Raw genomic sequence first — 224,926 nt, 5'->3', positions numbered from 1 at the left:
CCCTGTCAGTCTCTGAGGTAGCGCTCTTATTACTCTTCACGCCCGGCATGGCGACTTCGCGCTGGCGTGCGCCGCCATCGTCACGGACGAGTCCATTGCGCTGGCCGTGGGCGGCGTCGCCGACCGGCCGGTGCTGGAGACCTGGCCACGCCTGCAGGGCAAGGCGCTGGCCGAGGCAATCAACGATTTCAGCTGGAAGCTGGGCGCGCAGGACGACGCCCATGTCAGCGCGCAGTACCGCCGCCACCTCGTGCGGCAACTGAGCATGCGCGCAATCGAGGAGGCAAGATGAGCAAGCCCTCCCACGGCGCACCTTCGGGTACGCCCCCGGTGATGCGGCGTGACGAGCGCCACCGTGTCACCGTGACCCTGAATGGCACCGAACTCAGCGCCTCGTGCGCGCCTCGCGAGCTGCTGTCCGACTTCCTGCGCCATGAACTCGGCGCCACCGGCACCCACGTCGGCTGCGAGCACGGCGTCTGCGGCGCGTGCACGGTGCGGGTGGACGGCGTGGCCGCGCGTTCCTGCCTGATGCTGGCGGTGCAGGCCGATGGGACCGAGCCCGATGGGAAGTGGAGATGTTCTTCCATATCCTGAAGACCGGCTGCAAGGTCGAAGCGCTACAGCTATCGCACATGGATCGTGTGGAGAGGGCCTTGGCGTTGTATATGGTGGTGGCGTGGCGCATTGCCCGCCTGATGCGGTTGGGCAGAACCTGCCCCGATCTGGATGCGTCCCTGTTCTTCGATGCCGACGAAATTCGGGGGGCATACGTGCTCGCCAAGAAGGCCCGCCCGAAGACACCTGTCACACTCAATCAGATGATTCGGTTGGTGGCTTCCCTGGGTGGGTTCCTTGGGCGCAAGAGCGATGGTGAGCCCGGCGCCAAAACGATCTGGATCGGCATGCAGCGAACCATGGACGCCGCGCTCACCATTCAGGCACTGCGCGAAGAGTCATGACTTCTGTATAAGGAAATGCACTAAGGGACCAGCGCAAACCAATGCCGGCAAGCCTGCGGGAACATGACTGGTTCGCCTGATGCAAGAGGAGATGGAATTGATGTGAGGAAACGACGGGCCCTGTACCTGGCCGCTTTGGCCGCATCGACCGCCGCATGTGTTGCATTTCGCTATTTCCGCCAATTGGAGATCTCAACGCTTTTACTACCATTGCGCTGTCGCTTGCTGATCGCACGGAGCACCGCAGTGAGGTTTGCGGCAGATGCGTAGCGTGCATGGCAGGAGCGTATTCAGCCTATGGCCAAGGACTTGGCAGACAGCCTTGTGCGGATCCAGCCAATCCCGCTTCCAGCGCGGCGAGAAAACGTCGACGGGATTCAGAAGGAGCTGATCTCGGTCTGACACCCACGCCATAGGTGTTTCAAGTGCCTCGAGCCTTTGGAAACCAATATGAGTCAGCAGCGCAAGGCGGCACTGTGCCTGCTCGTCCATCGGGGGAATAGAAGCCAGCCACAATTGGTCAACGCCGGAAACGCACCAAGGTCCGCGTCAAGCCGACGGTCCACATGCCCGCATCTCGACCCTCCTTGATACCAGGCACTGTGTCGTCCACTTTGATGCACGAGCGAACATCCGCCTACGTTTCCCCAGCCGGAGTGGGCAGTATGCCTCCTTGCTTACCAGAAGCAGCTCAACACCGAGCTTGCTTTCCAGTTTCCGGATGTGTTGAGACACGCCAGACTGTGTGGCATGCTCCCGCGTTGCCGCGGCCGTGATCGAGCGCTCCTCGTAGACCGCGACAAAGAGCGACATTTCAGTGAGAGATATGCTGAATCGCATGGGATGGCTTGGAAGTGGTTTGACGAATTCTTCCACATCTTTGAGTTGCGGGACGCATGGCGGGCGACCTTCCGGGGCTTACCTCCGCGGCTCTTCATATCTCGCCTTCGCTTCGCTACTCGCCAGGTCGCGCCGCGAGAGCCAGGCCATCAGTTCAGAAGCGACTTCGGCACTGTTTTTCTCCATCATGGGCGCATGACCGTTCCCGTGCAAACCAGCATCCGCCAGCGAGAGATGGTCAACATCTGCACCAAACCGCCTCAGAAACTGAGCCGCCTCTCCGCCGTTGTGCGCTTGCCAGGATGCCTCGGCGGTCACGACCAGGATCGGCATGGTGAGCTTGGCCAGAGATCTTGATTCCGACTCGTGCGGCGACAAGTGGGTATCGCGCTTGTAGTCGGCCTGAAGCTGCTCAGGAATGTCAACCGGTGGACTGAACTGAAGGGGGGTCGCTGTCAGTCCCCACGTGAGCGCTCCTGTAGCATGACTCGCATAAGGTGGACCGAATGGCTCGACCGCAACCACGGCCTTTATGTGGGTCGGACTGGCATCAGCGAAGATCCAGCCCCAGGGACCGCCAAGAGAGTGCGTCAGCACGATCGCGGGGCCAATCTCGGAAAGCAGCGATCGCGCGATGCGCGCGGCATGCTCATGGCTGGATTCCATGGATCCGCTGGAAGATCCCAGGCGAGCCGCGAACTGAGTCACGGCTGGATCGCTGAGATCACCCGTGCCAGGCCATTGAGAGTGCAAGACAGCTGCCGGCCAGGCAGGATCAGCTGAGACGTTGGAGAACAACCTTGTAATGCGCTCGACCGACGTGGGAAATGCGAAGCCCCCATCGAACTCAGGATGCTGGCTTGCACGGCCACAGCCAGGACGATCGAGGACGTACACGGCAAAGCCGCGCCGGGCGAAGGCATGCGCCCAGCCTTCCCGCCCGTCCGGGGTGCTCAGAAAGTCAAGGCCTTGGCTGCCACCGCCGTGGATCATCAGTACTGGCCAAGGTTGAGTGAGTTCCGTCGGGATGAGGTACTCGACGTACGTCTGCCCTGTTGCGTAGGTGTTCCCGTCGACTCGTCGCAACTCCGTCCCAGCAAAGAAGCCACCGTGTGCTGCCAAGGAAAGCGGCCCATTGCTTCGCTCAACAAGGGCTTGCGGGGAGTAGCGCATGTCAGGCGATGGCCAACTGGGGATTGAGACGCTGCCCTGTCACCAGCGACGGCGTTTCAAGCTTGCCGACAAAGAGAGTTCGTACGAGCACGGCCTGGCGATCGGACCCGAGACGCCGAACATTCACCATTTCCTGTTCAAGTTGATCCTCACCCGTATAGAAGAGCAGCTTGTTGTTGAGCGTCGCTTGCGGCGACGTGTAGGTCTCAAAGTTGGCCTTCCGTACACTGGCATACTGGTCCAGGATGTGCTCGGGCGCCTGGTCTTGAACGACAGCTGCCAAGGCCTCGTGCAAGACAAATGCGTCGAAAAGTCCCGCGGTCAAACCCAGGCCGCCGACCGGATTAGTGATATGCGCGGCGTCACCAGCGAACAGCACCCTGTTGACTCGAAATTTCTCGGCGACGCGCTGATGCATCCGATAAGGCGAGTACTGAAGCAGCTCATAGCGGCCGCTGAGCCCGGGCAGGATCTTTGCAAACATTTCGGGCATCCGATCGACGATGCCAGCGGGGTCCAGCCCCGACTGCTCGCAATAGGTAACACGCCAACGGCTTCCCGAGTCAATCTTCACGATGATCGCACCGTAGGATTCATCGATCACGAATGTCGCACGGTCCATCCCGAGCGAATCAAGATCGGCGACGACATTGGTAGCGACCATTTCCTTCGGCCAGGTCATCCCATCGAAAGACAGGCCCAATGCATTGCGAATCGGGCTACGGGCCCCGTCTGCCGCGACCATCCAGTTCGCGGTAATGACTTCCCTTCCCTGCGGGCCGGCCACAGCGATGACGATGTCGTCGGCGTTGCGCTCGATCTTCTCGACTCGGGTGCCCCAGCGGATCTGCACGTTCGGAAGTCGACGGATATGGTCTAGCACGATGCGGGTCAACACATCCTGACCCAGGTGCACGTTGAACGGAAACTCAACCAAGCCTTCCAGCGCACGCACCGACCAGCGTACTGTCTCTCCAGTCTTGTGGACGCGCATGCTGTAGTCGTGCTTGACGAGGCCCGCCGAGATGACACTCCCCAGGATGCCCAACTCGTTCAAGCCTTTCATCACAGCCCAGTGGTAGACAAGTGCCCGGGGTGCGGTTGATGGCTCGGCTTCTGCTTCTACCATCGTGACCTGCACGCCCGCACGCCCCAGCCCGAGTGCCACGATCAGGCCGACGGGGCCGCACCCGGCAACGATGACTTCTGATTTGCTCATTTCTCTCTCTGTACGAATGGAAGTAGACGAATGGGACGTCTCAGTCCAGGCTCACCTTTGCGGCATGCGCGATGGACGCCCATTCCCGGGACTCCGTCTTGACGAGGGCTGCAAGGTCCTCGGGGCTGGCGCCAGTGGGGACGAGGCCTTGGGCGTTCAACGAATTGCGGAGATCCTGCTCGCGCAGGGCTGCCTGGATCTCAGTATTCAACTTGTGCGTGATGGCTTCAGGCGTGCCCGCGGGTGCGAAAGCGCCGATCCATGCGCTCCTCGCAAACCCAACGCCCTGGTTCTTTAGCAGCGGCACACTGGTGAAGCTGGGCGATTCCTTGTCGCCCAACACGGCAATCGCCCTGACCTTGCCCAGCTTGATGTGCTGTCCAACCAGGCCATACGACAGGAGCGACACCTGAATCTGGTCGGAGATCAATGCCGTCACCGTGGCGCCGCCACCCTGATAGGGGACGTCCACGAAGCGGGTGCCGAGCTTTTCGTTGACCTGCGTCATGAACAGATGCGAAGAGCTGCCCGTGCCGAAGTGTCCCCAGTTGAGCTTGCCCGGGTTCTTCTTCTCGTAGTTCACGAGGTCTTGCATCGACTTCACCGGGATCGAGGAGGAAACCACGACAGCGGAGTCAACCTTGACGAGCTCGCCGATCGGAGCGAAATCCTTGGCGCTGTACGAGATCTTCTTGTAGATCGATGGATTGATGACGAGCGTGTCGCTGAGGAACACACAAAGGGTGTAGCCGTCCGGGGCCGCCGACTTGCACGCCGACGCGCCAACGATCCCGCTCGCGCCAGGCCGATTGTCAACAACAACGGGCTGGCCCAGGCGCTTGCTCAGCGTGTCGCCAATGCGGCGGGCCACCAGGTCGACGGGCCCGCCCGCAGGGAACGGCACAATAACCTTGATCGGCTTGGTTGGATAAGTTTGCGCAAACGTATTGCTCAAGCAAAGAGAAAGGCACAAGAGCGCCAAGGCTGCGGCGCAGCGATTGGAAGAAGAGGTGGTCATTGCAGGTCCTTGTTGTGCTCGCGCGGTGCAGGGTCGCGCGAAGCCGATCGAGAAAATCGCAAGAATGCGCTTCTCGCTTGTCTCAGTTGTCTAAGCGATTGGAGTTTATGCTGGCAAAATGAAGTGAAAAACCCGCCTTGGATTGAATCTTTTTTCCACCTAATGGTAAAATCAACAAATGGATAGGTGGACGCAAACGCGACTGTTTCTGGGTATCGCGCGCCTTGGCAGCATCAGCAAGGCGGCCGATGACCTCGGGCTTTCGAACGCGGCGGCAAGTCGCTATCTAAGCGATATGGAGCGGCGCGCCGGTATTCGCCTGATCGAGCGAACGACCCGCAGGCTCTGGCTCACCGAGGCGGGCAACACATACTTGCGCTACTGCGAAGCGGCTGTTGCCGCCCTTGAAGAAGGGGATGCGGCCATCAGCGAGGCGTCGGCTGAGCCGATGGGCGAACTGCGCGTCACGACGTCCGTCTCCTTCGCGATTAACCACATAGCCCCAGCGCTTGCTGAATTTGCAGGCACCTATCCGCGGCTGAAGGTCAAGCTTCTGGTCGAGAACAAATACCCTGGCTTCATCGAAGCAGGAATCGACGTCGCCATCCGTACCAGGCAGTTTGAGCCGGACTCCGGAATCACCGTCCGACGCCTGACGGAAACCCGGCTGGTGATAGCTGCTTCGCCGACGTATCTTGCGAATCACGGCACACCGTCTTCCGTTGATGACCTATCGCGCCATCAGTTGCTTCTGTACACGTTGGCCACGACAGCATCAGAGCTGCACTTGACGCGCGGTCCCGAGCAGCAGCGTCTGTCGATTCGAGGAGCCTTCGAGTGCAATGACGGACAGGTGATCCGAACAGCGGCAGTCAACGGCGCGGGCATCCTGATCCAACCGCAATACATCGTCGATCGCGACATCCGGGACGGCCGACTGGTCCCCTTGTTCGAGGACTGGGAGTTGCCCATGCTCACGATCAACCTGGCGTACCAAAGCAAGTCGCTTCAGCCCGCAAAGATCCGAGCCTTCACACAGTTCATGATCGAGCGGATGGCCAGATGCGATTTCACCTCGAAGTATGGTCCGGCGCCGAAGGAACTGCGCGCAGAGAGATCCGCGGAGCCACGGTCATAACGGCTGCGGGAAGGTCGATACGTGCACGGCGACACATGGCCGATGATCCCGCAGTGGGCACGGGCTCGAGGAGATGCTGCGGCGTAACAGCACCCCGTGGCTAGCGACGCAGCGGTACCGCAGTGCTGTACATTACCTGCTTGAGCGCGAAACTGGTACGGATGCTAGCGGCGCCCGGGATGCGCGTGATCTCGTCGACAATCAACCGCTCCACAGCCTGTACATCAGCCACCAGCGCGCGGATTAGGTAGTCGGCGTCGCCTGACATCAGATAGCACTCCATCGCGGCGGGCAAGGCGCGCACTGCGCGCTCGAAGGCGTCCAGGCCTTCCCGGGCCCTGTCGCTCCAGCGAGACGTGGATGAAGACGTTCACCTTCAGGCCAAGCTTCGCGGGACTGAGCAGCGTCACGCGCTGCTTGATCAGCCCGCGCTGCTCCAGCGACCTGACGCGCGCCAGGCAGGGCGACGGGGAAAGGTTCACGCGGCTCGCCAGTTCGACATTGGTCAAGCACGCATCGCGCTGCAGTTCTTCGAGAATCCGGACGTTGATTTCATCCAGCGAAGCGTCATTCATTGCGGACCATGTGTCACGATTGGGCGGCTCAGCATGTTGGGTTCTGTATAGCACGACGGCCCAGCGCTACCGTCAGCAGAAATTGCTCCTGCGATGAATTAAGCCCCAGCGCGTCGTTGAGAATCGCGTCGAAGACGCCGCCGAACGGTCGCGCGCTGAGTCCCAGCGCGGTAGCCGCCAGAATCAAGTTCTGCGAAAGATGACCAGCCTCCGCGACCAGCATGCGATAGCCGCCCTCGCCGTACTTGCGTTCGTGCCGGGCAAAATAACCAGTAAGGCAAATCAGCGCGGCACAGCCCACAATCATTTCCCGCTCCGCCGGCAACATCGCAGCGATCAATTGCTCGCGGATAAGCGGGCGCACGCACTCCAACGTCGAGGGCTACGCTTAGCCATGGCCGGCCAATTGGGCGTCGGCTCGCATCATCAACCAGGATCAGATCGGCCAGCGTGTGATCAATCTGCACAATGTCCATCGGACACCGCGCCACAAGATGACCTGGGGGAATCTCCGAGCCCGGCTGCGTTGCGAGCCGAAGGGCCTCCTCTTTACTGAACGGCGACCTACGCTGGCGGAATTAGTGGATGCGGCGCCTCAAAACGCGTTGTCTGCAAGCAACGGTGGTCCACGTCACAGCAGATGAGAAATCCGTTACGGATCAATCAGTTAGTTTGATGTGATTGCTAGCGGATAAACCGGTTACCGCTGGCGGAAATAGCGATCGGCAACAGTAAGCCCAGCGCTTCGTTCAGCCGAACGATATCGACGAATCCCCTCTTCGGCGGAAGGCTCTCGTAGGGATCGATGTCCAACCTCATCAACCGCATCACAGCGACACCTGACAAGGCATTCGCTACTTTGAGCTTCCACAAGATCGAGACGAGCGATTCCGGCGTAGAACGGAGCAAGTCTGTCACTCCGGAATCCAGCTGGAACCCGCGCCGAAGCCCACCATGGCCCAGGCGTAGCGCAAGGTCTGGGGATCGGGCGCGGCAAACGCCCAGTAGATGCCGACCGCCGTGCCAAGCGCGAACAGCGTGATTACCGGCACCCAGCCGAAGCGGTCCAGCAGAGCGCGCCGCCGACGAGCGTGCCCGCCAGGAGCGCGAGCGTCATCCACAATTGTGCGTGATGGACCACCTCGCGCGAGAAGCCTAGTTCCACCTGCAGGTACGTCACAGGAAAGAGCAGCGCCGCGGACAAAACGCCGGCCGTCATGGCGCTGGCGGCCAGGCAGATCAGGACTTCGCGCGGCTGGCGGCGGAACAGCGTGCGCAGGGGCATGACCTCGGAAGCGTCCTTGCGCCGGCGCATCTCCTCGAAGACCGGCGTCTCCTTGACGTGGCGGCGCAGCCAGGCCGACATCAGCCCGAACACGCCGCCCGCGATGAACGGCAGCCGCCAGCCCACGCTGGCCATCTGCGACTTGTCGAACAAGGCGCCCGTTCCCATGACTGCGAAGATGCCAAGGATGGTGCCCAGCGTGAACGCCGCACCGAGCGTGCCGATCGAAAAGCCGAGCCGGCGTTCCGGCACGTGTTCGGCGATGAAGGTGATGGCGGTCGGGAACTCACCGCCCATGGCCATGCCCTGGCACAGCCGGCACAACAGCAGCAACAGCGGCACCACGGCGCCGGCCTGAGCATAGGTTGGCAGCAGGCCGATGCAGAGTGTGGGCGCGGCCATCAGGATCAGCGTCACGCCGAACATGCGCTTGCGGCCCAGCTTGTCGCCTAGGACGGACAGCACCAGCCCGCCAAGCGGCCGCACCAGGTAGCAGGCGGCGAAAATGCCCAGCGTCTGGAGCTGGCTGAGCCACGCCGGCACCTCGGGCGGGAACATCACCGCGCTCAGCATCGGCGCAAGGAAGATGAAAATGATGAACTCGTAGAACGCGAGCGCGCCGCCCAGCGTGGAAAGGCCGAGCACGCGGTAGTGTTCGGCGTTGAGACGACTGTGAGCCAGCTCGCCGCCGGAATGGACGCCGGCGAGCGTGGTGGGTTGATTCATGGTGTGCTCCGGACTGGGCCGCAGTGAGGGCCGCGGGAATGGAAGGGCCGGCACGGGAACGCCGGCAAAAGCGCTTACTCCAGTCTGATGCCCAGCGAGGTCACCATCTTCTTCAGGCGTGCCGTCTCACTGTTCACCTGCTGGCGGAATTGCTCCGGGCTAGTCGGTTGCAATTGCAGGCCGTTGGCCAGGAAGGTGGCTTGCACCTGCGGATCGCGCATGGCTTCATGAAATGCCGCGACGAGCCTGTCGCGTATCGCATCGGGGATTCCCGCCGGCGCACCGAAGCCAAGCCACGACACGGCGCTGAATGGCACGCCCTGCTCACGCACGGTAGGCACGTCGGGGAACTGCGGTGCGCGCGTATCGCCTGTAGTGGCGAGCGCCACCAGCTTGCCCGACTCCACCAGGTTGCGCACGGTCGGCGAAGAGAAGGCCATGTCGACCTGCCCGCCGACCAGGTCCTGCAGCAGCGGAGACTCGCCCTTGTAGGGCACATGCAGCAGCTTGATCCCTGCCGTGCTGTTGAACGCCTCGCCCCAGATATGGAAGGCCGTGCCGGCGCCGGTCGATCCGAACTTGTAAGCACCGGGCTTTGCCTTGGCCTGGTCCACCAGCTGGCGCAGGGTCCGAATGCCGCTGGACGCCGGCGTCGTGACAATGAACGGCGACTCGTAGCCCATCGTCAGATAGGTGAAATCCTTGCGGACGTCGTACTGGGCGGTCGCGTCCAGCACGGGGGCAACCACTGCGCCGGCCTGCGTGATGACGCCGATGGTGTAGCCGTCGCGCGGCGCGCGTGCGAGCGCCGCGCCACCGATTCGCTGACCCGCGCCCGGACGGTTCTCCAGCACCAGCGGCTGACCCAGGATGGCCGACACCTTCGTGGTCAGGATGCGCACATTGGCATCCACGGGTCCGGGCGGGAACGGCACGATCACGGTGATCGGGCGACTTGGCCACGGCGGCGCGGCGTGCGAGTACGCCGGTACGGCGGCGGCAGCAAAGGCAGCCAGGCCCAGCGCGGCAACGCGCAAGGCGGCATAGAGGCGCTTCATAGTTGTCTCCTGCGAGTACGCTTATTTTGTCAGTCGCCAGCGCGTCACCCATTGCTTGCGACCTTTATTGCTTCAATAGATGAACCTTATAGGCGGCGTAACAGGACTCCGCCTTCTGCTCAGGTACGCTCGATCACCATCGCCACGGCAACGCCGGCAGCGCCGGGAATGGCCACCACCGCGTACCGCCTGTCGATGCGCTCGAGTTCGTCCAGTGCCGTGCTAACGAGCATGGCGCCGGTGGCGCCCATCGGATGGCCAAGCGCAATCGAACTGCCGTTGACGTTGAACCGCTCGATATCGATGCCGAGCGTATCGATGAAATGCAGCGTGACGCCGGCAAACGAGTCACGGACCTCGAACAGGTCGATATCCGCCAGGTTCAGCCCGGCGCGCTGCAGCGCCTTCTGCGTGGCCTCCACCGCGCCGGTCTGCACGAATGGCACGCAGGCGTCCGCTACCGCCGCGATACGTGCGCGCGGCCGCAAACCGTGGCGTTGCAGTGCATTGCCGGATGCCACGAGCACGAGCGCCGCGCCATCGGCCATGCACGGCGAGTTGCCGGCGTGATGAACGTGGCGGATTACGTCGAGTTCCGGGAAGTGGCGCAGTAGCCGGGCATCGCCGCCCGCTTCGCCCTCGGCGGCGAAGGCCGGTTCCATGGATGCGAGCTTCGCGACAGTGGTGCCGGCCCGGATGGTCTCGTCATGCTTCAGCAGGATTTCACCGGCCATGTCGCGCACCGGCACAATGGAGGCGGTGAAACGCCCTGCCTCCCGGGCGGCCGCCGCGCGCTGCTGCGACAACACGGCGTAGTCGTCACAAGCCTCGCGGCTGAAGCCGTACCGCGTCGCCACGAGGTCCGCCCCGATGCCGGGCGACATGAAATGCGTGGCTTCGGCAATTTCGGGGTCGTTGCGCCACGCGCCGTTGTCGCTGAACATCGGCACGCGCGACATCATCTCCACGCCACCACCGACGGCAAGCCCCTCAGCCGCACCAGCCTGCAAGGCCGCAAGGCTGACGGCCGACAGGCCGGAACTGCAGAAGCGGTTGATGGTCGCCGCGGACATCGACGGGTTCCACCCCGCGTACAGCGCAGCGATCTTGCCGATATTCGACCCTTGCTCGCCGGACTGCGACACGCATCCGATCACCGCATCCTCCACCGCGCCGGTGTCAATGCCAGTGCGCGCGGCCAGCGCCTCGTACATCTGCGCGAGCAGGTGTACGGGCTTGACGCCAGCCAGCGCACCGGTTGCGCGTGCCTGTCCGCGCGGGGAACGCACGGCGTCCACGATAAAGGCATCCAATTCCTTGCTCCTTTGCTGTCGGTCATATTAACTTCAATATACGAACCATGTAATGACGATGTAAAGAAGATTGGCCTTGGTGTTTTCCCTAGAACGCCCCTGGAACCCTAGAAGAGCTTGACGCGCTCGCGCTCCAGCAGCTCGCCGCAGTGGCTGCAGCGCAGGTCGGCATGGAAGGCATGGCCACACATCTTGTGGACCATGATCTGCGGCGGGCCCTTGTCGCCGGCGAGCCAACGGTCGCCCCAGCGCATGAGCTGCAGGGTGTAGTGGTGCTGCGCTAGCCCCTTGGCAGTAAGCAGGTATTCGTCGCGCGGCGGGGAGTCCTGGTAGCGGCGGCGTTCGATGAGCTCCAGCCCCACCAGTTCGTCCAGACGCTGGCCGAGGATATAGGGCGGAATGTACAGCTCGGCCTCGATCTCGTTGAACCGGCGGCTGCCGCGAAAGATGCACCCCATCACCATCGGCGTCCAGCGATCGCCCACCGACTGGATAATCTGTGAGCGCAATGCGTGCTCGCCAGGGCTCTTAACGCTGCTGGCGTTCATGCGCCGCCGCGAACGCGGCGGCAGCATCGGCTCGGTGCCTTGCCCGGGCCCTGGACCGCGCGAGATGTCGGCAAGCTGCAAGGGTTGCGCGCAATGGCTGCATGACGACACCGGGCGGATCACATGGCCACAGTCGAGGTGCTCGAGCCTAAAACGCATGTCGTTGGGGTCCGGATCCCAGCTCACTTCCCAGTCCCACATGGTCAGCAGCACGCGCCAGAAATCCAGGCCCATCTCGGTCAGCCGGTACTCGTAACGCTGGGGCACGCTCTGGTACTCCTCCAGCACGAACATCCCCGACTCCACCAGATAGTTGAGCCGCTTGGTGAGCACCGCCTTGGGAATCCCAAGCCGCTCATGGAAGTCGGAAAAACGCCGGACGCCGCGAAAGGCTTCGCGCAACAGGCGCAGGACCCATCCATCACCGACGATGGCTAGGGCTCGGACCACGGAGCTGTTGGCGATGTGCCGCTGAGTCACTGGCATGAAAATGATTCGTTGAAAAATTGCGTATTGTACCCGCGGCATCACTCCGCGCCCGGATCGGCAACTGAGCCAGGGAAGACCCTGAGCCGCGAAACTTGACCACTACCGGCCCATCAAATATATTGGTTCATATGTTGAAGTCTATGCCACGTACCTGAATCCGGACGAGCGTGCCATGCTCATCCGGCGGAGTTCTTTCGTCAGGGATGTGGCAATGCTTTGCCCATATGGTTCATATATTGAAGTAATAGGACAAGTACAACGCCCCATCATGAAGCCATCCGCCCCCACAGCTTCCCTGTTCGAGCACCTGCGTCTGCCGCTGATCGTCGCGCCGATGTTTCTGGTGTCTTCGGTCGAACTGGTCAACGCCGCATGCGCCAATGGCGCCATCGGCGTCTTGCCCTCCCTGAATGCCCGGACACCGGAAATCCTCGACGAATGGATCAGCCGAATCGCCGCGGCTCGCGACGCGCGCCTGTCGGCCGGCCAGCCGTGCGCACCCTGGGCCGTCAACCTGGTCGCGCATACCTCCAACCAGCGACTGCAGCCTGATCTGGAGATCTGCGTGCGGCATAAGGCGCCGCTGGTCATTACGGCGCTCGGCGGTCCGCGTGCCGTGGTGGAGGCGGTGCACGGCTATGGCGGCCTGGTGTTCGCGGACGTCAATACGCCCGAATACGCACGCAAGGCAGCGGCCAGCGGTGTGGACGGCCTGGTGCTGGTCTGCTCGGGGGCCGGTGGCCACACCGGCCCGATGGCGGCGCCACCCTTTGTCAGCGCGGTACGCGAATTCTTCGACGGGTACATCGTCGTCGGCGGCGGCCTGTGCGACGGCACGTCGCTGCGCGCCGTGCAGGCCATGGGCGCGGATTTCGGCTACATGGGCACGCGGTTCATCGCTACCGAGGAGAGCCACGCAGTCCCAGCCTACAAGCAGATGGTGGTGGACAGCGGCTTCGCCGACATCGTCTGCACCAACGCCATCACCGGCGCCTGGGCCAACAAGCTGCGGCCCAGCCTGGTGGCGGCCGGCCTCGATCCGGACAACCTGAAGCCACGCGACCGCTTCGATCTGAGCAACCGCGAGCAGGACGCCAAGGCGTGGAAGGACCTGTGGTCTGCCGGGCACGGCGTGGGCCAGGTCCATGCCGTGGAATCGACAGCCAGCGTGATCGACCGCCTGCGCGCGGAGTACCGGCAGGCCGTAGCGCGACTGAGCGACGACCGCTGGAGCAACGGCGCGCGCGCCGGCCAACTGTGAACAGGACCGGGGACGCACCATGATCATCACTCCGGAACAGGACATCGAGCAGTACACGGGCGCCGGCTGGTGGGGCCACGAGACACTGTACGACGTCTTCTGCGCCGCCGCTTCCACCGCACCAGATGCAATTGCGCTGGTGGACCCGCCCAATCGCCTCGATTTCACCGACGGCGCCCCCTTGCGCCTCACCTGGCGCGACGTGTCGGACCGCGTCGACCGCCTTTGCTGCGTGCTGCTTGACGCCGGCCTGCGCCCCGATGACATCGTCGTTGCACAGTTGCCGACGACCAGCGAGTTCCCGCTGGTCTACCTCGCCTGCTGGCGGCTCGGCATCATCATCTCGCCAGTGCCCATGCAGTATCGCGAACATGAACTGCGCCAGATCGCTGACCACCTTGGCGCCCGCGCCTACATCGGCGTACGGCGCCTCGGCAAGACCTGCCACGCCTCCGTGGCCGCCGCGCTTGCAGAAGGACATGCCACGTTGACGCAAATCCTGTTGTTCGGCGACAACGTCCCGCCCGGCATGACGAGCCTGGACAACGGCCTGCGCCAGCCTGCCGACAGGGCACATGTGGCACGCCACGAGACCCGGCATCCGGTGGACGCCAACGCCATCGCCACGATCATCTGGACCTCCGGCACAGAATCGCGGCCGAAGGCCGTACCACGCACACACAACCAGTGGCTGGTGTCGCGCCGGCTGATGACGGATGCCGCCGGCCTCCGGCCTGGCTGCCACATTCTCTCGCCGCGCCTGCTCAGCACCATGGGCGGCATTTCGGGCAGTGTGGTGACGTGGCTGGACCGCGCCGCGCGGCTGGTGTTGCATCAGCCGATGACGCTCGATGTGTTCCTGCGGCAGATTCGGGACGAGCAGATCGAGTTCACCAGTGCGCCACCCGCCATGCTGCATGAACTGCTCAAACACGAGACGCTGCTGCAGGGCATCGATTTCTCGCGCCTGCGCCATATCAGCTCCGGATCGGCCGCGCTGTCGGAAGACGTGGTACGCACATTCCGCGAACGGCATGGCGTGGAGATCCTGAACTTCTTCGGCTCCAGCGAAGGCGCGTCGCTGGCCGCCACGGCGCTCGACCTGCCTGACCCTAGCCTGCGCGGCCGCTATTTCCCGCGCTATGGCTCGCCACAGTGCGTGTCGACCCAGAGCTCGGCAAGGTATGTCGAAACGCGGCTGATCGACCCCGGCACCGGCGAGACCATCGAGACGGCGGGCCAGACCGGTGAGCTGTGTTTCCGTGGCCCCAATGTGTTTTCCGGCTACTTCAAGATGCCCGAGGTCACGGCCTGCACCTTCACTCCTGATGGCTTCTATCGCACCGGCGACCTGTTCCGCATCGCGGGCGAGCACGGCGAGTACTTGGAGTTCGTCGGCCGCGCCAAGGACATCATCGTGCGCGGCGGGATCAACATTTCGGCGGAGGAGTTGGAATCGCTGCTGACCAGCCACCCTGCAGTCGAGAGCGCAGCCGTGGTCGGGTATCCGGACGACAAGCTCGGCGAGAAGGTGTGCGCCGTGATCGTGCCGGCGCCATCCGCTGCAAAGGCCCCCCCCACGTTGCAGGCGCTGTGCGAATACCTGCTGCAGGTGCGCCAGGTCGCCATCTTCAAGCTGCCGCAGCGCCTGCTGATCGTTGCCGAACTGCCCCGGAATCCCGCCGGGAAGATCCTCAAGGCTCCGTTGCGCGAACTGGCGCAGCAGGCCATCGACGCCACCCCCTGACCGCCTTCCACATCCATCACAAACCATGACCGAGACACGACTCCCCGACTACAGCGTCACCGGCGACGGTGACACCACGGTCTTCCTGCTCCACGGCGCCTTTGGCGCGAAAGACTACTGGCGCGACCAGATCGCCGCGCTGGTCGCCAGCGGCTACCGCGTGGTGGCCTGGGACGCCCCCGGCTACGGCATGAGCCCGCTGCCCGATCCGTTCAATGTGGACGTTGCCGCCGCCGCGCTCGCGTGCCTGATCGACGCCGTCGGCGGCCGACGCAACGTGCTGCTCGGGCACAGCATGGGCGGCATGATCGCGCAGGCCGCGTTCGACCTGCGCCGCGAGCGCATCCACGGTCTCGTCCTGTCGGCGACCAGCGCCGCGTTCGGCAAGTCCGAAGGCGAATGGCAGCAGAAGTTCGTGCGCGACCGCGTTGCGCCGCTCGATGCCGGCAAGGCCATCGCCGAGTTCGGCCCCGACATGCTGCGCAGGATGATGGCTCCGGGCGCCGCCGGCCCTGGCGTCGCACGCGTCATCGATGTGGTCTCCGCCATGCGGCCTGAAACCTTCCGCGCCGCGATTCACGCCATCGTCGGCTTCGACGGCCGTCACATCCTCCCGCGCATGCAGGTGCCGGTGCTGTGCATTGCCGGCGAACACGACCTTTCCGCCGCGCCGCCCGCCGTGATGGAAAAGCTCGCCGCGCGGCTGCCCGGCGGCCAGTTCGTCTGCATGTCCGATGTCGGCCATTTCGCCTGGGCGGAACAACCCGAGGCCTTCAACCGGCACCTGCTCGATTTTCTCCAACGTCGCATCGGCGACTGACTCCTGTTCCCACCATGAAAACCACCAGCTTCCAGGCCAGTCCCACCATCGTCTGGCCGAACGAGAATCCCTACCTGAACGATGCCTGGCGTCCGGTCGACACCGAGTGGACCGCCACCTCGCCCGACCTGGAGGTCATCGGCGAGATCCCGCGCGACCTCAGCGGCCTGTACGTCCGCAACGGCCACAACCCGGTGCACGAGTCCATCGGACGCTATCACCCGTACGACGGCGACGGCATGGTGCACGCCATGGCCTTCCACGGCGGCAAGGTCCAGTACCGCAACCGCTGGGTTCGCACGGTGGGCTTCCTGGCCGAACAGGCGGCAGGCAAGTCGCTGTGGCCGGGCATCATCGAACCGCGCAAGGCCGCGCTGCGCGGCTGGGGCTCGATCGGCGCCATGAAAGACAACGCGGGGACGGACATCATCGTCCACGGCGGCAAGATCCTGGCGGCCATGTCGCAGTGTTCGGAGCCGTACCGCATGTCGCCGTTCAGCCTGGAAACCACCGGCGTGGAGCCGAACTGGGCGCGTGCGCTGTTCCCGCGCGGCATCTGCTCGCACTTCAAGGTCGACGAGCACACCGGCCACATGATGTTCTTCAACTTCGGCGAGACCCCGCCCTACATGAACTACGGCGTGGTGGACCGCGACAACCAGCTCATCCACTTCGAGCCCATCGAACTGCCCGGCCCGCGCTGGCCGCATGACCTCGGCATGACCGAGAACTACTGCGTGCTGCATGACCTGCCGCTGTTCTTCGATCCGGAACGCCTGCGCCAGGGCTCGCACCGGCTCAGGTTCTGGCGCGACATTCCGTCACGCTTCGGCGTCATTCCGCGGTTCGGCACGAATGCCGACGTGCGCTGGTTCGAAGCCGAGCCCTGCTACGTGCTGCATCTGTCCAATACCTTCGAGGATGGAGACGAAGTGGTGATGGACGGCTGCATCCAGACCAACCCGCTGCCCGACCTTTCCGGCCTGCCGACCGAAGGCTACGAGCGGCTGAAGGCCATGTTGGACCTGCATCTGCAGAAGGCCCGCATGCATCGCTGGCGCTTCAACCTGCGCACCGGGCAGACACGCGAGGAAGATCTCGACGACCAGGTGACGGAGTTCCCGATGGTCAACGGCCTGCACAACGGACGCTCCTACCGCTACAGCTATAACGCCATCCCGAACAAGGGGTTCTGGCTGCTCGAAGGCCTGAAGAAGTATGACCTGCTCACCGGCCAGACGCAGACCTACATGCTGCCGCAAGGCTGCTATCTCAGCGAGGCGCCCTTCGCGCAACGGCGCGGCGCCACTGCGGAAGACGACGGCTACCTCCTCACCTTCCTGACCAACCTCAATACCGGCAAGGGCGAGTGCGCCATCTTCGATGCACGTGACATCACGCGGGGACCCGTCGCACGGATCGTGCTGCCGCAACAGGTGCCCACCGGCGCGCACGCGTTCTGGGCCACGCCGCACATGCTGCCCGGCTTCGAAGCCGGCTTCGAGGCCGCCCTGCAGGGCAACTACTGAGCCAGTCGTGGGCGCCCCGGGGCGCGCCGGCACCGCGGCAGGACCCGCAGAGGTCCAGCCAATCCATTGAAAGGACGGAGACAACCCATGCAATCCCTCACCCGCGCCGCTGCGCTAGCCTTGCTCTGCACACCGGCACTCGCCAGCGCGCAGACCACCATGCTGGTCGGCGGCCAGCTCAAGCTCGGCCTCGACATGACGTCCATCAGCGGAGCCGACCGCGCAGGAGGCACGTCCGCCCGCGCCTACCGCGAATCGAACAACACGAGCTTCTGGTTCATCGACGGCAAGGAACAACTGGCGCCGGGCCTGAAGGCCCTGTATCATCTGGAATGGGACTTTGCGCTTGACACCGGCGTCCAGGGTGCCGGCCGTACGTTCTACGTCGGCTTTGACGAAGAGCGCTTTGGGCGCCTGAAACTCGGCCGCCAGTCGGTTTATTTCAGCCACCATTGGTTCATCAACGACACGCACGGCTCATTTGACGCAGCGCCCAATGCCGCCAACTCGCTCAATGTCCTCGGCACCATCAACGGCGCCAATTTCGCCGGCAACTTCCTGAACAACACGGTCCGCTACGAGTTTCCGGTCATCGCCGGCTTCTCGGGAATGGTATCCTACTCCTTTGACGCCGAACAGCCGGGCGCTGGCCGCAACCATACCTGGTACGTCAGTCCGACGTACACCAACGGCGGCTTCAAGGCCGGCTACTTCCACATGCAGCGTGACAGCCAGGGTACCTTGCCTCTGCAGACCGTCGGCTCGCTGGACCAGACGGCCGACAAGCTGGCCATTGGCTACACGTGGAACGGCTTCCGCGTGGGCGTCGTGGTTGACCGTAACCGCGTGACCAACCGTGCAACCAATCTGCGGCAGGACCGGATCGCCTATGCCGTCCCGCTTGGGTACAGCTTTGGCCCGCACCTGGTCGCCCTGACTTGGGGGCAGGCGTTCTCGATGCACGAAAACGGCCATACGGTGGATGACACCGGCGCAAAGATGCTTTCCGTAAGCTATCAGTACAGCCTGAGCAAGCGCACCACACTCGATATCTCTTATGTGGAGCTGCGGAACGAGCGCAACGGGCGATATAACTTCTGGGTTGGCGGACTGAAGTCGGGTTCCCAGCTGTCGACGGCGGACGCGGGGGCTCGTGCTCGAATGGCCTATGCGGGCATCAAGCATCTGTTCTGAAGACGTTTGACATGGGCAATCAGGCTCGTCCCGCTCGACCGGGCACAACGAACCTGGCGCCCTCCGCGCTGACTGATGGTGGCGGTCATATTGTTGCCAAACTGGGGCACCAACACCGCGCCACCGAGTCCGGTCTGGCTGACATATGCCTGGTTGTCCTGCCCATACTGCCCGACGAGCGCCCGGTTGTAGGCACCGTTCTTCGTGACATCGACACGATTGCCGTCTCCCTGCTGCGCGGTGCTCGACTCCACCGCCTGGTCGGCACGGCAAGCGCCAAGAACAAGCTGTACTTTGCATTCCGCGAACTCGGTCGCGTCGTCCGCACGCTGTTCCTGCTGAAGTATCTGAACGAGCCGGAGCTGCGTCGCACAATTCACGCGGCGACGAACAAGAGCGAGCAGTTCAATGACTTCGCCCAGTGGCTGATGTTCGGCGGGGACGGCACCATTGCTGAAAACGTGCGGCACGAGCAGCGCAAGGTCATCAAGTACAACCATCTCGTCGCCAACATGGTCATCCTCTACAACGTCCAGTGGATGTCGCGCAAGCTCAAGGAACTGCAGGAGAAGGGGCATCCCGTTGATGCCGAGGTACTGAAGGTACTTTCCCCATACCGGCGCGAGCATATCAATCGGCTCGGGGACTACCTGCTGGACCTCCAGAGACGGGCTCCGCCACTCGATCCAACGATAGAATTTCTTTTCAAATCAGCCACTTAGCGGAGATGTGGCGGATTTTTTACGATTACCCACACCGGCAGATTAGGCGAAGCACCATGTAGACGACGGCGACACCCCCGTGTTCACGCTGGATCGCGCGAGCTGAGTTGTGTGGCAATGGTTCGCATAATGTCCTGAACTTTTCCTACCGACCATGGTGGCCGGCAAGGAGAAGATAATGGCGCAGTCTGAACTGGCGCGCGGCAAGGAGGACCCCGCGACGCTTGCGCTGTCAATTACGAGCGCAGCCGAATTCCTCTGCAAGTTTGACGCGTATCTGCTCCTGAAGAAGGCGATCGCCGGCGCAGTGCATACCTGTCCGAGTCTGTCGAAAAAGCACATCTCGCCGCACGTCATAAGGCACGCGACGGCGACGCATCTTTTGCAGGCTGGCGTCGACATCAGTGTCATCGCATTGTGGCTGGGCCATGAAAGCATCGATACGACGCACATCTACATGGATGTCTAATCTTGCGCACAAGGAAGAAGCGCTAGGTCGCCTGCAGCCTGCCGGGCAGCGTACGCCGCGTTTTCACGCAACCGACAAGGTCATGGCGTTCCTCGAAACCCTCTGATTATGCGCACCGCAACGGCCGGGGTTTCCGTGCTCCAGACAGCTCCCTGGCCGTTGCTTCGCCTAATCTGCCGGTGTGGGTAATCGTGAATATCTGAAGCTTCAGATATTCACGAATAGCGGCCAACCCTCATCCCCTGAAACTCCGGCTTACCTGTCCGTTGAAACTCACATCCCCGCCGCGTTCACTCCGCAGGCTTCAAGCAATCGCTCTGAACCCGCGTGCAATGGCCACGCGCCGGGCATCCCGAATCACTGTGGCCACCATTCAATGCCCATAGATGCCATTGCCCGTGGAGCGGTTTAGCACAAACGATTTTTTATTTACCGCTCGCGGACCAACCCCGTCGGTTCGGCTCATACGTTCGAAGCCGCGACCGCTAAACAAGAAATCCTCTGCCAAATGTGTTGCAGCACATTTGCGCTACCTGCATAGCGAAGAGGATGCCCGCCATGAAGCCACGCAGGAGCGGCATCGAATTGGTTGGGGCACCCCGAAGAAGGAAGAACCGTGATTCAACGCAGATCTCGTTCGCTCTATTCCGGGCAGCGCCGGCCATGACAGCATCCACAGACTCAGCTCGGATGAACCACGAATACAACGTATCATTTAATGCCGTCGTCGGGTGGGGGCGTCCATGCCATTGCTTACCGAACACCGGCGCCTGCAGAATCTGCCGCAGGCGCGGCGAGCCCATTGCCCGCGTTGAGGAGTAACTGTGCTGCCCCCTCCCCTCAAACCCGCCGAGCCTGCCCGGCCCAATACCGCTCCCGCAAATGGCGCTTCAGCACCTTGCCGTTGGGACTGCGCGGCAGGCTGTCGATGATGTCGATCGATTTGGGCGACTTCAGGCTGCCGAATGTCCTCTTGCACAGCGAGATGAGCTCGTCGGCCGCCACAGTGGCGCCCGGCTTGAGCTCGACCACGGCCTTGACCGCCTCGCCCCAGTCGTCGTCGGGCACGCCGATCACCGCACAATCCTCCACCGCGGGATGGGACCAAATTAGTTGCTCAACTTCCTGCGGATAGATGTTGAAGCCGCCGGAGATGATCATGTCTTTTTTCCGGTCACAGATATGCAGGCGGCCGGCCGCGTCCTTGTAGCCGATGTCGCCGGTATGTAGCCAGCCGTCAACTATGGTGGCGGCTGTGACCTCGGGCTGCTTGTAGTATCCGGGCGTGACGAGGTCGCCGCGCACGCAGATCTCGCCATGCGCGCCGTCCGGCACCTCCATGCCCGACTCGTCCAGGATGCGCAAATCGACCATCGGCGTGGCATGGCCGCAGCTCGACAGAACTTCGTCGGGAGCAAGCTTGCCGTCGACTAGATGCTCTTGCGGCGACAGGTAGGTGCACATCATTGGCGCTTCGGATTGCCCGAATACCTGAGTCATGCAAGGGCCGAACACCTGGATGGCCTCCTTGAGCTTTTCGATGGACATGGGCGCTGCCGCATAGATGAAGTAGCGCAGCGATCTGAAGTCGTGCCGGCGGATGCCCGTATAACTCAGCAGCCGGTAGATTGCCGTGGGCGGCAGGAACAGCTCGGTCACACGGTGCTGCTCGATGGCCTCGGCCACGTCCGCCGGGTCGGGACCGTCCAGGATCACGATCTTTCCGCCGCGCGTCAGCGTGGCAAAGCTAGCGAAGCCCGCCGCGTGCGTCAGCGGCGCCGCCGCCAAGTCGACCGGGCGCTCGCCCTGTCCGTAGGCAAGGCTCAGCATATGCAGCGCCACCATGGTGCGGACATTCCGGTGGGTGAGCTGCACGCCCTTCGAACGCCCCGTGGTTCCGCCGGTGGGCGCGATCACCGCCAGGTCATCCGGCTGCACGGTCACATCCAGCCGCGTATCATCCGTGCCCTCCAGCCAGCTCTCCAGCGACGGCATGTCATCCACCGCGCGGTCCAGGCAGATCCAATGGCAGAGCTTGGGCAGGCGCGCCCTGAGTTGGCGCACCATGTCGATGAAGTCGCTGTGGAAGACAAGTGCGCGGCAATCGAAAAAGTCGAGCAAGTACTGATTGTCGTCGACATTGAGACGGGGGTTGGCCGGCACCCAGGTTACGCCGGCCCGCGCGAAGCCGAACACGCATTGGAACGCCCGCGCATCGTTGGCCGACAGCACGGCGGCCTTGTCGCCAACGCCAAGGCCAAGCGCGTGCAGCCGGTTGCCCAGGCGATGGGAGAACGCCGTCACCTCCTGATAGCTCCATCGCCGCTCGCCCTGGATCAGGCAATCGCCGTCGGGGTTGAACACGGCGCCTCGATCCAGGCATTGCACAATGGACATGGTTTTTCCTCCTCCTGTTCTTCAGTTTTTTGAGTCTTCGCTTCGAAGATTCCCGCCGTCAGTCCGCCCGGCCGTAGAGTGTCACCACCGCAACGCCGCCCAGGCCAACGTTGTGCTGCAGCCCCAGGCGCGCGCCCGGCACCTGCCGCGCCTGCGCTGTGCCGCGCAGCTGATGGGTCAGTTCGTAGCATTGCGCCAACCCCGTGGCGCCCAGCGGATGCCCCTTGGAAAGCAGGCCGCCGGAGGGATTGACAACCACTGCGCCGCCATAGGTGTTGTCTCCATCTTCCACGAACTTCTGCGCATCGCCCGGCGCACAGAAGCCGAGCGCTTCGTACGACAGCACTTCGTTCTGCGCGAAGCAGTCATGCAGTTCGCAAACGTCGATATCGGCCGGCGCCACGCCAGCGGCCTCATAGACCTGCAGGGCGGCCTCGCGTGCCATCTCCACACCCACGAGAGAGAGCATGGAACCTTCCATGGTCGACGGCCTGTCCGACGTCATCGCTTGGGCCAACAGTCGGACCTTCGTGTCCAGATTGTGGCGACGGGCAAACGCTTCACTCACCAGCACCGCAGCCGCCGCCCCCGACGTGGGTGGGCACGCCATTAGCCGTGTCATGAATCCGGGCAGGATGGTCTGGCTGCCCAGCACTTCCTCCGGCGTCACGACCTTCCGAAACAACGCCAGCGGATTGTTGGCCGCATGCCGGCTGGCCTTGGCACGCACCTTGGCAAAGGTCTCCAGCGGCGTGCCATAGCGGCGCATATGCTCAGCGCCGGCGCCGGCAAAGTAGCGAAGGGTCTCGGGCAGGTCGTCGTGTCCAAACAGCGAGCGGGAAACGTCGTTGAACTTGCCTAGCGGCGAGGGTCGATCCGGCCAGTGGCTGCTCAGCGCACCGGGCCGCATCTGCTCGAAACCTACCGCCAGCACGCAATCAAGCGCACCGCTCTCGACGGCTTTGCGGGCCAGGAAGAGGGCGCTGGAGCCGGTCGCGCAATTGTTGTTGACGTTTATGATGGGAATGCCGTGCATCCCCACCTGATAGAGCGCGCGCTGGCCGCAGGCCGAGTCTCCATACACATAGCCGGCATAGGCTTCCTGCACCTGCTCGTAGCCGATGCCCGCGTCGGCCAGCGCATCGCGCACGGCCTGCGCGGCCATCTCGTCGTACGAAGGATGATCACCGGGCTTCTTGAAAGGTGTCATGCCAACGCCGGCGACGAAGGTCTTGCTTTCCATGGTCATTTTCTCCTGTTTTTTGACACCCAAGTATTCAGGCAGTGGCGGACTGCTTCACGGCGGCGACAAGCTTGTCCACCAGAGTCGGGTTGGTGGCGTTCTTCCAGCGCGCGAACACCGGCGCGGCCGCGGCCTGCCATTGCGCCAGTTCGGCTTTGCTCGGGTCATATACCTCGATGCCAAGGCCCTTGAGCGCCGCCACATTGGCGGCCTGCGCCTTTCGCACGCCGTCGGTCAGTTCGCGGGCGGCGTCCTTGGCTGCCTGACGCACGATGGCCTGATCCTCCGCCGTCCACGCCTTGAACGCCGGACTGGCTACGGAGAGATGGATCAGCTCGTTGTAGAGGTTCCAGCGGGTGAGGTGCTTCTGGCCAAGCGTGTGCAGCTTGTAGGCCAGGAACTGCTCGGTGGTCAGCGCCAGCCCGTCGACGGCGCCAGATGCCAGTGCAGCCTGCGCATCGGCCCAGCTCATGGTGGTCGGATTCGCGCCCATTGCGACCATCAGTTCCTGCTGCATCGGGGTTGCCACCACCCGCATCTTCAGGCCCTTTACGTCCTCTGGCCGGGCAAGGCGATGCTTCGAGTTGATCAACTGGACATTCCCGTATTCGCCGCTGGCCAGGGGCTCCATGCCGATGCGGCGCAGGACGTCGTAGAAGTCCTTGTTCAGCGCATCGGAAGCCAGCACAGCGTCGACAGCCTTGCTATCGGGCATCAGGTAGGGCAGCGAGAACACGCCCAGGTCCTTCACCGTGCCGGACCAGTTGACCGAGGTACCCACCAGCACATCGATCACGCCCTGCCGCAGCGCGACCAACTCTCGGTCCTGCTGCCCCTGCACCAGGCTGGACCCCGGGTAGAGCTTCATATTGATGCGCCCGCCGGTGCGCTCGCGCGTCAGGTTGGCAAAGCGATCCGCTACTTGATACCAGGCCGTGCCGGGACCGACTACGAGCGAGAGGCGGTATTCCGGCTTGTACCGTGTCTGTGCGAATGACAAGAAAGGCCCCCCCAGCGCCATGGCGGAAGCGGACTTGATCAGAGTGCGGCGAGTCAGCATGCGATGTCTCCGTGAAAAATTCTTGACTGATGCGTTCTTTGTTGCGTACGTGTCCGGGGATTACGGATCAGTACCCAATGGCCTTGGGAAGCCAGAGCGCCAGCGAAGGAAAGGCGAGCACCGCCGCCACCGCCAGCGCGAAGCTGAGGAAGAACCAGCCCACCCAGGGCACCGTCTTCTCGACCGGCACCTCGGCCAGCCGGCACGCCACCAGCAGGTTCACGGCCAGCGGCGGCGTGAACTGCCCGAGTGCCATCACCATGGTCACCAGCACGCCGAACCAGACCGGGTCCCAGCCGAAGGTACGCAGCAGCGGCGCGAGCAGTGGAACAAACACCATGAACATGGACACCCCGTCCAGGAAGATTCCGATCAGCTTGAGTGCAACCAGCACGACGACCAGCGTGCCGATCCGTCCCAGGCCAAGTGAGCCAAACCAATGTACGATTGGATCGGCCATACCCAGGGTGTTGATGCAGTAGGCAAAGATGCCGGCAAAGCCGAGGATGACCATGATGACCGCCGAGGTCTTGGCGGCCGTGGCAAATATGCCATAGAGGTCGCCCCAGCGAATCGTGCGGTGGACGAACATGCCGATGCCAAGCACGTACACCGCGGCAACGACGGCGGCCTCGGTCGGCGTGAAGATGCCGGCGCGCATGCCGCCCAGGATCAGCACCGGCGTCACCAGACCCCAACTCGCCTCGCGCAGGCTCTGCCAGAACGGCGGCCGCGGCAGCTGACGCTCGGCCGCGCCGAACTGATGGCGGCGGGACAAAGCCCATGCCGGCACGATCAGCGCCACGCCCGCCAGCACGCCGGGCACCATGCCGGCGGCAAACAGTTCGGTCAGCGAGACGTTGGGCATCATGATGCTGTAGATCACGAAGGCCAGCGACGGCGGGATCAGGATGTCCGTGGCGGTTGCCGAGCCGATGACCGTGGCCGAGAATGCATTCGGATAGCCGGCCCGACTCATGGCCGCGATCATCACGCTGCCAATGGCCGCCGCCAGCGCCGCGCCAGAGCCTGAGATGCCCCCCAGCAGCATGGCGACGACGATCACCACGACCGGCAACATGCCCGGGCCGCGTCCCACTACCGCAACGGCAAAATTCACCATGCGCGTGGCCACGCCGGAACGATCGAAGATGCATCCCACCAGTACGAACATGGGTAGTGCTAGCAAGGGATACTTGCCGATGCCGGCGTCGAAGTTTTGGTGCGCAGTGAACAGGCCGAACCACGGCACGTCGGCGCCCGTCAGCACGATGGCTAGCACGCCGCCCACGCCCAGCGCGACCCCGATCGGCACGCCCGCGATCATCAGTGCCAGGAAGGCTAGAAACAGGATGGCGCCGGTCACGATGCATCCCCCGATACATCCCCCGCCTGCGCATCCAGCGCATGAGCGCGGCGCACGCCACCCGCCACGGCGCGGATGCCGACTAGCAGCGCCAGTCCGGGCAGCCAAACCGTGTACCACCAGCGCGGTACGCCAATGCCCATGGTGGTCTCGCCCAGGTCGAACTCGTCGAGCGCCGCATGCGCCATAAGCACGGCCAGCAGCACGAAGATCGCCGCAGTCGCCAATGCGGAAAGCAGCAGCAGCGCGCGCCGGCGCCCGATAGAACCGCGGCTGTAGAAGAATTCGATTCGGATATGGCTATCCGCCGTTGCCGCGCAGGCCGACCCCGCCAGAGTCATGACCAGCAGCAGGAAGACCGAGATCTCCTCAGTCCAGGCGAACGACTGGCTGGTCAGATAGCGCACCACGACGTTCGCCAAGGTGATTAGCAACAGCACAGCCAGCGTCACTGCCCCCAGCCGCTCTTCCAAAGGCCGCGCCGATACGGCAGCCTTGCTTTCCGGCCGAGCCGCTGCCATGCCGGCGCCATGGTCGGCGCTATTGCCGACGCTATGGCCGGAATCACGGCCTCCGAGCCTGGCATCCGCTTCCAGCAGTTGCTTGTTCATGTCTTCTTCCGGTGGTACCCAATTATTTGGTTTGGTACCATTAAAACCAGTCGTCGGTACCATGTCAAATATTTTGGTACCATCCAAGGGTTTTCACCGAAGATGCCCACCACTGACCATCATGAACACCGACCGCACCGACGAAGAGTTCAGTCGCGAGCTTTGTGACCTGATCAAGGCCGAAGGCATCTCATCGCTGACCGTGGGCGACATCGCCAAGCGCCTGCGTTGCTCGCGGCGGCGTCTCTACGACATTGCGCAGACCAAGGGCGATTTGTTCCTCTACGTTGCCAGCCGGATCTTCGATACGGCACTACGGCAAGGCCACGAAGCCGCGGCGGCGCAGCCCGACGAGGCCAGGGCCATCGCCGCCTATCTCGATGTCGGCGTAGCAACCGCTGCGGAATTGAGCGTTGCTTTCCTAAACGATGTGGAAGCGATGCGGGAAGCTCGCAAACTGTTCGATGACTACCAGACTGCGCGCACGAGCGGCCTCACACTCATGATCGAGACCGGCGTCGAGCGCGGCATCTTCGTGCCCTGCAACGCGCAAGTCGTTGCGGAGGTCATCTTCGGCGCCGCATTGCGGCTGCGCCGCCCGAAATTCCTGACGCAGGCCGGGCTGTCATTGGAAGAAGCCTTCCGCGAGCTGTATGACCTGCTGCTCAACGGATTGCTGAAGATGCCACTACGCAACGCGGCGGCGCGAAGGCCAGCGAAAAGCCTTGTCAAGCGAGCGAAGCGCGAGGGGAACAAAGGAAAGCGCAAGGACGCCGGCGCCGATGAGGAAATCGATGCGGCGGATCGCTTGCTGGCTTCGTGGATGAAGTAAGGAGGAGCACCGGCTGGTGGAGTATGGTTTGCTCCCCGCATTGCGATACCAATCAGCGTATTCCGCACGAAGCCGGCGCGGCGCCCAGATGCTCGAGCATCCTCCCTGGGAGCCTCCCCAACGAATGGAATGGTCCACCCCGCCCGGCCCCGCCGGATTGTTTTCCGACTGCTGAAGTTTGATGACGTGAACGGCACACCGGCCTGACGAACCTGAGTGCAAGAGAGGACTTTCCGAAGCCGACCAACTGTTAAGGATCGTCAGGCGCGAATCTCATCGTGGCGCGGAGGAGTAGTCCCCACAACGACGCCGAATAGATTTAGGCAAGCCAACTCGCCATCGAAGATCAGGGTTGCAAAAAGGATGGACCATAGGGTGAGCGCCGGCACCGAGGTGCCGCCGCATTACGACCTGATGCTCGTCAAGCTGATCGTCACCGGCTGGGATCGCGCCGATGCCATGGGCAAGCTGCGCGCTGCCCTGCGCAACATGCGGCTGGCGTCGGAACCAACCTGCGCTACCTGCGCGCCGTGGCGGCGCCGGCGGGGACTTGTTCGAGGCACTTGCTATGTCCAGGCACCCAGTAGCAGCGCCGCCGTGGGGCTTTTCCGCCTCAGCCCAGCCAGCGCTTGCGGCGCCGGTAGTGCTTCATGTCACGGTAGCTCTTGCGCTCGCCGTCCATGGTCAGGCCCAGGTAGAACTCGCGTACGTCTTCGTTGGACTTCAGGCTGGCCGAGGAGCCTTCCAGCACGATGCGCCCGTTCTCCATCACATAGCCATAGTCGGCCAAGTCCAGCGCCACCCGCGTGTTCTGCTCGACGATCAGCAAGGTCAAGCCATCCGCCTTGAGTTGGCCCAGCACGGCATAGACCTCGTCCACCATCATCGGCGCCAGGCCCAGCGAAGGCTCATCGATCATCACCAGCTGCGGGTTGGCCATCAGCGCCCGCCCGATCACCAGCAGTTGCTGCTCACCGCCGGAGAGATAGCCGGCGGTGCGGTGGCGCAGCGCGCCAAGCCGCCCGATCAGGCCATAGACTTCATCCAGCCGGCGGCGCAGCGCCGTGCCGGACGGCAACATATGGCCGCCGACGACCAGGTTCTGGTCCACGGTCAGGTGGCGAAGGACCTGCCGCCCTTCGGCCACATGCATCACGCCCCGCCTGACGATCTGGCCCGGCTCCGCATCCGTGGTCTCTTGCCCAGCCACTTGGATGCTGCCGGCGCTGACACGGCCGTCGTCGGCGCCAAGCAGGCCGGAGATTGCTTTCAGCGTCGTGCTCTTGCCTGCCCCGTTCGCGCCGAGCAGCGCCACGCAGTTGCCCTTGGCGACGTTCAGGGAGATGCCCTTGACCGCCAGGATGACGTCGCTGTACAGCACTTCGACATTGTTGAGTTCAAGCATGGATCCTCTGCATGGATGGACATGCCGTCGCGCTGGCGCCTGACGGCATGCACGGTCTCTCCGTGTGCTACCACTTGTTCAGCACCGGCACTGACACGTTCTGGTCTGCCAGTACATATTTCCCGCCGCGCACGGTGCCGATGCTTACCGTCATGCCGCGGGCCGGGAATGGCCCCTCCCGGTCGTATTTCAGCGTCGGCAGCTGGCCGAAGGTCTGGTCGGCCGTGATCGGCGTGCTCAGCATGGCCTCGCGCACGGCCGCGCCGGTGACCCTGCCCGGTCCCGCGGTGCGCGCCGCGGCCTCGATAGCCCGCACGCTCACCAGCGAGGCGTCCAGCCCCATCAGGCAAGACACGTTGTAGCTGGCGGTGAGCTTGTACTTGTCGCGCAGCTTCTCGTAGAACTGGCGCGGCTTGCTGGCTTCCTCTGTGGGAATGGCCATGCCGTAGACCTCATAGCTGCCCTCCATCTGCGCCAGCGCACCCAACACCTTGCCGGATACCGGCAGGCTGTTGTGCGCGCTCATCAGCACCGGCAGCTGCGGCTTGCCCAATGCCTGCAAGGCGCGCTTGGTCGCCACCACGCCGGCCGTATTGGTCGGCACGTAGATCACCTCCACGCCCTTGCGCACCAGGCGCGCGACCTGCGTGGTCAGGTCGGCCGGCTGCACCTCGGCATAGACCACCTCGACCAGCGCGATGGCCTTGGGGTTGTCCTTGGCGTACCGCTCCAGGCCCTTGGCAATGTCCACGTATGCCGGCGACGCCTCGGAAGAGATCATGCCGACCTTGAGCGGCGCCTCGCCACCACGCTTCTGGCGGAACCAGTCGAAGAACGCCGCCGCCTCATGCGGATAGGTGGCGCGCGGGTTGAAGATCCAGGGTTCGGCTTTCCAGCCGTAGCCGTACGCCGCCGTACCCATGATCAGCGGGATCTTGTCGCTGGGTAACCGTTCCCGTAGCGCCGCGGCGTCGGGTCCGCCCACGCCCATCGCCAGCACCGGCGCAAGCTCGGACTTGATGCCCGGCCACAGGCTGGCCGTCTGCGCCGTGTCGTAACGAGTGTCATAGTCCTTGATGCGCAAGCTCACGCCCATCGGCTTGCCCACCTCCTCGCTCCACCATTCGATCACCGCGCGGCGGCACGCCGTGACATCTTTCATGATGTCGGCGTAGGGCCCGGTAAAGTCGGAAAGCCCGGCAATGTTGTAGACCGTCTGGGCAGAGGCGGGCTGCGCGATGCCGGCCGCGGTGCCCGCCAGTGCCAGCACCGCCGCGGCGGCCGCCAGACGGCGCGGCCTGAAGCTGTTGGATTGCATGTTGTCTCCTCTGTTTTGGTGGCGCGTCTTGGCTGGATCGTCGCGGTCGTGCGCGCCAACGCCGCGAACGGCGCTAGTCAATGGGTGAACGGCCAGAGCCGGTACGCCTGCCTGACGTTGTTCCAGCGATGCATCAGCCCGCGCGGCTCGAAGATCAAAAAGGCCGCGATGATGCCGCCCAGGAAGATGTTCATGGCGGCGAACACCACATCGCCGCTGAGGAACGGCAGGCGCTCGACCAGCGCCGGCCCCAGCGTGGTGATGCTCTCCTGCACCAGCTTGATGGCAAACACGCCGACCAGCGCGCCGGTGATCGAGCCCATGCCGCCAACGATGATCATCGCGATCAGCCAGATCGAATGGAACAGCGTGAACTGGTCCACCGCCACGAAGCGCACGTAATACGCCCACAGGCCGCCGCCGACGCCCGCATAGAAGGCCCCGACGAGAAAGGCGCTGGCCTTGGTGCGGACCACGTTGATGCCCATCATGCCGGCAGCCACGTCGTCGTCGCGCACCGCGGCAAACGCGCGGCCATGCCGGCTGCGGGCGATGCCGAAGGCACCGCAGACCATGATCGCGGCCACCGCGAGGCACAGCCAGTACACGGCGCGATCCGATTCCAGCGACACGCCGAACAGCCGCGCCGGCGTGACCGTGACCCCGTTGGAGCCGCCCAGCCACGACTGCGGCAGGTTGAGCACGAGGAAGTGGAACAGGAACTGTGCCGCAATGGTCGTCAAGGCCAGGTAGAAGCCCTTGATGCGCACCGCAGACAAGCCGAACACCACGCCGAACAGCGCCGCCGCGATGCCGCCAGCCGGCAAGGAGAGCCAGAACGGCAGGCCGGTCTTCGACACCAGCAGGCCGGTGCTGTAGGCGCCGACCCCCATGAAGGCGGCCTGCCCCAGGTTGATCTGCCCGGCCAGCCCGGTATTGATCTGCAAGCCGATCGCCACCACGCCGGTGATCAGCATGACCGTGGCGCCCGCGACCACGCGCGGCCCGGCCAGCCAGGGCAGCATTGCCAGCGCCACGATCGCCAGCACCAGCGCCAGGCGCTGCCAGGACGTGCGCACCAGTGCCTGGTCTTGTTCATAGCGGATTGCGAAAACTCCGGACGGATCCATGGCTTACACCCTTTCAATGGTTTTCCAGCCGAACAGGCCGGTCGGCCGCACGAACAGCACGGCCAGCATGATCACGAACGGCAGCACCGAGCCCACCGCACCGCCCACGATGGGGTCCAGGTAGGCCGTGGCCAGCGCCTGCACGATGCCGACCAGCAGTCCGGCCAGCAACAGCCCGGCAATCGACTCCAGGCCCGCCAGCAGCGCCACCGGCAATGCCGCCATGCCGATCTCGGCGGTCAGCAGGTTGATGGACTTGCCGCTCAGGTAGATGACCGCGCCCGCGGTCGACAACAATGCGCCCAGCATCCAGGCGAACGCCACCGAGCGCCGCACGGAGATCCCCATCGACAGCGCCACCTGGTGGTCTTCCGCCACTGCGGTCATGCGCAGGCCGATGCGGGTGCGATTGAAGAACCACGACAGCGCAAAGCCCATCGCCACCGTCAGCGCGCCGCCATAGCACAGGGAACGCGGGATCATGACCTCGCCGATGAAGATCGGCTCGAGCGGAAACACCACCGGAAACGGACGCACTTCCGCCCCGAACAGCACCAGGATCAGCCCTCGCAGCAGGATCAGCAGCCCCAGCGTCACCATCACCATGGAGAACACCGACTCGCCCACAAGCCGCGAGAAGAACACGCTCTCGATCAGCAGGCCGAACAACGCCGCGGCGGCGAACGCGAGCGGCAGCCCGAGATACAGCGGCAGGTTCATCTGCAGCACCATCCACCACACCAGGAAGCCGCCGAACACCACCAGTTCGCCCTGCGCGAAGTTGAACACTTTGGATGCGCGGTAGATGACCACGAAACCCATGGCGATCAGCGCGTACAGCAGGCCAATCAGGGCGCCATTGATCAGGTAGTTGAGGAAGTCGATCATCACGCTGCCCTCGCTTGCGGGACGCCGCCCGCTTCGGTGGTTTCGGATACCTGCACCGGCTGCATGTCATGCAGCGCGACGCAGGCGCGCAATTCGCCGCGGCGGCCATCCTGGTAGGTGACCGGCACGCTCACATCGCACTGGCGGCTGCCGCGGTGGTAGAGGCTGTCGATCAGGCCCGCGTAGCGCTGCTCCAGGAATTCCCGGCGCAGCTTGCGCGTGCGGGTCAGTTCGCCCTCATCCGGGTCCAGCTCTTTCGGGAAGCAGGCAAAGCGCCGCACCTGCGCATGCGCCGGCAGGAAGCGGTTCACGCGCGCGATCTCTTCGCGCAGGCGTGCCGCCACCTCGGGCTTCTGCGACAGGTCGGTGTAGGTGGAAAAGCCGATCTTGTGCTCCTCCGCCCAGCGCGACACCACCCCCATATCGATATTGACCAGCGCGGTGACAAAATCGCGGCGCTCATCGCCCACGGTCATCACGTCCTTGATGAAGGGGCTGAAGCGCAGCCGCGTTTCCACGAACTGCGGCGGAAAGGATTCCCCGGAGCGCAGGCGGCGCATGTCGGCCATGCGGTCCAGGAATACCAGCTCCCCCTGCTGCGTGACCGTCACGGCATCGCCGGTGCGGTACCAGCCCTCCTCGATCTTCTCCGCGAACTTTTCCTGCTTGCCGTGGTAGCCGAGCGCGAAAGTGCCGCCGCGCACGAGCAGCTCGCCTTGCCCGGACACTTTCCATTCCAGCGCGCTCTCCGCCGCCGGATGCGCCTGCACCCAATGGCCGGCGGTCTCCAGGTTGTAGGCGGCGCCACGGTGCGTGGTGAGGATGCCGGTTTCGGTGGAGCCATAGGAATTGCGCAGCGGCACGCCGATGGCATGAAACAGGCGGAACACGTCGGGCGACATCATCGAGCCCCCGCACAGCGCCACGCGGGCGCGCGTGAGGCCGAGCTGGTCGCGTAGCGGGCGCAGGACCAGCGCGTTGGCGAGCGGATAGGCCAGCCGCGCCAGCAGTCTTGGTTTGCGGCCCTCCAGCCGCGCCACATTGACGGCGTGGCCGATGCGCACGCCCCAGTGGTAGAGCACGCGCCGCAGCCGTCCGCCATCGGCCGTGCGGATTTCCATCGATGCGGCCAGGCTTTCCCACTGGCGTGGCGCGAACATCGCCACTTCGACGGCAAGCTCGCGGATATTGGCCTGCACCTGCTCGGGACCTTCCGGGAAATTGACCACCAGCGGCAACGCCAGCCCCATGGTCAGGCCGAAGAACTGCTCCGTCGCCCATGCCGGTGCGATGTAGGTGAGATATTCCATGCCCGGCCGCGCGCCGCAGGCGTCGACCAGGCGGTGGGCGTTGTCGACCAGGTAGCGATGGCTCAGCATCACGCCCTTCGGCCGCCCGGTGGTGCCCGAGGTGTAGGACAACACCGCGACGTCATCGAGCTGCCCGGCATCGACCTGGGCCTGGTAGTGGCCCGGCGCCTGCGCATGGCGCTGGCGGCCCGTTGCCTGCACCGACGCGAACGTGCGTAGCACCGGCTGGCGGTACGACCACATGCCGGTGTCGTCCCAGTAGACGATGTGCCGCAGGCTGGGCACCGCGCCAAGGATGGCCAGGCCCTTGTCCACCTGCTCCTGGTCCTGCGCAACCAGCGTCACCGCCGCGCTGTCGTTGAGCAGGTACTCGATTTCATCGACGGTCAGGTCTGGATAGAGCGATACCACGCGGCAGCCCAGCGCCTGCGCGGCGTATTCGGTCCAGAAGTGTTCGGGCTCGTTCTCACCGAGCACGGCCACGGTATCGCCGCGCGCCAGGCCCAGCGCCTCCAGGCCGAGCGCGAACGCCCGCACTTCGTCCAGCACCTGGGCAAAGCTGTACTGGCGCCAGATGCCGCGCTGCTTGTGGCGCTGTGCCAGCCGGCCGGGCTCCTGGCCCGCGCGCCACGACAGCAATTGCGGGAGGGTCGACATCTTCAACATCAGTGCCCCTCCCCGCCCAGGTAAGCCCGGATCACCGCCGGATGATTCTGGATCTCATGCGGCGTGCCGTCGGCGATCTTGCGGCCGAAATCCAGCACCGCAATGCGGTCGGCCAGGTCCATCACCACCCCCATGTCGTGTTCGACCAGCACCACGGGAATGCGCCGCGCCTCGCGTACATCGAGGATGAAGCGCGCCAGGTCTTCCTTCTCTTCGGTATTCATGCCGGCCATGGGCTCGTCCATCAGCAGGATGTCCGGCTCCTGCGCCAGCGCCCGCCCCAGGTCAACGCGCTTGCGCAAGCCGTAGCCAAGGCCGCCCACGGGCTGGTGGCGGATCGACTCGATTTCGAGCAGCTCGATGATTTCCTCCACCGCCTCGCGGTGCCGCACCTCTTCGCGCTGCGCCGCGCCGAACCAGGCGAACGATTGCGCCAGCCCGGCCTTCATGTGCAGGTGGCGGCCAACCATGATGTTTTCGACCACGGTCATGCCGGAAAAGATGTGCGTGCCCTGGAAGGTGCGCGCCAGGCCCGCGGCGGCGATCTCGTGCACGCCCCGGCCGCGCAGGTCCTTGCCCTTGAAGCGGATGTGGCCTTGCTGCGGCTTGTAGAAGCCGCTCAGGCAGTTCATCAGCGACGTCTTGCCGGCGCCGTTCGGGCCAATGACCGCGAGCAGCTCGTCGGGCCTCACCTCGACCGAGACATCGTTCAGCGCCACGATGCCGCCAAATGCCATGCGCAGGCATTGTGCCTGCAGCACCGGCGCCGACGCGGCAGGCCCCGGTGTCGGCGCGAGCGCGCCCCCGCCGCTGGCGGCGGCGTATTCAGACAGTAGTGCCACGGGATGTCTCCTCCTCGTTGACGATGGCCCGTCATGTGCGGGCCGTTGCCGCGCGCCGGTCAGCCGGCGTCGCGGTCAGGGCATCACGCCCCTGCGCTTCAGCGCGTTCCGTAACGTCGCGTCGACATGGCAATCCCCCGGAAGTTGATAACCAAAACATACAATCTATTTACTCATGAGTCAATGACGGAACCAGCGAGACGGCGGGAGCGTTTACCCTGAACATGCCGATATAAAATTGATTGACGGCCGTTACACGCCGCGGAACCATCAAAGCTCGTGCGAGGATCCACGACAGAGTCTGCTTAGATGTTTTTCTACTTATGGGTTAGTATCTGATCGAGGCGTTCATCCGAAGCCCGGCATTGCCGCCTGCCTTATACCCGCCGGGCATCTGCGACGGACCCGCCCCACCCTTTACAGCCATCGCCCCAACAGGGAGTTCAGCAATGGACAGATTCGAACAGCTTCGCCAGATGCAGCGCGGCGCATACGAGCGCGCCCCGGCGCTGCGCGAGCTTTATGCCAGCGCCGGCATGCGTCCCGACGACCTCCGCGACATTGCAGCCTTGAGCCGCCTGCCGGTCACGAGCAAGGAAGCCCTTCTGGCGCGGCAACGCGCCGATCCGCCGTTTGGCGGCTACCTCGGCGCCGATGCCAACAAGATTGGCCGCATCTTCGTCTCGCCGGGGCCGATCTACGAACCCCAACTGCACGACGACCAGCGCGGGCACGGCCTGGCCAGTGTCCTGGAACAGGCCGGCATCGGGCCGGGAGACCGGGTGCTGAATACCTGGGCGTATCACCTGGTGCCGGCCGGGCTGCTGCTGGACGATGCACTGCGCTCGGTCGGCGCCACCGTGATTCCCGGCGGGACCGGCGGTACGGAACTGCAGGCGCAAATCGTGATGGAGCTTGGCGTCACCAGTATCTGCGCTTCCACCGCGTTCTTCATCACGCTGGCCCAGACGCTGGAGGCGCAGGGACACCAGCTGCCGCGTGACTGGTGCGTGCGCAGCGCCCTGCTGGGAGGGGAAATGGGCGACTGGATGGGCAAGCGGCGCAGGCTCGAGGCGCGCTACGGCATCCGCACCTTTGCGGCCTATGCCACCGGGGACCTTGGCCTGATCGGCTATGAGTGTGACGACATGGAGGGCTATCGCATCGACGACGGACGCATCGTGCAGATCTGCGATCCGGTCAGCGGCGCACCGTTGCCGGCCGACGAGCCGGGCGAGATCGTGGTGTCCACGCTGAACCCGGCATGGCCGCTGATCCGCTTTGGCACGGGCGACGTGGCCTGCGCCACCGCGCTGCATGCCGACGGCGCGGTCCGACAAATCGGCATGCTGCAGGGACGGGTAGGCCAGGCGGTGAAGGTGCGCGAGATATTCGTCTATCCGCGCCAGATCGAAGACCTTGTGCTTGGCACTCCCGGGATCGGCCACGCGCAGGTCGTGGTGCAGCGCCCCGCGCACCGTGACGAAGTCACCCTGCGGGTGATGCTGGCCAACGGCGCGGCGCTTTCCGCGATCGATGCCGAGATCCGTGCGCGCTTCCAGCGGCTGACCCGCCTCAGACTGGACCAGATTGAGTGCATGGAATCTGCCTGCGCAGCGGATGCGCCGCTTCTGGTCGACGCGCGCGCGGTCTAGCCTCCAGGCAGGCCACCATGCACATTTCTACCTTTGAGTCAATTCATGATGCCGTGGCAAGATCCGTGTACCCACTACTAGGTCATGCGGCTTCTCCAGTGGGTCAAGCTCACCTTGCAACTCGGAGAATCTCTTTTTTACGCCGTGGTAAAATTCAGATACTCTAAATCTGGATCGAGCCATCCAACATGACCGTTACTGAAAAAAAGGCCAGGAAGCCCGCAGCGAAGACCAAGGCATCCGCCACCCGCTGGCGCGATGCCCTGCCCTCGCGGGAAGACCTGCAGAAGCTCAAGAAGGCCGCGCTGATCCGTGAGGCAGGGCGTGCATTCAAGGCCAAGGGCTTTCACCAGACTTCGCTGGACGAAGTCGCCGAAGCGCTCAATGTCACCAAGGCTGCGCTCTACTACTACGTAAAGGGCAAGCGCGAGCTGCTGTATGAGACGCAGGCCCTCGCGCTCGACATGGGCGACGAGGCGCTCGAGTATGGCAGGCAAGGCAAGACGGGCCGCGAGAAGCTGGAGCGCACCCTGTCCCGGTACATTGAGTACTCGTCCGAAGACTATGGCTCCCACATGATCTGGGGCCATCTGGAAGACATGTTGCCGGAGCACGGCCAGGTCATTCGCCAGCGGCTGCGCGATTTCGACCAGGCGGTGCGCGGCTTCGTCGAGGAAGGCATCAAGGACGGCAGCATCTCACCCTGCGACCCGAAGCTGGTCATCGCCTGGATCATGGGTGCCATCAACTGGATTCCGCACTGGTACAAGGAAGGCAGTCCCTACCACCCGGATGGGATCGCGCAGACGTTCCTGCAGCTCATGTTCAGCGGACTGGCGCCGGCCAGCGCCCCGGCGGGCAAGCCAGCCGCCAGCCCGCGCAAAGGGTAGCCCGCCTTTAGCCGCGCCGGGCCCCAAATTGCAGCCGGGCGCAATGGCCTCAGCGCGTACCGCAGTCGATATCGAACGTGGTCGCGTTCAGGTAGGCGTTCTCGACGATATGGCGTACCAGGCCGGCGAACTCCTCCGGCTTGCCCATGCGGCGCGGGAACAGCAGCTTCTCGACGATGCCTTCCGACACCTTCGGCGGCATGCCAGCGGACATCCCCGACTCGAACAGCCCCGGCGCGATCGCGACCACGCGGATGCCATGCTCGGCCAGGTCGCGTGCGACCGGCAGCGTCATGCCGATCACGCCGGCCTTGCTGGCGCTGTAGGCGGCCTGCCCCATCTGGCCAACCTTCGCCGCACCGGAAGCCGTATTGATGATGACGCCGCGCTCGCCGGTCTCCTCGGCGGGGTTGGCGGACATCGCCAGCGCGGCGTGGCGCACCACGTTGAAGGTGCCGGTCAGGTTGACCGCCAGCACGCGATTCCAGAGATCCGACGGGAATAGTTGGCCCTTCGAGAGCGTCTTGCAGGGACCGAGGATGCCGGCGCAGTTGACGGCGATATGCAGCGCGCCATGCTTCTGCACCACCGTGTCGATGGCCCCCTTGACGCTGCCCTCGTCGGCCACGTCCACGCCCAGGCCCGGCATGTCCGGGCCGAGTGCGTCCTGGACCTTGCCCGCATCGAGATCGAATCCGACCACCTTTGCACCGGCCGCAGCCAGCGCCTTGCAGGTTGCGAGGCCGAGCCCCGAGGCGGCGCCCGTGACAACAGCTACCTTGTTTTGCAGATTCATGTTGCTACCCTTTGGATTGAAGTCAGAGTTGGCAGAAATGGCCCTGTTGGCAATTCCGGCGTGTCAGACCGAACGCCACTGCCCTTTCCAGAATTTGTCGCGGATATCGCGCTTGAGGATCTTGCCGACCGCGCTGCGCGGCAGTTCCGGCCAGAATTCGACCGATTTCGGCGCCTTCATGCTGCCCAGTTCCCGCTTGCACAGGTCAATGACCGCATCGGCGTCGAGCGCCTGGCCGGGCTTGAGCTGCACCACAGCCTTGACCGCCTCGCCCCATTTTTCGTCGGGCACGCCAATCACCGCGCAGTCAAGCACGGCAGGCAGGGCATTGATCACCGACTCGATCTCGTTCGGGAACAGGTTGAAGCCGCCGCTGACGATCATGTCTTTCTTGCGATCGACGATGGTGATAAAACCCCGCTCGTCGCGAATGCCGATATCCGTGGTGTGATGCCAGCCGAATGCGGACACGGCGGCGGTGTCCTCGGGCCGCTTGTAGTAGCCCGTCATGACCATGGCGGACCGCACCACGATCTCGCCGCGCTGGCCCGGGCCGACAATGTTCCCGTCATCGTCCATGATCTCCACCTCGGCAAACGCCACGCGCTTGCCCGCGGAGCGCAGCGCATCTTCGTCAAAGCTGCCGTCTGGCCGCAGGTAATCCTGCGGACGCTTGGCAATGACTGGGAAGCTGCATTCGCTCTGGCCGTACACCTCATAGATGACTGGGCCGAGGCACCGCACCGCCTGCTTCATCTTCTCCGGGGCAATCGGTGCCCCACCCACGGCCAGGCATTGCAGCGAACCGAGGTCGGCTTGCCCGATCCGCGGGTCGCTCAGCAGCGCGTAGACAATGGTCGGCGGCAGGAACAGGTGGGTAATGCGCTCGCGCGCAATCGTGTCCAGCACCGCTGCGACATCGAAACCGGGCAATACCACCGTGCATCCACCGCGTACCGCGGCCGCCAGCGTCAGCATGGAGGCGGCATGCGTCAGCGGCGCCACCGCCAGCACGCGCGAGGTGTGGTCGATGCGCAGCGTCTCGAACACCGAGCGCAGCGCCATCTCCATCGACCGGTTGCTGTGGTAAGCGCCTTTGGAAGGCCCCGTGGTGCCACCCGTGGGCTGCAGCTGCGAAGGCGCGTCCATGTCCGCTGCCTCCGTGCGATGCAGCCCCCGGTGTGGCGCCAGCCAGTCTTCCAGGAACTCACCTTCCGGCGACGGCCTGTCGATACAGATGAACTTGCGTACCTTCGGCAGCCCGGCCCTGAGCGCCGGGACCACAGCCTCGAAGACACTATGGAAGAACACCAGCTCGCAATCGGCGTAGTCGAGCACGGCGACGTTGGTATCCACGGCGTTGCGGGTGTGCACCGCCACCCACGGCAGGCCGGCGCGGTTCATGCCGATCTGCAGCAGCGGGACGCGATAGTCGTTCGGCGCGTAGATCGCCGCGTGCGCGCCGGCGCGGATGTGGGGATCGGTCGCGAGCGCATTCGCCGTGCCGTGAACGAAGCGGTTGGCTTCAGTAAAATCCACCCTGACATCGCCGTCGATCAATGCCGGGGCGTGCGAATAGCGCGACACCGCGGCATCAAAGTAGTCGGCAAGGCGCATTGTCTTCTCCTTGTGGGCAGGGCTTGTGCCTGGGCGGCACCTGCTCGATTCTTTATTGCTTGCGGCGGGGACCGGTTGCCCCCCCATCACCCCCCCTGTCCTTCACCGACCGAGAATGGTCACGCAGGCCACTGCCTCTTCCACGCCGTAGGAGCCGCCGCCGTTCTCGGCCACGGCAATGCGGGCCTTGTCCACCTGGCGCGCGCCGGCCTCGCCACGTAACTGGGTCACCAGTTCGTGTACCTGCGCGATACCGGTGGCGCCGACCGGATGCCCCTTGGACTGCAGGCCGCCGGACGGGTTGACCGGGATGCGGCCGCCGATGGTGGTATCGCCGCGCTCGGAAGTCGGGCCGCCCTCGCCGAACTCGCAGAAGCCAAGGTTCTCGATCTGGATGATTTCGCCCATAGCGGTGGCATCGTGCACCTCCGCCACCGAGACGTCGCGCGGCCCCACCCCGGCCAGCTCGTAGGCGCGCCTGGCCGCGAGCACCGTCACGTGGTTGGCGATATCGTCGAAAGGGCGGTCAGTCCCGGTCTGGATCACCGACGCCAGCACACGCACGGCGCGCCGCTCGTCGATGCCCAGGCGCTTGAGCGCGTCGCGCGTGCAGACAATGGCGGCAGCGGCACCGTCGGACACCGGCGAGCACATCGGCAAGGTCAACGGGTAGGTGATCGGCGGCGCCGCCAGCACTTCCTCGATGGTGTAGGCGTTGCGGTACTGCGACAGCGGGTTGTGCACCGAATGCTGGTGGTTCTTGGCGGAGACGGCCGCGATCTGGCGCTGCGTGGTGCCGAATCGCTTCATATGCGCGCGGGCAAAGGCCGCGTAGACGTCCATGAAGACGCTGTAGGGCTTGGGCGAGGTGGTACCCGGCGGCACCTCGACGCCCTCGCCCATGCGGATCAGCGTGGCCTGGTTCGCTTCGGCCGTGGAGACATCCATGGCGCTGTCGAAGACCGAGAACATGCGTTCACGGTCGGTGGAGAACATCTTTTCGGCGCCGACCGCCAGCGCCACGTCGCCGGCGCCGGCGTGCACATGGTTCACTGCCAGCGTGAATGCGCTGCTGCCGCTGGCGCAGGCGTTCTCCACGTTGACCACCGGAATGCTGCCAATACCCATGTCGCGCAGCGCAATCTGGCCGCGAATCATGTGCTGGCCGTCCATATGGCCTTGGGAGGCATTGCCATAGAAGGCCGCGTCGATGGACTCCTTCTGGATGCCAGCGTCCTTCAGGGCCGCTTCGACGGCCTGGCGCACCATTGCTTTGATCGTGAGGTCTGTAAGGCGCCCAAAGGGGGTCATGCCGACTCCGACCACGAAAATTTCGCTCATATCTTTTCCTACTCCCACGTGATATCAGTGAACCACTATACGATTCACTAACTTCAACGTCAATGAAGTACTGCGCCTCGCAATGCCAACGTTTACCCGCAACCGTGGCACAAAGCCGCTGCATCAAGGGAGTGCCCGCAACGCTCAGGGAAATTGACCTGAACAGCTTTGCATTGGATAAATTCTACCCATGGGTTAGTATTAATGCCTGACATTCCGAAAACTGTCCGGCGCAGCAGCTCGTTGCGGCCCCGCCCATTGGAGAAACAACCGTGCAAGATGCAGCAGTCCTTACCGAGGTCCGTGACGAGGCCATCTGGGTCACCCTGAACCGCCCCGCCGCCATGAACTCCATTTCGCCCGGGGTGATTCAGGGCGTGATGCAGGCGCTTGATGAGGCGCAGGCGCGCGACGACGTGCGCGCGGTCGTCCTGACTGGCGCCGGGCGAGCCTTTTGCGCCGGCGCCGACCTCAAGTTCGTCCGCGGCGAGCAGGAAAGCGGCAATGACAGCTCCAGCCGTTTTCTGGACGACCTGCTGGTCCTGCTGAACCGGCTGGAAGCCTTCCCGCAGCCCGTCATTGCCGCAGTCAACGGCATGGCGCTGGCGGGCGGGCTGGAACTGGTGCTGTGTTGTGATCTGGTAATTGCCGCGCGCTCGGCGCGCTTTGGCGATGCCCATGCCAACTATGGCCTGCTGCCGGGCGGCGGGGGCTCGGTCCGCCTGCCCCGGAAAATCGGCCCCACCCGCGCCAAGTACCTGATGTACACGGGCGAGTTCGCCCCGGCCGAAGATATGGCGGCGGCAGGCCTGGTAAATCAGGTGGTGGATGATGCAGAACTGGGCGATGCCGTGGCGGCCGTGGTCAGGCGCATCGCGGCGAAGAGCCCGATCGGGCTGGCGCGCATGAAGGCGCTGGTCAATGACGGCCTGGAGCAGCCCGTCGAAGTGGCGCTTCGCCAGGAACTGCTGATGACCGCACTGCACAAGCACAGCCACGACATCCGCGAGGGGCTGGCGGCCTTCCAGGAGAAGCGCGAGCCACGCTTCCTCGGGCGCTAACGCCCGGGAGGCGCGCTGCAGGCAAGGCCAGCCGCGGCCGGCTGGCCTTGCGCCGGGAGTTCTCGCGGACTGCCTGTACCCGAGCTACGAAAACCATGCATAACCTCATAAAATCCGCGGACGACATCGCCCATATGCGCGAGTCCTGCCGCCTTGCCTCCGAAGTGGTCGACTACATTCCCCCCACGTCAGAGCAGGCGTCACCACCGGCAAGCTTGCCGAGCTTTGCCACGCTTACATGCGCGACGTCCAGGGGACAGAGTCGGCCGACGCTCGGCTACAAGCCACCGGATTCGCCGCCGTTCCCCGGGGCGACCTGCACCTCTCTTAATGACGTCGTTTGCCATGGCATTCCAGGCAGCCGCGTGCTCAGGAATGGCGACGCACTGAACCTGGACGTCACCGTCATTACACGCCAGGGATACTACGGTGACACAAGCCGGATGTTCCTGGTTGGGGAGGGTTCAATCCTGGCTAAGCGGCTCAGCCAGGTGGCTTTCGAATGCGTGTGGAAGGGGGTTGCGCAAGTGCGGCCCGGGGCGAGGCTGGGCGACATCGGCCATGCCATCCAGTCGCATGCCGAGGCGGCCGACTACAGCGTCGTGCGCGAATACTGCGGGCACGGCGTTGGGAAGGCCTTTCATGAAGATCCGCAAATCCTCCACTATGGCCGCCCTGGAACCGGCTTGGAGATCGCGCCGGGAATGACGTTCACCGTGGAGCCGATGCTCAATGCCGGCAAGCGGGACGTTCGGCTGATGGCAGATGGCTGGACGGTCAACACACGTGATCGCACGTCTGTCGGCCCAATGGGAACACACGGTCCTGGTGACAGAGACAGGCCATGAAATACTAACAATGTCCGCTGGCACGCAAGCAGGCCCGTCCTTCGTGGAAGCCTGCCTGAGCGCGTGATGGCGCCGCGACGCCGATTCCGGTGGCACCCGGCCCCGAATCGCTTCTGCTGCGCCATGGTTGCCGGGCACACGCCCGTCAGCCATGGCGCAAAACACCGGCTCATGCCAGGCTGCGCGCAATGATCAGCTTCTGGATGTGGCTGGTGCCTTCATAGATTTTGGTCACCCGCACATCACGGTAGTAGCGCTCGACCGGAAAGTCGGTCAGATAGCCGTAGCCGCCGTGGATCTGCAGTGCATCCGAGCAGACCTTCTCGGCAATCTCGCTGGCGTAGAGCTTGGCAATCGACGCCTCCTTGGCGCATTCGATGCCCGCCTCGCACAGGCGGGCTGCGTGCAGGGAATACTGGTAGGCCAGGTCTACCTGCATCGCCATATCGGCCAGGTCGAAATTCACCGCCTGCAGCTTGAAGATGGGCTCGCCGTAGGCTGTGCGCTCCTTCGCATACTGCACCGCGGCTTCCAGTGCGGCACGCGCCGCCCCCGCTGCAATGAAGGCGATGCCGATGCGGCCGTCGGACAGGTTGTTCAGAATGGCGCCGTAGCCGTTGCCCTCTGCGCCCAGCAGGCTGTCGGCAGGCGCGCGATAGCCTTCCAGCACGATCTGCGCGGTATGCGCCGTGTGCTGGCCAAGTTTGCTTTCGATGCGGGCCACGTGATAGCCGCGCTGCTTCGGATCGATGACGAACGTGCTCCAGCCGCGCTTGCCTGCCGCCTTGTCGGTCTGCGCCAGCACCACCGCCACGCCGGCTTCGTCGCCATTCGAAATGAATTGCTTGGTGCCGTTGAGGATGAAATCGCCGCCCTCACGCTGTGCGCTGGCGCGCAACGCGCTAGTATCGGAGCCCGCTTGCGGCTCGGTGATCAGTGATGCGCCGACCAACTCGCCGCGCGCCATGCCCGGCAGGTAGCGCTGCCTCTGCGCTTCCGTTCCATTGGTGGCAATGCTCAAGGCCGTGAAATTGTGGACATGCAGGATCGTGGCAAGCCCGGCATCGGCCGCCGCGAACTCCATTTGCGCCAGGCAGAACTCGACGATGCCTGCGCCAACGCCGCCATATTCCTCGGGAATCAGCATGCCGAGGAAGCCGGATTCAGCCAGCGTCCGCAGCTCCGCGTGCGGCCAGGCTGACAGGCGGTCGCGTTCGGCGGCCGTAGGGGCAATGACCTCTTTCGCGAGCCGGCGGGCCGAGTCGCGGATCATGATCTGCTGCTCTGTGAGGAAGGCGGTGGATGAATCTGCCATGGTGTGTCTCCTTACAACCATTCGTATCGATGAGCCTGCCGGGGTGACAGGGCAATGCAATGTATTTTTCTACTCGAAAGTCAATTTTGTTCCCAGTTCAACAGGATGTCAACGGCTCGAAGCTTTGGCGCATTTCACCCTCGACCGGGTGCGATACGGATCTCTTTCGTTCTGACGTCAGAGTTCTTTGGTTATTATTAGTTCTACTTACGGGTAGAATGAATGCACAGACGCTATCCAGCGCCCCAACCATTCACGGAGACACCCTTGAATGCAAACAGGCAAGGCCCACTGGCCGGACTCAAAATCCTCGAAATCGCCGGCATCGGCCCCGCCCCTTTTTGCGGCATGCTGCTGGCAGACCTCGGCGCCGACGTTGTAGTTGTCGACCGCGTCGAGAAGAACGCTGAGAATGTCGACCTTGGCAAGCATGCGCTGACCAACCGCGGCAAGCGCTCGGTGGCGGCGGACCTGAAGACGCCAGCCGGCACGGAGACCGTATTGGCGCTGGCCACGCATTGCGATGCGCTGATCGAAGGCATGCGTCCGGGCGTGATGGAGCGGCTCGGACTGGGCCCGGATGTTTGCCTGCAGCGCAATCCGCGCCTGGTCTATGGGCGCATGACCGGATGGGGCCAGCATGGCCCGATTGCACATGCCGCCGGGCACGACCTGAACTACGTGGCACTGTCCGGCGCGCTCTGGTATGCCGGGCAGCCAGGCCAGCCACCGCTGGTGCCGCCCAGCCTCGTCGGCGATATCGGCGGCGGCGCGATGTACCTGGCCGTGGGCCTGCTCGCGGGAATCATGCACGCGCGCGCGACCGGCAAGGGCCAGGTCGTGGATGCTGCCATTGTCGATGGCAGCGCCCATATGACCGCCCTGCTGCTGGCCCTGCAGGCCGCTGGCCAGATGCATCCAACGCGCGGGCAGAGCCTGCTGGACGGTCCGCACTGGTACAACACCTATCGCTGCGCCGATGGCGCCTATGTCTCGGTGGGCTCGGTCGAACCCAAGTTCTACCGGGAATTGCGCCAACGCCTTGGGCTGGATGCCGACCCGGCCTTCGACAATGGCTATGAGGCCCGCACCTGGCCACAGCTGCGCGAGCGCTTTGCCGCCCTGTTCGCCACGCGCACCCGGGCGGAATGGAATGCCCTGCTGGAAGGCACCGACGCCTGCTTTGCCCCGGTGCTGACGCCAGACGAAGCCGCTGAGCATCCGCACCTGCGGGCGCGCGGCGTGTACAGCCGCAACGATGGTGTATTGCAGCCTAATCCGGCACCGCGCTTCTCGGCCACACCACCTGCTGCGCCAGGGCCCGTGCCGCAGCGTGGCGAGCATACAGATGCGGTGCTGCGGGAGTGGGCGGGCCGCTAGGCGAACGCGTACCGGGGATGCCCGCAGGGCATCCCCGGTACGCGTTTCCGTCTTGCCACTTGACCAGTGCCGGTGGGAAATACTCGCCGGCAAACGTCTGGCGGATGGCATCGTTGTCGCCGCGAAGCACCGCTCCGGGCCAGATGCTGCAGCCCGGGCCTACCGTCACGTTGCCGATGATGGTGGCTTCCGGCGCCACGTAGGCGCCCCTGGTCGATCACAGGAACAAGTTTCCCGAGCTGGTAGACTGGCATGGCACCGCGGACCGGTTCAGCGGCCCCGGAAGACGGGCTGGCGACGTTCCGCGAAAGCCCGGACGGCCTCCTTGTGGTCTTCGGTGAAGAAATTCTCCTTCTCGAGCGCCAGCGAAGTGTCCAGCACCAGGTTCGCCGTGTCGCGCAGGATCTTGTTCACGGACGCCTTGGTGCCCGCGATGGCCAGCCGCGGCCCCTTGGCCAGCCGCTGGGCCATGGCGGTGGCCGCCTGCACCAACTCGTCTTGCGGCAACACCTGGTTGAGCAGGCCAATGCGCTCGGCTTCCGCGGCCGTGAGGCTGTCCCCGGTCATCAGGTACTGCTTCGCACGCACCGGGCCAACCAGCAACGGCCAGATGACCGCGCCGCCATCGCCCGCGCCAACGCCGATGCGAACGTGAGGATCGGAAATACGAGCGGAATCCGCGGCATAGACCATGTCGCAGAACAGCGCCAGCGTGGCGCCGAGGCCCGCCGCCGCGCCGTTGACCGCTGCAATGATCGGCTGCGGCAGTTCCAGCAGGTCGATGATGATCTTGCGCGCCTCGCGGAACAGCGCATCGACTTCATCCCGCGTGATATCGCTGATCCAGTTGATGTCGCCCCCGCCGCAGAAGCCGCGCCCGTTGCCGGTCAGCACCACGACGTGGATGCTGCGGTCGGCGGCGATATCCGCGAACACGCGGGACAGTTCTTCATGCAGGGCCTTGTCGACGGCATTCATCGCCTGCGGACGGTTCAGGCGCATAACGAGCACGCTGCCCTCCATCGAGAACTCGATATTCTTGTAAGCACTGTATTGCATACGGTTTCCAGAAATTATTCGGAATTGACGCCGGAGAAGTGCCCCGACCATGCTCTCCCTCCGGGCGAGATACGGGGAATCCCGGTCCTTCGCGCGGTCAGGATGCACGCCACCCGCGTCGCGGCCGGGGCCACCCAGGCAGTTGCGGCTATTGGGCGGTGTAGGCCCCGTCGACGGTGTACTGTGCCCCGGTCACAAAAGAGGCAGCATCGGAAAGTAGGAAAGCGACAACCTCCGCGATGTCTTCCGGGGTTCCCAGGCGCCCGACCGGGTGACGTGCCGCCAGCGCCCGCTTCCATTCAGGAGGTGCCACGTCCAGCATCGGCGTCTCGATATATCCCGGATGCACCGAGTTGACCCGCACCCCTTGCTGCGCATAAGCAATTGCCGTCGCCTTGGTAAGGCCAGTCACCCCGTGCTTGGCCGCGACATACCCAGATCCCAGGGCCTGCCCAACCAGGCCGAGTACCGACGAGACATTGACGATGGCTCCCCCGCCGGCGGCAAGAATGGCGGGGATTTCATAGTGCAAGCCAAAGAACACGCCATTGTGGTTGACGTCAATGACCGTCTGCCAATCGGCGATGGCCAGCTCCCCGGCAGGAAGCGGGGCACCGGAGATGCCCGCATTGTTGACGGCAAGGTGCAGTGCGCCGAATTCCCTGACAGCCTGCTCCACGGCGCATTTCACTTAGCCATGATCGGCAACGTTGCAGACATCGCAGGATGCCTTACCCCCACCGGCGACAATCTGCTCAGCAACCGTCTTGGCGTGCTCCGCATTGATATCGGACACCAGCACTGCGGCCCTGCTGCGCGCCAGCAGGCGGGAAACCGCGGCACCGATGCCGAAGCCTCCACCCGGTTACCAGTGCAACCCTGTCTTTGAATGTCTCGCTCATCGGTCTCTCGTACTCTCGCTCACGGGGCCTGCTCCGCGCAGGCCATGCTCAAGCCTGCGCGCCAAGCGCCTGCTGCACGAAGCGCTGGATCTCCTGGTCGGCGCTGGCATGGGCCTTGGCACTGCGCAGGTCGGCAATCTGCGCGTATCGTTCGGCGATCGCCTCGGGCGTCAAAGTGCCGTCGGCAAAGTGAACCGGTGCCGCCTCAACCATGGCCGCCACGGCAAACGAGCCGCCACCGGCGGACATCACCGTCCTGGACGGCGCATCCTCGCTGCACAGGAACAGCACGGCCGGCGTGACCCGCTCAGGCTGCAGCGCGGCCTGCACGGCCTCGGGAAGCAGCTCGGCCGTCATGCGCGTGGTAGCCAGCGGCGCAACGGTGTTGACCCGAATATTGTTCTTGAAGCCTTCCTGATGGATCACGTTCATCAGTCCCACCAGCCCCATCTTGGCGGCGCCGTAGTTGGCCTGCCCGAAGTTGCCGTACAGGCCGGCGGCCGATGTGGTCATCACGATGCGGCCATAGCCCTGTTCGCGCATGATCGGCCAGACCGCCTTGGAGCAGTGCACCGAGCCCATCAGGTGTACATCCAGCACGGCGCGGAAGTCTGCCATTTCCATCTTTGAGAAGGTCTTGTCGCGCAGGATGCCCGCATTGTTCACGAGAATGTCCACGCGGCCGAACTCGTCCATGGCCAGCTTGACCATGGCCTGAACCTGCTCGTAGTCGGAGACGTCGGCGCCGTTAGCCAACGCCACGCCGCCCGCCTGCCGGATCTCCTCCACGACTGCCAGCGCCGCAGCCGACGAACCGCCGGTACCGTCCCGGTTGCCGCCGAAATCATTGACAACCACCTTGGCGCCGCGCGTCGCGAAAGCCAGCGCGTGCTGCCGACCCAAGCCGGCTCCCGCGCCGGTAATGATGGCAACCTTGCCGTCGAAGCGAATGCTCATGTCTTGTCTCCTTTGGTATCTTGTCAGGGTCGTGGGATTCAGGGAAAGCGCCGGGAGATCGACTCCGCCACGCAAGCCGGCTTGCTGGCGCCTTCGCACTCCACGGTCATCTCGATCTTCATCTGCGCGCCGCCCCCTTCCAGCGCATCCCAGCTCCGCAGCTTGAAATGCGCGCGCAGGCGCTTGCCAACCGGTACCGGCGTCATGAAGCGGACCTTGTCCAGCCCGAGCGCGGCCAGGTGAGCGCGACACTTCCGGCAATTACATCCAAACCAATCTTGTTAAAAAGGGAGGATCTTTATAGGGCGGATTGGTCAGCCAGCACCCATTCGCTGGCACCGATTTCCTGGCCCACCAAGGATCGAAGACTGCCAATTGTTTCGTAAACTTTCATGGTCATGCCCGTTCGTAGAGTGTTACTAGGCACGCGCCACCAATGCCAATGTTGTGCTGGAGCGCCAGTCTGGCGTTTTGTACCTGCCGGGGGCCGGCGTGACCGCGCAACTGGGTGACCAGCTCGAAGCATTGGGCCAGTCCGGTCGCACCGATGGGGTGGCCCTTGGAGAGCAGTCCGCCCGATGGATTGGTAACGATCTTTCCGCCATAGGTGTTGTCGCCATCGTTCACGAACTTCTCGGCCCCGCCTTCCGGGCAAAGGCCCAGGGCTTCGTAGGTCAGAAGCTCGTTCTGTGCAAAGCAGTCGTGCAATTCGATCACGTCAATGTCCTCGGGCCCGACTCCTGAGTTGGAATAGACCTGGTGTGCGGCTTCTTTCACCATGCTGAAACCCGCCACTTCGCGCAGGTCACGACCGTCGAATGACACGGCGCGATCAGTGGTCATAGCCTGCGCGCGAATTTTGGCCGAACGGTTTATTCCATGCCGCTGGGCAAATTCATTGGAACATATGATGGCTGCGGCGGCGCCGCAGGTCGGGGGGCAGGCCATCAGCCGCGTCATCACGCCCGGCCACATCACGGGCGATGCCATGACTTCCTCTGCAGTAACATGCGCCTTGAAAACGGCCAGGGGATTGTTGGCCGCATGGCGGCTAGCCTTGGCCCTGATCTTGGCAAAAGTCTCCAGTTTCGTGCCAAAGCGCTTCATGTGCTCCATGCCTGCGGCACCGAAAATGCGCAAGGCGATGGGAACGTTGGTGACATCGGCATTGGTTTCGATGCAGGTATTGAAGTGCTCGAACACCGATGGCCGATCATTGAAAATAGCACCCAGCGCACCGGGATTCATTTGGTCAAAGCCAAAGGCCAGGACGCAGTCGGCCATACCACTGGCCACCGCCTGTCGCGCAAGATACAGCGCGGTCGAGCCTGAGGCGCAGTTGTTGTTGACATTGATGATGGGAATCCCCGTCATTCCGACCTCGTACAGGGCACGCTGGGCCGAGCAGGAATCACCGTAAATGAAACTGCCGTAAGCCTGTTCCACCTGGGAATAATCAATGCCCGCATCCGCGAGGGCCAGCTTGATGGCGTTGGAGCCCATGACTAGGTAAGGATCGCTGGCTCCAGGCTTGGTAAAGGGAATCATCCCGACGCCTGCAACATACACTTCTGTGTTCATAGAGTTCTCCAAGAACGAGGTTACCAGTTGATTGATTGGCGCGCTGTGGCGTGCCAATCAACACCAGGAAAGTGGGTGATTTACTTGATATCGGTAACCAGCTTCCAGCGACCATCCTGAATTTGGGACAGCCGGGATTTATCGTTCCCGAGCCGCTTGGTTGCGGTCCAGTTCAGCGGCGGGCTGCCGAAAATATCGGTCTGGCGCTCCGTCGACTCCATGGCCTTGATGAAGCTGTCGGTCGTCAGGGCAGGACCAGCCTTGGTAGCTGCCTGGGCGAAAACGTCCATGATGATGTAGCCATACAAAGAGTAGAGGCCAGGTTCCTCGCTGAACTTGGTCTGGTACTTGTTGGCCCAGAAACGCACCGGCTGCGACGACGAGTCTAAGGACGGCACTTCGACGCTCATGGCCGCATAAAGGCCATTGACCACCGAGCCACCCAGCTTGGGAATCAATTCGCCATAGGAGGCAGCGGAGCCGAAGAAGGTCGGATTGAAGCCGAGGCGATTGGCTGCGGTCATGCCGCCAATAGTTTCCCGGGTAACGGCGGCAAGAACCACCAGATCGCATTTGGATGCCGCCAGGCGCTGCATCTGCGTGGAAAAATCGGTCGCGCCGCGCTTGTAGGAGGCGGTTTCTTCCAGCTTCATGCCAATGGTTTTCAGCCCTTCCTCGGCGCCCTTGAGCACCTCGTGGCCTAGTTCATCGTCCTGGTACATCGAGCAGACGCGCTTGGCCCCCTTCTTTTGAACCAGCTTGGGCAGCATCTCAAGCGTTTGCTGGTAATAGGTCGAGAAATAGGCAAATTTGAGCCTGTTGAGGGGTTCATACATTTCCCGGGCGGCCGTCACAGGCAGGAAGCTGATGACGTTCTTGGGAAACATCACCGGAAATGTCGCAGTGACGGGGGCGGTGCCTGGCGACCCAAGCATCGCGAAGATCCTGTCGCCATTGACCAGCTTTTGCGCCGCCAGGACGGCGCGGCGCGGGTCATAGGCCACGTCCTCGACCTTCATGACGATCTTTCGGCCGTTGATGCCGCCCTGCTCGTTGACTTCGTCGATGCGCAGCAGCATGCCGTTTCTAATCTGCTTGCCTGGGCCGGAAAGGGGGCCGGACAGGTCGGCGATCGTGCCAAGAATGATCTCATCCTTGGTCACCCCTTGCGTCTGGGCATGGGCTGCCGGGAAAGAAAGTGCCATCGCGATGGCCGCGGCGACGGTGAATTTTGTCTTCATACTCCGGTCTCCTTTGGTTGAAAAGTCAGGTCGCGCCGTACATCGAATCGATTTGTGCGGAGTATTTGTTCTGCACCAGCTTGCGCTTGAGCTTCATCGTGGGTGTCAGCTCCTCGTCTTCCGCGCTCAATTGGGTGTCCAGCAGCCAGAATTTCTTGATCTGTTCGACCCGGGCAAACTTCTTGTTCACCCTTTCGATTTCTTCCTGAATCAGCGCCTGCACTTCGGGGGAACGGGTCAGCGACGCGTAATCGCTGAAGGGCACGTTATTGTCTTGCGCATACTTCTCGACGTTTTCCTGCTCGATCATGATGATGACCGTAAGGTAAGGCCGCTCGTCCCCGATCACCACAGCATCGGTGATGTGGGGCGAGAACTTCAATTCGTTCTCGATTTCGCTGGGCGTGATGTTCTTACCGCCGGCAGTGATGATGATGTCCTTCATCCGGTCGATGATTCGATAGAAGCCCTCGTCATCGACCGCGCCAACGTCTCCCGTGTGGAGCCAGCCATCTGCATCCAGCGCCTCGGCGGTTTTCTCCGGCTTGTTGAGATAGCCCATGAAAATGGAGGGGCCGCGAACCAGCAACTCGCCCGTTTCCGGATCCAGGCGAACCTCGTTGTAATCGGCGGCCCGCCCGATGGAGCCGGCCTTGATGCGATCCGCTGGCATGGCGGTCGCGGCCGCGCCGGTTTCGGTCATGCCCCAGACTTCGAGCATGGGAATGCCCAGCGCGAGATACCAGCGCACCAGGTCGGGCGAAATCGGCGCGGCACCGGTGTTGATAAATTTGGCGTGGTGAATGCCGATGAAGCGCCTGACGTTGTCGAGAACGAGCAGCCGTGCCAGCCGGAACTTGAATTTCAAAGACGCGGGAACGGCCTTCCTGTCGAGGACCAGGCCGGCAACGCGGTTGCCGGTATCTATGGCCCATGCGTACGCTGCCTGCTGCAGCTTGGTGGCATCCTTCAGCGCGATCGTCACCGATGAATAGAACTTCTCCCAAATGCGGGGAACTGCGGTCATCACTGTGGGGGATATCTCGCGTATGTTCTCAGGCACGGTGTCCGGGTTTTCGACGAAATTGAGCGTCGCACCGGTGTACATGGAAAAATACTCCCCCCACAGGCGCTCAGCCACGTGGCACAGCGGCAGGAAACACATCCGCTGGTCGCTCTCGTCTTGTGGGTAGAGGGTGTTGAGGCCATACAATGCATGCAGCAACCCTTTGTGGTTGTGCATGGCCCCCTTGGGCCTGCCTGTCGTGCCCGAGGTGTAGATCAGGATGGCCAGGTCGCCGGGCTGGATCGCCGAAAGGCGGGCGTCCAGCGCGTCCGGATGCTGCTGGCCGTAGGCGCGCCCCAGCTCCCGAAGATGGGCCAGGCTGATGACTTGAGCGTCGCAGAAGTCGCGCAGGCCCTCCATGTCTTCGACGATGATTTTTCGCAGCAAGGGCAGTTGGCCTCTGACCTCCAGTGCCTTGTCCAGCTGCTCTTCGTCTTCGACGAACAGAACCGTCGTGCTGGAGTCCACGCACAGGTACTGGACTTGCTCGGACGAATCGGTCGGGTAAATCCCGTTGGAAACGCCGCCCGCGCTCAGGATCGCGAGATCCACCAGTACCCATTCGATTTTGGTATTGGAAAGCACCGAGGCGGTTTCCCTCGGCGCAAAGCCCAGGGAAATCATGCCATTGGCGATTTCCCGCACGATGTCGGCTGCCTGTTTCCAGGTCCAGGTGTTCCATATCCCCAGATCCTTTTGCCGCAGCCACACCTTCTCGCCTCGCATTCGTGCGGCATTCCAAAAGACACCGGGTATCGTGTCGCCTGGAACAACGATGTCATGCTGCGGAGGTATATGGGTCAAATCCCACAGATTGCTCATATTGCTGATCTCTCTGGTTGCAGGGCAATCGACGTTCTAGCGCCAGGTCTTTTTCTTCTTCCAACGGCGCTCGGCGCGCACGCCCTGCTCTTTCATGCCGAGGTAGAACTCCTTGATGTCGTCCTTCTCGCGCAAACGGGCACAGGTGTCCTCCATGACGATGCGGCCGTTCTCCAGCACGTAGCCGTAGTCCGATGCATTGAGCGCCATGTTGGCGTTTTGCTCGACCAGCAAGATGGTGGTGCCGCGCTCGCGGTTGATTCGCACCACGATCTCGAAGATCTCCTTGGTCAGCTTGGGCGACAGCCCCAGGCTGGGCTCGTCCAGCAAGATCAGGTCGGGGTTGGCCATGAGGGCGCGGCTGATGGCCAGCATCTGCTGCTGACCGCCCGAGAGCAGGCCGGCGTCCTGCGCGGCGCGCTCCTGGAGGATGGGAAAGTAGCCGAACACCATCTCGATGTCGCGCGCCACGCCGTCACGGTCCGATCGGGTGTAGGCCCCCATGAGCAGGTTGTCTCGCACCGACAGCAGTGGGAAGACCTCGCGCCCCTCTGGCACGTGCATCAGGCCCTGCTGCACGATATAGGCCGGATCCTGGGCGGTGATGTTCTCGCCCTTGAACCCCACCGAGCCCTTGCGCGGGTCGATGATGCCGCTGATAGTCTTGAGGATGGTGGTCTTGCCGGCGCCGTTGGAGCCCAGCACGGTCGCGATCTCGCCACGGCGCACCTGCAGGCTGACGCCGCGTATCGCCTTGATGGGGCCGTAGGCGCTCTCGACGTTGAGCAGCTTGAGGACGGCGTTGTCGGTGACGGGCACGGTCATGCCTGGGCTCCCCGGGAGTGGTGTTCTACGCCGTGCTCGCGGCGCAGGCTGGAGACCTCGTCGATGGTGCCGAGGTAGGCTTCGATGACGCGCGGGTCGGACTGCACGTAGGCGGGCGAGCCGGTGGCCAGTTCCTCGCCCTGGGTCATGGCCAGCACGCGGTCGGAGACCTTGGAGACCAGGCCCATGTCGTGCTCGACCATGAGCACGGTCACGCCCAGCTCGTCGCGTATGTCGGTGATCCAGAAGGCCATGTCGTCGGTTTCCTCCACGTTCAGGCCCGAGGAGGGTTCGTCGAGCAGCAGCAACTGGGGTTCGGTACACAGGGCGCGCGCGAGTTCGACCACCTTGCGTACCCCGTAGGGCAGACCAGCGACGGTGGCGTCGCGGTGGTGCTGCAGATCCAGCAGATCGATGATCTGCTCGACGCGCTCGCGCGCCTGCAGCTCGGCGGTACGGGTCTTGCGGGTGAAGAAGATTTCGCTCCACAGGCCGGCGCGTTGGTGGATGTGGCGGCCAATGAGCAGGTTTTGCAGCACGCTGGCGTGCTCGAACAGCTCGATGTTCTGGAAGGTACGCGCGATGCCCAGGCCGGCGACCTCGTGCGGCGCCTTGTCGCTCAAGCGCATCATGCCCTGAGGGCTGGCGTACTCGATGCTGCCGCTGGTGGGGATGTAGATGCGGCTGATGAGGTTGAAGACGGTGGTCTTGCCGGCGCCGTTGGGGCCGATGAGGGTGAAGACTTCGCCGCGCTTGACGTCGAAGCTCACGTTGTTAACCGCCAGCACGCCGCCAAAGCGCACGCTCAGATTCTTGGCCGAAAGCAGGGTATCGTCGTTCATGGAGATGTCACTTCAAGCGATCGGACTTCTGATAGGACTTCTGCCGTTTGAACATGCCGCGACGGTAGAAGGGGAACAGCTCAAGATAGGTTCTGATCTTGAGCCAGCGTCCATACAGGCCCATGGGCTCGAACAGGACGAACAGAACCAGTATGGCGCCGTAAACCGATGCCTGCAGGCCGGCGACATTGCCAATGGCCAGTGGCAGCAAATCCTTCGCCTCGGAAATCAGCTGCGGCAGCATCACAAGAAAGATCGCACCGAAGAAAGCCCCGTGCATGGAGCCTAGGCCGCCGATCACCACCAGCAGCAAAAGATCAATGGATTGCATGACGCTGAATTGCTCGGGCGACAGGAACTGGATCTTGTGCGCATACAAGGCGCCGCCAATGCCTGTCAATGCGGCCGAAATGGCGAACGACAGGGTCTTGTAGCGCGCCAGATGAATGCCCATGCCTTGCGCCGAAATTTCAGAATCGCGGATGGCCACGAAGGCGCGGCCGGTTGAGGAGCGCATCAGATTGAGAATGCCCAGCGTGATGGCCACACACACAACCAAGCACAGCCCATAAAACTGCCCGGAACCTTCAAAGCTCCAACCGAGCAGGATGGGCTTTTGCAGCGAAAGTCCGCCGTTGCCGCCGGTGACGCTTTCCCAGCGCACCATGATCTCCTCCGCCACGAAGCCCAGGGCCAGCGTTGCCATGGCCAGATAGATGCCCTTGACGCGCAGCGCCGGCAGGCCGATGATGATCCCGACCGCCGCGGTCAGCAGGCCCGCGCAGGTCAGCGCCAGAGGAAATGGAAACCCGGCATTGACAAGCACGGCCTGGGTGTAGGCGCCCACGCCCAAGAACGCGGCGTGGCCCAGCGAGAACAACCCGGTAAAGCCGGTCAGCAGCATCATCCCGAGCCCGATGATCGAATAGATCAGCACGAAGGTCAGCTGGTCGATCAGGTATTCCCCCAGCAGCCAAGGTGCGGTGACCAGAAAAAGCCCCAGGCAGGCGTACCAGAAAACGTCCAGCCCTTTCTTGAAAAGGCGGATGTCCTGGTTGTAGTTGGTCTTGAATATGAATCGCATGCGAGGCCCCTTAGACTTTCTTTCGCAGTTTTTCGCCGAACAGCCCGCTGGGCCGGATCGCGAGCATGATCAGCACGACGATGTAGGGCGCGATGTCTTTGAACCCTTCCGACAAATAGAAGCCGGCCAATGCCTCCAGCAAGCCAATGATCAAGCCACCCACGATGGCGCCAGGCAGGCTGCCAAAGCCCCCAACCACCGCCGCCGGAAAGGCCTTCAGGCCAATGAAGCCCATGTTGACGTACACGAAAGTGATCGGGGCGAGCAATATGCCGGCAATAGCCGCCAATGCGCCGGCGAGACCCCAAACCAGGCTATTGAGGCGCTTGACCGGAATGCCCATGTAATAGGCAGCTAGTTGGTTTTGTGAAGTGGCCTGCATAGCGATGCCCACCTTGCTGTACTTGAACATCACGAACAGCAACGCGCACAGCACGGCGGTGACGGCAATCACAGCAACGTGTTCGGCGGCCAGCATGAGGCCGCCCAGCCGGATAATCTGGTCTTTATAAGGCACCGGAAATGCCTGCGTATTGGTGCCGATGTCCGGGATCATGGTGACAATCCCCCTGATGAAGTAGCCCAGGCCCAGCGTCAGCATGACGATGGCAAAAACGGGCTGCCCCAGCATGGGGCGTATCACCACCCGTTCGATGACGACGCCCAGAAGGCTGGTGCCGACGATCACGATCGGGATCGTTAGCCAGAACGGCAGGCCGGCGACGGTCGTTGACACGAAGCCCAGGAAGGCGCCGACCATCATGATGTCGCCCTGGGCAAAGCTGACGGTTTCCGTGGCTTTGTATATGAGAACAAAGCTCAGCGCGATCAGTCCGTAGACACAACCCTGGGCGATCCCGCCCATGAGTAGTTGTAGCAGTTGCACTTCCATCTCCTCGCTTTGATGACTACCCCAAATCACTCACATCGGTGACAGAGTCGGGATCTACATACAACAAGCACTCGGCAGACCTCATCTGAGGAATCGGAGCCAGCATTCGTTTCGGATACCTTTAAATTTACCCGTTAAATTATTGCCTTACTGTAGAGTCCAATTAGTGTCGTGGAATGCGGGTTTCGGTAAGTGTGGCCGGCCACCGGCGCTATGCGCACACCACCGTACTGCGCGGGTGACGCCGTGGCCGCGCAGGCGCTGGGCATAAAAAATAATCAGCGAGGATGCGCTGCGCCGAGCAATGAAGCGCATTGACAAGGCTGCCAGCGCGGAGTTTCTGCGCCCGAGCCTTGCTACTTAGGGCGGCAGGCGCCGGAGTTGGCGCGATCGCGCCCCCGCCGCTCGCAACGGCGTATTTAGACAGTAGTGCCACGGGATGTCCCCTCCTCGTTGACGATGGCCCGTCATGAGCGGGGCCGTTGCTGCGCGCCGGTATGCCAGCGTCGCAGTCAGTGCATGGCGCCCCAGCGCTTCATCACGTTCAGCGCGTTCAGCGCGTTCAGCAATCGCGCATCGACATGGCTACCCTCCAGAAGTCGGTAACCAAAATATACAGTCAACTTACCATTGAGTCAATGCAAGAACCGATAAGAAGGCAGCAACGTTTACCCTGAAATTCACAGGATTTCTGCATGGCAAGCATGGCATCTACGGAAGGGATGGGAGTTCTAGACGCTAATCGGCCAATATTTTTTACCGATGAGTTAAGACGTGAAGAGACGTTCATTCAAGTAAGACCGCGGCATCGCCGTTTGCGTCGTACCCGTCCGGCACGAGGGGACGGGCTGCCCCATCCCTTTGCAACCACCGGGAGTTCAGCATGGACAGATTCGAACGGCTTCGCCAGATGAAGCGCGGCGCATACGGGCGCTCCCCGCCGTGAACTGTAGTAAATCGCAGTACGTATTCGTAGATGGAATGGTCGCCTCCCGCCTCGGCGAATCGCCGACCGTGCCGGAGCAGTTCGTAAGGCTGAGCTCCCATCTGTGTCACAGTGGTGATTCTGTCGTCGCAGCCTGCCAAGGAGAGTCCACATGGAACGACCACAGTAGCCATCGACCTGGCCAAGCACGTTTTCCAAATTCATTTCGTTGAGCCAGACACTGGCACGATTCACAGCAAAGCCATGAGGCGCGCTCAGCTGTTGCCGTTCTTCACGAACCGACCGCCATCCCGCATCGTCATGGAGGCCTGTGGCAGTGCCTATTACTGGGCACGGAAGTTGTCCGCACTCGGGCACGATGTCCGGCTGATTGCTGCCCAGTTCGTGCGGCCGTTTGTCAAATCCAACAAGAACGACACCGCAGACGCCGCGGCAATCTGGGAGGCAGCGCAACGCCCCGGAATGCGGTTTGTGGCCGTCAAGACGGAGGAGCAGCAAGCCATGCTGGCGCTCCACCGCATGCGCCAGCAACTTGTACGCTTTCGCGTGATGCAGGTGAACCAGTTGCGCGGACTGTTATATGAGTTCTGGGTAGTGCTGCCACAGGGGCGCCGCACGGGAATCACCGCTGCGAAGATCGCCCTAGCTGATCTGGCAGACCAGTTGCCTGCGATGCTAACAGATGGCTTGCAAGACCAACTATCCGGGCTGCTATCGCTCGACGAGCAGATCCAACGGATTGAGCAACGCATTATGGAATGGCGTCGCAGTGACGAAGCGTGCCGCCGTATCTCCGACATCCCGGGGGTTGGCTTGACAGCCACTGCCGCAGTCGCCGTCATTGGGAATGCCCGCACCTTCAAGTCCGGACGAGAGTTTGCAGCCTATCTTGGACTTGTGCCTCGACAGAATGGCTCTGGCGGCAAAGTCAAACTCGGCGGCATCAGCAAGCGGGGTGACGTGTACCTCCGCACCTTATTGATCCACGGGGCGCGAGCTGTAATATCAAAATCTCGACACGTGCCCGACCACCTGAAGTCCATGCTACAGCGACGACCAACCAACGTCGTCGCTGTAGCGCTGGCCAACAAAATGGCGAGAATCATTTGGGCGCTGCTGGCATATGGACGCGCGTACCAGACACCCTTCGCTCCACCATTGCCGGCGTGACTTCGATGAAATGACCATCCACACCACCTTTCACGGTTGCATAGGTCGATATTGAATTGATGGCAAGACAGGTCGGACCGCGCAGAGCCAAACCTGAAACATTACTCGGACCTTGAGTCCGTTTCGTAGATGAGGACCTCTGCGGCGAAATCCATCGGGGCCGGCGGGTACGCCCGCAATCGAGTCCGGATATAAGTCCGCAACCACCTACTCGCCACCAACGATATCCCTTGCAAAAGGGAGGCGATCATATAAGTAATGTTGTTCCGCGCGCTTAGAAGCCCTAAAAAAATGAATTTACAGGGCTGTTAACTTCGAGTGATCTTTGTTAACCTTTGCGTTGTTTCGTCAGCGCAAAGGACATGGCCAAACTCATACTCGACGACGAACTGTGGGCACTCATCGAGCCACTACTGCCGCCACCGAAAGCTCGGCGCACCCGCTATCCCGGGCGCAAGCCGCTAGACGATCGGGCCGTGCTCACCGGCATCCTTTTCGTCCTGCAGTCCGGCATTCCTTGGGAGATGCTTCCCAAGGAAATGGGCTGTGGCTCCGGAAAGAGTTGCTGGCGACGACTGCACGCCTGGCAGGAGGCCGGTGTTTGGGACCGCCTGCACGAGGTGCTGTTGGCCAAGCTGCGTGCGGCTGACCGCATCGATTGGTCACGTGTCATCGTCGATTCCTCTTCCATTCGTGCTGTGGGGTCGGGTCAAAAACAGGACCCAACCCTACCGATCGCGCGCGACCCGGTTCAAAGCATCACCTCCTGACAGAGGCCCAAGGCATACCGTTGGCGCTGATACTGACCGGCGCCAATCGCAATGACGTCACTCAACTGCTGCCGCTGGTCGAAGCGATTCCGCCTATCCGCGGCAAACGCGGCCGTCCATTGTCCAAGCCCGCATCGTCCAGGGTGATCGTGGGTACGACCACGACAAATATCGCAAGCCGCTTCACGCCGCCGGCATCGCCACCGAGATCGCCCGTCGTGGTGAACCGCATGGCAGTGGTCTTGGCAAAACCCGTTGGGTCGTCGAACGAACGATTGCCTGGCTGGACAACTTCAAGAGATTGCGCGTGCGCTTCGAGCGCCTCGCCACCATCCACGAAGCCTTCCTGAAAATCGCCTGTTGCATCATCTGCTGGCGTCATCTCAGGAAGTCATTTTGTTAGGCCTTCTAAGAGTAAAAGCGCGGACTTCGCAGCCTCGCCTTGCCAAACGCGGTGCGATAGACCAAGGATTTTGTGTCCTTGATGCCAAGCCTGCCTCCGCACAGTTGACAGCGACCGGTAATCCGGATGAACTGGTCCACCTGCTCGGTCAAGACCACAGTCTGAAGCTGTCGCAGGATCTCTTGCGACTCGCGAATGAACAGGCCCAGCCCCGAGGCCGAAGCGACATCGGCATTGCGCTCAATCACCGCAACTTCAATCACCTTAGAGGGCTGTTCGCCCGCCCGCTCAATACAGGCTTGGATCGAGATGCGCATGGCGGTCTCCGGTAGTCTCAGTACACAATAGACCCCTTACCTGACGGATTTGCCCCCGTTTTTGGCCACTCCCTAGCCCGCATCGCGCGCGGCGGATTCATCGGTGTAGACGGCGTCGGTCTCGCCAATGGCTTTGGCGAAAAAGCGCAGGCGCGCCCGTCTCCACGTCGACCGAGCCCTTCGACAGGACCAGGCGGATCATGCGCTTGTCTGCCATTCGGATCTCCCTCGCCTTAGGCCCGCCCATACAGCGTCACCACGCAGGCGCCGCCGAGTCCGAGGTTGTGCTGCAGGGCCAGGTTCACGCCATCCACCTGCGTCTTCTCCGCCGTGCCGCGGAGCTGGCGGGTCAGCTCGTAGCACTGCGCCAGGCCGGTCGCACCCAGCGGGTGGCCCTTGGAGAGCAGGCCGCCCGACGGGTTGATGACGACCTTGCCGCCGTAAGTGTTGTCGCCGTCCTCGACCATCTTCTCGGCCTCGCCGACCTTGGCGAAGCCCAGCGACTCATAGGTCAACAGTTCGTTCTGGGCGAAGCAATCGTGAAGCTCGCACACATCGATATCGGATGGGCTCACGCCAGCCTTCTCGTAAACCTCGTTGGCAGCCTTGCGTGCCATGTCGAAGCCGACCAGGCTGATCATCGACGGCGGATCGAAGCTGGCGGGCACGTCGGTGGTCATCGACTGGGCGAGGATGCGCACGTCGGTGCGCAGGTTGTGCTTCTTCGCAAACGCCTCGGTGCAGATGATGGCAGCGGCTGCGCCGCAGGTCGGCGGGCAAGCCATCGAGCGGGTCATCACGCCGGGCCACATGACCTTTTCGTTCATCACGTCTTCCGCCGTGACGATGTCGCGGAACACCGACAGCGGGTTATTGGCGCCATGGCGGCTGGCCTTGGCGCGGATCTTGGCAAAGGTTTCCAGCCGGGTGCCGTACTTCTGCATGTGCTCGCGGCCGGCGCCGCCGAACAGCGTCAGCGCACGCGGCACGCCGGCGTCGATGGCATCCTGGATCAGGGGCGCGCCGACCGTGGTGAAGCCGTCCATCGGGCTTTCCCGGTCGTCCCACTTGCCCTTCAGCGCACCCGGCTGCATAAACTCGAAGCCCAGCGCCAGTGCGCACTCCACAGCGCCGCTCTCCACCGCCTGGCGGGCGAGGAACAAGACGGTGGAGCCGGTCGAGCAGTTGTTGTTGACGTTGACGACCGGAATGCCGGTCAGGCCAACCTTGTAGAGCGCGGCCTGGCCGCAGGTCGAGTCGCCATAGACATAGCCGACATAGGCCTGCTGCACCTTTTCATAGGGGATGCCCGCATCCTCGATCGCAAGACGGGCCGCCGTGGCGCCCATCACGCTGTACGAGTCGCTCTGGCCCGGCTTCTTGAACGGGATCATGCCAACCCCGGCTACTACTGCTTTCGAGGGCATTGCTAGCCTCCTTGCTTCAATACATGGAAAGGGAATCACCGGAACGGCCGGTGTTACATCTTGCGGGTGATGACCTCGCGCATCACCTCGTTGCTGCCGCCGTAGATGCGTGCGATGCGCATGTCGACGAAGGCGCGCGCAATCGGGTACTCAAGCATGTAGCCGTAGCCGCCGTGCAACTGCACTCTGTCGTCGATGCACTTCCGCATGGTCTCGGTGGCATGCAGCTTGGCGATGGCCACTTTCTCGCTTGTCAGGTGGCGGCGCATGTGCTCGCCAAGGTAGCAGTCCACCATGGTGCACAGCGCCACGGCGTTGGCCTTGACGTCGGCCAGCTTGAACCTGGTGTTCTGGAAGTTCCACACGTCAGGCTGACACCCTTGGCGCCGACGGCCGGATCGGTCTTGCAGACCACCATCACGAGGTCGGAGCAGAAGCCGTTGGAGATGAAGGTCTTGGAGCCGTTGATGACCCATTCGTCGCCGTCGCGCACGGCGGTGGTGAGGCAGGCCTGGACATCGGAGCAGCCGCCGGGCTCGGTGATGGCCAACGCCAGGATGGTCTCGCCCGCGCAGATCCCGGCCAGCCACCGATGCTTGCGGTATGCGCCTCCCCTGCTACTGTCTCCATTGCGCTTCTCGTACCCATCGTCGCTGCCCTCTCTTGATCGGGTGTCATCCTCGCGCGAGGATTGCAACCTCGCCATCATCCTTGCGCCGCCGGCACGCCCGACCAGCTCAGGATGCAATGCCAGCGCATCGCCGCCAGCCGGTCGGCACACATGCCGAAGCGGTCATAGAAGGCGGAATGCAGGCGCTCCAGGGAGGCAGACCCCGCGCACGACGCCGGCTCTCCCTGCGCTAGCCCCAGCAGCGCCCGCATCAGGCGCTGCTCGAGCACGATGTCGGTCAGCGCGCCACCTTCGCGCAGCAGGCGCGCACTCAGCTCGCACACGGACAGGCCCAGCACCGCCGCCGCATGCGCGCGTGACCACGGCGCCTCAGGCGTGGCGAATGCCGCCCGGGCGATGCGCAGGGTCAGCAGGCCCGGCTCTCGGTGCGACCAACTTGCAGGCGGCGACGGCCGGTCTGCGGCTGACAGCTCCAGGTGCAGCGCATTCCCCGCCGACAAGGCACCGGGTTCCACCTCGACATGGAACAGCTGGTAGGCGGGCAGCCTGAATGAACCACCCCGCTCCAGTCGCCGGCTGCGCCGGGCGTGGTTCAGCAGACAGGCCCCGCGCCGGCCGATGATCTTGGTGGCAAAGGGCAGGCGCAGGTTGGTCAGGCGCATGGCTGCCGGTGCGCGTCCTGGAGCGCCTTCCACTGGATCTTTCCGGTGCCGGACTTGGGCAAGTGATCGAGGAACTCCACCAGCCGCGGCACCTTGTAGGCCGCCATGCGTTCGCGCGACCAGTCGATGATGTCCTGCGCCGACACCTTGCCCCGCTGCTCTGGCTTGAGCACCACCATAGCCTTAACGGATTCGCCGCGCTTGTCGTCGGGCACGCCGATGATGCAGACCTCGTGGATGGCCGGATGCGAGTACATCGCCGCCTCCAGCTCGGCGGGCCACACCTTGAATCCGGACACATTGATCATGCGCTTGAGACGGTCACGCATGAAAAAGTAGCCGTCCTCGTCGACGGTGGCGAGATCGCCGGTGCGCAAGAAGCGCTTGCCGTCACGCTCGAAGAACGCTTCGCAGTCGGCCGCCTCGTTGCGCCAGTAGCCGAGCATGACCTGGCCGCCGCTGGTGACGATCTCGCCGGTCTCGCCCGGTAGCAATTCCTCCAGCGTGGCCGGGTCGACGATGCGCGAGTCCACGCCAGGCCCGGGGATGCCCAGGCACTGCCGCTTGCTACGCCAGACGGGGTTGCCGTGCAGGAAGGCGGCCGTCTCGCTCATGCCGTAGCTCTCGTTGATGACCAGTCCGAAACGCTCCTGCAGCGTGCGCGCGACCGCCTCGGGCACTGCCGCGCCGCCGCCGATCAGCAGCGACAGGCTCGACAGGTCGCGCGCCGACGCCTCGGGATCGGCGAAGAAGTCCACCAGCATCGCCGGCGGCGCGACCCAGACCGAGACACGATAGCGTTCCATGAGCCGGCCGGCGGCCGCGACGCTCCAGCGCGGCATCATCACGACGGTGGCGCCAAGCACGATCGGCAGGATCATGCCATTCTGCATGCCCAGGCCGTGGAACAGCGGAGCCGCGCCCAGGAACACGCATTCAGCGTGCATGCCGCGCCAGAGCATGGAAGATGTGGTGGCCGTCAGAATGGTGTGATGGCTGTGCATGCAGCCCTTGGTCCGCCCCGTGGTGCCGGACGTGTACCACAGGGCGCACAGGTCGTGCGCCTGCGGTGCACGGCCGGTCGGGCCCAGGCCAAGCCCGATGGCCGCCTCCATGTCCGTGACGCGGGCGTCCGCAAGCGGCTGCCGCGGCTCATACACCGTCGCCGGCATCGCGGGGTCGGGCTGCCGTTTCTCCTGCCCCGACAGCAGATCGCTGTAGGCGTGGGTGACCACCGCCTCGAGGCCACCGGCCATTTCCGGGGCCGCGCACGGCATTATGTTGGGCAACAGCTCCTGCGCGACCAGGGCCAGGCGGGCGCCGCTGTCGCTGACGTAATGCGACATCTCGGCTGTCGTGCACATCGCATTTACCGGCACCACCACCGCGCCCGCACGCAGGATGGCGTAAAAGGCCGTGGTGTACTGCGGGCAATTCTGGCTGAGCAGCAGCACGCGGTCGCCGGGCTGGACATTCAGGCGTTGCTGCAGGTAGCCCGCCAACGCCATGACACGCGCCTGCAGCGCGGCGTACGTGATTTCCGTGCCGCACCAGGCGATAGCGAGCTTGTCGGGATAGCGCTGCGCTGCGACTTCAAGGAAGTGCGTCAGCGGCACTTCCGGCGTGCGGATCGAATGAGGCAGGCCCTTGGGCCAGAAGCGCAGGTGTGAGGCTGACATCTGTGTCTCCAGTCTGATTGTCATTGTTCGGGCGCGCGTTATGAAGTCTCTTTCTCGATCCTGCGGGCAATGAAACAGCGAGTGTTCTGCTAGTCCAGCAGCGCGTTGCCGAACACCTTGCTTTGCCGTGCATAGTCCACGGTCACGTCGATCGCGCGCATCATGGTGGCCTGCGCGCCCAGGGCAACGATCATGCGCTCCTTGGGCAACTGCGGCATCTGCTGGGAGATGCCTTTCCCCTCGTCCCCGCCGAGCAGGTTCTCGCATGGATCCACGGGGCAGAATAGGTACTCATGGCGCTCTCTTCGAACTCGGTTGCAAGGGCTTCAGCCGGAGCGGCGCATCGTCGTCCGCCCCGGCGCGGCGGCATTACGGTCGGCCGCCACCACAGATCAGGACCTGGCCGCTGACAAAGTTGGTCTCCGGGATGCACAACGCGTAGACCGCGCCGGCGGCTTCCTCCGGGGTGCCGCCGCGGCCCATCGGAATCATGGCTTCCACGTTCTTGGCCAGTTGCTCGTTGATCCCTACCTTGATCTCCCGGCCGCCGATGTCCACGGTTGCGCTCTCGTCGCCGGCATACGGGACCGTCATGCGCGTGTGGATCAGGCCGAAAGCGACGCTGTTCACGCACACCTTGTAGCGGCCCCACTCCTTGGCCAGCGCCTTCGTCAGGCCGTTGATGCCGGCCTTGGCAGTCGAATAGTTGGCCTGACCGGCATTGCCGAGGATGCCGGAGACGGACGAGATGTTGACCACCTTGCGGAACACCTCGCGACCCTCCGCCGCCTCCTTCTTGGCGCAGCCGCGGAAGTAGTCGGCGGCGGCGCGCAGGATGCGGAACGGCGCGGAGATGTGCACGGCGATGATGTCGTCCCACTGCTGGTCGGTCATCTTCTGGATCACGTTATCCCAGGTGTAGCCGGCGTTATTGACGATGATGTCCAGTTGGCCGAAGGTGTTCAGCGCGGTCTTGACGAACCGCTCGCCGAAGTCGGAATCGGTCACACTACCGATACAGGCGACAGCCTTGCCGCCCTCGGCGGCGATCTGGGCGACCACTTCTTCGGCCGGGGCCTGGTCGAGGTCGTTGACCACCACGGCGGCACCCTCGCGATGAAGCTTCAGGGCGATCTCACGGCCGATTCCACGGCCCGATCCCGAGACAATGGCGACCTTACCTTCTAGTTTCCTGCTCATGCTTGCTACTCCTCCGATGTATAGATCATGCGCCCAGCGCCACAATGGCTTCGCCGGACAGTTTGATTTCGCCCGCCGCGTTGCGGGTGTTGATTTCCAGCCGCACGGTCCGGTTGGCCGCATCTTTCTCCACCACCTTGCCGCTGCAGGTGATCTGCTCGTGCAGGTGTGTAATCGCGCTGAAGCGTACGCGGTACTCCTGGATCGTTTCCTGGTCGGTCCAGTTGGTCAGGAGTTGCGCCAGGTAGGCCATCGACAGCATGCCGTGAGCGAACACGTCTGGCATGCCCGCCGCTTTGGCGAAGTCCGAATCGATATGGATCTGGTTGTGGTCACCGGATGCGCCGGCGTAAAGCGCCAGCGTGGCGCGGCTGACCGGGTCGGTAGTAAACGAGGGCAGCTCGTCGCCAACACTGATTTCGGAAAACTTCATGTTTTGCATGCCTGTCTCCTCAGTGCCGCACCACCAATGTGTTGCGCAGTTCCGCCACGAGGGCGCCGTGGTCGTCGGTCACGTCGATCTGGCGCACAACGAACTCCAGCATGCCCCCCTTCTTGTCATAGATGTCGGCGATGCGCGTTTCAAAGGTCAGCCGCTCGCCGGCAAACACCATCCGGTGGTACTTGAACGCCTGCTCGGCATGCAGGATCTTGCGCACATCGATGTCCAGCAAGTCGAGCGTGGCGCGCGGATTGGGGGAATCCATCATGTCCAGGCAGAACAGGAAGGTGGGCGGCACGGGTAGGCTCTTGCAGCCGGCGTCCCGCGCGGCGGCAAAGTCGCTATAGCGCGGGTCGCGCTGGCCGGTGGCCTTGGCGAACAGGCGCAAGCGACCGGACTCAACCTCCGTGGTGTGGCGCGAGATGACCGCGCCGATATGGGATCTGTCAATCATTCTTGTTTCTCCAGCATTTAGCCGCTTGCGGCAGTGTGCAAAAAAACATTGGCAGGATTGCGGATCGCTCCGCGTCAGAAAACGCCGTACGCGCCAATCGGCTGCGCGCCCTCGCCTGTCCTGCCCTCTGGCCCCAGACTCAGTCCAGCTTGATACTGGCGGCGCGGGCAATGCCGGCCCACACTGGCGTATCGTCGCGCAGCACTGCCGCCAGTTCGGCCGCTCCCGATCCCACCGGCTGCATGCCGGTGGCCTGCAACCGCTTCGACACTTCCGGCAGCCGCGTCACCTGGCCCACTTCCGTGGACAGCCTGGTGAGGATAGCCGCCGGCGTGCCCGCCGGCGCGAACACGGCGATCCAGCCGTACGGTTCGAAGCCGAGATAGCCGAGTTGCCCGAAAGTCGGGACGGCGGGCAAGCCCTTTGCCCGTGCCGAGCCGGTAATGCCTATCACCCGGAGTTTCGGCGAGCCGAGATGGCCGGATGCCGAACTGATATCGACGAAACCGCAATCGATCTGGCCTGCCAGGATGTCGCTCAGCAATGGCGCGGCACCCTTGTAGGGAACGTGCACCATATCGATACCGGCGCGCATCTTGAACAGTTCGCCGTGCATGTGCGAGGACGTGCCGATGCCATACGAGCCAAAATTCAGCTTGCCTGGGCGCGCCTTCGCCAGCGCCACGAATTCCGCGACCGTGTTTGCCGGGACGCTGGCCGAAACGATGAACACGTCCGCCGAAGTCGCCACCAGTGAGACGGGCGTGAGGTCACGCGCAAAGTCGTACGGGATGTTGGCGTAGAGGCTGGGGATCTGGATCAGCGCGGTAAATCCAAGCAGCAGTGTGTAGCCGTCCGGCGCCGCCTTGGCCACGGCGTTATTGGCAATCATGGTGCTGGCGCCCGGCCGGTTATCGACCACCACCGGCTGCCCCAGCGACTGAGCCATGTGCTGGCTCAGCAGCCGTGCGACGGTGTCGGCCCCGCCACCCGGCGGCGTCGGTACCACCAGCCGGATTGGTCGCGCGGGGTAGGACTGCGCCCGCGCCAGGCAACTCCAGCTACCCAGCGTCGAGGCACCAAGCGCCCCCACTGTGGCCACCCATTTCCGTCTTGCTGTATTGATCATTTGTCTCCCCCTTCGCTATCAGGTTGAATTTGACAGGGATGTCTTGCCGGAGCCGCTGACGGCGCTATCGCCTCAACCCGCCATAGCTGGCCCAGGAACCCGCCACAAGGTAGCCGGCATCCACCGGCAGATTGACGCCCGTGATCGCCGCCGCGCTGTCCGAGGCCAGGAAGACCACCGCGCGGGCCACATCCTCCGCGTTGACCAGCCGTCCTAGCGCCGCGCTTTGCGTAAGCTCGCAAGCATCCAGCGTATGTGTCTCCATGCCCCGTTCGAGCGCGGGTGTGAGAGTGAAGCCGGGCGAGATGCAGTTGACGCGCACGCCCTTGGGCCCCCATTCCCCTGCCAGGCACTCGGTCAGGCTGATGACGCCGGCCTTGGCGGGGGCATAGGAGTGCAGCGGCCCGGAGCGCATCCCCGCCACCGAGGCGATGTTGACAATGCTTCCCTTGCCACGCCTGGCCATCTCGGCGCCGAACTGCCTGCAACACAGGTAGGTGCCGCGCAGGTCGATCCGCGCGACCCAATCCCACTCCCGCAGCGTCAGGTCCTCCGGTGGCAACGTGCGCTGCAGCACGCCGGCGCAGTTCACCAGCACGTCGATCTCGCCAACCTGGGCCTGCGCCAGGCTTGCGGCCGCCTGGACCGAGGATTCCTCGCCGACATCCATTTCGACCGCAATGCCGCCAGTCTCGCGGGCCGCGCGTTGCGCCGCCAGCGCGTCCTTGTCGGCCACGACCACGCTGGCGCCTGCACTCGCCAGCAGCCTTGCGCAGGCCAGGCCAATGCCGCGCGCGCCGCCGGTCACCAGCGCCCGCTGCCCCGAGAGGTCTATCGATACGCCCGTCATTGTCCTTCTCCTGATACAAGCTCCTCGCGCAAGACCCGCTTGAGCACCTTGCCCGACGGGTTGCGCGGCAGCGCCTCGCGAATGACCAACTGCTTGGGTGTCTTGAATCCCGCCAGCCGCCCATCGCAATGCATGCGCACGTCTTCCAGCGTCAGGCGCTCGCCTTTGCGCAGCACCACCACCGCAGTCACGCGCTCGCCCCAGCGTTCGTCCGGCAGCCCTACCGCGGCGGCTTCGGCCACCTGCGGCAACTCGTACAACACCCGCTCGACCTCGGACGACGCGATGTTCTCGCCGCCGCTGAGGATCATGTCCTTCTTGCGGTCAGTAAGGAAAAGAAAACCTTCGGCGTCGAGATAGCCGATGTCGCCGGTGCGGAACCAGTCATCGAAAAAGCTGGCGCGGGTCTTCTGCTTGTCGCGCCAGTAGCCGCGCGTCACCTTGGAGCCGCGCAGGCAGATCTCGCCGGCCTCGCCGGCCGGCAGCGGACGGCCGTCGTCGCCGCGGATCTCGATCTGCACGTTCGCCAGCGCCCGTCCGGTCGAGCCGATTTTCTCGATCTCGCGGCCCGCTTCCATCATGGTGTCGCCGGAGCAGCTCTCGGTCAGGCCGTAGGCATCGATGTAGCGGGCGGACCTGAACAAGGTCGCGAACTCTCGGATGCGCTGCTCGGGCGTGCGCTCGCCGCCGCCCACCAGCCAGCGCAAGCTCGACAGGTCGAAGCGCTCGCGCCCTTCCAGCGCCAGCGTCCGGTTGAGCATCACAGGTGCCATCCAGCCGCCGGTCAGGCGCTCGCGCTCGATCAGCGCCAGGACTTCGCGCGGGTCGAAATCGCGCAGGATCGCCAGCAGCCCGCCCACCTGCAAGACGGCCAGCCCCGGCAGGTCGAATGCACCCACGTGATACAGCGGCCCCACCACCAGCAGGCGGTCGTCGCGGCCCAGGCCCAGCGCGGCAATGTGGTCGTAGCACTTCCACGCGTAGTTCTCGTAGCTGTGCGTCACGCCCTTGGGCCGGTCGGTGGTGCCGGACGTATACATTAGGCGGAACAGGTCGTCGGGCTTGCTCGCATGGCCCCGCACGCGCGGCGCCATGCCGGCGGCCAGATGGCTGCTGTCGGCCTGCGCGGCGGTGTCGAGCGTGATAATCCGGTCGCAGCCCCCGGCACTGGCCCGCAGTTCCTCGTCGACGAACAGCAGGCTAGCGCCGGCATGCTGCGCGATATAGCCGACCTCATCGGCGCCAAGCCGGTAGTTGACCGGCAACAGTACCGCGCCGACGTGGCTGACCGCCAGCGCCAGCTCGACAAAGGCGGCGCTGTTCTTCATCAGCAGCGCGACCACGTCGCCGGGCCGTACACCGTGCGCATCCAGCAGACCTGCCACGGCCGCGACACGCCCGTGGAGCTCGGTATAGGACAGGTGCCGGCCTTCATAGATCAGCGCGGTGCGCTGCGGTTCGGTGCGCGCCCACCAGGCAACGCTCGTGCTCAGGGATACCATGGCCGCGCTCCCTCAATACGACTTGGGCATGCCCAGGTCGTGCATCGCCACGTAGTTCAGCACCATCTCCTCCGACACCGGCGCAAAGCGGAACAGCCGGCAGTCGCGCCACAGCCGCTCGACGTGGTACTCCTTGGCATAGCCCATGCCGCCCATGGTCTGCATGGCGCGCTCCGTGGCACGCGCCACGGCCTGCGCGGCGATCAGCTTGGCGGCATTGGCTTCGCTGCCGTACGGCAGGCCCATGTCGAAATTGGTGGCGGCCTTGTGGTTCAGCAGGCGGGCGGACTCCACCTCCACATGGCATTGCGCCAGCGGGAACTGAAGCCCCTGGTAGGCGCTGATAGGACGATCGCCGAACACCTTGCGGTCGTTGGCGTAGTTCACCGCCAGCCTGATGGCAAGCTCGCCGGTGCCGACCAGCCCGGCCGTGGTGACGATGCGTTCGGTGTTGAGTACGTCCAGCAGCTCGCGCCAGCCCTTGTGCAGCGTGCCGACCAGCTCGTCCGGTTCGATCCGTACGTTGTCGAAGAACACGCTGCTCGAATCGAGCGTGCAGGTGCCGAGCTTGTCGATCGGGGTGTGCGTGAGGCCTTCGCGCTGCACGTCGATCATGAACATCGACAGGCCGTCGGTGCGCGACTCGCCCTCGCCGACCTTCTTGGTGCGGGCGATAACCAGCATCTTCTGCGCCGACTCCACGCCGGTGATCCAGACCTTGCGCCCGTTCAGGCGCCAGCCACCGGCGGCCTCCGCCGCCGCAAATGCCTTGAGTTCGAGCGTGTTGGTGCCGGCATCCGGCTCGGTCAGCGCCATGCAGCAGTTGATCTCGCCGCTGATGATTTTCGGCAGCAGTTCGGCGCGCATCTTCTCGTTGCCGAAGCGGGAGATCGACACGCCGCCGAAGATCGGGTTGATCATGAACAGCTGGCCGACCGTCGAGCCGCCGCCGGTGGCGGCCAGGCTTTCCACGATCAGCGACATCTCGAACATGCCCAGCCCGCTGCCGCCATGCTCGGTCGGCAACGCCACCCCGCACAGCCCGGCTTCACACACCGCTCGCCAATACTCGGCCGGAAACGCCTTGTCGGCGTCCTGCTTGCGCCAGTACTCCAGGCCGAAGCGCTCACCGAGCTGGCGAGCGGTGTCGATGATCATCTTCTGCTCGTCATTGAGTCGGAAGTCCATGGCTTGTCTCCTCTGCTTCTTCGATTCAGATATGCAGCGCCCGGCCGAAGGCGGCCAGCACCGATTCATGCATTGCTTCCGACAGCGTCGGGTGCGGGAACACGGTTGCGATCAGTTCGGCCTCGGTGGCCTCCAGCGATGCAGCCAGCGCGAAGCCCTGGATCAGCTCGGTGGCATCCGGGCCGACGATGTGGGCCCCCAGCAACTCGCCGGTGACGTCATCGAACACGGTCTTGACAAAGCCCTCCGGCGCGCCAATGGCGATCGCCTTGCCGTTGCCTTCCAGCGGGAAGCGGCCCACGCGCACCGCACGACCACCTGTCCGGGCCTCCGCTTCGGTCAGGCCGACGCTCGCGGTCTGGGGATGGCAGTACGTGCAGGCCGGCACCCGCGGGTGCTGCGCGGTGACGTCGTCGTGCAGGCCGGCGATGCGCTCCACCGCGGCCAGCCCCTGGTGGCTGGCCTTGTGCGCGAGCATCGGCGCACCCACCAGATCGCCGATGGCCCAGATGCCGGGCTCGCCGGTCTGCCCCCACTCATCCGTGACCACCTGGCCACGCTCGACGCGCACCCCGGTGTGCTCCAGGCCGAGCCCGTCGGTATTGCCGGCGAGGCCGATCGCCACCAGCACGCGTTCGGCCTCCAGCGCCTCACTGCGATCCGCGCCCTGCAGCTGCACGCGCACGCCGTCGTTGCCGACGCTGGCCCCTTCGACCATGACGCCGGTGCGCACGGCGATGCCGTCGCGCTCGAAGGCGCGCTGCACGAAGGCGGACACCTCGGCGTCACCGCCGGGGAGCACGCGCGGCTGCGCCTCGACCACTGTGACCCGGGTGCCCAACGTGGCATAGAAGCTCGCGAACTCCATGCCGATGGCACCGGCGCCGATCACGACCAGCGAGCGCGGCAGCGCCGTGGCGGCCAGCGCGTCGCGGTAGCTCCATACGCGCCCGCCGTCGAACGGCAGCGCGGGCAACGCGCGCGCATGGGCGCCGGTGGCGAGGATAGTATTGCCGGCCGTGAGCCGCTGCGCGCTGCCTTCAGCCGTGCGCACCTCAATGGCACGGTCAGGCGTGAAGGCGGCAGCGCCCATGAAAACCGTCACACCGGCCTTCCTGAGCAAGTGAGCGACACCACGGTTCAGGCGCTGGGCCACACCGCGTGAGCGCGCCATGACTTTCAGGAAGTCGATGACGGGCTCGCCCACCTGCAGCCCGAGTTCTCCCGCGTGGCGGATGTGCCGCAGCGTGTCTGCCGTATGCAGCAATGACTTGGTCGGGATGCAGCCCCAGTTCAGGCAGATGCCGCCCAGGTGCTCGCGCTCCACCAGCGCCGTGCGCAGGCCGAGCTGCGCGGCACGCAGTGCCGCGACATAGCCGCCCGGGCCGCCGCCGATCACGGCAAGGTCAAAGGTGCGCGCCGCCGTCATGGCACCAGCAGCGCCAGCGGCTGCTCCAGGTAGTTGACGATGCGCTTGAGCAGGCCGAGCGCGTTGACGCCGTCCAGCACGCGGTGATCGGCCGACAGCACCAGCCCGATCTCGCGCCGCAACGCAGGCTGGCCCGCGGCGTCGGGGCGGAACAGCTCGCGCACGCTGCCGACACCGAGGATCATGGCCTGTCCCGGGTTGATGATCGAGGTCATGTAGGTCACATCGTGCATGCCGGCGTTCGATACGGTGATCGCCCCGCCCGCCATCTCGGCCGCGGCCAGGCGGCCCGCTTGGGCCCGTTCGATCGCGCTGCCCGCGGCCCGCGCCAGCGCCCGCAACGGCTGACGGCCGACGTCGCGCAGCACCGGCACGGTCAGGCCGCGCTCGCTGTGGACCGCCATGCCGACGTCGCTGGTGTCGAGGCTGAGGATGCCCTCGTCGGTCCACACGCGATTCAGGTGCGGCAGGTCCGCCAGCGCCCGGCCCACTGCGGCGAGGATGAAGTGGTTGAGCGTGAAGCGGGTGCCGTCCTGCGCCGCATTGAGCTCGGCGCGCAGCACCATCAGCTTGGAAAGCTCGGCTTCCACCGACAGATAAAAGTGCGGAATATCGCGCTTGGCGGCCAGCAGCCTCCGGGCGATGGTCTGCTCCACCGCGCTGGGCTGGCTCAGGTTGGCACCGGACGGCGCGAAGACGGCGGCCGCGGATGCGGCGTCAGGCAGGTCGCGCAGGCGGATGCGTCCGCGCGGGCCGGAACCGCGCACGTTGGCCAGGTCTATGCCGCGCTGGACGGCGACGCGGCGCGCCAGCGGCGTGACCGGCACGCGTTGGCCTGCCTCGCCAACGGGGGGGGCAGGCACGGCAACCGGTGCGGCAGCCGGCAGCGCCTGCGGGGCAGCCGTGCCGTTGGCGTGCGGCGATGCCTTGCCATTGACCGGCGCTTCGCCCTCGATGCCGTCGTCCCAGTAGCCGATCACCTCGCCTACCGGCAGCGTGGCACCGGCGTCGATGCGGACCTCAAGCAGCCGGCCATCAGCCTCTGCCTGGATCTCCGTCGCCGCCTTCTCAGATTCAATGACGAAGATGCCCTGGTCCGCCTTGAAGGACTCCCCGGGGGCCACCATCCATTCGACCAGCGCGCCCTCGGTCATGGTCAGGCCGAGTTTAGGAACCAGTAGTTCGCGTCGCATGGCGTCAGCGTCCGGTGAAGGTCGGCTTGCGCTTGTCGAGAAAGGCGCGGCAGCCTTCGTGCGCGTCGGCGCTGTCGAGCACCAGGCCGATCATGGCCTGTTCGTGCGCCAGTGCGGACGGCAGCGGCATGTCGGCTCCGTCACGCAGCGCGCGCTTCAGGATGCGCAGCGTCAGCGGCGACTTCTCCGCGACGCGTCCGGCCAGCGCCAGCGCCTCGTCGAGCAGTTGCGCGCGCGGCACGGTGCGGTTGCACAGACCCAGCGCCACAGCCTCGGCAGCGGTGATCTGGTCGCCGGTGAACATCAGTTCCTTGGCACGACACAACGGGATCTGGCGGATGATGCGCTGCGAGCCGCCGGCGCCGGGAAACAGGCCCAGCGTGATTTCCGGGAGTCCCAGCTTCGCTTCCTCGGCCACCAGCCGGATATCCAGCGTCAGCAGGATCTCGGTACCGCCACCCAGTGCCCAGCCGTTGATGGCGCCGATGGTCGGCTTGTCGCACACCTCGAAGCGGCGGAACACGCGGTGGATGACCTCGGCGAATTCCTGGTAGTGGGCCAGGCCGTCGCGGCTGTCGAGGTCGGCGATATCGCCGCCGGCCACAAAGGCACGGTCGCCAGCGCCGGTCAGCACGATGGCGCGCACCGTGTCGTCGCGCTCCAGCCGCGTCAGCGCGAACTCGAGCGCCAGCAGCGTGTCGATGTTGAGCGCGTTCAGCGTCTTGGGCCGGTTGATGGTCAGCAGGCCGATGGGGCCGCGCGTCTCGCACAGCACCAGGTCGTTGGTGTCGGACATGGGAACTTCCTTCAGGAAAGGGTTTTGCGGACGGCGGCCGCGACGGCCTCCGCGCTGATGTTGTAGCCCTGCTCCAGCGAGGTGGCGAACGGCACCGGCATGAACGGCGCGGCCACGCGCAGCACCGGTGCGTCGAGCTCGTCGAAGCCTTCGTCGGCCAGCGTGGCGACGATCTCCGCGCCCACGCCGAACTGCTGCACGGCCTCATGCACCACCACGGCCCGGTGCGTGCGTGCCAGCGACGCCAGCACGGTGGCGCGGTCCCACGGCTGGATGGAACGCAGGTCGATCACTTCGGCTTCGACCCCCTCTTTCTCCAGCGCGGCCGCCGCCTCCAGGCAAGTGAACACGGTGGCGCCGTAGGTCACCAGCGTGACGTCACGGCCCGGCCTCGCGATCCGTGCCTTGCCGATCTCCGCGCGCACGCCGGTATCGACGTTGCCCTTGCGGGCGTACAGGCCCTTGTGCTCGACAAACACGACCGGGTCCGGGTCTTCGATGGCGGCGCGCAGCAGGCCATATACGTCCTGAGGCTCGGCCGGGCACACCACCTTGAGGCCAGGGATGTGGGCCAGCCACGCCTCCAGGCACTGCGAGTGCTGCGGACCGGCACTGAGGCCGCCGCCGTGCGGGGCGCGCAGCACCATCGGGACGCTGCCCTGCCCGCCGAACATGAAGCGCGCCTTGGCGGCCTGGTTGACCAGCGCGTCCATGGCCAGCGTGATGAAGTCCATGAACATGATCTCCACCACCGGCTTCAGCCCGGTCAGCGCGGCACCCACGGCAGCCGAGGCTATGGACGATTCCGAGATCGGCGTGTCGCGCACCCGCTCCGGGCCGAAGGCCTCCAGCAGGCCACGCGTGGCCTTGAACGATCCGCCCGCCGCGCCGATGTCCTCGCCGAGCAGCATCACGCGGGCATCGGCCTCCATGCTGTCGCGCAGCGCTTGCACGACAGCATGGACATATCGCATTTCAGTGCCGCTCATGCGTGGGCTCCCTGGGTGTAGACGTCGGCCAGCGCGGCCTCGAACGATGGCAGCGCGTCAGCACGCGCCGCCGCGATGGCAGCCTCCACGGTTGCACCGGCCTGCGCGTCGAGTGCATCGACCTGCGCGCCGGTGGCACCGCCTTCGATCAGCGCGAGGCGGCCGCGCGCCAGCGGACAGTGGTCGGCAAGCGACTTCAGTTCATCGGCATCGCGGTACTTCTGCGCATCGCCCTCGAAATGGCCGCGCACGCGATGGGTGATGCACTCCAGCACGAACGGGCCCTTCCCTTCGCGCAGCGCCGCGACGGCCGTGCGCGCGGCGTCAGACACAGCCAGTGCGTCGTTGCCGTCCACGCGCACATGGGCGATGCCGAAGGCCCTGGCCAGTCCTTCCAGGGGCGCGGCGAACTGGCTCGAGGTGGGCGAAAACTCCGACCAGCCGTTGTTTTCGCATACCAGCAGCAGCGGTAGCTGCCACAGCGCGGCCATGTTCATTGACTCGTGCAGCACGCCTTCGGCCATCGCGCCGTCCCCGAAGAAGGCCACGGCCACGCCGCGCGACTTGCGCACCTGGTGCGCCACGGCGCTGCCCAGCGCGATGGGGATACCCGCGCCGACGATGCCATTCGCGCCCAGGATCCCCAGCGACAGGTCAGCCACGTGCATCGAGCCTCCGCGGCCCTGGCACAGGCCGCCGGCACGGCCCATGATTTCCTTGCAGAAGCCCTCCACCGACATGCCCCGGGCCAGCACGTGGCCGTGCCCGCGGTGGGTAGTGGCAAGGGTGTCCTGCCGGTCGAGCGCGCTGGCAATACCGGCGGCCACGGCTTCCTGCCCCACGCTGAGGTGGATGAAGCCGGGCACTTCGCTGTCGGCGAACAGCCGTGTCAACGCCTGCTCGACCTGGCGGACCAGGGTCATGGTGCGGTACAGGTCCAGCCGGCGCTGCTGCAACTCGCCGGTAGCCTGTGCTGTCTCGCGCTGACTCATGCTGACTCCTCGCTGGCCTGCAGGCAGACGGTGCCGGCCACGCGGTCGGTGCCGTCGTCGCCACGCACCCAGACATCCAGCACGTCGGGCTGCTGCACATTCGGCGCGCCGCCGGCGGTCAGCATCTCGCCGACGCGTACTGGTTTCACAAAGCGGATGTCGAGGTCCAACGCGCCCAGGGCATCGGCCCCAAAGCTGCGGAACAGCGCCTGGTACAGCAGGCTGATCGACATGGTGCCGTGGGCGATTACGCCGCCCATCGGCGTCTTCGCGGCGAATGCCGGATCAAGGTGGATCGGGTTGTAATCGTCGCTCAGTTCGGCGTAGGCGCGGATCACGTCCGCATCCACGCGCAGCGTTGCAGTCTTCAGGGGTTCCATGGTCATGCCGCCCAGATCAGTGTGAGACGCCCGTCGTAGATCGGTCGACCGCCGTCGCCGGTGCCGATGGCACGCAGTTCGACGTAGCGGCGCTCGCGTTTCAGCTCCTTGCTCTCGCAGCGCATCACAGTGCGGATGGCCTCGCCCTTGCGCGGCACGCCGCGCATCGACAGGCGCTGGCGGCTATGCACGTTGCCTGGCGGGCGCGGCGTGACAACGCCGAGATAGGCGCGCATCATCATCACCACAGCGACGCCGGCGCCCTCGGCCGCGCCGTTGGCGCCATCTTCGGCGCCGGCGCCGAAGATGCGCTGCCAGCCCTGTGCCAGCGCGGCGTCGAAGGTGACGGTGGCCTCGCCCAGCACTGCGCCGGGCTCGAAACGCTCGAAGGTGAAGGTTTCATTCATGCGATCACCTCCGCCTGGGGCAGCTGCACGCCTTCCACGCTGCCGAAGGTGATCCGCACCGGATGGTCGATACCGAGCGGCACCGTGGTGCCGTCCTTCACGTTGACCATCAGGCGGAAGCCTTCGTCCATCTCGATGATGGCGATCACATAGGGCACCTCGTCGCGGAAGGCGGCGGTTGGCGCGCGGTAGACCGTGGTGTGGCTGAGGATTCGGCCGCGGCCGGTGGAGGTCTTCCATTCCAGCGTGCCCTGGTGGCAGCCGGCGCAGCAGGTGCGCGGGATAAGCTGGATCTGGCCGCAGCGGGCACAGCCCTGGAAGCGCAGCACGCCATCGTTGCAGCCGTCCCAGAACGGCCGGGTTTCCGCCGTCGGGCGGGGCAGGGGTCGGCTCATGTCAGTGGACTCCGAAGACGAGAGAGCAATGTGCGGAGAGGATGCCGCCGTCGCCATGCACGAACGCGAGCTTCGCGTTGTCGACCTGGCGTGCGTCGGCACGCCCGCGCAGCTGGTGCACTGCCTCGACGGCGTGGAACATGCCGCCGGCGGCGCCGGAGTGGCCGTAGGAGAGCAACCCGCCGTGCGTGTTGCACGGCAGCCGGCCGCCCAGGCCCAGCTCGCCGCGCAGGGCGGCGGGCCCGGCCTCGCCGCGCTCGAAGAAGCCGATGGATTCCAGCTCGACCAGCAGCGTGATCGTGAACGAATCGTAGATCTGCGCGACGTCGATGTCGGACACCTTGACCCCCGCCCGCGCGAACGCGGCCGCGGAGGACGCCTTGCAGCCGAAGTCGGTCAGGCTCGGTGCCGCGACGATGTGCTCGTGCGTGTGGCCCTGCCCGGCGCCGAGGATCTCCACAGGCTTGCCGCGCGTGCCGGCCGCGCCGGCCTTGCTGCTGACCACCACGGCTGCACCGCCGTCGGAAACCAGGCAGCAGTCGAACAGCCGCAGCGGCGAGGCAATCTCGCGGGAGGCCATCACCTGCTCGATGCTCAGGGGTTCGCGCTTGTGCGCCTTGGGATGGCGCGCGGCATGGCGGCGGTGCTCGACGGCGATGGCAGCCAGGTGCTCGCCGGTCACGCCATACTCATGCATATAGCGGCGCGCCACCAGCGCGTAGGAGGCCGGCACGCTGATGCCGAACGGACGCTCGAACTGCTGGTGCCCCACTTCGGCCAGCGCGGCCACGGCGCCGTCGCGCGACATGCCGGTCAGGCGGTTGTCGCCGGTGACAACCAGCACGTGGTTGCACTGCCCGCTGGCCACCAGCGCCGCAGCCTGCATGATCATGATGCAGGCGCTCGCGCCTCCGGCCTGGATCGCCGCGCAGTAGCCCGGATGGATGCCGAGGTATTCGCAGAAAACCGAGGCCAGCATCAGGTGCGGCTCGGTGAACGAGTAGGCGCACAGCACGCCGTCGATGTCGGACAGCTGCAGGCCGGCGTCCGCCACCGCGCCAAGCGCGGCCTCGGCGTGCAGGCCCATGCAACTGCTGCCCGGCAGTTCGCCGACAGCGGTGTCGTGGGCGCCGGTGATGTAGGCGTTCATCGTCATCAGCGGCCCTCCCCCTTGAAGGCCAGCGGCCGCTTGTTGAGGAAGTTGGCGACGGCCTGGTCGTGGTAGTCGGAATGGATTGCGACCGCCTGCGCGTTGGCTTCCAACTCGGCCAGCGTGTCCTGGTCGAGGTTGAACGCGCGGTTCAGGACGTTTTTGGCCATGCCCAGGGCGTCAGTGGAGGCATGGTGATAGCGCTCCGCCATCGCCAGCGCCTGCACCATCAGCTGCTCGGGCGGCACGATGTCGTACAGGATGCCGAGGCGTTGCGCTTCCTCCGCGCCGACCTCGCGTGCCGAGAACACGATGTCTTTGGCGCGCTGCAGGCCGACGATGCGCGGCAGCAGGAAGAAACCGCCGAGGTCCGGCACCAGTCCGATGCGGCCAAAGACAGCGCAGAAGCGCGTGCGTGGCGTGCCGAGGATGAAATCGCAGGCCAGTGCCAGGTTGAAGCCGGCGCCGAAGGCGGGACCGTCCACGGCGGCGATCACCGGCTTCTCCAGGTTGACCAGTTCCCGGAACCAGATATGCAGGCGGCGGATGCGCTCCCGGTCGCGGAAGATCGGCCGCTTGCCCTCGGACAGCGACTTCAGGTCGCCGCCGGCGCAGAAGATGCCCTCGGCACCGGTTATGACAACGGCACGGATGCTGTCATCATCGCGCGCCTCGTAGACGGCTTCGGCAAGGCCTTGCCGCACTTCGAGGTCGAAGGCATTGCGGCGCTCCGGCCGGTTCAAGCGGATGACAAAGGTGGCGCCGTGGCGCTCGCGCAAGACAAAGTCGTTCATGGTTTGAATCCCAGGCTGCGTGCAATGATGTTTTTCTGGATTTCGCTGGTGCCCTCGCCGATCACGTACACCAGCGCGTCGCGGTGGATGCGGCCCACCGGGTATTCGCGCATGATCCCGGCGCCGCCGTGGATGCGGATGGCCTGTTCGCTGACCGAGAGCGCGGTTTCGCTGGCAATGAGCTTGACGCGCGCGGCGGTGGCAGCGTCCAGCGTCTCCTGGTCCACGCGCCAGGCGCCGTAATAGACTAGCCAGCGCGCCGCTTCGATGCTTGCTGACATCTCGGCCAACTTGTGGGCGATCGCCTGATAGTTGCCGATGGGCCGGTTGGCAACGATGCGGTCGTTGGCGTACGCGGTGGCGGCGTCGAAGGCGGCGCGCGCCATGCCGAGAGCATTCGCGGCCACGCCGACACGGTTTTCCGACAGCGATTCGAGGATTACCGGATAGGTGCCCTCGCGAGCGCCGAGCAGGCAGTCGTCCGGAACGAAGGCGTCCTCGATGTGGATCAGCCCGGTCTCGGAGGCGCGGATGCCCTCCTTGCGCAGCTTGTGAATGTCGAAGCCCTTGTTTGGCAATTCGACAATGAACAGGCTGATGGCTTCCGGCGTCAGCTCCGGGCTGGTGCGGGCGGCCACCAGCAGGAAGTCCGCGATCGGCGCATTGGTGATATAGAGCTTGCTGCCGTTGAGCTTCCAGCCGCCCGGCACTTTTTCGGCGCGGGTCTTCATGGCACGGATGTTGGAACCGCCGTCCGGCTCGGACAGGCCGAAGCCGGCGATCTTGTCCCCCGCCACCGCCGGCTTGAAGAAACGCTCACGCTGCTCAGCGGTGCCGGCCTTCCAGATCGGCCAGATGCCCAGGTGCGAGTGCGACGACCAGGCCGAGGCAAAGCCCTGGCTCATGTAGCTCAGTTCTTCGCGCACGATGCAGTCGCTGACCTTGTCCAGGCCGCTGCCGCCGTCGGCTTCGGGGTAGCGCACACCGAGCAGGCCCAGTTCCCCCCAACGCTTGAACACATGACCCGGGAAAACCTCGGTTTCGTCGGCCTCGGCCACCAGGGGCGCCAGCTCGTCGCAGCACAGGCGACGCACCGTGTCGCGCACGGATTCGTGTTCCTGGGAGAAAGTGAAATCAAGACTCATGGGAAGGGATCTCCTTTGGCGGGATGGCTGCGGTCATCCCGTTAATTCTTGATGGCGAATAATATTCTGTTAAAAGAATAGTAACGGCACATTAGGACGGCGTCAACCATGCTGCGGCGAGCGGGCGCGAGCACCCAGAGCGTCCAGGTAGCCCAGGATCCGGTCGCGCACCCCGGGCCGCTCATAGTTCTCAGCCATCAGCGGCGCCACGGCCCGCACCCGGGCCAGCACGGCCTGGGGCGGCTGAGTGCGCTGGCGCGCCTGACGCGCGGTGTGCAGGCCGCTGGAGCGTTCCAGATACCAGTCGACGCGGGCCTGCGCCGCCAGCCCGAAGCCATCCGCCGGCAGCACCTCGGTGACAAGGCCGGCACGGCAGGCATCCTCGGCGCTCAGCGATGCGCCACCGAGGCACAGGCGCTGTGACAGCGCCGGCGCGACGCGCGACTGCAGCACGGCTTCGACGATCACCGGATACATGCCGAAACGGATCTCCGGCGCGGCAATCTGCAGATCATCGGCAGCGATCACCAGGTCGGCAAGGCCAAGCAGGATCGCGCCGGCGCCGGCCGCGCGGCCGCGCGCCACCGCAACCAGCGGCGCCGGACAGCGGGCAAAGGCAGTGATCATGTTGAGCAGCGCGTGCTCCTGCGCTGCCAGCGCCCCGGCACCGGCAGCGAATTCGGCGATGTCGGCGCCGGCGCAGAACAACGCCGGGGAGGCGCTGTCCAGCACCAGGACGTCACCCTCGCGCGCGCCGGCGGCAGCGCCGGCCAGCGCCTGCATCATCTGCGCGGTCATGGCGTTGGCCTTTTCCGGGCGATTCAGGGTCACGGCCAGGCGGTCGGCGTGGCGGGTAATATGGACAAGGTCTTGATTCATGGCGGGAAGCTCCTGCAGGTAGGTCGAGCGTGGCGCACTTGTGCGCTCCAACGCTTGCGTTATTCGTTTTGGAGAATTATGCTCTCCATACAGAATACTTCACAGGAGACATGATGAGCAAGAACCTGCCCCGGCCAACGCCCCGCAATTCCGTCGACCGCGAGGCCTTCCGGGACATGTGCCGCGCCTTCGCCCAGAAGGAGATCGGCCCGCGCTGGCAGAAGGCCGACGACGAGAAGCAGTTCCCGCGCGAGTTCTACGTGGCCTGCGCCAAGGCCGGCCTGATCGGCATCACGGCCTCGGAGGACGTTGGCGGCGCCGGGCTTGGCGCCTATGAGGAAGCCATCGCCATGGAGGAACTGGCCAAGGTCAACCCGAACCTGGCCGTATCGGTACTGGTGCAGAACGTGGCCGGGTCGATCCTCTATGAATATGGCGACGAGGAGCACAAGGAACTGGCGCGCCGCAACATCGCCGGCGAGTGCATGGTGGCCATCACCATCACCGAGCCGGAAGCCGGCAACGACGTGCAGAACGTGCGCACACGCGCCACCCGCGACGGCGACGACTGGCGCCTGGACGGCATCAAGTCCTTCATCACGCTTGGCGGCGACGCCGACGTGCTGGTGACGCTGGCCCAGACCGACCCGTCCGCCGGCCGCCACGGCATGCGCTTTTTCGCCGTGGATCGCCGCACCGAGGGCATCCAGACCAGCCAGATCGACACCTACGTCAATCGCCCGGCGCCGACCTTCCGCGTGATGTTCAACGAGGCGAAGGTGCCGGAGCGCCGGCGCCTGAATGCAGGCTTTGCCGAGATCATGGCCGGCTTCAACCGCGAGCGGATCATGGTAGCGGCACGCTGGCTCGGCCACATGCAGACCGCGCTGGACTGGGCGGTGGACTATGCCAGTACGCGCAAACAGTTCGGCAAGGCGATCGGCGCCAACCAGTCGATCGCCTTCTCGCTGGCGCAGGCCCACCTCGACGTGGAGGCCGCGCGCCGCCTGACCTACTACGCAGCGGAACGCTGGGACAGCGGCGCGCCGCTGGAACAGGTCATCCTGGATGTCTCCACGGCCAAGCTGCATTCGACCCAGGCGGTGGTGCGCGTCACCCAGACCGCGCTGCACGTGGCGGGCGGCTGGGGCCTGACCTCCGAGCTGCCGGCCATGCGCTGGGCCATGGATGCGCTGGTTGCGCCGGTCACGGTCGGCAGCGTCGAGATCCAGCAGCGCGCCATCGCGCGCCAGCTCGGCCTGCCGGTGGACTGACCACCTGCCCGCGTAGGCTCGGTTCGCGCCCGCGCCTGCCAGGCGCGACTCATCACCTCCCCGACTAAGGAATCGACATGAATCTGCAAGGATTGCGTCGCCCCCTGACTACCCTGCTCGCCGCAGCGAGCGTCTTCCTGGTGCCCGGCACCCCTCGCGCCGAGACCTGGCCGGCCAAACCTGTCACGCTGGTGGTAGCCTCGCTGCCCGGCGGCATCCTCGACACAGTCGGCCGCATCGTGGCCCACGGCATGGAGAAGATGGGCCAGCCGGTGGTCGTGCAGAACCTGCCCGGCGCCGGCAGTTCGCTTGGCACCGCCGCCGTCGCGCGCGCCGCCCCGGATGGCTACACGCTCGGCATGGTCGCCACAAGCCATGCCATCAACCCCAGCATCTACAAGCGCCTACCGTATGACACGCAGCGCGACCTGGTGCCGATCTCGCACGCCGTCAACCTGATCAATGTGCTGGTCGTCAGCCCCAACACGCCGGTGTCTACCCTGAAGGAGTTCATCGCCCTGGCCAAACGCAAGCCTGGCGACCTGACCTACGGCTCGGCCGGCAACGGGCAATCCAACCACCTGTCGGCCGAGATGCTCAAGAGCGGAGCCGGCATCAAGCTCACCCACGTGCCCTACAAAGGCAGTGCGGCCGCCATCGCCGACGTGCAGGCCGGCATGATCAACTGCATGTTCGTCGACGTGCTGTCGGCCATGCCGCTGATCAAGGCGGGCAAGCTCAAGGCCATCGCCGTGACCAGCACCGCGCGTGTGCCGACGGCCCCGGATATCCCGACCTTCGCCGAATCCGGCATGCCGGAGTTCCAGGGCGCCTCGTGGCTAGGCGTGATCGGCAAAGCCGGTATGCCGCGCGCGCTGGTTGACAAGATCAGCGCCAACGTGGCGCAAACCATGCGGGATCCGGCGGTACGCCAGCGCCTGGTCAGCATGGGCGTTGAACCCGTCGGCTCCACGCCGGAGCAGTTCGCCAAATTTCTCGACAGCGAGACGGCCCGCTACGCCGCAGCCGTCAAGACCGCAGGAGTCGCCCTTGACTAATGAGATCGCAGACAACGCTGCCGGTGTTTCCCGGCTCGCTTCCATTCTCCGTGCGCGCAGCGTTGCCATCGTCGGCGCATCGTCGGATCCCGGCAAGATCACCGGGCGCCCGCTGGCGTACATGCTGTCGCGCGGCTACCAGGGCAAGCTGTATCCGGTGAACCCGGGGCGCAGCGAGGTGCAAGGGTTGCGGTCCTACCCGTCGCTCAAGGCAATCGGCGAGCCGGTGGATCTGGCCATCGTCGGCACCGAGGCCAGCAAGGTGGAAGGCGTGATCGCCGAGGGCATCGAAGCGGGCGTCAAGGCGTTCGTGGTGTTCTCGTCGGGCTTCGCCGAATTCGGTGACGAAGGCCGCGCGCTGCAGCAGCGGCTGCGTGCGCTGGCGCGCGTGCACTCCGTGGCAATCCTGGGACCCAACTGCCTGGGGGCGGTGAACAGCGCCACCGGCCTGATCGCATCCTTCACCACTGCGCTGGAGGAAACCCCGCTCAAGGCCGGCCGCTTCGCCTTCGTCAGCCAGAGCGGCGCGCTCGGCGCCTACTGGCTGGACATCGTGCTGCGCGCCGGGCTGGGCTTCAGCCACTGGATCACCACCGGCAATGAGTGCGACGTCGACGCCGCGGAGGCGGTCGATTTCCTCGTTGACGACCCGGACACCGATGTGATCGGCCTGTACCTCGAGGACATCCGCGACACCGTCGCCTTCCGCCGCGCGCTGCAGCGCGCAGCCGCGGCGCGCAAGCCAGTGATTGCGCTGAAATCCGGCCGCTCGCAGGCTGGCGCCCAGGCCGCCGCCTCCCACACCGGCGCCCTGGCCGGCGACGACGCCCTCTACGACGCCTGCCTGCGCCAGTGTGGCGCACTGCGCGTGGATTCGTTGTCGGCACTGGTCGACGCTGCGCGGCTGTTCCTGTTCGACAGCGTGCCACAGGGCACGCGGCTGGGCGTCATGTCGGTCTCGGGCGGCGCCGGCGTGCTAATCGCCGACGAGGCCGAGGCGCTGGGCATGACACTGCCGCCATTTGCCGCCCCTGCCCGGGACGGCCTGCGCGCGGTGCTGCCCGCCTTCGTCAAGCCGGCCAATCCGGTCGACCTGACCGGCAACGTGGTGCAGAACACCGCCAGCGTCGGCCAGGCGCTGGCGGCAGTCGGGCTTGACCCGGAGATCGACGCCATCGTGCTCTTCGTCGGCATGATGCACAGCATCGCCAGCGCCTTTACCGAGGCGCTGTCCCAGGTTCGGGAGCAACTGGGCAAGCCGGTGATAGTGGTATGGATGAGCGCGATGCCGCAGACCCTGGACACGCTGGAGGCCGCACGCATCCCCGTCTTCCCGGACATCCCCCAAGCCATGCGCGCCATCGCGGCGACCGCGGCCATCGGCCGGCTGCAGGCCAACGCCCGCGACGCATTAGCGCCGCCTGCGCACGCGGCCGCGCCGGCGCTGGGCACCTCCCGCACGCTCAGCGAATGGGATGGCAAAGCGCTGTTGCGCGGCCAGCAAGCCATCGCGCTGCCACAGGGCGTGCTCGTGGGTGCAGCCGACGCGTGCGATGCGCTGCCCTTCCCGGCTCCCCTTGTGGCCAAGCTTCAGTCGGCCCAGCTACTGCACAAGAGCGATGCCGGCGGCGTGGTCCTGAACCTCCGCGATACGGGCCGCCTGGCCGACGCGGTGGCCACACTGCGCGACATCGGCGCGCGGCTGGACATCGACATGCAGGGCGTGCTGGTCGAGCAGATGGTGCCCTTCGACCATGAGCTGCTGCTGGGCCTGCGTCGCGACCCGCGTTTCGGCGCGATGCTGACCGTGGCGCGCGGCGGCGTGGAAGTGGAGCTCGATGCGGACGCGGTGACACGGCTGCTGCCACTCAGTCCCGCGCAAGTCGAAGCCATGCTGCGCGGGCTGCGCTGCGCCAGGCTGCTGGAGGGTTTCCGCGGCAGGCCCCCAGCGGATATCCCGGCAGTGGCGGCCCGCATCGCCAGTCTATGCGACTGGTTCCTGGCACAGTCGAACCTGGCGGAGGTGGAGATCAACCCCCTGGCCTTGCGCTGCGATGAAGTGTGGGCACTGGACGCACTGGTCACGCGCGTCGGCTGACCCACGCCTGCAGGGCAGGCCGTCTCAGTCCGCCCTGCAGGTAGAATTCCGCGAACATTCATTACATCGCATCAAGCATGGCAACTACCCCTGCCCCGGAGAAACTGGTTGGCGCCCTGGCCAGTGGCCTGAGCATCCTGCGCTACCTGTCAGCCGCGCCGACGCCAGTTGGCGTCAGCCGCATCGCGCGCGACCTCTCCCTGAACTCCAGCACCTGCTTCAACCTGCTCAAGACGCTGGTGCACGAACGCCTGGTGATCTTCGATGACTCCGCCAAGACCTACTCCATCGGACTGGGTCTGGTCGAGTTGGCGAAAGGTGCGCTGGAGCAGGCCTCCTATGTCCGCATGGTCCATCCTCACCTGGAGGAAGTCGCCATGCGCCACCGCACCACCGTCACGCTGTGGCAGCGCAGCACCAACGACCGCGTGGTGCTGGTAGACCGGGCCGAAAACGCGGCGGCAATGCGTGTCCACATGAGCATCGGCCAGCGGCTGCCCATGTATATCGCGGCACTGGGCCGCAGCATGGCGGCTCACGCGCGACTGAGCCCGGCCGAACTGCGCACTCGCTTCAGCAATTTGCGCTGGGAAGACCCGCCCAGCTTTGATGCATACCTGGCAGAAGTCGAAGAGGCGCGCCGCACAGGCTATGCCGTCGACATCGACTGCTACGTGAAAGGCGTGACCACGGTGTCGGCAGCTATCCTGGATGCCGAAAATCAGCCGGTCATGGCAATCAGCGCGGTAGGATTCAGCCTGCAATTCGACAAAACCGCGATTCAGGCCTTGGGGGAAGACCTTCGCGAGCGCGCGCAGGAGGTATCGCGTGCAGTTTCCGGTCAATTCGGGCAAGCCAAACTGCGGGTTGAAAAGTAGCTCAGGCATTGAGCGTGATCCTGGATCCGAAGCAGAGGCTGTGCGGTGCTGTCAACTTGCCGATAGCGAGGCAAGGCAGTGGCACGCGGGATCAATGATCAGAAGGCAGTTGACGGATTTCGTGAACTGTAGTAATCGCAGTACGTTTACGTAGTAATGTCGCTCCGCACCATGGGCTGTGCAGGTTTCGTCTCTCACGACTCAAGTTTTCTCACTGCAGCAGCTCAGGCAGCAACGCGACAACTTGCCTTTCAGATTGAAGCCTTCGGTCGCCTGGCGCCCGAGTCGGATCGTGCCCAGGCTGCCGGACAGCCCGACATATGCGTAGCGCCCGAACAGCCGGCCGTTCTGGTTGGCATTGCCGGTATCGGGGTCGAAGCCATTCTCCAGCCGGAAGGTGGCCTTCAAGCCCCCGCCCAGCGCTTCCTCGCCCCTGAGGCCGAAGCGGCTGTTGGTCACCGCGCCGTTGGTCAGTTCGACCTTGTGGTCGTTAGCGGCGTTGGCATGGGTGGTGAAACGCAGGCTCTTGTCGACAATGCCATACAACGTCACCGAGCCCTGCGCGGATGCATCGCCCACGGTCAGGGCTCCCAGCAACAGCGGGATTGCTGCTCTCCTCATTGGATTGCTCCTCCAGTTGGTAGTCTTTTTTTGTCCCGTGCTCTACGGCGCGGGGGTATTCGTGCTGTCAGACGCCGGGCTTCGGCAGGATGTGCACGTAGGCGACGACCTCGATCAGCATCGCCGGGTGGACGAAGCCCGCCACCGCGACCGAGGCGCGGTTGGGATACGGTTCGGTGAAATACTCACGGTACACGACATCGATCGCCGCCATGTCGCGCGCATCGCGCATGTAGATCAGCACCTGCGCCACGTCGGTCATGGCGGCCCCCGCCGCGGCCACAGCGGCGACGAGGTTGTCGAAGGTGAGCCGCGCCTGCGCCGTGATATCGGCGCCGGCGATCTGGCCTGCGCTGTCCACCGCGCCGTGTGCGGTGAACATCAGCGAGCCGGCATGCGTCGCCCAGGAGAATGGCTGTGACGGCGCGGGCAAGCGGGTCTGGATGGGATTGGCCATGTTGTCTCGGATCCTGATCTTGTGTCGGGCACCCGCCGGATGGTGGCGGGAGCGGATGGCCCAGTAGGCAGGGGCCGCGATCGGACGGCTTACTGCGCGCGCGCGCGCAATACCGTTGCCATCGACTGTGCCACGTGCTCCAGATTGCCGTCGTTCAGCCCGGCCACGCACATGCGGCCAGAGCGCAGCAGGTAGACGCCGTACTTTTCGCGCAGCAGGTCGACTTCCTCGGCACGCAGGCCGGTGTAGCTGAACATACCGCGCTGCATCGTCAGGTACTCAGCTGACAGGCCCGGCACGAGCGCTTCCAGCGAATGCCGCAGCGTGGCGCGCATCCGCGCAATACGCTTGCGCATGCTGGCGACTTCTTCCTCCCACAGCGCCGTCAGATGCGGCGTATTGAGGACCGTCGACACCAGCCGGGCGCCATGCAGCGGCGGGCTGGAATAGATGCGGCGCACGGTCGCCTTCAACTGACCCAGCACCAGGGCCGCCTGTGCGGCATCGGCGGCGACAAAGGACAGACCGCCGCAACGCTCGCCATACAGCGAGAAATTCTTCGAGAAGGAATTGCTGGCGATAAACGACAGCCCGGCATCAACCATCGCGCGGATCGCCCACGCGTCCTTGTCCAGTCCGTCGCCGAAGCCCTGGTAAGCCATGTCGACAAACGGAATCAGTTCGCGCCGCTGCAGCACCGCGATCAGCTGCCCCCACTGGTCGCGGCTCAGGTCGATGCCGGTCGGGTTGTGGCAGCACGGCTGCAGCAGCACGACACTGCGCGCGGGCAGCGCATCGATGGTCGCCAGCATGTCGCCGAAGCGCAAGCCGTTGGTCTGCGGGTCGTAGTACGGATAGGCATGAACCGCAAGGCCGGCGCCGGCGAATAGCACTTCATGGTTGTCCCAGGTCGGGTCGCTGACCCAGACCTCGCTACCGGGAAAGTAGGTCTTCAGGAACTCCGCACCGATGCGCAGCGCCCCCGAACCGCCCACCGACTGGATCGTTGCCACGCGGTTCTCGCGCAGTGCCACGCTGTCCGCGCCGAACACCACGCGCTGCAGCGCCTGCCGGTATTGCGGCATGCCTTCCATCGGCAGGTAGGTATGCGGCGCGGACTGTCCGGCCACCATGGCCGCGGCTTCGCGCACGCTGGCGAGCACCGGGATGCTGTTGTCGTCGTCGTAATAGAGCCCGATGCTCAGGTTGGCCCGCGTAGCACGGGAGTCGGCCTGGAATGCTTCCAGCAGCGACAGGATCGGATCACCAGGATAGACAGGAACATGCGCAAACATCGGGCCTCTTGTGCAGGGAATGATCAGGTTAGCGGGCGGCGCGGTTTCCATGCCTTGCACGCCCGAGTTTCGAGGCACAAATATTATCGAAGAGGCCGTTGAAATTGCTTCGATTTATTGCTATAACGCTGCCACCTGCGCTGCAAATGTTTCTACAAACTCTTGATTCCTGGTGAAATTTTCAACATGCAGCTTGATCTGATCGATGTGCGTATCCTGGATCACCTGGTGAAGGACGGCAAGGTAACCAACCATGAGCTGGCCGAGGCGGTGAACCTGTCCGCCTCGGCCTGTTTCCGGCGGGTCAGGCTGCTGGAAGAGGGAGGCATCATTGCCGGCTATCGCTGCGAACTTGTCCCCAAGGCGCTCGGCGTGGAATTCGAGGCGCTGGTGCAGGTATCGATGCGCACCGATGTCGAGCGCTGGCACGAGAGCTTCGCGAAGTCGCTGAACGACTGGCCCGAGGTGGTGACCGCGCGCGTGGTGACTGGCCCCTCCAACTATGTGCTGACCGTACGGGCGCGGAACCTTGAGCACTATTCCGACTTCGTCATCAACCGGCTGCACAAGGCGCCCGGAGTCATGTCGATCAATTCACATATCGTGCTGGCGACACTGAAGCAAAACGGGTCGCTGCTGGACTTGGTGAAGTGAGCCGATAGCTTGGAACGCCAACGGCGTTGAAACCGCCCCCACCGCCTGAAGTCCTGAAGGCTCTTGGCGATCAGGACCGCGCCGTCTTCGGCGTCGAGCCGATCTGCAAGGGGCATTGTCACGTTGCTGGGGCTGTCGCGTAAGATGACGAGATGAAGAAAGCGAAATCTCTCTATCATGGTCACCGGTTTCCGGCAGCGATCATCAGTCAGGCAGTACGCTGGTATTTCCGGTTTCAACTCAGCCTGCGTGATATTGAAGAACTGTTGTTCGAGCGCGGCATCGTCGTGAGCTATGAGACGATCCGTCGCTGGTGCGACAAGTTCGGGGCGGGCTTCGCACATCACGCCAGGGCGGCTCGCCGCAAGCCAGGCAGCACTTGGCATCTCGACGAAGTGTTCGTCACCCTGCGCGGCGAGCCTTATCTGCTGTGGCGGGCGGTTGACCAGCACGGTGCCGAACTCGATATCCTGCTGCAGAAACGCCGCGACAAGGCTGCGGCCAAGCGCTTTTTCAAGCGGGTTCTCGCCTCGTATCCAGAAGGGCCGCACAAGATCGTCACTGATCAATTGCGCAGTTATCCGGCGGCAAGGGCCGAAATCCCCGAGCTCGCAAACGTGAAGCACGTATTCGTCAAAGCCAGCGGCCGAGTCAACAACCGGGCCGAGAACAGCCATCAGCCCACGCGTGAACCCGAACGCCGGATGCGTGGCTTCCGGATCCCTGAGCGCACGCAGGCATTCCTGTCGAGCTTTGGTCTGATCCGCCAGCACTTCGCGCTCAAACTCAAGCGGCATCTGCTACGCGCTTCGCTTTATCGCAAGCAGCTTGCCGCGCGGCTTGATTCGTGGCGTATTTTCACTGGCATCGCCAAAAATCCGTCCGCTGCCTTCTAGTAGGGACGCCGCCTGCCAATGTTGCAGCCCGAAACCTTCAACGTGACAGCGCCGATGGAAGACTTGCTTGAGCCCGAGCAGCATCTGAATCGCTGCGTCCGAGTAGACGTGCGGGCGCCCCCGCCTGGGCGATGTGTCCTCGGGCGCCGTCCTCAGTACACTTTCGTCAATCCACATCGTCACGTCGCCTCTCGCAATCAACCCAGCGTTGTAGCTCGCCCAGTTCCTGACACGATAGACACCTTTCGGCTCGCTTCGCTTGTGTTCGTCCTTGCGCATCTTCTCGGGAAAAAGTCGAGAATCTACGCAAGTCCCCGGAAAGTTAACAGACGTGCCGCCCTGGCTGTTGCGCGTAAACGTCAGCTAGCACATCCGGATTTATTCAACAACGCCGACCTGTATGATCCTGTTGCTCCGTGACGCGCACACAGGTAGGCCAGCTCGGAGGTAGTTCGTGAGGGAAGAAGCCGTTTGATGGGGCAAAACGTTTCCCTGTAGTCTTCTATATCGCCGTTCTCATCAAGCGGCTCCGGCAAGCCACAACCCGTGGAACGCGAACGTGAATTGTGCCTAGTGCTGTATCAAACGTGCGTGGTCGCCAATCTTTGATGCGGCGATACGCTCCGCATGCGGGCACCTTCTCTGGGCGCGATCGTAAGCGTAGATCTGCTGCTGTGCCACAGTCTGTTGAAGCGCGAGAGCCAGCAGCCGTAGTTCTCGCAGCGAAAGACCGAAGTCTGCAGGCTCCGCGTTACACGTTGGTCGCTCAACTGTCCCTAGTTGGATAGTTTCGACGCTCCCATCGTCCGCATGGGATTGTAGGCAAAGAGTCCAGCGTAGTGACATGGTGGCCCCCGATACTCATCTGGGAAACATCATCACCTTAGTCGCCATGTTGCACCCTCCCCCAGTTTCTTTCCACTCCCCGGCTTGCAGAATAAACGATCTTCAACAACGACAGCTGTTGTTGAAGATCGTCATTCGTGCGAACCGCGGATTCCGGAATTCAATCCGCCGACACCGACGCGATTGCCCTGCGCCGCGCCAGGTCTTCCAGCAGGATGCGCCGGATCTCGAGAATCGCCGGGGCGGTCTGCTGCACGCTGTGGCCCGACTCGATCACCTTCTCCGAGGCGGCGCCGTCGAGATGGGCGCTGCGATATGGCACCAGCCCGTCGTCGGAATCGGCAAGCGCAACCGCGGGATTGCTCCGCGCAATGATGGAGTGAATGGTGACACGTGAAGATATCGGCAGATCCGCCGCGGCCTGAACAAAGGGATCGGTGTCGCGCAGGTTGTCGATGCTGTTGGGCACATAGAGCGGCTTGCGTGCGCCGCCGGATCCCCCATGCGCTGCGGTATCGCCGGCCAGCGTCTCGGAAATATCCTCGAGTTCTTGCAGCAGCGCTGCCGGCAACCTGACGAGGTTGGACAGCCAGCGACTGACCCTGTTTGCGGCGATGGGCGTGCCCCGGTGCGGTGCCGCGACGAAAATGGCGCGGCTCACATTCGGCATCGGCGTGAAGCCGAGCATCGGCTCCAGCCGTGGGCGCACCTCCTTCAGCCGCTGCGGATCGACCCGGCGGTCGGCTTCAAGCATGGACCATAGCCGATCGCCGGCAGAGCTCACCATCAGCCGCGAGATCACTCCGCCCATGCTGTGCCCGATCAGCACTATGTCCCGCGAAGCGCGCGCCTTGCCCTGCGGATCGAGCCGCCGCAACGCCTCGTCGAGGGTCCGCCGGATCGTCGCATGGCTCAGCGCGATCGGCAGGTTGGTCGGATAGTAGACCTGCCAGATCTGGAACTGCGCGCGCAGCGTCTCGTCGCCGAGCAATTCGTTCGCGACGTTCACCCATGCCTCGGGACTGCTGGCAAGGCCGTGCAGAGTCACGATGATGCGCCGGTCCGGATCGTAGGGCTGCATCATGTAGAGATGGGTACGGTCAATCCCTTGCTCCCGCCCCAGCAGCGAGCGCAGCGACTGTGTCGCAAAGCCCGACTTGGCCAGCCACAGGCCGTACCCTGCGGTGAAATTTGCGGCGAGCGGCACGTCCTGGTCGTGCAGCCGCACCTCGGTCCGCCGATAGGGATCGTAGACCGCAACAGTGACCGCGCGGGTCTTCAACACGGCAGCCAGGTCGTCGCCAGTAAAACGGAACAACACAGTCAGCACAGGCGATGGCATTTCGCTGAACGATGCGCGCTTTGCGCGCTGGTAGCGCATGCGTTCCAGGCTCGATGTGGTGTCTTCCAGTAGCGGCGCTGCCGCGCCGGGCGTATCGGTGGTGCGATCAGGCATCGATGCAACCAGCTCGGCACCGAGACCGTCGCGCCGATAGACACTCCGCACACCGGCGAACGACAGCGAGGTCGCCGGAATCAGCTCCTGTGGCATCGGCACGCCTTCGGGCAGTCGCACGCCGCCCATGTCGCCATACAGGGTCCACCCTGCCACGCGCTGCAGCAGTGTGTGGTCGGCCGGCGGTGGCACATCCTTCGTCAGGCGCTGGAACAATGCGGTGGAGGTCTCTTGCACCGCATAGTTGTAGTAGTCCCGCACCTGGGTCTGCCGGTCCTCGAAAGTACGTTCGGCTGTCGTCCTGGCAGTGAAGAACAGATAGGCGTAGGCATGGCGTGCCGCTTCCAGCCATACCGCGAACTGTTCGTCGGTCCACGGCCCCTTGCCTTGCTGCTCCCCCAGCAGGATCGCCTGCTGTAGCCACAACTCGGCCAGGGTGGCGAGCCAGCGATGGCTTGCCACCCCCTTCGCCGCGGCCAGCGCATCGACACAGGCACGCAGCTGCGGCTTGCTGCAGGCGCTTTCGTCCAGGCCGCTGACGCGAATGGTTTCCAGCGTCGCCGTGCTCAGCTCGCCCGTGGAAAGGATGTCGCCGCGCTTCATCGCGATGTACTCGCGACGAGGAGAAGATAAACAATAGAATTCCATCCTTTCCGTTTTCTACATGATCAGATGTGCCCTGGCGCTGGCATATTTGCTAAGGGTGTCTCACCGTCCATTATTCGACCAATGCCATGAACAAACTGCCATACCTGGAAGCGTGGGCGATCTTTGCCAAGGTCGCGGAAACCGGCTCGTTCGCCCGCACGGCGGCTGAGTTCTCGCTGTCGCAAGCCACGGTGTCCAAAGCCATCTCGAGGCTGGAGACACGCATGAAGACCGTGCTGTTCCACCGCACCTCGCGCCGCATGTCGCTAACCGCGAGCGGCCATGCGGCGCTGGAACGCGCTGCGCGCATCCTTCGGGAAGGCCAGGCTGTGGAGGCCGAGGTGGCCGAGCAGTCCACAACCCTGAGAGGGGTGATACGGCTGTCCGCCCCCATGTCGTTCGGCATTGCACGCCTGGCTCCGGCCCTGCCCGGCTTTCTGCAGGCCCATCCCGACGTGGGGCTAGACGTGCAGCTCAACGACAATCAGGTGGATCTGGTGGCCGACCGCTTCGATCTGGCCCTGCGCCTCGCCAACCTGGAAGATTCCAGCCTGCTGGCCCGCCAACTGTGCAAGGTGCAGATTCTGCTTGTGGGCTCGCCGGCCTACTTTGAACGCCATGGCCGGCCGCGCCACCCACGCGACCTCGCGCACCACAAGGCGTTGCAATATAGCTATGCGCGTAGCGGCGCCCACTGGCGCTTCCGGCATCCGCAGCATGGCGAATTCACCCAATCGATGGCCGTGCAATTGCAGGCCAACAATGCCGAGGCCCTGACGCCCGCCCTGCTGGCAGGGCTGGGCGTGGCGCTGCAACCAGCATTCCTGGTTTGGCAGGAGCTGCAGTCAGGCACGCTGGAGTCGGTGATGGAAGACTGGCAAGTAGAGCCGATAGCGCTGCATATCCTGACCCCGCCAGGCCGCAACCGCCCCGCGCGCGTGCAGGCCCTCATCGAACACCTGGCAAAATCCTTCGCCAGCGAACCGTGGGCCGGCGTGGCAGAGCTCGTAGGCCGCCTTTGAACTGACAACGTGCAAAAGAAATCCCCCACTGGCCGCGCCCGACTGAAACTAGTGTCCTGCGTCAGAAATTCGCAGACAAAATCGCCTGATGCTTGCGAGGATGTCATTGGCGGACTTCGTCCACACGAAAGGCGTGGGCTTGGCGTTGTTCAGGTCGAGGTATTTTTGGATGGCTTGCTCAAGTTGTCGAGTTGATCGATGCGTGCCGCGGCGGATGTATTGTTCCGTGATGGCTGCCAACCAGCGTTCCACCTGATTGATCCATGAGGCGGAGGTCGGTGTGAAATGAACATGGAAGCGCGGATGGCGAACGAACCACGCCTTGATCGACGGCGTCTTGTGCGTGCCGTAGTTGTCCATGGCCGGTGCTGAACAAGATCTTCCGCCGGCGCAAGAAGCCGGTGGGCAAGAGCTGGCGCATGGACGAAACCTATATCCTGGTGCGCGGCCATTGGAAGTACCTGTATCGGGCAGTCGACAAGAGGGGCAACACCATCGACTTCCTGCTGCGTGCCCAGCGCGACAAGGCTGCGGCGCGGCGCTTTTTCGAGAAGGCCATCGCGCAGCACGGCCAGCCCGACACGGTAACCATCGATGGCAGTCCGGCCAACCTGGCAGCGTTGCACGACATCAACGCCGGGCAGGAAACCCCCACCGCCGTGCGGCAAGTCAAATACCTGAACAACATCGTCGAGCAGGACCATCGAGCCATCAAGCGCCTGACCAGACCGATGCTGGGGTTCAAAGCCTTTCGCTGCGCGCGCATCCTCTTGGGTGGCATCGAACTCAAGTCAGATGCAGGAACACACTGGGAACAGTCCGTCCGCTGCAGCACAGTTCTATTCTCTGGCTGCATAGGGCTGTTTGACCTCAACGTCCGTCTCGTCCCAACTCGCTTACTGCGACAGAACCCCAAGGCGTCCCATATGGACGCCGCTGGCGAACGGCGGCTGCTCGTCGCACGCGCGTCCGCGCCCAGTCGGGGCGAATCGATTTGATCATTGGCGGATATAGCGGTCACCCTTGGCCGATTTAGCGATCGGCAACAGCAGCGCTGAACATCACCGATGGTTATCCCAGGTCGGATCGCTGATCCAAACCGCGCTATCGGGGAAGTAGCGCTTGATGAAGTCCGCGCCGAGCCGGATCGCCCCCGATCCGCCCAGCCTTTGCAGCGTCGCGATGCGCGCTTCGGTCAGTGCCGCGCAATCCGGTCCAAACACGAGCTGCTGCACGCTCTGCCGGTAGTCCGCCAGCCCTTCCATCGGCAGGTACGTGTGCGGCGCAGCGGCTTTACGCAGGCGGTCGGCCGCAAAATGCGCGTGCTGCTGAGCACCGGGATCTTGCCTGCATCGTCATAGTAAAGACCAATGCTCAGATTCGCCTTGCGCGGATGCGTGTCGCGCTGGAAGTCCTGGAACAGCGACAAAATCGGGTCGCCCGGATAGGCGGGGATGTGTTCGTACATAACGGCTTCGTGGTCGAAAGGAAAAAAGACGGCCTGCCTCGACCCATGTGCAGCCAGCGCAGACCCTTGGTGTTATTTTAATGCGGGCGTTTTGCCGCTGCGGAAACACTCCAGAACGAAATTAAGACCGCCAGCAGGACATACCAGGCGGGGGCCGTGTTCGATTGGGTGACGTTGATCAGCAGGGTCAGGATCATCGGCGCGAAACCGCCGAACAGCGTGACCGCAATGTTGTAGCCAAGCGAGATGCCGAACGTGCGCTCGCGTGTTGAGAAGATTTCCGCCATCAGCGCGACCAGCGGGCCGTTGTAGAGCGACATCAGCAGCCCCGCCACCAGTTGGCACAGCAGCAGCGTGCCCAGGCTCGGTTGCGACAGGAGCAGCACAAACAACGGGAAAATCGCCAAGCCAACCAGGATCAGACCCAGACGCATCACCCCCGCGCGGCCGAAGCGGTCCGATGCCGCGCCTGCCATCGGTGTAACGATCAGCGCCACGATCCCCGAAACGGTGGTGGAGGCGAATGCCGTGACCTGCTGCAGATGCAGCTGCCGGATGGCAAAGGTCGGCAAATACAGCACCATGACGTACGCGCTGACCGTGGCGCCGGTCACCAGACCGGCGGCAATCAACACGCGGTGCATCAGTTCGCGCATGCCTTGGCCCTGCACGGTAGGAACATGCGACGGCGCCTTCTTGACCTCGATGAACTCGTCGCTCTCCCTCATTGAACGGCGCATGGCAATGCCGATTGGCCCGATCAACAGCCCGCAATAGAACGGGATGCGCCAAGCCCAGGCTTCGATTTCGGCAGGGGTGAACGCAGAAAACACCCACCACGCGATTGCCGCCGCCAGCAGGGAGGCCGCACCCTGGCTGGCGAACTGCCAGCTGCCGTAAAACCCTCGGCGGGCAGGGTTCTGCTCGGCGAGGTAGGTCGCTGCGCTGCCGTACTCCCCTCCAGCGGACACCCCCTGGATGATGCGCGCGAGCACCACAAGAATCGGCGCCGCCATGCCGATGGAAGCAAACGAGGGCGTCAGGGCGATGATGAGCGTGCCGAGCAGCATCAACCCGACAGTCAGCGTCAACGCGGGCTTTCTGCCCGCGCGATCGGCATAGCGGCCGATCCAGATGGCGCCGATCGGCCGCATGATGAAGGGCACGCCAAAGCTTGCGGTGGTCAGCAGCAGCGACGTGAAGTCATCGCCCGTGGGAAAAAAGACTTTTGCGATGACAGTGGCAAAGAAGCCGTACACGATGAAGTCGAACCACTCCATCGCATTGCCCATCGACGCAATGACGATATTGCGTGCCGTGGCTCGGTACTGCTTGGACGTAACCGCTGCGGGTTTTGCCGAGGTCTGTATGGTTTGCATAGTGAGTTCAATCCAGTGCCAGAGGTTTTTCTTGTGTGCCGGTGATCCGGTACGTCACACCGTTGCGCGGCGAGTGACGACGGTGGATCTGGGTGATCCGGACCTCTGGATAAAGTGGGCGATCAAGGTTTGTTGAAGCGCCCTGTCCCCCGCCAAAAAAAGGTTGCCATCAGGACAGGTCGCTTCAGAATCGGTGGCGCATGCCGATGGCAACACCCAGCATGTCGTTCCTCCCGCTCAGCGGATAGCCATTGATGTACATGAGCGCGGCCGAGTCCAGGTTCAGCCCCGCATGTCTGGCGTAGGCCCCCGTCAGATAGAAATCGGTGCGCTTGGACAAGGCGTAATCCACCAGCAGGCTCGTCTGCCACGGCGTGCCACGGCTGCTGCTAGCGCTCTGTTTAACGTTGTCATAGTAGTACGACAGCGTCAGGCTCAAGGCCCCGGTTGCCTGGTAGGTCGCGCCGATCCAGTAGTAGTCGTCGCGCATCACGGTGGCGCCGGTCTGGTCCCGATTCTGCCCCCAGCGATAGCCGCCGACCACGCTGTACTTGCCGCGGGTGTAGCGGCCCGCGAGCGCGAGCTTCTTGTAGGCGCCCCTTCCGCCCTGCGTGGCGGCCGGATTGACCTGGTCATAGACCACGGCTGCACCGAGCGGCCCCGTGCTATACGAGACCCCGGCGCCATAGGCGGTGTTATCGCGGAAGTGCCCGGGGACCTCGCCTGGGCCGTACGTGCCATCACCGAAAGACCAGTGCGCAGCGACCTTCACCGGCCCGAAGGTGCCGGCATATTTGGTCATGTTGTTCTCGCGCAGATTCAGGCCCGTTTGCACCACCACGGGCTCGTACAGATTGGCGTAGTAGGTGGGCGAGAAATCGCCCAGCACATCAAACAGGGTGGTCGTTTGACGGCCGAACGTCACGGTGCCGTACGACTTGCTGGCCAGGCCGACAAAGGCCTGCCGGTTGAACGCGTAGCCACGCGGGGCTGCGCCGGTGTCCATGAGAAAACCGCTCTCCAGTGTGAACACGGCCTTGAGCCCGCCGCCGACGTCTTCCTCACCGCGCAAGCCCCAGCGCGAGCCGGAAAGCCCGCCTGAAGACATCCGCATCAAGCTGTGCGCTGGCCCGGCGCTGCCGGCACCCGACTCAGGAATGTGCGCAGGCAGGCGGTTAACGTATTCCACGTTCACATCCGCCACGCCGTATAGCGTCACACCTGACTTCGCATGTGCCATGCTGGCAAGCAATCCAACGGCACCCGCCTGGATCGCTTGCCGGCTACGGTTGAATACATAGGTTCGATGCATGGTTGTCTCCTCCATTCGTTCTTTTTTGGTTGAAATTGGCGGATCGGATCGGTGTTGCGCTGGAGCGGCCGCGTCGGCTATCCCGGCAAGGTTTGCAAGCTCACCAAGGCTTGCAGCATGGCAACGCGCGTCTGGCCGAGCACCATGCCCTTCCAGACCTCGTCGTCACAGTAGAAGGTGTCTCGTACCTGCCTGCGGATGGCGGCGCGGCGGGCCTCGGCCGCCGCCGCGTTGCCCAGCTTGCGTGCCCACGCGCTCGCGCGCAGGCTGGTGTACATGGCTTCCAGTGGCACCGTGCCGAACTCCAGCGCAATCAAGGCCGTGCTGGCCTGCGGACATTCTTCGTAAATCACGCGGGCCACAGGGCCGCGGATGTCGGCCGAAGCCGAATCGCCCGTAAATGGGCACACCACGTCAGCCCCCCACCAGGCGCGCGCGCGTGCGATCTCCTGCGCGTCATTGCGGCCCGCGTAGATCTTCTCTGCATGCCCATAGGGGCCGAGCCCGGTGTGGGCGTCGATCCAGCCGATGGCTGTTGCGCCTGCGGTGTGCTTGCGAAGAATGGCGCGCACCGCCTGGTTGCTCCAGATCGGGCGCGTGCCGGAGAAGAACAGCCCATCGGGGGAGGCCGACTGCCCCAGCGTTACGGCATCACGAAAGGCCGCCTCGCCATGCGTGCGCGCATAGTCCTTGAGCGCCTGTTCGTTTTCCGCCGTTGGCGGCCAAGTGTCGGGAATCAGCAGCGCTTCGATCTCGGCGTAGCGCGCGTTCTCGGGCAACGGCGCATCAAAATTCACGAAGTTGCGATTGGGGTCAACGTTGTCCTCGTTGGTGCGCTGCAGGTGGGAGAAGCCGTACGGATTGATTGCGTGGATCATGAGCACCGCCACGCCCGATTGCGCTACCCGCTCAAGCCAGTCGCGATCGTTGAGCAAGGCCACCTGGCTACCCGATCCGCAAAAGCCCTCGGCGCCATGCGTGCCGGAACTCAGAATCAACAGTTTGGAGGCGTAATCAGGGCCGATTCTCGCCACATCGGTGGCGAGTACCTCCCCCTCCAGGCCACACAGCGCCGGCAAACCGTGCGACTCGACGCGTACGCCGCATTGCCTGGCCGCTGCCAGAAATTTCTGCCTCGCTTGCGCGTAGGAGCCTGAGAAGTATTGAGATGGACGATGCATGTCGGACGCTCGGTGAACACTGGAGCACAGCCCCGGATCACGGCACGCATTGGCTGCGTGTGGGCTGATGCACTACCGCGCCATCCTAGATGCTATAGTGCTAACCAAAAAGACAAAAATAAGTTATCGATGTTTCCAATTGGTACACACACGGCAGGCGCCCCAATGAAGCCCAATCAACTGAAAGCATTCGTGGCCGTGGCCACGCAGACCAGCATCCGGGGCGCAGCACAGGTGCTCGGCGTAACGCCACCGGCAGTCACGAAGATCGTGCGCGAACTGGAACGTGAAGTGGGTGCGCCCCTGATCGAGCGTAGCGTCAAGGGGATTGCGCTCACCGAATGCGGTGCGGCCCTGGTGCCGCGCGCGCGTCGACTGCTAGACGACATGCGCCAGGCACACGAGGCGATCCTGCAAGTCAGAGACGGGGCCGCAGGCCACATACGCGTGGCGGTCAGCACGGCGGTGGCCCAGACCCTGTTCGTGCCCGCTTTCCGCGCGTTGCGTCAGCGCCGCCCAAATGTGTCGGTCCATGTGAGTGAGAGCAGTGTTCCGGGCATGCTCGCCCGCTTGCGAGACGCGCAGGTCGACCTCGTGGTGGCACATGTCGGCCCCACGGTTTTGAACGACGCCTTTGAATGCCTGCCGCTAATCCCGACAGAGTTGGTGGTAGGCGTGCGCAACCGGCATCCGCTGCGCAACCGCCGCTCCATTCATGATCTGATGGAGGCGGAATGGGTCTTGCCCGGCGATGGCAACGCCATTTCGGCAAGTGCGATCCAATCGTTCAGCGCGCTGGGCCTGCCGACGCCTCCGCGCGTGATTCAAAGCGATTCGATTACAACCACCCTGACCCTAGTGGCGCAGATGGATTTGGTGGGCATGTTTGCCGGGCCGCTTGTCACGCACGCGTTCAAGCATCTCGGCCTACGCCGCATGCTGCTGAAGGAGTCGTTGCCAAACCTGATGGTGTGTGTGATCCATAGCAAAGGTAGCCCGCTGACGCCGGCGGCGCTGCAGTTCATCGACTGCGTGCGCGATGCCGCCACAAGCAGGGACGCATCGGGCTGACCACGGCGGCAAGCAGCGGCACGTCTTGCGACACGCCGATCAGTCCGCCGACACCCGCAGTGCCCGCCCCAGCGCGCCGCACCGCAGTGCAATCTTGGCCGTATCCGCCCGCGTGAACTGTAGATGGAATGGTCGCCTCCCGCCTCGGCGAATCGCCGACCGTGCCGGAGCAGTTCGTAAAGCTGAGCTCCCATGTGTGTCACAGTGGTGATTCTGTCGTCGCAGCCTGCCAAGGAGGATCCACATGGAACCGACCACAGTAGCCATCGACCTGGCCAAGCACGTTTTCCAAATCCATTTCGTTGAGCCCGACACTGGCACGATTCACAGCAAAGCCATGAGGCGCGCTCAGCTGTTGCCGTTCTTCACAAACCGACCGCCATCCCGCATCGTCATGGAGGCCTGTGGCAGTGCGCGTTACTGGGCACGGAAGTTGTCTGCACTCGGGCACGATGTCCGGCTTATTGCGGCCCAGTTCGTGCGGCCGTTTGTCAAATCCAACACGAACGACACCGCAGACGCCGCAGCAATCTGGGAGGCAGCGCAACGCCCAGGAATGCGGTTTGTGGCCGTCAAGACGGAGGAACAGCAAGCCATGCTGGCACTCCACCGCATGCGCCAGCAACTTGTACGCTTTCGAGTGATGCAGGTGAACCAGTTGCGCGGACTATTATATGAATTCGGGGTGGTGCTGCCACAGGGGCGCCGCACGGGGATCGCAGCTGCTAAGATCGCCTTGGCTGATCTGGCAGACCAGTTGCCTGCGATGCTAACGGATGGCTTGCAAGACCAACTATCTCGGCTGCTCGCGCTCGACGAGCAGATCCAACGAATTGAGCAACGCATTATGGAATGGCGTCGCAGTGACGAAGCGTGCCGCCGTATCTCCGACATCCCGGGGGTTGGCTTGACAGCCACTGCCGCAGTCGCCGTCATTGGGAATGCCCGCACCTTCAAGTCCGGACGAGAGTTTGCAGCCTATCTTGGACTTGTGCCTCGACAGAATGGCTCTGGCGGCAAAGTCAAACTCGGTGGCATCAGCAAGCGGGGCGACGTGTACCTTCGCACCTTATTGATCCACGGGTCGCGAGCTGTAATATCAAAGGCTCGACACTTACCCGACCACCTGAAGTCCATGCTTAAGCGACGACCCACAAACGTCGTTGCCGTGGCGCTGGCCAACAAAATGGCGAGAATAATTTGGGCCCTGCTGGCATACGGGCGCGCGTACCAGGTTCCCCTCGCCCCACCATTGCCGGCGTGACTTCGATGAAACGACTATCCACACCACCTGACACGGTTGCATAGGTTGATATTGAACGATGGCAAGACAGGTCAGACCACGCAGAGTCAACCCTGAGCGATTACAAGGACCTCGAGTCCGGACTGTAGATGAGGACCTCTGTGGCGAAATCCATCGGGGCCGGCGGGCACGCCCGCAATCGAGTCCGAATATAAGTCCGCAACCACCCTACTCGCCATCAACGATATCCCTTGCAAAAAGGAGGCGTCCATATAAGTAATCGCGGTACCAATTCGTAGAAATGTTCCTCCGCGCGCTTAATCACGCGGAAAGTATCATCTTTACTACTGCAGTTCCGAGAAATCGTGTTTCATGCTCGACTACTCTCACTCTGCGGCAAGGCCACCTCGTATTCGGTCCTCGGCTGTGACTGCAGCCCTATTTAGGCATGTTTCGCGCGAACGCTCCTTTTGATCAAGCAGAGCGAAACCGCATAGTCAGAGCGAAAAGTAGTAAAGATGATACGAAGTGACGGAACAGCGATCGTTCCAACATTACTACTTGCCGCCCGGGAGTACCAACATTACTACTCGAAAAATCGTCGCAATGTTGATATGGACGACGACACCTTGCGCGTGACAGTGCCCGCTGGATAGCCCGCTTCATCGACGCGTGCGATCCGTTCGCGATCAGTGCGTGGGTCAGCGGCCATTCCCGCGCGCGGCAGGCGTTCATCGACATGCTGTGGGCACGGGCGGCCGAACCTGGGATTGAACAACGTCGTTGGCCCGATCGCCCGCCACCGGCCGACGGTCAGCTGGCTGAACTCGTGCAAGCCGATTGTCAGCTGCACGGCGCGGACCATGCCGATGCCGCGACGCGACACTGGCTCGCCTGCCACGCGGCGCGCGTGAGTCTGGGCGCGCTCTGGCGCGATGCGCAAGCGCGCGCGACGGCTGCCGTCTGGTCTGGCGTCGCCGCCTGGGCCGACGCGGCGCCGGGCACGGCGTGGTGTGACAGCGCCTGGTTGGCGCGCGTCACGCCCAGCGGGCTCGGCTTCGCCTCCCCGGTCCCGGCAGACTGGACGGCGGCGCCGCGCGACACCAAAGCGATGCGGCAACCGGCCTGCGCCGCCCGCGCGCAGGCGCGCCGGGACACGATGTGGGCGGCCAGCCGGGGCGCGTGCCTGACCTGGTCGGACGCAACCGGTTGGGAAATGCTCGAGGCGATCGCGCCGGCCGACTGCGATGTGCGGCGTCGCCGCTTGTTGGGCCTGCAAGCGGGGCGACCGTGGTGCTGGCTCTATCGCGCGGCCGATGGCGGCTTTGTCGCGCGCTGGGATCACGCACCGCTGCAGGTGTGGGCCGCGACACCGGGCGCGGCGCTGGCGGGCTTGCGGCACTGTGCGCGGGACTACCAGCGGATGGATCAGGTCGCGTTACCGTTTCCCCGCCCGGCGCGCGCGCTTGCGCCCGCGCCGCTGGCGGCCCGGGCGGCGGCTGACTATCAGGGCTTGGTGGCCGGGGTCCGCCGCCGGCACGGATTCTGGCAGGAGGCGCAGGACCTGACCGAAGCGGCCCGCTGCTACCGGCGCGCGCACGGCCTGCCGGAGGGGGCCGGGCGCTGATCGCGGCCTGCGCTTGATGGCCCTTCCCTTTCTGGTCGCCGCGACCCATCATGGAGACAGGCCCGGTGCCGGGTGGGGGCGGGACCCGATCGGACGACGCAGCCGCCCCGCCGGTAGCCACAACTTTAGTTGCAAAGATGAATACAACTTTAGTTGTGTGAGCGAACGCAGTCGAAAGTGCGCTATGGCTCATCAAGCCTGATAACGCGTATTCTCAGGCTTGAATTTTTGGGATTCGCTTCACTTCGGGGAATGGAGCACGTGCCGTACAAGGGCGCCGGGTCGGGCCATCGATGATCTGCTCGGTGGTCAGGTTGATGTGCTGATCACGTCTACGTCTTCCGTGGCTGGCTTCATCTAGTCGGGCCGCATACGTGCGCTGGCAGAGACCAGCTCGCGACGGCTCGGCGTGTTCGCCAAAACAACGCGCCATTCGGTCAAGCACGGAAATTACTCCGCGATCGCGATAATCTGGTTTAGCTGCTCGCAAGCGGCAGCAAAAACCTCCAAGGGCGCTTGCTTCCAGGGGTGAGCCCTTGCGTTTCGGGCTCGCCAGTCAAACGACTTAGGTTGATGGGCCAGGACGTAGCTGTCCTTTCCCTTCGGTCCCTGAAACTTGATCGCAAACGGATTGGTCTCGTTGTAGGCTGCCGTAGTCATCGGCAAGCCAATTACGAGACTAGTCCTTTCATTAAAAGGCCGCGGTGAAAGAACAAGCATCGGATGCATATCCTTCATCTCGCGGCCGGCTTGCGGGTTGCAGTCGATCCAAATAATGTCGCGCCGTTCAGGCGCCCATAGCTTGCCCGCCATTACATGGCCTCCGCGCCGACACGCCGCGTGGCCATGGCTTCGCCGCTGTGCTTGATGGGGTCAAACAGAGCAAGTTTTTCCGCGAGCGTGAGGGCACGACGACCAACTGGTCGAACAGTTACGCCAATCTCATCGACAGATACCTCCACTTCCTGGCCCTCGGCGAAATGTGCAGAACGAGCCACTGCAGTAGGGATTCGAACCGCCAAGCTGTTGCCCCACTTTTGAATCGTCAGGGTTGCGCTTTTTCGCATGATGCCTCCAAACAATGTTGATACAAGTATAAACATAAGAGATCCATGTTTCAACGCGTATCTACCTCGCTCCCTCGACGTTGCTCGCCATCGCTGCCAACAAATGATATTTCCCCGCCCTAAATTACATAAGGCTGCGCGAGTCCTCGGTTTCGCCCCAGGCCATGTCTGTATCCAGAATGCATACGGCATGTCGAAACAAGCCGCGAGCGCAGCACGCACCCCTGCAATACATGGGCGCGGAGCCGGTCGACTCCGCGCTGGCGGCGCAAGGGCAGTGGCCGCGGCTCGGGTGCCATGTCTGGCGGCGACGTCGATGTTTTTCATCGGTCCGTCATCCGATCACGGCACAACGTGCCCGCACTAAACGGCGATTCACCGACTGCCGACCATACAAAGTCGGCGCGATGAATGAGGTCCTCCTACCGTGCGATGTCTGGGAGACTATGCGCGAGCGACTTAGCCAGCCCATTAATTATCGGCATTGCATTTTTCTACACATTTTGAGCCGGCAATGTCGAGGAGTCTGCAAAATTTGTTAAGAATCAGTAACTTACCGTGACCAAAGAGGCCTTCTGGGCCAGCGGGACGTTGCGACGGGCACCGGCTGGTTCCCACCCTCAACTGGCCGCCGGCCGCCTATTGCCTCGGGCGGCGGTCCGCGCAGAATCCGGTTGCCCGAACGGCCGTCAATCCCTGCCCGAGTCATGATGCCACTTGCGACGAATGGATGCCTCTTGGGTCGTTCCGCACCGCGGCGTTGGCCGAGGCGGCCGCGTCCAACCAGGGAATATGTCCTACCCCCGACGATGGTCCCCGCCACCTTCGGTGCTTCGCTCCGATCCGCGTTGCGCCTTGATTTACCATTATCCAAATAATGGTAAGTAGTGTGGCACGCTGGATATAATGGGCCACAGGCCGAGAAGCCGGCGCTGGCTTGCCCGGTCTGTGCGCCGGCCACCGCCGCCGGCGGCCTGCAATGTGGACCAGACTACCCTGCCCCCAGCCTCTAATGAATACGCCGCCCCTCCCGCCGAACGCACTGCCTAGCCCGGTGTTGCCCGGCGGGCTTTCCGACTCCCAGTTGGTGTGTGCATGGCTAGACGCCAAGTCCGCTGCGGGTCTCGGTCTACGCGCCAGCACCTGTAGTCAGTATGAGCTCGAGGCGCGGCGCCTACTCTGGTATGCGCACGTGCAGGGCCGGCCTCTGGCCACCTGGCAGGTTACTCATGCCAGCGACTACCTTGCCTTCTTGCGTGACCCGCCCGTGCACGCGGTCAGCGACGGCCGAGCGCGCCGCGGCAGCGCGGCTTGGCGCCCCCTGCGCGGCCCGCTTTCCGAGGCGTCGCGACGCCAGAGCGCAGTCATCGTGGGTAGCCTGTTCGACTGGCTGGTACGGGTTGGGGCGCTGCGGATCAATCCGTTCGCCCCAGTGCCGCGAGAGCGCTCTACCACAGGGCCAGGCTCTCAGCGGCGTTTCCTCGAACTGGAACAGGTCGCAGCGGTATTCGAAGCGATTGAAGCACGTCCGGCGCCGACGCGGTGGGCGCAACTACACCAGGCGCGCGACCGCCTGCTAGTTGCACTGCTGTTCCAGACGGGGCTGCGCGCCTCCGAGGTGGCAGCACTGACTTGGGCAGATTTCGAACGCCATCCTGGCCGGTCTCGTGCGTTCTGGACCGTGCGTATCCGTCAGGCCAAGGGGGGCAACGATCAGTTGGTCCCGTGCGACAACGCGATGCACGAACTGGCATGCTTTCGCCGCTTGGTAGGCCTGCCGCCCATGCCTAGCGCCACTGACACCACAGCGGTCATCCCGGCGATCGCCGGCGGGCGTCAACGCGCTGCGCCGCCGGTCGATCCGTCTGAGCTACAGCAAAAGCTGAGCCGGCCGCTTCGTACGCGCCAGGGAATCTATGGCATTGTGCGTGCAGCATTTGCGGAAGCGGCCGACCGTCTGGAGCGGGAGGAGCGTGGCGAAGAAGCGGCCAGGCTCCGAGGTGCGTCGACGCACTGGCTGCGGCATACGCATGCCACGCATCTGCTACGCGCCGGCGTGCCGGTAACCGACGTGCAGCGCGCCTTGCGACACCGCGACATCAACACCACGCGGCGGTACACCCACGAAGCGCTGGAAGACGTAGCTCTTGCGTTGGCCGGCAAGCTCCCGGGCGCCGCGTAGAGCGCTGGACGCCAGCCATTCCTGCGCTCCCCTCGCTGTGTGCCGCGGTCGCGTTCGGCTGGCCGTGAAAGGCAGTGAAGAAGCAGGTGCGAGAACACCTCTTTGGCTCGGCGCGATGAGCAATCAATTCGCTGCGGTTGGTTCCAGGTCAGGTTGACCTGGCATAGGTGCATGCGGTGGTGTGGCCTACGTCCGTCCTCGCTTCCATTACCGTTGAGAGGGCGACCGTCGCACCTGGAGTTCGAACCGATATTTTCCGGCGAGTCTGTGGCGGGTGCACCAAGCGGACTCGATGCCGGCCTCGCCCAACGCGGGATGGTCGGCGAGCCGCACTATTAGTGTCCCAAGTTAGGAAAACTAGCTAGCCGCACCTAGGACCATCATAACTTGGGGTGGTCGTAATGCGGGTCTAGCAGCGTCTCAACTGGAAGGTCAGAGCGCCCACATCTGACACCGCCCCAACGTTGGTGAGTCGTACCTGGCACCGTCCCAACTTGGGAAAGTCGGTGAGCCGCACCGGGCACCGTCCCAACTTGGGAAGGTCGGTGAGCCGCACCGGGCACCGTCCCAACTTGGGAAGGTCGGTGAGCCGCGCCGGGCACCGTCCCAACTTGGGAAGGTCGGTGAGCCGCGCCGGGCACCGTCCCAACTTGGGAAGGTCGGTGAGCTGTGCCGGGCACCGTCCCAACTTGGGAAGGTCGGTGAGCTGTGCCGGGCACCGTCCCAACTTGGGAAGGTCGGTGAGCTGTGCCGGGCACCGTCCCAACTTGGGAAGGTCAGCGAGCCGTGCCGGGCACCATCCCAACTTGGGAAGGTTGGTGAGCTGTGCCGGACACCGTCCCAACTTGGGAAGGTCGGCGAGCCGTGCCGGCCACCGTCCAACTCGGGAAGGTCGGCGAGCCGTACCGGTCACCGTCCCAACTTGGGAAGGTCGGCGAGCCGTGCCGGGCGCCGCCCCAACTTGGGAAGGTCTGTGGGCCGCACCGGCCACCGTCCCAACTCGGGATGGAGGTCGGCAAGCCGTACAGCCACCGTCCTAACTTGGGACGGTCGGTGAGCCGTGCCTGGAAGTATCCCAAGTTGGGATGGCCAGCGCGCGTCGCCCGTGCTGAGCGTTGGGCAAGAAAAAGCCCGCACGATGCGGGCTTGGTTACTTGAGGCTGTATTTCTTACTTGGGCTGGTGGTGAAACGTTTCGCTAATGAGCTGCCGCAATTGCGTCTCCAGAGCCTCGGACAGGGCCCCAGCTCTGATCTTTACCGTGAAGCCGTTGACATCCTTCGTTATGGAACCAGCCTGTTCCTTGCCGGAAAAGAACTTGTCAATGCTTCGCTCACTCGCGGAACTTGGCGCCGAAGCGCGCCGGGTTGCAAGTGCTTTGATAGCGCCAGCGACTTTACCTTGCTCCATCTTTCCCGAAGCAACGAGCGGCCAAATCTCTTTCGCAGCATCGTTACCGGCCTCTCCATATTTCCGAATCGTTGTGACAATGGCCTCCGCCGCGCTGCCGCCAAGCAGCCGCGGCTGAAGGTCGAGATCCTTCAACACGAAATCTGGCAACTGCGCGAAGCTAAGGAATCGATAGAGACCGCTCTTGGACAGGCCAAGCGCCTCCGCAAGTCGAACGCGGGACGGAAATTCCTTCTCAGTCCGCCGGACAGACAGCGCGATTTCATAGTCGGAAAGGTCGTCGCGGCTGATATTCTCGACCATGGCGAGCACCGCCATATCAGCATCAGAACACTCCACGACGACGGCCTTGACGGTATCGAGCCCAAGCATTTTGTGGGCGCGCCACCGGCGTTCCCCTGCCACAATCTGGTAGCCGGATTCAGAGCGGCGTACCACGATAGGCTGCATGAGTCCTACCTCACGAATTGACTCTGCAAGCTCTGACAGCTTGAGTTCATTGAACACGCGCCGAGGCTGCCATGGGTTCGGCACAATATCGGCAACAGCCAGTTGCGACGCGACGCCGGTTGCCTCCAACTCCTGGACACGGAGTTGCGCAACGGCCAGCGCCCCAGTGAGGCCAGGCGCGGTCTGGGTTCGGTCGCTACGCTTGACTTCGTCCTGATTAATTGCCGAGGTCTTGCGGATGCCCGCCGTCTTAGCCAGCAGCTGTTCTCGCATATTGCTCATTGCGCGCTCCTCCATTTTTCTGCGTAGATTTCATCCAACCACCGGCAATAGTCCATAATCGGCTGACGCACGCGGGTCAGCGACTTGGCCGCGCTATGCGTGCTACTCACGTCGAACACCGTCGAGAATGCTAGCGCCCCAGTGCTCATCACCGAACTCGCCGGCACTTCGATCGAATGCAGCCACTTCTCATAAGCGCTCTGCGCCCAGGCACGCACGATGGGTGCCGACGAGGTGCGCCCATAATCGACCTTGGAGAGCAACAACGAGACGAAGTCGTATTTCTTGTCGGCTTCATATTTAATGAAGCTTTTGGAGACGTCTGAAAACAAGCGCCAGAAAGACAGCGAGCTGATGAAGTCCAGGTTCTCAGGAACCATCGGCATAACCATCGCGTCTGCCGCAAGCAAGGCGTTCAGGTTCATGTAGGAAAGCGAGGGAGACGTATCCATGAGGATATAGTCATAGTGCTTGCGCAATGGCTCCAACCCTTCCCTCAGCACCGTCCAGAAGCGAAAGCCAGGCTTGATTTTCTGCATCGCGGGCAGATGGAACTCTGCCCCAATCAGTTCGGTGTGCGCTGGAATCAAGTCCAAGCCATCCCAATAGGTTGACTGGATGCTTCCCAGCAGTCCCCCTTCGATTTGCTGGTCATAGATATAGGGCAAGACCGTGTCTTCCGGCGTGACATCCTTCTCGGCATACAAACCACACAGTTCCGAGAGCGAGGCTTGGGGATCCAGGTCGACAACCAGGACTTTTCGGCCACGCAATGTCAGCCCCTGAGCCAGACACATGGTCGTGGTAGTCTTGGCCGACCCGCCCTTGAGCTGGGCGGTGATAATGATTTTTCCTTCCGGTTCTCTCGTGCCTGTGACGAGCGGCGTCTGATAAATGTCGGAGACCTTCTGCACCCAGATGCGTGCCTCTTCCAGCGTGAAGGTTCGGGTACGCCCAGTACCGGCGGCCTTTCCTGGCGGCAATTCGCCATCTCCCTTGGTCGCTAGGTACTGAACTTGCGAGTGGGAGATGTTGCACAAGTCTGCAATCTCCCCCGTCTTGAAAATCGGTGCGGTTTTTCGCGGCCGCGGTGCGAGAATCGTCTCGCGAAGTTCGTCCGTAAAAATGGTGACCTTTTCCGCGAACTGGGATATCTGCTCTAGCGGTACAGTTCGGTCGACTGCTGGAAGTTGGCTCGTTTTCACCATTCTGAGGTTTATCCGGAAAATTCGAGAAAGCTCAGAATACAGGAAATGCATGAGCAACGCCTCATAAATTGCTGTTTTTTAATCAGAGTTTCTTTGAAAACAACGATTTTGCCTAAGTTTTAAGCAGCATCGGGACGTCTTGGGGTTCACATGAGGCCCCCGGTAAGCCCTGGGAGATTCCTCGGCCTATCGGCGGCCCCAAAGGGGGGCACAAATGACCTCACCTTCAATGGCTACATCGCCTTCAGGCGCCGCCAAAGTGAGGTCATTTGTGCTGTTCGCCAGAACTGGAGAAGTGAACTCGGCGAAATCCAGCACAATGAAGCTCACCTTCGTTCCCGTCCAGCCCAAGTCTGGCCCAGGGCTTGGTCGGGGAGGGCAGCTGCTCGGCGTTTTCGCACAATTGACCTCACCTTTACACGGCCTAGACAAAGAAGTCCGTCAGGCAAGAACAGTGATGGTGAGATCATTTGTGCTGCTTTGCACCATGGTCTAGTGCTGGAGCATGATCTCGTCGCAATGACAATTCGTTTCAGGCTAGGAGTCACGGCGCGGGGTGCACGTGCCAGCCGATGCACAATGAACCTCACCATCCTTTGAGCGCCCAGATCCTTTCATCGAACGGTGAGGTTCATTGTGTAAGGTTTCAACCTCGGTAATCGCCAGCACAAAAAACCTCACCTTCACCTCATGCACAAAGAACCTCACTATGAGGCTGAGCGCGGGGCCCTACAGGGCGCCGACTCGCACCGTTCGCTTCGTGACTGCTGGCGTTGTGTTGGTTGGATGTTTTTGAAGTAAACCACCCAACCTACAAACAGTGAACAACGAAATCCTTGTTGATCAAGGACTTAACCCTTCAAAGGTGAGGTTAGCTGTGTCAAAGGTGAGGTTCCGTGTGTTGTGAAGGTGCTGTTTTCTGTGTGATGACGGTGAGGTCTATTCCCCGACAAGGTGAGGCTCATTGTGCAAACACCCCAAAGGTGAGATGTATTGTGCGTCACCTGTGGACAAGTCCACTTTGCCCAGGCTGGTCCTAGGCTTGAACGATACGCGTGACGGAGATCGGTGAGGTTGGTTGTGCATCAGGTGAGATTCATTGTGCGCATTGACCCACGCTGACCCGACAGTGCGACGGATCAACCTGATGGTGAGGTTTGTTGTGTTGACACGACCTCACCATCACATGCTAGAGTCGCCCGAGCAACAAAAACGAGCGGGAAGACGAGTATGGAGACGGGCAATCCTGTGGAGGTCAAAGCGAGGACGACGCCTCGCCAAATGGCGCTGGCTTTGTTCGAGGACATGTTTGACCTCGGGATGCCCATCAACGAGGCCAACCGCGAAATCGGCTATCAGCGCAACAATTTCTTCACGGAAATTGTGAACATGGGATTGGCGGCGCGACGGTTCCTGGATGCCGCGTATTTCATCGTGGCACAAGAGCCGGAGGTTCCTGACCAATACGATGTCGAGCTGAACTACTTCAAGTGGTTGATGCGCTATGACAGCCGGAACCTGAAGCACCTGCGTACTATCGCGGACGAAGCGCAGAACGCCAAGGTTCGCGTCACCAATACACCGTCAGACCGGGAGCCGGATGAGAACGATATCTGGGTTCAGGTCCAGCTGATCGGCATGGTGGCAATGCATCGCGGCCGCATCCGTTTCGATGTGCATCACAGTTTGATCCCGCATATTCGAGACCCCCGCAAGTCTCATTGGCTCAGCCTTCGCATCTCAACGGCATTTACCCGCAGTCTCGCGCGTGCGATCTATGACAAGGTCTTGCCGAGTGTGCCCAACGCGCGTACGGACTGGATCAGACTCGATGAGATGCGGACTTGGCCGGGAAAGATGGGCGCGAATGCCAACATCTTCAAATACTTCAAACGCGACTGGCTGGAGCCTGCGGTCCGTGAAATCAATGAGATCTCGGATATCGAGCTCTCATATGAGACCAAGACCGAGTCCACTTCCTCGAAGAAGGTCGACCGGATTCGCTTTCTCCTCAAGCGTAAGGACACGGCCGACGCTGTCATGGCAAGCCTGTCCGATGCCAGCCAGATCTATAAGATTCTGAAGGAAGAGTTCAACCTCTCAACCCGGCAGTTCGGCGAGCTCTCCGAGAACCGCGAGACATGGAACGATGATCGCATCCTGCAGGCGATCGAGTACACGCGCTTCAAGCTCAATCGCGGGCAGGTTAAGAAGAGCCCCGCTGGCTATTTGATGAAGGCCTTGCGCGACAACTGGCGCATGTCAGATGCTGAACGCACGATGGTCCAGGTCCAGACTAAGCTGCTTGTCGAGGAAGAACAGAAGGAAGCCGCGAAGATCGCCGTCAAGACAAGCGTGGAGCGCAGTGTTGCCTCGCGTGAAGACGAGACCCGCGTTCGCATGAACGAAGAGTCGCGGCAAGGACGCGAGCACTTCGGGGCAGCGGATACCAAAGCGCGAGGGGATTTTGTCCGGGCATGGTTGGCCTCGCGCGAGGGCAAGCTTGTGTTGAAGCGGATGAGGCTGGAGGCATCGTCCGTATCCGAAGACATCATCCTGGCGAATTCAGAGTTGGCATGGTACCTGGGCCAATTCGTGTTTGGGCGTATGGCCTCGCCGCGCGCCTGAAGTAACTTTTGCTTGGAGTATCAGCAACAGCTTGGCAACACGCGCTCAATCGCCGCACCTGGAAGTGCAGGGCGCAATACTCAGGGCCGGACGCCGTGCTGGTTGCAGCCAGCGGACTCATAATCCGCCTCCGAGAGGACACCGTGGGTTCAAATCCCACCCGGCCCACCAAATGCGCAACGACGATGCTCTCATTAGGCAGAGCCGACTGATCTACCGCCTTCGAGCGAGCCATAGCGCTCCCAGGTGAGTTGAAGCGCGTTTGCTTTCAACCCCGGTTGTTCAAGCGCCTGCAAGCACGTTGAAGCGCGTAACTAGACCCCCGAGCTCAGCCACCTACCATGTTGGGCTGAGGTCTGCCACCGAGCATGCTGCGAAGTTGCTCAATAGTGGCCTGTGCCATGGCCGACGATGACCGTGTCGCTGACGACGGCTGGGCCAGGGCACGCGAGAGCCCAGTCGCTGCTCTGTCCATCTCGATCAGCCAGGCGCGCGCTTGGTCGTGCCCTAATGAACTTCGGCGACCGTTGGCCTCGGTGATCACAATAGAGGCCGAGTCGACCTCGTAGATCCGACCGTCAGGTGCGGACACCCGTCGCCCACGGTATCGCTCGATGAGTTGGGCAACCTCCAGCCGGTCTTGCGCCGCCTGCGCGGCGGTTGCGCGCCTCTCGTCTTCTTGGGCCTTCCGAGTTTGGACGACATGGCTATAGTCTATGGGCTTTCCGAGGAGCGACTTGAGGTAGGCGAACAGCTCTCGTCCCCGGAGCGACCCAAGAACATGACCCGCTGCCGAGACAACGTTCGACAGTCGGTGGCCTGCCTCTCTCGCGAGCCGCATCAGAAGGAAGAGGGCGGACGTCGTCAGCTCTTGGTCGCGCACGAGAGGCGCTAGATCAATGGGCACAGCCCGATCGTGAATTTGCACAAACTCTCTCGGCCGCGAATGTTTCTTCGTAGAAGACTGCTTGGGGTTGTTTACGCCACTCACTGGTGCGAGACATGCGGAGCTGGACCGCGACTCATCGGAGCCCGTTCGAGGTTCTGGGTACCCAAGCTCCCGGCCAGCGAGCCCGATGCACTGTAGCAACTTTGCGGTGAAGCCGATCCGCCCAACGACCTCGAGCTGCGCCCTCGTGCGTTGCTGCCTTTCACGCTCAATAAGCCCGGCGTCTTCAAGCGCGCCAAGCGCCCGATAGACAGTGGCCTCGCTAATCGCGAGGTGCTGCGCAATCGTTGCCTTCTTTATGAAGGCGAGCGAGGTGGGATCGTTCTGGTTCAGGGCGAAGCGGATGAGCGTTGCCAAGACTTGGCGATTGGTGATGTGCAAAGCTCGGAGCCCATCGGACTCATAGACCAATGCGATCGCTCTGAGAATCCGCTCGGGCAGCCGGCGAGCATCGCACCTGGCTGCCTTGGGTTGCGAACCGTCGCTTTCGACAGCGGCCGGAGAGTGCGGCGCACCGCCACACGTTGTTGTTCTTCGGGCAATGGGAAGCCCGTCGAAGCGATATCTCATTTTCTTCGATCAATGCGCAAACTTGTGGGGGAGCATTGACAACGAAGGGTGGGCTTCATAAACTCGGACTGTCTTGTTGTTGGACGAGTCAAGAGGGTTTCGAAGCCTGCTACGCCTGTTGTCAATGCCGATTAAAAGCCTGGAGCTGCAACTCCAGGCTTTTTTCGCTTATGAGGATGCCTACGGGCTCAACAACCCCTCCTTGAAATCCGCGTGCCAACGCTACCCACAAAAATGAAGTGCCGGACGGCTGTGGCACGCGCGATGGCGGAGAGCTCGCAACCATCAGACGCCACGAACCATCGGCTGATTAACAAATCAAGTTAGCCCGGCTTCAACAACAAACCGGGACGTGGGGTTCTTCTTTGCCGTAGAAATATGCAGCCAGTCGCGGGCGCGCGTGAGGGCAACGTAGAAAAGTCGCCGCTCCTCACTCTCCGGACTGGCTTCGTCCGGAATGATGGTTTCCTCGGCCCGGATCACAACAACAGCCGACCATTCGCGCCCCTTGGAGGCATGCATGGTCGTCAGCACCAAGGCGTCGTCGGCCGGTTCGTTATTCTTTTGGCGTAGAAACAGAAGGCGTTCCGAGAATGGACCGTTCAGCCGCGTCAGGACGTCATACGCGGTATTGATAGCGCGCTTGCCCGGGTCGTCCGCCACAAACTTGAGCATCCATTCGCGCACGCCATCGAGAACAAGGGATAAGAACTGGCGTTCACAGAGGGCTTGCCATTCCGCGAGCTTCTTCACGAAGTCGCGATACTTGTCGACTGTTGATTCTGCGATCCCGTCCTGCGCGAGATCCTTCTTTCGCGGAATCGACCCCTCCGGCTTCGCCGCAGTCTGCGTGTGTAGAAGCTGCAGCTCATGCGAGCCAATGCCGGCGAAACCTAGCAGGGCATCGACGCCAGAGTCCTTGGACTTCTGGATCAGTTCCAGTAGGTCCCCCATCAACGCTGCCTCCGGGCGATCGAGGATAGAGCGGCCGGCCGCGCGGTAGTACTTGACACCGTGCGAGCGGCAGACAGCCTCCAATGGATCGAGAATGCGGTTCGTCCGCGCCAGCACGGCCGCCGTTTTGCCAGCCCGCAGAACCGGTGTCAGCGCCTCAACGGCTGAAACCGCTTCCTTGTACTCGTCCTCCAAACGCTTGAACTCGATGGCGCCGCCTGGCCCGCGATGGGCTACCAGCTCCTTCAGGATACGGTCCTTGTTGTTTCGAATGACACGATCCGCGATGTCCAGGATCTCAGCGTGTGAGCGGTAATTCTTCCCGAGGATGACGGACCGCGCGTCGAACTCCTTGATGAATGCTTCCATGCCCCGAAATCCGAGCGCACTTCGAAATCCGTAGATCGACTGATCATCGTCCCCGACCACCGTCACGATCGAACCGGCCGCCGCGTGCAGCGCCGTCCAGCGTGATTGCAGGCTGTCGCAATCCTGGTACTCATCGACAAGCAGGTACGTCATACGGTAGGGCGCAATTGTTCCGCTTTGCATCCCAGCTACAGCCAACCGCAGCATGTCCTGAAAGTCGATCTTGCCGTTCCGGGCCAGGGCACTCTGGTAGGCCTCATACAACTGAGCCTCCACGGTTCCTGAAGGCGGGGCGGACAGTTGCATCTTGGCGCGCTCAATCGCGGCGATAGCGTCCTCGACCTTCCCATCAAATCCCCCTTCCTGCAGGATCTGCCCGACGATAGCGAACCGAACGCCGTCGTGGACGATATCGGTGAGCTTGCCGGTTCCCTTCCCGAGTTGCTTATAGGCCAGCGAATGGAAGGTGCCCGCGAGCAGTCGCTTCTTGGCATCGGCGCCGGCTAGCCCCAGGATACGGTCACGCAATTCGATCGCGGCGTCCTTGCTGAACGTTACCGCGCCCACCGTCACGTCTGGGTTGGCGAGCAGCACGGCTGCCTTTGCCGCAATCGTCGCCGTCTTTCCGGCGCCTGGCACGGCCACGGCGACGCAGTGCTGACGCAGGTTGACCACCTCGCGCTGGGCGGGGTTTAGTCCTTCCAATAACTTTTCGAGCGACATGGCGGATCGCAGTGTGGCAGTAAGTGGCACTTGGTCCCGGTTCAATACAGCAAGTGCCCCGATCTGGGACATACCCTGACTTGGGCGACTCAAGTGCCATTGACTGCCAGCAGGTTGGACGGATTGCCCCGAACTGGCACCTGGTGGTACTTGCTGCCACTTGGGTCGACTTGATACCCGTCGGAGGTAGAAAGTGCCACCTCGTGCCAGATGCAGCGACTGAAAGACATCGCAGATTGTTCGATGCAATTGGCCTTGGGCGATCCAAGTGCCATTGACTCCCAGCAGGACGGATCATCTAACTATTGCTGGGGCTTCATCGGTGTATCAATGTGGCACTTGGTGCCAAGATCCCAAGTTCACGTGGAAACATGGCACCAAATGCAAGGCTTCACAATCACACACTGCGAACGGTGGTCATGAGCTTCAGATGTGTTGTGTAGCTACGCAGTCCCAGCGGCTGGAACTTGCGAAGGAAGCGCATCACTTCCTCGTTCACGTCGGTCATATCCCGAATGCCGTTCCAGACCATAAAGTCAAACTGATCCATGGCCTGGTCGAACTTGATCAGGACCTGCAGCGCGCGGACAGCGAACCGCGAGAAGGCCTGGACTTCGATATCGACCGAAGGACGGGTAATAGTCGGTTGGAAGATGATGTCGTCCTTGGCGCGCATCTCGCTCTCCCTTTGCTCCCGGTAGGCCTTGGCGACGCGCAGCTGCTCGTCGACATAGTCTTCCAGCTTGGCGAGTCCTCGCTCGAGGAACGCCTCAATGGTCGTGAGCTCGCTCCGCGAAAAAGTCGACTGGCCAAAGCGCTGCAGGTTGAGCGACATACGGTTCATGTACGGCCACCATTGCTCGAAGAGCGGACGCAAGCGGGTGTGGTTGAGCTTCAGACTCACCGCGACCACCGCAGCGCCGGCGAGTTCGCGATCGAGGATCTGGCGACCGAGTTCGCGCCGGCGGCGCACGATGGCCTGCCGGTCTTCCGGCGATAGCTCGCGGAACAGCTTGCGAGATCGCTCGACCTCGGCCTTCTTCTTTTCGAGATCAGCCGTCGAGATCAGACCTTCTTTGCGCAGCGCGTTGGCCGAGGCCTCCATCTCGATCAGTTCGGTTTCGACGTCATCAACTCGATCTGATGCGCCTTCTGCAGCGCTGCCAGCAGTGCTCGGTGCAACGCTGGGAGCATCCGTCTGGGCAGCGTCGATATCGGCCGCACCAACAGGCGATTCAGAAATGGACAGTTCGGTGGTGATCATCATCTCTCCTGGAGTGGCCAACGTTCGAGGCCATTGAAATCAAACTGACTTGATGTCAGCTACTTGCCGACATGGAAAGACGCCGCGAGGCGCCAGCTGAAGAGGCCCACGAGGCAGACGCCTAGCGCCCACCAGTGGGCCATCAAGGAAACAGGTAAGAGCAGGGCGGTGGTGCCAAGGCCAAAGCAGAGCATCAGACCATGGGCCGCCACGTGGAAGGTGACGGGGTTAGCGAATCCGGCACCAGCGGCCTGTATCTTTCGCGACACCGCTCCATCGTTAAGCAGCGCGGCGAAAAGGATGAATCCACCGAACAGCCAGTGATGCGCGACGGCCGCGCGATAGACTGCGCGGTAGACGGTCAACCAGAACCGCCGCATCCAGCCGCGGCCGAACTCCGAAGCGCCCGCATCCGGTAGCGCCGTATCGGCGTCTGACCCGGAGAACGACGCCTGCAGCGCGCCCGATTGGACAAACCAACGATCGAACCGGGCATTTGCCAACGACGCGGCATCGCGCGCGCCGTCTTGGCCGATCCACTGCGATACGGATGCCTGTTCGGCATCGCTTACCTCGAAGACAGCATCGTTCTGGATAAACGGCACAAGCGCACAGATCATCAGCGGCGACACAAGCAGCCATACGCGTACGTGGGAGACGAATCGGGAACTGGCCATGGTTCAGACCCAACGCAGCAGAAGGAGCAGTGGCAGTGCCGGGATGGCGAGGAGCGCGCCCCAGAAGACCACCGGCTTGCGCGCGGCGATACTGATCAGGGCGAAGCACGGCGCTGCATTGCCGCGCATGAAGTACTCGGGCATCGGCTCTGAGATCGGTTGATTGAGCCAGGCGTGCATTTCCAGTGCGAGCGCGGGGTCAACGCGAAAGAGCTTCGCCACCCACCGGACCGGGACCTGGCGCAAGCTTGCGAAGGACTGCGCGGCCTTAGTGTGCAAAGTCTCGAGCGACATCGTAGTTCTCGAAGTAGCGGGTGAAGCTGTACCCTGTCAGCACGCGAGCGGCCAGTTGGAAGGCGGCGCACCGTTGCGAAATGTTCCCCGGTACGGGTTCGTCGACCACCTGGCAGACATACCCCGCGGGCTGGCGCTGCTCGAACGCAGGGATGGACTCGTGGTAGGGATACCAGACGTTGTACTTCTCGCCCTTGAAGGCGGCGTATCGCTTCGCGTAAAGATCATGGGCGCGCCCGAACAGGCCCTGCATGAAGGCGACGTTCGCGTCGCCGTGTTTGCGCGCCGCGCGCCACGCGGCGATGGCGTCCGTCAGCATTTCCTTGACCAGCGGCTCTTCTCGCACCCGGAAATTCACGCCGATGTAATCGACCACACGGGTGCAGATGTCATCCAGGTCGGGAGACACGATGAACATCGGTGAGAGCTTCGCCGAGAGCTTGTATTCCTTGACGATTTGTCGGAACAGGGTGGAGGGCATTGACCGTATTAGTCCTGGATAATTGGAATTCGACCCTGGTAGACGGAGCCACCAGAGATACGCAGGAAGTACTGCAGGTTCGGTAGTTGCATGATCAGCTCATGCGGAATCAGCGGGGCCTTCTCAAGCTGCATGGAGCGCGACACAGAACCGCTAAATTCGCCGACGTGAGCTTCAGTTCCGGTGCTGGTGCTGCTGGACACGACGATGTTCCGAATGGCGGTCGTGCCTGCCTTCTCTGAGAACCACTGTGCCGTGTCGATATCTTCCAATCGTAAAATGATCTGATTGTTCAAATTGCCCAAAACCTGCTGCATCTTGGCGACGTTTCCGAGCTTCGCCGTCATATCGGAGCGCGTCTGGTAGGCAACGAAAGCCTTGAAGCCCGCACCGCGTCCCTTGTTGAGAATCTGGAGCATCTGTTCGTTGATGGCTTCGGCGACCTCGTCAATGATCAGCACAACCTCGGGCGGCTTGGCGTAGAAGTTGTAGATGGCGCCGGCCACGGAAGCGATGTCCGCCAGCAGCATCGACATGACTGCCTGGGCCACCAGGGAATTGGAGAGCGAGTCCGCGCCAACATAGAGCACGGCCTTCTGCTTGATGACCTTGTCGATGTCCCAGATCTCGCGGTCGTCCTCGAAATCATCTGCTTTCGGTGCCAGCATCAGGCCCGTTTCGCCGGTGGCCAGCATCTGGAGCAAAGGCAGGGCGGAGGCGATGATCCGACCGTAGTGGTCGCGATCGTGCTGAAACGTGGCGATCAGACCGTCGATGGCCTCATGTCCCTGACCCTTGTTCGAGAACCTCTCGATATAGAGGCGGACCATGGCATCGAGCTTTGTGCCGCCGGCGCGCTGCCCGACCTGCTGCATGTAACCGGTAACCTCTTCCTCCCAGTCTGGCTTACCCGCCTCCGGAAAGAAGCGCTGGAGCGCGCGGTCCAGCAGATTATTGATGCCGTTCTGAGCGTACTGCAGGATCGACCGAAGATTGGGCTTATCTCCAACATACAGCTCGCCCTTCACCGCGCGGTCGATGAACAGGAAGGCGAACTGTCGGAACGGACCTTCCTCCATCAGTTGCGCAATGCGGGTGGGAATCTCCGACGGCTGGGCCCAGTTCTCCAGGGGATTGAGCCGGATTGACTGCGACGGCGCCGCTTGCTTCCAATAAAGGAATTTGCGTCCCGTGCGCTCGCATTCCCGCTTTACCCGAGCCGCCCACTCGGCATCGTTCTTCGGGTCAATGACGATCAAAACGTCATTGGGGTTGTGGATCACCTGGGTCGAAATGATCTCGTAGGTGCGGGTCTTGCCGGCGCCAGTCGTGCCGCTCACGGCGGTATGGCCGGGCATCGCCTTGTAATGGAATGGGATAGGAATCTTCTGTGGCTCCATGCCGTGAATCCATGACTTCCCCTGCGGAGACTGGTCGGCGATGCTTCCAGCAGGAGCGAACAGCTTCTCAACCCGCTCCACCAAAGGCTTAGGCAGCCACCGAGGGAGCCCAGGAATGTCGCTCGAAGGCATACGCAAAATGTCGTGTGCGATCTGACAATGCTTCTGGGTCCACTCGAAGCCCGTGCCGAGATACATAGCATCGTCTGTCTTCCGCATTTGCGCGCTCAATGCCAGCAGCTTTCCCACAGGGATGACGGCGAGCCACTTGGTCGAGATCGCAAGGCGGAATTTGAGCGCCCGCCAGACCTGCACCGAGCGGAACAGGAGCATGATCAGGCAGAACAGGGAAAAGTAGCCCCCACCCGGCATTCCGCTGGCCAGAATTAGTACTGCGGCGAGCAACCATCCGGTGGCCGCGCGGAACTCATAGATCGGGCGGAAATGGTTGATGTAATGGTGCATCAGGCGTCCACCTCGTTGCCGGTGGATTGAGGTCGCGTTGCAATCAGGTTCGCAACCTTGTCCACGAGCAGGATGTCCTGCCCCACGATCTTGTACAGCAGCTGAAACTTGCGAAGATTCTCGATCAGCGTTTCCGAGGCGATGCCGTAATTGCTCAACATGCGCTTGCTGATCGCGGGCCGGTTCTCAACCCAGGACACCTTTACCTTGCCGGCCGCCACGTCCTGGGCCAGGGCTCGGAAGAACTCACGCATCAGGTTCGACGCGCCGGCCAACGCTTCCTTGAACGGGTCCGCCGCCTGTTCCGGCCGGATGGATCGCGAGCCGTCGAGCTGGACCGCAGGGCGGGCCGTTTCGCGCGGGACCTGTTCCGTCGACGGCGCTTCCGGGTGCGCGGAAGAGGTATCAGCGCCTACAGGGGGCGGGTTTTCGGTGGGCGTGTAGGAGTCGACAGAGGCAGGCGCAGTTGCCGCGGCTTGCTCGGTTCCGGTTGCAGCAGCGGCAGGCGGCTTCGCTTGGGCTGTGGCATCTGCCGCGGCGCTCAGCAGAGCTGCCTTCGGCGCCGGCGTCGTATCCGGTGAGAAGGCAGCACGCCGCGCCTTGATCTCGAACTGCGTAACCGTGTCGATCGCTTGGCGAGCGACCTTGTGCAGAAGCGTCTCGAGACCGCTCGGTCGGGGATCAGGATTGATGGCGCCGAACAGGTCGGCGAGCACCTGGCCGTCAAATCCTGAAAGTCGCTCCGCACCGAGGATCTCGCGCGCGAGGAGCGCTGTGCGCATGCGCTCAATGGGACGGGCGGTCTCGCGGCGCGTGACGCGGTAGGTGCTGCCACCGAGCCATGGGCCAAACGCACCGTGGATTGCGGGCATCCATTCCAGGCCATCGCTTTCCCGATGAAACTGGAAGTGCCGGCATGGCTCATCCAGGCGTGAACAGCAGGCAGCAAGGAAGAGGGCATACAGGTACTGCGGCTCCAGCTTCCTGCGGCGCTCGGACGTCTGGTCGGCGGCGAACTTCTGCGCACCGGACAGGCGCATGGCGAAGTAGGCCGCTTCCACGGTAGCGCGGAACGCGCCGCCCGCCTCTGCGTGCTCGCCGGGTCGCAGCGGCATGCTCGAAAACCATGTGGCGCAGCGCTCCAGCACGTCGAACCATTTGGTGGTGAAATCGGCGCTCTCCGCTTCGTTCGCGTACTGGCGGATCAGCGCAACGCGGTCGGAGAATGACCCCAGCAGCGTATCCGACGACAGGTGTACATGTGTGGTCATCATTTTCCTGCCAGCTTGTTGCCGAGATTCCAGGCGCCGCGGCCCAGCATCTTCATCCCGCCGGTGGCACCGACGCCGCCGCCGGTTCCGAAGAGGGAGCCTGCAATTTTCGGAATTTCCATGGCAACGAAGACGAGAATGATCGCGGTGCTGAGCGCATAGCTGGCTGCAATGGTGGTGTCCGTCCCGACCTGTCCAACATCTGCCACCATCTCGACGAGCGGCTTGCTTACCAGCTGCGAGATGATGGCTGCCACCACCATGTACATCGAGCCGGTGACCATGTAGTCCAGCCAGGCATTGAAGAACCGTCGGGAGATTTCCGCCATGCCGAATGCCACAGCGAGCGGGCCGACGACGATGCCGATGGCCACAAGCAGGTGCCCGACCAGGATGAACCATGAATAGATCAATGCAGCGATCACAACGGCGATGAAGGCGAACGCAAACAGTAAAGCAGCGACGACGGCGTCAATGAGGGACAAGGGATTGAGCATGCCCGCTTTCAGGGTCTTGACGACGGAATCCACAAACTTGCCGCCGGTGTTGGCCAACGTTCCCGCGAGGTCATAGACATTCTCACCTCCGTTGATCGATGTGGCGAGGTGGTCAAACCAAAGAAACAAGCCCGAGGAAAAGCTTGTGTAGCTGGCATACAGTGAAGCAAAAATCCCGAGTACGAGAAATGTCTCAAAGAGATCCGTCCAGGCGCTGACGGGATCAGAGGTTGCTGCGAATCGAAGCCCGGCAAGTACCAGTGTGATAACGCCCAGCCCGAACGCGATCTTGTTGGCGTCCTCAACCGTGGTCTGGCTGAGCGATGCAGCCGCCTGAATCAGGCTACTGCGCATGGCATTCAACTTTCTCAGGGTCTTCATGATCCCCGCGCCAATGTCGCCCGGTTGACCAGCACTTGCTGCTGGCACGGCTTGGTTGCCACTCGTCGACTCCTGTGCTGTGGCCATCTGCGGCACGATACAAAACGCGGCGAGAAGCAGCCCGGCGAAGCGCAAGCACAATACGGTTCGGATGGTCGAAATCCAGCTCATTTCAGGTTCATGATCTTCTGACGTTGCTGGTCTCGCTCGGCTTGCAGACGACGCGCCGTGTCGAGCGACTCGGTCTCGATGGCCAGCGCCTTCTGGTCCTTGTCGGCATCCGACTGCACCTTGGCGCTCATCATCTGCAGCAGATCCGAGTTCTGGTTAGCGAGGACGTCGAGCATCTCGTTGGTCGCTTCCGCCGCAGCCTGCGCCGTGCTAGTGAGCTTCATCTCCTTCTGGATCTTCTGCCGACGCTTGGCCTGGGTCTGCACGTTCTTGACCACCGAGGTGCCCAGACCGAACAGGTTCTTCGCGGTCTTGTCTCCATTTGCCAGCAGCGTGCGCTGGTCCTCAAGCCACTGCCCGCTGGGCTTGCCCGAAGCCTTGACCATGCTGCGCACCTTGGACAGATAGTCCGCGTTGTCGGAGACGGCCCCGTAGAGATCGTTCAGCGTCACGCCGTAGAGATCGAACTTGCCGATCTCATCCTTGATCGCGTCGAGCTGCTCGGTAAGATGGGCCGGGTCCATTCCGGTGGCCTGCAGCAACTGATTCGCCATCATGCGGTACTGGTAGGCGATATTGGTGTTCTCGTAGATTTCAGTCTTGAGCGCCTGCAGTGCCGTCCTGGTCGTCTGCACCAGGTTTGCGCCATCTATCACAGGAAGCGCGGCGTGAACGTTCGTGGAAACTGCGAGGCTTGCCACCATGGCGGCACGGACAATCCAACCTTTCATCGGTCTCTCCTTATGCAGAGCGCGCGAGCATCTCGCGCACGTAGTTTTGCTGCCAGTCAGCTGCCCCGGAAGCGTAGTGACGATCGAGGATGGATTGCGCCACGCCATCGGATCGGAGCATCGCCACCATTTCGTCGGAGAACGTGCTCTGAAGCATTCGCGTTTGTGCCCGCGTGATCCACAGATAGTCGCGGTTCGGCACCGCGTCGTTGATCATCTGGATCTGATCGTCGGTCAGGCCGAACTTGTCCTTGTAGAGATCCTTGCTGGTATTGGCCTGGGTGTTCGGCAGATAGATCAGATTGCCGACGTTGTCCTTGAGAATTTCGAAGTCCGGCACGCGTTCGAGCTGCCGCAGCGACTGCGTGGCCATCCAGACGGCACCGTTGAGCTTCCGGATGGTGGTGATCCAGGTCTCCAGCCGCTTGTAGAACCGAGGGTGCTGGAAGAAGAAGCCCGCCTCTTCGACTTCGATAATCGTGTACCGGAGGCCGTCCATCGACTGGCTGATGCGATAGAAGGCATAGTCGGAGAACAGCACAGCAGCGCGTGGATACTTCTCGAAGAGGTCGCCCATCTCGATCGACAGGTTGTCGCTGACGTCGAATGCATCCTCTGCGTGGTCAAAGAAGTGTCCGTACTGCCCGCCTTGCAGCCAGATTTGCAGCCGTTCGCGAAGGCTGTCGTGCAGCAGTGTGGCCAGGCGCCCGAGGGTCCAGTGCTCGCGCGGGTACGTCGCGAGAATCTTCACCGCCTCGTAGATGTCCTGCGACTGTTGAGGACTGAGGGAGAAATCTTCATCCTCGAGAGCCAGCGTCACCCATTCAGTGACATAGGTGAAGTTCGTCGGCCTGTTGAGGAGCGACAGCGGGTTCACGTGTGTCGCCGCCTGGAACTTGCCGGTCACGTCGACAAATGCGCCGCCACTGAGCAGCGTCGGGATGCGGGTCGAGCGGTCCTTGTCGAACCGGATCCGGCGCGCGTCGTGACGCCCGGCCTGCGAGACGAGGAAGTTCAGGAACACCGACTTGCCCGCGCCGATGGGTCCGATGATAAGCAGGTGCCCGTTGCCGCCAGGCTGGTGCAGGTCAACGCGCTGTGCGGTGCGATGACGCGTGGGCAGACAGGTGAGGGGAGGCACTTCCTTGCCGGCTTTGTCGGACAGCCACGCGTTGCGGGTTGGACCGGGCATGACGGAACGCACCGGTGCAAGATCAGAGACCGCAGGCGTCTCGACAAACTGAAGACGACGCTGCTTGTCCCATCGGCCGGGCAGGGTGCTGTTCCATGCCGGCATCAGGTTGGCCTTCTCCCGGATGGCACCAAAGCCGGCGTTGGTGAGCGCGCCCACCACCTCGCTCACCGAGTCTTCCAGAGCCGATTCGGTATCGCCGTAGACGACGATGGAGATATTCGCGAAGCCGTGCTGGGTGCCCTCGGCCGTCAGACGCTTGAGAGCCTTGCCCGCTTCCTTGGCCAGCTCTTCACGCCCCTCGTCGTTCTCGGCTTCCTCCTTGGCAAAGTACTGCTTCAGGATCGCTCGGACATTGAGCGCCGCCATCTTGTAGAAGCGCCGGACCTTCTCGATGTAGGCCGCCGCCCGCGCCGTATCGAGGAACCGGTACATAATGCAGACGTCGAGCTCGGCATCGATCTGCATCAGGCTATCCAGTGCCGCTTCCTGGAAGCTCATCCATTCCTTGACGGCAACGATCGCGGCGTACCGCTTCCCGTGGGCGGATTCGAACAACAGCCGCTCGGAGCCGACGGTGACTTCCGATTCCGTCAGATGGCTATCAAGCAGGGTCACCGGATATCGAATGCGACGGGGTGGCACGCTCGGATTAGCCGCCTGATGCAGTACTGCGTAGCTGTCCTGCATGACCAGTCGGCGCGTGCGCAGGCGAGGCACGCCTCCTGTGAACGCATCCAGCATGGATTCGAAGCGGCGCGCGTCTGTCGTCAGCTTCTCCAGATCGAAGGCGAAGGCGCTGCGCGCAAGGAGGGTGTCTTTCGTTGCCTCGAAAATGGCAGGAATGACCGACTTGCCGCCAACCGTCATGTGGTAACCGGTTTTGTCGAAGAACTTCGCGATCCCGCTTTCCGGGGTATAGGCGAGCGCCAGCGAGTGGGTATTGTGGAAGTACTTCCCGGTCGTCATGTGCGCGCGGTTCAGCGCGTCGAGCCGAGCATCCGCCCCCTCCGTAAAATCGCCGTCGATATAGCTGCGCGCCCGCCGATGGCTGATTTTCCACCATGCGGTGATCCGGTTATCGAACGACCGGCACGCCTGGTCCAGCTGATTGCGGGCCGACGTAATGTCGTTGCTGTCCGGACTGTCGGCATCGACACCCAGGAACTCGTAGGTCGCGAGCAGCGACCCGTCCTTGTTCAGGATCAGCTCAGGGGTGATCGAAGTCAGCCACGGCGCGATTTCGTAGAGCGGGCGGCGTTTCAGGTTCAGCATGGCAGGTCACTGTCAAAGCCATAGGGGCGGCGAAAGAGGGTGCTCAGCTTGCCGTGCCAGGGAGTTGATTCGTACAGGTCGCCGTAGTGGTTGTAGACGTTGAGGATCTGGTTCCACCACGGGTCCCGACTGGTGAGCCAGCGCAGGAGCGCGTGGAAGGCCATGCCCACCACCACGACGGCCACCGGGATCTTCCAACCGCTGCGGAAGGTCACGTACACCAGCAGGGCGACAACGGTGCCATTGGCGATGGCTAGACCGCGAACGGCACCGCCGATCTGGCGCGGCCGGGAAAGGCCGATGCTGACGTGGTGCTCGCGCATGATCAGAAGCCGGTGCACTGAGCAGCGACGCCCAGCGTTTTCATGATTGCCGGTGCAGCGGCGGCCAGGCCGATGCCGATACAGATGACCGAGACGAACTTCATGATGGTGGACTCGGAGTTGGCAATACCGATGGCGCCCAGCACGATCAGGATCAGGCCAGCCACGAAGAGGTACTTGGTGTTGATGAAGGTGGCAATGCCGCAGATGAACTCGCCGAGGTTGCCGAGGAAGCCGAAATCGGCAGCCGCGGCCGAGGTGGCGACGCCCATCAAGCCGACCAGAACCAGCATGGAGGGGAGGGACTTTCGCGCCGTTGCGGCTGCACGTTGGGTAAAGCGGTGAGACATGAGAGAGACTCCTGGTGGTTAGAAAACGCGTTCGATGTCGTAGTCGTTGTTGCGGAAGCCCTTGATCTCGATGATTTCCGAGATGTGGCGCATCTCGCCGGTGCGGCGCATATGGACGACGTAGTTGAAGCACTCCGCGATCAGCTTGCGCATGTCGTCCAGCTCCCAACGTGAGCCATGGGGGATACCGAGCATCGCAAGGCTCTCCATGCGGGAGAGCGCCGAGCGGGCGTTGTTGGCATGCAGCGACGCCATGCCGCCGTCGTGGCCGGTGTTGAGGGCCTGGAGCAAGTCGAAGGCCTCGCCACCGCGGACTTCGCCAACGAGAATGCGATCTGGGCGGAAGCGCAGCGCCAGTGCCACCAGTTGCTGGGTGGTCACGTTCTTGTCGGTGTTGGAGAGCAAGCGCACCGCGTTCGGCACACGCGTCTTGAGCTCCATGGTGTCTTCGATGGTCAAAACGCGCTCGCCGTCGGGGATGTTCTCCACGAGGGCGTTCAGGAAGGTGGTCTTGCCGGAGGAGGTGCCGCCGGCGACGAGAATGTTCTTGCGCTGGCGCACCAGTTCAATGAGAGCGTCCTTCAGCGCGTCGTCTTCGACCGCGCCATTGAAGATAGGCCGATCGGTGTGCTTGCTGCGGGCATGCCGGGCCGAGAACGCGCCGGCCTTGACGTAGTCGCTGAGCGACAAGTTCGTCTCACGGTGACGTCGGATGCTCAGTGCGTGGCCGTCGACGGCGGTGGGTTGCATCACGGCAGCAATGCGCAAGCCCTTATGGCCGGCGTTGATGATGCCCTGTGCTGTGCCACGCACGGCAGATTTCTGGACGGAAGAAGCTAGCGATCGGACGGCGCCTTCAAGTTTGGCGGGCTCCAGCTGCACGTCCAGGCGCGTCATCTCGCCGCGGCGCTCGACCCAAATGCTGTCATGACGGTTCACCATGACTTCGGCCACATCTGACGCATCGATGAATGCGCGGATTGGTGCCAGCGACTCAAAGAACATCGCAACGGCGCTGGCTTCGAGCTGACTGAGCTGCAGGACTGGATGGTTCGGATCGAAGACTTGCATGCCCGCTATTGTTGGCGGGCGGCCCATGACGTGGGTCGTCAAAAGCTGGGTGATTTTTGCGAGCTTTCCAGAAAACTTGCGCAAGCATCTCTCTGCTGAAGTGACCTCAAACGAAGCAGACCGTGCTTGCAAGGCTGAGCATGCTCATACCGGATTTCCGGAAAGCCATACCAAAACTGCGAGCTTTTCGGACTATTGAAACTCGCTAGCTCTCCCAATGGAGTCAGTATCCAAAGCGGATGCGGACTGCGTAGAGGGAAACAATTTCAGAAAGCCGCGCAAAATCGCACTGCTTTCCTCGGTACTCCGGTGAGGGTTCACTGCTTCAATTAGCGGCATCCCAATGGACCGCCGCAGCATGCCTCTCTTCCGCAAGAATTCCAGCAATGCCAAGACCCTGGCGGTATCCCCGGGGATGTACGGCAATGAGAGCTCCGAACAGGTGATCTTCGACCGTACGACCAGGATTGCCATCGAGCGGAATCACTGGAAGGTGGCCACGCTCGGGCTGGGTTGCATTGCGCTCGCGGCCATCATGACCCGCGAGCCGCCGCCATCCGTGGTGAAGGCGGTCGGCGTGTCAGCCGACGCCAGCGGCAAGCCCATCGTGCGGGAGCTGGAAGCGTTCCAGCCGGAAGGCATTCAGCTCCAGTGGGCATTCAAGGACCTCGTGACGCGCTGGTTCACGATCGAGCCGATTCTGACCACACAGGTCGAGGATTCCCGCATGGCGCGGAACCTGCGGTCGGTCCGAGAACAGATGATCGGATCGTCGCGCAAGCAGTTCGAGGATTGGGTGACCGAGGACGAGCCGTTCCGGCAGGTGGGCACGTCGGCCACCCTGGTGCGCGAGGTCAAGGTTACCAATGTCGCGGTGCTTCCCGACAGCACGGTCGCGGTCGAATTCATCACCACCACGACGGAAGATGGCTACAAGCCGCGCAAGATGCGGTACGCGATGACCTTCCGTTACCAGGTGAAGCCGCCGACCAGTGATGCCGTGCTCGGTACCAATCCGTTCGGTGTCCACCCCGTCTTCTTCAGCCTTCAGAAATCGCCGGCCTGAGGCCGCGACCACGCTCATGGAAATTCGCAAGTCATCCCCGCTGAGTGCCTTGGCTGCCGCCGTGCTAGCGCTGAGCTTTGCCGTGACCGAAACCCACGCTGCTGACAAGCCGATGCGCCGCCCCGGCGCGGGCGTAGCAGCGCTGGGCATCGGCGACATCAGCGATGCGATGAATCCTGCCAATCCCTTCAACGGTGGGGTGGACCCCATAGCGCTGCCCGGCGATTCCCGACTGGTCGTCTTTACCTATAACCGAGACCAGATCTTCCGCATTCTGTCCGCACCGCTGAAGATGACCACCATCGAGTTCCCCGACGATGAACAGATCGTCGGCGAGCCCGCCTGGGGTGAGAGCGTGCGTTGGGATTACGAGACCGATGGCCTGAACCACCTGTACGTCAAGCCGCAGGCGGCCGGCCTGGTCAACACACTGTCAGTCAACACCAACAAGCGCAGCTACGAATTCACGCTGGTGTCCTCGCCCCTGGGCGGAATCTTCTACCAGAAGGTGCGGTTCCGCATTCCGACGTCGTTTGCTGCCAAGGCGAAGGCGCGCAGTGAATCGCGTGCCGACGGCGCCGAAGGGCTCTCCGCCGATGCTGGTGGCCGCAGTGCCGATGCCGTGGCGGTGGCCCCGGAGCAGCTCAACTTCGACTATTCCATTTCCGGTAGTGCGAGCTTCCGGCCCGATACGGTCTTTGACGACGGCAAGGCCATCTGGCTGCGCATCCCAAAGGGAGCCGACTGGCCCGTTGCCCTGGTCAAGGACGGCAGCGATTTCGCGGTGGTGAACTTCATCCGGCGAGGCGAATTCCTGGTCGTCCAGCGCCTGGCCGAAACGATCGCGCTGCGCTCGGGCTCGGATGAAGTGAAGATCGAGCGCGGCCGTCGCCGCATTCTGGGGTTGTTCTGATGCGCGATCGGAAGTCGTCCAATAACGTCTCCGACGTCACGGATGCGCAGGAACGCACGGTCAAAGGGAAACTCCCGCGCAACATTGTTATGGCGCTCGGCGTGGTCGCGGCGTTCCTCGTTGGCGGGCTCGGCTACTACTTCCAGTCGGTCAGCGAGGAGCAGTCCGATGCCAAGGCCGAGCAGGACCGCGCGGAGCAGCTGCGCCAGCGGGCCAGCAGCGGCGACAACGGCCAGTCGCTCGAGGCCACGATCCGGGAACAGGCTGCCAGGGCCCGGGAAGAGGCTGAGCGGCAACGCGCTCGCGCGGAGAAGCCGGACAGCGGCACGGCGCCGATCATGAAGGCTGGCGACCTGGTTGGTGCGGCCAAGCCCACCACTGCCGAGGTGAAGAAGAACGAGGAAGACGACATCTTCACCTCATCGATTTACAAGAAGGGCATGCGCAAGTCGCAGATGGGCGGCACGAAGATGCCGGCTGGCATGGCGGACCTGACCGACCCGGCTCAGATGCGCGTTCTGCAGCAGGCGGCGGTCGCGCGCGCCAGTGCAAGCAATGGGCTCCCGGAGCCCGCTGAAGCTCCCGCTTCTTCCGACAACAAGTTCCTGCGCGATGCAACCGCCGCGAGGACCTTGCGCACCGGTTTCGACGGGAAACTGCCGAAATGCACGGTCAGCCGAGGCTTCGTCATTCCTGCGACGTTCGCCGGCGGCCTCAACTCGGACAAGCCGGGCGAGTTCCGCGCGACCGTCTCGCAGGACGTGTATGACACGGTGACGGGTCGGTGCAAGGTCATCCCCGCCGGCAGCACGCTGGTGGGTTCTTACAACGCGGATATTGCCGTGGGCCAGGAGCGTATCCTCGCGGCCTTCGTGCGCATGCAGCTGCCGAACGGCAAGACCGTTCCGCTGATGGGCATGCAGGGTGCCGGCCCCAACGGATATTCCGGCATCAGTGGCGACGTCAACAATCATTTCCTGAGGATCTTCGGCGCTGCACTGGTTATCGGCATGCTTGAGCATGCCTTTAAGGACAACAACACCGCGACCACGGTTGGGGCAAATGGCCTGACGACCTATGGCAATGCTGCTGGGCAGATCGCTGCCCAGACCGCATCCACGATCCTGAGCCGCACTCAGGGCATCCGCCCGACGATTACGACTGAGCCGGGTCAGAAGATGGTGGTGCAGGTCAAGCACGACATGGTGCTGGAGGCTTACCGTGACTAAGACGCTGGTAGCCCTTGTTGCGTGTCTGCTGACGAGCCACGTGCCCGCCGCGACGATCCAGGCGGTCATCAGCCCGAATGCGGTGGTCGTGAATGCCGACGGCAAGGACCTGTTGCATACGATCGCGGGAAAACCGGTGCTCTACTGCGGGCTCGACGCATTCCTCGCATGGTCATCACGCCTGATCGGTGCATCGATCGAAGCGGGATCGGACGCCGGTCCGGTTGTCCAGATCGGCGGCAAGGCGGTGCCGATCTCGGGACTCTTTGCGCGCGAAGGCTGGCTGCGCCCGGCCGAGCTGACTGAGGCAGCGCAGGAGGCGCTTGCTGAGCGACGTGGCGGCTGGGCATGTGCGCCGAAAACCGAGCCATTTGCGCAGATGGGCCAACGTGTGGACCCGAAGATCACCGCAGGTATCGCGATGAACGAGTCGGCCTATCGCGGGCGGCCCTGGCCATGGACCTTGAACGTGGCCGGCCGCGGCATGTTCTTCGCCACGCGGGAGGAAGCCTATACGGCGATCAATCGTCTGCTGGCGAGCCAGCGTTGCGATTTCGACGTCGGGCTCATGCAGGTGAACTGGTGCTACCACGGCAAGCGCTTCTCCTCGCCGTGGGACGCACTGGCGCCGGCGACCAACATCCGCGTGGCTGAAGACATTCTGACCGAAAACCTGCGGCGCAGCGGCTCCACGATGAAAGCTGTGGCCTGGTACCACAGCGCCAACCCGGAGCGTGGTGGCCCGTACTTCGCTCGCTTCATGAACCACGTCGCAAAATTCCGATGATCAGGCCGCTCCTTCTCTCCGCTTTGGTATTGACGGCGAGCGCCACCGCCATGGCGGCCGATACCGACCCGCTCGACTTCGATTATCAGATCGTTGCCCGGGCGGCCGATCGTCCTGCCCTCATCTTCAACGACGGGCTCTCCACGTATATCCAACCTCGTCCGGGTCAGGCGGTCCAGGCCGATGGCGCCTTGCAGACCGGGCCTTACTGGGTGGTCGATGGCGTGCCCGATGTCGTCCGCTACACCGTGAACGGCCAGCCGGTGCTGGCACGATGGAAGCGCGCGAATGGCTTCACTTCGGAGCCGGCGAATCCCACGGGCGACCTGCCGCGCAGCATTGCCGGCATTTCCGGGCGGCTGGCGCTGATCGGAAGCTACACGACACTCCCGGTGGTGCGCCCCGGGCGATCTTCCCTGCCTCTCGTGCAGATGATCAAGTCCATCGCACCGGCAGGGTGGACCGGCACCGCACAGAAGGACATTCCGATGACCGAGGATGTCTCCGTCGAGCTGGGCGGTGGCGAGAACTGGCTGCAGGCCCTCGCGCGCGTGCTGGATCGCCGCAACCTGTACGCGGAAGTGGATTTTACCCGGCGCAACATCGCGCTGCGCGCCGCGCCGCCCAAGGGCTTCTCGGTGGTCGGAGAGCCTTCGGCTGGGACGCCGACCGGCGGAGCGTTGCAAGCGTCTACCGAAGGGCCGACAGCGCAGTTGGCAGTGGCCGCGACGCCGCTGCCAGAAGGGCCGACACTGGCTTCGGCATTCGGCGCGGTTGCGATCCGCGACAACAAGCAGGGTCGCATTGAGATCCGATTCGAGCAGGAACCGAAGGATCTGGCTCTGCGTGACGGTTCGGACAGCAAGATCTGGACGAAGTGGGACGAGGCGCAGCGCATCCTGTCGTTTGCGACGGTTGACCGCTTCACCGCGACCGCGGATGGGAAGTCGGTGCAGGTGGATCGCACCCCCGAGATCGAGTATGTATTCCCAGCCGAGAACGGCGCCGGCTTGGAGATGGTGTTCGAGAAGGACGGCGCCACCTACCTCAGCTTCAAGAAATCGATGGTGGGCGTGTCGGTGTTCGGCGACGATCACCAGCGCAACGGCGAACAGAAGGACCGCTATTTCAAGTTCAACGGCATTGCCGCGCGCATGACCGTGATCGCCGACGGCAACGTGGTGTACGTGGACCGAGTGCCGCAGGTTCGCTTCAGAGAGCAGCCCGGGAAGGTGGCGCTATGAGGGCTTGCGCTATCTGGCTATTGGCATGCCTCTCTATGCTGACCGGCGCCGCGTATGCCGACTGCCTGGACGATGCTGCGACCTTCCACGGTGTGAGCCCGACCCTGCTGCGCAGCATTGCCTGGCAGGAGTCCGGCATGCGGCCCTGGGTCACCAACCGCAATGCCAACGGTTCGGAAGATATCGGGCTCATGCAGATCAACTCCATTCATCTACCGCGGCTGGGGCGCTACGGCATTACGCGCGCGCACCTGTTTGATGGATGCACCAATGCGTACGTTGGCGCGTGGATTCTGCGCGAGAACATCCAGCGCTTCGGGCCAACGTGGAAAGCCGTCGGCGCCTATAACGCTTCTTCGCCCGACAAGCAGCTGCGGTACGCCAACCAGATTCATGCCCGGTGGCAAGCGCTGCAGCGCGCGGCCCTGCGCTAGTCCTATCCGTTCAATCGAGAGCATAGCTATGTCCCAACCCCATCGAACCGTCCGCATAGTCGTGACTGCGGGCTCGCTTTTGAGCGGTCTGTTCATCGCGCCGGCCTTGCACGCCGCTCAGTTGCAGAACGACGGCTGGCAGTCACTGCAGCCCGTCCGCGCAAATCCCGCGTCCATCGACCGCACGCTGCTCGCAGCGAATGGCTCTTCGCCTGCTGCAAGTGCGGGTCTTTCGGCCGGGGTCGCAGTGAGCGCACCTCCCGCCGCCGTTGTGGTCGGTGACGTCTACCGCCTCGTGAAAGGCGAGCCGCTGCAACAACAGTTGCAGAAATGGGCTGCACGCGCGGGCTGGACGGTGGTCTGGAATGTCCCCGATGGGTGGATCGTCCCGGGCGACAAGGACTACGGCGGTGACTTCGAACTCGCCGTCAAGCGTGTGGTTGAGGAGCTGGCCAACAACGGCGCCGATGTGGTGGGTGACAGCTGGCGCGGCAACCGTACCGTGATTATCAGCCAAAACGGGATCGTCCAATGATGAAGCAAAGCAAACGCTATACCGCGGCGGCCGTGGCGGCAGCCACACTGCTCTCTGGTTGCGGCGTGATGGAGACGCGCCGGGTGCAGAGCGCCATCAATAGCGAGGCGCAGGCGCGCTACGCCGACGCGCCGCGCAGTCGGCCCGTGTTCCGCGTGCACGAAGGCGCCTGGCTGATGGGTGAGAAGATCCGCGCCAGCAAGCCGCAGCCGGATATCTACGGCAAGCATGTGGTGTTCAAGGGGACCCTCGGCTCCTTGAACGAAGCCGCCAACTGGATCGCCCAAAGCGTTGGCGTACGCTCGACCGTCGATCCGTCGGCAGCCGCTGTGGTGGCGCCCAGCGTGGCGCCGGCGGTGCAGCCGGCAGGCGCAGTTCGCCCGGGCGGGCCGATTCCGATGGGCGGCACGGCCAGGGTAGATCTGAGCGCTCCGCTCAGCGTTGCCGCGGGCGCGACCGCCGGCGGGGCCGCGGCGCTCCCGCTGACGCTGCGGTACGAAGGCAGTTTCAAGGGTTTCCTGGATGCCGTGGAAGCGCATTTTGGGGTCTGGTCCCGGTACAACGACGGCACGGTGACGTTCTTCAAGACGGAAACCCGCACCTTCATGCTGCCGAGCCTCGCGGATTCGTCTTCGATGAATGGATCCATCACCACGACGGACAGCAGCTCGAGCGGCATGTCGGGCGCAGGCGCGACCGGGGCCAGCAATGGTAGTAGCGGGGCCGGGCGCAGCGGTCAGTCGATGAGCATGTCGGTCGAGATGAAGCCGTGGGAGACGCTCCAGGCGACCGCAAAGGCCGTTGCAGGCGCCAGTGCCGAGGTGGTTGTCGACAAGAACCTGGGCACCCTCACGGTAACTGGCGATCCGGTCCAGTGCGACCGCATCGAGCAGTTCGTCAAGAGTCTGGCCGCCATGTATGGCAAGCAGGTAGCCATCGACGTGCAGGTCTACGAGGTCCGTGTGACGCGCGAGGATAACTATGGCCTGAACCTGGCCCTCGCGTACCAGAGCTCCAGCGGTCAACCCGGGGTCACGTTCAATTCCGCCAGCATGCCAAACGTCTCGGGCAGCGCTTCGCCGATGAACCTCGGCGCGACCATCATGAGCGGGCCGTTTGCCGGCAGCAAGGCCGTGATCCAGGCGCTGTCGACGCTGGGCAACGTGTCGCAGGTGGTGTCCCGCTCGGGCGTTACGCAGAACGGGAAGGTCCTCGCGCTGCAGACCGCGACGCTGCAGGACTACGTTGCTCAGGCGCAAACGACGCTGGCCGCGAATGTCGGCTCCACCAGTTCGATTCAGACCGCGACGGTCACCTACGGCTTCACCAGCAACTTCCTGCCCAAGGTCGTTGATGGCCGGATCCTCATGAACTTCGACATGACGCTCTCGGACCTGCTGCCCCTGCAGCCGTTCAACTCGGGTGGCTCGGCCAACCAGACCAGCGTGCAGCTGCGGACCATGCCGACCAACCGCTTCACGCAGTCCATCACATTGAAGCCTGGGGAATCCCTGGTGCTCACGGGCTTGCGCAACCAGAAGGCGGCGACCACCAACAACGGTGTGGGTGAGCCGTGGATGGCCGCGCTCGGTGGCGGGGTTGGGGCGACCCGTGGCGATACCGTCATCGCGATCATGATCTCGGCCCGCTTGCTGTAACACTTCAGACAATCCCATGCAGAATCGCGCATTCAACCTTCGTTGCAGTCAGTTCGGGATCGCTATCGCGGCAGCCTTGCTGCAAGCGGTGGCTGGTTCGGCAAACGCGGCGTCTTCCATGTCCGACCCGATCTCCGCAGCGATTGCGGCGGCTGGACGTAAGCAGGCGTCACAGCCGACCTCGCAGCCGGCAGCTCGGCCGCAAGTTTCGCAGGAAGCCGCGCCGCACGCGTCCACGCCGGCGGCCCAGCCGTCCAGTGCCAGCGCTGCAGGGCCAGCTGCCGGGGCTGCGGCATCGGCTCCCAATCCGGCAGTGTCAGCCGAGGCTGCAACACCTCCGCGGCATACCGAGGCATCGGAACTCGCGGCGTTGCAGTCGCAGATTGCCTTGTGGAAGGCCCGTGCCGAGATTGCGAAATACAAGGCAGAGGTGAGGCGGTCGGAGGAGTCCCAGTTGTCGGCCGCAGCGGCGGCGGCGCCTTCCGGGGCAGTGCCGGCCATTTCCCTGGCGGGGCCAGTGCCGGCGGCCGGTGTTGCTGAAAGAATGTCCCGGCAAGCGGCTGAAGCACCGCGGCTCGTTTCGTTGCGCGCGTTCGATGGCCAGTTCAACGCGGTTGTCGAGGTCAACGGGCGCACTGTGCCGGTCGTGGCCGGCGACGCGCTGGATGGTGGCTGGAAGGTGGTCGGCATCGACGACGGGGGTGTCAAGCTCGCCAACGGCAAGCGCGTGCGTACGCTGAGGCCCTGAGTCATGGCGCAAATCCTGTCGTTTCCCGGGCTGAAAGGCGCCTTCGCGGTTGGGCTGACCTGGCAGCACGAGGAAGTTCAGCCGAGCAAGCGTGCCGTGCGCGGGAGCGCGATGGCACTCGGCCGACACTTCCGTTGGGGCGTCGTGCATCAGAGCGCCGAAGGCGCTGTGCAGAGCGGCTTTTGCGAGCCGATGGCTGGTGTCAACGTTGACACGATCAAGCCTCTCGCCGCCGTCGTGGCCGCCCAGCATCACCAGCCTTGGATGGGCCTCTTTCATCTTCAAGACAGCCTCTACTGGTATGTCGCGGTTCGGCAGGGCCACGCCATCATCTCAGGCGGTGATCGGATCGGCACGCTCGAGGAGCTGGACACGATCCGGGCCCGCCATCGCATGCTGGGTGATTGGACCGAGGTCGAGGGTACCGTACGAGACCTCGCCGCTATGGCGCGCGCGAGCAAGGGCGTGGCGGCAATGCACGATGTGCTGCGAGGCCCATGGCGGTCAACCGCTTATACGCTGGCCGCAGTTGGCGTGGTCGGCGCGCTCGTCGGCGGTGGCTGGTATTGGTATGACGCGCAACAGGAGGCCGAGCGGGAGGCACAGCGGGCGCGCCAGCGCGCAATCGCCGCTGCGCAGCAGCTGAACGAAGCTTCCCGCCCGCGAATCCTTCCGTGGGTGGAAGAAGCTCTGCCGTCGGCATTCCTGCAGGCCTGCCGGCGCGCATGGGAGGTACAGCCGCTCGCAGAGCACGGCTGGACGATGGCGGCATGGAGCTGCAAGCCAGCGACGGCGACCACACTCAGTATCGAGACAAGCTGGAAGCGAGAGGGTGGCGTGGCTGCCAACGCACCCGGCTCCTTGTCGGCGGACGGCAACCAGGCAAACGCAACCGCCGTTGCCCGCGCGGCGTTCCTCCCGTCCTCGTCGGAGATCGACACCGTTCGCGAGGCCCAGCGCGCGATCTGGACATACGCCCAGGCGCGCGGCATGGCGCTCCAAGTCACGATGCCGCCGCCGTTGCTTCCCTCGGATGGCAAGACTCCGGTCGATCCATGGCTGGTGATGACTGCGGACATCAATTTTGGCACGCCGCCATGGCTTGGCATGGGTGCTGGTCTCGATAACGTGGCTGGCTTGCGGCTCACAGAAGTCAGCTATGAAGCGGCGAACCAGACATGGAAGGGGGTCGGGAAGCTGTACGCCCAACGGAACGGCATCGCTGCGCCTGCTGCCGGGCCTCAACACCAAGGAAAGCCATGATGATCGGGACACTTTCGCGCCTGTGGGGCGGTGCCGTTCGCAGAGGGGACCGCGCAAAGGCCGTCGCTACGCGATCGGAGCCTTCGGTCAAGTCTGACCTGCTGACGCTGCCGCCCCCGCCAGAGGTGCTGGCGCCGCACATCCTCTACCCGCGCACGCTAGCGGGGAGCTTCGACAAGGTCGCCTGCATGTTGAATCTGCTTGGGCCAGAGGAGGCTGCAGCGCTGCGCCAACGTGTGGCCGAGACCGGGCTCTACGTCGAGGATCTCGCCCTGGACCATGGTCTCACTAGTGAGACCGTCCAGAAGGCCCTCGCCGTGCACGCCTGCGACATTTACGTGGACGCCCGGCATTTCGGCACCCCGCGTTTTCTCACTTGGGAGGCCAAGGTACGCCGCAGCGGCGCTGCGCCTCAGGTTCGCAAAGTATCGGCCCAGGAGCTGGCGGTGCTGCGCCAGCAGCGCGGCTCTGGCCAGCAACAGGATGCCGACCTGCAAACGTTGAGTCTTGCGCGCCGGCTGGTGGCCGACTGTGCGGCGCTGATTGCCTCGGATATTCACGTGCTGGTGCGTGAACACCACACCGAGATTCAGGTACGCGTGCAGGGCGACCTGCGTACTGTCGGCGCGCTGTCGATGCGAAGGGAGGAGGGGGAGCGACTGGTGCGCGCCATGTACACCGGCCTGGCCACCGTGAAAGCCGCGACCTACAACCCTCTGGACGTGCAGGATGCGCAGATTGCGGGCGATGCATTGCCTGGCACCGGGCTATCGAGCGTGCGGATAGTGCGCGGGCCGGCCTACCCGGTGGAGAGCGGCGGCGGCTTCCTCGTGGCGCGCCTGCAGTATCGAGAACACCACCAGGGCGCTCGCAAGGCAGACGCCATCGATGCGGCGAAGCGGCTGGACCTGAGCACGCCGAAGAGCCCTACGGGTGAATTCATGCTCGGCCAGATGGGATACACGCCGCTGCAGGTGGACCTTATCTCGCAACTGCTGCGCCGGCCGATGGGTGTGGTGGTTGTGACCGGGCCGACGGGCAGTGGGAAGACCACGACGCTCTTCGAGTGCACCCGGCATCAGGCTCGAATGTTCCCGGAAAAGCGCCTGGTCACGATCGAGAACCCGACCGAGTATCCGATGGATTGGGCAATCCAGCTGACCACCGAGAGCGAGCACTTCCCCGAGATGCTGCGCATGACGCTGCGGATGGACCCGGATGCCATCCTGCTTGGCGAAATCCGTGGTGTCGAGGAAGCGGTGGCCACGCTGCAAGCCGCGGCCACCGGCCACCTTGTGCTGACCACGCTGCACGTGACGGATCCCTTCGAAACGTTTTCGCGTCTGGTGATGCTGGACCACGTCCGCCTGGCCATGGAGGTGATCTGCAACCACAACCAGATCATCGGCCTGATTGCACAGCGCGTAGTCCCGTTGCTCTGTCCGAAGTGCAGCGTGAAGTTGGAGGACGCGCCGGAAGCCTTGCCGGAATACATGCTACGCGCCATGCGCACGTGGGGCGATCTGTCTGAGGTGCGCGTGCGCGGGGCAGGTTGCGACCATTGCCATGGCGATGCCATCGTCGGCCAACAGGCTGTGGCTGAAGTTGTGGTGACAAGCGAGGACCTGATGCAGGACTGCATCAAGGAAGGGGTGCTGGTGGCCCGCCGGAAGCATCGCCAGCGCGCCGGCGCCGACAAGCCCATGATCGCCCATGCGATGGATCTGGTGCTGGCGGGTGGCCTCTCGCCGGTCGATGCAGAACGCAGTGTTGATGCGATACCAATGCGAGACGAGCTATGAGCGGACTATCCTGGGCCATGCGCCGCCGCCTGTACCAGCAGGCATCGAGCCAGCTTGAGAACGGGCTGACCCTCGCACAGATCCTGGAGGATTTCCGCGAGCGGTTGGCCCGACGTGGGCGTGAGCGGGCGGCCGAGGCTGCGCATGATGTCGCCCGAAAGGTCAGGGACGGCATGACCCTGATGGCTGCCATGGGCGCCGGGCTCAGCGATCTGGAGCGCAGCGTGCTGGATGCGGGCGAGCGCGCCGGGCAGTTGCCGGAGGCCATGCGTCTGGTCCTTGAGGTGCGCGAGCAGACCACGCGGCTTCGTCAGAAGTTGCAGGCCAGCTTTTTTGCTCCAACGGTCTACCTGCTGACCCTATACGCGGTGCTGTTCCTGATCGGTGCCCAGATCGTGCCGCAGTTCCTGGATTTCGTGCCGCTCGACCAGTGGACCGACTGGGCCTATGCCATGTACTGGATGGGCCAGCTGGCGGTGGGCTGGCCCGCGCCAGTCCTGTTCGGCAGCCTGGGTGCCTATGCGATATGGAGCTGGTGGGCGCTACCCCGATGGGATGGCTCGGGCAGGCGGTTCCTTGACCACCATGTCTTCCCATTTACGGTGTATCGCGAGATCAACGGATTCACCTGGCTCAGGTCGTTTGTCGCGCTACTGCGGGCGAACGTGCCGGACGTGGTCGCTTTGGAGGGGCAGATTCAGACCGCCTCGCCATGGATGGCGTCTCGCCTCAAGCCCATCCGCCTCGGACTCACCGACGGCCTGGACCTGGCCGAGGCGATGCGGCAAACCGGATACGGCTTCCCATCGATGGACTTGATTGACGAAATCGGTGCGTATGCTGGATTCGATGACTTCACCGAGAAGATCACGGTCGCCGTGCGGCAGAACGCTGAAGTCATTGAGCGCCAATTGCTCGCGAAAGGGATGGTCCTGTCGGCGGCCTTCACCGGCCTGATGTTCCTCGCCTTCGTCGTACTGCAACTGGGTTCCAACTCTCTCTCATCGATCCTCACGTCGTCGATGGGCAAGTTCTAAATCTTGGCGTGTTCCACAGCATAGGAGTTTCAAATGGATGGCATTCTCGGGCGCGTCGTCGCCATTGTCTTGGGCCTGCTTGCACTGGTTGGCATCGCTTATGCCGGCTACAACGGCTTCCAGAACCACAAGGCGAGCGTGGTGGCGACCAATATTGCGCAATTGATTACCAACGCTCGCGCCGGATTCTCGCAAGGCAACAATGGCTATACCAACTTCACCACGGCCAACATTGCGGCGATGATCAACGGCGGCATGTTCCCCACCGACATGGTCCGCGGCAATGCACTGGTTGACCCCTGGGGTAACGCGGTCACGCTGGCTTCGGCGAACAACGGCTCGCGCGGGGTGATTACCTTCGGTGGTGGCAACGCGCAGACGGCAAAGCAGTGCGTGAGCGCGACGCTTGGTATGAAGGACTACGTGACGCTGACGGTTGGCACGACGACGTTCGACCAGACCAACCTGCCGGACCAGGTCACCGCCAGTGCAGCCTGCAGCGCCACCGCGACCTTCGCCCTGACCTTCCAGTGATTGACCCGGCGTGACGCCGGATCTGAGGAGACGAGCATGGGATATCTCATTCTGCCGCTCGCCACGGTGCTCTTCTGTATGGGCATCGTGGCGCAGAGCCGCCAACTGTCGCAGTCGGTCCCCGGCGCCGGCGAGCCGGGGCGTATGGAGGCCTTGGCTGCGGTGACTGCGCAGCAAGCGCAGGCTTATGGTGCCGCGTGCGTCTCGACCGCCGGCGCGACGCCAGGCCTCGTAGGTTCGAATGTGGCGCCGATGCTGCCGGCGGGGATGGTGGCACCTTCTGGCGCGGGCTGCATGGCGGTGGCCAACCCCGCGGGTGGCAGGGATGTCTATGGATTTGTGCGCGTCTCTCCCGGTGCCGGCGCGGTGCTGCTCAGCAGCACGGAAGGTAGCGCGGCGTGGTTCCGAGTTCGTAGCCAGGGTACCGCGATTAGTCTCACGACCGGCACGGCCTACAGCGTGCCGGCGTCAATTCCTGTTGGCACGCTGGTCCAGTGGGTCCAGCTGAATACCTGAGATCGAATGGAAGCCATACTCGGTTATCTCGTCGCGCTGATGCTGTCGATGCTGAGCATCGCCGGCTTTGCGACGTGGGCAAAGGCCGGCGTCACAAACGTGCAGACGGCGGCGGCAGCGAGCCAAATGCTGGTCTTCGACAAGGCGGCATTGCAGTTTGTGCAGGATGAAGCCGCCACCCTTGCCGCGCAAGCCACCGCGAGCGTACCGGTGTCGGTCACGCCGGCGATGCTCCTCAACGGTGGCTACTTGCCGGCGGGATTCTCGGCGACGAACGTATTCGGTCAGACGTGGCTGCTCCAGGTCCTGCAGCCGACGCCGAACACGCTGCAGGCACTCGTGACGTCGCAAGGCGGCCGGCCCATTACTGACACCCGTCAGCTGGTGCAAATCGCGGCCCAGGCGGGGGCGCAGGGCGGGTTCGTGCCGTATCCGGGGCAGAACGGGGATCCGACGATGGTTGCCAGCAATGCCTATGGCGCCTACGGTGCCTGGCAGGTGCCGCTGGCCAACTACACCAACCCCGGCAGCGGCAGGCTGGCGTCGTTGCTAGCCTTTACAGGCACGCAGGCCAACAACGGCTACCTGTACCGCGTTCAGGTACCAGGGCATCCCGAGCTGAATCGGATGCAGACGTCGATCGACATGGGTGGCAACGACGTGAACAACGCCAGGCGCGTGTCCGCCACCACGGCGCTGACCAGCAATGGCGAGACTTACATCACCAACACCGCCGCGCCTGGCTCGGCCTGCAATGTGGAGCCGTCTACGCGCCGGAGCAGCACAGGCACCGGCTTCGTGATCTGCTTCGGTGGCGTTTGGCAGCCGATCGGCACCGCGGTGGCGAACATCTATGAGGGCATGGCTTGCGCCAATAGCGGCCAGCTGGCCACGGGAGCGACGAACGTCGGCTATATCTGCAAGGGCAATCGATATGTGTCGCTGAACAATGCGCTCGGCAACATGTCCGTTACTCGGAAGTACGACAACGTGACCGATGGAATGACATTCAGCAAGGACTATTGCCCGGGCGGGACAGCGTGGGCCCTGTACACGCCGAAGCAACAGATGGTGAATATCACGGGCTATGTTATGCCGCCGATTCAAGGCACGTATTTTGCGATGAACGATTATGGAAGCTATTGGTATGCCCAAGCCAGTGCCATGTCCCCAGCGGCATGGTACAGCGGCAATGATACTGGTTCCCTTGGCGGTCAACTGGTAGGAACTGTTACAACCGGGTGTATGTACTGACAAGGGAAATCTAATGAAACGCACCATACTGGCGTGCAGTCTGTTGGCATGCATTTCTGAGGCTAGCGCACAACTGTATTCGTTTCCTGCACCGCCAATGACCGTCGCAGACTGCGTGACGGGTCACGTGTGGATGAAGAATCCGTCCAACGGGTTGCCGTACTGCGGTGTTCCGGCTCCGCCGCCGCCGCCGCCTCCTCCTCCTCCTCCTCCGCCGCTGACGTGCCGGTTTCAATACCCAACAATCGCGATCTCTATCGGGCCGATGGGAGATTGCTCTGCAGACGGCGGCTGCGCTGGCCAGGGAATTGCCGTTAACGATGGAAGCTATACACCAGCCTGGTCGAGAATGTGGTCAAACTTGGAAATCACTGATGAACAGGATCTCTACAACAAAGCTCTCGCCGCCCTTGCAACGAGCCAATATCGGTTGGGTGCGTGGAAGAGGTCATCGCTCGGGAACGGAAACTACGGAAACCTCTCCATGTATGAAGTCTGCAAGTAAGTAGGGCGGAACCATACACGTGAAAAAGCCCGCAATGCGGGCTTTTTCTCTTGCTGCGCACAGTCTGCGATGTCGGATTAGAAGGCCGTGAAGCTCCACGACTTGTTGATGGCAATGCCATTACGTGCGCCGACGAATGTGGCTGTATAAGTTCCTGCAACGAGAGGTTGGGTCGGCAACAGGAATACAACACCGCGGTAAAGGTTCGCGTCTTCAATAGCAGAAGCAGTCGAGCCTGACTTCGCCGCGCTGGGTACCAAGATCCGTGCGGGCACGGTGACACCCCCAGGTCCAGTCAGCATAAAGCTGGATACCGTGAGATTGTCATTTGTATCAGGGACCGGCACGCGGAACATCACCGGATGGCCCGCGCTCGGAAGGTCTGGAGCAGGGCTCGGCGATTCTCCAGCTGCATTGAAGAAGCCAACGACGCTCTCACCGTCGGTCGGCGAATATGCGACCGAGCTCGCCGACATCTGTTGTCCACCCCATTGTGCGAGACCGTATCCACCGCCGTTCGCGCCGGTCACCACACCAAAGTTCAGAACGCAGAGGTTATCGCGAACCGCTATTCCAACCGTCTCTTGGTTCGAGGTCAGCCCTTGCAAGTGGTAGACAGAATTCAGAAAGGTGCCTACACAGGCGGACATCATGCCACCATAGGATGCTTGCGCAACCCATTGATTCTTTGCAGCGCCAGCAGCCACAGCTTGTTCGTATGGGTTCGCGCCGGTGTAGCCGGCTTTGCCCGCGATTTCTTCATGGGTGACGATTCCCCCATTGGCTTTCATGTAGCCCAGATGGTTATCTGCCGCGCTGTCAAGCGCCGCATCTTGCTTCAATGCGCCAACGCCCATCTTGATTCGATAATCGTTGAGCGCATTAAATGCTGCCAGGCGCAGGTCGCTTCCCGGGTAAGTCGGCGCGGGAACCGAGGTTGCAGGAGGTATCGAGGTCGGATCTTGCGGTGTCGTCGGGGTCGTAGGAGGGGTACTAGGCTCTTTGGAGCCGCCGCCATCACCACCACCTCCGCCGCCGCAAGCGGCGAGAGCGAGCGTCATGGCCGTGACCAGGGCCGAGAGAGCGAGTTTGGACTGTTGCATGTTTTTTTCTTCCTCTGACTTGGATCGGCCGGGGATCGACCGTTACATTCAGCTTACCGGCCGGCACCGAAAGTCAAGTGTCGCCGATCCCCAGTCGGGCGAGAGAATACACGAAGGGACCAAGGATAGGACGGCAAGCTTCGCCGGAACTTGACCCCCTGTCTGGGGGGTGTCTGCTCAGGTGGTGTAGAGCGACTCACCGCAGTGATTGCAGACGTGGTACTGCTTCACCGAGAACATCCACTGCTTGCGCCAGATGCGGATGCTGCGGGAACCGCAGGAGTTACAGCACATGCCGTGCTTCGTTGCGCATTGAGGATTTTCCAGCCGGTAGCGCTGAAGCGTCGGCGTCGCTTGCGACGGCAGCAAAATCAGTAAGAGCAAGCCGAAGTAGTGCGTGCAAAAGCAAATGATCGCCCATTTGGCTCCGCTCCTGCCCCAGCATCGAGCCAGTCGGTAGGCCAGAATCGGGGGTATTACGAAGAGCAAGACAAAGAGAATTGGGGAATGCATGTCGGTTTTCCTCTGTCACTTGCGACGACGAAGCGAGCCACTGTGGCCCCCTAACGTTCCGCTGCAGCCTGGGCAGGAGAACGCGTGACTGAGTTCAATGCGCGGCGCTGTATTCGCAATGAGGTATGGCGTTCTGCATACCCTGCAAGGAGCCAGTTCCAGCTGCGCATCGGTGGACGTCGTGCGACAAATGTGGCACGCCCGGTCCGCCGAGATCTTCGAGGTAGTTCCGAAGAACTTGTCGAAGAGGTCATACGCCGAGATGAAGGCCTCTGGCACGTTCGCTCCGAAGGCCAGTGCGATACGGTAGAGCGACACCATGATGGTTGCCTGGAGTCGGTGTGTTGGGTGCTCAAAGTACCAGGCGGTCGAGGTAGGCAGTTGGCCTGATGGAGAAGACCTGCCGTGGATCTGCTGAAATAGCGTTCTCGTGCGCGTGGACGTAATCCCCAGCAGTGAGGTGATGGTTGATGCTCGACAGTGACTGCGAACCATCATTTCGCTGTACACCTTCTTCTGGAGCGGCTCCAACCGGAGGTTGGTCCAGCTGTGCTTCGTTGCCATGCGATCGGCGCGCATCGGAGTTGACGCGAGGAAGTGATGCCCGTTGGAATCCGGTCCCAGCCGCTTAGAGTCGAAGTCGAGCCAGAAGGTCTTGCTATGCAAGCGCCAACGAAAAATTGGGAAATCGACCCGTGCAATCGCCATGTCGAGCACATGTTGTGGCAGAGATCGCAGATACTCTGCGAGCTCCTTGGTGATCCCGAGAAGCGGAGCGGCCAGGATGCTCACGTGTAGTAGTTCGACGATCAGCCAAATGTAATGGCGATTGTTGTAAAACAAGCGGAGCTTGTCGTCATTGCTCCAAATGGGCAGCTGCGATCGCAATGCGTCCACGGCCAGGGTCGTTGTGGTGTTCTCGGTGAGGCAGCGCCAATCCTGCACTTCTGACAGCGTCGGCACGACAACGAGGAACGGCGTGCCCATCAAATCCCGTTGCGTCGCTTCAGCTTTGCGCACCCTGTCGACGGCTGCTTTGCTGATGTGCAGAGGCTGTTCCAGCTCGGGATGCGCCCCCAGAAGTTCGGCCAGGTGATCGGTGAGGTGATAGTTTGCCGAGCGAATGCGGTCGCACGTCATCCGGGTGAGTTGCAGACGCTCGAACTCAGCGGTTGGGGAATGCGGTTGCATGGGTCGTTGCTCCTACTTTGCTTTGATGGCCGAGCGAATTTCGGATTGGAGACGGCCGACGATGCCGTCGAGGACTGTCAGGGTCGGGCGGAACTCGGATATGTCGCCAGCCATCTGCACAGTCAGCTGGGCCGACGCAAAGCTCGACACGGCCTGTCGAAACGCCTCTACTAGCTTCGCCAGGTCGTCATGGGCCCGCGCTCGTTTATCCAGGACCGCGGTACGCTCGGCGATCTCTTCCTCAATCCTCTGACGCTGTGAAATGACGTTGTCTAGTTCGGTCCTGGCAGACGCTAGCTCTGCGTTCTTGGCTGCCAATGCGTCTTCCAACGTGGCATAGCCTGGCGGAACGACCGGCACTTCGATAGATTCAGGGCGGACGTTGTCCTTCGCAAAGGTGATGCGTTCCTGCAGTTCGCGCTTCTCCCGCTCCAGGTCGGCAACTTGCATCCCGAGCGCGCTGTAACTCGAGTTTTGCCTGGTCATCTCTTCCCGCAACTGGGTAAGGGTTAGCCGGTCCGTGTCGCGTTCGGCTGTCAAGCGGGACAGCTCTGTGTTGAGTCGACGAATTTCGTGATCCTTGTCCGCATTCTCGTTGATGGTGCTCGCCAGCTCCGCTGTGGCGACGTCGAGCTTGGACTGGACATCGAGGACTTCTTCCTGTTTGCGTCGCAGTCGCTCGACGAACTCGCGAATGTCCTTGCGTCGATACTCGGGATCGTTTTCTTTGAACTCGATGACTGCGTCGATTTCCTCGGCGGTGTAGTCACTACGACGAAGGATCATCAGCTCACCGATGCTCAGCTTCGTGAGCGCGCCGTTGTGTTGCAGGAAGCGCCGGTACAGGTTTAGCTGCAAATGTGCCTGGCTGCGTGTCAGGTGAAGGACTTCTTCCGCGATCGTATAAAACATCTCCAACGCACGAGTCCGTGCGACTCTTGTGTCGCCATACGTGGCGATTGCAATGTCCATGGTGTGGTCGTGCATCTGTTGGAGGTCTGCGCCTTGATCGCGCAGCAGCCGTTCAATCTTGTCCCTTGTGCGCTGAAGGTTGCGCACACATTGCAGCAGGCGGCTGAACGCGTCTTCGTTCACCGGTGCGCCGCCGAGCGCGCTGCGCAGTGCCAATTCGGTACGTGATGCCTCCGGTTGCAAGGGGAAGTTGACGATCTCGGCTTGTACGGCAAGATCTTCTTTGGGCTTGTCTTTTTTTTGCGGCATGTTTGCTCTCGGAAATGGACCCTGACAACCAGCGTAGCGACCCAATAACGTTGTCAAGTGAACCTCGTGGAGATTACGAAACGAGACAGCGGCGTTGCTCGAGGAAAGCGCTTCTTTTAGGGGTGGCTTTCGTCGGAAGGGGTAGAAAGCAGGTTGCTTATGCAGCCCTTATCGACCTCAAAGTCGGTCAAATGTAGGGGTTTACCCCTAACGTAAGGGGTCGAATTAGAAAACGCTAACAACAGAAATAAGAGGCGCTAATATCGCCAGTTCCGGCGGTAGGCGGTGACGCGCGGGTTCGAAATCGGCAGGCGGAACCAAAGGAATGAGCATGCTCAGGCCTGATTCCCAGAAAGCGAGGTGTTTTTGTTGGGCTTTCCGCGTGTTGTCGACAGCAGAGTCAAATTAGGATCGAGGAGAACTCAGCGTCCTCGACGCATCGACATGAGCCCAGTCCTACCTGGCGCTCGATTTCAGCAGTCGCTCATCCACGTCAGCGTGCTTCCGCCATGCGCTACCGCATGACGCAAGTACGTTGAAGCGCTGCAGCTTCCCTCCAGAGATTCCTTGCTCGGCAGAGCATCGAATAATCGCCTGGCATCCGCCAGGAATTCCCTTCTTTTGTTTCTGGAGAGAAACCGTGGAATCCTTTGTCACGAACCTCATCAAGCGTCCGTTCCAACTCCTCATGTTCTGCATGGTGCTGTATGTGGCCTCGCAGTCGTTCATCGTCGGTGCCTTTGTGACCGTCGTCGGACTTTCGTTTCTGTATCACAGAGGTGTTGCCTGGACCAAAGCCATTCCTGCAGCGCCGAAGGTTTCGACGCCGGACGACATGTCCAGGTCGAAGCCGGATGTTGAGCAGATGGCGGAGCCCGAGCGGCAGTACGAGCGCTCGGCTGTGGTAACACCGATTCGTCGGACTGGAACACACGACCGTTCCTGATCCCAAGCCGCCCCTATGGGCGGCGCTTTTCACCTGTCGCGGGTATCCGATACCCGCCGGCAGGTGGGTCTTTCGGGTGCCCTTCCCGGAGACCATCATGGAAACAACAACCGCCGGATGGCAGCTGGACTTCTTTGGTGAAGCAGCCGCCATCGTGGTGCCACCTCCCAAGCTCGACCCCTTGCCCGACCCGTCTCTCTGGAGCGAGACCGTGCGAGAAAAGATGGTCGACGCCCTGATAAGCCTGGCCTGCGATAGCAGGCGGGGCGACAACATGCCGGAGTCCCTGATCGATTGCGCCGAGATGCTGCGTGCCCGCATGCGCAACCGCACCCTCGACGTCGAGGACTACTCCATGACGCTGGGCTGGATCTTTGGATACTGGAACGGCGCACTGCCCTATGCCTACGTCTGTGCTGTCTCGGGGGTTGATCCCGAGACGCTGCAAGACGTGATTCTCAACCATCGCCGATTGCGCGAGGACCTGGAAGCGGTCCGTCGTCAGTGCTGCGGCTCACTTCTTTGATCAATGACTTGGCTCAATCTCATCAAGCGTGTGGCCGGTGCGCTGAGCGCCGAGCGGCGACCTGACAACATCGATCTGATTCCTGTTGGGAAAGGCGATCCGAATGAACGGCAGTTCTATGTTCACGGCGTCCCCCATCTTCTCCGGAGGGAAGCCGATCGCGTGGTTCACTTCGTTGGCGTCTTCGAACACCGCCTTCAACGCACCCAGTTTGGCGACAAGCTGCTGCCCGAGGTTTTTCCGCGTTGGAAGAAGGTCAGTGAACACTTGCATGCGTCGCTGGAGCAAGTGGCTGTGAAAGTCATTCAGGAAGGCGTTCAGCACGATGCACCGCGGCCTTCGCAATCTGGTGACGGCGCGGAGATACGCCGCCGCGAGCGCCCAACGGCTTCGGCGCGTGACCCGGAGCGTTCTGTTCGGCAGGACGGGGCGGCCACCCGCACGGGGAATGTTGCCTCCGACCAGGCCTCGTCCTCGGTTTACACCGTAGGCGAGCTGCTCGAGTGGGGCGAAATGACGTTCCCCAACCGCAAGCCAGGCGGGCCTCGCACTTATTCGTCGTTCGCTTTAAAGCTGGCCACGACCACCGGCGAGAAGATCCTCCAGGGCGAAGGCCTGAAGGATGCGCTGGCCGATGCAGGCTGCAAGCTTGGGGACCGGATTGCCGTCAAGAGACTGCACCGGGAAAAAGTGCCGGCCTTCGACAAGAAGAGCGGCTCCCCCATCATGGACCGCACGACCGGAGAACAGAAGCTCTGGGACCGTTGGGTCTGGAATATTCACCTCGTACATTGAATCGGAAGGATCATGGCATCCGTAAACAAGGTCATTCTCGTTGGCAACCTGGGTGCAGACCCGGATACTCGCTACATGCCCAGCGGCGACGCCGTCACCAACCTGCGCCTCGCCACCACCGACCGCTACAAGGACAAGCAGTCGGGCGAGATGAAGGAAGCTACCGAATGGCATCGTGTGGCGATGTTCGGCAAGCTGGCTGAGATTGCCGCCCAGTACCTGCGCAAGGGTTCGTCGGTCTATATCGAGGGTCGCATCCGCACCCGCAAGTGGCAGGATCAATCCGGCCAGGACAAGTACTCCACCGAGATCGTTGCAGACCAGATGCAGATGCTTGGCGGCCGGAGTGGTGGCGGTGCTGATGACGGTTCGCCCGGCGAAGGCTACAGTCACGATGGCTCACAAAGCAGCTCCGGCGGCAGCACGGGACGTGGTACTGGGCAACGCGCTGCGCCAGAAGGGCAGCGCAGGACGGCTCAGCCACCCGCACAGTCCGGTGGCGGCTTCTCCGACCTCGACAACGACATCCCCTTCCAGCAGCCCGCAGCCCTGGACGGCATTCCCTTTCGGTATGACGGCGCCTGATGTAGTGCGCCCGTCGGTCAGCTGAAACTCTTCTTCACAACTGCGATCGCTTCGGCGGTCGCAGTTGTCCTCTCCCGGTAGTCCTGCCGGCTTCCTTCCCCACAAAGCGCCATGCTGAAAAGACCTTCTGGCCAACGCCGGGATGTCCTTTGAGCAAGCGTCTTATCGCCTGTCTCAGGCATCGACCCATCCTCCCATCACGGAGCCATCCCATGAAACAACTGAGTGACATTGTGAGAAGCTGGACGCCCGCTCAATGGGAAGGTCTGCTGAAGCGGTATCTGCCAGCTGAAGTCCTGACGGACAGCTTCTGGCACGGACGCCCTGGTCGTTGCCCCCTCTGTGGTGGCCATGACCGTTTTACCTTTGACAACAAGCGCGGTCGCGGCGACTGGGTGTGCCGCAAGTGCAATGCGGGCAGTCCGAAGGCCGGCGACGGTTTGGAGCTTGTACGCTGCTTCACGGGCTTGACGTACCGGCAACTGCTGCTTGAACTCAACGGAGACGGATCCATTCCAATTGAACCTGTACCCGCTCGGGCTCCAGCCCCACGTCGCAAGGTCAACGACCCGGCCGCCAAGATGCGCCGCATCGTCAAGAAGTGGAACGCCGCGGCTGAGCTGACACCTGGCGATCACGCCATGCGGTACCTCGCTTCACGCGTGCCCGGGTTGCATGCTCCACGTCCCAGCGCGCTGCGTCTTGCCGAGCAGGACTACTGGCATGACGGTCAGATCATTGGTCGTTATCCAACCATCCTTGCGAAGTTCACGCTGCCAGATGGACGTATGGCGACGGTGCACCGTACCTCGTTGGACCCTGCGGTGCCTGCCAAAGCGTTGATTATCGCGGAGGACGGTGAAATCCTGCCGCCTAAGCGCAACGACGTGTCGGCTCTGCCATTGTCCGGTGGCGCGGTGCGTCTGATGTCGCCGCGCGCCGGCGAAGTTGGCGTGGCCGAAGGGCTGGAGAATGCGTATGCCGCCTACATGCAGTTTGGCGTGCCGACGTGGAATTGTCTGAATCGCGTGTTGCTCAGCCAGTTCGAGGTACCACCCGACCTGGGCATCCACACGGTTCACATCTTCGCGGATTTCGACCCGATTGACCCAACGACCGGTAAGTCTCCGGGCATGGCCGACGCATTAACGCTCCAGAAGCGTTTGCGCACTGCAGGGCTACGTGCTGTGTTGCATCGCCCCAAGATCCGGGGCACGGACTTCTGCGATCAGTGGCGCACCGAATACCAGCTGCGCCTTATGTCCCGTCAGGCGGTAGCAGCCTGACCTAACCGCCACCTCATGGTGGCGCCATATTCAACCTCTGCCCTGTGGGTTCTTCCCGCAGGGGGAGCACTCCGTGGCAGGCTCTCTCAGGAGATTGACAATGCCACAGAAGGGATTCACAGCCATCGTCAACAAGCTGCATATCCACGCGATGCGCAGCTCGGCCGCGACGGAAGTCAAGGCCGGCCAGTCGGAAGCGCAATTCTTTGATGTGTACCGCCGAGAGCCGTCGGGGAGCATGACGTTCCTCGACCGGATGCCATCCTTCGATTCGGCCCTGGACTACTGCCTTGCCCCGACGCTTCATTGAAGCGCGCCAACCCTTAAACAAAATGCCCAGCGATCGCTGGGCATTTTTTTTTGTCCGCGTGGAACGGTGAGTCAGCGCCGCTTGCGGGCCTTGACGCCGTTGTAGACCACCAGGAGCGCTTCCAGCACGCACCAGCCGATGAGGACTGTGAACACAAAGCGGTTGATGCCGTGAGTGGTGGACAGGTATTCGAACATGGTCTGTTTCCTACTAGTTGTTGTCGTCAAGATAAGGTTGCCATCAAAAGTGGCCCTGTCAAGCTCCGGTCGGCAAGGGAATTCTACTAGCCGAAGCGCGCCATGGCCTCGTTAAGGGCGCCGAGGTCAAGCCCCGCAAGGGGATCCGCGCCAGTGGTTGGGGCCGGTGCCAGCGCGGGCACCGAGGTCGGCGCGGGGCTTGGCGCCGCTCGCGGTGGTGGTTTAGCGGAAGGGGATTCGACAGGGGCGCTCAACCTAACCGGCCTGTCGGGCTGCGCCTCCACCTGAGCTACCGGTGCCCGGTCGGGGCGATCCAGCGTCCGGGGGCCGGGCGCTACAGGTGCAACGGTAGGTGTGAGCGCTGCCGATGGCGGGCGCAACAGTGCGTCTGGTCCAGCGCTCAGCACCAGCTGCAGCCCGCGCTGCGCGAGCAGCTTGAGCATGAATGCCCGCTCCCGGGCCCCGGTGTACTGCTGCAGGTAAGCAAGCAGGTCCGGAGCCGAGTCGGCGGACAGCGTCACAGTCATCTGTAGCTTGTCCATAACCGGAGTCCTCAGGCCGCCTTGGCGACTTGCCTGGCGGAACCGATGGAGAAGAAGCCGCGGACGTTGGCGAAGCAGGGGGCGTCCATAATGTGGATCACATTCTGCGGGAACGCGGCGCGGATCGTCGGTGCATAGAGCTGGGCGCCGCCACCAGTCAGGATGATGGCCCGGATGTCCTCAGTGCGACCGACGCGAGCCTGGATTTCCTTGACCGGCTGGTGGGTCACGGCCATCGCCTCGGCGAGGAAGGGCGAGAGGTCGAGATCGTGCCCGTAGAACACCATCGGCTTTGCGTCCCGGATAGCCTTGTCGATGCGTTCGATGCTGTCGGTGGGCTGTCCACGGTCAGCAGAGATCAGGCTCGCCACCTGCTGGTAGATCCGGGCTGCGCCGCCCGGCGCGCCACCGCTGCGAGTGTCGTCCATGGTGTAGCCGCGCGCAACGACCCAGTCGGTCGTGAAGTAGCCGACATCGATGACCAGGTAGGCGTTGTCCGGATCGTACTTGTTCCCGCTTTGCTGGATATAGGTGATCAGCGTGCCCAGCGGCTGCGGTAGCGGCAGCACGCTGTTGATCTGAACGTTCCCCCAACCAAAGTCGTGCGTGCCGGTGAAGCGGTCCTTGAGGAACGAAGCGTACTTGTGGGTATTGTGCACCGGCAGACCGAGCACCAGGCGGTCCACTTCGGACGCGTTGGCGTAATGCAGCGAGCCGGCGAGCAGGGCGGCATAGTTCGGCGTCGTGACATAGTCTTCGGACAGTGAGCGGCCGGTATTGACGTGAGCGGCGCTTAGCGAAACATCGGGCCCGACCTCATACCGCGCGCCGTCGATCTCGACGTTCACGACGTTACGTGCCCGGAACATGCCGCCGGCGTGCGCAGTAAGTGAGGAAGTGGCAGCAATCGGCGCCAGCGAGGGGAACATGTTGGTCGCGATTTCCGAACCGAGGGGGAAGGCGGACTTGGTGTTGCCGTAGCCAACGTCGATAGCGACGGTCGAGATCTTCATTTGTTTTTCTCCTGGAGGAATCAGTGATGGATGGCTACGATGTGCCCCAAGTCCCTCAAAGTCCCAGTAAGTGGCACTTCCTACCCCGATCAGGGAGATGCCCTGACTTGGGCGACTCAAGTGCCATTGACTGCCAGCAGTTTGGACGGATCATCTGGCACTTGCTGGGACTTGATCGGTTCCGCTTCGAGCAACCAGGACTCAGTGGCACATCGACATAGCTCACTCTACCCTCGGCAAATCAAAGTCAAGTCGCCAAAATCTCCCGAATTTGCCCGCTCAAACATTGCAAGGTGTTAGGGCGCTGGTTTATTCTTCGAGAACCTACCGCGTCCCCGACGCATCGACCTAGCCGCCAGTTGCGCGGCATACCGCTATCCCCTACCTTGGTTCCAAGGCTCAGTGGCGATACCTGTCCAGGCCGCAAAATGAAGCGGCATTTTTTTCAATCGGCTCAAGTAAATACTGGCCAACACTGAGGACACCGGACACCGCGATACCAATTGGCTTTGCGGGTGGTTTGGGAGAATTGGTCGCACTGAGGACATGTGTAAAGCGGACACTCCGGACACATTTGGCCCTCCATCCACCCTACACGCCCAGCAGCTATCAGCGGGGTAAGCGAACACTGGAACCCGATACACCGCGGTTCAGATGTCGCTACCTGACGGGCGGGACGTCGATTGCAGCGAGCAATCGGACGATCTGGAACCATGACGAACGGTGTGCGCGACCGTAGACGAACAGCGCAACAAGAGTTACGCGGGCGGCGTAGTACGGAGAATGCTCCGCACTGCGTTCATGCCGGGGTGCGATTCCCCTGGCAACCGGGTAGCCCAGCGGGGATTCTCAGCGCGAATGCGCATGGGAAGGACCTGCCGGGACAGTCATGCACGTTTCTTCCGCGTGAGGGCTGACCAGCCAATGGATCGCTAAAGGTCGGGAAGGCAGGACCATCGCCGATGGCTAAACGGCAAAGCAAGGCGACAACGCAACAGCGAAAGGTGGGCTACGGGGAGCACACCGCTGCGTGCGACGCCAGTCGTGGTAACAAACCGTGGGAAAAAGGAAATGCGACAGGCAGCGGTATTCGACATACGCGGTCTGCTGAATCGGTACGGCTTGCCGACCAGGATGAAGGCCGAACTGGAGCAGGTCTTGGTCGATAACCTGAAGAGGATTCTCAGTCAGACGCGGGTCAGCCTGAAAAGCGCGTCGATCAAGACGCAGGAGCGGCGCATGTACACCGTGTGTCGCTCCCTGGTCGAGCTGCGTGAGCTCGGGTTCATGATCGAAAGCCCGTATTCGCTCCGACACAAGCACATTCAGGCCCTGGTGGATAAGTGGGTGTCTGGTGCACAGACCGCTGGAACGATCGAAAACAAGCTTAGCCATCTGAAGGCATTCTGCCAGTGGATCGGAAAGCACCACCTTGTTCGGCCGTTGGGCGAGTACACGGACCGGGCCGCAAACGGCCTGATGCGGTGGTATGTCACCACGCAGGACAAGTCCTGGGAGGGGAATGGCGTCGATCCGGCCGAGTTGATCGCGCGGATCGCCGAAGAGCATCCTCGCGTAGCCGTGCAATTGAAGCTTCAGGCGGCGTTTGGGCTGCGAATCGAAGAGAGCTTCTCGCTCAAAATTCTGGGTGCGCTCAAGAACATGGATACGCTGCGCGTGGTCGATGGCACCAAAGGTGGACGAAAGCGTGAGGTGCCGGTACGGATGCAGTTGGATGTCCTCGAGGAAGCTGCGCGCCTGGTTGATCCCGTTAGCGGGTCTACTACCCCATCGACGTACTCGATAGCGCGCTGGCGCAGCCACTACAACTCGGTGATGCGCAAGTATGGCATCTGCAAGAGTGGGCTCGGTGTGACAAGTCACGGACTTCGCCACGGGTGGATGCAGACGCTATACGAGGAAATGACCGGCGTACCGGCACCTGTCAGGGGCGGCGAGGAGCCGGATCTTGAAACCTATCGTCAAGCGATTCAGGAGGTTGTCCTGGCTGCGGGGCACAGTAAGCCATCCAAGAGCGGGGCTTACCTTTCCACACCGAGCGCGATGGCCCGTATGGAAAAGCCTGTGGTAAGCCGGGAGCGCGCGATGGAAGTGCTTGGGGCGCTGGGAGGGAACAAGGCGCAAGCCGCGCGCGAGTTGGGCATCTCACGCCAACGCTTGTATCGACTACTTGAAGGGTGATGGAGATGGACGCAAAAGTGTTTGAAGACCGGATTTATTCGATGGCCGAGGTGGCGACAATTATGGAGTACGGGATGTCCCCAGAGGCCCTCAGCAGCTGGCCTTGGGTTGACTTGCCCGATTATGTGGTTGCCGAAGCCAGGGATCGGGTAGCGTTGCCTGATTCGGGGCCGTTTGAACAGGAGGAGCTGGAAAGCGTGCTGCGCCGACGGCGCGGCCTGCGCATGGAGTGGGGCGTTGTGGTGGCCGAGGTGGTAGCTTCGCTCGAGTCGGAAGGCTCCTCAGTAGTAGAGGTCGCTGCATATTTGAATGAGGACCCATACCTTGAGTTGCCGCACCTTGGATTCGGAGCGCAATCTGCAGGTATCTATTTGAGCGATTTGGTCTGCGCGGCCCTGGAAGGGAACCCCGATCGAGCGATTTTCGAGGCCGGCCTTTCATGGGCGGACAATGATGCAACCGGGCAAGTCTTCTCAATGATCGGGTTCAGCGAGCCAGGCGAAGAGCTCAATTTATCGGAGTTGGGTCGCCGCTTGGGGCGCTGGCTACTGGGAAGCAATGTGCCAGCATTGGTGGCCGCCTGCCAGCAAACGGAGTTTCTCGCTTCCCTGGACGATGATCTCAGCCTGCCAATTACACGCATGGTCGTTTGTTGAGGCCATGAGGCGGCCGGTGCAAAGGTCGCTGTTATCGTGCGTAGGCCGCCGCGAGCGCCATCATCGTGCTCGCCGTGCGAGCGAGCTTTTGCAGAGGCACTGTCGCCGGCAACGCAGTGGCCGCCTCGGCGCTGGCCAGCCACGCGAAAGACACCTTCCTTGCCGCGCGCTCGCCGGGGTACGGCGTGGGCGGCGGCAACTCCATAGCGGTCAAGCGCATGGATTCGGGCAGGGTCGGGAACGGATCCACGCCGACAAAATGAGCCAACTCGCCGATGCTCACGACGCTGTAGACCGGGGTCGCGTCGTTTCGCGCGATGTAGGCGGCGGCGCCCATGCCCGGCACATAGATGGCCTTCCAGACAAAGTCCGGGACACGGATGCGGCCTCGCAGCGTGCCGGCGTCCCGAATGAATGCCGGCCCGGTAACGACGTAGGCGGCGCCGACCTTGCGTACCAGGCGCCGAGTCGATGTCTCGAGGTGGCTCCACGTCCGGCGGTTGGAGAAGGGGTGCTGCGGGATGATGTTTGCGAGGCTGAAGCTTTCCGCCTGCGATTCCTTGTCGCCGAAATCGCCGCTGGGCGCGAGGTGTCCCCGATCGAATCCGGCGCCGCGCCCGTAGTCGTTCAGACTGGCTCGCTCGTTGCGGGGAAGCCTCGGCTCCTCGTAGAAGTCGCTGTCGCGCGGCAGTTCACGGGCCGCTTCCACTGCCGCCCGGGTCAAATGTTCCGCCGACCAGACGGCCGTGCGCGTCCTAGCGGAATGCAGGACTGCATAGGCGCGGTAGCAGAGGAGGCGGTTGTCGGCATTCCTGGCGATCGCAGGGGCGCGGCCGTCAGCGAAGACCTGCGGGCATGCGGAAGGCGATGGCTCCCTGGCGCTCGCCTCCGCGGCGGAGAAGCACAGGATGAGAGCCAGGGCGGAAGCGGATAGGGTGCGCAGCATGGAATGTTCCGGAGCAGTCGAGATTCCAGCTTGCCGCAACGAGCGGGAAGTCAAGGTTCGGCGCTATCCGGCAGACTGTCCACGGCGCGCGCGACAAATTCCTCCAGGATGGGGAAGGGCCATGGATCGTCTTCTTTGGCTTCCTCTGCAATCGCGGCGGCCAGTGCCGGAACGTGGTCGAATCTGACCATTGGCGCGCCATCTATATAGATGACCTTGGAGCGGCGCACCAGCTTGCGGTACCGGCCGGCATCTTCCAGCACGGTTTCGGGCGGGGAGACGTGCTTGAAATCGACGCCTGGCCGTGCCAGCGCCGCGGCCATGGCCGCGAATTTCGGCCCGTTCGACGTCCAGTCCCCTGTGGTGGATGCGAGCAGGTTCAGGAAATAGGGGATATCTGAGGCGGTCAGTTCCCGCCGGGCAAGTATGGAGATGGTTTGCTCGTCGGCAGGCCGGTGTTCCACACGGGTATTCCAGATGGCGCGCAGTTGCGCGAAGGCCGTGTCGCTGTCGGTGGATTCGAGGCGAACCGGAGGGGTCGAGATGCCGCATTCCTCGCAGACGACGACGGCCTGCAGGCGGCCGGCGATGAATAGGGGGGCGCCATCACAGTGGGCGCAGTTCAGCAGGCCGGTTGGCATGGCGGGATCCGGGGTGGAAAAGCCCGAATTATGCCCTGCGCCGCCACCCGGCCGTCATCAAAGCTCGTCGGGCTGCTCGAATACCGGCTCGTTGATCGCCAGGTAGCGCGTGGAGGTGGTCAGCAAGCCGCGGCGGGCCGTGCCCTGGAAGCCCTGAAGCATTTCGCCGTGCTCGCGAAGGGCGCGGCCGATTTGCCAGAATTCATTGAGCCAGTGGCCCGGCTCGGCCATAGGCCCTCCCAGCCTGCCGGTGGCGATCGCGCCCCGGATCGCAAGGACGGTCTCCGGCTCGGGGTACTCGGATGGGTCGTTGTCAAAATGCTGCATTGCTTCCTTGGTTGAGTGCAATATAAATAGGCGGCCGCGTCAGGCGGTCTCCTTGTAAAGGACCTGCCGACAGGCTTGGGCGATATCGGCGCTGCTGATCGGGAAATCATCGTGCTGCACGCCGTCGAGTAGGCGGCCGGCTTGACGCTTGCCCGCGCGGTGGACCATGGACCAGCCATCAGCGCTGGAGGCGCCGGCCGGATAACCGGCTGCGGTGAATCCACCGTTCACCACGCGGCCGTCGCGTGCCACTGCCGCAGTCTCGTAGCGGCCAGCCCCGAAATCGCCGGAGCCTGGGACCCATTCGCCGTGCTGCTTGAAGAGGAACGGCACACCCGCTGCTGCGCACTGGTCTCGCAGCGAACGAGGCCAGTCCGGATGCATTGGGCGCGCTCCGGAGCCGCTCTCTCCACCCACGATGATCCAGTCGATCGAGGGGTCGGATGTGGAGAACACGTCGACGGGGCCCAGGAGCGGCTCGATGGATAGAAACCGGACGCTTGCAGGCACGCGCAATAGCTTCTGGATATCGCGGTCAGCCTCGACCTGGTTGACCACGGTGGCGCCGAGCCATATGTCGACGGAAGCGTGACCTTCCAGCCAGCGGGCGAGCCACTGCACCGTCGTGCTGCTCTCGCGGCCGTCCCTAGTCGACATGAGGTAGTCCAGTGCTTGCTCAAGCCGACGCGTAGCGTTGCCGATCCGCTTCGTCACGACCAGCTTGTCGAGGTTCGGAGTCTGGCGCCAGACTTCGAGCACGTCGACGAACCATTCCAGCGGCACGGCGTTGTCGAACACGTCGGCCAGGCTCGCGCAGAAGACGCGTTGCCGGCGGCCATGGACGGCCGCAAACGCTGCATGACGGGCGTCCCACAGCAGCGGCTTGCGCCAGTTGGCTGCTGATGCGCGCCGCCGCGGCGCGCCGGGACCCCAGTTGATGGCGATCCCTCCGGCAAACCGGGCGTTGCGTGCCTCGGCGTAGCAGTGGTCGCAGCCCGGCCCGACCTTCTGGCAGCCTTCCCACGGATTCCAGGTGTGGTCTGCCCACTCGATACGGGTGTTATCGCTCATGCTGGAACGTCCTCGAACATGTCGATGGTTCTGGTGTCGCGGTCGGGTGGGCATTCCGCGGCTTGAAGCAGCAGGCCAATGGAAGCCGACCCGTCGCCACCGTACGGGGTATCGGACTCGGTCCAGCCGTCCTTGAGGTCGGCCGGTGCGCGCACGCGGCCGGCCAGGTCGTAGCGTGGCTCGGCGCAATCGCCCTCGATGTTCCGACGGTCGCGCCTGGCGACAGCTAGCGCCGCTTCGGGGTCGTCCGCCTGAATAACGGCGCGGTATACGAGTTCTACGTTGAAGAGGGGCATGATCGAATCTCCTCGCCTCGCGACGCCTTCCTGCAGGCGCTCGCGCTTGGGTTGCTTGAACTGGATGCGATCCAGCGTAGCGCGCACACGGGCAAGTCAAGGACGGGGAAGCCCGGCTTCGCCTTGGTCGGGCTCTCAGCACCCGGCCGAACTTGGCCTGAAGCACACGACGGGAAACTCGAACAGCGTCGCGCAGGCGCATGCGTCTCCGCAACGAGCGGAGACCTTCGCCTCTTCTGCAAGCCCATGTCGGATGGCGGCCGCGCGCAGCTGGTCTGCGTCGACACGATCCGTGGTGAGCGCGCTCAACACCTCCCGTGTGAAGCCGGTCAGGCGCGCCAGTTCCTCGCCAATGGGGCCGTGGATGTAGAGGTACAGGCCATTCTGCATCTTGCGAACCACCATCGTCTCGGTCGCCATCCGTTCCAGCAGTGCTTCCGCAGCACGCCAGCCGATCCGCAGATGGCGCTGGATGAGCGCGGTCGACGCCGCGCGGTGCTGGTGGACCAGCTCGACGGCCTGGTGGAACAGCTCGTCGGTGAGCGCTGCGGCGTCAGCCTTCATGGGCCACCTCCGGTCGCTGCGCCGCCCGCTGCGGCAACTGGACCGAGCCCAGGGCCTGGGTCGGCGCGTCCCACTCAACCACGGACAGGCCGGCGGCGCGGTAGTGCTCGCGCTTGGACGCCATCCTTGCGTCGTATTCGGGGTTGCCAGTGAGCCCAAGAACCTCGACGATGGCCTCCGCTGCCGTGTCCGTCAGCACGAAATCCGGGTGGACCGGTGCATGGCCGATGTGGCGCAGCGGCTTTCGGAAAGCGCGGCGCAGCGCGACCAGGTGGTCCGCCATGGCGACTTCATAGGTGGAGTCGCAGGGTAGGAATTGCGCGTTCGTCAGCATCGCCGCACCATTCACGATCGTGAGGTAGTTCCTGTCTGCCGGCTTCTCGACCAGCAGCATGGCCACACACCGCTGATTCGCCTGGCCGGCACCGGCCAGCGCCGGGCCATAGGAGCGCTGCAGGCGCTCATATAGCGCGCCGCTCATGAAGCACCGCAACTGCGTTTGCCGGAGGACGAACTTTGCTCCATATTGCGACGGCTCGTGCGACACAACCTCGGCGATCAGCAGGCCCCGCTGGCTGCCCGCTGCGGAGGGCGTGAGCCTCGCCAGCCAGGCATCCTGCTCTGCCAGGATCTCGGCTTTGCGCGAGGGATCCCATCGCGCCATGATATGGAGCGTCTTGTCGGCGGGCTGGTTGTTGATGCGGCAGTCCGCCAGTTCGGCACTCAGTTGGGACCAACAAGCGCTCCAGCCCCGTCCGCCGGCACCGGTCCAGAGGTTCAGACCTGCCTGTTCCCACGCGAATTCGAGGAACGCGAGCAGGCCTGCTGTACGGCGCTGCGGCTTCTTTGATTCGCCTTCGGGGTTGGATTTCACCGGCTTTGCCGGTGTGCGGCTGCTGATTTTGAGACTCGCGTCAAGCCGGACATCCAGCGCGCCGTTGCGGAAGCGGAACGGGTCTAGTTCGGTGCCGGTACTACCCTTGCCGGTATTGCGGCGCTGGAAGGGGCAGCTGTCGCCGTGCAATTGCGCCTGCTCCGGCCAACGGGCGAGCAGGAAGATCTCGCGGTGGCGGCGAATGACCAGCTTGGGTCGCGGCCGTCCGGCCGTGCAACCGCACTCGGCAAAGCCTTGGGTGGTCTTCGCGCGTTCCAAGAGGCGGGAATGCCGATCTGGGTTTTCCAACACATCGTCAAGTGGCAACTCGCTGTTGCCTACACGCACGGTGATCATGGGTTTCTCCTAAACGCCGGCGTCACGGAACATCGTGTACAGATCGCGGCGAATTTCGCTGATGTCGAGCAGGGCCTTGGCCCGGGTCATCGCGACATACAGCAGTCGCATTTCTTCGGGCGACATGCTCAGGTCGCCTTCGTCGTTGGTCTTGAATTTGAAGTCACCTGCGAGGTGAACACGGTCCCACTCGAGGCCCTTGGCCCGATGCACGGTGCTGACGATGTAGTCGGCCTCGGCTTCGGGCGACACGCGTGAGAGGATCAGGCGCAGGTAATCGACTCCCTCGTTGTCGATCAGCTTCACCAGTGGCTGCAGGTCCCGGCCGGCAAACGACTCGGCATACTCTTGAACCTCATCCCAGGTCTCGAACAGCGCCAGGGAGGCGGGATAGCCGATGCGCTGGCCGCGCATCAGCAACTCGGCACCGTCGGCGAAGGCCTTCAGTTCGTCGACATTGGCGCGCACGGCCACTTTGTCGCCGCGGGCAATGCCTTGAGCAAGGTGGGTCAGCACCGTGGCATTCTTGCGGCACAGGATGGCGTCGAAGCGATCGTGCCCCGGTGTGGAGTCGTGCAGAATCCGCGACTCGATGTGCTCCTGGCCACGAACAGGCACGTCCTCTTCCATCAGGTTGAGCACCCGGCTCGCCAGCTGGGCGATGGCCGGCCCAAACCGGAACGATTCGGTGAGCGAACGCTCCGGCGCCCGGATGTGGTCCATCGCATTGACCGCGCCGCGCCATTCATAGATCTGCTGGTACGGGTCGCCAACATAGACCACTTGCGCCTGCTGGGCGCGCAACACCGACAGCATCAGGCCGTCGGCGTCCTGGGCTTCATCGAACAGGATGAAATCAGCGCCGATCGTCGGGCGGCTTCGCTCCCATAGCTTCACGTAGACGTCATGGGTGATGGCCGATGGCGCCGCGGGGTCACAGTATTCCTGCCACAGCCGTCGGACATGCGGAAGCAGGGATTCGCGCAGGTGCTCGGCTTCGTCTTCCCGGATGATCGGCTCCACGGGGATATGCCAGGCGAGCGGCTCGCCTTGGGCAGAGCGGCAGAAGCGCGCCGCGCCGTCCATCACCATCCGTGCGACCTTGCTCGCGCTCAGCTCCAGGTCCTTGCCGATGGTCGTGGGCAGGCGAACCGGCCCCAGGCGATAACGCAAGGCCAGCTGATGGGGCGGCTCGACCGGGTTCTTGAGCTTGCGTGTGATTTCGGGACGGGTTGCACCGTAGGCAATCGAATGGACAGTGCGGCAGCGGGTATTGGGCGGGAACTTGCTGGCAGCTTGCGTCGCAATATCCTTGTTGAAGGCGAGGTAAAGCCCGCGGGCGCGGCCGCGGGCATCCGCCGCCAGCCTGAGCGTGGAGGTCTTGCCCGCACCGGCGTATGCCTTGACCTTGAGGTGATCGCCGCTTCTTACAGCGGCAACGACGTCGCTCTGCTCGTCGGTGGGTGTCATCACGACACCTCCAGTGCCGTCTGAATGCCCATCGACGCCCGCACGCGCTCGCGGATGGCAGCGTGGGCCGCATTGGCCTGCGCCACCCGGCGTGCCTGGTCGCCGCTCAACTCATCCACGATATAGCTGAAGGTTATTGCGTTGGTCGGGCCGGTCCACGTCAGCCACTTCGCGCGGATCTGGACCTTGATGGCTTCTGGCAACGAGAAGAAGCGGGCACGGGCCTTGCGCCATACGCGCGCCTGGAACGCTCTCTGGCTGGCTTCGAATCGATCGGCGTTGCGCTGGCGCCGCAGGACTTCTTCGTCGAAGGTGTGCTGCTCGCCGGCGACGTGGTCGGCGAAGAGCGGGTAGCGGTCACGTTCGCGCTGCTGCTTGCGTGCGAACGCCGCCTGCCGGCGGGTGTTGAAGTCGATGGGGGTGTATCGTTCGAAGCGAGTGAACCGCATGGCTGCAAGGTATCGAGAGGTCTTCAGACCAGGATACCGGCGCCGATGCAAAGTCAAGGCAGCCGGCCGGCGAGAGTCGCCAACTGCCTATTTTCCCGGCCCAGCCTGCCGTAGTTGTCGTTGAAAGCTTTAGAATTGACCCCCTCTTTTACTGAAATCGTCATGGCGTCCCCCACCAACAGCTTTCGCGAAGTGTCACTCGGCACCCGGCCTGCGTGCGAACGCGAGTTCATCCCGCCGGGGGATCCGCAATACGGGGAGATCGCGCGCCTGGACGCCTTCACCTTCAAGCGCTATCTGGATCGGGTGTTCTGGCATCCGCGGCCGGAGGTCCTTCGCTTCGAGGTCAGGGCGGTGCCATCGGCGACGGGCAGTGTCTACGATGTCGTCGCAATCGTCGCGACGGGGCAGGGTGAAGACTGGTTTTCAGAAGCCGCGGTGCCGCAGCGCTGGGACTATGTGGCGATCAGCGAAACCAGCCACGGGCTCTCCAAGTTACAGGCCGCCCGACTGAAGCAAGAGGGCAAGCTGCCCGAAGACTACACGCCGTTTGGCGATGACGGTCCGATCCTGGACCACTCGAACCTGGAGAACCCGGAAGAGGTGGACCTGCGCCGCTGGGACGTGATTAACCGCCTGCGAGAAGCGAGCCGGCGGCGACGCGCTGCAGGCTGATCGCGCCGGGGCCTTGTCCACCGGCGTCAATTCGCTGTAATATCCGCTCGATTCTCCGCGCTTTCAGCGCATCGACCCTGCCGGCGTACCGGCCATCTGCTTTTCCACCCATTGGGGCTTTTCCCAATGGGGAAGGCTCCATTTCCGGAGCCTTTCATGCTTATCTCCTCCCGTACCAGCACGCTGGCCGTCCTTGCGACGGTTCTGAACCTGTTCGCGGCGCTGTATTTCGTTGTGACCACCGGTGACGATCGCCTTGCAGCAATGCAATTGCACATCGTTGCTGAAATCGAGTTTCTGGTTCTGATCAGCTGGCTTCTCGCGAAGCTGCTGAGTCTGGATCCGAAGCCTGCCACTGCCGGCTGACCTGTCGAGGTCACGGGCCATTCCACTACCGGCCGGGGATGCGTTCCCCGGCCTCCTATCACCCGTCGGGGAACGCCCGATGGGGGCGTTCCCATTTTTCAGAAGGAAACGCCATGTTCCCACCCAAGACCCTCACCATTGAGGTAGGACCGGTTCCCGCTGAGGAATCGTGCGCCCAAGTCGGTCAAGCCAACTATGAAGCGCAATCGCGCCTCGAATGCGCTGTCTTCATCCGCCAACTGCAACGCGTCTTTGGCAACCCGGATCCCGTTGCGCTCTCATTCGAGCGCCGCGGCTTTCCGCATGAGCTCGGGCGCTACCATGAAGTGGTGGCCATCATGACGGCTGCAGGGGCTGAAATTTTCGACGAGGCCACGGTCCCGACGTGCTGGGATGCGATTGCACGGGCGGAGCTTACGTGGCTGCGTCTGCAAGCGCAGTGGCGACAGCAGGTCTTAGCCGGTACCGTGGACCTGGCGGATGTACCTGTTGCGTTCTGCCGCAGCTCTATTCCGGATTTCCCCGATCATCCGGTCTCGGCATGGTTGGCGATGGGCTTCTCGCCGTTGCCTGCTGGTCCTGCAATCACCCTGCACTAACGGAGGTTGCATGTACAACGAGATCGTCGAGCGCTTCATCAAGGCTCAGGAATCCGCTGAAGCAGCCTATCGCTCCGTGGCGAGCTTTGAGCGCGAGAGCTTGGCTGGCATTGCCCAGCACTCCCACGCGGTTGAGGTCCGGTCGGACTACAGTACGCAAAGGGAGCTGGAGAGTTTCTGCTTCTCTCTTGCCGGCAACGTGGTTAATCGTGCCAGGCGCGAGTTCGCTCCGGCGGGCACGCGTCTGGACATCGACGATGCCACAGAGCGGGAGCATGCCGGCCTGAACATCGGTGAGGCTCTCAATGCTGGTCGCGTTCCCGACATTGATGGATTGTGGGCGTCGCTTCGCGCTCGCTATGGCGGCAATGGGGGCAAGGAGCTGGCGTACCAGCAAGCCGCTCAGCGCATCATCAAGGGCTTTGGGCTGAATCGAAAGAAGGAGGTCCAGCGTACCGCGTCCGCGGTGGTCCTTCGTCTGCGTGCGACATCCGAGGGTTGCTACGGCAGATCCACGCGGAAGCTGGGTTACTACAGCTGCCAGCATGCAGCAGATTGCCTGCAGGGCCTCACGGCGTTTGCTGCCAAGGCGGGACATGCGGCACTGGGCATCGGTCTGGGGCGCATGAACGTCCATACCCTCGAGTACAGCTACCGCGAGAAGCGAAGCTTTCCGGGACTCGACATCGTCTTTTTCAAGGACGCATGGGATTTCAAGTTCTCACACCAGATCGCGGAGGAGCTGATGCTGTTCATTGGCGAATACGGCGCGGTGTTCATGGAAGACCAATCCTGACACGGCAAGCATTTGGCTGTCATCGCGCGCCCACCTGGCGCACGATGATCGCCACGTTTCAACTGACATGCCCCGCTTTACAGCGGGGCATTTTCTTTTTCGAGACCCCTTCATGAACAATTGGTATGAGCCCCTACGGGCAATTGTCAGCCTCGGTTCCCAAGCCGAGAAGATCGCCCACATGGGCGAGTTGCATGCAGCACGTCAGCGCCACCTCTCGCAGTTCTTCACGCCGGATGCAATCGCTCGGCTGATGTGGGGTGTAGTAGCGGACTGGCGGCCGGACAGGAAGGTGTCCGTCCTCGACAATTCCGTCGGTTCCGGTCGCCTGCTGCAGTTTGCAGATCCGGCGCGGCACAGCCTTTTCGGCGTCGATGTGCACGAGCCAACGATTGCGGCAGTACAACAGGCCATCGAGAATGCGGGCTTCGACGGCAGCTTCCTGCACGCGGGAATGGAGGAAATCCACCCGCGTAGATTCGATATCGCCCTCATCAACCCGCCGTTCTCGATTCACCTCGAATCTCCCCATCTTCAGCCCTACGACTGCACGACCTGGGGCCGCTTCGGGCCCGGTACCAGCGCGTTGAGCCATGAGTATGCGCTGGCTCAGGCGCTGGACGCCGCGCAGGTCGTTGTTGCCTTGTTGCCGACCACGTTTGTCGACAAGTTTGCCGACGCATGCCTGCCACATGGCGAACCATACAGCGGCGCAGCGAGTCGTCTGGTTGGGGTCTTTGACCTGCCGGAAAATGCGTTTCGCGAGGAAGGCGCAGAAGTGCGCACCTCCATCGCCGTATTCGGTCGGTATCGTCTGAGGGGCGGCATTCTACGTGGACCGGTCAAGGATCTCGCGACGCCACTGCCGAGCCTCGAGCTGCAGTGGGACGAACGTCGCTATGCTGAACCGAAGCTGGCCCACCAACTGCTGGATGATGATGGGCCCGCTATCACCCGGCCCGTGACTTCGCAGAAACGGGTACGCATCTCGCACGACGGGCGGCGGATTATCCTTGGCTTCGAGTGCGGATTCACCGAAGCGATGGTGCTCAATCGTGTGCTGGAGCGCCGAATCGTGTCGTTGGAAGGGCAGCGGCTGCCGAGCGGCTTTCGTTACGAGGGCACGGGCCGGCTGGACTTGGAGACCTACCTGGTTCAGGTGGATCCTGTCGCCGCCTTGGGCAAGCTGGTGAGCCTCGTGAAGCAGGCCGGCGGCGAGCCAGAGTTCGCTTCGGGATTTCTGGACCATTTCCGGCGACGGATGCGGCGCAGCCTTCGGCAGGCACTGCCGTTGCGGCATGCCGTCTGGACAACCGGTGTTGGCTCTGTAGACCAGCTGGTGGCCGTCGCAAACAAGACGCATCTGGTGGACACCACGGTGTGGGGCAGCCCGGTAATCAAGGCTGGCCAGGCCGTTCAGTTTGCTCGCCAAGCGGATGGCCGGTACGCGTACGAGGTAAGTGGCAAGCACTACGTTGTCTCGTTGGACGAGATCACCAGCCGTTACAGCGTCGAGAAGTCAGCGCAGGCCTGGGAAGTGGTTCATGAAGGTCTGCAGTGCCGCTATCCCATGCAGGCCTCGCAGTTGCGCAGACGCCTGCTGGCCTTGGGGATTCACAAGTGGCTGGACTGGGAATTCCAGCAAGAAGACCTGGTTGAGCTGCTGTTGAAGCCCAACGGTGCGGTCGCCGCGTGGGAGCAAGGCTGCGGAAAGTCACGGCTTGCCGCGGCGTTGATCCTGCTGTCCGGGGTCCATCATGGTCTGATTGTGGTGGAAGCCAGGCTGATACCCGAGATGCGTGCGGAACTGGCGCAGATCCTGCCGGCTTCGGACATTCATGTGATCGAGGCACCCGAGAATCTGGACAAGCTCGGACGCATCAATCTGATCGCCTATGAACGGCTACGCATGCCGGTACGTCGGGACGCGTCGCTGCGCATCACCTACGCGCATCGGCTGCGCCGTCGCATCGGGCTATTGGTGGCGGATGAGGGGGAGCGGTTGTCGAACCCGAGCAGTGACCAAAGCCGCGCGCTTTGGCAATTGTCCGCCAAGCGCCGCTATGTCCTGACTGGCAGCCCGATCGCTAACTATCCGCGCGATATCTTTGGACTGATCGCGTTCACGGCGGGCGACGGCACCGCCGCGCAGCCGTATGGCTACCGGCGTGGGTATCTTGAGGCGAACTGGCTGGCCTCTGCACAGCATGCTATGCGGGGTATCGACCGCTTTCGGAACGACTTCGTTGTGTTGGAGTGGGTGACCTGGGAATTCGCCGAAAGCCTGCAGGAGGGGGCAAAGCGTGAGGTCCCCAAGATCGGCAATTTGCCCATGTATCGCCAGATGCTGGCGCCGCACGTCAAGCGGCGTTTGGTCTGCGAGCCGGACGTTTCACGGTACATTCGGATCGAGCCGCCGGCAGTAGAGGTGGTGGAGACTGACTGGGACCCTGCTCATCTGTCGCTCTACCTGCGCACAGCAGACGAGTTCGCCGACTGGTACCGGGACGTCCGAAAGGACGGACGCCGGAACAATCTGATTGCCATCCTGGCCAGGATTCGCGCTGTCCACTTCGCCGCCAACTACCCGCAGCACGGGGTGGACGGCGTCGGCAGGCTCGCGCAACTCACCAGCAAGCAACGTGCCGTGATCAAACGGCTCGAGGCCATTGCCAGGGAAGGCAAGCAGGCCATCCTGTTTGCCGAGAACCCGGGCGTCATCGACCTTATCGCCGCGCAGCTGAAGGAGAAAGGCGTCGAGGCGGTACCGTTCCATGGGGGCATCCCGATCTCTAAACGCGTGGCGGCGAAGGACAAGCGTTTCGTCGCCGGCAATGCCACAGCGCTGCTGTGCACCAAGGCATCGGGCCGGGCAGGCTACAACTTGCCTAATGCTGACTATGTCCTCTTCTATGACCGCTCGTGGACGTGGCGCATCGAGTATCAGGCGATGCGGCGCGCGCTGCGGTGGAACCGAAAAGGGCAGCTGAAGGTGGTGTATTTCCATTTGCCGGGGAGCATCGACATCTATCAGGACCAGATGGTCGCGCACAAACGGGACGCCATGGAGGCGGGCCTGGACTGGGCGACGCCGGAACTGGAGGACGAGGCGTTCCTGCACATGGACACGCTGTTAGACCATTTTGTTGACGATCTCGCCCAGCTGCATGGCCGCCATGCCAGGGATCAACGAAAGCTGCTTAAGGAGGCGGCATGAAGACTGAAGACTGCAAGATTGCGATCGGCGATGGCCTCGCGACGATCAAGCGCCGCGGAACCCGTAGCACCACCGTGGCAAGGATCCTCGGTACAGTCGAGGCAGAAGGGATCGAAGTGATCTGCCTGGACCGGTTGGTACATGGAATCTTTGAATCGGAGTTGGACGGCTGGCAGGTTGCCGGTGCAGTCACTACCCTGCTGTCGCAACCCATTGGGCCCCGCCAGCACGTACGCCAGTGATCGAACGCGCCAGGCCGTAGGGAGGGATGGGCTGGGATGTTACTCGCTCCGGCCCCATTTCCCGGTCAAAAGACGTCGGTATTGGCTAGCTTTCTGGCCTCAGCCGATGCGACATAGCCCTTATGATGGTTTCCGTAGCGCCCGCTACGGAGACCCTCTCGGATGCCCTAAGCCCTCCAAACGCGGAGGGCATTTTTTTTGCTCGAGCGAGCATTTTCCCGTCGGCGGTAGAGAGCATCAGCGAGTCGGCGCTTCTCTCTCTCCCTCCAATTCCGGCGGCGGAGCGTGGGCTATTGATCGATGAGGGCGAATTCGGCTATCCTTTTACTGCTTTCCGCGTCCAAGACGCATCGACCTTCGCCCCATTGGGGCCAGCTACTGCAGTACGGTGGTCTCCCGCTTTGCCGGGCCAGTCCATCCTTCCATCCCACCGGGAACCTGTTCCCGGTGCGGCAACGGGTTCCCCATTCCGTCTCGGAGAACCCAACAATGCAAAACCCCACTGTTGCCATTGGCAAGATTCGTCCTGGCCGCAATCCGCGCAAGTACTTCGATCCTGTCCAGATGGCCGAACTGACCGAATCCATCCGCCTGGATGGCGTCGTCCAGCCGATTCTGATTCGTCCCATCGAGGACGATGAGAATGGCCATGAGTACGAGCTGGTTGCCGGTGAACGCCGCTACCGCGCCGCACTGGAAGCACATGGCGATGGATACGAGATCCCCGTCGTCGTGAAGGTGCTGACCGACGCCGATGCAGACCGCCTCGCGTTGATTGAAAACGTGCAGCGTGCCGACATGGCCCCCTCCGAGGAGGCCGTGGCGGCATCGCACATCGTTGGCTTCCTGAAGGGCGACCGCGATGAAGCGGCGCGCGTTCTGGGCTGGTCCCGCTCAACGCTCGACAAGCGCCTGGCGCTGATGAATTGCAGCGAATCGGTCCTTAATGCACTGAACACCCGTGCCATCCAGCTCGGCCATGCCGAACTGCTGGCTACGCTCGCTAAGGACAAGCAAGACAAGCTCTTGCCCGTCATAGTCAGCGAGAAAAAGTCGGTGTCGGAGTTGAAGAAGACCATCGAGGCCGCCGCGTGCAGCCTGGAATCGGCCATCTTTGACAAGGCCGACTGCGCGGCGTGCCCGCACAACTCTTCGTTGCAGACGGAGATGTTCAGCGAGGCGATTGCCACTGGCAACTGCACCAACAGGGCCTGCTACACCGAAAAGACCGACCGCAAGCTCGAAGGGATTGCTTACGGGCTCAAGGAAGAGTTCCCGATCGTTCGCATCGTCCGCGCCGGCGACAACCATACCCGCATTCAGCTGAAGGTGGATGGTCCGACCGGCGTAGGCGAGGAACAAGCGAAAGCGTGCCATGCCTGCCAGAACTTCGGTGCCGCGGTGAGTGGCCTGCCGGATTCCATGGGCAAGGTGTTCAGCGGTCAATGCTTCGATACGGCGTGCAACCAGCAAAAGGTGGCAGCCCGGATCAAGGCAGAACGTGATGCCGCCAAGGCACCAGCTGTGAAGCAGGGCGGTGGCAAGCCGGCCACGGCAACGAAGGGCGACAAGTCCTCCGCGCCCGCCGAGAAGGCTGTCACGGTGATCAGCGAGTCGGAGAAGGTGAAGCAGTACCGCACCGAACTCTGGCGCAAGGCGCTGCGCAAGGAGGTTGCGCAGAACGCTGACCAGGCCAATGCCTATTTGCTGGCGATCGCCATGCACGGGCTGTCGCGCAACATCGGCGGCGACGTGATGGGCAAGTTCTTCGAGAAGCTCACGGAACAGAAGCCGTCATCGACCCTCCAGGGCTGCCTCACGGCTGTCCACGGCCTGGACGCCGGCCGCCGGCAGCAGCTGACGATTGGCATGACCGTAGCGGCCATAGACGGCGTGGACGTGAGCAACCTCCGTGAGTGGTGCCGGTATCACAAGCTCGACTTGCGCAATCACTGGAACCTGCAGAAGTCGCAGGACTTCCTCGAGATGCTGACGAAGTCGGAAATGAAGGTCCTGGCAGACGAGCTCGGTATCCGCAAGGTGCTGGGCGATGGTTTTGCCAAACTGTTCGGTAAATCGAAGGCCGAAGTTGTTGCTGGCCTCCTGGCCGTCGACGGCTTCGACTACAGCGGCAAGGTCCCCAAGGTCCTCGGCTACTGATCCATTCCACTCTTTCGGGGGCGCGCCACCGGCGCGCCGCCCGTCATTCCATTTCCCCAAAAGGATTCACCTATGTTCACTGAACTGGCTGCGCTCGTGCGCGCGAGTGAGAAAGTGGTCGTCACGCTCACCATGCAGGGCGACCTGATGTCCGTCGTTGTTGTGCCCGTTATCAAGAATGCGGCGGATGCTGCGCTGACTACGCCGCTGGCGCTGTCGGCCACGCCCGCCGAGCTGGACGAGGGCTTCGCGCAAGCCCTGGCCGGCGTCACGGCTGCCCGCCAGTCGCTGGCAGAGCAGGCCGAAGCCACCAAGTCCATTCTGGAAGCGGCCAAGTCCTCGCAGTCGAGCAAGGCCACCAAGGCGTTGGCCAAGGCTGCGGCACCGTCGGATGCGTCGGATTCGCAGCAGGACAGCGAAGACGAGAGCAAGCCGCAAGGCGGAGCTGGCGGCGAGGCCTCGACGAAAGTCGAGAGCAGCGCTCCTGCTTCGGGCGGTACGGATCTCGCTTCATTGCTCTGAAGGAGGCTGACATGGCAATCGAAGTCAAGAAGCTCACGCGCGAGTTTTCCTACAACGGCATGACGCTGATGGACCCAGGTCCTCAGTTCACCCCGGAGCAGGTCAAGGATGTCTATTCGGCCCAGTATCCGGAACTCACTACCGCCGCGGTAGACGGCCCGGACCACCAGGGCGATATCGCGCGCTTCACGTTCGTCCGCGCCGCTGGCGCGAAGGGCGCGCATGCGCAAATCTGACCTCATGAAGGCACTGTCCACCGGACAGTTCGCCGCCATCAAACAGGAGCCGCCCGAAAGGGCGGTTTTTTTTCATTCTGAGGAGACCCAACAATGCTGTTCGATCCTCGGTCGTTTGTTCCTGAGCTCCATGCAGAGCAACAACCCGCATGGACGCCACACCGACGGCATCCCGCTACCGGATGTCGACCTTCCCATGGTTTTCTGACCCTGCCTGGGGTCGCGCCTTCCGTGCCGGTTTCGGGGCGCGTGACTTACGCCGACGAGCTGGAAATCACCGACCTGGTGATCGCACAGTTCGAGGCAGGCGTGCTGCGTGCGAGCGATGTGTCCGACCCCACCGGGGCCGGCGATGCGTTCACCCAAGCGATGTTCGCGTGGTTGAACCCGCGTATCCCGCACTGTCAGCGCCTGCAGTTTGGCTTTGCGCTGATCGACCAGGCCGCCGCAGCAGACCAGATCATGCAGTTTGGTTGGGAGGACGGGCTGCAGGCGCCGCTCTATCTGGCGATCGAGCTGCCCGGTGAAGAAGTGTATGGCATCGGTAAAGCCAGGGCGCAAGCCCTGCGTGCCGCAGACCCATCGCTGCTCTTCACGGCCATGAGCCTAGTCAATGCCGCATGCTCGAAGTCACTCTTCGTTCGCACGCCCGATGTGTTGCTGGACGAGTTCGCCCGGTGGCACTGGGACTACGACGCCACCCTGGCCGACGACGACAGTGCGCGGGAATTTCTGAAGGAGAACTGGGGCGGAGACGACGCGGACATCGAGCGCTATCTGCCCTCCGTCGTGCGGCCGGAACTTGCGCCCGATGACACTCTGCCCCGGTATGCCCATGTCCTGCCCGGGTCGCCCCAGCTGCGCGAGCTTTCACCACGCACCTTGCGCGCCATGGCGCGCTCGGAAGATGCGTGGCTGGCCGAAACTTGCGCGGCGTTGGCCGACCTGCGGTTGACGTTGGCAAGAGCTGGTGACCGATCAGCAGTTGCCGGCGCCCAATGGGCCGAGCCAGCCTACTCCGCAGCCACGATCGCGTATTGCGAAAGCGACTACGTGTCGGAGGTGCTCGACAACCATTTCGAGTGCGCGAACAACAGTGGCGAAGCCACGATGTTCCAGTGCTTCATTCCCCTCGCGGCGGAGCGCAAGGCTATCCGCCAGCAGTTCGAGGACCTGGCCAGCATGCTGCGGATCATCGGCGCGCTTGACCGTGTCTTGACACTCATTTCTTCCTAGGAGGGCCTCATGGCCGAGATCCTGACCGCGACGCGGTCGCATGACGTGGCGCTGCAAGGCGCCATTTTGCTGTATGGCCGTTCTGTCGCCGAGTTTTCGTATGCCACCGCGCATCGGATCGAGCCCGACGCAAAGACCGGCCGTCCCGTCATCGGTGCGGGCACGCCGCTCAATCGCCAGGCACTGATCCAGGCGGTGCGGCAGGTTGCAGAAGCGTCCCTTCCCAAGGGCGAGTTCCTCACCCCGAATGTGCTGTCGATCAGCCCTACCGCGGTGACGTGGTGGTGCCCGCCAGGCCATCGCCGCGTGTTTTTCAAGTGCAGTGAGTTTGGCGAATGCAGTGCAGTGGTACCGCATCCGGGTCTGGTCTTCCAGGCAGCCCACACGGGATTCCGCGTCTTCGCGCTGTCTGGCGAGGACCGGCCGGTACCGGCGTCGTTGCTGCACGAGCCGCCGTACTTCAACACCTGGGACAACGGAAAGATCTGCATCGGCAGTGCACACGTGCCCAAGCAGATCGACGTTGCCTCCATTGCCGGATGGGAATCGGGCTTCTTCGACTCTGCCTTCACCCACCCCAACCATGGCAACCCGCGCGTCAAATTCGAGCGCGGCCCCTATGCCTTCTGGAAGGACATGCTCGACGGCCGGTTCACCGACTACCCGAAGCAAGTCCTCATCCCCATGAAAATCAAGCTGGCCGATCTGATCGCCGGCAAACTGGATAAATGACCATGCATCCTGCTGATGTCACCCTGCAACAGTCGTTCCCGTCGGTTATGGTGCCGCGCTTCTCCAAGCTCGAACCGATGTCCCGGGCGGGCGAGCGGCTTCTCATTGCCGCCAATGGTGTATTTCTTGAAATCGCCCGCCCGTGGCTGAGGCTGGTGCGCTGCCTCGGGCAGTTCCAGCACCGCACCGCTGTCCCGTACGGTGACGCGCGGGAGGAGACGGACCTGGTCTGCGGCCGCATCCCTGCGGAGTTGATCGGGGAGTTCGCCGCCATGGCGCGCGCTGCCAATCCGAAGGAAACGGGCGCTTGGATCGTGTGGAATGCCGCTACCGCTACGTTCCGTCTCGTTCCGGTCGGCATCCTCGAGCACAGCGCTCGACACCTGAATTACAAGCGGCCCGAGCTCGGCCCCGATGAAGTTCTGGTGGTCGATTGTCATTCCCATGGGCGCTCGGCAGCATCTTTCTCCGCTATCGACGATGGCGATGACCGGCACGACGTGAAGTTCGCGTTCGTGATTGGAAATTGCGCATCCGCGGTGCCTTCCATGGCGCTGCGGCTGTGTGCCAAGGGCATCTTCGAGAAGGTGGAAAAGGTGCCGGCGGAGTGGTATGCCGCCGCCAGGCAGGAGGCGGTGGCATGATCGAGCATCGCATTCCCACAGCCATGACCAGGCGCGCCTGGAACGTCGTTGTTGTTGGTGCCGGAGGCACGGGCAGCGCGCTGCTTCCCAACCTGGCGCGCCTGCACCACGCGATGCTGGAGCTGGGCCACCCCGGCGGTATCGAATGCACCGTCTACGATGATGACCTCGTCAGCGAGACCAATGTCGGCCGGCAGGGCTTCTATCCGGTCGATGTTGGGCAACCGAAGGCAACCTTGCTGGTGAATCGGCTGAACAACTTGATGGGCACGCGCTGGGAAGCGCAGGTCAGTCGCGTTGACAGTCGGGACCGCTTTCGTTGTGACATGGTGATTGGTTGCGTCGATACGCGGCGCGCCCGCAAGGCCATCCTGGGGGCAATGGCGCGCGGCGGCGGGGGCTACTACCTCGACTGCGGCAACGAATCGGACAGCGGCCAGGTCATTCTGGGACAGGTCCGTGGCAAGGCAGCGGAACGGTTGCCCCATGTGGGCGACCTGTTCCCCGAACTTCTGGACCCGAAAGGGGACAAGAAGGACACGGCGCCCTCTTGTTCGATGGCCGATGCGCTCAGCAGGCAATCGCTGGTGATCAATCAGGCGATCGCGGTGCAGGCGTACAATCTGCTCTGGACGCTGTTCCGCACGGGCACCCTGCAGTACTGCGGCGCGTTTGTGAATCTGGCAGCGGGGCGTACTAACCCGCTTCCGATCGACCCTCAGGCTTGGGCGAGATTCGGGTACGTTCTACCTGAGCCGAAGCAGCGCCGCACGCGCGCTCCACGCCAAGCCGACTGAAGCCCGCCATCCCCGACGTTTGGGGATGGCTTTTTTTATTTGTGCTTGCAGGTTAGAGCAGCCAGGGATCGTCTCAGAACGACTCTGAACAGCCCGTCTCAAAGCACTTATGGGACCGGCTGCTTTGTGAGGACACCGGCCCTGAACAATCCATGCGTCATCAGTCCCGCGCACCGTGCGCCGTCGCGTCGTGCCGAATGGGACCAAGAAGCCGAAGATGATCTGGCCTTTCCGGTACTGCGCGCGCCGTGCTGCCCCGAAAAAAGCTGCTGTGAAGATAGCCTTTGCGAGGCATTATTCTTGATGGCAGACTCTATCGCTTTGGTGGGAAGATGGAGTGGAAGCCGTGATGCAGGTTCTTCGCTGCCCGGCTTAAAATATTTAGAACCTTGTGAGCATCCTCGCGCGTTTCTCTGATGTGCTGCTTCACTCTAACGGTCTGGTCCCCGCTGTCGTCAATATACTTCTGATCGACTTCACCGCCGTTGTGCTCATAGACGTGACGGCGGTGGAACAGCCTTTCTGCCAGAGCCTGATCATCGGCGCCGACGCCATCGTAGAAGTCAATTCCAAACCAGTTCTTGAACTCGTCGGCGGTCTTGCCAAGGTCGTGAAAGCGTAGTTCTAACAGGCGTTTGCGACGGCGCTCCACCATGGGGACTTTGACGGCAAGTTGTTTGGCGTACTGAGCAACGAACGAATCAAACTTCCCGACAGCATCGCAGATCGGTTCGTGCGAAGGCACATCTGTGTTGACGCGTTCGCGCAGCGTCTTCACCTCTGCCTCGAACTCGACCAGGTCGTTTCGTTCACCACAAAGTGAACAGTACCCAAAGCGCCCAAGAATGTCGTTGAATTCACCACACCCCGAGCAGTTGAACTTGTGCTGTTGGCTTTCCTCAGAGACGTAGAAGGCAGGCTTTTCGCCGCTTGCTTTCACCGCGTCCGCAACTTCATCCATGTTGATCACTATGGAGACGTCTGCTTGCTGGTCCAAGCCGTTTGCCAGCAGATTGCAGTAATGTTCTGTAAAGCGGCGCTGCGCTTCCGAAAGAAGGTGGAAGTAGGGTGCTCGCCTCCCACAGTAAGGGCAGCGGGTTGGAGCGGGGCCACTCCGCCAATATCCGTTGCAAGCCTCGCACTGATGCCCGTGCTTGCCTTCGCTATCAGAGCTGATGATGACCGGGAAACATCCTGGTAGCCCGGGCGCGTCTTGCCCGCCCATGGCCAGGTTATAGGGAGCGATAGCGACCATCTGCGGTAACGCGATCCAAAACCCTATGAGGCTGACAGGGACAGGGCGGTCACTGCGGTACTGAATCGAGTAGCGTCCATCTGCTTGAATGTCGAACGTAATTGTCCCGCCGGAATGTCCAATTTCTTCAAACTCTGCTGCCATATTCGCTCCCGTCGAGGACTACATAAATTCCCGTAACTGGCAACGCCAGTCGAACGGGAGAATTATGTCAGACTCGGCACGCAGAATCGGGGGGACGGCAGTCCGAAGCTTTCACCTCCCCGGTTTTGATTTGCGTTTGCTGAGGGTACGGTGGGCGTTGATCTATGCCGGCGATGTGTCCAGCAAATATCGCCCGTGGCTTCGCATCGCTCAGCTGTCGGTCTGGCATTGAGTTCCCCCGCTATGGCGACTGCTTACTGACCCCGATCAGTCGTTGCAGTGACCTATTTCCATCCTTGGCGAACGGCCGTTCATGGCCGATCTCAGACGTTTTGCTCTTGGACTTGCCCGAAAACCGGCCAGGAGAGGTAGCCACCTTGCATCGAAGAGCCTCACGCTGCTAGCATCTAGCGACACCTCGCGTCTCGGACGCATCGATTCAGTGGCCGCGCGCCATCAGTTTTTTTCAACCCGTTGGGGCAGCTGCCCTGGCGGTGTGCTCCACTTTTCTTCGGAGCACACTTTGAACGATTCCCCTAAGCAGAGCGGTACGAACCATGCATGGCGTCGCGTTCGCGTGACGGGCAGCTGGCTGCCAGACAATGCCGTCGTGTGGGCGTATTGGAACGGCACCATGTGGAACGGCTTTGCTGTCCCGCTGTTCACGCACCAGGACGCCACCAGTCTCTCTGCCGTGATGCCGAGCCTCATGTACGTCGAGGCTCGCCAAGCCTTCCTGTTCGACGAGAACGGCGAGGCAGAATGGTTCCACTCAGCACCGCAAGTCGTGGACGGCGAGGAACTGCACCTGTATTCGCTTGGCGAAAGCTGGTGTTGGCAACTCGCCGACGCGTCGGATTACCGAGACGTGGTAGCAGGTAGCTAGCCAACCAGCCCTCTCCACAATTGCGGCTGACCCTGCTAACATTGCTGCACCTACCGCGTCCCAGACGCATCGACCCTTCCGGTTGTATAGCCGGACATTTCCTTTCCCCATACGGGCCTCATGCCCGTGGGCGTGTTGGCCCCATTTTTCATCGAGGCCAACATGTTCAAGCGTTTTCTCCTGCTTTTCCTTTGCTGCGCCGTCTTCGCTGGCTGCGCCGCCCAGCCGACTTCGCCGAACACCTACCGGGGTTCCGAAGCGCTGCGCCCGGGTACTGCTGAAGCTGTCACAGTCGTCCGGGTCCGCCCGGTCACGATTGCTGACACTGACGGCATGATGTCTGCGAACACCGGCGTGCCGGGCGTTCTCGGTGCCGTTGTTGGCGCGGTGCTTGGTGCACGCGTCATCGGCGATGGCAATGGCCGCTACCTGGCCGGCGCGCTGTCGGGCACCGTTTCCGCGGTGATCGCTCAGACGGCCGCCAATCACCTGAGCCGCCGCAGCGGCGTGGAGGTCATTGTCCGTACGGACAGTGGCCGCCAGATCGTTGTTACGCAAGACGCTGATCAGCAATTCGTCACTGGCGAGCGGCTGTATCTCGTCTCGGGTGCCGGCGGTTCTCGCCTCACTCGCTGACCTGGCTCCAGACGGAGCCTCATTCCTTCACACCTTCCCCGCGCGGGCCTCCCGCGTGGGGGCTCTGTCGCGAACAGGAGCAGTTCACATGTTCGACGTCGCAGAAGCAACGCCCATCACCATCACCCCGCTCGAAACGAAAGGTAAGTACATTTTCGAAGTCGCCGACGACATTCGTCGTCAGTTGCGCAGTGCCGGCCTCGAGCCGGAATGGCTCAACGCGAGCAACTTCATGGATGACGACAACGAGGCGCTGTACGGCCCCAAGTCGTCACGCCAGTGGCCCCAGTTCGGTGCTCGTGAACGGCTCGCCGTCTCGGTGCATCGCGGCTGGTCCGAAGGCTGGGCAATCCACGTCGATCGCATCGGCTACGACAGCGATGCGCCAGCCGCGGCCACCACCGTGCAGAAGTTGTTGGTCGGCAAGTGGTTGACCGAGCGTCTAGCTTGGGACAGCGTTCGTGCGATCAGCAAGATGTTCGACGTCGCCTGAGTCCAGCCATCCCATTCGCAAGCCCCGAAAGGGCTTGCCCAACCCTTCGGGGTTCGGCAAGCCGCTTTTACCCGCGTCATTGACGCATCGACCTATCGTCCGGCATCGCCGGACCAACCCTTGCGGGACACTCGTCCCGGCAGGGAAGGGATGTCCCCACCCATCCAGAGGATATCCATGAAACTTCCCAAGTCCTTTTTCGCACCCTTTCCGGAAAACCCGGCTGCATGCCAGGAACTGCGCCGTGATGCCTGTCGCGTGCTGCGCCGGTTCGCTGGCGACATGGCGTTGCGCCCGCGCGATTACACGATCCGCGAGCACCGCCAGCGCCGGCGCGACGTCAACGTGTTTGCGTTGCAGACGGACTCGCTGCTGGTCGAGATTCAGCATCCGGCTGGCGCCGACGGCATTCGCATGTCCTACCGGACGTGCCGCGGCCGCAACGATATGGCAGGGGGCCGCGATAATACCGTCAGCGTGGAGTCGCTGGCCACCCAGCGCGGCTATTCCGAACTGGTATCCACGCTACGCGTGGTCGCCGGGCGGCGCGGTTGAGGAGCCGTTGCATGAGGCTCATCAAAGTTACGTTCAAAGCGACCTCGGGCGAAGAAACGACAGGCTTCGCGTCGCTGCACGCGGAAGATGTTGTCGAATTGCCAAAGCGCATGCTGATGCGCGTCCAGGCAGCGGTGGAGGCCGGTGAAGGCTATGCCATCGTTGCACATCAGGGCGGGTACGGCATCCCGCTGCTTCCACTCGAGGATGCGCGCTACAAGTTGGACGTCAGGCACGCAACGAGCGACGCCTGGTTGACCCGCCTGGTTGACGCGTTCCGCAAACCGAGTAAGGACCAGATGCAGGCATATGGCCGGTACTACCACACCCTGTCAGCAGCCTGCGCGGTCGGCTTCGTAGGTTATGCGGCCGGAATTCAATCCTGGTCAGTCGCCACGGTCGTCAACGCGGCATGCTTGCTGGCGGGCGCTGCGGTACTATTTGCCATCGGCGCTGTTCTCGCAAAAGGAGATAAGTGATGTTTGGTCCATTTGTCCTCGGCTTCGCACTGTGCATCGCCGGCTTCGGGCTCTGGGTGTTGCGCAACGCGGATCGCGAGCGTATGCGCGAGCATCTTGACAGCAACGACTAGGCCAATCTCGCCGTGATGGCCCGCGCCGTGCGCGCGGGCGGCGAGCAGCAAGTCCCAAGCGCATCCATTTTGGATGCGTTTTTTTCTTTCTCACCCCAAACGGGCGTTCGTCCCGTCGGGGGCGGCTCCCTCTCTCAGGACCCCTCGATGGACACAAACGTAATCGGTGCTGGCCTGCCCAGCTATCCCGCCGGCGTGCAGCTGCGCGTTGGGCTCTACGACTCGACCCTGCGTCCGGCTATCCAGCTGATCTGCGCCGACGATGGCATGCCCTACGCCTCGCTCAGCGTGAACTTGCCGGGCACGCCATTGCTCGACGGTGAATTCTGCGTCGCCGCCGACTGGAACCTCCCGGCGGATCTCAAAACGGCGCTGTTGGCCACTGGCAAGTTCGCGGACACGGGCCGCCTGTCGACGGGCCTTCCCGAAGGCGGGGCGATCTGGCGCATCGATTGCCCCGAACTGCTGTCACAGCTCGCAGGAGCTCGGGTCGTCGCACGCCGCAGGCCTGCGCATCGCATTGCCGCCCTGGTGTAGCACCACGGCGCATCTTCCAACCCTCTCGGGGCACGTCCCCGAGGGGGCGTGTTCCGTTTCCGGAGCACATCATGTACGTAATTTCGATAGGATCGGCCCGATCCGAAATGCGCACGACGCTCGCCGGCGTGCTGGAATACCTGAACCAGGACCGACGCGGCGTGGCCGCACCGCGGCCCGACGACGTCACCGTACGGCACGTCGAGCGTGGGGAAATCCCCGTGCAGCACCTGAAGTCTGGCCGGTTCGCCGTGCGCCCGCGCGGCACGGCCCGGTCGATCCTGACCCAGGTCCTCGATGAGATTGAGCGGTACCTCGTCCGGGTGGACGGCAAGATCCTGCGCCCGCACGAGATGACGTGCGCCTCTTGGGGCGCAGTCGTTGCAGCAGGCCGGCTCGCCTTCTTCCCAGAGGAAGCCATCGATATGGCCGCTGCCGACGCAGGCCCGCTGCTGCATACCCGGGATCTGTTTGAAGCCCAAGGGCCTTTCGACATCGCAGCCTTCGTCGACGACGAATTCCGTCGCCGTTTCGGCTACGGTCGGCAGGGGCCCGCGTATGCACTAGGCGCGAGCCCAAACTCGCGCCATGAACTGCATGTAGCCTATGCCCTGTTGCGCGGCGAGAAAGTCCGGGAATGCGTGCTGAGCGCCTACCGCGACGACCCGGAGATCGGCAAGCACGATCTCCCCTGGTTGCGGCCGCTGATCGAGGTGCCCGCACTGCGTGGCGCACTATCGCCCGCGCAGTTGCAGGGCCTCTGTCAGGTCATGCGGCACGAGCATCTGCCAATCACGGCAGGCAACGTAGGGAAGCTGCTCGCGATCGTACGACGGCTGCCCGCGGATTGCCGAGACGTGGAGGTCGACGATGCCTTGTTCGCAGCTGGCATCCTGCAGGCGCGGACCGCGCCGGCGCTCAAGGCGGCGCAAGGACCTGCCGCTACCCCTGTGTCCCCGCTGGCGCAGCGTATCCACTCGCTCGCGACGCAACGGCGCTTCAACACCACGATGGAGCGAGCCAAAGCCCAGCGCGAGGCCATGGAAATCAGCCAGCGGCACTTCGACGATCTTGCGCGGCGCGCGGTCGCCGAGCGCACCTGCGCCGGCTACGACTGGGCCAACAAGGTCGCGCTGGCCGTCCTGCAGCGAGACGTTGCGGCGGTCCTGGAGATCTTCGACAGCCCCAAGGACTGGAACACCGAGACCAAGCGCGCCTTGCGTGACGAGACCGGTGTCGATCTGCTGCAGTGCACTGCAGCGCAGCGCCGCCGGCGGATCTTCGAGTTGTGCGGGTTCTCTCCAGCAGAGCAGGAGCGCTGGGAGCGAGAAGCGGCCGCAGCGAAGGCTGTCCGCGCTGCCACGCGGGAGATTGAGGACGCCCGCAAGCGCGCTGAGGCCTCCAGCTGGAGGCTTGAGAGCGGCAAGGTGCTGAACGGACGCGAGTACGTCGACTTTTGCATCGCCGAGGGATTCTCGGAAATCATCGACATGCCACGGGGCCGCGCGCGCGCCTATCGCATTTGCCATCCGCGACGCGGCATGTCCCGCCCGCTGCGCGCCAAGGACGGCACGCTGACCTACGCCCGGGCACGACTCGCCCAGGCGGCCGTCCCGGCTGCCATCGCGGCTTGATGGAGCTCCCCTGGCCCTTCGGGGCCGGGGCGCTTCTTTGAATCACGTATTGTTTTCCCGAGCTTTCGTCCCTACCGCAAGAGGGGGGCAGCGGTAGCCTGTCACCATCTAAGCGGTGTTTGCACTGGTCCGAATCAGTCCAAACACTGTTTTACCCGCGTCGCTGACGCATCGACCCCAACGCCGGCATGCCGGCCATCTCTTGAACCTTCCCACAGGGACCGCTCCCTGTGGGGACGGCCTGTGGGATCTCCCTTTGAGGCATCCCATGGAACTGAACCCCTCCCAACTGCAAAAACTGCTCGCTGCGTGCATCCCGGCCACCCTGCCGGTGCTCGTGACGGGCGCGCCTGGCATCGGCAAGAGCGACATCGTCGCCCAGGCTGCTGCGGACGCCGGTTACGAGCTGCTGATCTCGCATCCGGTGGTCGAAGACCCGACCGACTCGAAAGGCTTGCCCTTTCCGTCGGCCGACGGCAAGAACGCGCGCTTCCTGCCTTTCGGTGATCTGGAGCGCGCGCTCAATGCGCGCCGCCCCTTGGTCTGGTTCATCGACGACCTGGGCCAGGCGGCTGCCGCAGTCCAGGCCGCCAAGATGCAGCTGCTGCTCGCCCGCAAGATCGGCGAGCACGTTTTGCCGCCGCATGTCACCTTCGTTGCTGCGACCAATCGCCGGATCGACAACGCCGGCGTTTCCAACATTCTCGATCCGCTGAAGTCACGCTTTGCGACCATCGTAGAGCTGACCACGTCGATCGAGGACTGGACGCGCTGGGCCGTTGCGACGAACCAGCCGCCGGAGCTGATTGCCTTCCTGCGCTTCCGCCCGGACCTGCTGTTGTCCGCGAATCGCACCCGCGAGATCGAGAACCTGCCAAGCCCCCGTTCCTGGGGAATGGTAGGCAAGCTGTCGAAGGTCGTGCCTTCCGACCTGGAGCACGTCGCCTTCGCCGGCGCGGTGGGGCAGGGCGCCGCGACGGAATTCGTCGCGTTCAAGCGCCTGTTTCGCCAGATGCCTTCGCCCGACGGGGTGCTGGCCGCGCCCGCAACGGCGCCGATCCCGACGGACGTGGCTGTGCAATATGGCATCGCCACGGCGCTGGCGCGCCTGGCCAATGCCAACAACTTCGATCGCGTGATGGTCTACGCGAATCGGCTGCACGAAGCGGGGCTCGGCGAGTTTGCCGTCCTGCTGGTGCGAGACGCCGTGGAGCGTGACCCGTTGATTGCCAGTACCCCGGCGTTCATCGTGGCGCAGGGCGGCCCCATCGGCGCCCACATCCGCGGCCAGTAGGTCGCTTTCCCGCATCACCACATCTGCCGGCCGGTCTCGGGTCTTACCCGGGCCGGCCATTTTCATTTCTGCCGCCTTCGCGCGGTGATTCCTTCCAAGGATCCATCATGAACATTACCAACTTGACGTCCCGCGTCATGCTCGCGACGCTCAACATCTCCGTCTGGCGCGCGCGCCGCTTCGACACCCGTGCCACCCAAGAAGTCGAGGCGAAGCACGAGGCCAAGGACATCGGCCGCTTCAACAAGCGGCTCTTGACCGACGGCGCGACGTCGTACAAGGAGGTTTGCGCGATCGGCAACCGCGCCCGGGCGCTCTTCGATAGCCACTCGCTGGACTATGACCAGCTCGGCGTGCGTTTGCTTCCCACGGCTGTCTACATGGACGTCGCGGAGAAGCTGCGTGCCATGCGCGACCAGTTCGAAGCGGCGACGGCGCAGTTCCTGGCCGACTATCCGCGGCTGAAGGACGAGGCCCGTGTCGCGCTCAATGGGCTCTTTGACGAAGCGGATTATCCGACCGAGGCAGAGCTGCGCCGGAAGTTCGGTGTGCGCTTTTCTGTGCTGCCGTTCCCCGATGCCAGCCAGTTCGGCATAGATCTGCCGCCCGACGTCCTGCAGGGCATCCGGGAAGAGATGGACGCCAAGGTCCTGGGTGCGGTGAAAACCGCGAACAACGACCTGGTCGGCCGTCTTTACGAAGCGGTGCAGCACTTTGCCAACCGTCTTTATGGCGAGGGCAATGTGCGGCTCGACGTCGCCGACAAGGTGCGTGAACTCAGCGCGCTGTTGCCGCGGCTGAACTTCTCCGACGATCCGGTCCTGTCGGAGATCCTCGCCAAGACCCAGGAGCAGCTTGCCTGCTATACCGGGGCGCAGCTCAAGGATGACCCGCTGCTTCGCCTGAGCGTGGCCGAGCGTGCGATGGAAATCGAGGCGCAGATGGCTGCATTCATGGGTGGGCCGCCGCCGACGCTGACGCGGGAGGCCGGCGACATGCCGATGCTCCAGCTGCTTGCCGCGTGAGGTCGCCATGCATGATCGAATCGTGAAGCAGCGCGCAGCGCTGGTGCTGTCGCAGCCGTTCTTCGGCGCGCTGGCCCTGCGGTTGGCCATCGTCGAGGACACGACCTGCGAGTCGATGTGGGTTGACGGCGTGAGCCTGGGCTACAACCCGGCGTATGTCGACAAGCTCGATGACCTCGAGCTTCGCGGCGTCCTGGCCCATGAGGTGCTGCACGTGGCCAACGGCCACTGCTGGCGCATGGGAGCGAGGGAGCAGCAGCGGTGGAATCAGGCCTGTGACTATGCGGTCAATCCGCTGGTGCTCAATGCGCAATTCAAGCTGCCGCAGGGCGTCCTGCTCGATGGCCGCTACCTCGGCAAGTCGGCGGAGGAGATCTACGCGTTGCTACGACAGCAGGAATCGTCGCAGCAGCCGCAGCAATCCGCGGGCGGCGCAGCAGGCTCAGCGCCGCATCCGTCCGACGGGGAGCCGTCTCCGCCGGAGTCGAACGGGTGTGGCGAAGTGCGCCAGTACACCGGCGCCGACAAGCCGGCCGTCGAGAGCGAATGGCGGGTTGCCGTCAGTCAGGCCGCGAAAGCGGCCAAGATGCGCGGCGCCTTGCCCGGCGATCTCGAACACCTGGTGGAAGCCGCACTGCGGCCTTCTGTCGACTGGCGGGCTGTGCTGCATCGCTTCGCTGCCGAAGCTGCCCATGACGACTACAGCTGGAAGGTTCCCAACCGGCGCTATGCGCATCTGGGTCTGTACCTGCCCTCGCTGCATTCCGAAGCGGTAGGCGATGCGGTGTTCGTGCGCGACTCCAGCGGCTCGGTCTTCGACGAGACGCAGCGACAGTTTGCCGCGGAGATTATTGCGGTGCACCAGCAGCTGCAGCCGGCCCGGCTCATCGTGATCGACTGCGACACCCGGGTCACCCAGGTCCAGACGTTTGCTCGAGACGAGGTAGTTGATCTTGCTCCGTTGAAAGGTGGCGGTGGCACCAGCTTCAAGGCGCCCTTCGCATGGCTTGAGAGCGAAGGCATTGCACCAGCGTTCCTTGTCTACCTGACGGACCTCGACGGCGGATTCCCGCCCGCGGCGCCGGCATATCCCGTCCTGTGGGGCTCAGTCACGCCCTTGGATCGCATCGCCGCACCGCCGTTTGGCGAGTGTGTCGAAGTGATCACGTGAGCGGGACCTGTACGCCTATGCGGTTTTCTCCTGACAGCTAAGTCGTTCCTTTCGCTGTCACTTCTCTATAACCAGCCTCAAGCGACCCATGGAAGTGCCGATGGTAGGTACTGAAGTGGTGGTCGTAGCAGGCTCAAGCCCCGGCGTGCCCGGGGCTTTTTCTTTTTGGATTCCCATGTCGGCAAACATTGCTAAATCCGAAACAATAATTCGGAACTTTTTCCTGGAGGAAACGGGCGACCGCCGGCCAGACCGCTGCCGAAGGGCTAGCACGTGTTGCCGGCATGGGGCTCCAGAGGAGCGAGCTTTGGAACCCCAACTCCTTTTGATGAACGTCGACAACCTGCCACGGCAGGGAATCGCGAAGCGTGTGGACCAGTGGTTTTCTGATGTCCGCAACGAAAATATGCAGTCTTTTGATGACTGGCTTGCGGTTGTGGCGTCGCCCGCGCCATCCGCTGCGCCTGGCATGCGATTGTCGCAAGGTAATGTCGAATTTGAGCTGCGGCATGGCCAACGATACTTGATCGAAGATACCGTGCGCGGAGTCAGGCAATTTCGTTGCATCATCGATGGCCGAGTTCCACTCGTTGCTTTCATTGATGAGCGCGGCTACCGCGGAGCGTGGATTACCGTGATCAATCTCTTCACCATCGAAGAGATGGTGAGCATGCGAGAGCTGCCAGACCAGCCATAGAAAAGGGCCCGACGCTATCCAGCGGCGGGCCCTTTTTTTCTTCTGTTTAACCAAAAAGACGATGCTTATATGTTGGCTTTCCGGATATACACCCTGAGCATGCTCAAGCTGACACCGTGACGTCGGCTTCCGTTCTCGGGGTGACGGCTTCTTCGATTGTCGGCGCGGGACTGTCGCCGAAGGTGAGGGCCGGAATCCGCGCGATCGTGCCCTCCAGGGCTGCGGAGCTCCCAAGCCGGATGGTGCCAGCATAGGCAATCCGGCCCTTCACGCGGCCGTTGATATGGAGCGACATTCGAGCGGCAACATCCCCCTCTACGGTGCCATCGATGAGCACATGGTCACCTTCCACGGTTCCCCGGACCAACCCTTCGGCACCGATATGGACGAGGCCACGGGAAGAGCGCAGATCGCCGTCGACCAGGCCAAAGCAACTGACGCCGTGATCGGAGGAAACGTGTCCGTGGATGCTTAGACCAGCCTGGATCAAGCTGAAGTTTCGAGGGGCATTCATGACGGGATCAGAACAGTTTGATTTCGTTGCCGCGGCTGGCCGCCGGTGCCGGCGGATGGATTGGGGCGGGAGTGGTTGGCGCCTGGCGTGTGGCTGTCGAGACGGAGGCCGGCTGCCTTGGCGTTTGCGCCTTTGGCGGTTGAGGCTTGGCAACGTTCTGCGGCGCAGCCGCTGTGGGCGTGCTTGCCGATGCGCCGGAGCTGGCGACAGGGGCTGCGGACGGTGCTGGCGTACCCGATGCCGCTGGCGGCTGCGACACGGATGGCTGTGACGCAGGCCATTCATGGCCGTTTTCGACGGACCGCGAGCCGGCGGCTTCCGGCTGTGCGGCTACAGCTTTCTCGGGTGGCTTGCGCGCGTCGCTGGATGCGAGCCAGCGCCCTCCGCCGAACGCCAGAACGGCAACGGCCAGGATCCCGAGGCATTGCCAGTGGATCGGCTTGATGCGCGCCACGATCGCCGCGTTACGATCGGGAGGTAGCTGGCTTGCGGCCGGTGCAGCTGCATCAAGACTGGCTTTTCCAGAGGCGTCCATCTCAATAGTCACGGGAGTGGCCGCGTACTGCGCGTGCAGGCGCTCAATTTCCTTAATGTCCATATCGGTCTCTGGAGCGGTTTTCAGGCCTGTTCTATCAGCTGGCCGTCTGGGGCGAACCGATCGTTGTCAGGGATGCAAAGGTGATGGATTGCACGAATGTGCTTGGCCGCGCCGACGATTGCGTCGTCCTTCTCCGTATCCGAAATGGATTGCGCGATGTATGCGCCGAGCGTGCGATGGAAGAGCCTGTCGTGCTGGTTCAGAAGTCGTATGAGCCGGCCTGACAAAGAGTGCGTCACGACGATCTGCCGATGGTCGAACTTCAAGCTGAGATGGCGCCGGGGCTTGGATTCGATCCACTGCAGTCTCGCATCCATCCATTCCTGTGCCAGCCGGAAGGCTTCGTCAAGCGCAATGATCTTGCCTTTGCTGGCCACCGAGAACTTGGAAGTGATGTAGTTGTAGTCGCTACGTAAGAAGTTACGCACGAAGTCAGTGCAATACGACACCTCAGTACCGCTGTCCGTTTGCGGGACAATTTTTGCAACGCGTCCCTCGCTGAGCATGCGCCGAATAGGCTTCGGGCCAGCGTTGGCATCGGAGCTGTCTGGGGGCGCGTCCAGGGATGAAACTGGCGGTATGGGACGCGAATCGCCATCGGGGAGCGGACGGAAAAGTTCGGCCATGGTCCATGTTGTGGAATCTCTCTCACAAGGAATTGTGAGATACATTGCACCGGGCATGCTCGGAGAAAGCGGTGCCAAATTCGCGAGCTTTCTGCCATTTGCGCGGCTAGCGATGTGCCACAATTCATTCACACCTCGCGTCACTGACGCATCGACCCTGACTCCTCGAGAGTCCATCTTCTGCTTCAAGTCGTGCACCTTGCGCACGCGCCGACCGGTTGGCTACCGGTGTGGATATTCCTTGTGATAAGTGTTTTCGCCGAGCACTTCCCTCATCAGCTCGTAATACGCGTCTTTGGCTGTGCCTCTTCATGAGCGCACGCCGGACACCGTTCGAGCCTGGGACCATGTGGCGTCTCTCTCCAGGCCCCTCCTAGGCAGAACGGCTGACGTCGAGCCGATCCGTGAACCTGCGGCCGAACCTGTGGGTTCGCGAAATGGGTTGTTGTGCAGCGTGATCATGCTGCACGAGGACGACTTTACGTCCTCCGCATGAGCGGCGCGCTTTGTGCGCGGCTCCCTGAGTGCCACGCCCCCGGAAGGGGCGTGGCATCCAGGTCTCTCTAGCAAAGCTCGCTTTCCGGCGTACCCGGGACGCGGGCTTTTGTTGTTTGTGAGAGACCGTTTCGGGAGAAGCTGCCATGCATCACGATTCCGAGATTTGCGCCGTGATCGCGGCAACGCTGGAACGCCGACGTCCGTTGTACAAGGATATGCCGGCAGCCTGGCGCAATCTCTGTGAGGCGGCACACGTCGCCACTCTTCCGGAAGCCGCGCGAGCGGCCTTCCTCAACACCGTAACGACCCAGCGCGGGGCAGACACAGCCTTGCGCCTTCGGGAGCATGCTGCGTCCATCCGGGCGAGCGTCGTTCGCTTTCTCTCTGAAAGGAGATTGAACGTATGCATGCACCCATCACCTACGGTGGCTTCGACGGACCCAGAAGCCTGCTAGAAGAGCGGCCGATGCGCCCGCCGATCATCGGCAAGATCCGACCGGGCATCAAAGTCTTGACCCGCAAGGCTCGGGAAAATCCCGAAGCCGTGCGGATCCACGACGCCATGGTGGCGCAGGGCCACTCCTACGAAGCTATCGGGCTGGAAATCGAGCGCAGAACCCAGCTTCGCAATGCGCTGGTGCCGAAGAACGTGCCGTGGTTCACCTGCCGCGGGTCGGACTTCACCAACCCAGCGGTGGCCGAAGAGATCGTGCAGCGCTACGGCGAAGACCGCGGCGACGGCAACGGCCGTAAGCTGTGGCGCTTCCCCGTGGTCTTTGCCTTCGACGACTGGCTGCGCAACATGCCCAACGAGCTGGTGACCTACACCGCCAGCGGCAAGCAGTACTTCTCCGAGTACGGTCCTGACGGTTTGCGCTACTGCAAGACGTATGCGCCGGTCCAGCGCGATGCGCGCGCCAGCCGAGCGAAACGCGTGTGGGGCGGCCGCCCGATCATTCTGCGGCAGGATGACGCCATCCCCGACGGACGGTGCGACCCGCACAGCTGCCCGCAGTACCAGCAGGGCGTTTGCAACCTCTCCGCGGCGTTCTATTTTGCGGTGCCTTCGACCCGGGGGCTCGGTTTGATCCAGATGCCGACCACCTCCATTTACGTGCTCCAGAAGGCCCACGCCGCGATGCAGACGGTTGCGCTGGCGCGCGGCCGCCTGGTCGGCGTCCAGTTCTTCGTGAGCAAGCAGGAGGTCGAGATCAGCCGTATCGATCCCGAATCCGGCAAGCCGGTGCGGCAGATGCAATGGCTCATCACGCTCGACGCCGATCTTGACCTGGCCGGGCTTCTCGACGGGTCGGATCGGCCGCGGCTGTCGCATGTCGAAGCCGCGCAGCAGGCGGTCGCGGCGCTCGAAAGCGCGCCCGAGGTTCCGCCGGATCAGTCGGCCGGTGCCCCTCCGCTGGACAAAGAGGAGCCAAGCCTGCCGTTGGAGCAACGTGCCGACACCTCGGCTACCGCGGACCTGGCCGCAGCGTTCAACGAGCTGGCCGCGCGGCTGGGCTTCGACAACGAGCCGGATCGCAAGGATCTTCGCGCCTTTCTGCAGGAGAGCTTCGGCGTCGGCTGGACCAAGCGGCCCGCCGCGGTCCGGCAGGTCGTTCACGATATGCGTGTTGCGCTGGAGAACAACCCGGTTGCCTATCGCGAACAGGTCAAAGCCATCGCGGCAGAGATTGCCCCCTGAGCCGGACTTCCCGACTGGCTCACTTTATGGACGCCCTTGTGGCGTCCTTTTTCTTTTCCACGCGCCAGCGCTTGCGCGGGCACAACCCATTTTCAAGGAGGTAGCATGCTCAACGAAGGCGATTGCCTGCGTCTGGGACACTTCTCAGATCTGCATTACTCGCCCGGCCATCTGGCCGAGGCGGACCGCTGCTTCGGCTTTGCGGTCGACGACGCGATTGCATCGCGCTGTCATGTGGGGGTGGTGTCGGGAGATTCCACCGATCACCGCCTGGACGCGCACACGCCGGCCTTGTCGGCGCTGGCGCGCCGGATCCATCTGCTTTCGGCTCACATGCCCGTTTTGATGCTCCAAGGCACGTTCAGCCATGAACCGCAGGGCACGCTGGATCTGTTCCGCCTGATCGGGGCGCAGTATCCGGTCTACGTGGCAGACCGCATCCATCAGGTAGCGCTTTGCAACGGGCAGTTCGTACCGTCGGATGGGCCGGTCTTTTCGGGCGCTGAGATTGACGCGATCCTGGCGCAGCATGGCATGCCTACCGTTGTGTTCACCTGCGTGCCAACCGTCAACAAGGCGGTTCTCGCGGCCGCTGTGGGCGTCGTCAATGCAGCGACGGCGGTTGGCGACTATCTGGCCAACTACCTTGCCGCCGCCGGCGCCGTCAATCGGCAGTGGCGCTCGCAAGGTGTGCCAACGGTCGGTGTGTCGCATGGCACGGTCAATGGCTGCCAGACTGAGCATGGCGTGCCGATGGCTGGTTTCGACCATGAGTTCACCATCGGCGCGCTGTTCGACGCTGACTGTGATGCGTTCATGCTCGGCCATATCCACCGCGCCCAGCAATGGGAGCGGGAGGGCAGGATAGTGGCCTATCCGGGCTCCATCGGGCGATTCCACTACGGCGAGATCGGCGAGAAGGGATATTTGCAATGGCAAGTGGCCGCCGGCCGCGCCAGTGCGTCGTTGGTGGCCACGCCGGCGCGCGAGACGGTGTGCGTGGACTTTGACGGCCCGCCGGACATGACGAAGCTGGCCGAGGTCGCTGCACAAGCGGCTGACAAGTTCGTGCGGGTGCGTTGGACCGTCAACGAAGAGCACCGTCAGCTGGTCGACCGCGATGCCATCCAGGCACTCTTCGCCCGCAGCGCTGAGCTCAAGATCGAGGCACGGGTTCTGCCGGCAGTGCGCAGCCGTGCTGAAGGCATCAGCCGTGCCGCGAGCCTGCCGGAAAAGCTGGCCCGGTGGGGTGAGCTGACTGGCGTGGACACGGGCCCGTTGTCGGACCGCCTGGCGATGCTGGAGACGCTCGATGCGCAATCGATCGCCGATGCGGTGCTGGCGCAGCTACGTGCTGTGCCGGCCGAGGCAACACAAGGTATCCATGAGGCCCCTATCGTTGTCGAAAGCAGTTCGGCTGATTCGCGAATCACCCAGACCCCTTCGCCGGAGCAATCCAGCATGGACTGGCTGACCGATGACCTGTTTGCGGAGCAATCCGCCTAACCCCTAGAGCATGCGCAAGCCATGTTCCGACAGCCGCAAGGGCTGTCGAAACCCGGTTTCACCCGCGTCTTTGACGCATCGACCCAGCAGTATCCATTTTCTTCTTACCCTGGCGGGTGCTTCCCGTCAGGGGCGCGCTCCGCCCATACATTGGAGTGCAAGATGATCCTTTACCACGCCGGCCCTTCGTGGGTCCATGTCGCCGAGTCTGCCCTGACGCGCGCCGAACTGGCGAAGCGCCTATGTGATCAACACGGCTTCACGCCGTGCATGTTGTACGAACCCTTCGGGCGCGATCGCGGAGCGGTGATCGCCAAACGCGGGCATATGCTGGTGATGACGATCGGCGCCGAGGGTGGTAACACCTGGTTCTCCGTCGCACCGTCCAAGGAGCTGCAAGACCTGATCTGGTCGTTCTCGAACGGCTTTGCCGGGCAGTGGAGCGCCCTGGAGCTGAAGGCCATTGCCGGTCTGGATGACTGGAAGGCGTTGCTCGAGATGGCCGCAAGCCAGTTCTCTGCCGCGGTGCGCTCTGTCGAGCGCGCCATGGCTGGCCACCCGGAGGAGGACGTGCCGGATGTGCCTGAGCTGACCGTATTCGAGGGCGAACCGATGGAGGTGCCGGCTGATTACCTTCATTCCTTCACCGGAGCGGAGGTTGTCGAATGCGCCCACTGAAACTGACCCTCGCAGGTTTTCACGGCATCCGCGATGGCATGCATCGGGATAGCGTGACGGTGGATCTGACCGATCTGCCAGGCGGCCTGATTGCGATTGTTGGCCCGAATGGCGCCGGCAAGACGACGATCATGGACAATCTGCATCCCTATCCCATCATGCCAAGCCACGCCAGCAAGATGTCGGCCGATGCATTCTCGTACTGGGACCACCTTTGCGCCCCGCGCGCCGAGAAGGACCTGGAGTGGGAGCACGGTGGCAAGGTGTATCGATCAGCGTTCGCATTTCGCAACCCGGGCAAGAGCCGCAAGGCGGAGTACTACTTGTTCGAGAAGGATGCCGCCGGCGCCTGGAATCCCGTACAGCTGCCCGACGGCACCGTGTCCGATGGCAAGGCCGACACCTACGGCCGATGCCTCGACGCGGTGCTTGGCTCCGCCGAAGCCTTTTTTACCAGCGTCTTTTCCGCCCAGAACCGTCGCCCCTTGGCCAGCTACCAGCCGACCGAAATCAAGCGGCTGCTGGCGGAATTGCTTGGCATCGACCACCTGCGCGAGTTGTCGGCGAAGGCTGGCGATGTGGCGAAGGCATTGAGCCGGTCGCTCGATACGCTGCAGCGGGAATTGCTTGTGCTGTCGGGCAAGCGTGACACCGCGGTGGCGATGACTGGTGAGATTCGCGAGATTGACCAGGCGCTCGAATCGGCGCGGGTCCTGCGCGCGGAGCAGTTGAGCCGCGGCAGCAAGTTGGAGCAGGAGCGTGCGACGCTCGCGGCCAAGCAGGCGGCCTCAGCCGGTACCGAGGCCCGATTGCGTGAGTTGCATCAGCGCAAGCGGGAGTTAGGGGCACGTGGTCAGCAGCTGGCTGCGGATGAGCGTGCGGCAGCCGCCAAGGCAGCGATGCGCCGCCGGGAACTTGAACAGGCCGCGGCCGCCCACCAGGCGACCGTTGCCAAATCCGAGGCGATTACCGAAGCGGCTGCACAACGCGACGCTGTCCAGATGGCCCTTGGCCAGCGGCAAGCGCAACTTGCCGACAGGCAGCGAGAACTTGCCGAGGTGGAGGCCGTGGCAACGCGGCACGCGACACTGGCAGCAGAGCTTCGCGAGATGGAACAGCGGGGCTCGGTGGCAGCGCAGCTGGCCCGCACGCTCAAGGCCCAGACCGACGTGATGGACACGGTGCCTTGCACCGGGCATTCGATGCACAGCCAATGCCCGTTGCTAGCCCAGGCCCGCGAGGCCAAGGGACAGTATGCGGAACAGGCTGTCGTCGTAACGAAGCTGCGCACCAGCTACAGGGAGAAGCAGGAAGCCCTGAAGCCCATGGAAGTGAGCGTACAGCGTTTGCCCGCGGCTCGGGAGGCGGTGGCGGTCCTGCAGCGCGATATCACGCGGGACAACCAGGAACTGCAGCGTTTGACCGCTCTGGCGGCTCAGCGACCATTGCTCGACACTGCCGCGGCCGCGCTCAAGAGCGCTCGCAGCGACCTGGCTGTGCTGGCGAAGGAGGAGACTGAACGGAACAGCCGGCACGCCCGGGACGTCCAAGACGTTGAATCTCAACTGGGCGCGGTGCAGCGGGAGGTGGATGCGCTGGCCATCACGGACGTGACGGCATTGATTGCGGACCTGGATCGCAGTATTGTGGGGGTGCGTGAGGCGGTAAGTGCAGCCGACGGCAGGATCGAAACGCTGATCCGCCGACAAAGCGCGCTGGCCACCGATCGTGACCGCATCGAACGCGAGCTCGCCGGTCTGCCCGCTCTTGAAGCGCAGGTTCAGCGCCTGTCCGACGAGATCGCGCAGTGGAAGCTGCTCGGCAAGGGCCTTGGCAACGACGGCGTGATCGCGTTGTCGATCGACGACGCGGGACCAGCCATTACCGGCATCGTCAATGATCTGCTGCTCGCCTGCTATGGGCCGCGATTCACCATCGCGATCCAGACCCAGACGACACTTGCCAGTGGCGAAGCTCGGGAGAGCTTTTCCATCGCTGTGCTGGATGCTGAAAACGATAGCTCGAAGGAATTCAGCGTAATCAGTGGGGGCCAGAAGGTGTGGATTAACGAATGCCTCACGCGCGGCATTGCACTCTACCGGGCGCAGCACGCGCAGCATGCCTTCCAGACGCTGTTCACCGACGAGGCGGACGGGCCGTTGGATCCGGAGCGCAAGCGTGCCTTCATGAAGATGAAGCGCGAGGTGCTGCGGGTCGGCGGCTATGAGCGGGAATTTTTCATCTCCCAGACGCCGGAGCTCGTTGACGACGCCGACGGCGTCATCGATGTCGTGGCCCTGGCCGCGCAGTAGTTGCACACACGCCTAAGCCTTGCCCACGCCCGCTTCCCCGAAAGGGGAGCGGGCATTTTTCTTTTGAACCAAGAGAAATTGGGCGCTAGAATGGCCGTGCTTACCGCGTCTTTGACGCATCGACCTTGCTGGCCTTGCCAGCACAGCTTTTCTCTTCTACCCATAGGGGCCTTGTCCCTATGGGCAAGGCTTCCGTCCTACAGGAGTCTTGCCATGGTGATTCAGTCTCGCACGTCTGCCGGTGTGGTCCTCTCGATCGTTGCCGTGTTGTTCGTCGCGCTCTTCTTTGTTGTTACTGCTCCGGATGCACGTCAGCTGCGACCCCAGCTGCTTGGTTGTGGCCTGGTGATTGCACTGATCGGGATGCTGTGGTTCGCATTGCATGTGCGCAAGCTCCGCAAGACCCGCAGCGTCATGAAGCTGGTCCGTCCGGCCTGGCTCTGAGCGTAATACCGCCCCATTCATCGCCCTCTTCGGAGGGCATTTCTTTTTTTGGTCCAGTAGACGATGGAAAAGATCATGATCCCGGCGGCCGACGCTGCCAAGTTGCTACCGCGCGGCAAGAAGGTGCACACGTTCATCCGCGTAATGGCCTGGATGGGCGCTGATGTCGCGCGCGAGAAGGTGTTGGCTGCCTTCGAGACCGCCAAGGAGGTGGAAGTCTCCCAGGACGCGGCCTGTTTGCAGCACCAGCTTGCCGTCATGATGGACGGCGTGCGAACGTACATCGACACCAACCAGAAGGCCCTGCACAAGCGGTGCCCGCAACTGGCTGCGGCAGGGAGGGCGAATGGACCTGCTCGTTAGCCTTTCGCTGCACGCGCCGGAATTCCGCGGCGCCGGTGGTCCCGCCGAGGCGGCACGCCGGCTTCGACAAATCGCCGACGAGCTCGAGGCCAATGTCGCGGACTTTGCGACGTGCCCGGAAGGGCAGCGCATTGCCGGATCGCAGGACGACTGCAGCCGCGTGGCGTATCTCGTCGATCTCTGAGCCGGTCTTTCTACCAACCCATGGGGGCACAGCCCCCGTTGGGGTCGTGTCCCATCCCCGAAGGGACACAATGCAAACAATTTCACTTTTTCCCGCCGGCGCGCTCGATCCCATCGAGGAACGGGCGGAGGAAGCCATCCAGGCCATTCGGCGATTGCTCGAGGCTGGCCATCCGCTGGTGATCGCATACAGCGGCGGCAAGGACAGCAGCATGGTCGCAACGCTCCGCGCTGCATGCCCGCTGTCGAACATCGCGCCGCCGGCGGCAGGCCGTTGGTGGTGGTGACCACGGGCGATACGCTGGTGGAATCGCCAGAGGTGGCAGAGCACTACCGCAACGAACTGGGCCGGATGCGCAAATTCGGTGCCCGGCATGGCGTTCGCATCATCACCCGCATTGTCGAACCGGCGATGGCCGCCACTTTTCAGGTGAAACGAATCATTACCAAGATCGCATCTGAACTGGCATCATTGCGATGAGGCCGACAGCCAGTACCGTTTATGCCCGCCAACGAACGCCATCACTACGTCCCACAGTTCTACCTCAACGCTTGGTGCACGCCGGACGAGCAGGCGCGGGGCGAACGCCTCTACCGATACCAATGGAAGGGCGGACGCTGCCTTGTCGAACGAGCTCACCCACGCTCCACGGGCAGCCTAGATCGGCTCTATTCCCTCGATAGCGTACCACCAGAAAGGCAGCAGCAGGTTGAGAAGGATTTCTTAGCAGGTGTGATCGAGGCTCCGGCAGGACTGGTTCTAAACAAAATGCGAACAGCGGGTCGTGGGCACGATCTCACAATGGAAGAGCGTCACGTTTGGACGCGATTTCTGATGGCGCAGAGGATCCGTTCGCCGGAGATTGTCCGGTTCCTTGATGATCAGGCCCCGCCCCATCTTCGGAAAGTCCTCTCGGCATATCCCGAGGAGTACCAAGCGTTGGCAGAGGAGGGAGATCCGGAAACGCTGCTGGAATGGGTGGAGCGCGCAAAGCCCGGATTGATTAATGACTTCGGAAGACTGCTTATACCGTCATTGATCCTTGATGATCGGGCCTATAATCGGATCATCCGGATGCAATGGTGGCAGATGGACTTCACAGGCACGGGCATACCGTTACTGAGCAGCGATCACCCCTTGGTCATCGTTCCGGGAATAGATCACCCCGGCTGCGTCATTGCTATGCCGATCAGCCCTCGCTTCGCCTTCTTTGCCTGCCCGAACAAGGGTGTAGCGGAGTACCTTGCGAAGTTCTACGGCCTTCGATTCTTGGCCGAATGGCTCAACTTCCAAGTAGTTCGGCTAGCGAATGCTCAGGTATATGCCGTGGACACGAGGCTTTCCGACTATATATGCGCGCATATGGCGCCGCCAAAATAGCCTCTCTCCGCCGTGATCGAGAGCTGCTCAGTATGCAAACGGATCTCTAGTGTCAATGCACTCTCGAACGTGCGGCGCAACGGATGCGTGCGGCCGTTGCCCGCGGGTGTCTGCTACCTGGCTCCAATGGTGGTGCCACCAGGCAATGACGGCTGCCGTCGCCACGGCATCCTTGGCGCTCACGACCATACTGACCTCGTCGGCGACGGCTGCCCACCACGCCTCGCCTTCGCGGTCGCTTGCTCTGGGGTCGATCGCGCGTCGATAGATGGCTTTGGCATTTTCCAGGGGGATGCTCATGGTCTGTCTCCGTCTTCCGATTCGATGGTTGCCGCCATGCGGTCGCAAGTTCGCTGGCTGGCCAGCCCGAGCATGCGGCTGATGTTGTCACGGGGCAGACCCGCGAGCAACTGGCGTCGGCAGAAAGTATTTCGCAGGGTGCGCGGGCTTGGCTCGGCACCGGTGAATCCGATGGCTTCCAGCGCGGCGGCCACGATCCGGCCAAAGCTCATGTCGGTAATGGGCCGGCCTTGCGGCGAAAGCGTGAAGAGCAGGTCGCCCTCGATAGGCAGCGTCGCGCGCCGTGCCATCCAGGCGCGCAGGAGCGGCACAGCGAACTCTGGCAAATGCACGGTGCGGGCATCCCGCGGCCCATGCGCCGGCACGAAGAGATAGGGCGGCATTGCCTCGAGCTGTAGCTCGGCCACCCGCGCAGCACGCGCTTCTGAGGCCGTGATGCCGGTCGCGAGAAAGACGGCGACGATCGCGCGCGAGCGCAGGCGGGCCAGGTCATCTGCAGGCGCCTGCAGGAAGGCCTGCAGGCGCGCATCCTGGGTCGCGTCCAGATACTGCGGCGTCGGCTCCTGATCGGGCCATGGCTCCGCGGCAAGCAGCGCGGCCGCGGGATTGTCGTGCCGGACACCAGAAAAGACCAGATGCCGGCACAGGCGATCCAGCAGCTTGACGTATCGCACCCGCGTGGCCTGGGAGTAGGAACGCGCATCGGGGCGATGCCAGAACGCGTCGATATCGTCGGACCCGAAAGAGGGGATGCTGGCGCCGCGCGCCAGCAGGTGCCGGCGGAAGTGCTCGAACATCGCCCGGTGCTGGACGATTGAGCGCGCAGAGAACGGCCGACGGTCGGCGCCGGCGGCTTCGCGGGCTTGCCAGTCGCTGTAGGCCAGGGTGGGATTCGTGAGCCAGAGGGAGTCCATTGGTTCCATGCCCGCTGTTATATACTGAAATTGGCTTCGCTCACACCACTGCCGCCTCGCCGAGGCGGATATAGCCTGCAGGGCAGGGGGTCAGAACCGGACCCGACCATACCGGTTGCGCCGTTCCTCGAGCCTCGCGCGCGTGCGTGCGTACCGCGGATAGCTGCCGTCGAGCATGTCGGCAATCCGGTGCAAGGCGTCGTCTCTGGAGAAGCAGCAGGCGCAAAGGCATTCGTCCGCGCAAAAGCGCAATATCTCTTGCAGCAGTTCGTGCCGCCGCTCTGGCGGAAAGTTCAGGTTGCCGACCTTCGCCCAGGCGCGGAAGCCGGCGTAGGTGAGGGCGAGCAGCTGCGCCGGCTTGTCGTGGCTCACCCCGCTCAGTTCGTTGGCCAGGCGCTGCAGTTCGCGATCAAAGTCGGTCATGCCGGCACCTCCGTCAGATCAGGCCGCAAATTGCTTACGGCGACCCAGCGCGGGCAGGCCTTGGTGCGTCCGCCGATGACCTCTTCGACGATGACGTCGGCGGTCGGCCCTCTGGGCCCGTCAAAGAGCGCCAGGACCTGGGCCTTGCGGGCGGGCAGATGCGGTGCGGCACGGTAAACCACGCTGACAGTGGTGCCGGCCTCGATCCAGCCATACCTGCGATAGAGCGGGGTGCCGTTGGGATGCTGGCCGACCCGCTCGCAAAGCGCTGGTGCGAGGCCGTCGAGGAAGGCGCCGAGTTGGGAGCGCTGCGTGCCGATGCCGCCGGTGGTTTCCTGCAGCTGCGGCAGTGCCGCGCCATACCGGCGGGCCAGCGCGGCGTGCATGACGCGGCGATACTCGCGGCCGCCAGCGAGCATGACGCGGCTGACCTGGTTAGGCCAGGCCTCCGGCCGCAGGTAGCGCTGCAGGTCGCTCAACATCTGGTCGGCACGCTGGGGCGTCATGCGTTGATCGTAGGGCGCGATCTCGGTGTGCGCTGCCAGAAAACCGTGGCGGGCGGACAGGATCAAAACGGTCGGCGCCTCATCGCCGCGAACATGAGCCCGGTACGATTGGTACATGACGCCGCGGTACAGCTCCAGCGCGGGCGCCGGCCGATCGAGCTTCGTGCCTGAGCACGCGAGGAGGAGGAGGGCCGTAGCCGCTGACTCGCTACGGGGATTCTGTGCCGGCGGAAACAGCGGCAGTTGTGTGTTGACTTGCATCGTTGAGCGCTATGAAGTCAAGGCAGGCGCATGCTGGCGTAGCGATGCGCTGCGCCATCAGCAATCGGCAGCGCGGACGGTTGGTTGGACAGGATCGCCGCGGCGACTGCGACGGACACGAGGACAAGCTTCAGCATGGCGCACTTCCTTTGATCTGGAGGTATCACCAGCATGAACCAGCGGCGAGAAAGTCAAGCCGCTGGCTCCGCCGTCAAACATCACGGCCGATGAGGCTTTTTCCCGATGGGGATGTAACTGGCGGCATTTTCTCTTTAGGCGGGATCTGATTCCGCGCCCTGGCGCCCGATGACTTCCAGTGGCTGCCATTGGTCGCCGACGATGGCAACCCGCGGCAGGTCGCCGCGGGCGATGCACGCGCGCACGGCGGCTAGAAGATCAGGGTGCCCGCCATCGCATTCCGCGCGGCTGATTGCGGATAGCGCGATGCTGTAGCGCCCGCCACAGGCCGGACACTCGTAGAGATAGCCATCGCCGCCCGGCAGCGCCCAGCGCTCCGCCGGCATGTGGCATACAGCACAGTCCATTGCTTCAACGATCCGCTGCATATGATCCTCCCCGTGGCCGGCCACGAGCAGTACGCCGGGTACCGTTGCGGTACCGCCGTTTCCTGCATTATCGCCAACAGAGCCAACTAACCCTCTACTGGCCATTCCCTTTCAATTCCCAAGCCACCGAATGAAGCGAGACTCGCTCGGGCACGACGCCCGAAACATCAAGGAGTGATACGATTTCAGCACGGGGGGTCGCAAGATCGCGAGCGACGTCCTTGGAGCTATCGATGCCAGCAACGAGTATCAGCGTGCGGCCCGCCGAACATGGCTGGGCACTCGACATAGAGGGCGCGTCAGAGCCGCGTCAGTTGTTCCCTACGCTCGAAGCCGCCATCAGCGCGGGCTGGGCTCGCGCTCGGCGCGAACACATCGAGTTGCACGTCCAGCCGCTGGCCGGCGGCGTGCGACTGCGCGAAGAAAACGCTAAGCCGGCCGACTTTGAATGTGATGTAAAAGGCGCATAATAATCTTTATGTTAAATTGTTATGACGCATAACAAAAATATCAGTTTCGCGTAGGCCAATCGCTAGTCGCGACGGACTGCTCGTGTCCTCTTGTGCTAGCTATTGATGGCTGTTTCGAGCTTTTTGATCTTGGCAAGGATATCGTCGAAGGCGACCGGCTCTTCATCGAACATCATGGGCGCCATCTCCCTGTAATCCATTCGCAGGTCTTTGACCCGTGCTTCGTTCGGCATCAGACGCAGCGTCCCCGGCCGCGCGGTACCGTAACTGGACCAGGCCGATCGGAAGAAGATGGCCTTGTGCTTCGCTACTTGTGCCAGAAGGCCGAAGTTAGTGGCGGCAGCTTGCCCTTCGTTGGTGCCGAGAAGCATGGCCAGGTCGTAGTAATGCCGAGAGAAATACTGAGGTGCTGGCGATTCGGCCGGACGGTGTGCTTCCGCATGTAAGGCCGTGGCCTTTTCCCAAAAGGTACACTGCGCTGACAGGACGGTCACGGTGCAGTCGGGGTCTTCGAAGAAGTCGGGATAGTCTTCAGCCGCGTAAGGGCGAATAATCTTTTCCTCTGTAGGCCAGGGACCGCCGCGCGCTCCCAACTCGAGCTTCACCCGCGGAGTGATGTACGTCATGCCCATATATTCGGTTTCGGGCAATGCCGTCGGATAGTGGAAGTTCACCGTCTGGGCATCGTTGGAGTCGATCTCAAGCGACCACTCGCCTTTGGTCGGCTCGCCAAGTTGCTGTGCAATCGCGGCGCGAAGGGCCGGAAGGAGGTTCTCGGCGATGTGCCGCTCGACATCGCCCACAAGATCTTCGATGAGCTGATTCGCTTTCTTCCTGCTAATTCCGCCCTGCTCGGGATCCCGCCCCCCGTATAGCCAAGGTCGGCCCGGTCGAAGGTTCGATATCTTCAGAAAAGCGGCGGATGGCGCCGAACGCTTTGGAAAGGGCGTTGCCGCCCTTGAAGACAAGCGTGGCGGCCTCCCCTTCCCTTAGGCCAAAGAGGCGCTTCAAGGTCCAGCAGACCCAAAAGTCTTTTTCGATGATCGTATTCGCGTTCCCTCGGTTGGCGCCGCTCTCACCAAATAGGGCCGCCCGATCTTCTGCGGGAAGTCGGGCAACCTTATCCATTGATTTCAACCGACGCCGTGTTGGCGATCGAGGTCAGCGTCGGGCGCATCCAGGCCGGCGCTTGGTACGCTGTGGATGCGAGAGTCTTCTTGTCGCTGGCCGACAGGCGATGGGCCGCAATCTGTGCAACGTCGGCGGCACGCACAGGTCCGATATGGCGTAATGCCTGAAAGACGATCCCCACCCGAGCCATGGCCCTGCTCAAAAATACTTGTTATCTAAACTCCACGTCCGACCTAGGTCGGCGATGTCCTGCGCGAACGGCAGCCCCTCTTCCCCGGAGGCCAGGAACAGCACGGCTATCATCGTGACCAGACGTAGGCTGGCCGATGCAGTCGTGAAGAGGCTCGGATGCCGGCGCGCCAGGACATCGCCTTAGAAGACGCAAGCCGACATCCTGGATTGCTATTCTGTATATCCATACAGTATTCGACCATGATCAACGACCCTATTCCACCGGCTCAAACCACCCCTGGATGACGACCAGCTGCGTGACATGTGGGCCAGAAATAGATCACCCGAGGTGCATGCGCTGCTGTGGGAGGTGAAGCGGCTGCAGAATATCGTCCGGCGCGCCTGGCAGTTTCAGACGTTCTTTCCTCCGCAGGGCTACCTTGGCGGCTCAACCCGCGATATGGTTCTGTGCCATCTGCGCGACGAGTTGAAGAACGAGCCATATCTGCAGGGAGCACAGCGGTGAATGGAAGAACACGAAACCGAGCAGCAGCGCGCGGCCAGGGCCGGCGAACACAGCGCCCAGCGGCAGCCCAAGGAATAGGAGACCAGGATGTGCACGAACTACGCCCCGTGCAGCGCCAAATCCTGCGGGAGATCTTCGGCGTCGAGCCGCCGCAGGCTGAGTGGAGGCCAGAGACCTGGCCGGACTATGCCGCGCCGATCGTGCGCGCTGACGGTGATGGCCGGAAGGACAGCGTGCTGGCCACCTTCGGCCTGGTGCCGCGCGCGCATACCGCAGGGCGTCAGGGCATATGACACGATGAATGCCCGCTTGGAGACAGTCGGCGAAAAAGCGCTGATTTTCTGGCCCTTGGAGGAAGGGTCAGCTTTGCCTGGTGCCGGCCGCGGCCGTCTATGAGCCAAACTCGAAGCCGGACCCAAATCGACGCGGTACCGGATCTGGCTGCCGGGCGAACCGGCATTTGGGATAGCCGGGCTGTGGAGGGATTGGCCGGACGACACCTACTCGTTCACCATGGTGACGGTGAACGCGGACAAGCACCCCGTCATGAGCCGGATGCACGCGCCCGGCAAGGAGAAGCGCTCCGTGGTCATAGTGCCGCGGCAGCAGTGGGACGAATGGCTGGCGGTGCCGTGATCCCGAAGCTGCGCCGACCTTTATGGCGCTCATATTGATGGAGGCCATGGCCACCGAGCCAGCGCCGATCGTGCGGCGCCCGAAAGAGCCACCGGATACATTGGATGCCCAACTGCCTCTTTAGGCGTTTATGGCATCCATCGAACTTGGCAAAGGCGCCGACACCACCCAGTTGGGGCATAATCATTGGGCCCCCGCAAGTAAAGACGTTATGAATGCACCACGGCGGATCTTCGACGCTCAACCGCTCCGGACAAAACGGCTTACCAAGTTGCAATACCTTCGTGAAGCGCGCGACACATGCCTCAGCTACAGTGTGCCGCCTGGCATCATGGGGCCCTACAAGGCTCGATCGCTGACCTGGAACACGCACACTTACTACTACGTCTTCGGCCAGGGGCTTGCCGGCACCCCTCGGCTGGTCGAGGTTTTCCAGGTGAACAGAAAGGGCGAGTTGTGCCCCGTGCCCGCCTTCCAATACCCGGAACCATTCAAGGCCCTGTTCCCTACTGATTACTCCATCCTGTATAGCGACGACCCGTGGGACGGAGCCTTTCCTCCAGCCAGGAAGAGCGAAGTATCTGAAGAAGACTGAGCGCTTAGTCTGCACGCGATGGCCGGACCGGAGGAGCGCAACTCCTTCGGACGTGACCCAGGGACATCAACGGGCGCTACTCTTTGAACACAGGGTGGTATCTGCCGCCGCGGCTCTAGTCTGTGGTGCCCCAGGAGTTATCGATGCCCGCAAAGATTATCAGCGTCGTGCCCGCCGAACAGGGCTGGGCGCTCGACATAGGCGGCACGTCTGAGCCGCGTCAGTTGTTCCCCACGCTCGAAGCTGCGATCAGCGCTGGCTGGAGCCGCTCCCGACGCGAAAACATCGAGCTTCACATCCAGCCGCTGGCCGGCGGCGTACGGCTGCGCGCGGAAAGCACCAACCCGGCCGACTTCGTCGGATAGCGATCATGGCCGCGGTGCCGCCGACGCCAATCCTGGCCGAGCTGCGGCCCATGCTGCTGTGCGAGCGCAAGACCATCCCTCGCGGGCCCGGCTGGCTATTCGAGATCAAATATAAATAGGCACCATGATGTGTTGCTCTTATGCGACCCGCATGCCTGTGTAGTGGTGTTGCGTTTGACGTTTCCGGTCTGTTGCGATTGAAAGCGTGATAGAGATGCCCAAGGAGACGGTGCGCCGGATGATGCTTGACGTCGGCTTTTGAGTGCCTCGCAAGCGTCGCGAAACTGCGACCGTCTCTGACCGACCCAGTGCTGCCTCTCAAATGAGATGGACGACCGTCAGGTTCCAGCGCGACATGAGACCATCGCGGATGAGACCACGTCGACGACTTTGCGAATTGGAGTTCTGGATGACAGCTAGCGTCACGCACGCAAGCTCGTCGCAGCCTACGGAAAGTCTTCACGGTGCTCCGCCCATGTCAGGATCGCATCCAGTGCCGGGCACAACGCCTGGCCCCAATCAGTCAGGCGGTAGTCCACCTTCGGCGGCACCTGATGATAGACCGTACGTGTCACGATGCCGTCCGCTTCGAGGCGGCGTAGCTACTGGGCAAGCATCTTCTGTGTGATGCCGGGGATGAGTCTCTCGAGGTCCGAAAAGCGCTGTACCTGACCACCGAAAAGGTGAAACAAGATCACCAGCTTCCAGCAGCTTGAATGCGGCTTCGACATCGATTGCGGCAGTCGCGGGGGTGTAGTTTTTTCGGTTAGCCAAGGGTTACTTACTTTTTTGTGCGTTCTTGCGATACGGTAACTGTAGCGCCATGATTGGGGCATGCAAACCTTCACGTTGAGGTAAACCCCGATGAACATGATGCTGCCTCCGCCACTGGATGCCTATCTGCTCGCGGAAACCGTCACGGACACCGCCCCTTGCAAATCGCATGTCGTGCAGATCCGACCGGTCGAGGGCGGCCTGGTGTTCCAGCAACTGTTGTTTGCAGATGAAGTCCGAAACATCGTCGAACTGCATATCGAGGAAGTGGCAGTCTCTGATGCGGAGCTAAAGCTGGCGATCCAGCTGATCGAGCAAGCCTCGGAAGACCAATACGATCCGTCACAGTACAAGGACGAGGAGAAAGCCAGGATTCTCGCCGCCATCGACGCAAAGATCGCCGGCAAGCAAATCGTATCGCCCGAACCGGTTGAAGTCACCGCCGGCGGGCAGGTCATCGATCTGATGGATGCACTTCGCGCGAGTTTGTCCAAGAAGGGGACGCCCGCGACAAAAGCCAAGGCCGCCGAGCCGTCAACTTCTCGCCGAGCCGGTAAGCGGGGCACAGCGCCTTCCGAGCCAACACCGATCCGACGCACCACCAAGAAGTCGGCATGAGCCACGGCGAAGGGTTAACCACGCGCGAGCTGGAGACGCGCCTGGGCGCGTCGCGCCGGCTGATCTCCAGCCTGGTAGCCGCCGGGCTGGTCACGCCTGCACGAGGCCCGCGCGGCCAGTACGTCTTCTCCTTTCGGGACGTGGTTCTGATTCGTACCGCCGAATCCCTGCACAGGTCGAGCGTTGCGCCCGCACGGATTCTGCGGGTGCTGCGTCGTCTCGAACGGCTCACACCGAACCGACACCTATCGGCCCTGCGAATTTCCGCAAGCAGCGGGAAAGTATCGGCTTGGGACCGGCACGGCGCGTGGCTTGTTGAGAGCGGCCAACGTCTGATCGAGTTCGGACTGGATGAAGCCAATGTGCGAGTCGTAGATCTAACGCGAACGCGTGCCAACGATGCGACCGCCGAGGAAGCCTTTGCGCGAGGCTATGCACTTGAACCGGTCGACGCCAATGCGGCTGAAGCCGCGTACCGCCGCGCCTTAGAGATTTCGCCATGCATGCTGAACGCCTACCTGAACCTTGGGTGCATGCTGGCAGACCAAGAACGCTTCGACGAAGCCATTATGCTCTATGAAGGGGCGCTGTCAGTGCTTCCAAACGCGCCGCAGTTGCATTTCAACTTGGGGGTTGCACGCGAGGATGTCGGCGCCGCGCAGTCAGCTCTGGCAGCTTACGAGCGATGCATCGAACTTGCACCGGACGACGCCGATGCCCACTACAACGCGGCGCGTTTGCATCAGGAACTGGGGCACTTCCAGAAGGGGCTGCGACACTTCAACGCATTCCGGAAGCTCGACCGTCCATAAAGCCAGTGCGCTGCATTATTCGGCGACCAACCAACCTGATGCGCCACCCCAAGAGGCTGCTGAGGCACTTATCGTAAGAAGCTCAATCGTTCACTTCCACCGCAAAAGTGATGATCACTCCATCCAAATAAGGCGCGGGAGCCTTCGGCTGAAAAAAAGCGCGTTAAATCCGGCCCAATTCAGACTTAAGTGTTTCTTGCGATGTCATATCATGCCTGGGCAGTCCTGCTACCGCCCGTTTCGCCGCCCTGGTGACGCGGGCTTTTTTTCGGAAAAGCGAGCCTTTGCGCAGCAGTGGGCAGGCCGATTGCATGGCGCGGGGCGACTGGGAGATACTGGGCGTGGGAAACTCACAAGTTGCCCGATTTTTTCATGGACGTTCTGCGGCTCTCTGCTACCGTTCGAGAGCCGTTTTTTTCGGTCATCGCCTCCGTGTGTGTTGCGCGGTTCGCCGCGGGGTGGCCATTCCCATGACGAGTTGCCTGCCCCGACCCGCTCGCATTTGCGTTGCAATCGCTCATTCCGGCTGGATAAGGAAACGCTCGGGCCGCTTGCCCAGCCACGCCGGCGTCCGGCCACGTCCAGACCAGGTCTTGCCGGTTTTGGGATCCATGTACTTCGGCGGCAGCGGCGCTTTCTCGGTGGCCGCGGACGCTGTACTTGCGGGCCGGCCCCGACGACGACGCGGCGCCACGTCTTCCGGCGACAGACCATACCGAGCCATCAGTTCGCGAATCTGTTCGATGACGCCCGCGACCTCAGTCGAACGCACCTCTTCGATTTTGGCTTCCAACGCTTGCTTCTGCGCCAACAATTCCTGATACGTTGCCATCTTCATCTCCAATTTTTCAGTCGCTTTTGACTTATACGCATTCTAAAGTCGGCCTGCAAGGTATTCGTTCTCTACCTTCATACGAAACTTAACATTCCATTCACTTTGATGAATATTAGTATGGGCCTGTGACTTAGCGGTCGGCGGCGAATAAAGTGCCACGAAGATATCGCCATTCCCCAGGAATGGCGGACATTCGCCCCAAAGCCGTAGCTCGCAGAAACGGGTACGCTCGGCGGTCTGAGATCCCATTGGGAGACGAAGTACGCTGCTGCGCATTTGCGGTTGAATGGTGGGCCTCCCGTGAGTTGAACACGGCACCAACGGATTATGAGTCCGCTGCTCTAACCAGGCATGAGCTAGAGATACTATGAAGGGCTACGGAGGTAAGCCCCTTGGAGTAAAACGAGGATTCGGAGACTCGTTTCTCGAAAGGAGCACGCAAATGGATGCACCTGACACAGCCCTTCACCGGCAGAATACGCCGATCACCGGCTGGTTGTGCACGGCCTTCGAACTGGGCGACAAGAGCTGGAAGCTGTCGCTGGGCGACGGCGTGCGTGGGCCGAGCCGGTGCTCGGTGGCGGCCGGCGACATGACGTCGGTCCTTAAGGCAATCGCCAAGGCCAAAGCCCGGTGTCATCTGCCCGCCGATGCGCCAGTACGCAACTTGCTATGAGGCCGGGCGGGACGGCTTTTGGCTCCACCGCTGGCTCAGCACACACGGAATCGTCAACCTAGTGGTCGATTCCGCCAGTATCGAGGTGAACCGCCGGGCGCGCCGTGCGAAGACGGACCGGCTCGACAGCGACAAGCTGCTGTCGATGCTGATGCGTTAATACAGCACCAAGCGCATGCGGCGCGTCGGTATTGTCGCACTTGCCCGCCGATTGGCAATTGCCCTGTGGCGCTATCTCGAGCACGGCGAGATCCCCCCCCGGGGCAAGCCTCAAACCAGTAGCGTGATGCCGTCCTAAGCGTGGAGAGTAAAACGGTAACGATAGCAGGTCAGCGCGCCCGTAATTGGGCCGGGCTACCCCGCGGGTAGCTGTCCTTAGAGATGGGGCGCACAGGTAACAGGGGTGGTCCAAGCGCTTTGCGCATGTGGTATGTGGTGCCCGGCCCCGCGCCGGCACGGATAGAAGGTAGTCCGGGCAATAGCCCGGCATTGAGCACCCTGACCTCGGTTTCGCTGCCGCGTCAGTCCGCGAAGGAATGCAAATGGCTTGCAAGGAAAACGTCGCGCCCGACACCTACCTGAAATCCAACATTGAAGGGGGTTGACACCATTGCCCTCACAGAAGGCCCAGTTGGAAGGGGGAACACCGCCAGCACAACGTTCGTCGGCCTCAACTTTCTCCAGCAGTACCCCCCATCTTGCATCAATCGGCTGGTTGGCGATAACGCGTTACCAGCGAAGCAACGATCACGCCGACGCTTCAGGCGACGCTACGGCCGGAACCACCTTCTTCGCCGAAGCCCGTTTCTTCGTCACGGATTTCACTGGGGCCGCCTTTGGGGCTGCTTTCACGGCGACCTTGCGCTTAATACCGGGTGCGGCCTTTTTCGCTGCCGTTTTCGTTGCGGCAGCCCTATTGCCCGTCGTCTTCTTGGCGCCTGCAGCCTTGGCTTTCTTCGCCGCGAGCTTGTCCTTTGCGGCTTGCTTTTCAAAGCGGGCCGCGGCCTTTGCGGCTTCCACGGTCTGGGCAATCTCGCGCTTAGCCGCTTCAATTGCCTTCTTCGTGTCGGCGCGCAGCTTCAACAAGCGCTTCTTTGCCGCCTGTGCCTCACGGGCAAGCACGCTGGCCTTTTTCGTTGGCACGGCCACCTTCTTTGCGGCAGGTTTTCCCTTGGCAGTTGCACCTACCCGTGTCGTTTTAGTTGCTGCGACCATGTTGGTTAATCATAGTTGTGAGTGAAGCGCGGAGTATAACCGCACGAGTGGCCCAACTAATAGAGGACGGTCTTCTGTTTGTCATTGCGACGCGTCGAGGCGATGCAATTGGCGGCAGCCGGGATGTCCCTTTCTCCGCTGCGCCGCCCAGCGGGATGTTGTGGTTCACCAAAGCGAAGCGAACGGTCAGCGGCGGCCGCGAACGCTGCATCCTCACGACGCGCGATAAGGCAACGATGCAGTCGCATCATCGCGAGTCCTCGGACGCGGACCCTGGGTAAGGGGCTTCGCACAAGCCCCGAAGAAATGCACGCCAGAGAGGAACGTGAGATGCCTTCCAGGCATTCCTATTGGGGTGTAGCGCCGCTGTCCTTGACCAGCGCACCAAGGGCCGTTCCCGCCTTGGACATGCGGCGGCTGTGCTCATCTGGCGAACCGGGTGCTGCAACCAATGCCTGCTCATTTAGTGCTTGTTGCACCTCTGGCATAGCGAGGACGCTATTGACTGCCGCGTTAAGCCGCGTCACGCGATCGCTGGAAACGCCGGTCGGCGCGTAGAGGCCCAGGAAATCTGTCAATTCCAGACCATCGAAACCAGCCTGACTGAACGAGGGTACGCCCGGCAGGAGGGGGCTGGCCGCAGACATCGAGATGATCCGCAGCTTGCCGGCGCGATGGTACGGGATCAGGTCAGAAACGCCGGAGACCGCCACAGAAACCTGGCCGCCGACCAGGTCCTGCACGAGAGGGGCGGCGCCGCGATAAGGAACCGGGACGGCGTCTGCGCGTAGCAGCTTTGCAATGCGGGCAGCGGCAAACTCCGGAGCGCTTGCCGGCGCCGGCACGCCGATGGCGCGCTGCAATGGATGCTGTGCGAACCAGCGCTTAAGGTCCTGGACCGAACCGACCTGAGTATCGGGAAAGACCGCGAGCGCCAGTTCGAATGTGGCGATCGTTCCGACCGGCTTGAAGTCGGTAGTCGCGGAAAATCCAGGCTTTCGCACAGTCAGTGGTACGGTGATCATGGTGTGCGTGTTACTCAGAAGCAGTACCGATCCGTCGGCTGGTGCTCCCTTCACAAGCTGGGCGGCAATCTGTCCGCCGGCACCGGGACGGTTCTCGACGAGCACGGTTTGTCCCAGCGCGGTGCCTAGCCGTGGCGCGATGATTCGTGCCGCCACGTCGGCGGAACCACCTGGCGGATAGCCCACGACGAGCCGAAGCGTTGCACCGCCATCCGCATGAGCCAACGATGAAACCAGCGCAGCCGCGCAAGCCAGGATTCCCGCTAGGCGCGTCTTGCCCGGACGAATTTGAAGAGCAATGGTCATGGTATTCCTCAAGCTGTGAGTGCACGGAGCGTTCCGGTCCGGCGTGCGTTAGCTCAGAGTGCGGGCCAGTTCCGCGCGCCGCTTTGTCAGAAGCGCGCGGCGTGCTTCGACGAAGGGCTTGAGCGCCGTCTTTGCCGAATCGAGGATATCCGCAGGCGCCTTGGCAGGCGATCCGCAATCGAATGGCGGCTGCGGATCGTACTCCGCAAACAACTGGATGCTTTTGGCAAGCGATGCCCCGCCGGCAAGCGAAATGGCCTCCAGGGCGCAGTCGATGCCGGAAGTCACGCCGGCTCCGGTGATGCGGTTTCGGTCCACGACCACTCGCGCATCCACAGGTATCGCATTGACAAGTTCAAGCAGTTCGTGTGATCCCCAGTGGCAGGTCGCCCGATAGCCATCCAGCAAGCCGGCTGCGCCGAGCAGCAGCGGACCGGTGCAAATGCCCACGACCCATCTGGCAGTCCGCCCGCGCGTGGCGAGAAAGTCCAGGACCTCCGCATCATCGAGGAGACCGATGAGGCCCGGCCCGCCCGGCACCATGATCATGTCCAGGTCACCACAATCCCGGAGCGCGGTGGTCGCCGAGAACCGCCAACCCAGTTCGGTGGCAATCGTGTTCGTGTGCTTCCACAGCAGTTGGAGCTGGACTCCCGGCATGCGGGCCAGGAGATCCGCGGGTGCGACGTAGTCGGTGGCAGTGATATCTGGAAAAACCAGCATGCCGATCTTCATGGGAACCTTCCTTGTTGTGAACGCCGATATCCGAACTCTATAATTCCGAACGATGTCCGGAATGACAAAGTCCCCACGAAAGCTGCCATATGAGCTCACCTCCCAAGCGTGTTTGCCTGATTCTTTTCAATGGCTTTCAGATACTGGACGTCTGCGGGCCTATGCAGGTGTTCTCGTCGACCAACGAGCTCCTCGCGCGGCGCAGCCGCGAGCGAGCGTATGACATCGAGCTTTGTGGTGCACCGGGTGGGCTAATCGCCAGCTCATGTGGCGCTCGGATGGAAGCTCGAGACCTTGCTCAGGCACGTAGGCCCATTCACACCATCCTGATTCCCGGGGGACCGGGCGTGCGGGAAGGTGCTGCACACGATACACTGGTGAAATGGCTAAACGCCGCGGCGAAGCGTGCGTCGCGCGTGGCATCCGTTTGCACCGGGGCATTTGTCCTTGCCAGGACCGGCTTGCTTGATGGTCGCCAGGCGGTCACGCATTGGGATCTCTGCGAACGCTTTTCCGCGGAATTTCCCGGGATTACCGTTCAGCCGGACGCCATCTATTGTCGCCAAGGTCGCATCTGGACTTCGGCTGGCGTGACCGCGGGCATCGACATGGCGCTGGCAATGGTAGAGGAAGACCTCGACCGCGAAGTCGCGATGGCCGTCGCCAAGACTCTGGTCGTGTTTTACAAGCGGCCTGGCGGGCAGTCCCAATTCAGTAGTGCCCTGCTCGAACAGAGTTCTCCGGACGCCCGCATCAAAACCTTGCACCGATGGGTGGGAGCGCACCTGCGAGAGCGCCTTGACGTTGCAACTCTCGCCGAACGGCTGTCCATGACGCCGAGAACCTTTGCCCGCTTCTATCAGGCGCAAACTAAGCTGACTCCCGCACGCGCGATCGAGAAAATCCGCCTAGAGCAGGCTTGCCGACTCATCGAAACTCGAAGCCAGAGCATGAAGATGATCGCACAGGCATGCGGCTTCTCATCGGAAGAGGTGATGCGGCGGGCTTTCCTCAGAATTCTGCGAGTCTCGCCAGCCGACTATCGAGAGCGATTCTTTACGGCCTAGGGCCGGTCAATGACCGAATCCGCACCGAACTCCGGTCTTTCGGAGAGGGGTGCGCGAATGACCGCGACGGGTCGGAGGACTGATATGACTCCTCGTGTCAATCGTGATCGGTTTTCGGTTTTGCGTGCATCTGAATTCCCCGAGGGCGACGTAGCAGTACGTCTCGACGGTGGATCACACTGATATCCGCGGATTGGTTACCGCATTACGGTGGTCCGCATAAGAAGCTGGAGACGACAGCGCTCTATGCTCAGGTCGCCACCAATCTGCTGCGCAAGGTCATCAGCCCCCTCGAGAACCTGCGTTCCGACTAGAAGTCCTGCCGCCGAGCTCGTTGTGCTCGAGGTCGCGGATATCTTCCGCCTCCACGGGCCGGCCTGGCGACAGACTACCCGCTTGAGCGGTTCCGGAGTTCGGACAGTGCGCACAGCTCATCTTTGCATTCCGCGAACTCGGCCGTGTCGTCCGCACGCTGCTCCTGCTGAAGTACCTGAACGAGCCGTGAGAGAATGGGATCAACTCAGCCTTGTATAGCCCGTTGATGCGCATCACCTCGCCGCCTGGGCAGCCACTATGGCCCAAAGGCCGCCGTGCTGCAGAACGCCCGCGCAGCGTTGTAAACCAGGCAGGAAATGAACACCCGAGCTTGCTGAAAAGTCAGTTTTCCTCGGAGTGCCCTCGTTGCTCGGACGAACGGGCTCACGAAGTGGTCCGCCATTGATCACGTAGTCCGGGGAAATCTCGGCGAGTGAGTCCATAGAACTGAGCAACAACTGCAGCCTCGCTTCCGAGCGACAACATTTCATTTGCTGCCCGGCGGGCGCGCATGATGCTGGAAAATCCCCCCAAGAATGCATGGACAGCGGCCGGATCAAAATGCGTGCCGCTTCCTGCCGAGATAATGGCTTTCGCAGCCGTCTCCGTCATCGACGCGCGATAGCAGCGAGCCTCAGTCATCGCATCAAACGCATCCGCCACTGCAACGACACGTGCGGGCAAGGGGATGCTCTGGCCAGCGAGGCAGTCGGGGTATCCGCTGCCGTCAAAGTGCTCGTGGTGATGCCTGGCAATCACGGATGCATACTGATGCAATTCATGGAGACTACCGGCGAGCAGCTCGGCCCCAATCCCCGAATGCCGCTCCATAATGCGCCGTTCCTCAGGATCCAGCTTCCCCGGTTTGAGCAGCACATGATCCGGAATGGCCAACTTACCCAGGTCATGAACTGGCGTTGCAAGGCGGATGTATTCTTGGTCGACTTCATCCAGCCCCATTATGCTGGCGAGGCAACTCGCAATGAGCGAAGTACGAATAAGATGGCCTGACGCGTCCGGATGGCGCATACAGCTTGCAAGCGTCAAGCTTGCAAGCGTGAGAATGGCTCGGTAATTCATCTTGTCTAGTTTTGCCAAATACTTTGTCTGGCAGTATTTCGGTACCCGTTATCTTCCGCATTTTACGCGTTCGTAGAGCGGCACCTGCTACCCACCACTCGCATTGAGAAAGTGGAGTCTAGCAATGGAGGCTGTCAGTTACTAGTCATCTGCCTGAGAATAGTATCGCTTCGTTCGCCGCACACTTGGCGCAACGTGTCGACACCGGCCCGCCAGCGATATGCGATTCGTCAGAATTCATTGGAGAAACCTCCATTAAAAGCAGTTCGCAGCGCGGGCCCCTCGCATTGCCGCTCCCAATCCAGCTGGGCACCGAATTCGGCCCGGGTATTCGTGAGCCGACGCGCCGCTCGGCCAGTTGCCTACGGGCCTCCCGCAGGCGGACATCGGTCGCGGCATGCGCGGCGTTCAGCTGACAGTGTTCCTGGAGTTCGGCAAGCTGCGCGCGGACGGCTTCCAGCGCGTGACAGCCGACGGCGCCTGCCGGGAGGCTTCGCATTCGGCTGCGGCCTGGTCACGCGCGGTCTCAGCTGCGTGCGCCTGGTGGCGCGCTTCAGCGCGCAGGGCGGCGAGATCCGTGGCTGCGGCCGCCGAGGCAGCCTGCCAGTTGGCCAGCGCGGCTTCGGCCCGACTTGCAGCTGTTTCTCGATGGCACCTTGCATGCACGAAATGCATGACGCTCCAGACATCGCCCAAGTCAGCGCGTTGCCGCTTCGTCGGTCAGTACATCCACCCGCTCGAGGTTCATGCGAATCACGGTCTCGGATGCAGCCAAGTCGCCACCAGTGCCGGACCCATAGGAGGTCAAGACCCGCCGCCTCTCGGCCTCTCGGAAGGTCCGGAACGCGCGTGTAGCCTCATCAAAGGCGCGCACAGGATGCACGGATCGACTGCCCGGACTGATGGCTTCCAACTCCTCCAAATTCGCGCGCGCCAATTTTTCAGCAGCGGTTAGCTCGATCTCGGACTGCCGAATCGCGGCGGGAAAGCACTGGCGCAGCTGCGCCGTGGTGGCCTTGTCCCGGCATTGCCTGTACAGATCCATGGCCGTCTGCGCGGCGAATGCTGATTGCAGCACCGCACCTAGCAGTAATACCCCCACAAACACCAGGCGTCGCGGCCTCAGCGCGCGGCATGTCATCGTCATGATCGTTGCTCCACGCCCATCTTCGCTTTGCGAGCTGCCAAGATTCGCCATTGCGCTGCAGCGCATAATGGCAAATCCCGGTCAACTGTCGGGACTGCCCTTGGCTGTCATCGGCAGCCAACTGCATAACGGCGATGCCATCATCCACAGCCCATGCCGCCCAGCGCGCCTTCCACGAAATCGCGGGACAACCTGCGATCCAGCCGCGCGCCCGCCACGCCCACGAACAGCGCGGGGTGGACTCTGCTGCAATTACTCTTGCTCCAGGCCTGTGTGACCTGCTCGCCCGACAGGCCCCGCGTGGCCGCCAGGATGTTGGCCTAGTCGGCGCGCAACCACTGGTAGAGTCAGCTCGTCCTCGTCAGCCGCGACCGCGTCCTGCAAGCGTCTCTTCTCTTCTGTCGGGCAATGGGGTGGCGCTCCAACTCGCCTGGACGTCTGCTATTCCTTTCGGCGCAGCGTCTCCACGAAGCCATGGCACTCGGGCGACTATCGGATGCGGCCTGGCAGATGACAGTGCGTCGTCTCCCATGGGCCGGGCCTTGGCGTGAGTGGGACCACTACGAACGGCTGCGCCGAGCAGTAGTAACTCGCTTCGTCTATCAGAACTGCCACCGCTTGAATTCGGCACGGTCGTCGATGACGACATGCTATGGTCGAAGCTCGTCGATCTCGCGGCAGACAGTTGGCGAGGTCGGCGCTACCTTAGTCGAGTGCGCATGGCGCTAAGACGGCAACGACGAGTGGTGGCACGCGCGCTCACGTCTGATCGATCATAGGGTCTGATAGACGGGCTTGGCACCGAGCACAACGGAGAAGAAAGGGTCGCTCGTCCCTCATTTGGCTATCCGGCCAACCACGCGCGAATTACTTTGGCGCACTCGGCGGAGGAGGCATCGGGATAAGGTAGGGCTTGCGCCATCGGATCCCGTCCGGTCGCGCCTTTGTTGGCCGGCAGCACAGCGGGCGATAGCGTGCCCAGTAACACTAGCCTTGGCTACCCGATTGTGACGGAGACTATTGCTCCATTGCTCCGACGGGGGATCGAACCCATCTCCAGATGGAGTGCTGCGCCACTGCCGAAGAGCGAGGGGGGCGCTTTGGCTGCCAGCCACCTGCGCGGTGCGCGCGCCGTGGCCTGGCCTTAGGTCATTTATTCATTTTGGAGCAACGCCCTAGCCCTTCTCGTTCAATGCCTCGCCAAAGAGATCCTCGAAGCCGTTCTGGCACAGCACGAGCACCTCTTCAGGTTCGAGCCTGCGATCACTCGGGATGTTCGCTGCTTCACGGATGATGTCGTTCACCTCAGTGAAGAGTTCTTCGACGCCAGCGCGAACGGACTTTCGCTGCTTATCAGTTAGCGTGGCCTCAAGGCTCTTCCAGATCGGAACCAGGTCGTCTTCGATCGCCGCGCCGAAAATGATCATCGCGTCGTGGATGTAGAGTACATCCTGAGCGCGCTTCTTGGGATCCCGGATGTCACGGATCAGCAGCTTCTGGATGATGAAGCTCACCGGGTTTGGCACACGCAGGTCAACCAGCGCCTGCCCGAGACCGGATTGATCCTCAGGGATTGTCACAAGCCAGGGCTGATGTAAAAGCACTTCAAGATGACGAAGCTTCTGCGCTACGACTCCGGCGCTTGCTTCGGTTGCGTCCTGCTCGAAGCCATTGGGCGCCGTCTTGCTGCGCCGCATGCCGCTGCCTCTCAGCGGTGTGAGGAATTCGGCGTAGAACCCATTCTCACCGAGCGTGTAGCGCATCGCCGGGGGCCGGAAATCCCCCACGAATTCTTCCTTGAAGCCCGCGCCTTCGAGTGCCCTCTTGATATCGCCTGCGAGCGCTTCCCGCTCTGCGTAGGCCACATCTGCATCCTGAGTGAAGATCGCGGCGTAGTCGGGTTTGTAAGCGTGAGGCGCATATTGGTAGAGCCGATAGGCCCAACCACCAACGAAGACAATCTGGTTGCGCCACGGTTCCAGAGTCAAGGCGAGGGTGCTAAATTCAACGAGGCTCAAGCCCTGTCTCCGATCACGTTTGCGAGAACGCCATGCTCTAGCTCTGCAGCTTGCTCGGCGCCACGCGCCGGGTGAGCCGAGACGTCGAGCCAGGTCTGGATAATGTCCGTGACTCGCTTGCCTTGGCGGATGACGGCGCCTCGTTCGAGCGATTGCGGGAAACCGGGCTCCTGCAAGATCAGATCAGGACGCTCGCCTTCCCGTATGAGCCGCACTGCGCGCGAATTAGCCAGCATTAGATGCGGGACCCAGACAGTCGGAGGGACGCCATGAACATGACCAACTCCAAGAGCGGCGGCGGCGGCGAACTGGCCGAGAATACCATCTTCTTTTAAGAGGAGTTTTTCTAGCTGCTTGTCGGGCGCCGCAGGCGACAAAAACTTCGTGGGCAAGCTCAATGGCGTCTTCTGGTATGCCGCTTTCCATCTTTCCGCCAGCGTGCCGCGGCGCACTAGCTTCAAGGAAGGCCAGGTTTCGATGAAGCCTTCTTCTTTTAGTGCCTTCACCATACGCGTCGCCGTCATCGTGGAGCAGCGCGCGGCGCGTGCGAGCTCGGTCGCCGTCTTGTAGTGCTCAGCCGGCAAGCCGATCAGGTTCTCGCCCTTGATGTCTGCCGCCAGCAGGAGCTTGAGCATCAGCTGGGTCAAATCCGAGAACACTAGCCGCGGCGGCGCACTGTGCCTGAGCCAACGGGATTTGATCGGCTCGTCGACGCCCTCTAAGCCGTGGTGCAGGCCAGGGAAATGGACGTATTTGGCCCCACTCTTGGAGAGCACGGCGAAGGGTTCGTCCTCGCCGTACTCCCTATGGAAATCCACCAGCTGTTTAACAAGTGTCGGCGAGACGTTGCCGACCCAGATCAGCACGGCCGGCTGCCGATGGTCTGTCTTCGCGCGCGTGCGCGCCTCAAGCAACGCCTGCGCAAAAAATGCCTTAACCCGATCCGAGCGCCCCTCATTGAACGCTTTGAGGACGACGTGGTAGGTCTGGCCACGATCGCTGGTTAAGACGAGATCCCCCACGCGACCGGATTGCTCGTCCGCCTGCACCTGCCAACCGCTGTTCGCGAATATATTCTGGACTGAGTCCATCGCGAGGCGTTCGGTTTGTGTGTGAAAGTGCGTTTGCATATGCAACTAACTTGTCCATGTGAATTCACTTGGCCGTGTGAACTAACTTGGCCGTGTGAACTAACTTGGCCATGTTAGTCCAGTCTGCAAATCACCGCAAGAGAAGTCGCTCACCCTTGGCAGAAGCGGTGTTCGGTTCCCTTAAGGCTCTCCCGCCTAGTGGCCCGCAAAGCGGCCCCTTTGCCCAGAAAACGCTCCAAGTGCGCGGCACCACACATACTTCGCGGTCACACGGTCGCAGCCTGCCATGCTTAGGGCAGCACATTCATTGCGCCCGCCTTCCATGAAGCACTCCACCTTTTGCCCTGCATTCACCGCCCGCCGCAGCCAGTCGGGCATGTCGCCCTGCCCGTCCCAGCTCTGCCCCGCGGCGTTGCGGTAGCACACCACGGGCGCTGGTGCAGGCGGCGGCGGGGGCGGCGGGTCGAAGCACCCCGCCGCCTCCAGCTGCTCCATGGTCAGTGGATTTGCCCCCGTGTCCCCGGACACGGTCACACCCTTAGGTTGATAAGGCCATCGCACGTCTGAACTCCCGCGGCGAGCGGTAATTCAGGGCGCTATGGGGGTGCTGCTCGTTGTAATGCTCAAAGGCGATGGCCAGATTGCGAACGGCCGTCTCGGCATCAGGCTTGGGCATGAAGGCGACATAGTCGCGCTTCATGGTCTTCACGAAGCTCTCGGCCATCCCGTTGCTCTGCGGGCTGCAGACCGGCGTGGTCAGCGGCTTCAAGCCGATGGCCGACGCAAACGCCCTGGTCTTGTCGGCCGTGTAGCCCGAGCCGTTATCGGTCAGCCATTCAATTTCCGTCGGCGTCTTCAGCGCGTTTCCAAAGCGATTCTCGACGGCGGCCAACATCACGTCGCGGACCACGTCACCGCTATGCCCACCGGTAGTCGCCGCCCAGCTCATCGCCTCGCGGTCGCAGCAGTCCAGGGCGAACGTCACGCGCAATGGCTCGCCGTTGTCGCAGCGGAACTCAAAGCCGTCAGAGCACCAGCGCTGATTGGCTTTCTCTACAGCAACCTTGCCGTCATGCCGGCGCTGAGGCCTCGGCGGAACCGCTCTGCGTTGCAACAGCAGGCCGTGCACACGCATGACCCGATAGACCCGTTTTACGTTGACGGGCGGTGCACTATGGCGCTCGCGCTCCCTGCGCAGTACACCCCAGACCCGGCGATAGCCGTAGCTGGGCAGATGCGCGACCGCATTGCGAATCTCCTCAACCAACCCTGCATCATCGGTTTGCCTGGCGCCGCGCCCATCCTGCCAATCTGCAGGACGGGTCAGCTTCTCTGCCACATTCGAGCGCGCTACACCGAGAACTTCGCAGACCCTCTTCACAGGTCGTCCCCCGGCAATGAGGGTGAGCGCGCAATCCATTTTCGCGACTTCATCACCTCCACTGCCTCGCGCAGAATCTCGTTCTCCATGGTCTTCTTGCCCAGCAGGCGTTGCAGCTCACGAACTTGCTTGAGCGCATCGCTCAACTCGGAAGCTGGCACCACTTCCTCCCCAGCACTGACCGCAGACAGGCTGCCGTCCTGGTACAGCTTGCGCCAATGAAAGAGCTGGTTCGGATTTACGCCATGCTGGCGCGCCACCATCGACACCGTCTTACCCGGCTCGCAGCTCTCGCGCACCATCGCGAGCTTCTCTTCCGGCGACCACCGCCGCCGGCGTTCCGGACCCGTCAGCACTTCCACCAATTCCTGCTTCGCTTTAGTCATAAACACAGTCGTATGCCTACCCGCTATTGTAAGTGGGGGACTGTGTCCGGCGATTCAGGGGGCCGCTCCAGTCAGCCCGTAGTCGGCCATCTCATTCTGGATCCAGCGGATCGCCGCCGCCCGCTCATTGATTTCTTTCATTGGGGCTGTCGCTGCCGTCTCCGGATTCAGGACGTCGGCTGGCGCGCCCTGCTGTTCGTCCGATTACCGTCGCTCGCCAGACGGGTTCCGCTGACGGTTACGTAAGAGGCCCTTTTGGCCCCTTACTGTTGACTCTTTCACCGACCTTGCGCAGCCGTTTACTGTCGCTTTTAGACCGCCGTCAACGCCTCAATTCGAGAACGCTGCGTAGCTCAGCTTGCATCGAGCACGGCATCGTGGAAGTCGTTCTCGTGAACGAGAACAACCCGGATGCCCTTCTTGCGCAACTCAACCGCCTTCTCCACCTTTCGGCCATAGCAGGCAAATGCCCAGCATGGATTGCCTTCCGCGCCAATCACCAAGTAGTTCAGCTTTGCGGTCACACCCGGGATAGGCTCGCCGCCGAGACCTTTCACGATTTCCTCGAATTCCGCCCGCTTGTATTTCGCCGACGCGCCGGTAAAGCAGAACGTGGCCCCGGGAAAGAAGACAGTCGGCATCACGGCACACATGGCGGTGAAAGAATTCGTGCCACCATCTGCAACCAAGGGCCGTACGATGGTCCGCTCGTCAAGAACAGCCAGGAACTCGGTGAAGAAATCAAAGAGCATCCTGTGTTCCGACTCGTCGATCCGGCCGTCGGTCAAAACCCTCGTGGTCATGGCGTCGATCTCGTCGTAGGGCCAGCAGGTCTTCAGGTGTTCATGCTCCGCTAACCAGTCTGATAGCCCTCTCATCTCTTCGACGCTGATCACGCCATCAGAAGCGATGCCGCCCACGACAGCATGAAGACGTTGAAGGTCGGCAGTGACCATGTCGTAGAACTCGGTGCTTCGGAGCTTCTCGCATAACCAGGTGAGATCGGCGCGCTCCTCTGGGTCAAGCACTCCATCAGCAACAGCCTCGGCTACAACAGGCACAAGCTCCGAAAACGGATGCCGGTTCGCAACATCCTGATTATCTGCCAGCCACATCCGCAGCAAAGCCACCTCGCCTGGCGTCACCGTCCCGTCTATTGCGATGCCTTCCAGTAGGCCGAGCAAGGAATTGATCGATTTCTCAAGCCGACCCTTGCCGGTGAACTTGAAGTAAGACTGGATCTCCGATGCCATCTGCTTCCCCCCTGAATTTGCTCGGAGGTGTGCCTCCAAGCGCATGTGCAACTCTACAACGGATGCAAGCCTTGAGGGTAAGGAGTTACCCTGCCGGTCGCTCCGACGACGGCATTGAAATGAAGAAGCCGAGCACGCAACTGATCAATCGGGAGGGAACTTGCCAGCCCAACGTCGCGCGTTTCGTGCCGACGGCCCTGTGACCCGTGCGCGTAGCAAGGCTTCCGAGGCCCCTTCTATAGAAAATGTCGACTCTTGACTCACAAAGAATTTCGGGGCGCGAGCGGATCAAATTGCAGCAATGGACAATTACCCCTTGTAGCGCTCGGACTCCATCAGCACTCAACATCAATTCGAGACTGGCCGCCTGCCACACGGAGCACATTGCCTCCTGGCGTAGTCTGCCGCGGAATGTCGTTGAATGTCGGCCTGCCCGGCCTTGCCGTTGTGGCCGGCTGTAACGTTGGTACTTCCGCTACTCGACGCGTCCGGCTCGTTGCAGGCGGACCCACACGACTTTTTTTCGGTTTGTGTGCCGATGGTTTCCGGTGTTTTGCGGTAGAACTGTGCGCCTCCGGCGGGTTCCATACTTCTATGTAGCGCTCGCCGGCAAACGCCGATGTTGCAAGTACCATCGTTACCAGACCGTAAAGTAGATTCTTGGCCAACATCCTCTCCGCATTGTGTGTTCGCGACCGGAGCGAGTCCCGCTTTTGGCCGCGGCGCATTATCGCACGCCGGCCAGTGAGCCAAACTCGGATGTCAGCCGAACGCGACAGTCTTGTGCATGACCGGAGACAGTCAGATTAACCCGAGGCTGTGCCACGGCGCGCGCGCTGGAATTTACCGGATCAAATACTAGAAGCCGGCACGGGGCACTCACCGCGAACCCACTTTCGTTGGGTCCGGCGCCGTCTGTTCGACGCCAGTGGGGCGCTCACTGGTAACCGCGCAAGCGATGCAGCCGAAAGCAGCGCACACGTTGTGGCGGTGCACGATCATCGGGCGGTCCGATTTGAAAAGTTTAAGGAACAGCGAATGGCACAGCAGGGAAACCTTGAGTCCATTATCCGACCCGATAAAACTCCGCACTTTGCCCTGCATTGACCGCCGCGGCAGCCAGTCGGGCATCTCGCCGGTCCCGTCCCCAGCATGGTCCCGCGGCGTTGCGGTAGCAGACAACCGGCGACGCGCGGTGACGCCTTGGACGAACTGGTGCGGATTGCAGCGAAGCGGGCAATGAAACCGCAGTCCAGACGGGCCTCGCGCGTTGGACAGGCTCACCCGGATGCGAGGTTAGCCGCGGCCGGCTATGATGAACTCACAAACCACAGAGGCGGAGGCGCCATGGCTTCGAAACTGACTTACTACATCATGAGCCAACGCTTTCAAGATGTGGTTGGACGTGCGATCGAGCAGGCGGTGGCCAGGACGCGTGCGGCAGGTTTGACGCCGGCCGGCGATCCCACCACCGAGCCGAGCGCGCGTCCGACGATGACGGTCATCGTGGAAGCTGTCCCGCCCGCCAAGCCCGAGCGCAAGATCGCTGCTACACCGCGTCGCGGGCACTCCTCATACGATCCTAATGTTGGTTGAGGCGCTGGGCTCGCCCAGGGGCGAATGGCATGTGCACCCGCCACGCGCCGCTAGCCCTCCCCGCTAGGCCCCTCATTTTTTGCTTCCTCCGTATCATTGCAAGGCTATGCAAGTTGACATAGCTGGCGCTATGTCAACTTTCGCGGCAGGGGAGCGCTTTTTTCGGAATGAGGTGTCGTTTGCCATCTCATTCGAGAGCTTTGCCAGCCACGTCAGAGCCGAGTGTCATAAAAATCAAGGACTTACTCGCAGGTGTAGCAAGATCATTACGGACGATGGTCAACCGCTGTCAGGCGGCCCGGCTCGGGAATACCGCCTCAAAGAAGGCAGGCGGCGTTGCCCAGGTCATGAGGGAGGTGGCCTAGTCTGGAAATCCGTGTCTAGACGACGACTGGAGATACCACGGGACCACGGGCGC

At 62.8% G+C, this 224,926-nt stretch carries 213 protein-coding genes, 1 tRNA gene and 26 pseudogenes; 105 read left to right on the top strand and 135 right to left on the bottom strand.

Annotated elements, in window-relative coordinates; translation table 11 throughout:
* Window positions 1-40 precede the first annotated feature (40 nt).
* The 3 pseudogenes from AC3WRR_RS01470 to AC3WRR_RS01460 all read left to right on the top strand — a co-directional run.
* Window positions 41-292 (top strand): annotated as a pseudogene (locus tag AC3WRR_RS01470) (FAD binding domain-containing protein); the annotation flags it as partial.
* Window positions 289-567: pseudogene (locus AC3WRR_RS01465) on the top strand ((2Fe-2S)-binding protein); the annotation flags it as partial. The pseudogenes AC3WRR_RS01470 and AC3WRR_RS01465, both read left to right, overlap by 4 nt.
* Window positions 552-962, top strand: a pseudogene (locus tag AC3WRR_RS01460) (IS4 family transposase); the annotation flags it as partial. The pseudogenes AC3WRR_RS01465 and AC3WRR_RS01460, both read left to right, overlap by 16 nt.
* A gap of 547 nt (window positions 963-1,509) precedes the next feature.
* Here AC3WRR_RS01460 and AC3WRR_RS01455 read toward each other — a convergent pair.
* The 5 genes and pseudogenes from AC3WRR_RS01455 to AC3WRR_RS01435 form a co-directional block, all read right to left on the bottom strand.
* A pseudogene (locus AC3WRR_RS01455) lies at window positions 1,510-1,596 on the bottom strand (phosphonoacetaldehyde hydrolase); the annotation flags it as partial.
* Window positions 1,597-1,703: 107 nt separating this feature from the next.
* Window positions 1,704-1,775 (bottom strand): annotated as a pseudogene (locus tag AC3WRR_RS01450) (hypothetical protein); the annotation flags it as partial.
* A 105-nt stretch (window positions 1,776-1,880) separates the two neighbouring features.
* Window positions 1,881-2,975, bottom strand: a complete 1,095-nt coding sequence (locus AC3WRR_RS01445) for an alpha/beta fold hydrolase (protein ID WP_492295867.1) — start codon at window positions 2,973-2,975, stop codon at window positions 1,881-1,883.
* Window position 2,976: 1 nt separating this feature from the next.
* Window positions 2,977-4,194: an FAD-dependent oxidoreductase gene (locus AC3WRR_RS01440; RefSeq protein ID WP_492295865.1), complete on the bottom strand. Its 1,218-nt coding sequence runs from the start codon at window positions 4,192-4,194 to the stop codon at window positions 2,977-2,979.
* 40 nt (window positions 4,195-4,234) lie between these two features.
* Entirely contained in the window at window positions 4,235-5,212 is a 978-nt protein-coding gene (locus AC3WRR_RS01435; protein ID WP_492295863.1) for a Bug family tripartite tricarboxylate transporter substrate binding protein, read from the bottom strand.
* 178 nt (window positions 5,213-5,390) lie between these two features.
* Here AC3WRR_RS01435 and AC3WRR_RS01430 point away from each other — a divergent pair, with 178 nt between their 5' ends.
* Window positions 5,391-6,350 carry a LysR family transcriptional regulator gene (locus AC3WRR_RS01430; RefSeq protein ID WP_492295861.1) on the top strand — a complete coding sequence of 320 codons (960 nt, stop codon included), beginning with the start codon at window positions 5,391-5,393 and terminating at the stop codon, window positions 6,348-6,350.
* A 100-nt stretch (window positions 6,351-6,450) separates the two neighbouring features.
* Here the strand turns inward: AC3WRR_RS01430 and AC3WRR_RS01425 are convergent.
* From AC3WRR_RS01425 to AC3WRR_RS01390, 8 genes and pseudogenes are all read right to left on the bottom strand, one after another.
* Window positions 6,451-6,925: pseudogene (locus tag AC3WRR_RS01425) on the bottom strand (Lrp/AsnC family transcriptional regulator).
* Between the two features lie 28 nt (window positions 6,926-6,953).
* Window positions 6,954-7,289 carry a nitroreductase family protein gene (locus tag AC3WRR_RS01420; protein ID WP_492295859.1) on the bottom strand — a complete coding sequence of 112 codons (336 nt, stop codon included), beginning with the start codon at window positions 7,287-7,289 and terminating at the stop codon, window positions 6,954-6,956.
* Between the two features lie 320 nt (window positions 7,290-7,609).
* The gene (locus AC3WRR_RS01415; protein WP_492295858.1) at window positions 7,610-7,834 is read right to left on the bottom strand and encodes a hypothetical protein; all 225 of its coding nucleotides are present in this window, start codon (window positions 7,832-7,834) and stop codon (window positions 7,610-7,612) included.
* A 5-nt stretch (window positions 7,835-7,839) separates the two neighbouring features.
* A complete protein-coding gene (locus tag AC3WRR_RS01410) occupies window positions 7,840-7,977 on the bottom strand; it encodes a hypothetical protein (RefSeq protein ID WP_492295856.1) in 138 nt (45 codons plus the stop codon).
* Complete coding sequence (locus AC3WRR_RS01405; protein WP_492295855.1) at window positions 7,968-8,936, bottom strand: MFS transporter; 969 nt, start codon at window positions 8,934-8,936, stop codon at window positions 7,968-7,970. The genes AC3WRR_RS01410 and AC3WRR_RS01405 overlap by 10 nt, the downstream gene beginning before the upstream one ends.
* Before the next feature lie 74 nt (window positions 8,937-9,010).
* On the bottom strand, window positions 9,011-9,994 hold the full coding sequence (locus AC3WRR_RS01400) for a Bug family tripartite tricarboxylate transporter substrate binding protein (RefSeq protein ID WP_492295853.1): 984 nt from the start codon (window positions 9,992-9,994) through the stop codon (window positions 9,011-9,013).
* A gap of 119 nt (window positions 9,995-10,113) precedes the next feature.
* Entirely contained in the window at window positions 10,114-11,307 is a 1,194-nt protein-coding gene (locus AC3WRR_RS01395; RefSeq protein WP_492295852.1) for an acetyl-CoA C-acyltransferase, read from the bottom strand.
* A 107-nt stretch (window positions 11,308-11,414) separates the two neighbouring features.
* Window positions 11,415-12,341, bottom strand: coding sequence for a winged helix-turn-helix transcriptional regulator (locus AC3WRR_RS01390; protein WP_167354353.1), 927 nt, complete (start codon window positions 12,339-12,341; stop codon window positions 11,415-11,417).
* A gap of 271 nt (window positions 12,342-12,612) precedes the next feature.
* On the opposite strand from AC3WRR_RS01390, the gene AC3WRR_RS01385 reads away from it, so the two are divergent.
* The 5 genes from AC3WRR_RS01385 to AC3WRR_RS01365 all read left to right on the top strand — a co-directional run bounded on the left by AC3WRR_RS01385 (window position 12,613) and on the right by AC3WRR_RS01365 (window position 18,895).
* Window positions 12,613-13,605 (top strand): NAD(P)H-dependent flavin oxidoreductase, encoded by a 993-nt coding sequence (locus tag AC3WRR_RS01385; RefSeq protein WP_010811926.1) that lies wholly within the window; start codon window positions 12,613-12,615, stop codon window positions 13,603-13,605.
* A gap of 19 nt (window positions 13,606-13,624) precedes the next feature.
* Window positions 13,625-15,352: a class I adenylate-forming enzyme family protein gene (locus AC3WRR_RS01380; protein WP_492295849.1), complete on the top strand. Its 1,728-nt coding sequence runs from the start codon at window positions 13,625-13,627 to the stop codon at window positions 15,350-15,352.
* 25 nt (window positions 15,353-15,377) lie between these two features.
* Window positions 15,378-16,172, top strand: a complete 795-nt coding sequence (locus tag AC3WRR_RS01375; RefSeq protein WP_492295848.1) for an alpha/beta fold hydrolase — start codon at window positions 15,378-15,380, stop codon at window positions 16,170-16,172.
* 14 nt (window positions 16,173-16,186) lie between these two features.
* Window positions 16,187-17,701: a carotenoid oxygenase family protein gene (locus tag AC3WRR_RS01370; RefSeq protein ID WP_492295847.1), complete on the top strand. Its 1,515-nt coding sequence runs from the start codon at window positions 16,187-16,189 to the stop codon at window positions 17,699-17,701.
* 87 nt (window positions 17,702-17,788) lie between these two features.
* Window positions 17,789-18,895 carry a porin gene (locus tag AC3WRR_RS01365; RefSeq protein ID WP_492295845.1) on the top strand — a complete coding sequence of 369 codons (1,107 nt, stop codon included), beginning with the start codon at window positions 17,789-17,791 and terminating at the stop codon, window positions 18,893-18,895.
* Here AC3WRR_RS01365 and AC3WRR_RS01360 read toward each other — a convergent pair.
* Window positions 18,868-19,149, bottom strand: a complete 282-nt coding sequence (locus AC3WRR_RS01360) for a curlin repeat-containing protein (RefSeq protein ID WP_492296041.1) — start codon at window positions 19,147-19,149, stop codon at window positions 18,868-18,870. The two genes, AC3WRR_RS01365 and AC3WRR_RS01360, sit on opposite strands and share 28 nt — an antisense overlap.
* Here AC3WRR_RS01360 and AC3WRR_RS01355 point away from each other — a divergent pair.
* Window positions 19,102-19,617, top strand: a pseudogene (locus AC3WRR_RS01355) (Tn3 family transposase); the annotation flags it as partial. The gene AC3WRR_RS01360 and the pseudogene AC3WRR_RS01355 overlap by 48 nt on opposite strands.
* A 178-nt stretch (window positions 19,618-19,795) precedes the next feature.
* On the top strand, window positions 19,796-20,086 hold the full coding sequence (locus tag AC3WRR_RS01350) for a tyrosine-type recombinase/integrase (RefSeq protein WP_492295844.1): 291 nt from the start codon (window positions 19,796-19,798) through the stop codon (window positions 20,084-20,086).
* A gap of 840 nt (window positions 20,087-20,926) precedes the next feature.
* Here the strand turns inward: AC3WRR_RS01350 and AC3WRR_RS01345 are convergent.
* From AC3WRR_RS01345 to AC3WRR_RS01325, 5 genes are all read right to left on the bottom strand, one after another.
* A complete protein-coding gene (locus tag AC3WRR_RS01345) occupies window positions 20,927-22,483 on the bottom strand; it encodes an AMP-binding protein (protein ID WP_492295842.1) in 1,557 nt (518 codons plus the stop codon).
* Between the two features lie 58 nt (window positions 22,484-22,541).
* Window positions 22,542-23,726, bottom strand: coding sequence for a lipid-transfer protein (locus tag AC3WRR_RS01340; RefSeq protein ID WP_492295841.1), 1,185 nt, complete (start codon window positions 23,724-23,726; stop codon window positions 22,542-22,544).
* A 34-nt stretch (window positions 23,727-23,760) separates the two neighbouring features.
* Window positions 23,761-24,786 carry a TRAP transporter substrate-binding protein DctP gene (gene dctP, locus AC3WRR_RS01335; protein ID WP_492295840.1) on the bottom strand — a complete coding sequence of 342 codons (1,026 nt, stop codon included), beginning with the start codon at window positions 24,784-24,786 and terminating at the stop codon, window positions 23,761-23,763.
* A gap of 67 nt (window positions 24,787-24,853) precedes the next feature.
* Window positions 24,854-26,152, bottom strand: a complete 1,299-nt coding sequence (locus AC3WRR_RS01330; RefSeq protein WP_492295839.1) for a TRAP transporter large permease — start codon at window positions 26,150-26,152, stop codon at window positions 24,854-24,856.
* A complete protein-coding gene (locus tag AC3WRR_RS01325; RefSeq protein WP_492295837.1) occupies window positions 26,149-26,850 on the bottom strand; it encodes a TRAP transporter small permease in 702 nt (233 codons plus the stop codon). Before AC3WRR_RS01325 ends, AC3WRR_RS01330 begins: the two co-directional genes overlap by 4 nt.
* 34 nt (window positions 26,851-26,884) lie before the next feature.
* Here AC3WRR_RS01325 and AC3WRR_RS01320 point away from each other — a divergent pair, with 34 nt between their 5' ends.
* Both AC3WRR_RS01320 and AC3WRR_RS01315 read left to right on the top strand, forming a co-directional pair.
* A complete protein-coding gene (locus AC3WRR_RS01320) occupies window positions 26,885-27,595 on the top strand; it encodes an E2F family transcription factor (protein ID WP_492295835.1) in 711 nt (236 codons plus the stop codon).
* A gap of 363 nt (window positions 27,596-27,958) precedes the next feature.
* Window positions 27,959-28,048, top strand: a pseudogene (locus AC3WRR_RS01315) (hypothetical protein); the annotation flags it as partial.
* Between the two features lie 160 nt (window positions 28,049-28,208).
* On the opposite strand, the gene AC3WRR_RS01310 reads toward AC3WRR_RS01315, so the two are convergent.
* The 6 genes from AC3WRR_RS01310 to AC3WRR_RS01285 all read right to left on the bottom strand — a co-directional run bounded on the left by AC3WRR_RS01310 (window position 28,209) and on the right by AC3WRR_RS01285 (window position 35,049).
* The gene (locus tag AC3WRR_RS01310) at window positions 28,209-29,000 is read right to left on the bottom strand and encodes an ABC transporter ATP-binding protein (protein WP_492295834.1); all 792 of its coding nucleotides are present in this window, start codon (window positions 28,998-29,000) and stop codon (window positions 28,209-28,211) included.
* Between the two features lie 67 nt (window positions 29,001-29,067).
* Window positions 29,068-30,318 (bottom strand): ABC transporter substrate-binding protein, encoded by a 1,251-nt coding sequence (locus AC3WRR_RS01305; protein WP_492295832.1) that lies wholly within the window; start codon window positions 30,316-30,318, stop codon window positions 29,068-29,070.
* Window positions 30,319-30,395: 77 nt separating this feature from the next.
* Window positions 30,396-31,448: a branched-chain amino acid ABC transporter permease gene (locus tag AC3WRR_RS01300; protein ID WP_492295830.1), complete on the bottom strand. Its 1,053-nt coding sequence runs from the start codon at window positions 31,446-31,448 to the stop codon at window positions 30,396-30,398.
* Window positions 31,449-31,451: 3 nt separating this feature from the next.
* The gene (locus tag AC3WRR_RS01295; protein ID WP_492295828.1) at window positions 31,452-32,336 is read right to left on the bottom strand and encodes a branched-chain amino acid ABC transporter permease; all 885 of its coding nucleotides are present in this window, start codon (window positions 32,334-32,336) and stop codon (window positions 31,452-31,454) included.
* Entirely contained in the window at window positions 32,336-34,312 is a 1,977-nt protein-coding gene (locus AC3WRR_RS01290) for an AMP-dependent synthetase/ligase (protein ID WP_492295826.1), read from the bottom strand. Before AC3WRR_RS01290 ends, AC3WRR_RS01295 begins: the two co-directional genes overlap by 1 nt.
* Window positions 34,312-35,049 (bottom strand): ABC transporter ATP-binding protein, encoded by a 738-nt coding sequence (locus AC3WRR_RS01285; RefSeq protein ID WP_492296039.1) that lies wholly within the window; start codon window positions 35,047-35,049, stop codon window positions 34,312-34,314. The genes AC3WRR_RS01290 and AC3WRR_RS01285 overlap by 1 nt, the downstream gene beginning before the upstream one ends.
* 554 nt (window positions 35,050-35,603) lie before the next feature.
* On the opposite strand from AC3WRR_RS01285, the gene AC3WRR_RS01280 reads away from it, so the two are divergent.
* Window positions 35,604-36,809 carry a phenylacetate--CoA ligase family protein gene (locus tag AC3WRR_RS01280; protein ID WP_492295824.1) on the top strand — a complete coding sequence of 402 codons (1,206 nt, stop codon included), beginning with the start codon at window positions 35,604-35,606 and terminating at the stop codon, window positions 36,807-36,809.
* 188 nt (window positions 36,810-36,997) lie between these two features.
* A complete protein-coding gene (locus AC3WRR_RS01275; protein WP_492295822.1) occupies window positions 36,998-37,699 on the top strand; it encodes a TetR-type transcription factor C-terminal domain-containing protein in 702 nt (233 codons plus the stop codon).
* A 49-nt stretch (window positions 37,700-37,748) separates the two neighbouring features.
* On the opposite strand, the gene AC3WRR_RS01270 is transcribed toward AC3WRR_RS01275, so the two are convergent.
* From AC3WRR_RS01270 to AC3WRR_RS01260, 3 genes are all read right to left on the bottom strand, one after another.
* Window positions 37,749-38,495, bottom strand: a complete 747-nt coding sequence (locus tag AC3WRR_RS01270; RefSeq protein ID WP_492295821.1) for an SDR family NAD(P)-dependent oxidoreductase — start codon at window positions 38,493-38,495, stop codon at window positions 37,749-37,751.
* Window positions 38,496-38,558: 63 nt separating this feature from the next.
* Window positions 38,559-40,112: a class I adenylate-forming enzyme family protein gene (locus tag AC3WRR_RS01265; RefSeq protein ID WP_492295819.1), complete on the bottom strand. Its 1,554-nt coding sequence runs from the start codon at window positions 40,110-40,112 to the stop codon at window positions 38,559-38,561.
* A 102-nt stretch (window positions 40,113-40,214) separates the two neighbouring features.
* Window positions 40,215-41,453 (bottom strand): thiolase family protein, encoded by a 1,239-nt coding sequence (locus AC3WRR_RS01260; protein WP_492295817.1) that lies wholly within the window; start codon window positions 41,451-41,453, stop codon window positions 40,215-40,217.
* A gap of 272 nt (window positions 41,454-41,725) precedes the next feature.
* Between AC3WRR_RS01260 and AC3WRR_RS01255 the strand changes: the two genes are divergently transcribed.
* Window positions 41,726-42,514 carry an enoyl-CoA hydratase/isomerase family protein gene (locus AC3WRR_RS01255; protein WP_492295815.1) on the top strand — a complete coding sequence of 263 codons (789 nt, stop codon included), beginning with the start codon at window positions 41,726-41,728 and terminating at the stop codon, window positions 42,512-42,514.
* A gap of 95 nt (window positions 42,515-42,609) precedes the next feature.
* Window positions 42,610-43,362 carry a type I methionyl aminopeptidase gene (map, locus tag AC3WRR_RS01250; RefSeq protein ID WP_492295813.1) on the top strand — a complete coding sequence of 251 codons (753 nt, stop codon included), beginning with the start codon at window positions 42,610-42,612 and terminating at the stop codon, window positions 43,360-43,362.
* Window positions 43,363-43,531: 169 nt separating this feature from the next.
* Here map and AC3WRR_RS01245 read toward each other — a convergent pair whose 3' ends face one another.
* Window positions 43,532-44,677, bottom strand: coding sequence for an acyl-CoA dehydrogenase family protein (locus AC3WRR_RS01245; RefSeq protein ID WP_492295811.1), 1,146 nt, complete (start codon window positions 44,675-44,677; stop codon window positions 43,532-43,534).
* A 267-nt stretch (window positions 44,678-44,944) separates the two neighbouring features.
* Here AC3WRR_RS01245 and AC3WRR_RS01240 point away from each other — a divergent pair, with 267 nt between their 5' ends.
* Entirely contained in the window at window positions 44,945-46,057 is a 1,113-nt protein-coding gene (locus AC3WRR_RS01240; RefSeq protein ID WP_492295810.1) for a CaiB/BaiF CoA transferase family protein, read from the top strand.
* Here AC3WRR_RS01240 and AC3WRR_RS01235 read toward each other — a convergent pair.
* The 12 genes and pseudogenes from AC3WRR_RS01235 to AC3WRR_RS01180 form a co-directional block, all read right to left on the bottom strand.
* On the bottom strand, window positions 45,951-46,226 hold the full coding sequence (locus tag AC3WRR_RS01235; protein WP_492296038.1) for a hypothetical protein: 276 nt from the start codon (window positions 46,224-46,226) through the stop codon (window positions 45,951-45,953). The two genes, AC3WRR_RS01240 and AC3WRR_RS01235, sit on opposite strands and share 107 nt — an antisense overlap.
* Before the next feature lie 101 nt (window positions 46,227-46,327).
* Window positions 46,328-47,224 carry an enoyl-CoA hydratase-related protein gene (locus AC3WRR_RS01230; RefSeq protein ID WP_492295808.1) on the bottom strand — a complete coding sequence of 299 codons (897 nt, stop codon included), beginning with the start codon at window positions 47,222-47,224 and terminating at the stop codon, window positions 46,328-46,330.
* Window positions 47,225-47,264: 40 nt separating this feature from the next.
* Window positions 47,265-47,918 (bottom strand): annotated as a pseudogene (locus AC3WRR_RS01225) (SDR family NAD(P)-dependent oxidoreductase).
* A 148-nt stretch (window positions 47,919-48,066) separates the two neighbouring features.
* Window positions 48,067-48,975, bottom strand: coding sequence for an SDR family NAD(P)-dependent oxidoreductase (locus AC3WRR_RS01220; RefSeq protein ID WP_492295806.1), 909 nt, complete (start codon window positions 48,973-48,975; stop codon window positions 48,067-48,069).
* A 38-nt stretch (window positions 48,976-49,013) separates the two neighbouring features.
* Window positions 49,014-49,202 (bottom strand): annotated as a pseudogene (locus AC3WRR_RS01215) (hotdog family protein); the annotation flags it as partial.
* Window positions 49,203-49,371: 169 nt separating this feature from the next.
* Window positions 49,372-50,556, bottom strand: a complete 1,185-nt coding sequence (locus AC3WRR_RS01210; RefSeq protein WP_492295804.1) for a lipid-transfer protein — start codon at window positions 50,554-50,556, stop codon at window positions 49,372-49,374.
* Between the two features lie 80 nt (window positions 50,557-50,636).
* Window positions 50,637-51,797, bottom strand: coding sequence for an ABC transporter substrate-binding protein (locus tag AC3WRR_RS01205; RefSeq protein ID WP_492295803.1), 1,161 nt, complete (start codon window positions 51,795-51,797; stop codon window positions 50,637-50,639).
* 25 nt (window positions 51,798-51,822) lie between these two features.
* Window positions 51,823-53,685: an AMP-dependent synthetase/ligase gene (locus tag AC3WRR_RS01200; RefSeq protein ID WP_492295800.1), complete on the bottom strand. Its 1,863-nt coding sequence runs from the start codon at window positions 53,683-53,685 to the stop codon at window positions 51,823-51,825.
* Window positions 53,686-53,721: 36 nt separating this feature from the next.
* On the bottom strand, window positions 53,722-54,510 hold the full coding sequence (locus tag AC3WRR_RS01195; RefSeq protein WP_492295798.1) for an ABC transporter ATP-binding protein: 789 nt from the start codon (window positions 54,508-54,510) through the stop codon (window positions 53,722-53,724).
* Window positions 54,507-55,352, bottom strand: coding sequence for an ABC transporter ATP-binding protein (locus AC3WRR_RS01190; protein ID WP_492295796.1), 846 nt, complete (start codon window positions 55,350-55,352; stop codon window positions 54,507-54,509). The genes AC3WRR_RS01195 and AC3WRR_RS01190 overlap by 4 nt, the downstream gene beginning before the upstream one ends.
* 7 nt (window positions 55,353-55,359) lie before the next feature.
* Window positions 55,360-56,436: a branched-chain amino acid ABC transporter permease gene (locus tag AC3WRR_RS01185; RefSeq protein WP_492295795.1), complete on the bottom strand. Its 1,077-nt coding sequence runs from the start codon at window positions 56,434-56,436 to the stop codon at window positions 55,360-55,362.
* A 10-nt stretch (window positions 56,437-56,446) separates the two neighbouring features.
* Window positions 56,447-57,322 (bottom strand): branched-chain amino acid ABC transporter permease, encoded by an 876-nt coding sequence (locus tag AC3WRR_RS01180; protein ID WP_492295793.1) that lies wholly within the window; start codon window positions 57,320-57,322, stop codon window positions 56,447-56,449.
* A gap of 1,072 nt (window positions 57,323-58,394) precedes the next feature.
* Here AC3WRR_RS01180 and AC3WRR_RS01175 point away from each other — a divergent pair.
* On the top strand, window positions 58,395-59,444 hold the full coding sequence (locus AC3WRR_RS01175) for an IS110 family RNA-guided transposase (RefSeq protein ID WP_492296036.1): 1,050 nt from the start codon (window positions 58,395-58,397) through the stop codon (window positions 59,442-59,444).
* A gap of 362 nt (window positions 59,445-59,806) precedes the next feature.
* Window positions 59,807-60,617, top strand: a pseudogene (locus AC3WRR_RS01170) (IS5 family transposase).
* A gap of 5 nt (window positions 60,618-60,622) precedes the next feature.
* Here AC3WRR_RS01170 and AC3WRR_RS01165 read toward each other — a convergent pair.
* The 26 genes and pseudogenes from AC3WRR_RS01165 to AC3WRR_RS01040 form a co-directional block, all read right to left on the bottom strand.
* Window positions 60,623-60,934: a hypothetical protein gene (locus AC3WRR_RS01165; protein WP_492295792.1), complete on the bottom strand. Its 312-nt coding sequence runs from the start codon at window positions 60,932-60,934 to the stop codon at window positions 60,623-60,625.
* A gap of 75 nt (window positions 60,935-61,009) precedes the next feature.
* Window positions 61,010-61,136 (bottom strand): annotated as a pseudogene (locus tag AC3WRR_RS01160) (FAS1-like dehydratase domain-containing protein); the annotation flags it as partial.
* 31 nt (window positions 61,137-61,167) lie between these two features.
* Window positions 61,168-62,361, bottom strand: coding sequence for a lipid-transfer protein (locus tag AC3WRR_RS01155; RefSeq protein ID WP_492295791.1), 1,194 nt, complete (start codon window positions 62,359-62,361; stop codon window positions 61,168-61,170).
* Between the two features lie 53 nt (window positions 62,362-62,414).
* Window positions 62,415-62,974, bottom strand: a pseudogene (locus AC3WRR_RS01150) (acyl-CoA dehydrogenase family protein); the annotation flags it as partial.
* A gap of 92 nt (window positions 62,975-63,066) precedes the next feature.
* Window positions 63,067-63,654, bottom strand: coding sequence for a hypothetical protein (locus tag AC3WRR_RS01145; RefSeq protein WP_492295789.1), 588 nt, complete (start codon window positions 63,652-63,654; stop codon window positions 63,067-63,069).
* On the bottom strand, window positions 63,645-65,333 hold the full coding sequence (locus AC3WRR_RS01140) for a long-chain-fatty-acid--CoA ligase (protein ID WP_492295787.1): 1,689 nt from the start codon (window positions 65,331-65,333) through the stop codon (window positions 63,645-63,647). The genes AC3WRR_RS01145 and AC3WRR_RS01140 overlap by 10 nt, the downstream gene beginning before the upstream one ends.
* An 89-nt stretch (window positions 65,334-65,422) precedes the next feature.
* A complete protein-coding gene (locus tag AC3WRR_RS01135; protein ID WP_492295786.1) occupies window positions 65,423-65,608 on the bottom strand; it encodes an acyl-CoA dehydrogenase family protein in 186 nt (61 codons plus the stop codon).
* Window positions 65,609-65,702: 94 nt separating this feature from the next.
* Window positions 65,703-66,533: an SDR family NAD(P)-dependent oxidoreductase gene (locus tag AC3WRR_RS01130; RefSeq protein WP_492295785.1), complete on the bottom strand. Its 831-nt coding sequence runs from the start codon at window positions 66,531-66,533 to the stop codon at window positions 65,703-65,705.
* 25 nt (window positions 66,534-66,558) lie between these two features.
* Window positions 66,559-66,975 carry a MaoC family dehydratase gene (locus AC3WRR_RS01125; RefSeq protein WP_492295783.1) on the bottom strand — a complete coding sequence of 139 codons (417 nt, stop codon included), beginning with the start codon at window positions 66,973-66,975 and terminating at the stop codon, window positions 66,559-66,561.
* 10 nt (window positions 66,976-66,985) lie between these two features.
* Window positions 66,986-67,429 (bottom strand): MaoC family dehydratase N-terminal domain-containing protein, encoded by a 444-nt coding sequence (locus AC3WRR_RS01120; protein ID WP_492295782.1) that lies wholly within the window; start codon window positions 67,427-67,429, stop codon window positions 66,986-66,988.
* Between the two features lie 139 nt (window positions 67,430-67,568).
* Window positions 67,569-68,555 carry a Bug family tripartite tricarboxylate transporter substrate binding protein gene (locus AC3WRR_RS01115; protein ID WP_492296034.1) on the bottom strand — a complete coding sequence of 329 codons (987 nt, stop codon included), beginning with the start codon at window positions 68,553-68,555 and terminating at the stop codon, window positions 67,569-67,571.
* Between the two features lie 67 nt (window positions 68,556-68,622).
* Complete coding sequence (locus AC3WRR_RS01110; protein ID WP_492295780.1) at window positions 68,623-69,408, bottom strand: SDR family NAD(P)-dependent oxidoreductase; 786 nt, start codon at window positions 69,406-69,408, stop codon at window positions 68,623-68,625.
* On the bottom strand, window positions 69,405-70,910 hold the full coding sequence (locus AC3WRR_RS01105; RefSeq protein ID WP_492295778.1) for an AMP-binding protein: 1,506 nt from the start codon (window positions 70,908-70,910) through the stop codon (window positions 69,405-69,407). The genes AC3WRR_RS01110 and AC3WRR_RS01105 overlap by 4 nt, the downstream gene beginning before the upstream one ends.
* 12 nt (window positions 70,911-70,922) lie before the next feature.
* Complete coding sequence (locus tag AC3WRR_RS01100) at window positions 70,923-72,098, bottom strand: acyl-CoA dehydrogenase family protein (RefSeq protein WP_492295776.1); 1,176 nt, start codon at window positions 72,096-72,098, stop codon at window positions 70,923-70,925.
* Between the two features lie 25 nt (window positions 72,099-72,123).
* Entirely contained in the window at window positions 72,124-73,527 is a 1,404-nt protein-coding gene (lpdA, locus tag AC3WRR_RS01095) for a dihydrolipoyl dehydrogenase (protein WP_492295775.1), read from the bottom strand.
* Window positions 73,524-74,720 (bottom strand): dihydrolipoamide acetyltransferase family protein, encoded by a 1,197-nt coding sequence (locus AC3WRR_RS01090; RefSeq protein ID WP_492295774.1) that lies wholly within the window; start codon window positions 74,718-74,720, stop codon window positions 73,524-73,526. The genes lpdA and AC3WRR_RS01090 overlap by 4 nt, the downstream gene beginning before the upstream one ends.
* Before the next feature lie 4 nt (window positions 74,721-74,724).
* A complete protein-coding gene (locus tag AC3WRR_RS01085; RefSeq protein ID WP_492295773.1) occupies window positions 74,725-75,516 on the bottom strand; it encodes an enoyl-CoA hydratase/isomerase family protein in 792 nt (263 codons plus the stop codon).
* Window positions 75,517-75,527: 11 nt separating this feature from the next.
* Window positions 75,528-76,505: an alpha-ketoacid dehydrogenase subunit beta gene (locus AC3WRR_RS01080; RefSeq protein ID WP_492295771.1), complete on the bottom strand. Its 978-nt coding sequence runs from the start codon at window positions 76,503-76,505 to the stop codon at window positions 75,528-75,530.
* On the bottom strand, window positions 76,502-77,497 hold the full coding sequence (locus AC3WRR_RS01075) for a thiamine pyrophosphate-dependent dehydrogenase E1 component subunit alpha (RefSeq protein ID WP_492295769.1): 996 nt from the start codon (window positions 77,495-77,497) through the stop codon (window positions 76,502-76,504). Before AC3WRR_RS01075 ends, AC3WRR_RS01080 begins: the two co-directional genes overlap by 4 nt.
* Complete coding sequence (locus AC3WRR_RS01070) at window positions 77,494-77,883, bottom strand: MaoC family dehydratase (RefSeq protein ID WP_492295767.1); 390 nt, start codon at window positions 77,881-77,883, stop codon at window positions 77,494-77,496. Before AC3WRR_RS01070 ends, AC3WRR_RS01075 begins: the two co-directional genes overlap by 4 nt.
* Complete coding sequence (locus tag AC3WRR_RS01065; protein ID WP_492295766.1) at window positions 77,880-78,284, bottom strand: hypothetical protein; 405 nt, start codon at window positions 78,282-78,284, stop codon at window positions 77,880-77,882. Before AC3WRR_RS01065 ends, AC3WRR_RS01070 begins: the two co-directional genes overlap by 4 nt.
* Window positions 78,281-78,679 carry a Zn-ribbon domain-containing OB-fold protein gene (locus AC3WRR_RS01060; RefSeq protein ID WP_492295764.1) on the bottom strand — a complete coding sequence of 133 codons (399 nt, stop codon included), beginning with the start codon at window positions 78,677-78,679 and terminating at the stop codon, window positions 78,281-78,283. The genes AC3WRR_RS01065 and AC3WRR_RS01060 overlap by 4 nt, the downstream gene beginning before the upstream one ends.
* Before the next feature lies 1 nt (window position 78,680).
* Window positions 78,681-79,835: a thiolase family protein gene (locus tag AC3WRR_RS01055; protein WP_492295763.1), complete on the bottom strand. Its 1,155-nt coding sequence runs from the start codon at window positions 79,833-79,835 to the stop codon at window positions 78,681-78,683.
* A complete protein-coding gene (locus tag AC3WRR_RS01050) occupies window positions 79,835-80,623 on the bottom strand; it encodes an enoyl-CoA hydratase/isomerase family protein (protein WP_492295761.1) in 789 nt (262 codons plus the stop codon). Before AC3WRR_RS01050 ends, AC3WRR_RS01055 begins: the two co-directional genes overlap by 1 nt.
* Window positions 80,620-81,768, bottom strand: coding sequence for an acyl-CoA dehydrogenase family protein (locus AC3WRR_RS01045; protein WP_492295759.1), 1,149 nt, complete (start codon window positions 81,766-81,768; stop codon window positions 80,620-80,622). The genes AC3WRR_RS01050 and AC3WRR_RS01045 overlap by 4 nt, the downstream gene beginning before the upstream one ends.
* A gap of 102 nt (window positions 81,769-81,870) precedes the next feature.
* Entirely contained in the window at window positions 81,871-82,647 is a 777-nt protein-coding gene (locus AC3WRR_RS01040; protein WP_492295757.1) for an enoyl-CoA hydratase/isomerase family protein, read from the bottom strand.
* A gap of 110 nt (window positions 82,648-82,757) precedes the next feature.
* Between AC3WRR_RS01040 and AC3WRR_RS01035 the strand changes: the two genes are divergently transcribed.
* The 4 genes from AC3WRR_RS01035 (at window position 82,758) to AC3WRR_RS01020 (ending at window position 87,955) form a co-directional block, all read left to right on the top strand.
* Window positions 82,758-83,921 carry an acyl-CoA dehydrogenase family protein gene (locus AC3WRR_RS01035; protein WP_492295755.1) on the top strand — a complete coding sequence of 388 codons (1,164 nt, stop codon included), beginning with the start codon at window positions 82,758-82,760 and terminating at the stop codon, window positions 83,919-83,921.
* A gap of 77 nt (window positions 83,922-83,998) precedes the next feature.
* The gene (locus tag AC3WRR_RS01030) at window positions 83,999-84,979 is read left to right on the top strand and encodes a tripartite tricarboxylate transporter substrate binding protein (protein ID WP_492295753.1); all 981 of its coding nucleotides are present in this window, start codon (window positions 83,999-84,001) and stop codon (window positions 84,977-84,979) included.
* Window positions 84,972-87,077, top strand: coding sequence for an acetate--CoA ligase family protein (locus AC3WRR_RS01025; RefSeq protein WP_492295751.1), 2,106 nt, complete (start codon window positions 84,972-84,974; stop codon window positions 87,075-87,077). The genes AC3WRR_RS01030 and AC3WRR_RS01025 overlap by 8 nt, the downstream gene beginning before the upstream one ends.
* A gap of 77 nt (window positions 87,078-87,154) precedes the next feature.
* Entirely contained in the window at window positions 87,155-87,955 is an 801-nt protein-coding gene (locus AC3WRR_RS01020; protein ID WP_492295749.1) for an IclR family transcriptional regulator, read from the top strand.
* A 243-nt stretch (window positions 87,956-88,198) separates the two neighbouring features.
* On the opposite strand, the pseudogene AC3WRR_RS01015 reads toward AC3WRR_RS01020, so the two are convergent.
* The 3 genes and pseudogenes from AC3WRR_RS01015 to AC3WRR_RS01005 all read right to left on the bottom strand — a co-directional run.
* Window positions 88,199-88,576 (bottom strand): annotated as a pseudogene (locus AC3WRR_RS01015) (porin); the annotation flags it as partial.
* 67 nt (window positions 88,577-88,643) lie between these two features.
* A complete protein-coding gene (locus AC3WRR_RS01010; RefSeq protein WP_492295747.1) occupies window positions 88,644-89,033 on the bottom strand; it encodes a RidA family protein in 390 nt (129 codons plus the stop codon).
* 89 nt (window positions 89,034-89,122) lie between these two features.
* Window positions 89,123-90,328 (bottom strand): amino acid aminotransferase, encoded by a 1,206-nt coding sequence (locus AC3WRR_RS01005; RefSeq protein WP_492295745.1) that lies wholly within the window; start codon window positions 90,326-90,328, stop codon window positions 89,123-89,125.
* Between the two features lie 186 nt (window positions 90,329-90,514).
* Between AC3WRR_RS01005 and AC3WRR_RS01000 the strand changes: the two genes are divergently transcribed.
* Both AC3WRR_RS01000 and AC3WRR_RS00995 read left to right on the top strand, forming a co-directional pair.
* The gene (locus AC3WRR_RS01000; protein ID WP_492295743.1) at window positions 90,515-90,982 is read left to right on the top strand and encodes an Lrp/AsnC family transcriptional regulator; all 468 of its coding nucleotides are present in this window, start codon (window positions 90,515-90,517) and stop codon (window positions 90,980-90,982) included.
* Window positions 90,983-91,134: 152 nt separating this feature from the next.
* The gene (locus AC3WRR_RS00995) at window positions 91,135-91,878 is read left to right on the top strand and encodes an IS6 family transposase (RefSeq protein WP_492295741.1); all 744 of its coding nucleotides are present in this window, start codon (window positions 91,135-91,137) and stop codon (window positions 91,876-91,878) included.
* A gap of 57 nt (window positions 91,879-91,935) precedes the next feature.
* Here the strand turns inward: AC3WRR_RS00995 and AC3WRR_RS00990 are convergent.
* From AC3WRR_RS00990 to AC3WRR_RS00980, 3 genes and pseudogenes are all read right to left on the bottom strand, one after another.
* Window positions 91,936-92,157 (bottom strand): annotated as a pseudogene (locus AC3WRR_RS00990) (transposase); the annotation flags it as partial.
* A 110-nt stretch (window positions 92,158-92,267) separates the two neighbouring features.
* Window positions 92,268-92,622: pseudogene (locus AC3WRR_RS00985) on the bottom strand (ISKra4-like element ISBugl3 family transposase); the annotation flags it as partial.
* Window positions 92,623-92,884: 262 nt separating this feature from the next.
* Entirely contained in the window at window positions 92,885-94,828 is a 1,944-nt protein-coding gene (locus AC3WRR_RS00980) for an esterase/lipase family protein (protein ID WP_492295739.1), read from the bottom strand.
* Between the two features lie 86 nt (window positions 94,829-94,914).
* Here AC3WRR_RS00980 and AC3WRR_RS00975 point away from each other — a divergent pair, with 86 nt between their 5' ends.
* Entirely contained in the window at window positions 94,915-95,850 is a 936-nt protein-coding gene (locus AC3WRR_RS00975; RefSeq protein WP_492295737.1) for a LysR family transcriptional regulator, read from the top strand.
* Between the two features lie 48 nt (window positions 95,851-95,898).
* Here the strand turns inward: AC3WRR_RS00975 and AC3WRR_RS00970 are convergent.
* Window positions 95,899-96,210, bottom strand: a pseudogene (locus tag AC3WRR_RS00970) (transposase); the annotation flags it as partial.
* A gap of 2 nt (window positions 96,211-96,212) precedes the next feature.
* On the opposite strand from AC3WRR_RS00970, the pseudogene AC3WRR_RS00965 reads away from it, so the two are divergent.
* Window positions 96,213-96,708, top strand: a pseudogene (locus AC3WRR_RS00965) (IS6 family transposase); the annotation flags it as partial.
* A 206-nt stretch (window positions 96,709-96,914) separates the two neighbouring features.
* Here AC3WRR_RS00965 and AC3WRR_RS00960 read toward each other — a convergent pair.
* The 4 genes and pseudogenes from AC3WRR_RS00960 to AC3WRR_RS00945 form a co-directional block, all read right to left on the bottom strand.
* Window positions 96,915-97,318: pseudogene (locus tag AC3WRR_RS00960) on the bottom strand (aminotransferase class I/II-fold pyridoxal phosphate-dependent enzyme); the annotation flags it as partial.
* Between the two features lie 77 nt (window positions 97,319-97,395).
* Window positions 97,396-98,697: an MFS transporter gene (locus AC3WRR_RS00955; protein ID WP_492295735.1), complete on the bottom strand. Its 1,302-nt coding sequence runs from the start codon at window positions 98,695-98,697 to the stop codon at window positions 97,396-97,398.
* A 184-nt stretch (window positions 98,698-98,881) separates the two neighbouring features.
* Window positions 98,882-100,009 (bottom strand): porin, encoded by a 1,128-nt coding sequence (locus tag AC3WRR_RS00950; RefSeq protein WP_492295733.1) that lies wholly within the window; start codon window positions 100,007-100,009, stop codon window positions 98,882-98,884.
* Window positions 100,010-100,086: 77 nt separating this feature from the next.
* Window positions 100,087-101,190, bottom strand: coding sequence for a M14 family metallopeptidase (locus tag AC3WRR_RS00945; protein WP_492295731.1), 1,104 nt, complete (start codon window positions 101,188-101,190; stop codon window positions 100,087-100,089).
* 165 nt (window positions 101,191-101,355) lie between these two features.
* On the opposite strand from AC3WRR_RS00945, the gene AC3WRR_RS00940 reads away from it, so the two are divergent.
* From AC3WRR_RS00940 to AC3WRR_RS00925, 4 genes and pseudogenes are all read left to right on the top strand, one after another.
* Window positions 101,356-102,261: a LysR family transcriptional regulator gene (locus tag AC3WRR_RS00940; RefSeq protein ID WP_492295729.1), complete on the top strand. Its 906-nt coding sequence runs from the start codon at window positions 101,356-101,358 to the stop codon at window positions 102,259-102,261.
* A 244-nt stretch (window positions 102,262-102,505) separates the two neighbouring features.
* Entirely contained in the window at window positions 102,506-103,525 is a 1,020-nt protein-coding gene (locus AC3WRR_RS00935; RefSeq protein WP_492295728.1) for an IS110 family RNA-guided transposase, read from the top strand.
* A 718-nt stretch (window positions 103,526-104,243) separates the two neighbouring features.
* Entirely contained in the window at window positions 104,244-105,131 is an 888-nt protein-coding gene (locus AC3WRR_RS00930) for a hypothetical protein (RefSeq protein ID WP_492295726.1), read from the top strand.
* A 252-nt stretch (window positions 105,132-105,383) separates the two neighbouring features.
* A pseudogene (locus AC3WRR_RS00925) lies at window positions 105,384-105,552 on the top strand (tripartite tricarboxylate transporter substrate-binding protein); the annotation flags it as partial.
* A gap of 29 nt (window positions 105,553-105,581) precedes the next feature.
* Here the strand turns inward: AC3WRR_RS00925 and AC3WRR_RS00920 are convergent.
* Window positions 105,582-105,944: a type II toxin-antitoxin system PemK/MazF family toxin gene (locus tag AC3WRR_RS00920; RefSeq protein ID WP_492295724.1), complete on the bottom strand. Its 363-nt coding sequence runs from the start codon at window positions 105,942-105,944 to the stop codon at window positions 105,582-105,584.
* On the bottom strand, window positions 105,944-106,198 hold the full coding sequence (locus AC3WRR_RS00915) for an AbrB/MazE/SpoVT family DNA-binding domain-containing protein (protein WP_492295723.1): 255 nt from the start codon (window positions 106,196-106,198) through the stop codon (window positions 105,944-105,946). The genes AC3WRR_RS00920 and AC3WRR_RS00915 overlap by 1 nt, the downstream gene beginning before the upstream one ends.
* Before the next feature lie 1,369 nt (window positions 106,199-107,567).
* Here AC3WRR_RS00915 and AC3WRR_RS00910 point away from each other — a divergent pair.
* Complete coding sequence (locus AC3WRR_RS00910) at window positions 107,568-108,380, top strand: tyrosine-type recombinase/integrase (RefSeq protein WP_492295721.1); 813 nt, start codon at window positions 107,568-107,570, stop codon at window positions 108,378-108,380.
* 1,169 nt (window positions 108,381-109,549) lie between these two features.
* On the opposite strand, the gene AC3WRR_RS00905 is transcribed toward AC3WRR_RS00910, so the two are convergent.
* Together AC3WRR_RS00905 and AC3WRR_RS00900 are read right to left on the bottom strand one after the other, a co-directional pair.
* Window positions 109,550-110,521, bottom strand: coding sequence for a ParB/RepB/Spo0J family partition protein (locus AC3WRR_RS00905; protein WP_492295719.1), 972 nt, complete (start codon window positions 110,519-110,521; stop codon window positions 109,550-109,552).
* Window positions 110,518-111,729: a ParA family protein gene (locus AC3WRR_RS00900; protein WP_115216542.1), complete on the bottom strand. Its 1,212-nt coding sequence runs from the start codon at window positions 111,727-111,729 to the stop codon at window positions 110,518-110,520. Before AC3WRR_RS00900 ends, AC3WRR_RS00905 begins: the two co-directional genes overlap by 4 nt.
* Window positions 111,730-112,959: 1,230 nt before the next feature.
* Between AC3WRR_RS00900 and AC3WRR_RS00895 the strand changes: the two genes are divergently transcribed.
* Both AC3WRR_RS00895 and AC3WRR_RS00890 read left to right on the top strand, forming a co-directional pair.
* Window positions 112,960-114,357, top strand: a complete 1,398-nt coding sequence (locus AC3WRR_RS00895) for a replication initiation protein (RefSeq protein ID WP_492295717.1) — start codon at window positions 112,960-112,962, stop codon at window positions 114,355-114,357.
* An 83-nt stretch (window positions 114,358-114,440) separates the two neighbouring features.
* Window positions 114,441-114,528, top strand: a tRNA-Ile gene (locus tag AC3WRR_RS00890).
* 157 nt (window positions 114,529-114,685) lie between these two features.
* Here the strand turns inward: AC3WRR_RS00890 and AC3WRR_RS00885 are convergent.
* From AC3WRR_RS00885 to AC3WRR_RS00820, 14 genes are all read right to left on the bottom strand, one after another.
* Window positions 114,686-115,663 carry a helix-turn-helix transcriptional regulator gene (locus AC3WRR_RS00885; RefSeq protein ID WP_492295714.1) on the bottom strand — a complete coding sequence of 326 codons (978 nt, stop codon included), beginning with the start codon at window positions 115,661-115,663 and terminating at the stop codon, window positions 114,686-114,688.
* Between the two features lie 531 nt (window positions 115,664-116,194).
* Window positions 116,195-117,922, bottom strand: a complete 1,728-nt coding sequence (locus AC3WRR_RS00880; RefSeq protein ID WP_492295713.1) for an ATP-dependent helicase — start codon at window positions 117,920-117,922, stop codon at window positions 116,195-116,197.
* A gap of 397 nt (window positions 117,923-118,319) precedes the next feature.
* The gene (locus AC3WRR_RS00875; protein ID WP_492296032.1) at window positions 118,320-119,186 is read right to left on the bottom strand and encodes an ATPase; all 867 of its coding nucleotides are present in this window, start codon (window positions 119,184-119,186) and stop codon (window positions 118,320-118,322) included.
* Window positions 119,187-119,245: 59 nt separating this feature from the next.
* Window positions 119,246-119,863, bottom strand: coding sequence for an IncC plasmid conjugative DNA transfer DtrJ family protein (locus tag AC3WRR_RS00870; protein ID WP_492295711.1), 618 nt, complete (start codon window positions 119,861-119,863; stop codon window positions 119,246-119,248).
* 3 nt (window positions 119,864-119,866) lie between these two features.
* Entirely contained in the window at window positions 119,867-120,157 is a 291-nt protein-coding gene (locus tag AC3WRR_RS00865; RefSeq protein ID WP_492295709.1) for a hypothetical protein, read from the bottom strand.
* Window positions 120,132-120,638: a hypothetical protein gene (locus tag AC3WRR_RS00860; RefSeq protein ID WP_492295707.1), complete on the bottom strand. Its 507-nt coding sequence runs from the start codon at window positions 120,636-120,638 to the stop codon at window positions 120,132-120,134. Before AC3WRR_RS00860 ends, AC3WRR_RS00865 begins: the two co-directional genes overlap by 26 nt.
* A gap of 8 nt (window positions 120,639-120,646) precedes the next feature.
* Window positions 120,647-122,503 carry a conjugative transfer system coupling protein TraD gene (gene traD, locus AC3WRR_RS00855; RefSeq protein ID WP_492295706.1) on the bottom strand — a complete coding sequence of 619 codons (1,857 nt, stop codon included), beginning with the start codon at window positions 122,501-122,503 and terminating at the stop codon, window positions 120,647-120,649.
* Window positions 122,503-123,774 (bottom strand): TraI domain-containing protein, encoded by a 1,272-nt coding sequence (locus AC3WRR_RS00850; RefSeq protein ID WP_492296031.1) that lies wholly within the window; start codon window positions 123,772-123,774, stop codon window positions 122,503-122,505. The genes traD and AC3WRR_RS00850 overlap by 1 nt, the downstream gene beginning before the upstream one ends.
* On the bottom strand, window positions 123,774-124,823 hold the full coding sequence (locus AC3WRR_RS00845) for a type IV secretion system protein (protein ID WP_492295704.1): 1,050 nt from the start codon (window positions 124,821-124,823) through the stop codon (window positions 123,774-123,776). The genes AC3WRR_RS00850 and AC3WRR_RS00845 overlap by 1 nt, the downstream gene beginning before the upstream one ends.
* A complete protein-coding gene (locus AC3WRR_RS00840; RefSeq protein WP_492295702.1) occupies window positions 124,820-125,458 on the bottom strand; it encodes a conjugal transfer protein TrbJ in 639 nt (212 codons plus the stop codon). Before AC3WRR_RS00840 ends, AC3WRR_RS00845 begins: the two co-directional genes overlap by 4 nt.
* A 106-nt stretch (window positions 125,459-125,564) precedes the next feature.
* Window positions 125,565-128,021 carry a VirB4 family type IV secretion system protein gene (locus AC3WRR_RS00835; RefSeq protein WP_492295700.1) on the bottom strand — a complete coding sequence of 819 codons (2,457 nt, stop codon included), beginning with the start codon at window positions 128,019-128,021 and terminating at the stop codon, window positions 125,565-125,567.
* Entirely contained in the window at window positions 128,015-128,344 is a 330-nt protein-coding gene (locus AC3WRR_RS00830; protein ID WP_492295698.1) for a conjugal transfer protein, read from the bottom strand. Before AC3WRR_RS00830 ends, AC3WRR_RS00835 begins: the two co-directional genes overlap by 7 nt.
* A gap of 2 nt (window positions 128,345-128,346) precedes the next feature.
* Window positions 128,347-128,694, bottom strand: a complete 348-nt coding sequence (locus AC3WRR_RS00825; RefSeq protein ID WP_115737233.1) for a TrbC/VirB2 family protein — start codon at window positions 128,692-128,694, stop codon at window positions 128,347-128,349.
* Between the two features lie 18 nt (window positions 128,695-128,712).
* On the bottom strand, window positions 128,713-129,765 hold the full coding sequence (locus AC3WRR_RS00820) for a TadA family conjugal transfer-associated ATPase (protein ID WP_492295695.1): 1,053 nt from the start codon (window positions 129,763-129,765) through the stop codon (window positions 128,713-128,715).
* Here AC3WRR_RS00820 and AC3WRR_RS00815 point away from each other — a divergent pair.
* The 16 genes from AC3WRR_RS00815 (at window position 129,764) to pilV (ending at window position 144,785) form a co-directional block, all read left to right on the top strand.
* Complete coding sequence (locus AC3WRR_RS00815; protein WP_492295694.1) at window positions 129,764-129,964, top strand: hypothetical protein; 201 nt, start codon at window positions 129,764-129,766, stop codon at window positions 129,962-129,964. The two genes, AC3WRR_RS00820 and AC3WRR_RS00815, sit on opposite strands and share 2 nt — an antisense overlap.
* A gap of 159 nt (window positions 129,965-130,123) precedes the next feature.
* Entirely contained in the window at window positions 130,124-130,831 is a 708-nt protein-coding gene (locus AC3WRR_RS00810) for a VirB8/TrbF family protein (protein WP_492296029.1), read from the top strand.
* 16 nt (window positions 130,832-130,847) lie between these two features.
* Entirely contained in the window at window positions 130,848-131,744 is an 897-nt protein-coding gene (locus tag AC3WRR_RS00805) for a TrbG/VirB9 family P-type conjugative transfer protein (protein ID WP_492295691.1), read from the top strand.
* Window positions 131,744-132,973, top strand: a complete 1,230-nt coding sequence (locus AC3WRR_RS00800) for a TraB/TrbI/VirB10 family type IV secretion system protein (protein WP_492295690.1) — start codon at window positions 131,744-131,746, stop codon at window positions 132,971-132,973. The genes AC3WRR_RS00805 and AC3WRR_RS00800 overlap by 1 nt, the downstream gene beginning before the upstream one ends.
* Entirely contained in the window at window positions 132,966-133,760 is a 795-nt protein-coding gene (locus AC3WRR_RS00795) for a lysozyme family protein (RefSeq protein WP_492295689.1), read from the top strand. The genes AC3WRR_RS00800 and AC3WRR_RS00795 overlap by 8 nt, the downstream gene beginning before the upstream one ends.
* Window positions 133,757-135,004, top strand: a complete 1,248-nt coding sequence (locus tag AC3WRR_RS00790; RefSeq protein ID WP_492295687.1) for a TrbG/VirB9 family P-type conjugative transfer protein — start codon at window positions 133,757-133,759, stop codon at window positions 135,002-135,004. Before AC3WRR_RS00795 ends, AC3WRR_RS00790 begins: the two co-directional genes overlap by 4 nt.
* Window positions 135,001-135,438, top strand: a complete 438-nt coding sequence (locus AC3WRR_RS00785; protein WP_492295685.1) for a lytic transglycosylase domain-containing protein — start codon at window positions 135,001-135,003, stop codon at window positions 135,436-135,438. Before AC3WRR_RS00790 ends, AC3WRR_RS00785 begins: the two co-directional genes overlap by 4 nt.
* Before the next feature lie 28 nt (window positions 135,439-135,466).
* The gene (locus AC3WRR_RS00780) at window positions 135,467-135,973 is read left to right on the top strand and encodes a toxin co-regulated pilus biosynthesis Q family protein (RefSeq protein ID WP_492295683.1); all 507 of its coding nucleotides are present in this window, start codon (window positions 135,467-135,469) and stop codon (window positions 135,971-135,973) included.
* Entirely contained in the window at window positions 135,970-137,631 is a 1,662-nt protein-coding gene (locus AC3WRR_RS00775; RefSeq protein ID WP_492295682.1) for a type II secretion system protein GspD, read from the top strand. Before AC3WRR_RS00780 ends, AC3WRR_RS00775 begins: the two co-directional genes overlap by 4 nt.
* A gap of 16 nt (window positions 137,632-137,647) precedes the next feature.
* On the top strand, window positions 137,648-138,379 hold the full coding sequence (pilP, locus tag AC3WRR_RS00770; protein WP_492295680.1) for a type IV pilus biogenesis protein PilP: 732 nt from the start codon (window positions 137,648-137,650) through the stop codon (window positions 138,377-138,379).
* Window positions 138,380-138,382: 3 nt separating this feature from the next.
* The gene (gene pilO2, locus AC3WRR_RS00765) at window positions 138,383-139,642 is read left to right on the top strand and encodes a type 4b pilus protein PilO2 (RefSeq protein WP_492295679.1); all 1,260 of its coding nucleotides are present in this window, start codon (window positions 138,383-138,385) and stop codon (window positions 139,640-139,642) included.
* Window positions 139,639-141,444: an ATPase, T2SS/T4P/T4SS family gene (locus tag AC3WRR_RS00760; RefSeq protein WP_492295677.1), complete on the top strand. Its 1,806-nt coding sequence runs from the start codon at window positions 139,639-139,641 to the stop codon at window positions 141,442-141,444. Before pilO2 ends, AC3WRR_RS00760 begins: the two co-directional genes overlap by 4 nt.
* On the top strand, window positions 141,441-142,481 hold the full coding sequence (locus AC3WRR_RS00755; RefSeq protein ID WP_492295676.1) for a type II secretion system F family protein: 1,041 nt from the start codon (window positions 141,441-141,443) through the stop codon (window positions 142,479-142,481). The genes AC3WRR_RS00760 and AC3WRR_RS00755 overlap by 4 nt, the downstream gene beginning before the upstream one ends.
* A gap of 33 nt (window positions 142,482-142,514) precedes the next feature.
* The gene (locus tag AC3WRR_RS00750; RefSeq protein ID WP_115737246.1) at window positions 142,515-143,015 is read left to right on the top strand and encodes a prepilin type IV pili; all 501 of its coding nucleotides are present in this window, start codon (window positions 142,515-142,517) and stop codon (window positions 143,013-143,015) included.
* A 36-nt stretch (window positions 143,016-143,051) separates the two neighbouring features.
* Entirely contained in the window at window positions 143,052-143,531 is a 480-nt protein-coding gene (locus tag AC3WRR_RS00745) for a hypothetical protein (RefSeq protein WP_492295673.1), read from the top strand.
* Window positions 143,532-143,537: 6 nt separating this feature from the next.
* Window positions 143,538-144,785: a shufflon system plasmid conjugative transfer pilus tip adhesin PilV gene (gene pilV, locus AC3WRR_RS00740; RefSeq protein WP_492295672.1), complete on the top strand. Its 1,248-nt coding sequence runs from the start codon at window positions 143,538-143,540 to the stop codon at window positions 144,783-144,785.
* A 582-nt stretch (window positions 144,786-145,367) separates the two neighbouring features.
* Here the strand turns inward: pilV and AC3WRR_RS00735 are convergent.
* The 4 genes from AC3WRR_RS00735 to AC3WRR_RS00720 all read right to left on the bottom strand — a co-directional run bounded on the left by AC3WRR_RS00735 (window position 145,368) and on the right by AC3WRR_RS00720 (window position 149,318).
* The gene (locus AC3WRR_RS00735; RefSeq protein WP_492295670.1) at window positions 145,368-146,393 is read right to left on the bottom strand and encodes a CAP domain-containing protein; all 1,026 of its coding nucleotides are present in this window, start codon (window positions 146,391-146,393) and stop codon (window positions 145,368-145,370) included.
* Window positions 146,394-146,570: 177 nt separating this feature from the next.
* Window positions 146,571-146,906: a PLDc N-terminal domain-containing protein gene (locus tag AC3WRR_RS00730; protein WP_492295668.1), complete on the bottom strand. Its 336-nt coding sequence runs from the start codon at window positions 146,904-146,906 to the stop codon at window positions 146,571-146,573.
* A 15-nt stretch (window positions 146,907-146,921) separates the two neighbouring features.
* A complete protein-coding gene (locus tag AC3WRR_RS00725) occupies window positions 146,922-148,097 on the bottom strand; it encodes a FlhC family transcriptional regulator (RefSeq protein WP_492295666.1) in 1,176 nt (391 codons plus the stop codon).
* 12 nt (window positions 148,098-148,109) lie between these two features.
* Entirely contained in the window at window positions 148,110-149,318 is a 1,209-nt protein-coding gene (locus AC3WRR_RS00720) for a hypothetical protein (protein ID WP_492295664.1), read from the bottom strand.
* Between the two features lie 640 nt (window positions 149,319-149,958).
* Between AC3WRR_RS00720 and AC3WRR_RS00715 the strand changes: the two genes are divergently transcribed.
* From AC3WRR_RS00715 to AC3WRR_RS00690, 6 genes are all read left to right on the top strand, one after another.
* Window positions 149,959-150,264 (top strand): hypothetical protein, encoded by a 306-nt coding sequence (locus tag AC3WRR_RS00715; protein WP_492295663.1) that lies wholly within the window; start codon window positions 149,959-149,961, stop codon window positions 150,262-150,264.
* A 97-nt stretch (window positions 150,265-150,361) separates the two neighbouring features.
* Entirely contained in the window at window positions 150,362-150,790 is a 429-nt protein-coding gene (locus AC3WRR_RS00710) for a hypothetical protein (RefSeq protein ID WP_492295661.1), read from the top strand.
* Window positions 150,791-150,793: 3 nt separating this feature from the next.
* Window positions 150,794-151,585, top strand: a complete 792-nt coding sequence (locus AC3WRR_RS00705) for a hypothetical protein (protein ID WP_492295659.1) — start codon at window positions 150,794-150,796, stop codon at window positions 151,583-151,585.
* Between the two features lie 12 nt (window positions 151,586-151,597).
* Window positions 151,598-152,170: a single-stranded DNA-binding protein gene (locus AC3WRR_RS00700; protein ID WP_492295657.1), complete on the top strand. Its 573-nt coding sequence runs from the start codon at window positions 151,598-151,600 to the stop codon at window positions 152,168-152,170.
* Between the two features lie 212 nt (window positions 152,171-152,382).
* Window positions 152,383-153,456: a DUF7146 domain-containing protein gene (locus tag AC3WRR_RS00695; RefSeq protein ID WP_492295655.1), complete on the top strand. Its 1,074-nt coding sequence runs from the start codon at window positions 152,383-152,385 to the stop codon at window positions 153,454-153,456.
* A 100-nt stretch (window positions 153,457-153,556) separates the two neighbouring features.
* A complete protein-coding gene (locus AC3WRR_RS00690; protein ID WP_492295654.1) occupies window positions 153,557-153,766 on the top strand; it encodes a hypothetical protein in 210 nt (69 codons plus the stop codon).
* A gap of 71 nt (window positions 153,767-153,837) precedes the next feature.
* Here AC3WRR_RS00690 and AC3WRR_RS00685 read toward each other — a convergent pair whose 3' ends face one another.
* Entirely contained in the window at window positions 153,838-153,963 is a 126-nt protein-coding gene (locus AC3WRR_RS00685) for a hypothetical protein (protein WP_272871751.1), read from the bottom strand.
* Between the two features lie 553 nt (window positions 153,964-154,516).
* The gene (locus AC3WRR_RS00680; protein ID WP_492295652.1) at window positions 154,517-155,518 is read right to left on the bottom strand and encodes a PRTRC system protein D; all 1,002 of its coding nucleotides are present in this window, start codon (window positions 155,516-155,518) and stop codon (window positions 154,517-154,519) included.
* A 1,071-nt stretch (window positions 155,519-156,589) separates the two neighbouring features.
* On the opposite strand from AC3WRR_RS00680, the gene AC3WRR_RS00675 reads away from it, so the two are divergent.
* Together AC3WRR_RS00675 and AC3WRR_RS00670 are read left to right on the top strand one after the other, a co-directional pair.
* The gene (locus AC3WRR_RS00675) at window positions 156,590-157,720 is read left to right on the top strand and encodes an integrase domain-containing protein (RefSeq protein WP_492295650.1); all 1,131 of its coding nucleotides are present in this window, start codon (window positions 156,590-156,592) and stop codon (window positions 157,718-157,720) included.
* Window positions 157,721-157,725: 5 nt separating this feature from the next.
* Window positions 157,726-158,376 carry a hypothetical protein gene (locus AC3WRR_RS00670; protein WP_492295649.1) on the top strand — a complete coding sequence of 217 codons (651 nt, stop codon included), beginning with the start codon at window positions 157,726-157,728 and terminating at the stop codon, window positions 158,374-158,376.
* Window positions 158,377-158,407: 31 nt separating this feature from the next.
* Here the strand turns inward: AC3WRR_RS00670 and AC3WRR_RS00665 are convergent, their stop codons facing one another.
* The 9 genes from AC3WRR_RS00665 to AC3WRR_RS00625 all read right to left on the bottom strand — a co-directional run bounded on the left by AC3WRR_RS00665 (window position 158,408) and on the right by AC3WRR_RS00625 (window position 165,371).
* On the bottom strand, window positions 158,408-159,322 hold the full coding sequence (locus tag AC3WRR_RS00665; RefSeq protein ID WP_492295647.1) for a DNA/RNA non-specific endonuclease: 915 nt from the start codon (window positions 159,320-159,322) through the stop codon (window positions 158,408-158,410).
* Between the two features lie 50 nt (window positions 159,323-159,372).
* The gene (locus AC3WRR_RS00660) at window positions 159,373-159,963 is read right to left on the bottom strand and encodes a hypothetical protein (RefSeq protein WP_492295645.1); all 591 of its coding nucleotides are present in this window, start codon (window positions 159,961-159,963) and stop codon (window positions 159,373-159,375) included.
* Between the two features lie 57 nt (window positions 159,964-160,020).
* Window positions 160,021-160,290 carry a hypothetical protein gene (locus AC3WRR_RS00655; RefSeq protein ID WP_492295643.1) on the bottom strand — a complete coding sequence of 90 codons (270 nt, stop codon included), beginning with the start codon at window positions 160,288-160,290 and terminating at the stop codon, window positions 160,021-160,023.
* Between the two features lie 39 nt (window positions 160,291-160,329).
* Window positions 160,330-161,361: a phage Gp37/Gp68 family protein gene (locus AC3WRR_RS00650; RefSeq protein WP_492295642.1), complete on the bottom strand. Its 1,032-nt coding sequence runs from the start codon at window positions 161,359-161,361 to the stop codon at window positions 160,330-160,332.
* Window positions 161,358-161,657, bottom strand: a complete 300-nt coding sequence (locus tag AC3WRR_RS00645; RefSeq protein WP_492295640.1) for a hypothetical protein — start codon at window positions 161,655-161,657, stop codon at window positions 161,358-161,360. Before AC3WRR_RS00645 ends, AC3WRR_RS00650 begins: the two co-directional genes overlap by 4 nt.
* 135 nt (window positions 161,658-161,792) lie before the next feature.
* Window positions 161,793-162,221, bottom strand: coding sequence for a DNA translocase FtsK (locus tag AC3WRR_RS00640; RefSeq protein WP_492295639.1), 429 nt, complete (start codon window positions 162,219-162,221; stop codon window positions 161,793-161,795).
* Window positions 162,211-163,452, bottom strand: a complete 1,242-nt coding sequence (locus AC3WRR_RS00635) for a DUF1173 family protein (protein ID WP_492295637.1) — start codon at window positions 163,450-163,452, stop codon at window positions 162,211-162,213. The genes AC3WRR_RS00640 and AC3WRR_RS00635 overlap by 11 nt, the downstream gene beginning before the upstream one ends.
* 9 nt (window positions 163,453-163,461) lie before the next feature.
* Window positions 163,462-164,922, bottom strand: coding sequence for a 3'-5' exonuclease (locus tag AC3WRR_RS00630; protein ID WP_492296027.1), 1,461 nt, complete (start codon window positions 164,920-164,922; stop codon window positions 163,462-163,464).
* On the bottom strand, window positions 164,922-165,371 hold the full coding sequence (locus AC3WRR_RS00625; protein WP_492295635.1) for a hypothetical protein: 450 nt from the start codon (window positions 165,369-165,371) through the stop codon (window positions 164,922-164,924). The genes AC3WRR_RS00630 and AC3WRR_RS00625 overlap by 1 nt, the downstream gene beginning before the upstream one ends.
* Window positions 165,372-165,533: 162 nt before the next feature.
* Here AC3WRR_RS00625 and AC3WRR_RS00620 point away from each other — a divergent pair, with 162 nt between their 5' ends.
* The 14 genes from AC3WRR_RS00620 (at window position 165,534) to AC3WRR_RS00555 (ending at window position 177,593) form a co-directional block, all read left to right on the top strand.
* Window positions 165,534-166,046 (top strand): hypothetical protein, encoded by a 513-nt coding sequence (locus tag AC3WRR_RS00620; protein WP_492295633.1) that lies wholly within the window; start codon window positions 165,534-165,536, stop codon window positions 166,044-166,046.
* 156 nt (window positions 166,047-166,202) lie between these two features.
* On the top strand, window positions 166,203-166,412 hold the full coding sequence (locus tag AC3WRR_RS00615; RefSeq protein ID WP_414248280.1) for a hypothetical protein: 210 nt from the start codon (window positions 166,203-166,205) through the stop codon (window positions 166,410-166,412).
* 113 nt (window positions 166,413-166,525) lie between these two features.
* Window positions 166,526-167,011 carry a hypothetical protein gene (locus AC3WRR_RS00610; RefSeq protein WP_492295631.1) on the top strand — a complete coding sequence of 162 codons (486 nt, stop codon included), beginning with the start codon at window positions 166,526-166,528 and terminating at the stop codon, window positions 167,009-167,011.
* Window positions 167,012-167,021: 10 nt separating this feature from the next.
* On the top strand, window positions 167,022-167,807 hold the full coding sequence (locus AC3WRR_RS00605) for a hypothetical protein (RefSeq protein ID WP_492295629.1): 786 nt from the start codon (window positions 167,022-167,024) through the stop codon (window positions 167,805-167,807).
* A 112-nt stretch (window positions 167,808-167,919) separates the two neighbouring features.
* The gene (locus AC3WRR_RS00600) at window positions 167,920-171,024 is read left to right on the top strand and encodes a helicase-related protein (protein WP_492295627.1); all 3,105 of its coding nucleotides are present in this window, start codon (window positions 167,920-167,922) and stop codon (window positions 171,022-171,024) included.
* On the top strand, window positions 171,021-171,266 hold the full coding sequence (locus AC3WRR_RS00595) for a hypothetical protein (protein WP_492295625.1): 246 nt from the start codon (window positions 171,021-171,023) through the stop codon (window positions 171,264-171,266). Before AC3WRR_RS00600 ends, AC3WRR_RS00595 begins: the two co-directional genes overlap by 4 nt.
* A gap of 489 nt (window positions 171,267-171,755) precedes the next feature.
* Window positions 171,756-173,426, top strand: coding sequence for a PRTRC system ParB family protein (locus AC3WRR_RS00590; protein WP_492295623.1), 1,671 nt, complete (start codon window positions 171,756-171,758; stop codon window positions 173,424-173,426).
* 72 nt (window positions 173,427-173,498) lie between these two features.
* Window positions 173,499-173,948, top strand: coding sequence for a PRTRC system protein E (locus tag AC3WRR_RS00585; RefSeq protein ID WP_492295622.1), 450 nt, complete (start codon window positions 173,499-173,501; stop codon window positions 173,946-173,948).
* An 11-nt stretch (window positions 173,949-173,959) separates the two neighbouring features.
* Window positions 173,960-174,184 carry a PRTRC system protein C gene (locus AC3WRR_RS00580; protein ID WP_115737278.1) on the top strand — a complete coding sequence of 75 codons (225 nt, stop codon included), beginning with the start codon at window positions 173,960-173,962 and terminating at the stop codon, window positions 174,182-174,184.
* A gap of 4 nt (window positions 174,185-174,188) precedes the next feature.
* Window positions 174,189-174,392 (top strand): hypothetical protein, encoded by a 204-nt coding sequence (locus AC3WRR_RS00575; protein ID WP_232348061.1) that lies wholly within the window; start codon window positions 174,189-174,191, stop codon window positions 174,390-174,392.
* Window positions 174,393-174,433: 41 nt separating this feature from the next.
* Window positions 174,434-175,420: a PRTRC system protein F gene (locus AC3WRR_RS00570; RefSeq protein WP_492295620.1), complete on the top strand. Its 987-nt coding sequence runs from the start codon at window positions 174,434-174,436 to the stop codon at window positions 175,418-175,420.
* Between the two features lie 9 nt (window positions 175,421-175,429).
* Window positions 175,430-176,152: a PRTRC system protein B gene (locus AC3WRR_RS00565; RefSeq protein ID WP_492295618.1), complete on the top strand. Its 723-nt coding sequence runs from the start codon at window positions 175,430-175,432 to the stop codon at window positions 176,150-176,152.
* Window positions 176,153-176,154: 2 nt separating this feature from the next.
* Window positions 176,155-176,796, top strand: a complete 642-nt coding sequence (locus AC3WRR_RS00560; protein ID WP_492296025.1) for a PRTRC system protein A — start codon at window positions 176,155-176,157, stop codon at window positions 176,794-176,796.
* Window positions 176,793-177,593: a PRTRC system ThiF family protein gene (locus tag AC3WRR_RS00555; RefSeq protein ID WP_414248290.1), complete on the top strand. Its 801-nt coding sequence runs from the start codon at window positions 176,793-176,795 to the stop codon at window positions 177,591-177,593. The genes AC3WRR_RS00560 and AC3WRR_RS00555 overlap by 4 nt, the downstream gene beginning before the upstream one ends.
* Before the next feature lie 313 nt (window positions 177,594-177,906).
* Here the strand turns inward: AC3WRR_RS00555 and AC3WRR_RS00550 are convergent, their stop codons facing one another.
* A complete protein-coding gene (locus AC3WRR_RS00550) occupies window positions 177,907-178,992 on the bottom strand; it encodes a hypothetical protein (protein ID WP_492295616.1) in 1,086 nt (361 codons plus the stop codon).
* A gap of 523 nt (window positions 178,993-179,515) precedes the next feature.
* On the opposite strand from AC3WRR_RS00550, the gene AC3WRR_RS00545 reads away from it, so the two are divergent.
* The 11 genes from AC3WRR_RS00545 to AC3WRR_RS00495 all read left to right on the top strand — a co-directional run bounded on the left by AC3WRR_RS00545 (window position 179,516) and on the right by AC3WRR_RS00495 (window position 188,512).
* Entirely contained in the window at window positions 179,516-179,878 is a 363-nt protein-coding gene (locus tag AC3WRR_RS00545; protein WP_492295615.1) for a hypothetical protein, read from the top strand.
* Between the two features lie 162 nt (window positions 179,879-180,040).
* Window positions 180,041-180,514: an outer membrane lipoprotein gene (locus tag AC3WRR_RS00540; protein WP_492295613.1), complete on the top strand. Its 474-nt coding sequence runs from the start codon at window positions 180,041-180,043 to the stop codon at window positions 180,512-180,514.
* Between the two features lie 88 nt (window positions 180,515-180,602).
* Window positions 180,603-181,007 carry a hypothetical protein gene (locus tag AC3WRR_RS00535; protein ID WP_492295611.1) on the top strand — a complete coding sequence of 135 codons (405 nt, stop codon included), beginning with the start codon at window positions 180,603-180,605 and terminating at the stop codon, window positions 181,005-181,007.
* A gap of 177 nt (window positions 181,008-181,184) precedes the next feature.
* Entirely contained in the window at window positions 181,185-181,562 is a 378-nt protein-coding gene (locus tag AC3WRR_RS00530) for a hypothetical protein (protein WP_492295610.1), read from the top strand.
* 11 nt (window positions 181,563-181,573) lie between these two features.
* The gene (locus AC3WRR_RS00525; protein WP_492295608.1) at window positions 181,574-182,041 is read left to right on the top strand and encodes a hypothetical protein; all 468 of its coding nucleotides are present in this window, start codon (window positions 181,574-181,576) and stop codon (window positions 182,039-182,041) included.
* Between the two features lie 260 nt (window positions 182,042-182,301).
* On the top strand, window positions 182,302-182,691 hold the full coding sequence (locus AC3WRR_RS00520) for a hypothetical protein (protein WP_492295606.1): 390 nt from the start codon (window positions 182,302-182,304) through the stop codon (window positions 182,689-182,691).
* A 71-nt stretch (window positions 182,692-182,762) separates the two neighbouring features.
* Window positions 182,763-184,325 (top strand): hypothetical protein, encoded by a 1,563-nt coding sequence (locus AC3WRR_RS00515; protein WP_492295605.1) that lies wholly within the window; start codon window positions 182,763-182,765, stop codon window positions 184,323-184,325.
* A 268-nt stretch (window positions 184,326-184,593) separates the two neighbouring features.
* Window positions 184,594-185,619, top strand: a complete 1,026-nt coding sequence (locus AC3WRR_RS00510) for an ATP-binding protein (protein WP_492295603.1) — start codon at window positions 184,594-184,596, stop codon at window positions 185,617-185,619.
* Window positions 185,620-185,726: 107 nt separating this feature from the next.
* Complete coding sequence (locus AC3WRR_RS00505) at window positions 185,727-186,644, top strand: hypothetical protein (protein WP_492295601.1); 918 nt, start codon at window positions 185,727-185,729, stop codon at window positions 186,642-186,644.
* A 7-nt stretch (window positions 186,645-186,651) separates the two neighbouring features.
* A complete protein-coding gene (locus tag AC3WRR_RS00500; RefSeq protein WP_492296023.1) occupies window positions 186,652-187,815 on the top strand; it encodes a vWA domain-containing protein in 1,164 nt (387 codons plus the stop codon).
* A gap of 307 nt (window positions 187,816-188,122) precedes the next feature.
* Entirely contained in the window at window positions 188,123-188,512 is a 390-nt protein-coding gene (locus AC3WRR_RS00495) for a hypothetical protein (protein WP_115737166.1), read from the top strand.
* A 103-nt stretch (window positions 188,513-188,615) separates the two neighbouring features.
* On the opposite strand, the gene AC3WRR_RS00490 is transcribed toward AC3WRR_RS00495, so the two are convergent.
* From AC3WRR_RS00490 to AC3WRR_RS00480, 3 genes are read right to left on the bottom strand one after another with little or no spacing between them, the layout of a single operon-like run.
* Window positions 188,616-189,026 (bottom strand): bactofilin family protein, encoded by a 411-nt coding sequence (locus AC3WRR_RS00490; protein WP_492295600.1) that lies wholly within the window; start codon window positions 189,024-189,026, stop codon window positions 188,616-188,618.
* Between the two features lie 7 nt (window positions 189,027-189,033).
* Complete coding sequence (locus AC3WRR_RS00485) at window positions 189,034-189,624, bottom strand: hypothetical protein (RefSeq protein ID WP_492295599.1); 591 nt, start codon at window positions 189,622-189,624, stop codon at window positions 189,034-189,036.
* 20 nt (window positions 189,625-189,644) lie between these two features.
* Window positions 189,645-190,250 (bottom strand): hypothetical protein, encoded by a 606-nt coding sequence (locus tag AC3WRR_RS00480; RefSeq protein WP_145987312.1) that lies wholly within the window; start codon window positions 190,248-190,250, stop codon window positions 189,645-189,647.
* Between the two features lie 641 nt (window positions 190,251-190,891).
* On the opposite strand from AC3WRR_RS00480, the gene AC3WRR_RS00475 reads away from it, so the two are divergent.
* The 11 genes from AC3WRR_RS00475 to AC3WRR_RS00425 all read left to right on the top strand — a co-directional run bounded on the left by AC3WRR_RS00475 (window position 190,892) and on the right by AC3WRR_RS00425 (window position 199,314).
* Window positions 190,892-191,203 carry a DUF7696 family protein gene (locus AC3WRR_RS00475; protein ID WP_492295597.1) on the top strand — a complete coding sequence of 104 codons (312 nt, stop codon included), beginning with the start codon at window positions 190,892-190,894 and terminating at the stop codon, window positions 191,201-191,203.
* Window positions 191,152-192,447: a recombination directionality factor gene (locus AC3WRR_RS00470; RefSeq protein WP_492295595.1), complete on the top strand. Its 1,296-nt coding sequence runs from the start codon at window positions 191,152-191,154 to the stop codon at window positions 192,445-192,447. The genes AC3WRR_RS00475 and AC3WRR_RS00470 overlap by 52 nt, the downstream gene beginning before the upstream one ends.
* Window positions 192,448-192,552: 105 nt before the next feature.
* The gene (locus AC3WRR_RS00465) at window positions 192,553-193,953 is read left to right on the top strand and encodes a metallophosphoesterase family protein (protein WP_492295593.1); all 1,401 of its coding nucleotides are present in this window, start codon (window positions 192,553-192,555) and stop codon (window positions 193,951-193,953) included.
* 162 nt (window positions 193,954-194,115) lie between these two features.
* Window positions 194,116-194,631, top strand: a complete 516-nt coding sequence (locus tag AC3WRR_RS00460; protein ID WP_115737172.1) for a hypothetical protein — start codon at window positions 194,116-194,118, stop codon at window positions 194,629-194,631.
* Complete coding sequence (locus AC3WRR_RS00455) at window positions 194,619-196,943, top strand: AAA family ATPase (protein ID WP_492295590.1); 2,325 nt, start codon at window positions 194,619-194,621, stop codon at window positions 196,941-196,943. The genes AC3WRR_RS00460 and AC3WRR_RS00455 overlap by 13 nt, the downstream gene beginning before the upstream one ends.
* A 213-nt stretch (window positions 196,944-197,156) precedes the next feature.
* Window positions 197,157-197,387: a hypothetical protein gene (locus AC3WRR_RS00450; RefSeq protein WP_492295588.1), complete on the top strand. Its 231-nt coding sequence runs from the start codon at window positions 197,157-197,159 to the stop codon at window positions 197,385-197,387.
* A 63-nt stretch (window positions 197,388-197,450) separates the two neighbouring features.
* Entirely contained in the window at window positions 197,451-197,750 is a 300-nt protein-coding gene (locus AC3WRR_RS00445; protein ID WP_492295586.1) for a hypothetical protein, read from the top strand.
* The gene (locus tag AC3WRR_RS00440) at window positions 197,734-197,934 is read left to right on the top strand and encodes a cell division protein ZapA (protein ID WP_492295585.1); all 201 of its coding nucleotides are present in this window, start codon (window positions 197,734-197,736) and stop codon (window positions 197,932-197,934) included. The genes AC3WRR_RS00445 and AC3WRR_RS00440 overlap by 17 nt, the downstream gene beginning before the upstream one ends.
* A gap of 70 nt (window positions 197,935-198,004) precedes the next feature.
* Window positions 198,005-198,220, top strand: a complete 216-nt coding sequence (locus AC3WRR_RS00435) for a hypothetical protein (protein ID WP_492295583.1) — start codon at window positions 198,005-198,007, stop codon at window positions 198,218-198,220.
* Window positions 198,169-198,414 (top strand): hypothetical protein, encoded by a 246-nt coding sequence (locus tag AC3WRR_RS00430; protein WP_492295581.1) that lies wholly within the window; start codon window positions 198,169-198,171, stop codon window positions 198,412-198,414. The genes AC3WRR_RS00435 and AC3WRR_RS00430 overlap by 52 nt, the downstream gene beginning before the upstream one ends.
* Window positions 198,415-198,435: 21 nt before the next feature.
* Window positions 198,436-199,314 (top strand): DUF4238 domain-containing protein, encoded by an 879-nt coding sequence (locus AC3WRR_RS00425; protein WP_492295579.1) that lies wholly within the window; start codon window positions 198,436-198,438, stop codon window positions 199,312-199,314.
* Between the two features lie 27 nt (window positions 199,315-199,341).
* Here the strand turns inward: AC3WRR_RS00425 and AC3WRR_RS00420 are convergent, their stop codons facing one another.
* The 5 genes from AC3WRR_RS00420 to AC3WRR_RS00400 all read right to left on the bottom strand — a co-directional run bounded on the left by AC3WRR_RS00420 (window position 199,342) and on the right by AC3WRR_RS00400 (window position 202,284).
* The gene (locus AC3WRR_RS00420) at window positions 199,342-199,614 is read right to left on the bottom strand and encodes a hypothetical protein (protein ID WP_492295577.1); all 273 of its coding nucleotides are present in this window, start codon (window positions 199,612-199,614) and stop codon (window positions 199,342-199,344) included.
* A complete protein-coding gene (locus tag AC3WRR_RS00415) occupies window positions 199,611-200,537 on the bottom strand; it encodes a tyrosine-type recombinase/integrase (protein WP_492295575.1) in 927 nt (308 codons plus the stop codon). The genes AC3WRR_RS00420 and AC3WRR_RS00415 overlap by 4 nt, the downstream gene beginning before the upstream one ends.
* Window positions 200,538-200,618: 81 nt before the next feature.
* Window positions 200,619-200,951: a hypothetical protein gene (locus AC3WRR_RS00410; protein WP_492295574.1), complete on the bottom strand. Its 333-nt coding sequence runs from the start codon at window positions 200,949-200,951 to the stop codon at window positions 200,619-200,621.
* Window positions 200,948-201,718 (bottom strand): DUF6884 domain-containing protein, encoded by a 771-nt coding sequence (locus tag AC3WRR_RS00405; RefSeq protein WP_492295572.1) that lies wholly within the window; start codon window positions 201,716-201,718, stop codon window positions 200,948-200,950. The genes AC3WRR_RS00410 and AC3WRR_RS00405 overlap by 4 nt, the downstream gene beginning before the upstream one ends.
* Before the next feature lie 272 nt (window positions 201,719-201,990).
* Window positions 201,991-202,284, bottom strand: a complete 294-nt coding sequence (locus AC3WRR_RS00400) for a hypothetical protein (protein ID WP_492295571.1) — start codon at window positions 202,282-202,284, stop codon at window positions 201,991-201,993.
* 233 nt (window positions 202,285-202,517) lie between these two features.
* On the opposite strand from AC3WRR_RS00400, the gene AC3WRR_RS00395 reads away from it, so the two are divergent.
* A complete protein-coding gene (locus tag AC3WRR_RS00395) occupies window positions 202,518-202,754 on the top strand; it encodes a DUF2188 domain-containing protein (RefSeq protein WP_492295569.1) in 237 nt (78 codons plus the stop codon).
* 95 nt (window positions 202,755-202,849) lie between these two features.
* Here AC3WRR_RS00395 and AC3WRR_RS00390 read toward each other — a convergent pair whose 3' ends face one another.
* Together AC3WRR_RS00390 and AC3WRR_RS00385 are read right to left on the bottom strand one after the other, a co-directional pair.
* A complete protein-coding gene (locus tag AC3WRR_RS00390; protein WP_492295568.1) occupies window positions 202,850-203,557 on the bottom strand; it encodes a nucleotidyl transferase AbiEii/AbiGii toxin family protein in 708 nt (235 codons plus the stop codon).
* A gap of 34 nt (window positions 203,558-203,591) precedes the next feature.
* Window positions 203,592-203,882, bottom strand: coding sequence for a nucleotidyl transferase AbiEii/AbiGii toxin family protein (locus AC3WRR_RS00385; RefSeq protein WP_492295567.1), 291 nt, complete (start codon window positions 203,880-203,882; stop codon window positions 203,592-203,594).
* A gap of 523 nt (window positions 203,883-204,405) precedes the next feature.
* Between AC3WRR_RS00385 and AC3WRR_RS00380 the strand changes: the two genes are divergently transcribed.
* From AC3WRR_RS00380 to AC3WRR_RS00365, 4 genes and pseudogenes are all read left to right on the top strand, one after another.
* A complete protein-coding gene (locus AC3WRR_RS00380) occupies window positions 204,406-204,582 on the top strand; it encodes a hypothetical protein (RefSeq protein WP_492295565.1) in 177 nt (58 codons plus the stop codon).
* Between the two features lie 87 nt (window positions 204,583-204,669).
* A pseudogene (locus tag AC3WRR_RS00375) lies at window positions 204,670-205,342 on the top strand (SOS response-associated peptidase).
* Between the two features lie 6 nt (window positions 205,343-205,348).
* Complete coding sequence (locus AC3WRR_RS00370; protein ID WP_492295563.1) at window positions 205,349-205,813, top strand: hypothetical protein; 465 nt, start codon at window positions 205,349-205,351, stop codon at window positions 205,811-205,813.
* A gap of 143 nt (window positions 205,814-205,956) precedes the next feature.
* Window positions 205,957-206,178 (top strand): DUF2188 domain-containing protein, encoded by a 222-nt coding sequence (locus tag AC3WRR_RS00365; RefSeq protein ID WP_492295562.1) that lies wholly within the window; start codon window positions 205,957-205,959, stop codon window positions 206,176-206,178.
* A gap of 446 nt (window positions 206,179-206,624) precedes the next feature.
* Here AC3WRR_RS00365 and AC3WRR_RS00360 read toward each other — a convergent pair.
* Window positions 206,625-206,952: pseudogene (locus tag AC3WRR_RS00360) on the bottom strand (winged helix-turn-helix transcriptional regulator).
* A gap of 162 nt (window positions 206,953-207,114) precedes the next feature.
* Between AC3WRR_RS00360 and AC3WRR_RS00355 the strand changes: the two are divergent.
* Together AC3WRR_RS00355 and AC3WRR_RS00350 are read left to right on the top strand one after the other, a co-directional pair.
* Window positions 207,115-207,570, top strand: a pseudogene (locus tag AC3WRR_RS00355) (non-homologous end joining protein Ku); the annotation flags it as partial.
* The gene (locus AC3WRR_RS00350) at window positions 207,567-208,382 is read left to right on the top strand and encodes a tetratricopeptide repeat protein (RefSeq protein WP_492295560.1); all 816 of its coding nucleotides are present in this window, start codon (window positions 207,567-207,569) and stop codon (window positions 208,380-208,382) included. The pseudogene AC3WRR_RS00355 and the gene AC3WRR_RS00350, both read left to right, overlap by 4 nt.
* Window positions 208,383-208,899: 517 nt before the next feature.
* Here the strand turns inward: AC3WRR_RS00350 and AC3WRR_RS00345 are convergent.
* Entirely contained in the window at window positions 208,900-209,214 is a 315-nt protein-coding gene (locus AC3WRR_RS00345; RefSeq protein WP_492295558.1) for an H-NS histone family protein, read from the bottom strand.
* A 445-nt stretch (window positions 209,215-209,659) separates the two neighbouring features.
* Between AC3WRR_RS00345 and AC3WRR_RS00340 the strand changes: the two are divergent.
* Window positions 209,660-210,050: pseudogene (locus tag AC3WRR_RS00340) on the top strand (IS110 family RNA-guided transposase); the annotation flags it as partial.
* 590 nt (window positions 210,051-210,640) lie between these two features.
* On the opposite strand, the gene AC3WRR_RS00335 reads toward AC3WRR_RS00340, so the two are convergent.
* The 3 genes from AC3WRR_RS00335 to AC3WRR_RS00325 form a co-directional block, all read right to left on the bottom strand.
* Window positions 210,641-211,108 (bottom strand): fumarate hydratase, encoded by a 468-nt coding sequence (locus AC3WRR_RS00335; protein WP_492295556.1) that lies wholly within the window; start codon window positions 211,106-211,108, stop codon window positions 210,641-210,643.
* Window positions 211,109-211,455: 347 nt separating this feature from the next.
* On the bottom strand, window positions 211,456-212,439 hold the full coding sequence (locus tag AC3WRR_RS00330) for a Bug family tripartite tricarboxylate transporter substrate binding protein (RefSeq protein WP_492295554.1): 984 nt from the start codon (window positions 212,437-212,439) through the stop codon (window positions 211,456-211,458).
* Between the two features lie 48 nt (window positions 212,440-212,487).
* Entirely contained in the window at window positions 212,488-213,174 is a 687-nt protein-coding gene (locus AC3WRR_RS00325; RefSeq protein ID WP_492295553.1) for a DJ-1/PfpI family protein, read from the bottom strand.
* Window positions 213,175-213,263: 89 nt separating this feature from the next.
* On the opposite strand from AC3WRR_RS00325, the gene AC3WRR_RS00320 reads away from it, so the two are divergent.
* Window positions 213,264-214,241 carry a GlxA family transcriptional regulator gene (locus AC3WRR_RS00320; RefSeq protein ID WP_492295551.1) on the top strand — a complete coding sequence of 326 codons (978 nt, stop codon included), beginning with the start codon at window positions 213,264-213,266 and terminating at the stop codon, window positions 214,239-214,241.
* A gap of 699 nt (window positions 214,242-214,940) precedes the next feature.
* Here AC3WRR_RS00320 and AC3WRR_RS00315 read toward each other — a convergent pair.
* From AC3WRR_RS00315 to AC3WRR_RS00280, 8 genes and pseudogenes are all read right to left on the bottom strand, one after another.
* Window positions 214,941-215,636, bottom strand: coding sequence for an HD-GYP domain-containing protein (locus AC3WRR_RS00315; protein ID WP_492295549.1), 696 nt, complete (start codon window positions 215,634-215,636; stop codon window positions 214,941-214,943).
* A gap of 697 nt (window positions 215,637-216,333) precedes the next feature.
* Entirely contained in the window at window positions 216,334-216,783 is a 450-nt protein-coding gene (locus AC3WRR_RS00310; protein ID WP_492295547.1) for a lysozyme inhibitor LprI family protein, read from the bottom strand.
* Window positions 216,784-217,958: 1,175 nt separating this feature from the next.
* Entirely contained in the window at window positions 217,959-218,801 is an 843-nt protein-coding gene (locus tag AC3WRR_RS00305) for a GSU2403 family nucleotidyltransferase fold protein (protein ID WP_492295545.1), read from the bottom strand.
* Window positions 218,798-219,931 carry an RpiR family transcriptional regulator gene (locus AC3WRR_RS00300; protein ID WP_492295543.1) on the bottom strand — a complete coding sequence of 378 codons (1,134 nt, stop codon included), beginning with the start codon at window positions 219,929-219,931 and terminating at the stop codon, window positions 218,798-218,800. Before AC3WRR_RS00300 ends, AC3WRR_RS00305 begins: the two co-directional genes overlap by 4 nt.
* Window positions 219,932-220,207: 276 nt before the next feature.
* A pseudogene (locus AC3WRR_RS00295) lies at window positions 220,208-220,453 on the bottom strand (H-NS family nucleoid-associated regulatory protein); the annotation flags it as partial.
* Window positions 220,431-221,635 (bottom strand): IS3 family transposase gene (locus AC3WRR_RS00290; RefSeq protein WP_492296022.1). Its coding sequence is split into 2 segments (ribosomal slippage): window positions 220,431-221,317 and window positions 221,317-221,635, totalling 1,206 coding nucleotides; the frame shifts between segments, so codons are not numbered across the junction. The pseudogene AC3WRR_RS00295 and the gene AC3WRR_RS00290, both read right to left, overlap by 23 nt.
* Before the next feature lie 377 nt (window positions 221,636-222,012).
* The gene (locus tag AC3WRR_RS00285) at window positions 222,013-222,912 is read right to left on the bottom strand and encodes a BRCT domain-containing protein (RefSeq protein WP_492295542.1); all 900 of its coding nucleotides are present in this window, start codon (window positions 222,910-222,912) and stop codon (window positions 222,013-222,015) included.
* 1,066 nt (window positions 222,913-223,978) lie between these two features.
* A pseudogene (locus AC3WRR_RS00280) lies at window positions 223,979-224,101 on the bottom strand (H-NS histone family protein); the annotation flags it as partial.
* A gap of 158 nt (window positions 224,102-224,259) precedes the next feature.
* Between AC3WRR_RS00280 and AC3WRR_RS00275 the strand changes: the two are divergent.
* Window positions 224,260-224,508 (top strand): hypothetical protein, encoded by a 249-nt coding sequence (locus AC3WRR_RS00275; protein WP_492295540.1) that lies wholly within the window; start codon window positions 224,260-224,262, stop codon window positions 224,506-224,508.
* Window positions 224,509-224,926: the final 418 nt, after the last annotated feature.

The organism is Cupriavidus sp. FW305-3-2-15-C-LB2 (assembly GCF_058787575.1).
The sequence above is the reverse complement of the archived record's forward strand: the minus strand, read 5'-3'. Positions and strand labels throughout refer to the sequence as shown.

Coding starts and splice junctions, on each gene's coding strand:
- AC3WRR_RS01445 (WP_492295867.1), bottom strand. CDS start 2,975: ATGCGCTACTCCCCGCAAGCCCTTGTTGAGCGAAGCAATGGGCCGCTT.
- AC3WRR_RS01440 (WP_492295865.1), bottom strand. CDS start 4,194: ATGAGCAAATCAGAAGTCATCGTTGCCGGGTGCGGCCCCGTCGGCCTG.
- AC3WRR_RS01435 (WP_492295863.1), bottom strand. CDS start 5,212: ATGACCACCTCTTCTTCCAATCGCTGCGCCGCAGCCTTGGCGCTCTTG.
- AC3WRR_RS01430 (WP_492295861.1), top strand. CDS start 5,391: ATGGATAGGTGGACGCAAACGCGACTGTTTCTGGGTATCGCGCGCCTT.
- AC3WRR_RS01405 (WP_492295855.1), bottom strand. CDS start 8,936: ATGAATCAACCCACCACGCTCGCCGGCGTCCATTCCGGCGGCGAGCTG.
- AC3WRR_RS01400 (WP_492295853.1), bottom strand. CDS start 9,994: ATGAAGCGCCTCTATGCCGCCTTGCGCGTTGCCGCGCTGGGCCTGGCT.
- AC3WRR_RS01390 (WP_167354353.1), bottom strand. CDS start 12,341: ATGCCAGTGACTCAGCGGCACATCGCCAACAGCTCCGTGGTCCGAGCC.
- AC3WRR_RS01385 (WP_010811926.1), top strand. CDS start 12,613: ATGAAGCCATCCGCCCCCACAGCTTCCCTGTTCGAGCACCTGCGTCTG.
- AC3WRR_RS01380 (WP_492295849.1), top strand. CDS start 13,625: ATGATCATCACTCCGGAACAGGACATCGAGCAGTACACGGGCGCCGGC.
- AC3WRR_RS01375 (WP_492295848.1), top strand. CDS start 15,378: ATGACCGAGACACGACTCCCCGACTACAGCGTCACCGGCGACGGTGAC.
- AC3WRR_RS01370 (WP_492295847.1), top strand. CDS start 16,187: ATGAAAACCACCAGCTTCCAGGCCAGTCCCACCATCGTCTGGCCGAAC.
- AC3WRR_RS01365 (WP_492295845.1), top strand. CDS start 17,789: ATGCAATCCCTCACCCGCGCCGCTGCGCTAGCCTTGCTCTGCACACCG.
- AC3WRR_RS01350 (WP_492295844.1), top strand. CDS start 19,796: ATGGCGCAGTCTGAACTGGCGCGCGGCAAGGAGGACCCCGCGACGCTT.
- AC3WRR_RS01345 (WP_492295842.1), bottom strand. CDS start 22,483: ATGTCCATTGTGCAATGCCTGGATCGAGGCGCCGTGTTCAACCCCGAC.
- AC3WRR_RS01340 (WP_492295841.1), bottom strand. CDS start 23,726: ATGGAAAGCAAGACCTTCGTCGCCGGCGTTGGCATGACACCTTTCAAG.
- dctP (WP_492295840.1), bottom strand. CDS start 24,786: ATGCTGACTCGCCGCACTCTGATCAAGTCCGCTTCCGCCATGGCGCTG.
- AC3WRR_RS01320 (WP_492295835.1), top strand. CDS start 26,885: ATGAACACCGACCGCACCGACGAAGAGTTCAGTCGCGAGCTTTGTGAC.
- AC3WRR_RS01310 (WP_492295834.1), bottom strand. CDS start 29,000: ATGCTTGAACTCAACAATGTCGAAGTGCTGTACAGCGACGTCATCCTG.
- AC3WRR_RS01305 (WP_492295832.1), bottom strand. CDS start 30,318: ATGCAATCCAACAGCTTCAGGCCGCGCCGTCTGGCGGCCGCCGCGGCG.
- AC3WRR_RS01300 (WP_492295830.1), bottom strand. CDS start 31,448: ATGGATCCGTCCGGAGTTTTCGCAATCCGCTATGAACAAGACCAGGCA.
- AC3WRR_RS01295 (WP_492295828.1), bottom strand. CDS start 32,336: ATGATCGACTTCCTCAACTACCTGATCAATGGCGCCCTGATTGGCCTG.
- AC3WRR_RS01290 (WP_492295826.1), bottom strand. CDS start 34,312: ATGTTGAAGATGTCGACCCTCCCGCAATTGCTGTCGTGGCGCGCGGGC.
- AC3WRR_RS01285 (WP_492296039.1), bottom strand. CDS start 35,049: ATGGCATTTGGCGGCATCGTGGCGCTGAACGATGTCTCGGTCGAGGTG.
- AC3WRR_RS01280 (WP_492295824.1), top strand. CDS start 35,604: ATGGACAGATTCGAACAGCTTCGCCAGATGCAGCGCGGCGCATACGAG.
- AC3WRR_RS01275 (WP_492295822.1), top strand. CDS start 36,998: ATGACCGTTACTGAAAAAAAGGCCAGGAAGCCCGCAGCGAAGACCAAG.
- AC3WRR_RS01270 (WP_492295821.1), bottom strand. CDS start 38,495: ATGAATCTGCAAAACAAGGTAGCTGTTGTCACGGGCGCCGCCTCGGGG.
- AC3WRR_RS01265 (WP_492295819.1), bottom strand. CDS start 40,112: ATGCGCCTTGCCGACTACTTTGATGCCGCGGTGTCGCGCTATTCGCAC.
- AC3WRR_RS01260 (WP_492295817.1), bottom strand. CDS start 41,453: ATGAGCGAAATTTTCGTGGTCGGAGTCGGCATGACCCCCTTTGGGCGC.
- map (WP_492295813.1), top strand. CDS start 42,610: ATGCATAACCTCATAAAATCCGCGGACGACATCGCCCATATGCGCGAG.
- AC3WRR_RS01245 (WP_492295811.1), bottom strand. CDS start 44,677: ATGGCAGATTCATCCACCGCCTTCCTCACAGAGCAGCAGATCATGATC.
- AC3WRR_RS01220 (WP_492295806.1), bottom strand. CDS start 48,975: ATGAGCATTCGCTTCGACGGCAAGGTTGCCATCATTACCGGCGCGGGA.
- AC3WRR_RS01210 (WP_492295804.1), bottom strand. CDS start 50,556: ATGAACACAGAAGTGTATGTTGCAGGCGTCGGGATGATTCCCTTTACC.
- AC3WRR_RS01205 (WP_492295803.1), bottom strand. CDS start 51,797: ATGAAGACAAAATTCACCGTCGCCGCGGCCATCGCGATGGCACTTTCT.
- AC3WRR_RS01200 (WP_492295800.1), bottom strand. CDS start 53,685: ATGAGCAATCTGTGGGATTTGACCCATATACCTCCGCAGCATGACATC.
- AC3WRR_RS01195 (WP_492295798.1), bottom strand. CDS start 54,510: ATGACCGTGCCCGTCACCGACAACGCCGTCCTCAAGCTGCTCAACGTC.
- AC3WRR_RS01190 (WP_492295796.1), bottom strand. CDS start 55,352: ATGAACGACGATACCCTGCTTTCGGCCAAGAATCTGAGCGTGCGCTTT.
- AC3WRR_RS01185 (WP_492295795.1), bottom strand. CDS start 56,436: ATGCGATTCATATTCAAGACCAACTACAACCAGGACATCCGCCTTTTC.
- AC3WRR_RS01165 (WP_492295792.1), bottom strand. CDS start 60,934: ATGCGCATCTCGATCCAAGCCTGTATTGAGCGGGCGGGCGAACAGCCC.
- AC3WRR_RS01155 (WP_492295791.1), bottom strand. CDS start 62,361: ATGCCCTCGAAAGCAGTAGTAGCCGGGGTTGGCATGATCCCGTTCAAG.
- AC3WRR_RS01145 (WP_492295789.1), bottom strand. CDS start 63,654: ATGCGCCTGACCAACCTGCGCCTGCCCTTTGCCACCAAGATCATCGGC.
- AC3WRR_RS01140 (WP_492295787.1), bottom strand. CDS start 65,333: ATGTCAGCCTCACACCTGCGCTTCTGGCCCAAGGGCCTGCCTCATTCG.
- AC3WRR_RS01130 (WP_492295785.1), bottom strand. CDS start 66,533: ATGAGCAGGAAACTAGAAGGTAAGGTCGCCATTGTCTCGGGATCGGGC.
- AC3WRR_RS01125 (WP_492295783.1), bottom strand. CDS start 66,975: ATGCAAAACATGAAGTTTTCCGAAATCAGTGTTGGCGACGAGCTGCCC.
- AC3WRR_RS01120 (WP_492295782.1), bottom strand. CDS start 67,429: ATGATTGACAGATCCCATATCGGCGCGGTCATCTCGCGCCACACCACG.
- AC3WRR_RS01110 (WP_492295780.1), bottom strand. CDS start 69,408: ATGACGGGCGTATCGATAGACCTCTCGGGGCAGCGGGCGCTGGTGACC.
- AC3WRR_RS01105 (WP_492295778.1), bottom strand. CDS start 70,910: ATGGTATCCCTGAGCACGAGCGTTGCCTGGTGGGCGCGCACCGAACCG.
- AC3WRR_RS01100 (WP_492295776.1), bottom strand. CDS start 72,098: ATGGACTTCCGACTCAATGACGAGCAGAAGATGATCATCGACACCGCT.
- lpdA (WP_492295775.1), bottom strand. CDS start 73,527: ATGACGGCGGCGCGCACCTTTGACCTTGCCGTGATCGGCGGCGGCCCG.
- AC3WRR_RS01090 (WP_492295774.1), bottom strand. CDS start 74,720: ATGCGACGCGAACTACTGGTTCCTAAACTCGGCCTGACCATGACCGAG.
- AC3WRR_RS01085 (WP_492295773.1), bottom strand. CDS start 75,516: ATGTCCGACACCAACGACCTGGTGCTGTGCGAGACGCGCGGCCCCATC.
- AC3WRR_RS01080 (WP_492295771.1), bottom strand. CDS start 76,505: ATGAGCGGCACTGAAATGCGATATGTCCATGCTGTCGTGCAAGCGCTG.
- AC3WRR_RS01075 (WP_492295769.1), bottom strand. CDS start 77,497: ATGAGTCAGCGCGAGACAGCACAGGCTACCGGCGAGTTGCAGCAGCGC.
- AC3WRR_RS01070 (WP_492295767.1), bottom strand. CDS start 77,883: ATGACCATGGAACCCCTGAAGACTGCAACGCTGCGCGTGGATGCGGAC.
- AC3WRR_RS01065 (WP_492295766.1), bottom strand. CDS start 78,284: ATGAATGAAACCTTCACCTTCGAGCGTTTCGAGCCCGGCGCAGTGCTG.
- AC3WRR_RS01060 (WP_492295764.1), bottom strand. CDS start 78,679: ATGAGCCGACCCCTGCCCCGCCCGACGGCGGAAACCCGGCCGTTCTGG.
- AC3WRR_RS01055 (WP_492295763.1), bottom strand. CDS start 79,835: ATGACGATGAACGCCTACATCACCGGCGCCCACGACACCGCTGTCGGC.
- AC3WRR_RS01050 (WP_492295761.1), bottom strand. CDS start 80,623: ATGAACGACTTTGTCTTGCGCGAGCGCCACGGCGCCACCTTTGTCATC.
- AC3WRR_RS01045 (WP_492295759.1), bottom strand. CDS start 81,768: ATGAGTCTTGATTTCACTTTCTCCCAGGAACACGAATCCGTGCGCGAC.
- AC3WRR_RS01040 (WP_492295757.1), bottom strand. CDS start 82,647: ATGAATCAAGACCTTGTCCATATTACCCGCCACGCCGACCGCCTGGCC.
- AC3WRR_RS01035 (WP_492295755.1), top strand. CDS start 82,758: ATGATGAGCAAGAACCTGCCCCGGCCAACGCCCCGCAATTCCGTCGAC.
- AC3WRR_RS01030 (WP_492295753.1), top strand. CDS start 83,999: ATGAATCTGCAAGGATTGCGTCGCCCCCTGACTACCCTGCTCGCCGCA.
- AC3WRR_RS01020 (WP_492295749.1), top strand. CDS start 87,155: ATGGCAACTACCCCTGCCCCGGAGAAACTGGTTGGCGCCCTGGCCAGT.
- AC3WRR_RS01010 (WP_492295747.1), bottom strand. CDS start 89,033: ATGGCCAATCCCATCCAGACCCGCTTGCCCGCGCCGTCACAGCCATTC.
- AC3WRR_RS01005 (WP_492295745.1), bottom strand. CDS start 90,328: ATGTTTGCGCATGTTCCTGTCTATCCTGGTGATCCGATCCTGTCGCTG.
- AC3WRR_RS01000 (WP_492295743.1), top strand. CDS start 90,515: ATGCAGCTTGATCTGATCGATGTGCGTATCCTGGATCACCTGGTGAAG.
- AC3WRR_RS00995 (WP_492295741.1), top strand. CDS start 91,135: ATGAAGAAAGCGAAATCTCTCTATCATGGTCACCGGTTTCCGGCAGCG.
- AC3WRR_RS00980 (WP_492295739.1), bottom strand. CDS start 94,828: ATGGAATTCTATTGTTTATCTTCTCCTCGTCGCGAGTACATCGCGATG.
- AC3WRR_RS00975 (WP_492295737.1), top strand. CDS start 94,915: ATGAACAAACTGCCATACCTGGAAGCGTGGGCGATCTTTGCCAAGGTC.
- AC3WRR_RS00955 (WP_492295735.1), bottom strand. CDS start 98,697: ATGCAAACCATACAGACCTCGGCAAAACCCGCAGCGGTTACGTCCAAG.
- AC3WRR_RS00950 (WP_492295733.1), bottom strand. CDS start 100,009: ATGCATCGAACCTATGTATTCAACCGTAGCCGGCAAGCGATCCAGGCG.
- AC3WRR_RS00945 (WP_492295731.1), bottom strand. CDS start 101,190: ATGCATCGTCCATCTCAATACTTCTCAGGCTCCTACGCGCAAGCGAGG.
- AC3WRR_RS00940 (WP_492295729.1), top strand. CDS start 101,356: ATGAAGCCCAATCAACTGAAAGCATTCGTGGCCGTGGCCACGCAGACC.
- AC3WRR_RS00935 (WP_492295728.1), top strand. CDS start 102,506: ATGGAACCGACCACAGTAGCCATCGACCTGGCCAAGCACGTTTTCCAA.
- AC3WRR_RS00930 (WP_492295726.1), top strand. CDS start 104,244: ATGCTGTGGGCACGGGCGGCCGAACCTGGGATTGAACAACGTCGTTGG.
- AC3WRR_RS00920 (WP_492295724.1), bottom strand. CDS start 105,944: ATGGCGGGCAAGCTATGGGCGCCTGAACGGCGCGACATTATTTGGATC.
- AC3WRR_RS00915 (WP_492295723.1), bottom strand. CDS start 106,198: ATGCGAAAAAGCGCAACCCTGACGATTCAAAAGTGGGGCAACAGCTTG.
- AC3WRR_RS00905 (WP_492295719.1), bottom strand. CDS start 110,521: ATGAGCAATATGCGAGAACAGCTGCTGGCTAAGACGGCGGGCATCCGC.
- AC3WRR_RS00900 (WP_115216542.1), bottom strand. CDS start 111,729: ATGGTGAAAACGAGCCAACTTCCAGCAGTCGACCGAACTGTACCGCTA.
- AC3WRR_RS00895 (WP_492295717.1), top strand. CDS start 112,960: ATGGAGACGGGCAATCCTGTGGAGGTCAAAGCGAGGACGACGCCTCGC.
- AC3WRR_RS00880 (WP_492295713.1), bottom strand. CDS start 117,922: ATGTCGCTCGAAAAGTTATTGGAAGGACTAAACCCCGCCCAGCGCGAG.
- AC3WRR_RS00875 (WP_492296032.1), bottom strand. CDS start 119,186: ATGATCACCACCGAACTGTCCATTTCTGAATCGCCTGTTGGTGCGGCC.
- AC3WRR_RS00870 (WP_492295711.1), bottom strand. CDS start 119,863: ATGGCCAGTTCCCGATTCGTCTCCCACGTACGCGTATGGCTGCTTGTG.
- AC3WRR_RS00865 (WP_492295709.1), bottom strand. CDS start 120,157: ATGTCGCTCGAGACTTTGCACACTAAGGCCGCGCAGTCCTTCGCAAGC.
- AC3WRR_RS00860 (WP_492295707.1), bottom strand. CDS start 120,638: ATGCCCTCCACCCTGTTCCGACAAATCGTCAAGGAATACAAGCTCTCG.
- traD (WP_492295706.1), bottom strand. CDS start 122,503: ATGCACCATTACATCAACCATTTCCGCCCGATCTATGAGTTCCGCGCG.
- AC3WRR_RS00850 (WP_492296031.1), bottom strand. CDS start 123,774: ATGACCACACATGTACACCTGTCGTCGGATACGCTGCTGGGGTCATTC.
- AC3WRR_RS00845 (WP_492295704.1), bottom strand. CDS start 124,823: ATGAGCTGGATTTCGACCATCCGAACCGTATTGTGCTTGCGCTTCGCC.
- AC3WRR_RS00835 (WP_492295700.1), bottom strand. CDS start 128,021: ATGCTGAACCTGAAACGCCGCCCGCTCTACGAAATCGCGCCGTGGCTG.
- AC3WRR_RS00830 (WP_492295698.1), bottom strand. CDS start 128,344: ATGCGCGAGCACCACGTCAGCATCGGCCTTTCCCGGCCGCGCCAGATC.
- AC3WRR_RS00825 (WP_115737233.1), bottom strand. CDS start 128,694: ATGTCTCACCGCTTTACCCAACGTGCAGCCGCAACGGCGCGAAAGTCC.
- AC3WRR_RS00815 (WP_492295694.1), top strand. CDS start 129,764: ATGCCCGCTATTGTTGGCGGGCGGCCCATGACGTGGGTCGTCAAAAGC.
- AC3WRR_RS00820 (WP_492295695.1), bottom strand. CDS start 129,765: ATGCAAGTCTTCGATCCGAACCATCCAGTCCTGCAGCTCAGTCAGCTC.
- AC3WRR_RS00810 (WP_492296029.1), top strand. CDS start 130,124: ATGCCTCTCTTCCGCAAGAATTCCAGCAATGCCAAGACCCTGGCGGTA.
- AC3WRR_RS00805 (WP_492295691.1), top strand. CDS start 130,848: ATGGAAATTCGCAAGTCATCCCCGCTGAGTGCCTTGGCTGCCGCCGTG.
- AC3WRR_RS00800 (WP_492295690.1), top strand. CDS start 131,744: ATGCGCGATCGGAAGTCGTCCAATAACGTCTCCGACGTCACGGATGCG.
- AC3WRR_RS00790 (WP_492295687.1), top strand. CDS start 133,757: ATGATCAGGCCGCTCCTTCTCTCCGCTTTGGTATTGACGGCGAGCGCC.
- AC3WRR_RS00785 (WP_492295685.1), top strand. CDS start 135,001: ATGAGGGCTTGCGCTATCTGGCTATTGGCATGCCTCTCTATGCTGACC.
- AC3WRR_RS00780 (WP_492295683.1), top strand. CDS start 135,467: ATGTCCCAACCCCATCGAACCGTCCGCATAGTCGTGACTGCGGGCTCG.
- AC3WRR_RS00775 (WP_492295682.1), top strand. CDS start 135,970: ATGATGAAGCAAAGCAAACGCTATACCGCGGCGGCCGTGGCGGCAGCC.
- pilP (WP_492295680.1), top strand. CDS start 137,648: ATGCAGAATCGCGCATTCAACCTTCGTTGCAGTCAGTTCGGGATCGCT.
- pilO2 (WP_492295679.1), top strand. CDS start 138,383: ATGGCGCAAATCCTGTCGTTTCCCGGGCTGAAAGGCGCCTTCGCGGTT.
- AC3WRR_RS00760 (WP_492295677.1), top strand. CDS start 139,639: ATGATGATCGGGACACTTTCGCGCCTGTGGGGCGGTGCCGTTCGCAGA.
- AC3WRR_RS00755 (WP_492295676.1), top strand. CDS start 141,441: ATGAGCGGACTATCCTGGGCCATGCGCCGCCGCCTGTACCAGCAGGCA.
- AC3WRR_RS00750 (WP_115737246.1), top strand. CDS start 142,515: ATGGATGGCATTCTCGGGCGCGTCGTCGCCATTGTCTTGGGCCTGCTT.
- AC3WRR_RS00745 (WP_492295673.1), top strand. CDS start 143,052: ATGGGATATCTCATTCTGCCGCTCGCCACGGTGCTCTTCTGTATGGGC.
- pilV (WP_492295672.1), top strand. CDS start 143,538: ATGGAAGCCATACTCGGTTATCTCGTCGCGCTGATGCTGTCGATGCTG.
- AC3WRR_RS00735 (WP_492295670.1), bottom strand. CDS start 146,393: ATGCAACAGTCCAAACTCGCTCTCTCGGCCCTGGTCACGGCCATGACG.
- AC3WRR_RS00730 (WP_492295668.1), bottom strand. CDS start 146,906: ATGCATTCCCCAATTCTCTTTGTCTTGCTCTTCGTAATACCCCCGATT.
- AC3WRR_RS00725 (WP_492295666.1), bottom strand. CDS start 148,097: ATGCAACCGCATTCCCCAACCGCTGAGTTCGAGCGTCTGCAACTCACC.
- AC3WRR_RS00720 (WP_492295664.1), bottom strand. CDS start 149,318: ATGCCGCAAAAAAAAGACAAGCCCAAAGAAGATCTTGCCGTACAAGCC.
- AC3WRR_RS00710 (WP_492295661.1), top strand. CDS start 150,362: ATGGAAACAACAACCGCCGGATGGCAGCTGGACTTCTTTGGTGAAGCA.
- AC3WRR_RS00705 (WP_492295659.1), top strand. CDS start 150,794: ATGACTTGGCTCAATCTCATCAAGCGTGTGGCCGGTGCGCTGAGCGCC.
- AC3WRR_RS00700 (WP_492295657.1), top strand. CDS start 151,598: ATGGCATCCGTAAACAAGGTCATTCTCGTTGGCAACCTGGGTGCAGAC.
- AC3WRR_RS00695 (WP_492295655.1), top strand. CDS start 152,383: ATGAAACAACTGAGTGACATTGTGAGAAGCTGGACGCCCGCTCAATGG.
- AC3WRR_RS00690 (WP_492295654.1), top strand. CDS start 153,557: ATGCCACAGAAGGGATTCACAGCCATCGTCAACAAGCTGCATATCCAC.
- AC3WRR_RS00685 (WP_272871751.1), bottom strand. CDS start 153,963: ATGTTCGAATACCTGTCCACCACTCACGGCATCAACCGCTTTGTGTTC.
- AC3WRR_RS00680 (WP_492295652.1), bottom strand. CDS start 155,518: ATGAAGATCTCGACCGTCGCTATCGACGTTGGCTACGGCAACACCAAG.
- AC3WRR_RS00675 (WP_492295650.1), top strand. CDS start 156,590: ATGCGACAGGCAGCGGTATTCGACATACGCGGTCTGCTGAATCGGTAC.
- AC3WRR_RS00670 (WP_492295649.1), top strand. CDS start 157,726: ATGGACGCAAAAGTGTTTGAAGACCGGATTTATTCGATGGCCGAGGTG.
- AC3WRR_RS00665 (WP_492295647.1), bottom strand. CDS start 159,322: ATGCTGCGCACCCTATCCGCTTCCGCCCTGGCTCTCATCCTGTGCTTC.
- AC3WRR_RS00660 (WP_492295645.1), bottom strand. CDS start 159,963: ATGCCAACCGGCCTGCTGAACTGCGCCCACTGTGATGGCGCCCCCCTA.
- AC3WRR_RS00655 (WP_492295643.1), bottom strand. CDS start 160,290: ATGCAGCATTTTGACAACGACCCATCCGAGTACCCCGAGCCGGAGACC.
- AC3WRR_RS00650 (WP_492295642.1), bottom strand. CDS start 161,361: ATGAGCGATAACACCCGTATCGAGTGGGCAGACCACACCTGGAATCCG.
- AC3WRR_RS00645 (WP_492295640.1), bottom strand. CDS start 161,657: ATGCCCCTCTTCAACGTAGAACTCGTATACCGCGCCGTTATTCAGGCG.
- AC3WRR_RS00640 (WP_492295639.1), bottom strand. CDS start 162,221: ATGAAGGCTGACGCCGCAGCGCTCACCGACGAGCTGTTCCACCAGGCC.
- AC3WRR_RS00635 (WP_492295637.1), bottom strand. CDS start 163,452: ATGATCACCGTGCGTGTAGGCAACAGCGAGTTGCCACTTGACGATGTG.
- AC3WRR_RS00630 (WP_492296027.1), bottom strand. CDS start 164,922: ATGACACCCACCGACGAGCAGAGCGACGTCGTTGCCGCTGTAAGAAGC.
- AC3WRR_RS00625 (WP_492295635.1), bottom strand. CDS start 165,371: ATGCGGTTCACTCGCTTCGAACGATACACCCCCATCGACTTCAACACC.
- AC3WRR_RS00620 (WP_492295633.1), top strand. CDS start 165,534: ATGGCGTCCCCCACCAACAGCTTTCGCGAAGTGTCACTCGGCACCCGG.
- AC3WRR_RS00615 (WP_414248280.1), top strand. CDS start 166,203: ATGCTTATCTCCTCCCGTACCAGCACGCTGGCCGTCCTTGCGACGGTT.
- AC3WRR_RS00610 (WP_492295631.1), top strand. CDS start 166,526: ATGTTCCCACCCAAGACCCTCACCATTGAGGTAGGACCGGTTCCCGCT.
- AC3WRR_RS00605 (WP_492295629.1), top strand. CDS start 167,022: ATGTACAACGAGATCGTCGAGCGCTTCATCAAGGCTCAGGAATCCGCT.
- AC3WRR_RS00600 (WP_492295627.1), top strand. CDS start 167,920: ATGAACAATTGGTATGAGCCCCTACGGGCAATTGTCAGCCTCGGTTCC.
- AC3WRR_RS00595 (WP_492295625.1), top strand. CDS start 171,021: ATGAAGACTGAAGACTGCAAGATTGCGATCGGCGATGGCCTCGCGACG.
- AC3WRR_RS00590 (WP_492295623.1), top strand. CDS start 171,756: ATGCAAAACCCCACTGTTGCCATTGGCAAGATTCGTCCTGGCCGCAAT.
- AC3WRR_RS00585 (WP_492295622.1), top strand. CDS start 173,499: ATGTTCACTGAACTGGCTGCGCTCGTGCGCGCGAGTGAGAAAGTGGTC.
- AC3WRR_RS00580 (WP_115737278.1), top strand. CDS start 173,960: ATGGCAATCGAAGTCAAGAAGCTCACGCGCGAGTTTTCCTACAACGGC.
- AC3WRR_RS00575 (WP_232348061.1), top strand. CDS start 174,189: ATGAAGGCACTGTCCACCGGACAGTTCGCCGCCATCAAACAGGAGCCG.
- AC3WRR_RS00565 (WP_492295618.1), top strand. CDS start 175,430: ATGGCCGAGATCCTGACCGCGACGCGGTCGCATGACGTGGCGCTGCAA.
- AC3WRR_RS00560 (WP_492296025.1), top strand. CDS start 176,155: ATGCATCCTGCTGATGTCACCCTGCAACAGTCGTTCCCGTCGGTTATG.
- AC3WRR_RS00555 (WP_414248290.1), top strand. CDS start 176,793: ATGATCGAGCATCGCATTCCCACAGCCATGACCAGGCGCGCCTGGAAC.
- AC3WRR_RS00550 (WP_492295616.1), bottom strand. CDS start 178,992: ATGGCAGCAGAGTTTGAAGAAATTGGACATTCCGGCGGGACAATTACG.
- AC3WRR_RS00540 (WP_492295613.1), top strand. CDS start 180,041: ATGTTCAAGCGTTTTCTCCTGCTTTTCCTTTGCTGCGCCGTCTTCGCT.
- AC3WRR_RS00535 (WP_492295611.1), top strand. CDS start 180,603: ATGTTCGACGTCGCAGAAGCAACGCCCATCACCATCACCCCGCTCGAA.
- AC3WRR_RS00530 (WP_492295610.1), top strand. CDS start 181,185: ATGAAACTTCCCAAGTCCTTTTTCGCACCCTTTCCGGAAAACCCGGCT.
- AC3WRR_RS00525 (WP_492295608.1), top strand. CDS start 181,574: ATGAGGCTCATCAAAGTTACGTTCAAAGCGACCTCGGGCGAAGAAACG.
- AC3WRR_RS00520 (WP_492295606.1), top strand. CDS start 182,302: ATGGACACAAACGTAATCGGTGCTGGCCTGCCCAGCTATCCCGCCGGC.
- AC3WRR_RS00515 (WP_492295605.1), top strand. CDS start 182,763: ATGTACGTAATTTCGATAGGATCGGCCCGATCCGAAATGCGCACGACG.
- AC3WRR_RS00510 (WP_492295603.1), top strand. CDS start 184,594: ATGGAACTGAACCCCTCCCAACTGCAAAAACTGCTCGCTGCGTGCATC.
- AC3WRR_RS00505 (WP_492295601.1), top strand. CDS start 185,727: ATGAACATTACCAACTTGACGTCCCGCGTCATGCTCGCGACGCTCAAC.
- AC3WRR_RS00500 (WP_492296023.1), top strand. CDS start 186,652: ATGCATGATCGAATCGTGAAGCAGCGCGCAGCGCTGGTGCTGTCGCAG.
- AC3WRR_RS00490 (WP_492295600.1), bottom strand. CDS start 189,026: ATGAATGCCCCTCGAAACTTCAGCTTGATCCAGGCTGGTCTAAGCATC.
- AC3WRR_RS00485 (WP_492295599.1), bottom strand. CDS start 189,624: ATGGACATTAAGGAAATTGAGCGCCTGCACGCGCAGTACGCGGCCACT.
- AC3WRR_RS00480 (WP_145987312.1), bottom strand. CDS start 190,250: ATGGCCGAACTTTTCCGTCCGCTCCCCGATGGCGATTCGCGTCCCATA.
- AC3WRR_RS00475 (WP_492295597.1), top strand. CDS start 190,892: ATGCATCACGATTCCGAGATTTGCGCCGTGATCGCGGCAACGCTGGAA.
- AC3WRR_RS00470 (WP_492295595.1), top strand. CDS start 191,152: ATGCATGCACCCATCACCTACGGTGGCTTCGACGGACCCAGAAGCCTG.
- AC3WRR_RS00465 (WP_492295593.1), top strand. CDS start 192,553: ATGCTCAACGAAGGCGATTGCCTGCGTCTGGGACACTTCTCAGATCTG.
- AC3WRR_RS00460 (WP_115737172.1), top strand. CDS start 194,116: ATGATCCTTTACCACGCCGGCCCTTCGTGGGTCCATGTCGCCGAGTCT.
- AC3WRR_RS00455 (WP_492295590.1), top strand. CDS start 194,619: ATGCGCCCACTGAAACTGACCCTCGCAGGTTTTCACGGCATCCGCGAT.
- AC3WRR_RS00450 (WP_492295588.1), top strand. CDS start 197,157: ATGGTGATTCAGTCTCGCACGTCTGCCGGTGTGGTCCTCTCGATCGTT.
- AC3WRR_RS00445 (WP_492295586.1), top strand. CDS start 197,451: ATGGAAAAGATCATGATCCCGGCGGCCGACGCTGCCAAGTTGCTACCG.
- AC3WRR_RS00440 (WP_492295585.1), top strand. CDS start 197,734: ATGGACCTGCTCGTTAGCCTTTCGCTGCACGCGCCGGAATTCCGCGGC.
- AC3WRR_RS00435 (WP_492295583.1), top strand. CDS start 198,005: ATGCAAACAATTTCACTTTTTCCCGCCGGCGCGCTCGATCCCATCGAG.
- AC3WRR_RS00430 (WP_492295581.1), top strand. CDS start 198,169: ATGCCCGCTGTCGAACATCGCGCCGCCGGCGGCAGGCCGTTGGTGGTG.
- AC3WRR_RS00425 (WP_492295579.1), top strand. CDS start 198,436: ATGCCCGCCAACGAACGCCATCACTACGTCCCACAGTTCTACCTCAAC.
- AC3WRR_RS00420 (WP_492295577.1), bottom strand. CDS start 199,614: ATGAGCATCCCCCTGGAAAATGCCAAAGCCATCTATCGACGCGCGATC.
- AC3WRR_RS00415 (WP_492295575.1), bottom strand. CDS start 200,537: ATGGAACCAATGGACTCCCTCTGGCTCACGAATCCCACCCTGGCCTAC.
- AC3WRR_RS00410 (WP_492295574.1), bottom strand. CDS start 200,951: ATGACCGACTTTGATCGCGAACTGCAGCGCCTGGCCAACGAACTGAGC.
- AC3WRR_RS00405 (WP_492295572.1), bottom strand. CDS start 201,718: ATGCAAGTCAACACACAACTGCCGCTGTTTCCGCCGGCACAGAATCCC.
- AC3WRR_RS00400 (WP_492295571.1), bottom strand. CDS start 202,284: ATGCAGCGGATCGTTGAAGCAATGGACTGTGCTGTATGCCACATGCCG.
- AC3WRR_RS00395 (WP_492295569.1), top strand. CDS start 202,518: ATGCCAGCAACGAGTATCAGCGTGCGGCCCGCCGAACATGGCTGGGCA.
- AC3WRR_RS00385 (WP_492295567.1), bottom strand. CDS start 203,882: ATGGATAAGGTTGCCCGACTTCCCGCAGAAGATCGGGCGGCCCTATTT.
- AC3WRR_RS00370 (WP_492295563.1), top strand. CDS start 205,349: ATGGCATCCATCGAACTTGGCAAAGGCGCCGACACCACCCAGTTGGGG.
- AC3WRR_RS00365 (WP_492295562.1), top strand. CDS start 205,957: ATGCCCGCAAAGATTATCAGCGTCGTGCCCGCCGAACAGGGCTGGGCG.
- AC3WRR_RS00350 (WP_492295560.1), top strand. CDS start 207,567: ATGAGCCACGGCGAAGGGTTAACCACGCGCGAGCTGGAGACGCGCCTG.
- AC3WRR_RS00345 (WP_492295558.1), bottom strand. CDS start 209,214: ATGGCAACGTATCAGGAATTGTTGGCGCAGAAGCAAGCGTTGGAAGCC.
- AC3WRR_RS00335 (WP_492295556.1), bottom strand. CDS start 211,108: ATGGTCGCAGCAACTAAAACGACACGGGTAGGTGCAACTGCCAAGGGA.
- AC3WRR_RS00330 (WP_492295554.1), bottom strand. CDS start 212,439: ATGACCATTGCTCTTCAAATTCGTCCGGGCAAGACGCGCCTAGCGGGA.
- AC3WRR_RS00325 (WP_492295553.1), bottom strand. CDS start 213,174: ATGAAGATCGGCATGCTGGTTTTTCCAGATATCACTGCCACCGACTAC.
- AC3WRR_RS00320 (WP_492295551.1), top strand. CDS start 213,264: ATGAGCTCACCTCCCAAGCGTGTTTGCCTGATTCTTTTCAATGGCTTT.
- AC3WRR_RS00315 (WP_492295549.1), bottom strand. CDS start 215,636: ATGAATTACCGAGCCATTCTCACGCTTGCAAGCTTGACGCTTGCAAGC.
- AC3WRR_RS00310 (WP_492295547.1), bottom strand. CDS start 216,783: ATGACGATGACATGCCGCGCGCTGAGGCCGCGACGCCTGGTGTTTGTG.
- AC3WRR_RS00300 (WP_492295543.1), bottom strand. CDS start 219,931: ATGCAAACGCACTTTCACACACAAACCGAACGCCTCGCGATGGACTCA.
- AC3WRR_RS00285 (WP_492295542.1), bottom strand. CDS start 222,912: ATGGCATCGGAGATCCAGTCTTACTTCAAGTTCACCGGCAAGGGTCGG.
- AC3WRR_RS00275 (WP_492295540.1), top strand. CDS start 224,260: ATGGCTTCGAAACTGACTTACTACATCATGAGCCAACGCTTTCAAGAT.